This window comes from Nocardiopsis sinuspersici (genome assembly GCF_001998325.1).
In the GTDB taxonomy this organism is placed as follows: Bacteria; Actinomycetota; Actinomycetes; order Streptosporangiales; family Streptosporangiaceae; genus Nocardiopsis; species Nocardiopsis sinuspersici.
Genome location: NZ_MCOK01000001.1, coordinates 5,504,390 through 5,730,402, shown reverse-complemented (window position 1 = coordinate 5,730,402; position 226,013 = coordinate 5,504,390). Strand labels below are relative to the sequence as shown.

The window sequence follows — 226,013 nt, the reverse complement described above, 5'->3', positions numbered from 1 at the left end:
GCCACTCCGGCGCCTCGGGCGAGCGCCCGGGGAGTCCGGCGGCGTGCGCGAGGATGGCCACCCGCATGCGCTCGGCCAGGTTCCGGGGCAGGCAGCGCAACCGGATGTCGCTCCCGTCGCCCCCCGCCATCTCGATGTGGAGATCGGCCATGCCGAACACCTGCATGAGCAGGGGCCGGACCACGTCCACCGCCTGTAGGCGGCTGAGCGGGACCTCGCGTGAACTGCGCATGGCGAGGCCGCTGTGGACCACCAGGTGGTCCTCGCGCAGCCCGAAGGTTCCGTACCACCAGGCGGGCAGGGCGTAGGCGAGGGCGCCGAAGACGACGGCCACCGTCATCATCACCACCCAGCCGATGCCGAAGGTGTTGAGGATCGGGCCGATCAGCGCCACGAACACCAGGGTCACCGCGATGGTCTGGAGCGGGACGACCATCCAGTGGGAGCGGTACACACCCGTGGTGACGTCGTCCTCGGCCCGGGGGCGCGACACGGGTGGCGGCCGCCACCCGACGGACGGCGGCAGGAGTGTGGGCGCCTGCGGGGGCGGCCACGGGAGTCCCGGCGGCCCCGGGTGCCCCGCGGGCGCCGTCGGGGCTCCCCCCGGCCACTGTGGAGCGCCGGGGCCGCCCGGTGGCGGAGCGGGCTGTTGCGGGTGCCCGGGTTGACCGGGCTGCCGCGCGGAGCCGGGCCACGGTCCTCCGTGGGGTTCCTGTGGTGGGTGACCTGGTCCGTGCACTTACAACCCCGTCGAGAAGCTCTCGCTGCGCGCCGCGAGCCGGTCGCGCATCTGGACGGCCTCGGTCAGCGGGAGTCCCACCACCCGGGTGTCGGCGGTGCTGGCGGCGGTGCGCACACGCACTGTGGCGATCCCCAGGGCCTGTTCGAGGAGGTCGGCGGTGACGTCCACGACCTGCATCCGTCCGTAGGGGATGACCACCAACTGCCGGACGAACACCCCGTAGGTGAGGTAGAGCTCCTCCGGGCCTTCCGTGTACCCCCACGACCGGCGGAAGCGCCCGGCCAGGATCCAGCCCACGACGAAGACCAGCAGGACGGATCCCGCCCAGGCGGCGGCCGGGGGCCAGGAGGTCCAGAGGAGCAGCAGGGGCACTCCCACGCCGGCGGCGACCAGGCACAGGGCGCCCACCACGATCCTGCGGTACCAGGCCAGGGCGGGCGACACACGGCTCCACGAGGCGTTCGCGGGCGGCGCGAACGCGGCGTCGAGCGGCCGCGCCGCCTCGTCCGGCTGGTCACGCCCGTCCGACTGGTCCCGCCCGTCCTGTGGGGCGGGGCTCGGCGGCGGGGTCGGTTCACTGGTCTCCACGGAGTCAGTCAACCATCCGCGGGCAAGGGTCCGGCGGAGCGGCTCGGCGTGGAGCCGAAGTCGGACGAAAGATTGCTTTCCCGCTTCTTTCCGGCGCCCCGGTCCCGGCGTCGGCAGCCGGTCGGCTACGACCTCGAAGGTCCGCGGTCAGCCACGGACGTCCAGGCCGTCGCGGTCGAGTGCCGCTCGGATCCGCCTGAGCCACTCCGTGCCCATCCGGCGCCCGTTCGGGAACTGGTCGCCTCGGTCCCAGCGCCACGTCGTGACCATCGCCAGCACGAGGATCCGGCACGCGCGCAGCAGGCCCTGGTCGAGACCCGGGTAGTGCTCGCCGGCTTCCTCGGGCGCGTGGGCGAGGTCGAATTCGACGGGCCCGCGGCAACACGTCTCAAGGTCCACGAACAACAGCCCGTTCTCCGTGGTGAGCACGTTGCCCGGGTGCGGCTCGCCGTGCAGCGGCTGCTCGGCGCCGCCGCGCTCGCCGATCACCCGTCTCAGGCCTCCCAACGTGTCGCCGAGCAGCTCCCGGTCCGCGTCGGCGAGCGCCGGAGTGCGGTCGCGGTCCGCCACGAGTCCTCGGGCCTGCTCGACCCGGTCCGTGAAATGCGGCACCGGGACGTCGAGCTCGCGCATGCCGGCGTGCAGCCGCCCGAGCGCATCGGCGTAGTCGGCCGGTGAGGCCTCTCCACGCGCCAGGGGCCCGTAGTAGGTCCACAGCGTGACCGTGAAGCCGTCGTGCTCATGGACGCGCGGCTCCACCCGGGGATCGAGGGCGGCCACGGGACACCCGGATTCGGCGAGCCGCCGGGCGAGCTCCACCTCGAACCGTGCGGCCCGGTGCGCTACGGGTGCCACCCGGGCCAGGACCTCACAAGGCAGCAGACGCAGAGTGAGCCTGTTCGAGTCGTGGAGGACGACCGCGTCGTCGGCTGTCAGGCCGAGCGAGGAGGCGGTCGACACGGCCGCGGCCACCGCGCGCGGGACCTCTGACGCCTGCATCGTCGCCCGGCCCCTCTCGCCTGAGTGCCGCCATGGCCCTCCAGGCGGTGCGATCGCTCACCATACCGGGTCCTCGGCCGAAGAGCCGCGGTGGCGCGACGGGCTGGACGCGACCGTACCGGCGCTCCGCCCCCGGCCGTTCAGCCGGCAACCGTCGGACGACGCGGGCGACTTCCGTCGCGGAGCCGGGTCCTGTCCGGTGGACTCGGTCCTGTGCCGCCGGGGGCGAGGGCGCCGACGGGGTTCTGGAGGCCGCGCAGGTGTGCCCGTGAGGTACGAGCGGGTGCACCGTAGGGGCCAAGGTTCCCGTACCTGCGGCGTCCGAGCACGAGGTGAAGCGCAGCGGAGCCTCAGGGACGACACAGCGGGGGCGCCGACGGGGTTCTGGAGGCCGCGCACGAGCGGGCGCACCGCAGGGGCCGAAGGTTCCCGTGCCTGCGGCGTCCGAGCACGAGGTGAAGCGCAGCGGAGCCTCAGGGACGACACAGCGGGGGCGCCGACGGGGTTCTGGAGGCCGCGCACGAGCGGGCGCACCTGCGGGGGCTGAAGGTTCCCGTACCTACGGCGTCCGAGCACGAGGCGAAGCGCAGCGCAGCCTCAAGGAGACACGGCGCTAGCTCACGCCGGGCGGGTCGTCGTCCTCGTCGTCGGGGATCCGGCAGGCGTACTCCAGGTAGAGGGCGGCGGCGAGCAGCAGCCCCGCCGACAGCGCCGTGCCCAGCGCGGTGAGGAACACACTCCAGTGGGTGGGCAGCACCAGCGTGTCCGACACCGACAGCGCCATCCCCGCGAAGAAGCCCAGCGCCAGCGAGGCGAACAGCGCGCTGGCCTTGGCCAGGGCGACCAGCCGGGCGGCGCTGAGCGGCTGTATCGGCTCGGTGCCGGGCTCCCGCCGGATACGCCGCCGGGTCCGCCCGGCCGTGTAGCCCTCCGCCAGCGCGAGCAGCACCAGGGTCGGGATCGCCGACCACGGCAGCGGCGGCAGCCCCGACAGGGAGTTGGTGAGCAGCACCCCCAGGAGACCGCCGACCACCGCCAGCAGCGCGGGGACCCGCCACCCGGTGGGGCGCATCCTCCGCTCGTCCTCCTCCGGCATCAGTGCCCGTTCCCCTCATCCGGCAGGCGCAGCGCCAGGTCCGCGCGCCGGAGCAGCAGCTGCTCGCCCGCGACGTCCTCCGCCGCCACCGCGGCCAGCAGGCCGGCGACCGGGCCGCGGCCGGGCAGCTCCGCGCCCGGGTCGGTGTCCAGCCACGGCCGGAGCACGAACGCCCTCAGGTGCGCGCGCGGGTGCGGCAGGGTCAGTTCCGGGTCGTCGTCGCGCACGTCCCCGAACGCGACGACGTCCACGTCCAGCGTGCGCGGCCCCCACCGGACCTCGCGGACCCGCTCGAGGGCCCGCTCGGCGGCCCGGGCCCGCTCCAGCAGGTCCCGGGGGCCGCCGCCGGTGTCCACGACGAGGACCGCGTTGAGGAAGGCGCCCTGTTCGGGGCCGCCCACGGGCGCGGTCTCGTAGACGGGGGACACCGCCACCGGGACCGGCGCGTCCGCGCCGCCCAGCAGCGTGTCCACCGCGCCCTGGAGGGCCGCCATCCGGTCCCCGAGGTTGGAGCCCAGGGAGAGCACGGCGCGGGTCACGTCCGCACCCGCCCCTCGCCCCGGTCCCCGGATCCCGTCGGGTCCTGCGGACCCCCCGGGTCCCTGGGGTCGCCGAGGTCGCCGGGTTCCCGCCGGGTCCGCCCTCCGCCCTCCCCGGGCTCCGACCGGTCCCGGGTGACGGTGACCGCCACGTCCGCGAACTCGTGCTCGATGGGCGCCGACGGCTTGTGCACCGTCACCTCCGCCCGATCGACCAGGGGTTCGGCCAGGCACTCCGCGGCCAGCCGCTCGGCGAGGGTCTCGATCAGGTTGACCGGTTCCCCCGTCACGATCGCGGCCAGCCGGTCGGCGAGCAGGCCGTAGTGCACGGTGTCGCCCACGTCGTCGGAGGCCGCGGCCGGGGCGGTGTCCAGGTGGAGCACCGCGTCGACCACGAAGTCCTGGCCCTCCCTGCGCTCGAAGTCGAACACGCCGTGGTGGCCCCGGGCCCGGAGTCCGCGGAGCGCGACACGGTCACGCATCCTCGGCCTCTCCCTCGTCGTCCTCCTCCATCAGCACCGGCGAGGCGTGGTGCGACCACAGCCGCCACCCCTGCTCGGTGTCCACGAACAGGTTGGTGGTCACCACCTGTCCGCCCGCGACGAAGCCGGGGCTGTCCTCCTCGGCGGTCAGCACGTTCTCCTCGCACGTCACCATGGCGATGTCGCCGCCGACCCCGATGTGGGTCTCGGTGAGGACGTACTGGATGTAGGTGACGTTGGCCATGATCAGCGACCAGGCGCGCATGATCTCGGTGCGCCCCCGCAGCAGCGGCCAGCCGGGGTTCACACACACCAGGTCGGGTGCCTCGTGCTCCTCCGCCCACACACTGCGCATCAGGTCGATGTCGCCGTTCTCGATGGCGCTGTAGAACTGCGCGTTGGACTCCGCCACGCGCTCCATGACCTCCTGGCGGGACTTCACAGGCCGCCCCGGTTCACCGGCTCGGCGCGTCCCTCGTCCAGGCTCGCTCCCCCGTCGGCCCAGGCCGCGGCCACACGCACGGCGTCGGCGTTGGGACGCACGTCGTGGACCCGCACGGCCCACGCCCCCCGGTCCGCGGCCAGGGTGGTGACGGCCGCGGTGGCCGCGTCGCACCCGGTGAACGGGCGGTCCCCGCCCTCGGGGTCGCCGAGCAGCCGGCTCAGGAAGCGCTTGCGCGATCCGGCCACCAGCACCGGGCGGTCGAGTTCGTGGAAGCGTTCGAGGTGGTGGAGGAGTGCCCAGTTGTGGGCCTGCTCGGGGCGCTTGGAGAATCCCAGCCCGGGGTCCAGAACGATCTGGCCGGGGTCGACACCTGCGCTGATCATGGCCTCCATACGGTCGCGGAGCTCATCGAGGACCTCCTGGACGACATCCGTGTACACGGCACGGCTCTGCATGTCATGACTATGCCCACGCCAGTGCATCAACACGTAGGCAACGCCGGAAGAAGCCACGAGTCGTGCCATGGCCGGGTCGGCCAGCCCGCCGCTGACGTCGTTGACGAGGACGGCTCCGGCCTCCACGGCCCTCTCCGCCACCTCGGCGCGCATGGTGTCCACGCTGACGGCGGCACCGCGGGCCACGAGCTCGCGCACGACCGGCTCGACCCGGCGCAGCTCCTCGTCGGCGGAGACGCGCTGCGCTCCGGGACGGGTCGACTCACCGCCCACGTCGACGATGTCGGCGCCCTCCTCGACCAGGCGCGCCCCGTGTTCGACCGCCCTGTCGGGGTCGAACCAGGCGCCGCCGTCGGAGAAGGAGTCGGGGGTGACGTTGACGACCCCCATGACCAGGCACCGCCCGAGGTCGGGCAGGCCCGGAAGTGTGTGTTTCGGCCCCATAAGGATCACCCTACGCGTACGCCGAGGGGCGGGGGAGCGTCTCCCCCGCCCCTCGCGCGGGTGTTCGCGGCACCACTCGTCCACAGGCCGTGGACTCCCCCTGGCGGACGAGCCCCGTTGTGGGATCTCATGGACAAGGGGGGTTCCCACCCCGTCGGCGGCGTGCTGCCCTCGTTCGACGGGGCCGGGGAACCCGGACCCGACGGCCCCTACCCCCGGTTACCCGCGACCACCTGCGACCACCTGCGACCACCTGCGACCACCTACGGCTACCTGCGGCTACCTGCGGCTACCTGCGGTCGAGGATGAGGCTCATCGCCTCGGAGCGGGTCCGGTCGCTGCTGCGGAAGATTCCGCGCACCGCGGAGGTGACGGTCTTGGCCCCCGGCTTGCGCACCCCGCGCATGGTCATGCACAGGTGCTCGGCCTCGATCACGACGATGACGCCGCGCGGCTGGAGGTGGCCCATGATCGCGTCGGACACCTGCCCGGTGAGCCGCTCCTGCACCTGGGGCCGGCGCGCGTACACGTCCACCAGGCGGGCGAGCTTGCTCAGGCCGGTGATGCGCCCGTCGGCGCCGGGGATGTAGCCCACGTGCGCCACCCCGTAGAACGGCACCAGGTGGTGCTCGCACGTGGAGTAGAGCTCGATGTCCTTGACCAGGACCATCTCCTCGTGGTCCGCCTCGAACACCGTGGTGAGCACGTCGCCGGGCTTTTGTCCCAGGCCCGCGAACTGTTCCTCGTAGGCCCTGGCGACCCGCTCGGGGGTCTTGAGCAGGCCGTCGCGGTCGGGGTCCTCGCCGATGGCGATCAGGATCTCGCGGATGGCCTTCTCGACGCGCGGACGGTCCACGGACCTGGGCGGTAGCTGCTCGTCCTCGCTGCTCACGACTCGTCTCCCTCGGTACCGGCGGACGATCCGGGCAGCTGTCCGGTGGTGGCGGAGGACGGGAGCTCGGCGCCGTTGAGCCTGGCCAGCTCCTTCTTCGAGCGCACGGGCGGCCGCTCGGAGGGCTGGCGCTTGCCGTAGCCGGTGTAGGAGCCTCGGTTCGGGCGCTTGCGCACGGGCTCGAAGATCTCCAGCACCTGGCTCTTGCTCAGGGTCTCCTTCTCCAGGAGAGCCACGACCAGGTCGTCCAGGACGTCCCGGTACTCGACGAGGACGTCGTAGGCCTCGTCGTGCGCGGACTCGATGAGGCGGCGCACCTCCTCGTCGATGATGGAGGCGATCTCCTCGGAGTACTCGCGGGCGTGCGACATCTCCCGGCCCAGGAACGGCTCGGTGTTGGAGGAGCCGAACTTGCGGGCGCCCAGACGCTCGCTCATGCCGTACTCGGTGACCATGTTGCGGGCCAGCGCGGTGGCCTTGTCGATGTCGTTGCCCGCACCGGTGGTGGGCTCGTGGAAGACGAGCTCCTCCGCGGCGCGTCCGCCGAGCATCATGGCGAGCTGGTCCATCATCTGCGAGCGGGACGTGAGGAACTTGTCCTCGGTCGGCACCGACATCGTGTAGCCGAGGGCGCGGCCGCGCGGCAGGATGGTGATCTTGTGCACCGGGTCGGAGTTGGGCAGCGCGTGGCCCACCAGGGCGTGGCCGCCCTCGTGGTAGGCGATGACCTTCTTCTCCTGGTCGGACATCACACGGGTCTTGCGCTCGGGCCCGGCCATGACCCGCTCGATGGCCTCCTCCAGGATGGCGTGGGTGATGACCTTGTAGTCACCGCGGGCGGACAGGAGCGCGCCCTCGTTGATGACGTTGGCGAGGTCGGCACCGGTCATCCCGGCGGTCTGGCGGGCGATGACGTTGAAGTCGACGTCGTCGGCCATGGGCTTGCCCTTGGAGTGGACCTTGAGGATGTCGCGGCGGCCGTCCATGTCGGGGCGGTCCACGACGACCTGCCGGTCGAAGCGGCCGGGACGCAGCAGCGCCGGGTCGAGGATGTCGGGCCGGTTGGTGGCGGCGATGAGGATGACGCCGCCCTTGACGTCGAAGCCGTCCATCTCGACCAGCATCTGGTTGAGGGTCTGCTCGCGCTCGTCGTGCCCGCCGCCCATACCGGCGCCGCGGTGGCGGCCGACGGCGTCGATCTCGTCGATGAAGATGATCGCGGGCGCGTTGGCCTTGGCCTGCTCGAACAGGTCGCGCACACGGGAGGCGCCGACACCGACGAACATCTCGACGAAGTCCGAGCCGGAGATGGAGTAGAACGGGACCTCGGCCTCGCCGGCGACGGCGCGGGCCAGCAGGGTCTTACCCGTACCGGGCGGGCCCATCAGGAGCACGCCCTTGGGGATCTTGGCCCCTATCGCCTGGAACTTGGCCGGGTTCTGGAGGAACTCCTTGATCTCGTGGAGTTCCTCGATGGCCTCGTCGGCGCCGGCGACGTCGGAGAAGGTGTTCTTGGGCGTGTCCTTGGTGATGAGCTTGGCCTTGGACTTGCCGAAGTTCATCACGCGCGAGCCGCCGCCCTGCATCTGGCTGAAGATGAACCAGAAGATGACGATGATGATGATCAGCGGCAGCAGGCTGAACAGGGCCGTGGTCCAGACGGGCGTGGTGGCGACCGAGACCTCGTAGGACTCGAGGTTGGTGTCCTCGCTGTCCAGGGAGGTCTGGAGCATCTCCGCCAACTGGAGTCCCTGGCCCTCGACCCAGTACGCCTCGTAGATCTCACCGTCGACCGTGGTCAGCACGATGCGCTGGTCCCGGTCGATGATCTCGGCGTTGTCCACCTGGTCCTGCTCGATGAGCTGGTGGACCTGCGAGATGTCGGTCTCCTCGGGCTGAGGACCGCCACCGACGTCGAACACGCGGAAACCGATGATGAGCATGAGGCCGACGGCCAGGATCCATATCCACGGGCCGCGGAAAAAGCGCTTCAGATTCATGTGAGCGAAACCCTGTCGGGTCCGTCCCTCCTGACCAGGCCGCCCGCCTCAGAGGACTTTCCGAAGCAGGACCTAACGGACACGTGGTACCCCCGCGGTATGCCGGGATATTCGACGGTACACCTCGCCCCGCCGGGCGGGCGTACCGCGCGGGAACGGACGGGGGCCGTCATGGGAGCAACGATCGCGCACCGCCGTGTTGTTCCCGGTACGGCCTCCGCCCGTTCCCCTGCGGCCCTCGCGGGGCCGCACCCGGCGGCCCGGGTCAGTTCTCGTAGACGTGCGGTGCGAGTGTGCCGATGAACGGCAGGTTGCGGTACTTCTCGGCGTAGTCGAGGCCGTAGCCGATGATGAACTCGTTGGGCAGGTCGAAGCCGATGTACTTGACGTCGAGGTCGACGTCGAAGGCCAACGGCTTGCGGACCATGGTGCAGACCTCCACCGACCGGGGACCGCGCGACCTCAGGTTGCCGATCAGCCAGGACAGGGTCAGACCCGAGTCGATGACGTCCTCGACGATCAGGACGTTCCGGTCCTTGATGTCGGTCTCCAGGTCCTTGAGGATACGGACCACCCCGGAGGACGTGGTTCCGGCCCCGTAGGAGGAGACGGCCATCCAGTCCATGGAGACGGGGGTGTGCAGTACCCGTGCGAGGTCGGCCATGACCATGACCGCGCCCTTCAGCACTCCGACGATGAGCAGGTCCTTGCCCGCGTAGTCCGCGTCGATCCGGGCGCCCATCTCCTCCAGGCGCGTCCTGATCTCTTCCTCGGTGACCAGGACCTTCTCCAGGTCCTGGCCCATGTCCTTAGCGTCCACGCTCGTTGTCCTCGCTGCTGGGTTCCCCGCTTGCGGCAACCAGGATAAACGTGCCGAACACGGCGGCGGCGCCGGGCCGCGGCCCCCTCCACCGGAACGGCGTGTCCGCGGGCGGGACACGCCGGACACGCACGGGCGCCTCACACGAAGCGGATCCGGTCCGCGACACGGCGGCCGCGTACGCCGCCGGGCAGGTCGATGTGGGCCTGGCCACGCCACTCGGTGACCAGACGGTCCAGCTCGCGCACGTGCCGGGCGGTCAACGCGCCGGCCGGGCATCCCGCGGCCAGCGCGGCGCGGCGCAGCACCCGGGTGCGCAGGGATTCGGGGGCCGCCTCCAGCGGCGCCACCGCCAGCTCCGGTCCGCCCGGGGCCGCGGGCGCGTTCCCGGACGCCTCGGCGTACAGCTCACCGGCGAGCAGGTCCAGGGTGTCGGCGTCGGAGCGCAGCATCCCGGCCGTACGGGCGAGGGCGGCGGCGATCCCCGGGCCCAGTGCCCGTTCCAGGGCGGGCAGCGCCTGGTGGCGCACCCGGGAGCGGGCGAAGCGGGAGTCGGCGTTGTGCGGGTCCTCCCAGGCGTCCAGCCCCATCCGGTCGCAGGCCTCGCGCACGGTGGCGCGGTCCAGGTCGAGCAGGGGACGCAGGTAGTGGCCGGTGCGCGGGGCCATCCCCGCCAGGGAGCGCGCGCCCGAGCCGCGGGCCAGGCCCAGCAGGACCGTCTCGGCCTGGTCGTCGAGGGTGTGGCCGAGCAGGACCACCGCCGGGGCGTGGTCGGCGACCGCGTCGTCCAGCGCCTCGTACCGGGCCCGTCGGGCGGCGGCCTCGGGGCCGCCCCGCCCGCCGACCTCCACGGTGTGGACCAGGACCGGGTGGAGGCCGAGTCCGTGCAGGGCCTTGGCCACCGACTCGGCGCGCTCGTCCGAGCCCTCCTGGAGCCCGTGGTCGACGGTGACCGCCCCGGCGCCTCGGCCCGCGCGCGGTGCCTCGAAGGCCAGCGCGCCGGCCAGGGCCAGGGAGTCGGCGCCGCCGCTGCACGCCACCAGCGCCGTGGTGTCGGCGGGCAGGGCGGACAGCGCCCGCCGCACCGCCGACCGCACGGCCGCCACGGCGGGGTGCGGACCGCTCACTCCGTGATGGCGGCCGGGCGCACGACCCGGTCGACCCAGGCGGTGGGGTTGCGGATCTCCGCCAGGGTGGGAAGGGTCTCACTCGACGTCCAGACCCTGTTGAACTCGGCCATGCCGACGTCGGCCACCACCGCGCGGACGAAGGCGGCCCCCTCCTCGTACTGGCGCATCTTCATGTCCATGCCGAGTAGCTGGCGCATGATCCGGTCGACCGGGTTGACCGACGCACGGCGCTTCTGGAAGCGGGCGCGGATGGTGGCGACCGTGGGCACCACCTCGGGTCCGACCGCGTCCATGACGAAGTCGCCGTGGCCCTCGGCGAGGCTCATGACCGCGGTGACCCGGTCCATGATCTCCCGCTGCTCCGGACTCTGGATGGCGGTGATGAGGTTGCCCTCGCCGTTGCCGCGGACGGCGTCCGCGACGGCCTCGCCCGCGGACCGCAGCCTGCTGACGAGGTCGGCGGCGTCCATCTCCGACGACAGCAGGAGCTCCTGCATGAGCTCCTGGACGTAGCCGCGCAGCCACGGCGTGGCCGTGAACTGCATGCGGTGGGTCTCCTCGTGCAGGCACACCCACAGTCGGAAGTCCCGGGAGTCGACGTCCATCTCGCGTTCGGTGCTGACGATGTTGGGCGCCACCAGGGTCATACGCCCGGTCGGCAGGCTGCCGTCGGGGTCCGGCGGCAGGAAGAGCTCGTACTGGCCGAGGACCTTCCCCGCCAGGTAGGACAGCACCGCACCGAGCTGCATCCCGGTGATCCGGGAGCCGACCGCGCTGGTCAGGTTCGCGGACGGGCTGTTGCTGGGCCGGTCGGCGCCCATCTGTTCGAGTACGGGTTCGATGACCACTCGAAACCCGTCGACGTTGGCTCGGATCCAGCCGGGGCGGTCCACGACGACCGCGGGGCCCGCTGGTTCGAGGGGGTTCATTCCGGTGAATTCGCGCACGTGCCCGGCCGCCACGGTGGAAAGCTCGCGCAACTGCACCACGGCCTGCCGCGCGTCGGACAGGTCCACCTGAGGCCCAGGGCGCACGAGGCGAACGCCGGTGTTGACGGCTACGTCCCAGTCGATCACAGTCACACCGCCACCCTACCCACGCGGTGCCGATGGGCACGGGGATCAGGGACGCAATTCCGGGTACGGCCCGGGATCTCCCCCAGGACACCCCGATCCGCACCCGGCGGCGGCGCGCTCAGGAGCAGCCGCACTGGCTGAGCGCGGCGGCGAGGGTGTCCAGGTGGGAGCCCTGGGCCAGCGGGTGGTTGGCCATGAAGGCGAAGAAGAACGTGTTGCCCTCCTGGTCGCGGATGCTTCCGGCCAGCGTGCTCACCCCGTTCAGGGTCCCGGTCTTGCCGCGCACCAGACCGGCGCCCTCGTGCGCGGCGGAGTACGAGGAGTAGCGGCCCGCCTTGGCCAGGGTGCCCGTGGAGTTGGCCGTGGGCAGCCCGGTGAGGGCGGCGTTGAGGTCGGAGTGCTCGCTGTCCGCGGCCAGCCGCAGCACTTGGACCAGGGCCCGCGGCGTGATCTCGTTCCTCGTGCTCAGGCCGCTGTTGTCGGACAGCCGCACCCCCTCCACACCCAGGTCCGCCATGACCTGGTGGGTGGTCTCGGTGGCGCCCGCGAAGGTGGCCTCGTGGCCGGTCTCGACCGCGGCGACCCGGGCGATGGCCTCGGCCATGATGTTGTCGCTGGCCAGCATCATGTTCTCGACCAGCACAGCCATCGGGGCCGACGCCACCGAGGCGATCGGGGTTCCCGATGCGGTGGCGGGGACGGGTTCCCCCTCGACCGTGGTCCCGGCCGCCTCCAACTGCTCCGCGAAGGCGCGGGCCGCGTGCACCGACGGCTCGGTCGAACGCGAGCCGTAGCCCCTGGCCTCGGGGGAGACCCGGCCGGAGTCGATCATCAGGGCGGTGACGGGGGCGGCGTTCCCCTCGGGGATGTAGTTGGGCTTCCAGCCCGGCGGCGAGGTGGGCCCGGTGAACATCGAGTCGTCGTAGCCCAGGGAGACGGTGTCGGTCCCCTCCGCCGCCAGGGCCTCGGCGGTGCGCTCGGCCAGCTCCTCCAGTGTGGCTACCTGCGGGTAAGCTGCGGAGTCGGCGGTCGCGGTCAGTGTCGCGTCGCCTCCGCCGCGCAGTACCACCCGGCCCCGGTCGGGATCGAGGTAGGCCTCGGTGCGCAGCACGTGGTCGGGGCCGACGGCGTCCAGTACGGCGACGGCCGTGACGATCTTCGTGGTCGACGCCGGGGTCACGGCTGTGTCCGGGTTCTGGTCGAAGAGGAGTTCACCGGTGGCGCCGTCGACGACGAAAGCGGAGAGGCCCTCCTCGATCCCCGAAGCCGACATGGGATCATCGAGGACATCCGCGATCCGTTCCGGGTCCGCCGGAGTCGAGGCCGCGGGTTCCGCCGCCGCCACGCCCTCGGCGTCCGTGACCGGGTTTGGCACCACGGGAAGCGGTCGTGCCTCGATCACGTCGAGGGCGACGAACCCGGTGACCAGCACGAATATGTTGAGCAGGGCCAGCGCGAAGAGCGCCTCGCCTCGTACCCGTCGCACCCGGGGCACCTGCCCTTCCTTCGGTGTCGCGGCCTGACGTTGTAGATATACGGCGACATTAGTCGCATTGGGAGCCGAAAACAGCATGGAATTCGACGTTACGATCGAGATCCCCAAGGGGGAGCGCAACAAGTACGAGGTGGACCACGAGACCGGCCGTATCCGTCTCGACCGCATGCTGTTCACCTCCACGACCTACCCCGCCGACTACGGGTTCGTCGAGGGGACCCTCGGCGAGGACGGTGACCCCTTGGACGCTCTCGTCCTGCTCAAGGCCCCGACCTTCCCGGGCTGCCTCATCCGGGCCCGCGCCATCGGCATGTTCCGTATGCGCGACGAGGCGGGGGGCGACGACAAGCTGCTCTGCGTCCCGGCGACGGACCCGCGCCAGGAGCACCTGCGTGACATTCACCACGTGAACGAGTTCGAGCGCCTGGAGATCGAGCACTTCTTCACGGTGTACAAGGACCTGGAGCCCGGCAAGTCCGTGGAGGGGGCCACCTGGGTCGGCCGCCACGAGGCCGAGCAGGAGATCGTGACCTCGGTCAAGCGCGCCGAGGAGGCCGGGGCGCACGGCGACCCCTCGCACATCTCCGACCTCGACGGCGGCAAGCTCGAGGGCGGCAAATAGGCGGCGGCCACCCGGTCCCGTTGTGACGACGGCCCGGCGGGGATCCCCGCCGGGCCGTGGCATGTCCGGGGACGGGGCGCCGGTGCCGGCCGGGCGGTTCAGCCCCCGTCGAGGGGGCGGCGTTCCGGCCCCCGGGAGGCGCCGGAGCCCGGTTCCGCGTCCATCGGCCACGGGGTGCGGGAGCGCAGCCACAGCAACACGAAGGTGAGCACGGCCAGGGCCGTGACCAGCGCGGCGGCCCCGGGGCCGAGGAAGCCGAGCGCCATCACCCCGGCGGCCGTGGTGACGAGCGCGCGTACCAGCACACGCGCCCACAGCCCCGGTGCCTCGGGGTTCAACTGCGCCTTCTGGGGACGGATGCCATAACGGCCGCTCCTGTCACTACGGCTGAGGGGAGGACGCCTCTTCCTGCGGAGCCGCACACCGTACTCGGGTTCCACATGTCACCACCGCGGGGCGCGGCCCGCAACACACCCGGAAAGCAGCCGGGCGGGGAATCGGCACGCGGGCTCGCCGGACCACCGCTTGACTCCTCCCTGACTTTGCTGATCTCCTTACACCCATGTATCCGCACACCCGCACCGACGCCATGGCTCGTACGGCCCCCGGGGCCTCCAGCCGTCTGGCCCGTGCGGCGTGTCCGTGTTGTCGTCGCTGAGCCCTCGCGCGTTCCCACACGCCACCGCTCACCGAGTGCCCCGCCGCGCCGTCCACCCCACCGGGTGATCCGGCCGCGGGCACATCCCGCAGGGTGATCTCCGTCTCCGCACGTGTGCACGGAGCCGCACCTGCCGCCCCGGCAGGCCGGGGCCCACCAGACGACATCCGCGCGCTCCCGTTCCCGGGGCGCGCACACGTGAAGGATCCTCTCACGATGCCCCAGAGCACTCTCTCCAGCACCGCCGTCCTGCCCACCTCGGAGACCGTCACCACCCGGACCCCCGGCGTCTCCCCGGAGGGCATCGGTGACGTGGTGGACGCCGGACGCCGCTCCGGCTACGCACACCTGGGCGAGCGCCGCCTGCCGACCCTCGGACGCCTGGCGGCCGCCGCCCGCGGCGCCGCCGCCCTGGTCGGACCCACCCTGTGGCCGGCCCGGCGAGGGCACTGGCAGCCCGCTCCCCGCGCCGCCCGCCGCCACGCGGGCGGCAGGCTCCGCGTGACCGCGGTGGTGCTCGAACCCAACGACCTCGTGTCCGGCTCCGCTCCGCGCTCCGCCCGGGCACGCGGCATGGAGGTGCTGTACCTGGTCAGCGGTCGCGCCCATCTGATCACCTCGGCTCCCGACGGGCAGGTGCGTTCGGCGTCGGAACTCGCCGCGGACCGGGTCCGGGTGGTGGGCGCGGCCGGGAGCTCCGGGAGGAGCGGCCACTTCCTGGTGAACACGGGCGACGAGGTGGCCGTGGTGGTCCGTGTGACCGCCTGAGCGTCCGCCCGGACGCGGGAGGTCACTCATGCGCACTCCGTTCGGCGGCGGCCGCGCGCAGGGCGGCGTCGACCGCCTCGACCGACCTGAGGACCCCCGCCATGCGCTGCCCCTCGGCGAGGTAGGCGTTCATCACCTGGTCGAGGGCGTGCGCGGGCAGGTGGTCGCGCAGGTCGATCCGCGCCGTGCGGTACCCCTCCCGAGCGGCCTCCAGCGCCGAGGAGACGTACTGGCGGGCCAGTCGGGAGAGGGCCACGGGATGGCGCCGCAGGACGCCGTGCAGGCGGTAGTCGGCGGGCACGTGGTCGAACAGCCACACCAGGGCCGTCTGCTCGAAGGAGTCCGAACCGGGCGGGTGGACACTCGCGGGCCAGTCCGGCGTCAGCGACTGATCGGGCATGCCCTCAGCATACCCCTTGTTCGAAAGTGTGTTCGATTCAGTCGTGGATCAGTCCGCCGTCTCCGAGGTCTCGGACGTCCCTTCCCCCGCTGACTGCCGTCTTTCCAGCTCCACCCGAAGGGCGTACTCCGCGGCGTCCACGGCGGCACGCGCGGTGATGGCGTTCGTGTGCGCCCGGTCCAGCTCCTCCAGCAGAATGCAGTCGTAGGAGACCCGGGCGTCGTGGATGGCGGCTTCCAGTTGACGTGATGCCTCTTCCAGACTCATATCCTCTCCCTTCCCCAGAAGTCGGCACTCGCACACACGAGCCACATGTGCCTCCGCACGCGTTCGTCTCCGGACTGTCACCGGGCCGTTCTACGATGTTCCCGAATCGCCGCTGTTCACGGCAGTGCCGACCACTCGGCCCGAGAGGAACCCATGCGCAACCGCTACCCCGGGACATGCACCGACTGCCAGACCGCGGTCGGCTCCGGCGAGGGTGTCGTCGTCAGGGAGGGCGGCCGCTGGCGCACCTACTGCGCCGAGCACGAGCCGCGCCCGACCCCTCCCGCCCGGGGCGACCACCCGGGCTGGCACACCTCTCCCCTTCTGGGCTTCGACTCCGAGACCTCCTCCCGCGACCCCGACGCCGCCTTCCTGGTGTCGGCCGCGCTGGTGGACCGCGAGGGCAAGGCCCGCACCTGGCTGGTGGACCCCGGCCCCCGGGAGATCCCCGCGGACGCCGTCGCCGTCCACGGCATCAGCACGGAGCGGGCCCGCGCCGAGGGGCGCCCGGCCGCGGAGTGCCTGGAGGAGATCAGCCAGGCGCTGGTCGACCACCTCTCCGCCGGTCAGGGACTGGTGGTCTTCAACGCCCCCTACGACCTCCGCGTGCTCTCCTACGAGCTGGGGCGGCACGGACTGCCGTCACTGCCGGAACGCCTTGGCGGGCCTCCGGCGCCCGTGGTGGACCCCCTGGTGATCGACCGGGGCGTGGAGCCCTACCGCAGGGGCAAGCGCAACCTGGGCGCCATGTGCGAGTACTACGGGGTGGAGCTGACCGACGCCCACACCGCCTCCGGCGACGCCTCCGCCGCACTGGCCCTGGCCGAGGAGATCGGCGCCCGGCACCCGGATCTGGCCTCGGTCGGCCTGACCGAACTGCACCAGCGGCAGATCGACTGGTCCCTCGCCTTCGCCCGCAACCGCCAGGAGTGGCTGGACCGCAGCAGGCCCGACCACGGGATCGTCGTGGACGGCACCTGGCCCTAGGCGTGCTGCCCCGGCGCGTTGGTGACGAGCGAACCGCCCTGGCGGACGCTGGACACCGGTGAGGGCCTTCTGGTCCCGGTGTGGACTGCGAGGTCCGCACCGACGCCCGGGAGGCCCCCGTGGCCCACCGCGACCCTCCACTCACTCCGACGGGACGGCTGCGCCCGGCCCGCCTCGTGCTCGGACGCCGAAGGCACGGGAACCTTCATCGGCCCCTACGGTGCCCCCGCGCACGGACTCGCGGGCGCCGTCGAGGCCGTCCTCCCCGGCGTCGTGGGAGCGCCCCCGCGCACGGACCCGCGGATGGTGACGCGGTGGCGCCGGAACCAGAGCGGCCCCGCACGCACGGGCTCGTGTGCGAGCCGTCACGGAAGCGGGTAGGTCTCCTGACCGAACGCACGTCTTCGGAGGGCGACATGGTCTACTTCATCCTGGTGCTTCTGGCGGTGTGGCTGGTCCTGACCATCCTCGGCATGGTCGTCAAAGGCCTGCTCTGGCTCGCCTTCATCGGCGCCGCCCTGTTCGTGGCCACCGCCGTGTGGGGCAGGATCCAGAGCCGGAAGCGCGCCTGAGCACCCCGGCGGCACGCGGCCCTCAGGACTCCAGGATCCTGCCGTCGCCGCCGAGTCCGGCGACGATCCTGCGGGCACGGGTCTCATCGACGCCGACGCGGTCGCGGACCATCCGCACCGCCTCCTCGCCCCGGTCCAGGGCGACCAGGTCCCGGACCCGGGCGCACGTGGCGGGCGGCAGCCCGTCGGACTCGCGGGGCGCGGGAACGTATCCGCCCACCTGCGGTTCCGGCTCCACCTGCGGTTCGGGCACCGGGAGATCCGCCGCGGCCGTCCCGTTCCTGCGCGCGAGGATCCAGCGCAGCGCGTAGGAGCCACCGCCCAGCACCAGAAGGGCCCCTGATAACGCGAACAACATGAACATCAAGCTCATATCGTGCGCCTACCCACGTTTCCGGCGGTACACATCCGACGACCGGTACATGGACAGCGTCCCCCGGGGGACGTACCCCGAGACGTCGCCGACGGGAGCGGGAGAGCCCGGAAACGCCGCAGGCCCGCCCGGATGACCGGGCGGGCCTGGTGTCTGAGCCGCCTGTCGGAATCGAACCGACGACCTATTCATTACGAGTGAATCGCTCTGCCGACTGAGCTAAGGCGGCGCCGCGCCGCGTGTCACCCGCGGCGAAGCGGTCACCAGTCTAGCGCCTCAGCGGAGTGCCGGGTACATGTCCGTGGCCCCGGTCAGGCGCAGACCATCCCGTCCTCGGGCACGGCGAGGTCGATCAGGTAGGCGTCCACGGTCTCGTCGATGCACCGGTCGCCCATCCGGTAACCGGTGTGGCCGTCGCCGTCCCGGGTCAGCAGGAAGCCCGAGTCCAGCTGCTCGGCGAGCGCCTCGGCCCACGCGTACGGGGTGGCCGAGTCCCGCGTGGTGCCCACCACCATGACGGGGTCGGCCCCCGCCCCGTCGAGCTCGGTGGAGGGGGCCACCGCCTCCTCCGGCCAGTACGCGCACGGCAGCGCGCCCCACGCCAGCGCGGGGCCGAAGATCGGCGCCTCCTCGGCGGCCTCGGCGGCGGCGTCGGCGTAGGCCTCCACGTCGCGCGGACTGGGCGAGTCGGAGCAGTTCACCGCGATGAGCGCCGCCGTGGAGTTCTCGTAGGCGGCCGTGTCCCCGCGGCTGTACAGGTCGTCGGCGAGCTGCATCAGCATGGTGCCGTCACCGTCGCCCATCGCGGCGGTGAGGCCCTCGCGCACGCGCGGCCACCAGTCCTCGGTGTACAGGGCCGCGAGCACGCCCAGCTCCGCGCGGGCCCGGTTGACCTCGCGGTCGTCCATGCTGTTGGACAGGGGGTTCTCGGCGGTGTCCGCCAGGAAGCCGCTCAGCGCCCCGACACCGTCGTCCACGCTGTCGCCGGAACCGCCGAGGGGGCAGGCCGGCCGGGCGAGGCAGTCCTCCACGAAGGACCGCAGGGCGGTCCTGAAGCCGTTCGCCTGCTGCACGCTGAGTTCGAGCTGTCCCTGGCTGGGGTCCATGGCTCCGTCGAGCACCAGAGCGCGCACCCGGTCGGGGAACTGCTCGGCGTACTGGGCTCCGATGTGGGTGCCGTAGGAGGCGCCCAGGTAGGTGAGCCGCTCGTCGCCGAGCAGGCCGCGCAGGATGTCCATGTCGCGGGCGACGTTGGCGGTGCCCATGTGCAGCATGAGCTCGGGAGCGTTGGCCTCGCAGGCCTCGACGAAGCCGCGGCTGTCCTCCTGCAACTCCTTCAGCTCCGCGTCGCTCACCTCGGCCATGTCGCCGTCGCCCTCGACGCCGTCGATCCCGCCGAGGAAGTCGTCGATGCCCCCGGCCTCCAGACAGGTCAGCGGTGAGCTGCGCCCGACCCCGCGCGGGTCGAACCCGACCACGTCGAACTTCTCGCGTACCGCGTCGCTGACGATGTAGGGGGCGTGGTCGGCGAAGTCGTACCCGGATCCGCCGGGTCCGCCGGGGTTGACCACCAGGGAGCCCAGGGCGTCGCCGCCCTCGGCGGGGAACCGCTTGACCGCGATCTCGATACGCTCGCCCCCGGGGGCGTCGTAGTCCATGGGCACCTCGTAGGTCGCGCACTCGGTGCCGGGCGCACCGCTGTCGCACTCGCCCCAGTCGAGCTCCTGGTCGGCGAAACCGGCCAGCACGTCCGCGGCCTCGGTGACGCCGTCCTTCCCCGCCGGCTCCCGCGGAGCCGCCGTACACGCCGTCGCCAGCAGCACGGCCCCGGCGAGCACAGCCGCCCACGGCCCTCGAACCCTCGTCCCCACCGGCGTCCGCCCTCCTGTTGCCGCCGACCCTGGCCGACGTGTCGTCAACGCCGCACCATTGTCCACCAACGGCGCGGTCCCCGCTCCCGTAACACCGACGGACGGCCGGTCGGCCGAGGTCTAGCCGGCCAGGAGGGCGGAGGTCATGGCCTCCATGGCGATCTGGGGGTGCACGTTCGCGGCGATACGCTCACGGCACTGCATGATGGCGTCGATCCGGCGCAGCGTGGACTCGGGGGTGCCGGCGCGCGCGACGCGCTCCAGGTCGCCGGAGCGCTCGGCCGTGGACAGCTCCACCCGCGCCCCGAGCTGCAGGGTGAGCACGTCCCGGTAGAAGGCGGCCAGGTCGAGCAGGGCGCGGTCGTAGGAGTCGCGCTTGGTCCGGGTCGCGCGGCGCTTCTGCCGCTCCTCCAGGTCCTTCATGGCGCCCGCCGAGCCGCGCACCGCCTTGGCCACGCCCTTGCCCGTGGAGCCCTCGCCGAACGCGGCTCTGAGCTCACCCCTCTCCTTCTCGTCGAGTGCCGTGGTGAGGGCCTTGGACTCCTCCTCGGCGATCTCGTAGAGCCGTGCCGCGGAGGTGACGCACGCGCCGAGGCCGTCGAGCCGGACCGGGATGGACAGCACCTCCTCCCGGCGTCTGCGCGCCTCGGGGTCGGTGGCCAGCTGCCGGGCCCGGTCGATCCGCCCGGCGGAGGCGACCGCGGCCGAGCGCGCGGTGTCGGCGTCGATCCCGTCGCGCTGGACGAGGGCGTCCGCCAGCTCCCGGGTGTTGGGGGTGGCCAGGGCGACCGTGCGGCAGCGGGAGCGGATGGTGACGAGCATGTCCTCGGGGGTGGGCGTGCACAGCAGCCACACCGTGCGCGGGGAGGGCTCCTCCACCGCCTTGAGCAGGGCGTTGGAGGCGCCCTCGGTGGCGCGGTCGGCGTCCTCGAACAGGATGATCCGGAACCGCCCGCCGGAGGGCTTGGAGCCCGCGCGCAGCACGAGGTCGCGGGTGGCGCCCACGCCGAAGCTCAGGCCGCTGGGCCGCACGTACAGCATGTCGGGGTGGGTCCCGGCGAGGGTCTGGTGGCAGGAGTCGCAGTGCCCGCAGCCGCCGTCGGCGCACTGGAGGGCCGCGGCGAAGGCCCGCGCGGCCTCCTCGCGCCCGGAGCCGGGCGGCCCGGTGAACAGCCAGGCGTGGGTCATCCCGGCGCCCCGGCCCCCGGAGAGGAGGTCGGCCGCACCGGCCACGGCCCGCTGGAGCTGGCCCACCGCTCCCTGCTGGCCGACGAGGTCGTCGAAGACCGTCACTCTTCCCCCCGGGAACCACCGCTGATGTCTGGACCTCCAGGATAGGAGCCGGCACCGACGCGCGGGCCGTCGTCCACAGGCCCGTCCCGCCCGCTCGGACCGCACGCACGCCCCGCTCCCCTCCCGGGCCGACCGGAAGAGGGCGTTCACCGAGCGTGACGACGCGCGACTCCCGCCAAGGTTGCCCCAGGTCAAAAGGTTGTCCGCATCAGGCCAGAGGGCACATCGACGCGAACTCCGGGCGCCGTCCCCGGATCTCCCCATGTGTGACCGGGGAGACGGTCACGCGTACGGGGGAACGAACCAAGGGGGAAGACCATGACGAACACGCACAGCGAGACCAAGCGGAACACGGCGGTGGCCGCCGAGTGGCCCGAGCTGTCGGAGGGGCAGCGGACCTGGAGGGTCGCCGTCGTCGAGTACGTGCTCGCGGACCTCGGCTACTACGGCCTCAGGACCGTCGACGAGCGGTTCGGCCCCGCGCTGACCGAGGCGCTCACCGCGTACCGGGCCGACCGCGGCCTGGAGGACGACACCGGCCGGATCGACGCCGCCACCTGGGAGCAGCTGACCGAGGACTTCGGCGTCGTCGTCCAGGGCCACGAGGGATCGAGGGTCCGGGCCGTGCAGTACGCGCTCAACGAGGGCCACGGCGGCGGCCTGGCCGTGGACGGGATCTTCGGTTCGGCGACCCGTTCCGCGGTCGTGTCCTTCCAGAGGGAGGCCGAGCTCAGGATCGTCGACGGCAAGGTCGGCCCGGAGACCTTCACGGCGCTGATCATCCGCGGGGCCTGAGTCCGGACCCGGCCGGGAGGGACGGTCGGCGCGCACCGTCCCTCCCGGCCACCACCGGAGCGGCCGACCGCCGCCGCTCCCGAAGGACGAGAAGGGTTCCCTCCCGCGGTGGGAGGGAACCCTTCCGGTGTCCGTGCCGCTCGGTCGCTCCGGCCGCCCGCTCAGTCGTTCCTGATCACCGGGATCATGCCGGTGACCGCCTCCGCGCTGCTCGGGACCGGGTCGGGCAGCAGGGAGCGCACCCGGCGCTGGATCTCGCGGGTGGTCCTCTCCTTCGGCTCGCGTGCGTCGAGCACCAGATAGCGCTCGGGGTCGGCCTTGGCCAGTTCCAGGAAGCCCTTGCGGACCCGGTTGTGGAACTCCGCCGACTCGCCCTCGATGCGGTCGACGGGACCGCCCAGGCGGGACAGGCCCTCCTCGGGGCGCACGTCCAGCAGCACCGTCAAGTCCGGCACCAGGCCCTGTGTGGCCCAGTCGCTGATGTCGCGGATGTCGTCCACCGACAGGTCCCGGCCGGCGCCCTGGTAGGCCAGCAGCGAGTCCACGTAGCGGTCGCTGATGACGATCGCGCCGCGCCGCAGCGCCGGCAGGATCTCCTGCTCGACGTGGTCGGCCTTGTCGGCCGCGTACAGCAGCACCTCCGCGCGCGGGGTGATGTGCGAGTTCTCCCGGTCCAGGAGCAGGCCGCGCAGGCGCATGCCGAGCTTGGTCGCGCCCGGCTGGCGGGTGCCGACCACCTCGAAGCCCTGGTCGCGCAGCCACACCGTCAGCTCGCGCACCTGGGTGGACTTGCCCGCGCCCTCGCCGCCCTCGACGACGATGAACGCGCCGGAGGGCCTGGACTCCTCGTCCTCGTCCTCCTCCGTGATCGCGACGCCGCGCAGAGCCGCGAACAGCTCGGGAAGCAGGCCGGGACCGGCCTCGGGGTCGTCCTTGCGGTTCATCTGGCGGTAGCAGACCAGGGCCACGACGACCGTGAGCAGGCCGGAGGCCATCAGCACGACACCGCTGCCGCGCAGGTCGTAGGTGAGCGGGCCGAGCGGGATGGCGTAGCCGCCGATGAATCCGGCGGCCAGGGGGGCGAGCACGGTCGCGCCCAGCAGGGCGATGCGGGCGGCGCCGTGCAGGAAGGCGAAGGCGGGACCCCGGTCCTCGTCCTCGGCCTCGTGGCCGAGCAGGGCCAGGCCGATCACCCAGGCGACACCGGCCCCCACGCCGAACAGGGCGGTGAGGACGGCGGTGAGCACCATGTCGGCGACGGCGCCCGCGAACAGCAGGGCCAGGCCGGCGAGGGCGGCGCTCAGGCCGAACAGGCGCCTGCGGCTGAACTGCTTGAGCACCCGGGGCCCGGCGAGCATGCCCAGGGCCATGCCCGCGAAGACCGCGGCGAAGACCACACCGAACCCGGCGTTGCCCGCGCCCAGGTTCTCGACGTGGAGCCGGCCGACGCCGATGGCGGCGCCCCCGGCGGCGAGGACGCTGAGCGTGCCCAGGACCAGGCCGCGCACGAGCGGTGATCCGCCCGCGTGGCGCCGGCCGGTCCGCACCGAGCGCAGGATGGCGCTGTCGCGGGTGTCGCTCTCACTGTCCTTGGACGGCTTGTGCTTGGGAATCGGCAGACCGGCGACGACGACCGCCGCGACGAGGAAGGTCAGGCCGTTCAGGTAGAGGGCGACGTCAGCCTCGGGGCTGGCCATCGAGGGCAGTACCGCGCCGAGCACGTTGCTGGCGGAGGCGAGCCCGGCGAACAGCAGCGCCGCGACGGGGGCGGTGCCGTAGGCGGTGAACAGGCCCAGCCGGTCGGCCTGCCCCAGCAGCTTGCGGGGCACCAGGTTGGGGACCGTGGCGTCCTTGGCCGGCGCCCAGAACAGGGCGACGACCTCGGCCAGGAAGCTGGCGACGAGCAGCCACTCCAGCGCGAAGCCGGGGAGGAAGAGGCCCGCGAGGGGGATGGAGACGTACAGGAGGGCGCGCAGGACGTCACCGAACACCATCGTCCACTTGCGGTCGAGGCGGTCGGCGACCATCCCGGCCAGCGGGCTCAGCAGGATCGACGGGGCGAGCTTGATCGCCACGACGCCGCTGACGGCCAGGTACTGGACGAGCTGGGAACCGTCGGCGGTGAAGATCACCGCCAGGGACATCAGGGCCAGCAGGCTCAGCCAGTCGCCCAGGCTGGAGAGGGCAAGCGAGACCCACAGCCTTCGGAAGGGTGTGATCGCGAGGACGTTACGCGCCTCGGACGGCGCTCCCGGTGATGCAGATCTGCTCATAGCGCTCAAGATTATTCGGTGAGGGGAAAGGGGGATGACGGACCGCGGGTCCGCCTCAGATTCGGTGGGTACCTCTGGGGCCACACACGTTTCCGCATCCCCATCAGTTCCACCAAGCGTAGTACGGAAGACGCCTTCCGAACAGAGTGAGAACACGCCCACCCGGGGTGAAGGCGAGAGGCGGTGCCCACCCGGGCACCCCGTCGGGGCGTGCCCGGGTGAGCCTACGCGTGAAGGGGGCGGGCGGCGAACCCGTGGGCCGGGCCGCCGCGCCCGGCTACTCCTTGGTGGAGGACCCGGGCGTACCGGTCTTCTTGGCGGGAGCCTTCTTGGCGGCCGTCTTCGTGGTGGACGCCTTCTTCGCCGTGGTCTTCTTCGCGGCGGGCTTCTTCGCCGCGGGCTTCTTCTTGGCGGGGGCCTTGGCCCGCCGCTCGGCCAGCAGCTCGGCGGCCCGCTCGTCGGTGATCGACTCGACCTCGTCACCCTTGCGCAGGGAGGCGTTGACCTCCCCGTCGGTGACGTAGGGGCCGAACCGTCCGTCCTTGACCACCATCTTGGCGCCCGACTCGGGGTCGGTGCCCAGTTCGCGCAGCGGCGGAGCGGCGGCGCGGCGCCCGCGCTGCTTGGGCTGGGCGAACAGCGCCTCGGCCTCCTTCAGCGTGACCGTGAAGATCTGCTCCTCGGTCTCCAGGGAGCGGCTGTCGGTGCCCTTCTTCAGGTAGGGCCCGAACCGGCCGTTCTGCGCGGTGACGTCCTCGCCGTCGAGCTGGCCGACCACGCGGGGCAGCGACAGCAGGCGCAGCGCGTCGTCCAGGGTGACGGTGTCCAGGCTCATCGACTTCAGCAGCGAGCTGGTGCGCGGCTTGGGCTTGGCCTTCTTGCCCTTGGACTTGGCCCCGCCCTCGGCGGCCTCCTCCGGCTCCTCGATCACCTCGGTGACGTAGGGGCCGAACCGCCCGGTCTTGGCCACGATCATGCGCCCGGTCTCGGGGTCGGTGCCCAGCTCACGGTCACCGCTGGGCTGGGCGAACAGCTCCTCGGCCTTCTCCTTGGTCAGCTCGTCCGGGGCCAGGTCCTCGGGCACGTTCACCCGCACGCCGTCCCGGTCCAGGTAGGGGCCGTAGCGCCCCACCCTCAGCACGATGTCGGTGCCGGGCAGCGGCAGGGAGCTGATCTCCTTGGGGTCGATCTCGGCGAGCTGGTCGCTCACCAGCTCCTTCAGGCCGGTCTCCCGCTGCCCCTCGGAGTCCTCGCCGCCGAAGTAGAAGCGGCGCAGCCACGGCAGGCTCTCGGCCTCGCCCCGGGCGATGGCGTCGAGCACGCCCTCCAGGCGCGCGGTGAACTCGTAGTCCACCAGGTTGCCGAAGTGCCGCTCCAGCAGCTGCACCACGGCGAAGGCCAGGAAGGACGGCACGAGCGCCGTGCCCTTCTTGAACACGTAGCCGCGGTCCAGGATGGTGCCGATGATCGAGGCGTAGGTGGAGGGGCGGCCGATCTCCCGCTCCTCCATCTCCTTGACCAGGCTGGCCTCGGTGTAGCGCGCGGGCGGACGGGTGCTGTGCCCCTCGGCCTCCAGGTTCTGCGCCTTGAGCGGGTCGCCCTCCGCCACCGGGGGCAGGCGGCGCTCGCGGTCGTCCAGGTCGGCGGCCGGGTCGTCGGAGCCCTCCACGTAGGCCTTGAGGAAGCCGTGGAAGGTGATGACCTTGCCCGACGCGCTGAACTCCGCGACCTCGCCGTCGGAGGAGGTGCCCTCCACGCGCACTGTGACGGACTCGCCGACCGCGTCCTTCATCTGGGAGGCGACGGTGCGCTTCCAGACCAGCTCGTAGAGCCGGAACTCCGGGCCGGACAGGCCGGTGGCGGAGGGGGTGCGGAAGGTCTCGCCGGACGGGCGGATCGCCTCGTGGGCCTCCTGCGCGTTCTTGACCTTCTTGGCGTACACCCGCGGCTTGTCGGGCAGGTAGTCGCCGCCGTACAGGTTGCGCACCTGGGAGCGGGCGGCGTTGACGGCGCTGTCCGACAGCGTGGTGCTGTCGGTGCGCATGTAGGTGATGTAGCCGTTCTCGTACAACCGCTGGGCGACCTGCATGGTCTGCTTCGCGGACAGGCCGAGCTTGCGGGAGGCCTCCTGCTGGAGGGTGGTGGTGCGGAACGGCGCGTAGGGCGAGCGGCGGTAGGGCTTGCGCTCCACCGAGCGGACCGAGAACCCGGCACCGGTCAGGCGCTCGGCCAGCCCGCGGGCCGCGGCCTCGTCCAACTGGCGGACGGCGCGGTCCGAGCGCAGCGTGCCCTGAGTGGTGAAGTCGCGGCCGACGGCGACGCGGGTGCCGTCCACCGAGACCAGGGTCGCGGGGAAGGCCCCGGTCCCCTCGGCCGCACCGGCCTCGGTGGCGTCGAAGAGCGCCTTGAGGTCCCAGTACTCGGCGGAGGTGAACGCCATGCGCTCGCGTTCGCGCTCGACCACCAGGCGGGTGACCACGGACTGCACGCGGCCCGCCGAGAGCTTCGGCATGACCTTCTTCCACAGCACGGGGGAGACCTCGTAGCCGTAGAGGCGGTCCAGGATGCGCCGGGTCTCCTGGGCGCTGACCAGGCGGGTGTTGAGCTCGCGGGTGTTGTGGGCCGCGCGCTGGATCGCGTCCTTGGTGATCTCGTTGAACACCATGCGGTGGACGGGGATCCTGGGCTGGAGCTCCTCCATCAGGTGCCAGGCGATCGCCTCGCCCTCGCGGTCCTCATCCGTGGCGAGGAGGAGTTGGTCGGCCTCCTCCATGAGCTCCTTGAGCTTCCTGACGTGGGACTTCTTGTCGGTGTTGACGACGTAGAGCGGCTCGAAGTCGCCATCGACGTCCACGCCGAGCCGTGCCCAGGCCTGTCCCTTGTACTTGGCGGGGATCTCGGCGGCCTTGTTGGGCATGTCACGGATGTGGCCGATGCTGGACTCCACGACGTAGCCGCGCCCCAGGTAACCGGCGACGGTCTTCACCTTGGTAGGCGACTCGACGATGACGAGGGTGGTGCCCACCCCCTGTTGTCCGTTGTCCTTCGAGCCGTTCTTGCCGGCGCTGCCCTTCGTGGGTGGCACGCTTTTCCCCTACGTCTAGCCTTCTTGGTTTATCCGGCCGCGGTCCGTCGATGTCCCGTGGGAACCGACAGTAACCGAAACTCCAGGCACTCCCCCGTCGGTGGGTGGGCGGCGGCCCCTCCCTCACGGACGGATGTCCCGTCGTCCTGGGCAGGCACCCGGCTCTCACCCACCGGCATCCGCAGAATAAGCGCTTCCCGTACCACTACCGGTCCGTAGCGTACGTGAGCCGTCCCGGCAACGCGGGTCGGTTCGCTGCCACCGGCTCTGACGAGCACCGACAACACCCCGCTCGGGTGACTTCGGTCACACTTGACTGCGGCTGTGCGTTACTTCCCCCAGAATGCGGCGAGTCCTCCCGGATATTCCCGGGAGGACTCGGCTCACGTCCTTGACTGGCGGCCCCCACCTTCGCGCTCCCCGCAGTCCACCGCGTTCCTCACGGAACGGGGAGTACGGAAGGCGAGCGGCCCGGCCCAGTCGACGCGCACGGCACTCGGGGTGCCGGTACGGGAGATCCCGTCCCGGGACACCGCCGCCCTGTGGTGTTCGGCACCTCGCAGTCCACCGCGTTCCTCACGGAACGAGGAGCCGTCCGTCCTCAGGGCCGCGCGGTCGCCCGCGGGCACGATCCCCCTGTTCGGTCGCTACAGGCCCACGCCCGCGGCGCCGAGAACCTCGCCGACCGGGTCGGCCACCTTCAGCGGCGCGGACTCGGGCAGCTTGTCGGCCTGCTCCGGGGCGTGCTGCTCGACGGCCTGCTCGGTGGTCTCGCTCACCTCGTAGGTGACGGGCAGCATCTCCGAGACCGGGACCTCGGGCAGCTCGTTCACGAGCGGCATGGAGTCCAGCGCGCCGGCCTGGTGCTCGGTGGCGCTCTGGTGCACGACCGCGGAGCCGTCGCCGGTGCTGCTGGCACCGGCCATGCCCGCGACCGCGGCGATGGCGTTGCCGGAGACGTTGACGGGAACGTCGCCGTCCACGACCAGCTGGTTGCCGCCGACCGCGGAACCGTTGCCGGAGGTGGCGATGTCCTCCTCTTCCTCCACGACCAGGGCGCCGGTGTCGGTCGAGGCCGCACCGGCCACACCGCCGACGGCGCCGATCGCGTTGCCCGCGACGTTCACGGGCACGTCCAGGTCCACGACGGCCTGGTTCCCGCCCAGCAGCGAGCCGTTGCCCGAGGTGGCGATGGACTGGTGCTCGCGCTCCGCGGACTGGTGCTCGCGGGGAGCCGACTGGCGCAGGACTCCCGTGTCCACACCGGAGGTGTCGGGCAGCGGCAGCACCTCGGCGTTGCGGGCGGCCTCGCCCACCAGGTCCATGGCCGTGTACTCGGCGGGCGCGGACTGGTGCTCGCGGTGGCCGTGGTGGTCGTGGTGGCCGTGGTGGTCGTGGCCCTCGTGCACCAGCGCGCCGGTGTCGGTGGCCGCGGCTCCCGCGACCCCGCCCACGGCGCCGATCGCGTTGCCCGAGACGTTGACCGGGATGTCGCCGTCCACGACCAGCTGGTTGCCTCCCAGGAGGGAGCCGTTGCCGGAGGTGGCGACGTCCGGGTCGTGGTCGTGCTGGTGGATCACGGCGGCACCGGTGCCGGTGGCGCCGGCCCCGGCCGTGCCGAGCACGGCGCCGATCGCGTTGCCCGAGACGTTGACCGGGATGTCGCCGTTCACGACGGCCTGGTTGCCACCGAGAACCGAGCCGTTGCCGCTGCTCGCGACGTCGCTGTCGGCGAAGGCCACGCCGCTGCCCAGCGCGACGAAACCCGCTGTCATCAGCACGGATTTCGCTGAGATGCTGGCCCACTTACGCATGTGGGGCGTCCTTTCGGAGAGTGAGTATCGATGAGAAGGTGTGTGCTTGGGCCACAGGCCGTTCCACATCCCTGGATGGGGTGCGGGCCCTCGGCCAAGGCCGGGGATCATCCGGTCGGCCTCGCACCTGGGCGGTGCGTGTCACCGGTTCTGGAGAGTGCGCCGCGGTCACGCTCCGCTGGTTGCGGGCGGACGCGCGCACCCCGTCGGTCAGCTCCGCCCCGGGGGCGGCGGCTGACGTGAACCCCGCGCACATGGCCTCGGCCGGTGCTACGGGACTCGCGTCAGCCCCCGGGCCGCGAGCGGCCCGGGAGGCCGACATCAGGCGCGGGCGCGGCGGCGCCTGCCGGCGAGGACCAGGCCGACACCGGCCGCGATCGCGGCGGCGGCGGTGGCGAGCAGTCCGGACAGGGCGCCGCCGTCGGTCCCGGTGAGGGCCAGCTCGGGAGCCGGGGTCTCCTCGTCATCGGCGGGCGGGGAGGTGGGCTCCTCCGACGGCACCTCGTCACCGCCACCGGGGGTGTCCTCCTCCGGCGTCTCCCCGTAGCCCGGGTCCTTGGGCTCCTCGGGGTGCTTCGGCTCCTCGGGGTCCTTGGGGTCCTTCGGCTCCTCCGGGTGCTTGGGCTCCTCCGGGTCCTTCGGCTCCTCCGGGTGCTTGGGCTCCTCGGGGTCCTTCGGCTTCTCGGGGTGCTTCGGGTCCTCGGGCTCCTCCGTGACCCCGGCTCCGCTGTCGGTGCAGTTGGCACCGGCCGCGCCGACGGCGGAGACGGCGTTGCCGCAGGCGTTGACGGGGACGTCGCCTTCCACGACGGCCTGGTTGCCGCCCAGGACGGAGCCGTTGCCGGAGGTGGCGACGTCCGAGTCGCCGTGTTCGCTGACCTGGGCTCCGCTACCAGTGCAGTTGGCACCGGCCACGCCGAGCACGGCGATGGCGTTGCCGCAGAGGTTGACGGGGATGTCTCCGTCCAGGACGAACTGGTTACCGCCCCCGAGGGAGCCGTTTCCGCTGGTCGTGGTGTCGGCGTAGGCGATGCCACCGGTGGTGGCGATGAATCCGGCGGCCACCAGGGCGGCGATCCGGGCATGCGTGGTGTAGGTCATCACGTGTCCTTTGGTCAGCGAGAAGTAAGGCCGGGCGTCTACTCGTGGACCGCGGACGGAGAGCTTCGTGCTCCGGGGATGCCGGGGAGAAGGCGCGCCCGCCGGTGAGGCGGGGCGGCTGCGCACAGGGGCGCACGGACCGGCCGCGGTCGGATGACGCGGCTAGTCAGGCGAGAAGGTGGGGTCGTCCGCGGCGTCGCGGACGACCAGGGTGGGGTCGCCGGGAAGGGCGACCCGCTGGGCCCGGGGAGCCAGGTGGTCGGCCCGGGCCATGAGGAATCCGGCCGCGGCGGGCACGGGGAAGGACGGAGCGGCGGCGCCGGTGGCGTCCGTCGTCCCCGCCGGATGGTGCGCCCCACCCGCGATGAGGTGGATGCGCTCCCCGGAGTCCTCGTCCGGGACCTGGTCGACGGCCTCGGCGGCGGCCGAGTGCCACACGGCCGGGTCCACGGGTGTGTGGACGGCCGCACCGGAAGCGGTACGGCCCCGTTCCTCCACGCGGTCGCCGGTGTCGGCGGTGCGCTTGTCCGCGGCTTCGGCCGGCATCCGGGTGAGTTCGTCGGAGGCGCCGAGGACCGGCAGGCCGAGCGGTGCCGTGGTGTTCACGGCGTCGTCGATCCTGCCGTGGACGACGCGTGTGGAGTCGGCCAGCCCTTCGGTGACCGTGCCCACGAGACGGCTGTCGCGCAGCGACTCGTCGGTGGACTCCACGACGTCGTGACCCCTGCGGGCGAGACCGCCGACGAGGTCGCCCGCGCCGCGGGCGGTGCCGTCGACGGCCTGGGTGGTGTCCTCGACCATCCTGTTCGCGGCGGTGCCGGTCCTGGTCTCGCCGAGTGCCGAGGAGACACCGGTCTCGTGCAGGGCGCCGGCGGGAAGCGCGGCGGCCTGGGGCACGACGGTGTCGGTGAGCGACTCGGTGGTGGAGGCGGCACGGGCCGTGGCGTCGGAGAGGCGCGCCTCGCGCATCTCCTGGGCCGCGGCCTGTCCCGCGCCCTCCGCGCCCTCTCCGACCTCCAGGACGTGGTCGACCAGGCCCTCGGGGTCGAGGGCGGTCTCGCCGTGGGCGACACCGAACCCTCCGGCCAGCCAGGCGACGGCGACGATGCCGGACAGGAGCAGCAGCCGGGTGTAGGCACTACGGGACACGCGGACAGCGCGACTGCTGAACAGCCACTCCCGACCCGCGAGCACCATGGATGCCCCCTCGCTTCGCTGCCACTGGACGGTCCCGTGCGGTGGTTCCGTCACGGTCGCACGGCGGTGTCGTGCCTGTTCCGCACCCGTGTGGGCGTGCGGAGGGCCACGACACCCTCGAACTCAAGGAAACCGTAGCATCACGCACGGTGATCATGGGCCGGATCGGCGACCGTGCCGAGAAAGTTCTCGGCACGGTTCGCCACGAGGGCACCGCAAAGCGGTCCGAAGTCAGCTCAACCCGACGAAACGGTCAAGGACACGGACGCCGAACCGGAGGCCGTCGACGGGGACGCGCTCGTCCACCCCGTGGAACATGCCCGCGAAGTCCATCTCCGGGGGAAGCCTCAGGGGGGCGAAGCCGTAGTTGCGCACACCGAGCCGGGAGAAGCTCTTGGCGTCCGTGCCGCCGGAGAGGCAGTAGGGGACGGCCTTGGCGCCGGGGTCCTCGGCCAGGAGGGACTCCGACATGGCGCTGACCAGCCCGCCGTCGAAGGTGGTCTCCACCGCGGGCAGGTGGTGGATGAACTCGCGGCTGACCTTGGGGCCCAGCAGGCGGTCGATCTCGGCGAAGTACTCGTCCTCGGTGCCCGGCAGGAAGCGGCCGTCCACCTGGGCGGTGGCCTCGCCCGGGATGACGTTGGCCTTGTAGCCGCCGCCCAGCACGGTGGGGTTGAGGGTGTTGCGCAGGGTGGCGCCGATCATGCGGGCGATGGGTCCCAGGCGGGCGACCGTGGCGTCGACGTCCCCCTCCTCGAAGGGAATGCCGAACTCCTCGCAGATCTCCTCCAGGAAGGTCCGCACGGTCGGGGTGAGCTGCACGGGGAACCGGTGCTCACCGAGCCTGGCGACGGCCGCCGCCAGTTCGGTGACGGCGTTGTCGGAGTTGACCATGGAGCCGTGCCCGGCGGTGCCGCGCGCGGTCAGCTTCATCCAGGCGATGCCCTTCTCCGCGGTCTCCACCAGGTAGAGGCGGCGGTCGTCCCCGGCCGTGAACGAGAAGCCGCCGACCTCGCTGATCGCCGAGTCGCAGTCGGCGAACAGCTCGGGGTGCTCGTTCACCAGGTACTGGGCGCCCCAGGTGCCTCCGGCCTCCTCGTCGGCGAGGAAGGCCAGGACGATGTCGCGCGGGGGACGGCGCCCCTCGCGCAGGCGCTGTCGCAGCATCGCCAGGACCATCGCGTTCATGTTCTTCATGTCGATCGCGCCGCGCCCCCACACGCAGCCGTCGGCGATCTCGCCCGCGAAGGGATGGTGGGTCCAGTCCTCCGGAGCCGCGGGGACGACGTCCAGGTGGCCGTGGACGAGCAGCGGGGGACGGCTGGAGTCCTCCCCCGCGATCCGCGCCACGACGTTGCTGCGTCCCGGGTGCTTCTCGTAGATCCTCGACTCGACGCCGACCTCGTCGAGTCTGGCCGCCACGTACTCGGCGGCCTTGCGCTCCCCGGGGCCCGAATGGTCGCCGTAGTTGGAGGTGTCGAACTCGATGAGCTCCCGGCACAGGTCGACCACCTCGACCTCGGCCGTGCTCAGGTCCCTGTCTGGCTCTGCCATCTGACACTCCCGTCCAGCCACACCTATTGCCCTACTGTCCCGTCCGACCCTGCCACGGTCTTCCCCGGCGGAAAAGCTGGTTCGTGCCACCTCAGACCTTTGCTATGGTTGATCTGTCCGACGCGAGAGCGCCGGACGTGCCCGGTCCGGGTGGCGGAATAGGTAGACGCGCTAGCTTGAGGTGCTAGTGGCCGTTAAGGCTGTGGGGGTTCAAGTCCCCCCTCGGACACGAACCCTTCCCCCACGGGAAGCGTTGAACTTGCGGTGCGGGTCGAGTCGAATCTCGGCCCGCACTTTGTTTTCCACTGGGTGGTAGCGCGTCCGCAGGCCCGGCCCCCGGTACAGACCGGCCTTGTCCTCCAGGTCAGCACCACCGAGTACAGCGGTGATGTCGCCCAGCGTGTGAACCATCTTCATCACGTCTTCCCCGTTGCTCTTCTCCGGTGACCGGCCTACGCGGGCCAGCCCTGCCTCAGCGGCCGACTTCTCGGCCTGGGTCTCCTTCATCCACTTCGTGACCTCCACAGGATCGGCTCCGGCCTCCAGAGCGGCACGGTGCTGGGCGAGCTTGCGATCGCATGCGGACAGCTTCTCCCGAAGCCGTGCCATCTCGCGGGCCACCCCGGTGTCCCGTTCCTCGTCCGCTTCCATGAGGGCATCCACCGTGGTCGCGATCCTGCCTGGGGCGAACTCGGCGGCGATCCACCTGTCCAGTACTGGGACCACGTCAGCCTCGCGCAGGTAGACATTGCGGGGGTGGTGGACCTTGTTGGCCAGCGCGTACTCCTCCGGGAACCGGCAGCGGTAGTACGCCTGACCGTGGGACCACTGCCCCTGCATCCTGCGGTCGCACAGGCAGCACTCGAAAGCTCCCCGGAACAGGTACGGGTTTCGGGTGCGGCGCGTCTTGCGCTCCCCGCCCGGGGTCCGCCCTCGCGAGCCCATCAGCGCCTTCGCCTGAGCGAAGTCCGCGTGCGTGACCAGCGGATCATGGACCCGGTCCCGGGACCACGCCCATTCGCATCCTCATTCCACCGCAGCAGGGTCTGATGACCGAGCTGAACGCCGTTGACGTCGATGAGGACCTCGTCCTTGCGTTGCTTGGCCCACACCTGGTGACCGGTGTACCGGGGGTTCCTCAGAATCACCCGCACCGCGCCCTTGGACCAGGCGATACCGGAACGGTGCCGGTTGCGCTTCCGGTCGTGGGCCGAAGGCGAGGGGATGCCGTCACGGGCCAGCCCTTCGGCGATCGCGAAGATGCCCATACCGCTCAGGTACTCAGCGAAGATCCTTCGCACCACCCAAGCCGTCTGGGAATCGGGGGCCAGCCGGTGCAGCCTCTTGCCGTCAGCAGCTCTGGACGGGTTGGGATGCGGGCCCGCGTCCACGAGCCTGTATCCGTACGGCGGCGCCCGCCCAAGTACCGGCCTTCCAGGAGAGCCTGGGCTGTCATGGCAGCGCGGACCCGGGTCCTGATGCGGGTCCGTTCACCTTTGGAGATGCCGCCGTACATCGACATGATCAGTTCGTGGGCTTCGTCGGCCGGGTCGATGGGACCACCGATCTCGGGCACCCACAGTTGCACGCCGTAGTGCTCGAACACCGGTGACGTCATCGTGAACTGGCTGCCGAACGGGATCGGTCAACCGCGCCGCCACGGCGGAATTCCCCGACTGCGGAAGTACCCCCCGTCGCTGTACTCCGGCGCCTCCGACGGCGACTCCTTCGGCAACGGCCGGTACCGGTACGGCCCGTGGGGACTCCAGTCCCCGACGAAGGGGCGCGGCTCGTCCGGAGTGGGAACTGCGTCGAAGGACTGGCTCCGCAGTCCTGAGTCGGATCGGCCGGGGTCCCGGCTTCGGGCGGTTTCCTCTCCCCACTGCGCCCACTGCCTCAGCCGCTCGGCGTGCTCAGGATCGGCGCAGCCGCCGGCCTCCTCCTCCAACTCCCGACAGAACCGCCGGATCCCACCGACCGTGGTCCACGATTCCACCGCATCGCGGAAGAGCGCGTTGCGTTTCGCCACGACGGCCCGGCTTCGGGCTTCGGCCATCGCCTTCTCCCACGCGGCGCGCTTTTCACGGTCCCGGCGCTCCTGTTCCTCTTCCCGCTCCCTGAGCCGGCGCTCCGCTCCAGTCGGCGCATTCGGCGTACGTCTCCGGTGAGGCCCCGAGTCGCAGCCGACCGGTCCACCTGTGCTCGTACTCCGGCGGGTGCCGCCGATAGCGGTCGCCTGAGCGCCTGAACCCCGAGGGCGTCGGTTCCCCCACCCGCTCCTGGTCCTCCGTGACGGTCAGGTCATACTGGTGACCGTCGACCGTGACGAACAGGCCGGTGTTTCGGGGCTTCCTGGTCAGCACAAGCCGGTAGTCACCCTTGCTCACCGCGGTGCCGACAGCCTCGACGACAGCTATCGCGCGAGGCAGCATCTGCTCGGGCACCTGAACCATCGAAGGATCACGACGGAGCTCGTCCACGATCGCCGCTGTCCCTGTACAGGTAGTGCCGGCGCTACCCCGGATCCGGTTCCACTCTGTCTCGCCGCCGTTGGCCGGATCGATCAGCTGGATGATCAGGTCTTCGGAACTGCGCCCGGTGTGCCGGAGCGATTTACCCGCCGGGACGAGCCCGTCCCGCTTGGCGCGATCGAGTGCCCTGCGGTGACGGGCCCGGGTCTCGGGATCCGGGTTCTCGATGTGCAGACCGCCTTCGGCCGCGTTCGACTGCTCGATCAGCTTCGCGGCGTCGCTCCCAGCACTGGCCTGCAGGCTCTCAGTCTTTGCCTGCTTTGCGCTGGCGGAAGGTGTCCGTCGTCGGCGGGATGACGGCCGGGGCCGTCAAGAGGTGAGTGCGACGCTCATGCAGGTCGAGGCCCCCATGCCGCGTAACCGATCACCCCCGCGGCGGCGAACACGAGTGCGGTGGTCATCGCCGCGGCGCTGTCCGCGGGCTGCACCAGCCAGGTCAGTACCCGCAGCGCATCCGAGTCCGCCTCGATCGGCACGTTCGCCAGTACGGTTGCCCCGAAGGGAAAGGACCAGCCGAACGAACCGCCGGCCAGGGCCGCGCCGACCCCGGCCAGACCGACCAGGCCAACGGCGTCTCTGACGATCACTTCGGTCTGCAGATGGGAATCGGCCAATACGTCCACCACAAGGGGGCCGGCCGCTGCCATCGCGGCGAGGGCGACCAGGTGCGCGGCACGCCGTGGCGGCCAGGTGAACGAAGCCGTACGCTCACATGCGGCATCGAACCCGCACAGACCGGCCGAAGCCGCGGCCACCCCCAGTACCATCGTCACGCTCATCAGTCGGCTACCGGTCTGGTCGGCCCCCCACCAGAGGGTGAGTCCCCACAGAAGGACGGCTCCGGCCAGGAACACGAGCAGTACGATCGGTAGCTGCCGGGACCGCGTATAGAGGGTCAACCATCTCATTGAGGGTTCACCCCTTGGGTGAGGAGATCGAGCTGGTCGCTCTCGCAGGTGAGTCCGGCCTCGCGCACGGCGGCGACCCGGCGTATCTGCTCCTCGCGCGGTAGGGACCGCAGCGTTTCCCAGGCCGGGCGCACCATTTCCTGATAGGCGGAGCCATCCTCGGAGATCCACGGGTACAGGATCGGTATCGGCTGCAGTTCCGCACCCAGCAGCCAGTTGGCCGTGACGATGCGCGCGGAGATCTCCGTCTCCTCAACGCCGCAGGCCGGGGTTCCGGCGCCGGCGAGGAGTGCCATAAGCAGGCCGTCCGCACCATCGGACTCCCCTTCTCCACTCTGCTCGAACTGCATCAGTATGTCGGAGCTCACCGAGACCGTGTCCGCGGTCCGTGGCAGCGAAGCCCGCTCCTCATTACCGAAAACGGGTACTTCCTCCACCGAGGTCGGCGCTTCCGGCAGGACTGCGAGCTTGGCGAGCGCCTGCCTGGCGGTACCGGCGAAATCGTCCAGCAGGTGCTCGTGCGCCCGGGTTACGCACACCCGCGGCCCGTCCTCGTCGCACACCAGCGCCGCCGCTTGGGTGTCGTGGGGGTAGGCCGCGCTCGCCTGGCCCGGTAGCAGGACCATGGCCAGCACACCGCCGAGGAGACCGGGCACCGCTGAGGCGATCCTTGTCCAAGAATCCCGCGCTGCCAGCAGGATGAACCCGGTCGCGGCGATACCGAGGAACCACAGCGCCTGGGCAAGGCTCACCTGGTGGGCCACCAGCCTGTAGGCGCTCTCGGCACCGTCGAGTCCCGGTGAAAGCAGCGCTGCTTTCATGCGCCACGGGTCGGGATCGGCCTCTACGGAAATCTCGATATTCAGCAGCAGCATGACCAGCGCGTAGCCGCCGGCCGCCACGAGCGGCGGCGTCACCATATACGGCAAGAGGTGGCCGAGCCCCATTCCCAGCAGGCTCCCCGCGACCAGCGCGAGAACACCGACGGCGAACACGGCCAGCCAGGAGAGCGAGAAATAGCTGGTGGCCGAGGCCACCTGCGCCGCCCCCACCGCGAATATCGCTGTGCAGGCGACGGTCAAGCCGATCGCCACCGCTGCCGCGAGCACCGCCGAGCGCTGCCACGAGGATCGCGGCGTGCTGGAAAGTACCTCGTCCATCCGCGAACGGCGCTGCCGAGTGCCCTGCCAGGCACCGAGGCCGACCACCACCGGCCAGGTGAGCATGAGCATGGACCGCTGCCATTGCGCGAGTCCCTGCCACTGCTGGTCCCATGCGCCGGTCCCCTTGCCCCAGGGGCCGGGGAGCAGGTACAGCAGGGCCAGTGTGAGCACGGCCAAGGCCAAGCAGATCCACGGTGCGGTTGAGCGGCGCAGCTCGGTGCGCAGAATCCTCGTGCTCATCGTGTTCCCTCCCCGGTGGCGTGGTGGCGGGCCAGCAGGGCCGAATACCCCCGCTCGCTCGGGCTGTCACCGGAATCGGTGCCGCTGCCCGCAGCGGCGAGATCGGCCGCTCGCCCTTGGAACACCAGGCGCCCCTCATCGACAAGTGCCACGTCGGTGCACACGGTGGCGACGTCCTCCACCAGGTGCGTCGACACCACCGTGCAGGTGTCCTCGCTCAGCCCGCGCAGCAACTGCCTGAACTGCATGCGCTGCGATGGGTCCAGGCCCGCGGTCGGCTCATCGAGCAGCAGGATCCGCGGGCCGTTCACGATGGCCTGGGCGATTCCGGCCCGGCGCGCCATGCCGCCAGAGAGCGTTTTCATCCGGTCATCGGCCCGGTCTGCCAGACCGACTTTTTCGATGGCATGCTGCACCGCATCGGCTATACCGCTCTTGGGTACCTCCTTGAGCCATGCCATGTACTCGACGAACTCGCGGACGGTGAACCTGCGGTAGAAACCGAAGTCTTGCGGCAGGTACCCGATCTGGCGCCGTATGCGGCGCATATCGACGCGCCCGCTGACGGACTCGCCGAGCAGCTCCAGTCCACCGCCTGACGGGCGCAGTACCGTGGCCAGCGCCCGAATCAAAGTGGTCTTGCCCGCCCCATTGGGACCCAGTAGGCCATGCACTCCCGTGCCGAACGTCAGATCGATCCCGTCCACGGCCATCCGCCGCCCGGCGGCGACCCGCAGCCCTTCGGCGCGGATCTCCCAGGCATGGTTCGCCGGGGCGGTCTCGGCCGCCCCCACCACGCGTGCCATCACATCTCTCCTGTCTTCTCCACCTGCTGGGTTTCCGGCTTGAATACCGGCTTGAATTCCGGCTGCTCTCACATCCGGACGAACGACCTGGCGCGCAGCATCAGCACCGCGGCTGCGACCGCGAAGACCGCGCCCCACACCGGAACGGCCACCGGGGCGACCGCTACCGGCAGTTGCGACGTCAGCAGGCCGGGGGCGAGCACACCCAGCGACCACAGCGTCACGACCACAGCGGCAGCGCGCTCCAACCTGATGACGCTGCCGAGCGCGAGGGTTACGGCCGTGCAGGCCAGACACGGCAGTAACCAGACCACCGATGACGTGCCTGTGGTGAGGCCCGCGACGACCAGCACCGGCATCACCACCGCCAGCACGGCTACCGTGCGCCGCAGCAGCAGATAAAGCCCTGCTCGCGGGGTCGCGGTCACCAGCTCATACGCCGGATCGAGACTTCTCGTCCATACCGCGGCGATGCCGAGCACCGGAATGACCGGGGCCAGCAGCAGCACCAGCGGACGGCCTCCGGGGACAGCGAAGAACGAATCGACGGCCACAGCCAGCACTGCCACCAGTGCCGCGCCAACGACCCACGGAAGCATCGCCGGCGAGGTCCAGCCCGCCAACCGTGCCAGCCGCCCCCGGCGGGGTACGGGCGGGCCGGTGGTCAGGGACGGTGCCAGTGCTTCCCAGGTTCGATCGACTAGCGCCGCCGTCCGGGGCGCCTGGCCGGGCACTTCCTCGGCGAGGCGGGCGCGACAGGACGGGCAGGATTCCAGGTGCGATTCCAGCGACCACAGCACCTCGCCGGCGATCGCGTCAGCGCGCGCGTAGCGGCGGATCAGCTCGATGGAAGCATGCGTCTTGTGCTGGTCGTTCATGACAGTGCCTCCCGCATGATGGTCCGCGCCCGGCGCGCCCGAGTCTTCACGGTTCCCTCCGGCAGTCCCAGCAGCACGGAGGTCTCCCGCACCGACAGCCCGTCGAGCACCATGGCCTGCAGCACCTGCCGCAGTTCGGGTGCCAGCGTGTTCAACGCGCTTCCCAATTCGCCGCTGACCGCTCCGGCTAGCGCTTCGTCCTCCGCGGCTGGGGCGGCCACCGGTTCGGCGGCTTCCGGAGGCGGATGCAGATACCGCGCACGGCGCCGGAACGCGTCCACGAGCCGGCGCGCGGCGATGGTCCACAGCCACCCCGCGGCGCTGCCGTCCACCGCTGTCCCGGCAAAACTTCCCGCCGCCCGCCATACGGCGAGGTAGGACTCCTGCAGCACCTCGGCCACGATCTGCTCATCGCTGCATCGGCGCCGCAAACGTAGGGCCAGCCATGGCGAGGTCCGGCGGTACAGCTCCTCGAAAGCCGCCCGGTCCCCCTTGGCAACCAAGCGGACGAGGCCGGCCTCGTCGGCCGACTCGATCGCTCCCCGAGTTTTTCTCACGCTTGGCAAGACGTGGCGGATCCGCGATCGGTTCTCACAAAAAGGTGATGCGGGTCACATTGCTATTGCTCGTGCCGCATCGGTCACGGTTCTCCCCGCCGCGGCGTGGTTCATCGAGCTGGGGAAAATCGGGATCACGACCGGGGCAGATCGGACGCGGAGACCCTCACTTTCCCCAGCTCGATGAAAACCGGTCAGGACAGGGCAGCCCCTGAGAGTTCATCTCGAAAGCCCAGCGAAGTAGCTCTGCGCCTGGCATGAGCACACTCTGTGATTGATGTGTTGCCCGACGGGCTCTGGGAGATCGTCCAGCCGCTACTGCCCCCGCCACCGAAGACCGGTCGCCCCCGCGCCGACCAAAGAGCGTTACTCACCACCGTGCTGTTCTTCCAGGCCTCCGGCTGTTCATGGGAGAAGGCCGACGGCCTCTTTGGCGTCACCCGCGCCGCCCACCGCTGGTTGAAAGACCTGGACCGAGATGGGCCTGTGGCCCAAGATCCACCGCACAATCCTGGACGAGCCGGGCAGACGCGCCCTGCTGGACTGGTCCCGCCGGCGGAGTTCGAGGAGAGCTTCTATGGGCAGCGGGTCGGGTCAACAGAAGGCGAAGCGTTGGTTCCGAGCCTCCAATAAACCCGGCACGAGACACCGGTGCCGCCGCGACCAGGAGGCCGGCCTCCCCGGCGGGTCGGAGCACGGCCTCGGCCCCGGGCGTGACGCCGTCGCGCCCGGCCGCTCCGGTGAGCCCCGGACCCAGGCGGTACACGTCGGTCCGGGACGTCTCCGGGGAAGGCGCCCCCGCCAGCGTGTCGAGGACGACGTCGACGAGGCTCATCGCCTTGGACGGCCGGCGGCCGGGCCCGTTGGCCGGAAACCGTATGCGCGGGCGAGTAAGCCCTCGGACGACGCGGGCATGCCCCGCCCTGCGGTGTCGGCAGGTGGGCGCCCCGAGGCACCTGCTTCCGGGGCCACGCGTTCCGAAGGCGCACTCCGGGCAGCGGATAGCATGCCCCCCATGGCGACCGAAGGCTTGCGAGACCTCGAACAGGAGGCGTGGAGAGGGTTCCTGCTCACCCATGACCGGCTCTGGCGCGCGCTGGAGGCGGGGCTCGCCTCCCTGAACGTGAGCATGGCCGAGTACAGCGTGTTGGCCACGCTCGACGCCGCCGGACCGAACGGCATGCGGATGTCGGATCTCGCCCAGAGCCGCCTGATGTCCAGCGGCGGGTTCACCCGCCTCGCCGACCGGCTCGAGAGCCGCGGACTGATCGAACGGCGGCGTTCGGCCGTCGACGGCCGCGGCTTCGACGCGGTCCTGACCGACAGCGGACGGACGTGCCTGCGTGAGGCGCGGCGCCGGCACCACGGCGATCTGCGCGAACTCTTCTTCAGCCGACTCGACGACGACCACCTCCGCGACCTCGTCGACGTCTGGAACCGCCTCGATCCCGCGGTCGGCGCCGACGACGAGGACACCCCCTGCTGAAGTGGGACGACGCCCCCTCCCCGGCGTCCTGAACCCCGGGTTCCCCCTGGGACGCGTTGCTGGGGCGTGTACGGCGGATACTCACCCTGCTGCGCGACGCCCCGGCGGCACCCTCGCCGCGTTCTCATCGGTCGACAGCCGAACCAGGAGGGCCCCGCCGTGCGACACCGCCGAGCTCGCGAGGCAGGCACAGTAGGGGCACTCCTTCCTCGGCCTTGCGAGGCCACCACCGGATACGCCCGCCCGTCTCCCTCCCACCGCCCTCAACGGTCGCACTTCGCGCGCAGCACCCTCCAAACCACGGGCGGCACCCACCACACACGCCCTAGGGGCGCCCGTGCGCGACCGGCACCACCGCGACGGCGGCGGCGGAGAAGACCGCGGCCACCGCGAAGACGGCGGGCAGGCCCGCGAGGGTGATCACGGCCGCCATGAGTACCGGGGTCAGCGTCGTGCTGATGGCCTGGAGCCAGTTCTGCACGGCCAGGGCCCTCCCGGCCCAGGAGGTGCCCGCGATCTCCGCGACGGCGGTGAAGGTCAGACCGTTGTGCCACATCGTCAGGACCAGGCAGAGCAGGACCATCGGCACCGCCGTCCAGGCCCAGGCGTTCGGCAGCGCGGTGAGCAGGACCAGGCAGGTCCCGGAGGCGACCGCCAACCACCGCACCGGCCGCATCCGGTTCCCGGTCCGGTCCGACCGGACGCCGAGCAGCAGTCGCCCGGCGGCCCCGGGCACCTGTGCCGCCGCGACGATCGCGCCCGCGGCGGGCGCGCCCCACCCCTGCTCCTGGACCAGGTAGATGACCGCGTAGGTCATGAGGGTGATCTGCGGGACCCCGAGCAGCATGCTCACGCCGTGTACCCGCCAGACGGCCCCGTGACGGTAGGGCGATCCGGCCGGGGAGGCCGGCGCGCGCTCCGTGTCCCCCGCCCCGTCCGGCGCCGGGGCGCGCACCGGGGCGTCCACGGGCGGCTCCGCGGGCATCATCAGCACGAGCGCAACCGCGAGGAGCGCGAGCACGGCCGGGATCGTCATCGCCCCGACGAACCCCCACGCCTCGGCCGCTCCGGGGAGCACCAGGCCGGAGACGCCCACGCCCAGGGGCAGCGCCGACTGCCGGACGCCCATGGCCAGACCGCGCTCCCCCGCCGGGAACCAGGTCAGCACCAGCCGCCCGCTCGCGGCGTTGACCGGACCGCCGACCGCTCCCACCAGCAGCAGGACCACGGCGGCGCTCCACAGGTGCGAGACGGACCAGAGCAGCCCGAGCGCGCCCGCCGTGAGGACCAGGCTCAGCGCCATCGTCCACCGCTCCCCGGCCCGGTCGATCACCAGTCCCCAGAACAGGAGCGTGAGCAGCAGCCCGAGCGACGGCAGCCCGGCCAGCACCCCGGCCTGCGCCGTCGTGACCCCGAAGGCCTCCCGCAGCTGCGGCAGCACGACGGGCACGCCGAACATCGCCGACACACTGGCCACCTGCGCCACCATGCTGACGGACAGGACGGCCCAACGGCTGCGCACGAGCATCCCGACAGCCTAGGGAGGGGAGGGACACCGCCGGCGGCGGGGCCGGCCCGGCGCATCCGGGCCGGAGGGCCGGAGGCCGCCTCACCTCCCGCCACCGGTACGTGTTCGCTCCGTCGACCGTGGGCAGTGCTGACTACGTCTTCGGGGATCGGTATTGGAGAGTGAGATGCAGCCACTGTGGTACCGCAACAGCGCCGTCTACGCCGTCGACCCGGTCCTGTTCAACGACTCCGACGGCGACGGCTGGGGCGACCTGCGCGGTCTGACCCAGCGGCTCGACCACGTGCGCGGGCTCGGCGCCACGTGCCTGTGGCTGCTGCCCTTCTACACCTCGCCGTTCCGCGACGGGGGATACGACGTCAACGACCACCTCGCGGTCGATCCGAGGCTGGGCGACCTCCCCGACTTCGTGGAGCTGCTGGAGAAGGCCGAGGAGATCGGTCTGCGGGTCATCATCGACCTCGTCTTCCAGCACACCTCGGACCAGCACCCGTGGTTCCAGGAGGCGCGCCACGACCGCACGTCCCCCTACCGGGACTACTACGTGTGGGCGGACGAGCCGCACGAGACCGACGTCGAGCCCATCTTCCCCACGGTCGAGGACGACGTCTGGACGTGGGACGAGGAGGCGCAGCAGTACTACCGGCACGTCTTCTACCGCCACGAGCCCGACCTGAACCTGGCGAACCCGCGGGTACGCGAGGAGATGTACAGGGTCATGGCGTTCTGGCTCCGGCTCGGCGTCTCCGGGTTCCGCGTCGACGCGGTGCCCTACATGGTCGAGCGGGCGCGGGAGGCCGACCCGGCCGAGGACGGGCGGTGGCTGCTGCGCGAGATGCGCGACTTCGTGTCACTGCGCCGGCCCAACGCGGTGCTGATCGGCGAGGTCGACGTTCCGATCGGCGAGTACGACGACTACTTCGCCGACGGACAGGGCCTGACGATGCTGCTGGACTTCTGGCTCAACAACCACCTCTTCCTCGCGCTCGCCCGCTCCGACGGCGAGCCCCTCGCGCGGGCGCTGCGCGAGCAGCCGCCACCGCCGAGGTTCGGGCAGTACGCGAACTGGCTGCGCCACCACGACGAGCTCGACCTCGAACGCCTCGGCGACGCGGACCGCGAGGAGGTCATGCGCGCCTTCGCCCCCGAACGGTCGATGCGCGCCTACGGACGCGGCATCCGCCGGAGGCTGGCCCCCATCCTCGGCGGCGACGAACGCCGGATCCTGATGGCGCACGCCCTGATGCTGTCGCTGCCCGGCACCCCCCTGCTGTACTACGGCGAGGAGATCGGCATGGGCGACGAGCTGGCCCGTCCCGAACGCCTGGCCGTGCGCACGCCGATGCAGTGGTCCGACGACGCCGGCGCCGGCTTCTCGACGGCGCCCCCCGAACGCCTGGCGGCGCCGCTCATCACCGGCGGACGCTACGGCCACGAGCGCGTCAACGTCTACGCCCAGACGCTGCGCCACGACAGCCTGCTCTCGAAGACCGGCAACCTGGTGCGCACGCGTCTGGGGCTGCGCGAGCTCGGGCTCGGCCGGACCCGCGTCCTCGACGTCGGCCGCCGTGCGGTGCTGGCGCTGCGCCACGACCACGAGGGGTCCACCGTCATCACGGTCGTCAACCTCTCCGCCGACGACGTCGAGGTGAAGGTCCCCGAGGGCGAGGGCGACGGCCTGGTGGACGTCCTCGCCGACACCGGCTATCCGCCGTTCGACGCCGGCACCCGGACGCTGGGGCTGAGCGGTTACGGCTACCGCTGGCTCCGGCCGCGCCAGCACCTGGTCGGGTGAGCGGCGGACGGGGCACACCCCACCGCTCCCAGCACGGACGCCGCACGTCCACGGCCGCCTCGGCGACCAGCGGCACGGTCACCGGGCCGCGGCCTTCGAGCTGCCCGGTGAGCGCGCGTACGAGGCCGGGGTGACCCTGGAGACCGGGCGCACGGTGGCCTCGGTGGAGGACACCGAGGACACCGCGTACACGCACCTGGCCGACGGCACCGTGGTGGAGAGCGACGTGGTCATCGCCGCCGACGGCCTGCGCTCCGTCGTGCGGGAGCAGGCCATCGGTGATTCCACCGTGGACTCCGGCTACGTCGCCTACCGGAGCGCCCTGCCCCTGCCCGAGGGGAGGAGCCCGCGAACGAGGTCGTGGCCCGGATCGGCCCCGGCTGCCACTTCGTCCGCTGTCCCCTGCGCCAGGGGAACATGCTCAACTTCGCCGCGGTCCTCCGCAGCCCCGCCTTCGACCGCGGCGAGACCGGGTGGGGAGGTCCCGAGGAGCTGGACGCCGCCTTCGCCGACTGCTGCGACGCGGTGCACTCGGCCATGGAGCACCTGTGGCGGAACCAGTGGTGGCCGATGGCCGACCGGGAGCCGATCTCCGGCTGGGTGGACGGACGCACCGTCCTGGTCGGCGACGCCGCCCACCCCGTGCTCCAGTACCCGGCGCAGGGCGCGTGCCAGGCGCTGGAGGCCTTCGCCGAACGGCGGACGCCCCGTACCGAGCGGGTGCGGCGCACCGCCCGCGTGTGGGGCGAGATCTGGCGCGTGGACGACGTGGGCCGGACCCTCGCAACGAGCTCTTCCAGACGCGTGACGAGTCCAGCTACAAGTACACCGACTGGCTGTAGGCCTCGTAGCGGACGGGAGCACCGACGGCCCGGCGGCGCGGGTTCCCCGAGGGGAGTCCGCGCCGCCGGGCCGTCTTCCTCGCCGAACGCGGACCTCATCGGGGAAACGACCTGTTCCGTGTCCGACCGCCCCTCACCCCGTTGTCAGCGTGTTCGCGCCGACATACCTTCGCGTGGCCAGCAGTGACCAACGACGGACCGTCCGTGTTGGTACGAACGAAAGGCACCGCAGTGGCTACGAAAGCGCACCGCCTCACCACGGTCACCGCCCTCGGAGTCAGCGCCGCACTCGGGATCAGTACCGCACTCGCCTCCCCCGCCGCGCTGGCCTCCCCCGCCGACGACGCCCTGCTCCCGGTCCCCGTCCCCGAGATCGAGGGCCCCCTTCCCGGAAGCGTTCCCGGCGACCCCCTCGCCGACGACGTCGAGGACACCTACCCCTTCTTCTCCACGACCGAGAACCTCGACCTCTACGACTACGTGGAGGAGGAGTTCGTCATCTCCGGGACCGCCAACCGGTACTCCGGCGGGGAGGTCGTCTCCGAGCACCCCTACCGGACCCGGGTCGTGGTCCGCCGCCCCGACGATCCGCGCGACTCCAACGGCACCGCGCTCACCGAGTGGCAGAACGTCAGCGCGGGCAGCGACCTGGACGCCCTCTGGGGGCCCAGCGCCAAGCACATCATGCGCTCGGGCTACACCTGGGTGGGGGTGTCCGCGCAGAACGTCGGCGTCTCCCATCTGACGGAGTGGAGCCCCGCGCGCTACGGCCGGCTGGACGTCACGGACGGCGGCACCGTCGGCGGCGACCAGCTCTCCTACGACGTCTTCTCGCAGGCGGCGCAGGCCCTGCGCTCCTCCGGCGACCTCACCGGCGGGATCGGGATCGACCAGGTCCTGGCCATCGGGGCGTCGCAGTCCGCGGGCCGCATGACGGTCTACTACGAGGAGGTCCTTCCCCACATCGAGCCGGTCTTCGACGGGTACGGCTTCGTCGTGGGCACGGCCCCCGAGGCCGACCGCACCGAACCGGTGTTCCAGGTGCTGTCGGAGACCGACGTCGCCTGGATCGGTCCGGCGGAGGACACCGGGACCTTCCGCCGCTGGGAGGTGGCGGGCACCGCGCACTCGGGCTGGGCCGGAAGGCGGGCGCGTGCGGAGATCGAGGAACGCGACTTCGGCCGGCAGTCGCAGTACGACTGCGTCGAGCCGCCGTTCAGCCGCGCGCCGCTGCACCACGTGCTCAACGCCTCCTACGACCACCTCAGTGCGTGGGCCTCGGACGGGACCCCGCCGCCGAGCGCGGAGCCGATCGCGCGCACCGGCCAGGGGGAGATCGTCCGGGACGGGGACGGGTTCGCCGAGGGAGGCATCCGTCTCTCCCAGGTGGAGGTGCCCACGGCGCTGAACACCGGCGACAACGCCCCGGCGAACCCGGAGGACTACTTCTGTGTGCTGTTCGGCTCGCACGTCCCCTTCGACGAGGACGAGCTGGTGGAGCGCTACCGGAGCCACGCGCAGTACGTGTGGGAGGTCAACCGCGTGGAGAACGAGAACGTGCGCGAGGGCTACGTCACGCGTGCCGACTCCCTGCGGACCAGGCTGGAGGCCTCGCGCCGCTGACCGAACGTGCGGCCGGACGGGAGGGCACCTCCCGGTCCGGCCCACTCCAGCGTGATCCTGTACTCACGGCGGGGCCGGGCGGGACGCGCTACAGGTACGGGACCGCCGCGAAGGAGACCTCCTGGTTCACACCGGCGACGCCTCCGGCCGGTCCACCGACCGGTGGGGCCGAAGATCCCGCCCTCCTCGACGGCAAGGGCACATCGTCGACGGCGGCCTTCTCCCCGTGGCGCTCGTGCGGGTTCCCGGCGTCGGTGGTCGGCGTGTCCCGGGCATCGCCCGGAGGGGTGTCCCGCGGACCGCCCGCACGGCCACGGGACCGGCGGATCGCGCGGGCCGACCGATCGGTCGGCCCGCCCCACCGATCGGCCCGGGGGCGGACGCCGCGGCTCGGGGCCGGGACGGGACAATGGGCCCGATGACCGACAGGACCCGCCCCCACGCGCCGACACCCGTCTCCTCCCCGCCGGAAGGCGCCCGGTGAAGCCGACCGGGAGCCCCGCCCGCACGGCCCCCTCACCCGCACGGGTCGTGGCCGCGTCCGCGCTGGTCCTGGCGCTGAGCGGTCCGGGACAGACCGCGGGTGTCTCCGTGTTCGTCGACCACCTCGTCACCGACCTGGACGTCAGCCGCTCGGCCGTCTCCCTCGCCTACATGTGCGGCACGCTCAGCGGCGCGCTCGCGCTGCCCTGGCTGGGGCGGGCCGTCGACAGGTTCGGGGTCCAGCGGGTCCTGGCCGCCGTGGCGCTGGGTTTCGGCGGGTTCCTGGTCCTGCTGGCCTGCGTGCAGGGCCTGGTGGGGCTGACCGCCGGCTTCGTCGGGGTGCGCGCCCTGGGCCAGGGCGGCATGTCGCTGATCGCCAGCACCGCCGTCGCGATCTCGGTGACCCGCGGCCGGGGCACCCTGCTCGGGCTCACCACCTCGGCGGGGAGCGCGGGGATCTCGCTGTTCCCGCTGGTCGCCGAGCAGGTGGTCTCCGTGCTGGGCTGGCGGTACACCTTCGCCGCCGAGGCACTGCTCATCTGGGTGGTCGTGCTGCCCCTGGCGTTCTGGGGCCTGCGCGGGGTCGCCCGGGTGCCCGAGCGGACCGGGGAGCCCGCGGAGCCCGGGAGGTCCGGGGAAGCCGGGGAGCCCGGGAGGTCCGGGGAAGCCGGGGAGCCCGGGAGGTCCGGGGAAGCCGGGGAGCCCGGGAGGTCCGGGGAAGCCGGGGAGCCCGGGAGGTCCGGGGAAGCCGGGGGGCCCGGGAGGTCCGGGGAAGCCGGGGGGCCCGGGAGGTCCGGGGAGCTGGAGGAGCCCGTACACGCGGAGCCGGCCGCGACCGCCGAACCGGAGTGGCCGCTGCGGGCGATCGTGCGCACCTCCGTCTTCTGGGCGCTGACCGGGGCGGTGGCGTGCAGCGGCCTGGTGTCCACCGCGGTGTTCTTCCACCAGATCGCCGTGCTGGGTGAGCAGGGGCTCACCCCGACGCAGGCCGCCGCCAACTTCCTGCCCCAGACCGTCGCCGGACTGGGTTCGGCGCTGCTGTTCGGCTCGGCCGCCGACCGGGTGTCCCCCAAGGCGCTGATGTGCGCGGCCATGGCCATGCACGCTCTGGCGCTCACCCTGTTGCCGCTGGTCTCCCCGGGCCTGGCCGCGGTCCTCTACGGGATGGCGCTGGGCGCCGCGGCCTCCGGGGCCCGCGCGGTGGAGAACGCCGCGCTGCCCTTCTACTTCGGCACCGCCAACCTCGGCTCCCTGCGCGGGGTGACCCAGTCCGTCGCGGTCGCCTCCACCGCGGTGGGGCCCATCCTGCTGTCCCTGGCCCACGAATGGGCGGGGTCCTACCGCCCCGGCGTCCTGGGGCTGGCACTGCTCTGCGCGCTGATGGCGGTCGCGGTGTGCTTCGCCCGGCGGCCCGTGTCCCCGCGCCGGCGCGCGGCAGGAGCCGGACACCGGCGTTCCTGACGGGCACGGGGACGCGCGACGGCGTTCGGTACGAGACCGTGGAGACACACGGGAGCGGCGGTACGCGGTTTACAGAAAGCCCGCACCCGACACATACAGTGGCGAAGGTGGCGGCAGGGGTTCCTGGTAACCCTGGGGATCCTTTACGCTACCGGTTAGTAACGTCCAAATATGTCCACACTTCTGTTACATTGCCACGACGTACACGCGAGGAAGGGATCGGATCATGCGAGCGGTGAAACGATCGCCATCCGCTCCCCGTGCGGCGTTCACAGCCGCCCGGACCGTGGACGGACACTGAATCCGGAAGAAGAGAACGAGGCAGCGATGAGGGATCCCGCCAACCTCGGCACTGCCGGAGGGACGGCACGTCCGCTTCCCTCACCCCGAACCGCAGAGGGGCCGCCGTGCCCGCGGTGACCTGAGGACCGATCCTCACACGCGGCACCCGGCACGACGCACGCGGGACCGGCACCGTCGGCCCCGCGCGGAACCGGCGGGCACACGTCTTTCGCCATTTCCAGGATAGTCACTCTCAGTATCCACGTTGTCGTGGTGTGTGCGCCCCCGTGGTGTTTCCCCTCCCGCAACCCCGATTGGAGGCTTCCTTTGTCTCCCCGTTCCATCAAAGAGGTTCCGCTTCCCGCCCCGGCCGTCATCGAAGCGGTCCGGCACTCCTGCTCCTCCTTACCGCCCGGGTCGACCCGCCTGGCCGAGCGCTTCTACCAGAACCTGTTCTCCATGGCGCCCGAGGTCCGGGCGATGTTCCCCGAGAACATGCGGACCCAGAAGGAGCGCATGGCCTTCGCCCTGCTGGAGGTCGTCCACTACCTCGACCAGCCCGACGAGGTGGCCGGTTACCTACGGCAACTGGGCGCCCAGCACAGGCGCGAGCTCGCCGTCGAACCCGAGCACTACCCCTACGTGGGCCGTGCCCTGGTGCGTGCGGTCAGCGAGATCTCGCCGACCTGGTCCTCCTCCATGAGCTCGGCCTGGGTGATGGTCTACGAGTGGATCACCGCCAACATGCTCGAGGGCGCGCGCGACGCCGACGCCGGCAGGCCGGCGAAACGCAGCCGCCACGCGGCCGCGCCCTCCGAGTCCCGGCCGGACCAGCCCGCCCGTTCCGACCGGTCCACCCAGTCCGACCAGCCCGCCCGTTCCGACCGGTCCACCCAGTCCGACCAGCCCGCCCGATCCGACCGGCCCGCACCGCCTGACCGGCCCCACCGGTCCGACCGGTGGTTCGAGGCACCCGAGGCGACCGGCACCTCCTCGCCGGTCCGCTGACCCGCCGGCCCACGGACCACCCCGGCACCACCCCACCCTGACTTACCTCCCAGGGCCCACTGCGGTATCGCAGACCCCATCAGCCCCTTTAGTCCCAGTGAGAGGCAGTGATGCGCGAGACCTCCCCACGACACGCACCCGGCAGTGCGGGCGAGCGCCGCGTCCAGGAGATCACCGGCACGAGCGAGCGCGCCGAACGCTTCTACCGCGACCAGATGCTCGACCACCTGAATCCGCGGATGCGCGAGTTCGTCGCCCGGCAGGAGATGCTGTTCGTCGCCACCTCGGACCGCCACGGCGAGTGCGACTCCAGCTTCCGCGCGGGACCGCCCGGCTTCGTCCACGTGATCGACGAGCACACCCTGACCTACCCGGAGTTCCGGGGCAACGGCGTGTTCGCCAGCGTGGGCAACATCCTGGAGAACCCGCACGTGGGGCTGATGTTCATGGACTTCGGACGCGACCGCATCGGGCTGCACGTCAACGGCCGCGCGACCCTGTTGGAGGACGTGGAGCTGCGGCGCCACATCCCCGGTCTGCCCACGCCCGAGATTCCCGGGCAGCGTGCGCTGATGTGGACCGTGGTGCACGTGGAGGAGGCCTACATCCACTGCCGCAAGCACATCCCGCACCTGCGCAAGGTCGACCGGGACGAGTCGTGGGGCACCGACGACACCCTGCGCAAGGGCGGTGACTTCTTCGCCGCCAAGGAGACCTCCAAGCCGTGGGACGCGCCCTCCGCCCCCGCCCGTACCGAACGCCCCGCCCACCCCGCCTACCCGGGCTGACCCCGCGGCGGCGGAGGGGACGCGGGACCCGCCCGGACGTGCGGCCCCTCCCCTCAGCCGATGACGCGTCGGCGTTCGGGGACCCCGGCCAGCACCGTCTTCTGGAGGGCCTCTAGCGGGCCCGTGCGGAAGCGGCGCAGCCACAGCGTCGACGCGGTCAGGAGCAGGGCGCACACCGACGCCCACAGTCCCATCACCCACCACGGGCCGGCGCCGGCCAGGCGGGAGGCCAGGCCCAGGCCGAAGCCGTAGCACACGAGCACGCAGACGACGTTCTGCGCCACGTAGCCGCTCATGGCCATGCGTCCCAGGGAGGACACGGCGGTGACCGCGCGTCCGGCGGGGTCGGCCCGGTCCACGATCCAGCCGACGGCGCCGACGAGGCCGAGCCCCACGACGGGGGCCGCGACGTAGCGGTCCAGCATGAACAGGTCGGATCCGGCCAGGGACGCGGCCAGGTTGACCGGCACCCCGATCCCCAGCCCCCAGACGAGCAGGCGGCCCCGGATCCGGCGGCCGGTGTCGTCGTCACCGAAGGTTCCGGCTCGGAAGAGCCGTACGCCCAGCAGGAACATGAACACCATCAGGGCGAAGGTGATGATCGGTTCGGCGCGGAACAGGAGCGCGTTGTCGAGACGGAAGGCGACCTGCTCCAGGTAGCCGCCGTCGGCGTACAGCTCCACCGCCCCGGGCGGGACCTCGGCTCCCCGCGGGTCCGGTTCGGAGAGGAGAGCGGCCGTGACCAGGCCGACGAAGGCCAGGTGGAGGGCGGCGGCCGTCCACATGACCGCGTTGCGCACCCTCGGGGCACGGCTGAGCAGCCAGGCCACCGCGATCGAGGCCACCGCGTACCCCATGAGCACGTCCGCGGCGAAGACCAGCGTGAAGTGCACGAGCCCCTCCGCGAACAGGAACAGCGCCCGCCACTTGTAGGGGCCGGGCCAGCGCCCGCCGCGCCTGGCCGCGGAGCGGAACTGGATGGCCAGGCCCACGCCGAAGAGCAGGGTGAGCAGGGCCAGGAACTTGCCGTTGGCGGCGAAGGCGAACAGGCCCTGCGCGAGGGTCGCCGCCGACGGGTCCTCACGGAAGGCCGTCATCGGGCCGATCGTGTCCGGTACGAAGATGATGCCCGCCTCGGCACCCGGCGCGGCGAACAGCCACACGTTGGTGCCCAGGGTGCCCATGACGGCGACGCCGCGCAGGACGTCGAGAAGGGGGAGCCGGGCGCCGGACCGGGCCGGCGCGGGGGTCTGCTGGTTCGTGCTGGTCATACGGCCGCCTCACGGTCGTGCCGGTGTGGGGTCACGGGCTCTCGGGGACCGGGAGGAGCCGGTCGAGGTAGGTGTCGAGCGCGGCACGGACGGCGTCGTCGGAGTAGACGCCGCCGGTGACGAGGCGGTGCAGGGTCAGGCCGTCCACGAACGCGACCAGGTCGGCGGCCTCCGTGCGTGCGTCGGCGTCGGGTGTCAGCTCTCCCCCGCGCCGGGCCTCCTCCAACGCCTGCGTGAACATGTCCACGAGTGCGCCGGTGGTGTCCCGGTGCAGGCGCGACATCTCCGGGTCGGACATCGTGGTCGGGAGGAACTCCAGCCAGACGGTCAGCTCCGCACGGCGTTCGCCGTCGAGTGGCAGGAGGGTCTCGGCGGCGCGGAAGACCCAGTCCCGGACCGAGGCGACCGGGAGTCCGTCGCCGCCCACCGCCCGGAGCCGGTTCTCACCCTGTTTGTAGAGGTACTCCACACCGAAGCGCAGCAGCTGCGACTTGGTGCGGAAGTAGCTCTGGACCAGGCCGATCGAGACGCCCGCCTGGTCGGCGACGTCGGCGAGGGTGGTCCGGGCCAGTCCCCGCTCCCCCACCGCGCGCAGGAGCGCCTCGGCGACCTGCCTCCTGCGCTGTTCGTGGTCCGCTGTCCGTGCCATGAAAAAATAATACCGAACTATTTTTATGCGCGCGAGGGACCCCGAGGACCCGGCCGGGCGGTGTGCGCCGCCCGGACCCTCGGCCGATGTACTTCAGCCGCCGGCCGGCACCGTTCCGTTGATGCTCGCGACGCGGTGGAGGTCGTCGAAGTCCACGGTCGCTCCGAAGCCCTGGGCCCCGAGGGTCAGCCGCCTTCCCCGGGCGTCGAACACCGGGTTGAACCCGCGCATGGTGGCGTAGCTGTACAGGGCGCGCCGGTGGTCCGACAGGGGCAGCTCGGCGAGGGACTGCTGGAGCAGGCGCATCGTGCGGGCGGGGGAGGGCGGCGGCAGCAGGAACGCCGGGTGCTCGATGAGGAAGGCGACTCTGGTGCCGCCTCCGGCCTCGCCGGTGTAGGAGGTCCAGGTGCCGGTCAGGACCTTGGCCGCCTCGGTGAGGACGGCGGCCGCCATGACGGGGTCCCCCGAGGCGTGGGGCAGCGCGTCGATGGGCACCTCGGGGCTGGAGAGCTCGGCGATCCCGTACTGGTGGCCGAGGTCGCGGACCTTGGCGGAGAGCGCGGTGAGCTCCGCGGGGAAGCCGGAGGGGTTCGCCCAGGCCCACATCCACGATCCCGGACCGGGTGCGGCGCTGCCCAGGAGGTGGAACCGCTCACAGGTCAGGGTCCGCTCCCCGGTGAACTCGAAGACGGGGTTCTGCAGGTCCACGCGCCAGTCGTGCTCCCCCAGCACCTCCGAGAGGTGGATCTGGTGTTCGAGCGAGAGGATCGCCGCGTCGTCGAGGATGTCGGTGAGGGACTGTGGAGTGTTCAACATCCATGGATGCTACCCCCGACGATCCGACCCCGGCGGGCGCCGGGGCGGCCCCCGTCCGGCCCGCCGGGTCCCGCCTACATCAGGGCGTTGAGCAGCGGGCCGAACTCCTGGTCGTCGGTGTACAGCGAGACCGACCGGGTCTCGTGGTCCACCTCGGCCGCCACGGCGCTCAGGCGGGGCACGTCCGCCTCGGCGCCGGAACCGGGCCGCCACCAGTACAGCCGCGAGCTGACGGGCTTGTCGGCGTCGGCCACGAACCGCTCGGCGAGCTCACGGAGGCGCCCCATCGCCGTGACCGGGTGCCCCTGGCCCAGCGGGTGCGCCAGGACCGCCTGCGGCACCGGGAAGGCGACGAGCGCGCCGTGCGGCGCCTCCCCCAGGTGGCGGCCGAGGACGTGCACCCGCGCCGAGACGTAGGGGTGCCGGCCGCCGACGTGGACGATCCGCACCCCGTCGATCTCGTGCTCGCTGGTCTCCACCGGCTCCTCCAGGGTGTGGGCCACGGCCTCGGCGAAGGCCTCCTCCGTGGACCGGCCCGACCTTTCGTGGGCGTGGCGGCTGAGCGGCTGCACGCTGTCGGGGCGGTCCACCGCCACGGCCTGCCACAGCCCGGGGGCGAGTTCGCGGGCCACGAGCTTGTCGATCACGCCCTCGGGGAAGGCGCTGTCGGGGTAGAGCCGGACCCGCAGCCGCTCGGCGGGGACGGACTCCTGCTCCCGCGAGCGCTCGATCTGCCGGGACACCGCCCGGGCGAAGCGGCCCGCCTCGTCGAAGGCCTCGTCCACGGAGGCGTTCTCCACCTCGGCCAGGTAGGCGCTGACGTCGGTGGTGGCACGCCCCTCTCCGGGTACGGGCAGGCTCAGGACCTGTGGTGACTCGAAGCGGGCGTCGACACCCATGTGCTCGAAGACCGCGATCAGGGCGCCCCGGCCGTGGTCGTCGGAGCGCGGCGGGTAGTGGGTGCCCAGGGGCAGGCCCCGCTCACGGAACATGCGCGTCGTGGCGCGGACGACCTCGTCGGCCATCCGCGGGTACTGCTCGACGGGATGGGCGCGGGCGCGCTCGGCCGCCTCCCCGTAGTCGGTCTCCAAGGGTTCGGCGCCGGGAAGGGGGACGCGTACCCCCGTGGCGGACAGCCGCTCGGCGCGGATGCCCGCGCGGTGGTAGGCCTCCACCACGAGTGCGACGAAGTCCGTGTCCCGGCCCCCGGGGTTCGATGTCCGTGCCATATGTGGCTCCTCGCTCACGTCCGCGGTTCGCGGGTCGCGGAGGGTTCGCACGTTCCGGATCCGCTCCGGATACCGGCGTTCCCCCGGTCCTGTCCCGCAACCCTTCGCCGCGCCCGTCCGACCATGGCACACGCCACGCGCGGCCGGGATCTCCCGTCTGCCCGTTGTGGTGCAATTGTCTACGGGTACGCGGAACCGTGAGGACCCACGTGGCCCGCAACAGCACATCGACAGAGGGGGGTTGGTGCCCGATGACCAACCGCGCGTACGTGATCGCAGGGTCGGAGGCCACCGGCGGCGCTGGTATCCAGGCCGATCTCAAGGCCTTCCAGGAGCTGGGCGTCTACGGCATGGGGACGATCACCTGCATCGTGTCCTTCGATCCGAAGAACGACTGGGGCCACCGCTTCGTCCCGATCGCCCCGGACGTCATCGCCGACCAGATCGAGGCGGCGACCTCCTGCCACGACCTGGACGTGGTCAAGCTCGGCATGCTCGGCACCCCGGACACCATCGACGTGGTCGCCGAGGGGCTGCGCCGCCAGCCGTGGCGGCACGTGGTCCTGGACCCCGTGCTGATCTGCAAGGGGCAGGAGCCGGGGGCCGCGCTGGACACCGACAAGGCGCTCACCGCTCAGATCCTGCCGCTGGCCACCGTGATCACGCCCAACCACTTCGAGGCGCGCACCCTCGCGGGCATGGAGAGCATCGAGACGGTGGACGACCTGGTCGAGGCCGCCCGCCGCATCCACGCGCTGGGTCCCCGGCACGTCGTGGTCAAGGGCGGTGTGGAGCTGCCCGGCCCGGACGCGGTGGACGTGTACTTCGACGGCGAGGAGGCGACCGTCCTCAGCGCGCCCAAGATCGGTGACGCGCGCGTGAGCGGCGCGGGCTGCACCTTCGCCGCCGCGATCACCGCCGAGCTCGCCAAGGGCGGCGACGTGGGCAGGGCCGTGGACGTGGCCAAGGCGATGGTGCGCGAGGGCATCGACCAGCGGGTGACCACGCACGCCCCGTTCGCCTCGGTGACCACGGCCACACCTGGTTCCTAGGATCCTGACCCGCGTCGGACCTGCATATTGTCCGTTATGCCCAGATTTACGGCGAGAAGATGATTGCGGCTCCCACTCGGCGGTTACGGGTGCGGGTAGGACCTGACACCGACCAGGGGGTGGGTATGTCCGATCGCGACCAGGCCGGCCACAAGGCCGAGGAGTTCAAGGGCAAGGCCAAGGAGGGCCTCGGCAAGGCCACGGACAACGAGCAGTGGCAGGCCGAGGGCAAGACCGAGAAGAACACCTCGAAGCTCAAGCAGGCCGGTGAGAAGGCCAAAGACGCCCTGACCGGGGACCGCAAGCACGACAAGTAGCGAGGTGGCTCGGGGAGGCCCCGACGCGTCGGCGCCTCCCCGTTCGCGTGTGCGCACCCGCTCCGGCCGCGTGCCGCGGGCTCAGCCGACCGGCGCGAATCCGAGCCGGATCCGGTGCCGTCCGGCCTCCAGGCGGTGCCCGGGGAGCGTCCCGGGCCCGCACGAGGCCGTGCCGACGCCGTGGTGCGCCTGGTCCAGGTGCAGATGGATCCGGTCGCCGGGGACCAGCTCGTGGGGGTGGTCGGCCGCGTCGAGCGCCGCCGTGTCCCAGCGGCGCGCGGTGAAGTCGAACACCGGGTCGCCCTCCACCCGCAGGCCCCCGCCGTCCCCGGCCCGCAGGACCAGCCACCTGGCGTCCATGCGGTTGCCGTTCTCCTGGGGCCGCAGGTAGGGGGTCTGCAACCCGTCGACCGTGGTGGAGAACCGGCCCACCCGCGCGGCCTGGGACACGTCCCGGTAGGCCTCGCCGGGCCCGCGGCCGAACCACTCCACCCCGCCCAGGGAGGAGGGCACGGCCATGTGCACGCCGAAGCGCGGCAGCGGGCAGGGCCACTCCCCCTCGGCCTCGGCCTCCACGGTCAGGAACAGGCGCTCTCCGTCGGTGCTCCACCGGTGGACGACGCGCATGCCGATCTCCCGGGCTGCCGGGGCCAGCCTGCTCCGGACGACGAACACGCCGTCCTCCCGCCCGGTGGACACGAGGCGCGAGGTGAGCCGGTCCAGGCCGGCTCCGCGCCACCAGGCGGCCACGGAGATCCCGTGCGGTGCCACGTCGTTGTCGGTCGGGGCGCGCCACAGGTCCACCGTCGGCGTGTCCACGGACAGCCCGCCGACCGAGAGCAGCGCGCCGGTCTCCGCGTCCAGCAGCCCCGGGCCGATCCGCACGGTCCCGTCCCCGGCGGCGTACGGCGCCCCGCCGCCGCCGGCGGCGGCGGGGGCGGGGGCGGGGGCCGGAGCCGCCGGTCCGGCCCCGAGGGCGCCGACCCGGGCCTGTCCCCAGGCCAGCTCGTGTCCGGCCGGCGCCCAGGGCCGGTCGTCGGCCAGCCGGACGGACACGGTCAGCCAGGTCTCCCCGGACGGCTCGGGCAGCGCGGGCAGCGGCACGTCGGCGGTCGCGCCGGGCGCGATCACCGGCACGTCCAGGACGCCCTCGCCCAGGAGGGACCCCTCCCCCTCGACCCGCCAGACGAAGGCCAGGCCCGAGGTGTCCCGGAAGTCCCAGGTGTTGGTGACGGAGACGGTGCCGGCCCCCGGGTGGGGGGCCACGCGCACGGGCTCGACGGTCTTGGCGTAGGCGGTCAGCCCCGGGCTGGGCACGCGGTCGGGCAGCAGCAGGCCGTCCGCGACGAAGTTGCCGTCGTGCAGGACCTCGCCGAAGTCGCCCCCGTAGGCGAACCACTCGGTGCCGTCCGGCTCCCGCCGGCGGATCCCGTGGTCGATCCACTCCCAGACGAACCCGCCCTGGCAGCGGTCGTGCCGCTCGAACAGCCGCTGGTACTCCTCCAGCCCGCCGGGGCCGGTCCCCATGGCGTGTCCGTACTCGCACAGGATGAAGGGCAGCCCACGCCGGTGGGCGTCGACCGCCGGATCCGCCGCCTCTTCCTCCTCGCGCCCGCCGATGGCGTCCACCTCGTCGTGCGGCGCGTACATGCGCGAGTACACGTCCACGTACGCGCTGTCCCGGTCGCCCTCGTAGTGGACCGGCCGGGAGGGGTCGTGCTCACGCGTCCACTCCGCCATGGCCTCCAGGTTCTCCCCGGTCCCGGCCTCGTTGCCCAGGGACCACAGGATGACGCTGGGGTGGTTGCGGTCGCGCTCGACGGTGCGGCGTATCCGGTCCAGGTAGGCGTCGCGCCAGCGCGGGTCGTCGGAGGGGTTGCGGCGCCATCCGACCTCCTCGAACCCGTGGGTCTCCAGGTCGCACTCGTCCACGACCCACAGGCCCAGCTCGTCGCACAGGTCCAGGAAGTCGGGATGGGGCGGGTAGTGGCTGGTGCGCACCGCGTTGACGTTGTGCCGCTTCATCAGCAGCACGTCCTCGCGCATGGTCTCCCGTGGCACGGCCCGGCCGTGGTCTGGGTGCCACTCGTGCCGGTTCACCCCGCGCAGCAGCAGCGGGCGGCCGTTGACGCGCAGCAGCCCTCCGGAGACCTCCACGGTCCGGAAGCCGATCCGCGCGCGGACCCGCTCCCCCGGCGCGCGTACCTCGGCGTCGTAGAGGCGCGGCACCTCGGCCGACCACGGCTCCACCGCGCCGACCTCGTGTTCCACACCGGCGGCGGCGTCCACCAGTCCCAGCTCGGGGACGCTGACCAGGGCGTCCGGCGCCCCCTGCGCGTCGACGCGCAGGGTTCCCGTCCCGGTGGCGTGGTCGTAGGCGGCGTGCACGGCGAGGCCGTCGATCCCGTCGGACGGGCGGGCGAGGAGGGTGACGTCGCGGAAGATCCCCGACAGCCACCACATGTCCTGGTCCTCCAGGTAGCTGGCCGCCGACCACTGGTGGACGCGGACCGCCAGGGTGTTGCGCCCGGGGCGCAGCAGGTGGCCGACGTCGAACTCGGCGGCCAGGCGGCTTCCGGTGGAAAAGCCCAGCTCGGTGCCGTTGAACCAGGCCCGGAAGCAGGAGTCGACCCCGTCGAAGCGCAGCACCGCCGGTCCCCGCGGCCACTCCTTCGGGAGGTCGAAGTCCCGCCGGTGGTCGCCGGTCGGGTTGGCGTCGGGCACGTGCGGCGGGTCGATCGGGAAGGGGTAGGAGATGTTCGTGTAGGCGGGGGAGCCGTGGCCGTGCATCTGCCAGTGGGCGGGCACGGGAAGGTCGCACCACGCGGAGTCGTCGAAGCCGGGGGCCTCGAACCCGTCGGTGCCGGCCTCGGCCCGGGGCAGCAGCCGGAACCGCCACGTACCGTTCAGGTCCAGCGAGGGGGCGTCGGAGGAGAAGCGGGCGCGGGGCGCTCGGGTTCCCCGGGAGGGGGCGAAGTCCTCCAGGTAGGCGGGCTTGCGGTTCGCGGGCACGTCAGGCCTCCCTCAGGTGCAGGAGCAGGGCTTGGGACGGGTTGAGGTTGGGCAGCTGCACGCCGGACCGGGTGAGCACCGCGCCGGACACGGTCGCCCCGCCCTCGGCGAACCACTCCGGGAGCACGTGCTGCATGGTGGAGGGCCGCCCCGCCTCCCGCCGCCACACCAGGCGGTAGGTCAGGTCCCGGCGCAGTCCGGGCAGCCGGACGCGCCCGGGCAGGGCGCGCGCGGAGGTGGCCAGACGCGCGTACCGGAACACCGCCTCGCTCCCGTCCGGGTCGACCACCCCGTCGAGCTGGTCGGCGGGGTCGGGGGTGTCGGCGTGCACGGCCTCGCCCGAGTGCAGCAGCGGGCGTAGCTCCTTGTACAGGCCGATCCAGGAGGCCAGCGTCCCGAGTTCGTCGTCGGTGCACCGGGTGATGTCCCACTCGATGCCGGCGTGGGACATCAGGCCGGCCAGGCAGCGGAAGGACAGGTCCGCGTCCCGGCCCGTGGTGTGCGCGGTGCGCCCGCCGACATGGCTGCCGACCAGCTCGGGCGGCAGCAGCAGGGCGGTCCAGCGCTGGATGGCCAGCCGTTCCAGGGGGTCGTTGGTGTCGGAGGCCCACACGCGGTCGGTGCGTTCCAGGATCCCCAGGTCCACGCGGCCCCCGCCGGAGGAGCACGACTCGACCTCCAGGGCCGGGTGGCGCTCGCGCAGCCGGTCGAGCAGCGCGTAGGCGGCCAGGGTCTGCCGGTGCGTCCCGGCTCCGCCGGTGGGCGCGTGCACGGGTTCGAGCAGGTCGCGGTTGTGGTCCCACTTGAGGTAGTCGAGCCGGTACTCGGTGACCAGCGCGTCCAGGCACTCGAACACGTACCGGAAGGCCTCGGGGCGCGACAGGTCCAGAAGCTGCTGGTTGCGGCTGGGCGGGGCCGTTCGCCCCTCGGCGGCCAGGATCCACTCGGGGTGGGCGCGCACCAGGTCGGAGTCGGGGTTGACCATCTCCGGCTCCACCCACAGCCCGACCCGCATCCCCCGGGATCGGACGTGGACGAAGAGCGGGTGCAGGCCCTCGGGCCACACCCCGGTGTCCACGGTCCAGTCGCCGAGCCCCGCGGTGTCGTCGCGGCGTCCCCGGAACCAGCCGTCGTCCAGGACGAACCGCTCCACGCCGATCCCGGCGGCCGTGTCGGCGAGCCGCTTGAGCGTGGCGAGGTCGTGGTCGAAGTAGACGGCCTCCCAGGTGTTGAGGACCACCGGGCGCGGGGAGGAGGGGTGGTGCGGCCGGGCCCTCAGCCAGCGGTGGATCCGCGCGGACATGCCGTCGAGCCCCCGGTCGGACCAGGACAGGAACACCCACGGGGTGGAGTAGGACTCGCCCCGCGCCAGGCGGACCTCGCCGGGGTGGAGCAGCTCGCCGCCGGCGATCACCGCGTCGGCCTGTCCCGCGCCCTCGGGCAGGCGCTCGGCCAGGTGGACGTGGTCACCGCTCCAGGCGGTGTGCACGCCCCACACCTCACCGCCGCGGAAGCCGAACCCGGGCGTCCCGGCGACGAGCAGCAGCGGGGCGTCGTGTCCGGTCCGGCCGCGGCGTGAGGCGCGCAGCCGGGTGCCCATCGTGAGCTCCTGGCGCTGGGGCGAGCGCTCGCGGCACCAGCGCCCGGTCAGGTCCAGGACCTCCTCCGCCTCGCGGGGCAGGGGCAGGGTGACCCGGAGGGTGTCCAGGGTCCACGGATCGGCGTCGGTGTTGGTGACCGTGTTGCGTGCGCGGACCAGCCCGGAGGCCTCCATCCGGAGCTCGCACCGCAGTTCCAGCCCGGCGGCCTCCGCCAGGACCGTGAGGGCCCCGCCGACGCCGGGGCCCGCGCCCGCCAGCGGGTCCTCGCGGACCTCGCGGACGGTCCAGTCGGGGAAGGTGGCCCGGCCCTCGTGGTGCCCGGCGATCCCGGGGTGGCCGCGCCATCCCTCGGGCTGGGTGGGCACCAGCGACAGCCACTGGGACACGTCCACCCCGTTGTGCGCGGCGGGTGGCGCCGACACGGCGGCGAGCCCTCCGGTGTCGGGCAGGTAGGCGCCCCAGTGCAGGACGTGGGGCAGCCCGGTCTCGGGCACGCCGAGGACCAGGGTGGTCCCCGCCGCGCTCAGGCGAACGGTGCGGTAGGTCATCGGCTCTCCGGGTGTGAAGACCCCGTCCTCAGGCGGGGAAGGAAGGCCACGGGGCGACCCGTGGCGGGGCCCAGGCCCCGAACCAGCGGTAGGTGGTTCCGTGGTCTCCCTCGTTCGTGAGGGAGAAGAAGTCAACCCTTGCTCGCTCCCAGGGTGAGTCCGGCGACGAAGTGGCGCTGTAGCAGGAAGAACACGACCAGAGTCGGCAGGGCGACGATGACCGACCCCGCCGAGAGCAGGTTGTAGTCGACGAAGAAGGCGCCCTGGAGGTTCTGCAGGGCGGTGGTGATGGGCAGCTTGTCCCCGCTGGACAGCAGCGCCAGCGCCCAGAAGAAGTCGTTGTAGATCCAGGTGACCAGCAGTGTGGCCAGGGCGGCCAGGCTGGGGCGGCACAGCGGGAGCACGACCCTCCAGTACTGCTGGAGGACCGACGCCCCGTCCACCTTGGCCGCCTCCAGCAGGGAGTCGGGCATGGCCTTCATGAAGTTGCTCAGCACGAACGTGCAGAACCCGATCTGGAAGGCCGTGTGGACCAGGATGATGCCGAGGTGGCTGTCGTAGAGGGAGCCGGACTCGCTGATCCAGTACGGCAGCGGGATGGAGGTGTAGAGCCGGAACAGCGGGACGAGCAGCGCCTGGGGCGGCAGCAGGTTCGCGGCCAGGAACACCGCGAGCATCACCAGGTTGAACCTGCGGGAGTAGCTGGAGAGCACGAACGCCGCGCAGGAGGACAGGAGCAGCGTCAGCACCACGGCCGGAACGGTGATGACCACCGAGTTCCAGAAGTAGCCGGGGAGCTCGCCCTGGTTCCACGCGTTGGCGTAGTTGTCCAGGGTGAAGCCGCCCAGGGACAGGTAGCCGTGCACGGCGGTGTACCCGTAGTCGCGGAACGAGTTGACGAGCGCCCACAGGACGGGGAAGAACCAGGCCAGCGCCGTGGCGCCGAGGAAGGCGTGCAGCGCCACCCGGGCCGGGCGGATCCTGCGGCGGCGGTACCGCCGGGGGGCTTCGGGAAGGGTCGTGGCGGTCACCGGTGGGCCCCTCTCAGCATGGTGGACACGTAGACGATGATGAACACCAGCGAGATCACCAGCATGATCACGGCGAGCGCGGAGCCGAAGCCCACACGGCTGGCCTCGCCGATGACGTTGGAGGTCACCAGCGCCGATATCAGCTCCAGGCCGTTGCGGCCCCGGTTGATGATCCACACGATGTCGAAGGCGCGCAGCGCGTCGATGACGGTCACGACGAGCACGACCAGGTTGATGGGCAGCAGGGCGGGGAAGACGACCCGGGTGAACGTGCGCACCGGCCCGGCGCCGTCGATGGCGGCGGCCTCGCGCAGGGACGGGTCGACCGCCTTCAGCCCGGCCAGGTAGAGCAGCATGATGTAGCCGGTGTGGCGCCACCCGGCCGCGACCAGCACCGCGTACAGGTTGATGTCGGGGTCGCCGAACCAGTCCACGGGCGGGGCGTCGGCGACCACGGCGAGGAAGGCGTTGAGCAACCCCTGGTCGCGGGAGTAGATGAGCTGCCAGATGAACCCGACCAGGGCCAGCGACAGCACGACCGGCATGTAGAAGACGCTCTGGTAGACCGATCCGCCGCGCAGCTCCCGGTCGAGCAGCACCGCCAGGAACATGCCGAGGACGGTGGGGACCGCGAACAGGAACACCAGCCAGACCAGGTTGTGGCGCAGCGCCGGTTCGAAGGGCGGGTAGATCGTGAACGCGTCCACGTAGTGCTGCGTGCCGATCCACTCGATGGTCTCCAGGCCGCCGATGCCGTCCCAGCGGGTGAACGACAGGGCGACGGTGACCATCGCGGGCAGCCAGACCAGGCCCACCACGAGCAGGGCGGGCACCCCCAGCATCAGTGCGAGGGTGATCCGGTCCGCTCTGCCGTTGCGCAGGCCCGTGCTCCGGCGCCGGGCCGCGCCCGGCCGGCGCGGCGGACCCTCTCCCGGCCGCGTGGCCCCTTCTCGGGGCGGTGAGGGGGCGTTCGACACCACACCCTTCTCCCTTCTGGTTCAGTGACCGAAGATGGACGCCTTCTGGCGCTGGATGCTGGCGGTCAGGTCGGCGATGTCGTCCGGCTGCCGGATGAAGCGCTGGAGCGCGGGGATCATGACGACGGAGGCGAAGTCGGGACGGGTGTCCCGGTCCATGTACTGGGTGAGTGCCCCGGCGTTGACGACCATGTCGTTGACCTTGGCGTCGAGGGCGCTGAACCCGCTGGTGTCGGCCTCCGTGTGGATGGGGAGCGCCTGCGGGTCGATCGCGGTGTAGATCTCCTGCGACTTCAGGGCTCCCATGTGCCCCACGAGCTCACGGGCGCCCTCGGGGTTGCGCGGCTCTCCGGAGAGCATGAACCCGTCGATGGGGGCCTCGACGGCGTCGGCCCCGATCTGGGCGTCGAACTCGGGGAAGGCGAAGCAGTCCAGGTCGTCCAGGTCCTCCTCGGGGAAGGAGTGCGCGATGAACATGCCGCACAGCATCATCCCGGCCTCACCCCGGACGAGCGCCGTCTGTGCCTCGTTGACGCCCCGGCCCAGGGGGTCGGCCTGGTGGTGGGGCAGCAGCTCGGCCCAGGCGCCGAAGACGCTCCTGACCTCGGGGGAGTCCCAGGAGTGGTCGCCGTTGAGCAGTTCCAGGTGGAACTCCGGGCCGTTCAGCCGCAGGTTGAGGTGGTCGAACGTGCCCATCGCGGGCCAGCCCTCGCGAACACCCGAGGCGAGGGGCGCGAGCCCGTCCGCGCGCATCCTCTCGCACAGCCCGACGAACTCCTCGCGGGTGGCGGGGACCTCGTAGCCCCTCTCCTCGAACAGGCTCCTGCGGTGGAAGACCGCCCAGGGCGCGGTGGAGTCGGGGACCATGTACTGCTTGCCGTCGTCGGCGGTGCACAGGTCGCGCACCTGGTCGGTGAAGGCGCCCCGGAGGTTGCGCTCCCAGACCCCGGAGACGTCGGAGATCAGGCCGCGTTCGGCGAAGAAGCGCATCCGATAGCCCGCGAACCAGCCGATGACGTCGTCCGGGGTGCCCTGGAGGTAGTTGTTGACGCTCTCCTGGAAGGCGGTGGACTGGAAGGTGTTGACCTCCACCGACAGCCCGGAGTCCGCCTCGAAGTTCCCGACGCTCTCGGCGATGGCCTCGCGCTGGGCGGGGTTGGCCCGGTTGGAGGCCATGGTGACCAGGTCCGGGTCATCACGCCTGCTCCCGCACCCGGCCAGGCCGGGCAGTGCCAGCAGTGCCCCGGCGCCGGCCATCCCGCGCAGCAGGGTGCGGCGCCGCGGGCCCGGTGGTCCCACAGGTCTGTGGTGCATCGGCGGCTCCTCCGAACAGGTGTGAATGCGGTCACACGGACGTTCCACACATGTTCGACATCCTGACTCTGCGTTGTCAACACTTACCAACGTTTTCCAACAGTTTTCCCGAGTGGAATCCCTCAGGATTGACACCAGAGGGGAACATGCAAAACTGGAACCAACAGGTTCACACAATTTCGATCACGCCTGGGGGGCGGATGCTGGCTGCGCAACGGCAGGAGCTGATCCTCGAACAGGTGCGGCGCGCCGGGGCCGTGCGGGTCGCCGACCTCGTCGAGAGCCTCGCCGTGTCGGACATGACCGTGCGCCGCGACCTCGACGCCCTGGAGAGCCGGGGCGCGCTGCGCAAGGTGCACGGAGGCGCCGTCTCCTCGGACGGCGCCCGCACCGAGGAACCCGGCTTCGAGGCCAAGTCCACCCGCCAGGAGGACGAGAAGCACGCGATCGCCCGGGCCGTCGCCGAACTGGTCGAACCGCACAGCGCCGTAGGCCTGTCCGCGGGCACCACCACCGCCACCGTCGCCGGGTACCTCACCGACACTCCTGGGCTGACGGTGGTCACCAACTCCCTGCGCGTGGCCGAGGTGTTCTACCAGGCCGCCCGCCCCGACCAGACCGTGGCGCTCACGGGCGGCTTCCGCACGCCCTCCGACGCGCTCGTGGGCCCGCTCGCGCTCGCCTCCGTCCGCGGCCTCAACCTGGACACCCTCGTCCTGGGCGTGCACGGCATGCAGGAGCGCGCCGGGTTCACCACCCCCAACCTCATGGAGTCCGAGACCAACCGGGCCCTGGTGGAGGCCGCCGCCTCCCTCGTGGTCGCGGCCGACCACAGCAAGTGGGGCACGGTCGGCATCAGCACCATCGCCCCGCTGAGCCGCTGCGACGTGCTGGTCACCGACTCCGGCATCGACCGGACCGCACGGGCCGCCCTGACCGAGCACGTGGGCCACCTGATGGTCGCCGACGTCCGACCGAGGAAGGAGGACGGATGAGGAGGACCTCCGCGCGTCTGGCGGACGGCCGCGAGATCGTCTACTTCGACGAGGGCGACACCGTCCGCGAACCCGCACCGGACCTGCGCGACCTCCCCCCGTCCGCGACGGGCGCGGAGATGCGCTTCGACCCCCTGCTGCGCGAGTGGGTGGTCGTGGCCTCGCACCGCCAGGGCCGCACCCACCTGCCGTCCAGCCACGACTGCCCGCTGTGCCCCTCCGCGGACGGACGGCTGACCGAGGTCCCGGCCGCCTCCTACGACGTGGTCGCCTTCGAGAACCGCTTCCCGTCTCTGGTCGCCGACGACGGCCGGCCCCTGGAGGAGGTCGGGGAACTGGAGCCCTCCCGGCGCGTGGCCGCGGGCCGCTGCGAGGTCCTCGTCTTCGGCTCCGACCACGGCGCGTCCTTCGCCGACCTGTCCCCCGAGCGGGCGCGCACGGTCATGGCCGCCTGGGTCGACCGGACCGAGGCGCTGTCGGCGATGCCGGGTGTGGAGCAGGTGTACTGCTTCGAGAACCGGGGCCCCGAGATCGGGGTGACCCTGCACCACCCGCACGGGCAGATCTACGCCTTCCCCTTCGTCACCCCTCGCACCCGGCGCGTGCTCGACTCCGCCGAGGAGTACCGCGAGCGCACCGGCGGCGACCTGTTCGCCGACGTGCTGCACGCCGAGCAGAAGGCCGGGATCCGGGTGGTCGCCCGGACCGAGCACTGGACGGCCTTCGTCCCGGCCGCGGCCCGCTGGCCCGTGGAGGTGCACCTGTACCCGCACCGCCGGGTGCCCGACCTGCCCGCGCTGTCAGAGGACGAGCGCGAGGACTTCGGCCACCTGTACCTGGATGTGCTACGCCGCTTCGACGCGCTCTACGACGCGCCCCTGCCCTACATCTCCGCCTGGCACCAGGCGCCCGTGCGCGACCGGCGCGCCCTCGCCCGCCTGCACATGGAGCTGTTCTCGGTGCGGCGCGCGCCGGGCAAGCTCAAGTACCTCGCCGGGACCGAGTCCGGCATGGGCGCCTTCATCAGCGACGTCGCGCCCGAGACCACCGCCCAGCGCCTCCGGGAGGCCGCACCGTGAGACTGCTCGTCACCGGCGGCGCCGGATACGTGGGGAGCGTGGTGACCGCCCTGCTGCTCGGGGAGGGCCACGAGGTCACCGTGCTCGACGACCTGTCCACCGGGCACGCGGACGCCGTCCCCGAGGGCGCCCGGCTGGTGGTCGCCGACCTGCACGAGGCGGCCGACGTGCTGGACCCGTCCGTGGACGCCGTCCTGCACTTCGCCGCGAAGTCCCTGGTGGGCGAGTCGGTGACCGCCCCGGAGAAGTACTGGCGCACCAACGTGTCGGGGACCCTGGCGCTGCTGGAGGCCGCGCTGCGCCACGGGGTGCGGCGGCTGGTGTTCTCCTCCAGCGCCGCCGCCTACGGCGATCCCGGATCCGACGCGCCGATCGGCGAGACCGCCCCGGCGGTGCCCGCCAACCCCTACGGTGCGACCAAGCTCGCCGTCGACCACATGCTGGAGTCGTGGTCGGGGGCCCACGGACTGGGCGCGGTGAGCCTGCGGTACTTCAACGTGGCCGGTGCCCACCTGGGGGCGGGCGAGCGGCACGACACGGAGACCCACCTGGTGCCGAACCTGCTGCGGGTGGCCGCCGGCGGGGGCGGGAGCGCCAAGGTGTTCGGCACCGACTACCCGACCCGGGACGGGACGGCGGTGCGCGACTACCTGCACGTCGCCGACCTGGCCGAGGCGCACCTGCGCGCCCTGGAGCACGTGCGGCCGGGGTCCTTCCGCGTCCACAACCTGGGGACGGGCGGCGGGCACAGCGTGCGCGAGGTGATCGAGGCCGTCCGGCGGGTCACCGGCCGCCCGGTGCCCGTGGAGGACGCCCCCCGCCGCGCCGGCGACCCGGCCGTCCTGGTCGCGGCCAACGACCGGGCCCGCCGGGAACTGGGCTGGGAACCGGTGCGCACGCTCGACGAGACCGTCGCCGACGCCTGGGAGTTCGCCCTCTCACGCCGGGCCCCGGCCTGACGAGGAAACGGACCGGCGCCCCGGCGTGATCTTGTACTTATAGCGAGGTTCGGCGCCGAACCTCGCTATAAGTACAAGATCACCGCAGGCCAAACCTCGCGTGTCACACCCGCAACAGTTGCGGCCAGCCCGGGACGACCGAACGAAGAACCGAACCAGCAGTCGAACAGGGAGACAGGACGCATGGACGACGTGACGACCGCGTTCCGCTCGGCGTTCGGGTACGGGCCCGAGGGCGTGTGGGCCGCGCCGGGGCGGATCAACCTCATCGGCGAGCACACCGACTACAACGACGGGTTCGTCCTCCCGTTCGCCCTGCCCCACGCGCTGACGGCCTCCGCGGCCCGGCGCACGGACGCGGCCGTGCGGTTCCGGTCCCGCCAGTCCGAGGACGGGTTCGAGGCCCGGCTTCCCGACCTGTTCCCCGGCGCGGTGGAGGGGTGGGCCGCCTACCCCGCGGGCGCGCTGTGGGCCCTGCGGGACGAGGGGTACACGGTGGACGGCCTGGACCTGCTGGTGGACAGCACGATCCCCACCGGCGCGGGCCTGTCCTCGTCCGCCGCGCTGACGTGCGCGACCGTCATGGCCACCGCCTCCCTGCACGGCGTGGACCTCGGGCCGGCCGAGGTGGCCCGGCTGGCCCAGCGCGTGGAGAACGACTTCGTGGGCATGCCGTGCGGGATCCTGGACCAGTCCGCGTCGATGCTGTCCACCGAGGGGCACGCCCTGTTCATGGACACCCGGACCATGGGGACCGAGCAGGTGCCCTTCGACCCGTCGGCGGCGGGGCTCAACGTGCTGGTGGTCGACACCCGGGCCCCGCACCGCCTGGTGGAGGGGCACTACGCCGACCGCCGCCGGGCCTGCGAGGAGGCCGCGCGCCACCTGGGGGTGGCGGCCCTGCGCGACGTCGCCGACCTGCCGGAGGCCCTGGCCGCGCTTCCCGACGACGTGGCCCGCCGCCGGGTGCGCCACGTGGTGACCGAGAACGCGCGGGTCCTGGAAACCGTGGGCCTGCTCCGGTCCGGGGACCTGCGGGCGGTGGGGCCGCTGCTCACCGGCTCCCACACCTCCCTGCGCGACGACTACGAGGTCAGCGTCCCGGAGGTGGACACCGCCGTGGACGCCCTCCTGGCCGCCGGTGCGCTGGGCGCGCGGATCACCGGCGGCGGTTTCGGCGGGTGCGTGGTCGCCCTGGCCGACGCCGACCGCGTGGAGGCCTGCGAGAAAGCGGTGCGTGAGGCCTACCGGGAGCGGGGCTTCGCCGAGCCGGCCGTGTTCGGGGCCCTTCCGTCTGCGGGAGCGCGCCGGCTGTATCCGTGAGCCCCGTGGCGTACGGGTCACCGTCCGGCCGCGCCGCGCCCCCGTTCCCCGGGGGCGCGGCGCGCGGGCGGGCGGGTCACCACTCGGCGGTGGCGAGCACGTCCTCGGCCTCCGCCAGCCCGTAGCCGTCCACGACCAGGATCCCTGCGTCCTCCACCAGCCAGAGGCGCTGCTCGAAGTGGCGGAACCCCTGGGACTCCACGTCGTAGCAGATGGTGGGTCCGACGCCGTACCGGGCCGGCTCACCGCCGAGGTCGCGCTCCTCCACCTCCCAGGGGAGGAGTCCCGGGACCTCCTCCGTCCCGGTCGTGTGGGAGGGAACCCCCTCCGGGCAGGGATGGGGGTTGCCCGAAGCGGTGTAGGAGGTGTGCGAGCCGACGGTGTCCAGGTCGATCGGGCCGTACCCCGATCCGCCGTACCGGATACCCAGCGGTCCCAGGACCTTCAGGTGCCGGCAACCGGTGTGGTTGTCGGTCCAGGTCCACTCGTTGCCTTCGCATTCCGACTGGTCCCGCGGACGGAGGACCAGCCACTCCTCCTCGACGAGGTCCTCGGGAGGCCCGGACATGACGCCGAATCCCTCCCGGACGGTCTGCGACGTCCAGCCCCCGGGCAGGGCGACCGACATGCCCCGGTACCCGACGCGTTCGCCCTCCGGGGAGGGTTCGGGAGAGGGAGCGGTGTCACCGGTGGTGGGAGCGGCGGCGCCGAGCGGCAGGACGGGATCGCCCGCGTACAGGCGTCCGCCGACCCAGCCGCCCGCGCAGACGGCGGTCACCAGCACGACGGCGCATGCCACCGCCAGGGCGGTCCCGCCCCGGGGCTTCGACGGAACGGGGCTCGGGGGAACGGGGTTCGGTGGGAGGGGGTCGGCACCCGCTGGGGGGTCCCTGGGCGGCATCCGTGGCTCCTCTGGTCGGATCGCGGGTTCACCGGACACCCGGTGAGAGCGTCCCGGGGGCCCGCCGGTTCGGCGCTCGCGGGGTCCGGCGCACCCGCCCCTCGCCATGGGAGCGCTTCCATGGACAATGGGCGGTGGTCGAGACTAGGGAGTACGGCATGAGCCTCAGGTTCGGACTGCTGGGCACGGGCTACTGGGCGGCGGAGACGCACGCCGCGGCGCTGGACGCGCACCCCGGCGCCACCCTCGCGGGGGTGTGGGGACGCGATCCCGCCAAGGCCTCGGCGCTCGCCGAGCGGTACGGGATCCGCGCCCACGGCGACGTCGACTCGCTGCTGGCCGACGTCGACGCCGTGGCCGTCGCGCTGCCGCCCCACATCCAGGCGGAGCTGGCGCTGCGCGCCGCCCGGGCCGGAAAGCACCTGCTGCTGGACAAGCCGGTGGCGCTGTCGGCCGCCGCGGCCGACGCGCTGGTCGCCGAGACGGAGGCGCGCGGGCTGGCGTCGGTGGTGTTCTTCACCAACCGCTTCTCCGACAACGTGACGGAGTTCGTGGAGTCGGCCGCCGGAGAGGGCGGCTGGCACGGGGTGCGGGCGACGCTGTTCGCGTCGATCTTCCAGCCCGGCAACCCCTTCGGCGCCTCCCCGTGGCGCAGGGAGAAGGGCGGGCTGTGGGACGTGGGTCCGCACGTGCTGTCCCAGGTGCTGCCGGTGCTCGGGCCGGTCACGCAGGTGACGGCGCTCGCCGGGCCGCGGGACACCGTGCACATGCTCACCCGGCACGAGGGCGGCGCGGTCGGCTCGTTCGCGGTGACCCTGGACGCCGCTCCCGACGCGCAGACCTTCGAGGTCGTACTGCACGGCGAGCGCGGCTGGGTGCCGGTGCCCGGCGGCGACCGGAACCCGGTGGAGGCCTTCGGCGCCGCGGTCGACCGGCTGCTGGCGCAGGTGGAGGGCACGGTCGGCGACCCGTGCGACGTGCGGTTCGGACGGGACGTGGTGGCCGTGCTGGAGGCCGCCGAGGCCTCACTGCGCCTGGAGCGGACCGTGGGCGTGGACGGGGCCGCCGGGTAGGCGCCCGGCGGCCCGTGCCGGGGCGGGACCGCCTCAGGCGGTTCTGCCCCGGGTGCCCTTGGAGCCCTTGGAGTAGAGGCCGTCCGCGAGGTAGACGATCGCGGCCGCCACCAGTACCTGAACGATCACAGTGATGATCAGGCTGCCGGTGAACATGGCGGCGAGCCAGCCACCGACGAAGGCCGCCACGATGCCCAGAAGCAGGGTCAGCCAGATCGGAAGATGCTGTTTGCCCGGGACGATGAGACGTCCCAGCGCGCCGATGATCAGTCCGACGATGATCGCGCTGATGATTCCGGTGATCTCCATAGGTTCCTCCGGATGTAGACGCCTTCTCCTCCTGCCCGCTCCGGAGGTGGGAAAACACCGGCGACACGCGCCTGGGGACAAGCCTTTGCCACTTATGGGGACACCCGTGGGCGGCGCTTCGGCCCCGGCCCGGTTCTGCCCCTCGCAGAAGGCCTGTGGACGGCTCCCCGTCGCGCGGCCCGCGGCGTACGCTCGGGAGGAGACCGTCGCGCACGCAACCGTGGAGGCCCCGATGTCCGACGTCCTACGTTCCCTGGACGAGGCCCGCGCGGGCGGGCGCGCCGAGGCCGAGGAGCCGGGGGACCCCCTCATGCGCGACCTCGTCGGCGACCTGCTGCGGCGCACCCGGACCGAGCAGGGCCGGACGCTGCGCGAGGTGGCGGAGGACGCCCAGGTGTCCCTGCCCTACCTGTCCGAGATCGAGCGCGGGCGCAAGGAGGCCTCCTCCGAGGTGCTCGCCGCCGTCTACCGCTCCCTCGGGCTGAGGCTCTCCGACGTGCTGGGCGAACTGTACGAGCGGACCGTGGCGGTCGGGCTCCGGCGGACCGGCACCTCCCTCGGCGACTACCGTCCGGCGGGCGCCTCCCCCGCGTCCGTACCCGCCCACCGGGCACAGGTGCTGTCGCTGGCCGCCTAGGGAGCCGCGGCCTGCTCCCGAGATCGGCCGGGCCTTCCGCCCGGGCCCCCTGGGCGGGACCACCCGCACAGGCTTGGCCGGCCCCGCGGGAGCGGAGCCGGCGGGGCGGGGAGGTCGCCTCCGGTCCCACGCCCGGCGTTCGCCACGCCGCCGATTCACACGGCCAGGCCGCTCCCTGGCCCGTGTGGCGTCTCCGTCGGCGGCTCGTTCCGTTCGGGGGCCTTCCGGAACGGCAGCAGTACCAGTGCGGCGACGAACGGTGCCGGCAGGGCACCTCCCGGGCCGATCGGCACGTTGACGTAGAAGAGGGCCAGCCGGGACCCTCGGTGAACAGGCGGCCCACCGTGACACCGGCGACCGCGGCGACACCGCTGAGCGCGCCCGAGACGCCCAGCGCGCGGTTGCGTTCGGCCCCCTCCGCGAAGGCGTCGCGCAGCAGGCTCAGCGCCGCCGTGGCGATGAAGGCCGCACCGAGCCCCTGCACTCCGCGGGAGACGATCAGCATCATCGGGGTCAGGGCGAGTGCCGCGGTGGGGGAGGCCAGGGCGAAGACCGACAGGCCGGTCTGGAGCATGAGACGGCGGCCGAACGTGTGGCCGGCCTCCCGCACAACAGGAGGAACCCGCCGAGCACCATGCCGTACGTCGTGACGATGTGGGGAAGGTGTGTGGAGGGGACGTGGATTTCGTCCTCGATGGTGGGCGGGGCGACGTTCACGATCGACACGTCGAGGAATGTCATGAATCCGGCGGTGCTGAGAAAGGCCAGTACCAGTCCCGGCCGCCGCAGGCGGGGTTCCTCCGGCTCGGAGGTGGTTTCCGGCATGGGTTCTGAGGTGGACATGGCGCTCCAGGGAAAAAAGGGAAAACACATTTGCGCGTCGAAAGGAACCGGCACCGAACAGATGGATCCGGTTGGTACGCCGATTTCTTCTTCGACGCTGGCACCGGGGATAAATTAGGTACCTGGAGGAAAGTGGCTTCCCCTGGATATACCGTTATGCCCCAGAGCGTGGAACACCCCTCACCGGCCGATTCGGAGCAGGCCTGCCCGATCGGCCCTGCGGTGGACATCGTCTTCGGCCGTTGGACCACACCGGTTCTGTGGACCCTCGACGAGTACGGAAGACAGCGGTTCGTCGAACTGCGGCGCCGCATCAGCACCATCACTCCCAAGGTGATGACCCAGCGCCTGCGGCAGTTGGAACGGGACGGACTCGTCCGCCGTACCTACCACCCCGAGGTGCCGCCGCGCGTCGAGTACGAGATCACCGACCTGGGGCGCAGCCTCGCTCCCCTCTTCTCCACCCTCGCCTCGTGGGCCTCGGGCCACCTGGAACAGGTCGAGGCGGCGCGAAGGGAGTTCAACGAAGCCGGGTCCGGCCGCTCCCTGTGACCCCGGACGAGCGGGGGACGCACCGGACCGGTGCGTCCCCCGCCTCCGCCCGGGCTCCGGACGGCTCCGCTACGCGGCGCTCCCGACCGCCGGCGCGACCTCCCTGGTCGTGATGACCCCGTCCACCAGGCCGTACTCCCTGGCCTGCTCGGCGGTGAAGATCTTGTCCCGGTCGGTGTCGGCGCGCAGGCGCTCCTGTGTCTGCCCGGTGTGCCGGGCCAGGATCTCCTCCACCTGGGAGCGGACCCGCAGGATCTCCCCCGCCTGGATCTCCAGGTCGGCGGCGACCCCCTGCCCCTCTCCGGACGGCTGGTGCAGCAGCACCCGCGCGTGCTCCAGCGCCATCCGCTTGCCGGCCGTGCCCGCCGCGAGCAGTACCGCCGCCGCGGAGGCCGCCTGGCCCATGCACACCGTGGCCACGTCGGCGCGCACGAACCGCATGGTGTCGTAGACGGCGGTCAGTGCGGTGTTCGAGCCGCCCGGCGAGTTGATGTAGAGCTGGATGTCGGTATCGCTCGACTCGTGGTCGAGGTGGAGCATCTGCGCCATCACCACGTTGGCGACGTCGTCGTCGATCGGCGTGCCCAGGAAGATGATCCGCTCCGAGAGCAGCCTGCTGAACACGTCGAAGGACCGCTCGCCGTGGGGCGTGCGCTCCACCACCACCGGGACCGTGTAGCGCCCGCTCATCGCCGCCCTCCCCTCACCTGGGTGGCGAAACCGGGTGAGTCGGCGCCCAGCCGCAGACCGCCGCCGCCCATCTGCGCCACGGACTCGACCACGTGGTCGACGAACCCGTACTCCCTGGCCTCCTCGGCGGTGAACCACGCGTCACGGTGCTGGTCCCGGGAGATGATCTCCTCGGTCCGGCCGGTGTGCTTGGCGATCAGCCGCACCATGGTCTGCTTGGTGTACGCCAGGTTCTCCGCCTGGATGGCGATGTCCGCGGCGGTCCCGCCCAGTCCTCCGGAGGGCTGGTGCATCATGATCCGCGCGTGCGGCAGGCTGTACCTCTTGCCCGGGGTGCCGACGCAGGCCAGGAACTGGCCCATGCTGGCGGCGAAGCCCATGACCAGCGTGGACACGTCGTTGGGCACGAAGTTCATGGTGTCGTAGACGGCCAGGCCCGCCGAGACCGACCCGCCCGGGCTGTTGACGGCCAGCGTGATGTCCCTGTGCGGGTCCTCGTCGGCGAGCAGCAGGAGCTGCGAGCACACCCGGTTGGCGCTGGCCTCGTCGACCTGCGTGCCCAGCAGCACGATGCGGCTGCGCAGCAGGCGCGCGGCCAACTGGTCGTCGAAGGCTCCGCCCGAGCTCTCGTCCGGGGCTGCGAGCCGTTCTTGGATCAACATGGCACTCTCCCTCACCGGCCCCCTGTGCGGGGTGGTCGCCCGCCCGGCCGGTGGTCCCAGCCTGCGGCGGCGGACCGGGCGGCCGCCAGCGTTTCGGCCCGGGGCAGATCTGCCCATGGCAGACCCCGTGGCCACGCCGCCCTCAGGTCTCGTCCAGGGCCTCGCGGAGATCGCGCAGGAGGGTGAGCACCAGGGGGCGCAGTGACGGCCTGATGGCGTCGAAGACCTGCCGCTGCTTGCCCTCCAGGTTCTTGCGGCGGACCGCGAGCGCCCGCTCGCCCTCCTCGGTGATGGCCACCACGGTGCTGCGCTCATCACGTTCGGAGCGACGGCGCGCCATCATGCCCTTGCGCTCGAGCTGTTGGATCATGCGTGTGGCGGAAGGAGAAGAAACACCGACAATCTGGGCGACCGAACCGACGCTGGGGTGGTCCATTCCGCGTACCGCCTCCATGAGGAGAGCCTGGGTGAGAGTGAGATCTTCGGCACCCCGGTGGCCGTGTCCGCTGCGGGAGCGGGCGTGGATCGCCGCGTTGATGAACTCGGTCCAGGCGCGCTGGAACTCCTCGAGTTCGACATCGTGCTGCTCAGCACGGGGTTCGTGAGTCTCGTCGGGCGCGCACTCGTGGGTCTCGTCGGGCACGGAACGGTCCTCGCATGCTGGGCGGACGCCGCGGGTCCATGACCGCGCGGTGGTTTGACGTTTGTGTAGTCTAGCTATTAGATAGCCTTTGCACGCAAATTCACATACATCCTTGCCCCCTCCGAACCGTAGCGACACCCCGCCCACTGATCCGGTCGTGGACGGGACGGACCGCTTCTGGGGGCAGTGGACGTCCGCCCGGGACCAGGGCGGGCCCGGGCCGGTCCGGGAGGGGCGCATTGACCACTGTGCTGATCGCGCATTTCGTCGCGGCTGCGATCGCGCCCTTACTGGTGCGCCAGTGGGGCCGCAACGCCTTCCTCGCGCTCGCCGTCGTCCCGGGCGCGTCCACCGTCTGGGCCCTCTTCCAGGTACCCGCCGTCCTGCGCGGGGAGACGCTCTCCTCCTCCATGCCCTGGGCCCCGGAGTTCTCGCTCCGCCTCGGCCTGTACCTGGACGGCCTGAGCCTGGTCATGACGCTCATCGCCGCGGGCGTGGGCGCTCTGATCCTGGTCTACTGCGCCCGCTACTTCGACGACTCCGAAGCCGGCCTCGGCCGCTTCGCCGGGGTGTTCGTCGCCTTCGCCGGGGCCATGCTCGGCCTCGTGCTGGCCGACGACCTCATCCAGCTCTTCGTGTACTGGGAGCTGACCACGGTCTTCTCCTACCTGCTCATCGGGCACAGCACCGAGCTCAAGGAGAGCCGGCGGTCGGCCATGACGGCCCTGACCGTCACCACCTTCGGCGGCCTGACGATGCTCGTCGGCATGGTCGTGCTCGGCCAGGCCGCCGGGACCTACGTCATCTCCGAGATCGTCGCCTCGCCGCCCAGCGGTACCGCGGTCAACGTCGCGCTCGTCCTGGTGATGGTCGGCGCGATGTCCAAGTCGGCCCTGCTGCCGTTCAGCCTGTGGCTCCCCGCCGCCATGCGCGCTCCCACGCCGGTCTCCGGCTACCTGCACGCCGCGGCGATGGTCAAGGCCGGCGTCTACCTGGTCGCCCGGCTCACCCCCGCCTTCCACGACGCCGTCGTCTGGCAGTACACGGCGCTGTTCTTCGGCACCCTCACGATGGTCCTGGCGGGCTGGAAGGCGCTGCGCCAGTTCGACCTCAAGCTCGTGCTGGCCTACGGCACCATCAGCCAGCTCGGCTTCCTCATCACGCTGCTGGGAGCGGGAACCCGGGCCGGCGCCCTGGCCGGGATCTCCATGCTCGTCGCGCACTCGCTGTTCAAGGCGCCGCTGTTCCTCGTGACCGGCGTCATCGACCACGGCACCGGCACGCGCGACCTGCGCGAGCTCTCCGGTCTGCGCACATCCATGCCGGGGTCCTTCTGGACGGCGATCGTGGCCTCGGCCTCGATGGCGGGCCTGCCGCCCACCCTCGGGTTCGCCGCCAAGGAACTGGCCTTCGGCGCCTTCGCCCACGGCGACGGCGTCGACACCGCGGTCCTGGTCGGCATCACGTCGGGCAGCGTCCTCACCGTCGCCTACACCCTGCGCTTCCTGTGGGGCGCCTTCTCCGACAAGCAGGACGTCTCGCCCACGCCGGTCCACTCCCCCGGCCCGCTCTTCCAGGCCCCCGCCATGGTCATGGCCGGACTCGGACTCCTGGGCGGCCTGCTCTCAAGCCTGCTCGACCCCCTCCTCGCCGTGTACGCGGACACCGTTCCCGCCACCCCCGGCAAGGAGGAGAAGCACCTGGCCCTGTGGCACGGCCTCGAACTCCCGCTGCTGCTGTCGGCGGTGTGCGTCGTCGGCGGCCTGGCCATGTTCGGCCTCCGCCACCAGATCGTGTGGGCGGGGACCCGGACGGCGCTGCCCGACCCCAACCGGGTCTACCGCCGCATGCTCGCCTGGCTGGAGAACCTGGCCCTTCAGGTCACCGGCGGCACCCAGCGCGGTTCGCTGCCCATCTACCTCGGCACGATCCTGGTCGCCCTGGTCATCGCCGCCGGATGGTGGATGGTCAGCGGCCGGATCTGGAACGGCGACTACCCGCGGCTGCGCCTGTGGGACTCCCCCGTGCAGATCATCCCCGCCCTGATCGTCATCGTCACCGCCCTGTTCACGCTGTACGTGCGGCGCCGCCTGTTCGCGGTGGTCCTCGTCGGCACCAGCGGCTACGGCATCGCCACCCTCTTCTACGTGATGGGCGCTCCCGACATCGCGCTCACCCAGTTCCTCGTGGAGACCGTCAGCCTGGTGGTCTTCGTACTGGTGCTGCGCCGCTTTCCGCCCCGCTTCTCGGCACCCGCCCTACGCGGCCGCCGGGTGTGGAACCTGGCCCTGGGACTGGCCACCGGCGTCGTGGTCTCCTCGATGACCTGGTACGCCCTGGCGGGCCGCCGGGAGCCGTCCATCTCGGAGGGATACCCGGCCGCGGCGAAGGAGGCGGGCGGCGAGAACATCGTCTCCGTCCTGCTGCTCGACATCCGCGCCTGGGACACCATGGGCGAGATCTCGGTGCTCGCCGCCGCGGCCGCCGGCGTGGCCAGCCTGCTGTTCGTGCGCCGCCGCGCCCAGCCCCGCAAGGCCCCGGGCGGCGTGATGGCCCTGTCGGTCACCCAGCCCCCCGAACCCGACGTCGGCCAGGACAAGGCCGACCTCGGCGGGGTCCGGATCGCACCGCAGAACATGCACCTCAAGCCCCGGTGGCAGCACTCCTGGCTACCGGGCGCCGACGCCCTGCCCACCGAGCGCCGGTCGGTCATCTTCGAGGTCGTCTCGCGCTTCCTCTTCCCGGTGGTCATGGTGATCTCGGTGTACCTGCTGCTGACCGGACACGGCTCGGTCGGCGGCGGCTTCGCGGGCGGCATCGTCGCGGGCCTGGCGTTCACCGTCCGCTACCTCGCCGGGGGCCGTTTCGAGCTGTACGCCAGCGCTTGGATCCAGCCGGGCGCGCTGATCGGCGCCGGCCTGGCCGTGGCCACCGGCACAGCGCTGGGCGGCGCGGTCTTCGGCACCAACGTCCTGGCGGGCGGCCACGCCTACATCGACCTCTGGATCCTGGGCACGGCCCACGTCACGGTCTCCATGATCTTCGACATCGGCGTGTACCTGCTGGTCATCGGACTGATCCTGGACATCCTGCGCAGTCTCGGAGCACGTATCGACGAGCAGATCGAGCGGGACGCCGCACCCGGGGCGGCGGAGGACCGGAGCGAGGCACCAGGAGTCTCCGAGGAGGTCATCTCGTGAACGAGTCACCCAGTCTGCTCGTCGTCATCGTCGTCGGCGTCCTCGTCGCGGTGGGCGTCGTGCTCCTGCTGGAGCGCAGCCTCACCCGCGTACTCCTCGGCTTCATCATGCTGAGCAACGGCGTCAACCTGATGATCCTGGCCATGGCGGGCGAGCCGGGCGGGCCGCCGATCCTGTGGCTCACGGAACCCGAGAACATGACCGACCCGCTGCCGCAGGCGATGATCCTGACCGCGCTCGTCATCACCCTCGGCATCACCGCCTTCCTGCTGGCCATGGCCTACCGGAGCTGGCAGTTGGAGGGCAACGACGAGGTACAGGACGACATCGAGGACCTGCGCATCTTCCAGGGCGAGGGCCGGCGCGCCGTGCGCCAGCGCTTCCAGAAGGAGCGGCGCAGGCTCCAGGCCGACATCCGCCGCCAGCGCGCCGAGCTCCAGGCGACCATCGCCGTCGCCGACGCCCAGGAACTGGCCGAGCAGGCGCGTATCAAGGCCGAGATCGCCAGGGCACGGGCCGAGCTGGCCCGCTACGAACTGGAGGCCGAGGACAACGACCCCGACGAGAAGTCCCAGGAGACCATGCGCCGCCTGAACGACCGAGCGGAGAGCATGACCGCCCAGGTCCAGGAGCTGCGCGGCCGGATCCGGCAGGGGCGGAAGCGGCTGCGCGAGCACCGGCGGGCCGACCGCGCCGCCGAGCGCGAACTGTGGCGCGAACTGCGACGCCGCGTCCGCTCGCAGCGGCGCCAGGCGCGCCAGACCATGCGGGCCGAGCGCGAGCGCCTGGCCCGTGCCGAGGACAGCGACCTGCAAGGGAGCGAGTGACCATGGGTGTGGAAGACCTCGCCGGGATCCTGCACTACCTCATCCCCCTGCCCGTGGTGCTCCCGCTGTTCACGGCCGGCGTCAAGCTGGCCCTCGGCATCCGCCGGCCCCGGCTACAGCAGTGGCTGAGCGTCATCTCGCTGGCCCTGGTCCTGGTCATCGGCCTGGTCCTGATGCTGGGTGTGCACGAGTTCGGTCCGCTGGCCGTGCAGGTGGGCGGCTGGGAGGCGCCGATCGGCATCACCCTGGTGGCCGACCGGCTGTCCGCGCTGCTGGTGACGGTGTCGGCGGCGATCACGCTGGCCGTGCTGGTGTACTCCATCGGCCAGGGCATGGTGGGCAAGGCCGAGGTGGCGCCCCTGTCGGTGTACCAGCCGACCTACCTGATCCTGGTGGCGGGCGTGTCCAACGCCTTCCTGGCCGGCGACCTGTTCAACCTGTACGTCGGGTTCGAGATCCTGCTGACCGCCAGCTACGTACTGCTGACCCTGGGCGGCACGCAGTCCCGTATGCGGGCGGGCGCCACCTACGTCGTGGTGTCGCTGGTGTCGTCGGTGCTGTTCCTGATCGCCATCGCGCTGGTCTTCGGCGCCACCGGCACGGTGAACATGGCCCACCTCGGCGAGCGGCTGCCGGAGCTGTCCACCGACCTCAGGGCCACCCTGCAGATCGTGCTGCTGTTCGCCTTCGGCATCAAGGCGGCGGTGTTCCCGCTGGCCGCCTGGCTGCCCGACTCCTACCCGACGGCGCCTGCGCCGGTCACCGCGGTGTTCGCGGGTCTGCTCACCAAGGTGGGCGTGTACGCGATCATCCGCACGCAGACCCTGCTGTTCCCCGGCGAGCAGCTCAACGGCCTGCTGATGTGCGTGGCGCTGGCGACCATGATCATGGGCATCCTGGGCGCGGTCGCGCAGACCGACATCAAGCGTCTGCTGTCGTTCACGCTGATCAGCCACATCGGGTACATGATCTTCGGCGTGGCCCTGGGCAGCGATCAGGGTATGGCGGGCGCGGTGTTCTACATCGCGCACCACATCACGGTGCAGACCACGCTGTTCCTGGTCACGGGCCTCATCGAGCGCCGGGGCGGGTCCACGTCCCTGGACCACCTGGGCGGCCTGGGGCGGATCGCGCCGGTGCTGGCGGTCCTGTTCTTCATCCCGGCGATGAGCCTGGGCGGCATCCCGCCGCTGTCGGGCTTCCTCGGCAAGATCGGCCTGATACAGGCCGGTGTGGCCGCGGGCACGCCGCTCGCCTACACCCTGGTGGGGACGTCGGTGCTCACGAGCCTGCTGACCCTGTACGTCATCGCCCGGGTGTGGAACTACGCGTTCTGGCGGAGACCGTCCGAGGGCATGGTGGCCGAGCCCGGTACCGTGCTGGAGGACGTCGAGGCCGACGACACCTCCACCGCGGCGCTCGGTCCCGGCGAGGCGGTCGGACCGTCCTCCCGGCTGAGGGACACCACGACCGCGGCCACGACGGTGGTCACGTCGGTGGTCCTGCCGAAGAGCATGGTCGGCGCCACGGTGGCGCTGGTGGCGTTCAGCGTCGCCCTGACGGTGTTCGCGGGGCCGCTGATCGAGTACTCCTACGACGCGGCCGTGGAACTCCAGGCGCGCACCCTCTACATCGAGGCCGTTCTCGGAGGCGACCGATGACCAGACCGCGGAAGAGGAAGAGGGCCGGCCTGACCGCGCTGCGCAGGCGCGTGGGCAAGGTGCAGGTCCCGGTCGCGCTCGGCATGACCCTGGTGTGGATGCTGCTCTTCAAGGGCTTCCAGCCACGCTGGGAGTCGCTGGGCCTGCTGGTCCTGGGCTTCCTGGTGTCGGTACTGATCATGGTGCTGTTCCCGATGCCGCCGATCACCCCGATGCCCCGCTTCCATCCGGTGCACCTGGTCCGGCTGGTCCTGTACGTGCTCGCCGAGATGGTCGTGGCCAGCTTCCAGGTGACCGTGATCATCTTCACCCGCCGACAGGCGCCCAGCTCGGTGGTGGCGGTGCGGATGCGTACCGATTCGGACCTGACGATGGTGTGCACCGCGATCGCCGCCTCGATCATCCCCGGCACCCTGATCGTCGAGGTCAACCGGTCCGAGCGCGTCCTGTACGTGCACATGCTGGGCGTGGGCGACGACGAGGCCGTCGAGCGGGGCCGACGGGACATCTGGAAGCTGGAGAGGCGGTTCGTGATGGCCCTGGGCACCCACGAGGACATCGCCGCGCTGCGGGCCGGCGGTCCCGAGGCGCTGGATGAGCAGGAGACGCGCGAGGGAGGGGAGAGGCCGTGAACGCTCTGTGGACCGCCATCGGCGTCATGCTCGGGGTGGCGGCGCTGCTGGGCATGATCCGGATGCTGATGGGTCCGAGCGTCCTGGACCGGGCGCTGTCCGTGGACGTGCTGATCGCCTCGGCGCTGACCGGTACGGGGGCCTACGCCGCCTTCCACCGCGACCCCACGGTGCTGCCGACCCTGCTGGTGCTGTCCCTGCTGGGCTTCGTCGGTTCGGTCAGCATCGCCAAGTTCGTCGCCCGGCGCACGCTTCAGGAGCGCTCCTCCACGACGACCAGCGTGCACCCGGTCTCCACGGCGACCGACCCGCATCCGGCCCCGGCCGCACCCACCGACACCGCCCCCGAGCCGGAGAAGGGGGAGAACCCGTGAACGAGACGCTCGGCGCCGTCCTGGACTGGGTGGCGATCCTGTGCATCCTGGCCGGGGCCATGCTCTCCCTGGTGGCCGGGGTGGGGCTGATCCGCCTGCCCGACCTTCTCTCGCGCATGCACGCCGCCGCCAAGCCCCAGGTGCTGGGGCTGGTGCTGGTGCTGGTGGGGATCGACATCCGGCTCATCCCCGTGGAGACCAACGTGTTCAACGTCGGGACGCTGGTACTGGTGGCGCTCTTCCAGATGGCGACCATCCCGGTGGCGGGACACATCACCGCCCGGGTGGGCTATCGGACCGGACGCATCGAAGAGGGCCTGATGGCGCGCGACGAGCTCGCCGAGCGCCTGGAGGCCGACGAGGCCGCCGCCGGGGACAGGGGCGGGGACGGCGCGGCCCGGTAGGCGCTCGGCGCCCGCGCGGCGGGAGGCCTCAGGGGCTCCCGGCCCCGTCGTCGTCCATCAGTCTGGAGCGGATGAGGAACCGGTTGCCGGTCGGCGCCTCCAGGGAGAAGCCCGAGCCCCGTCCCGGGACCACGTCGATGGTCAGGTGGGTGTGGCTCCACAGCTCGAACTGCGAGCGTGACATCCACACCGGCACCGGCTCGGGCGCGCCCACGTCCAGGTCGCCCAGGTGGACGTCCGACCCGCCGACGCGGAACTCCCCCGCCGGGTAGCACATCGGTGAGCTGCCGTCGCAGCATCCGCCGGACTGGTGGAACATGAGCGGCCCGTGCTCGTCGCGCAGCAGGCGGAGCAGGGCGGCCGCCGCGTCGGTGACGGCCACCCTCTCCACCTCCGCGCCTTCGGCGGCGGAGTCCATCAGAACAGCCCCAGTGCCTCGTCGGAGTAGCTGACCAGGAGGTTCTTGGTCTGCTGGTAGTGGTCGAGCATCATCTTGTGGTTCTCGCGGCCGATCCCGGACTGCTTGTACCCGCCGAAGGCGGCGTGCGCCGGGTAGGCGTGGTAGTTGTTCACCCACACGCGGCCCGCCTGGATGTCGCGGCCCGCGCGGTAGGCGGTGTTGCCGTCGCGCGACCACACGCCCGCCCCCAGCCCGTACAGGGTGTCGTTGGCGATCTTGAGGGCGTCGTCGTAGTCGTCGAAGCGGGCCACCGACACCACCGGGCCGAAGATCTCCTCCTGGAAGATCCGCATGCTGTTCTGGCCCTCGAAGACGGTCGGGGCGACGTAGTAGCCGCCGGACAGGTCGCCGCCGAGGTCGACCCGCTCCCCGCCGGTGAGCACCCCGGCCCCCTCCTGGCGGCCGATGTCGATGTAGGACAGGATCTTCTCCAGCTGGTCGTTGCTGGCCTGGGCCCCGAGCATGGTGTCGGTGTCCAACGGGTCGCCCTGCCGGATCCGGCCGACCCGTTCGAGGGCGTCGCCCATGAAGCGGTCGTAGACGGCGTCCTGCACCAGGGCACGGGAGGGGCAGGTGCACACCTCGCCCTGGTTGAGGGCGAAGAGGGTGAAACCCTCCAGCGCCTTGTCGTAGAAGGCGTCGTCGGCCGCGGCGACGTCGGAGAAGAAGATGTTGGGGCTCTTGCCGCCCAGTTCCAGGGTGACCGGGATGAGGTTCTCCGACGCGTACTGCATGATGAGGCGCCCGGTGGTGGTCTCACCGGTGAAGGCGACCTTGCCCACGCGCGGGCTGCTGGCGAGCGGCTTGCCCGCCTCCGCGCCGAAGCCGTTGACCACGTTGAGCACGCCGGGCGGCAGCAGGTCGGCGACCAGCTCGGCGAGGAGAAGGATCGAGGCCGGGGTCTGCTCGGCGGGCTTGAGCACGACCGCGTTCCCGGCGGCCAGCGCGGGCGCGAGCTTCCAGGTGGCCATGAGCAGCGGGAAGTTCCACGGGATGATCTGGCCGACCACCCCCAGTGGCTCCTGGAAGTGGTAGGCGACGGTATCGCCGTCGATCTGGGAGTTGTACCCCTCCTGGGCGCGGATGGCCCCGGCGAAGTAGCGGAAGTGGTCCACGGCCAGCGGCAGGTCGGCGGCCAGGCACTCACGGACGGGCTTGCCGTTCTCCCAGGACTCGGCGACGGCGAGCCTCTCCAGGTTCTCCTCGATGCGGTCGGCGACGCGGTTGAGGACCAGGGCCCGCTCGGCGGCGGAGGTGCGTCCCCAGGCGGGTGCGGCGCCGTGTGCGGCGTCCAGGGCCAGTTCGACGTCCTCCGCGCCGCTGCGGGCCACCTCGGTGAAGGTGCGGCCGGTGACGGGGGTCGGGTTCTCGAAGTAGCGGCCCCTGACCGGCTTGACCCATTCGCCGCCGATCCAGTTGTCGTAGCGGGGGGCGTACTCGACGACGCTGCCCGGCCGGCCCGGGGGTGCGTAGATCGCCATGTCGGTCTCCTTGCTTCGCGTGGCACCGGTCGTGGGACCGGAAAGCCGCTTCCGGGAAGTGGAGTGTGACGCTAGCCACACCGACGTTGCGACCACGTTGCGAGCAGAAGGCCTCAGTCGCCGAGCCAGCGCAGCCTGCCCCGCAGGGCGGCGTGGCGGGGCGAGCCGGGGGCGAGGGCGGGCAGCACGGCCGCCAGGACACGGGGGTCGTCGCGCCACTCGGGGTGCTCGGCCCAGTCCATGAGCACGTCCGGCGCGGCCCCGGCTCCGAGGACCTCGCACACCTCGGCCTGGAGTTCACCGCGCGCCTCCGCCACTCCGGGAGCCTCCGAGCGGGGCAGGACCGGCCCCGCGTAGGACTCCAGCGCCCGTCGGTACGAGCCCTCGGACAGGTGGCGGCGCACCTCGTCGATGTCGGTGGCCAGTGGACGGCACAACCGGTAGGGGCGGGAGGCGAGCAGGCCGGGACCGAGCAGGCGGCGCAGGCGGGACATCTCGGCGCGGACGGTGACCGGGGAGGCGTCCCGCTCGTGCAGCCGTGCGCCGAGCGCGTCGCCGGTCAGGCCGCGCGGGCTGCGGGCGAGCAGGAGCAGGATCTCGGAGTGGCGGATGCTCAGGTCGCGGGAGCGGCCGTCCAGGGTGATCCGGGCGCTGTCACGGCCCAGTACGCGGAGCCGGGCGCCGCCGGCGGACTCCCGCGGCGCGGGCGGCCCGCCGCCCTCGCCCGGGTCCGGCGGCGCGGCCCCGTCCCGGGGCGGGCGGCGGGGCGTGGGCAGCCGGCCGCTGATGCGCAGGGCGCGCAGCTCCATCTCGGCCGCGGTGGCGGCGGTGCGGGCCAGCGCCAGGGCCTGCGGCGAGGCGAGGTGGCTGTCACCGGTGAGGTCGAGGACGCCGAGGAGGGCGCCGGTGTCGGGATCGTGCAGGGGCGCCGCCGAACAGCTCCAGTGCTGCACGCCCCGGGCGAAGTGCTCGCTGGCGAAGACCTGGACCTCGTGGTCGAGGGCGAGCGCGACGCCGGGCGCGTTGGTCCCGACCGAGCGCTCGTGCCAGTCGGCGCCCTCCACGAAGCACATGGCCTCGGCGCGGCGGCGCAGCCCGCGGTCGCCCTCCACCCACAGCAGGCGGCCCGAGGCGTCGCCGACCGCGACGATCTGGGGGCCGGGCGCGGTGTCGACGAGCAGGTGCCGCAGCAGCGGCATGACGAAGGCCAGCGGATGCGCGTCGCGGTAGTCGTACAGGGTGGGGCCGGTGAGCTCGACCCGGGGCAGGGTGGTGTCTGGGTCCACGCCGTGCAGGGCGCTGCGCAGCCAGGAGTCGCCGACGACGGGACGGACCGGGCCGCTGACACGGCCGGAGTCGGTGAAGCGCTCGTGCGCGACCGCCACGTCCCGGCGCACGGCCTCGGGGTCGGTGTCCCACGACCACGCGTTCCAGGCCCCGGACATGTGCGCCTCCCCTCCGCCGGGACGGCGGCGGACCGTGCCGGCGGACCGCCCCGAACCTGATTGAATCCGTGTCCACCTCCGCTGACAAGGGGTTCGGGCGGATCGGGCCGCGTTTCCCCCCGGGGCCGCGCGAACCGCCACCGCCTCCGCGGCGTCCCACCGGAGCGGATCCGTACAGGATCCGCCCGCAAGACTCCCCCGTCCGGGGACACGTCCGATCCGCTGGAGACTCCCGTGTCCGCTCACCCCCCGTTCCCCCCTCCCCGGGTCGACGCCCGGGAGCTGAGCCCCGGGCGCTTCTGGTACGTCCTGGGCGCCGGGTTCGTCGCGCTCGGACTCCTGGTGGGGACGGCCGTCTTCATCGCCATGGTGTACCGGACCGCTGGGGTACCCGGCTTCGACGCCCGGCTCCGGGGGGCCGGCGAGGCGGTGTTCACCGCCGACGGGGAGTTCCCCCGTATCGGGCTGTACTCCAGCCCCGCGGGCGCGGACGGGAGCGCCTGCTCGCTCGTCCTGCCCGGCGGTGAGGAGAGGGCCTTCGAACCGCCCCCCTACAAGCACACCGTCCAGGGCGGCGACGGGGAGTGGTCGCTCGTAGGGGCACACCCCGGGGCTGCGGGCGAGCACACGCTGGTGTGCGACGGCGCCCCGGGGACGGTCTACGCGGTCGCCGGGCTACAGGGCGGTTCGCGGTTCTTCGGAGACCTCCTGACCGCGCTGGCCTCGTTCGTCGGGATCCCCCTCGCGGGGCTGCTGGTGGGTGCGCCGATCCTCGTCACCACGGGCGTGCGCCGCAGCCGGCACAGGAAGCGGCTGCTCGGCGAGCGCGCACGGCACCCGTACAGGCCCTGACACGTCCCCGGCCCTCCCACCGCCGCCCTCGCCTTCCCTGCCTTCTCCGTACTGGTCGAGCCCTCCGCCGGGAGATCCCTCCTTCGGGGCTTGACTTTTCCTCTTTGTGAGTGTGTACTCACACACATGAGCACCACAGAAGCGCCCCGTTCCAACGCCGAAGCCCGGCGCGCGGCCATCCTGGCCCAGGCCGTCCCCGTGTTCGCGCGGACCGGCTACCACGCCACCCCGGTCACCGAGATCGCCGACGCCGCCGGGATCTCCCAGGCCTACGTGTTCCGGCTGTTCCGCAGCAAGCTGGGCCTGTTCACGGCGGCGCTGGAGCGGTGCTTCGACCTCATCGGGACGGCGCTGCGCCAGGGCGCCCGGAGCGCCGCCGAGGCGCCGACCGCCCAGGTCCTGGAGGCGATGGGCGACGCCTACGCCGACCTCATCGCCGACCGCGACCTGCTCATGCTCCAGGTCCACGCCCAGAGCGCCGCCGACATCCCCGAGGTGCGCGAGGCCCTGAGGCGCGGCTACGCCGGGGTGGTCACCCTCGCGCACGAGTTGTCCGGCGGCACCCGGGACCAGGTGCAGCACTTCGTCGCCATGGGCATGCTGTGCCACCTGGTCACCGCCCTGGACCTGGACGAGGTCGACGCTCCATGGACGCGCACGCTCACCCAGGGCCTGCGCCACGTCCCCAAGCCGCCCGCGGGGAGGTCGGGACCGTGAACGGGCCCGCCGGGCGCCGGACCGCCCCGACCCCGCCGACCGCCACCTCGCTCGCCGCCCGGAGCTGATCCGCGCACCACCGCGCCGCTCCGGGCGTTCTTCGGCCTCTTTTTGTAAGTGACTACTCACAAACTAAGGAGAAACGCCATGACACAGCAGCACCCTCCCGCCCGACAGGGCCGACCGGCCGGCGGCTCCGCCCGAGGCGCCGTCGAGGTCGTCCTCCCCGGCGTCGTGGCCGCCGACGGCCTGGAGGTCCGCCGCCGTCCGCTCGACCCGCCCGGCCGCGGGCAGGCGCTCGTCCGCATGGAGGCCACCGGGGTCTCCTTCGCCGAGCAGCAGATGCGCCGGGGCAAGTACTTCGACCAGCCGCCGTTCCCGTTCGTCCCCGGATACGACCTCGTCGGCACGGTGGAGGAGGCGGGGCCGGGGGTCGACCCCGCGCTGGTCGGCGGGCGCGTCGCCGCGCTCACCAAGACCGGCGGTTGGGCCAGCCGGGTCCTCCTGGCGGCCGCCGACCTGGTTCCCGTGCCCGAGGGCGTCGACGCGGCCGACGCCGAGGCCGTGGTGGTCAACGGCGTCACCGCGTACCGGATGCTGCACCGGCTGGCCCGGGTCCGCGCCGGTGACACGGTCGTCGTGCTCGGGGCCAACGGCGGTGTGGGAACGGTCCTCGTGCGACTGGCCCGGCACGCGGGCGTCCGCGTCATCGGCACGTCCTCCGCCCGCCACACCGAGGCCGTGCGCGCCCTCGGCGCCCTTGCCCTCGACCGTGCGGACCCCGGCCTGCACGCCAGGATCCGCGACCTGGCCCCGGACGGCGTGCGCGCGGTCTTCGACCACGTGGGCGGACCCGGCATCGTCGACTCCTTCCGGCACGTGGCCCGGGGCGGCACCCTGGTCTCCTACGGCACGGCCTCCACGCGCGACCTGCCCGGTGACCCGCGCGTTCCCGTGCTGGCCCTGTTCGCCCGCCTGCTGCTGTGGAACGCGCTGCCCAACGGACGCGGTGCGCACTTCTTCAACCTGTGGGCGGGCCACCGCCGCACGGGCCGCTACCGGGAACTGCTGGCGAAGGACCTGGGCGCCGTCCTGGGCCTTCTCGCCGAGGGGGTGGTCACGCCGCGGGTGGCCGCGCGGATACCGCTCAGCGAGGCGGGCGCGGCGATGGAGCTGGCGGAGTCGGGTGGCGTGGTGGGCAAGGTGGTGCTCGTCCCCGACGAGGAGGAGTGAGGGAGCCGGCCCGCGCGCGGCCCCGTCGCACAGAGCGCGAAGGACACCCCGGCCAGGACCGCGCCGGGCGTACGGGGCGCCCCGCCCGGGTCACACCGGCTCACGCGAGGCGTCCCCGCCGGTCTCACACCGGTCATATGGAGCACACGGGGCGCCCCGCCCGGGTCACACCGCGGCCGCTCCCTCGTCCGGGCCGTCCACCAGGGCGGCCAGCGCGACCGTCATCGCCACGCGGGCCTCCGGGTCGTGCAGCCGCAGATCCGCGACCGCGCCCATCCGGCGCAACCGGTACCGCACCGTGTTCGGGTGCAGGCCCAGGGACTCCGCGGCCCGGCCCAGGTCCCCGTGCGCGTAGAGCCAGGTGCGGAGCGTACGCACGTGGTCCGTGCCGTGCTCGGCGTCATGCCGCGCCAGGTCCGCCACCGGGTTCCGGACGGGCAGGCGGCCGCTCTCGGCCACCAGCCGCAGACGGCGCAGCAGCACGAGGTGCCATGCGTCGTCGTAGACGATCGCGTCGGCCCCCTCCGGCTCCCGGCCGTGCAGCGTCAGGCACTCGTCCGCCTCCTGCCGGCTCGCGGGCAGGCCCGAGACGTCGGCGACACCGCCCACGCCGGCGACGAGGCCGGGGGATCCGGGCAGGCCGCGCAGCGCGGAGCGCGCCCACTCCACCGCGGGGGCGGGATCGCTCCCGCAGGGCAGCACCGTGTACACGGTGGTTCCCAGCAGCGTGCTGCGCCCCGGACGCGACCACCCGAAACCGGTGGTGACCTGCTCGAACAGGTGCAGGACCGCGGCCTCGGGCTCGCGGCGGGCGCGGGCCTGGAAGGCGACCACCCGCAGCCCGTCGGCGAGCAGGCCGATCCGTCCGGCCGTCTGCGCCGGGTCGGCCGGCCCCTCCAGGAGGTCGATCACCGACTCCGACTCGACCTGCCGCTCCAGGTCGCTGCTCACCCGGGCCCTCAACATGTGCAGGCCGACCGTGTACGCGCCCTCGCGCAGCGCCCGCGACCGCTCCGCGTCCAGCGGCGCCGCACACGCCACCCACAGCGATCCCAGGAGCTCGCGCCCCACCCGGATGGGCACGGCGGTGCGCCCGCCCATGCCGAGCGCGGGCACCCCCGGAACGAACCGGGGCTCGGTGGACGCCGCCAGCCGGGTGAACACCCCGTCCGCGCCGAGCCGCTCCCGGACGGCCTCCGGCACCCGCCGGTCCACGAGGGTGTCGCGCCGCACCGGGTCGGTGCCGCCCTGGGAGGCGGAGTAGGCGATCACCCGGGACGCGCGGTCCTCGATGGTAACGGGCCCGCCCGTCTCGGAGGCGATGGTGTCGGCGAGTGCGAACAGGTCGCTGGGGCCGCGCCCGGCCTCGGTCTCGCGCCCCTCCAGCACCAGCCCGTAGACGACACCGGATATCTGGCTCCACGACACCGCGGGGTCCACGGTGAGCAGGGCGGGGCCGCTCTCCCGGAGGCGCTCACGCACCTCGTCGCCGGGCTCGTCGGCGGACCGGACGATGACGACGGTCGCGCGGGCCCGTTCGGCGAGGCGCACGGCCTCGGCCGCCGAGTCCACGCCGACCGCGAGGAACGCGTCGCCCAGGAACAGCACGTCGTCGGTGGGGTCGTGCATGGCCACGCTGCGCAGCTCCCGGCGGCGCAGCGGCTCCGGGCCGAACAGCCGGGCACCGTATCCGCCCAGGACGTTGACGAGGCGGTCGAGGTGGATCACGTTTCCCCTTCCCCTGACAGGGGTGTTGTCCTGTTTCCACAAAGAACGGTCGGTTGATTGTCGTCCGAGGATAACGCCCGGCACCGCGGTCGTGGACACACTCGTTATGAGTGGCAACACCCCCGGCCCTCGCTGTGCTCGCCCGCCCGCGGTCCGGTCCGCGGGCGGCCTGTGAAGACAAGGAACGTCCCATGGCGAAGACCACCGACCGATGGATGACCCGGGAGGCCCACGAGCGGCTCCTGGAGGAACTCCGGGCACTGCGCTCGCTGCCCGACGGCGATCCGGGAGGGTCGGACGGGGGCGCGGGGGACACACTCCCCGCGCCCCGCTACATTCACGACCCCGCCGTGCGGCAGGCCCGCGTGCAGACCATCGAGAGGCTGCTCAGCGAGGCCGTGGTGGAGGAGGCCGCGCCCGACGACGGGATCGCCTCCCCCGGCAAGGTGCTCACCATCCGCTACGACGGCGAGGCGGAGACCGAGGAGTTCCTGCTCGGAGTCCGGGACGCGTCCGTGGCGGACCGGATGACCGTGTACTCCCCCGACTCCCCGCTGGGCGCGTCGCTGCTGGGAGCCCGCCGGGGTGAGCGGCGCACGTTCACCGCGCCGCGCGGCGCGGTCATCGGGGTCACCCTCGTGAACGCGCAGCCCTACCGGAGCGCCGCCGCGCACCGAACCGGCCGCACCGGTCCGGCGGAGCACTGACCCGGCCGTGCGGTGGCCCGGCTCCGAGGCCGGGCCACCGCCTCGGGAGGGCCCGCCTCAGAGGGCCGCGGAGGCCGCTCCGGGCCCGGTGCCCGGGTACCGGGTCGCGGTGGGCGGGGACGTCGCACCGTCCCCGCGCAGGATGTCCGCGGTCCGGCGCAGGTCCGCGACCGCGTCGGCCTCCAGCACCACCAGGCGCCACACCAGCGCGATCGTGTTCGCCAGTTCCGCCAGGTCCTCCAGGTCCCGGAAATCGTCGCCCTGCGACTCCTCGGCCTCGGCGTCCACCTCCACCTCCATCGTCACCCACCAGCGGCCGTCCACCTCCGTGACCGGCGACAGGAGGAGCACGGACCCGTGCCCCTGCACGCGAGAGCGCAGGCGGACGGGCGGCGGGCCGGGGATCCCGCGCAGGCGGAACCACCACGCCTCGGCGTCCACCTCCACCTCCATCTCCACCGCCGTCCCGTCGTCGTGCGCGCCGTCCGGCCCGTGCGCCTCGTACGCGAACACCAGGCCCGCGAACCCGCCCGCGCCGCCGCGCAGCTCCAGGCGCGCGGTGCCCCCTCCCCCGTCCGGTCCGTCGTCGACGAGCCCGGCCGTCAGCAGGGTCGTGCCCGCGGGGTCCCACGCCCGCACGGACACCTCGGTCCCCACTCCCTCCGGGGCGGGACCGGTGAGCCGGTAGACGGCCCCCGCACGGCAGTGCTCACCGCCCACGAGGCGCACGTCCGCCCCGGCTCCGTCCGCCGGAGGCGTGTGCGGGCCGCCGAACTCCCCGTCGAGGAGGTCGTGCTCGGCCTCCTCCCATATCCGCCTCTCGGCGTCGGCCCCGTCCACGAGTTCCAGGGCCCGCCAGATGTCCAGACCGGCGAACTCCTCCCGCCGGGGAAGGAGGACCCGCCCCTCCTCGACCCGCAGGCCGGCGGCGGCCCCGTGCAGGGCGGAGGCGACGTCCGCCAGCCAGGCGGGGGACACGGCGGGGACGACGAAGTCGTGGCGTAGGCGGATCATGGGGCTCCTGTCAGACGGGGGTTCGGTGGAGGTTCGACGCGCCCGGTGCCGCCGTGGTTGCGCCGCCCACGCCGAAGGAGGCCCGGAAGCCTCCGCCCGAGAGGCCCTCCCCACCGCTCGCGCGCCCCGCGGATGAACTGGATCACACAGACCCACCGTCACCACGAGAAACATCCGCCCCCGAAAACACATGCTGTTACACCGGTTGACGTGAGCGTCACTAAATGATCACTTAGTTTCCAGTCTCTACCCGCTATGAAGGAGACCACGTGATCAACCGCAGACTCTTCCTCGGAGGGGCCTCCCTGGCCGCCGGGGTCCCCCTGCTCGGTGCCTGCTCCCCGTCCGCCACCCAGACCTCGCTCCAGTCGAACACGAGCGGCGGCGCCAACCCGGGGGCACTCCCCGTCAGCATCGCCAACGAGACGGGTCGCTACTCCGACGGCGAGGTCCTCGTCTACGTCGTCGGCACCGACCTGACCACCGGCGGCCACTGCTGGGTGGACTCCGACGGGACACCGCACCCCGTCAGCGTGGACGACAACACCGACGGCGGATACGCCGACTACTCGATCCCGCTCGACGCCCTGCCCGCCGACATGAGCCTGCCCTACATGTCCGGGCGGATCTACGTCGCGCTCGGCGGCAAGCTCGGCATCCGCATCGTCATCGACGGCAACGGCAAGCCCGCCCTCCAGCTCCCCGCGGGCTGGGTGGAGAGCGACCACGGGTACGGCGTACTGCACGACTCGGTCGAGTTCACCCACAACGAGGACGGGATGTTCTGCAACACCAGCATGGTGGACCAGTTCAGCGTCCCGATCGGTATCCGGCTCACCGGCGACGCCGACCAGACCACCGGCACGTTCGTGCCCGGCGGGCGCGCCGCCGTGTTCGAGACCCTCGCCGCGGACCCCGTCTTCTCGTCGCTCGTCGTCGACGACCTGCGGGTGATCGCGCCCGGGCACGGGCTCGACGCCGGACTGTTCCCCACCGACTACTACGACCCCTACATCGACGCGGTCTGGTCCCACTACACCGCCAACGACCTGCGGGTCACCACCAACGCGGGAACCTTCACCGGAAGGGTGCAGGGCGACCGGTTCGTGTTCGACGGCGGGGTGTCCCCCATCTCACGGCCCTCGACCAGGGACGTCCTCTTCTGCGACGGCAACCTGGCCGCCCCCAACGACGGGCTCACCGGCCCGGTCGCGGCCATCCTTGGCGCCGCCCTCAACCGGTCCACCCTGCTGACCTCCGCCGAGCAGCCCACCAGCGACCCCGACACCTTCTACCTCGCGGAGGTCACCAACCGCTACGCCGGGGTCTTCCACGAGCACACCGTGGACGGCAAGGCGTACGGGTTCGCCTTCGACGACGTGGCCGGTTTCGCGTCCTACATCCAGGACCACGGCCCCGCCGAACTCGACATCACCCTGACGGCCTTCTAGGCACCCGTTCCGCCGAACCGGTCGCCGGGGACCCGTCCGCCGCGTGTGGGGTGCGGTCCGGGGACCCTCCGGCCCTGCGGACCGGGGTGGGGCGGGCGCCGCCGTGCCCTGCGGCACGGCGGCGCCCGTCTCCGTCTCCGCCGCCGTCCTCAGAGGTCGGCCAGGCCGAGCGGGCCGTCCGGAGCCGGGGCGAAGTGGCGGGCCACGTCGTCGTCGGTGACCGCCTCCAGGGTGTCGGGCACCCACTTGGGGGAGCGGTCCTTGTCGACCACCTGCGCCCGGATGCCCTCCACCAGGTCGGGCGAGGCCAGGGCCGCACAGGAGACCCGGTACTCCTGTTCCAGGACGGCCGCCAGGCCGGGCAGGCCGCGGGCGCGGCGCAGCGCGGCCAGGGTCACCTTGACCGAGGTCGGCGACTTGCGCGCGACGGTCTCGGCGGCCAGGGCGGCCTCCGGGTCGCCGTGGTCGCGCAGCCGGGACACGACCTCCTCGGCCGTCCCGGCGGAGTAACAGGCGTCGATCCAGTGCCGCCGGGCCTCGATTTCCGGTGCGGGTGCGGGCTCGGCGAACCGGGCCACCGCCTCGTCGATCCCGTCCGCGGTGGTCCCGGCGAGCGCCGCGGTGAGGTCGGCCAGCCGGCCCGAGGGCACGAAGTGGTCGGCCAGGCCCAGGTACACGGCGTCGCCCGCGCCGACCGGCTCGGCGGTGAGCGCCAGGTGGGTGCCGGTCTCCCCGGGCGCCCGGGACAGCAGGAAGGTGCCGCCGACGTCGGGCACGAACCCGATGGTGGTCTCGGGCATGCCGACCAGGGAGCGCTCGGTGACGACGCGGACCGAGCCGTGCGCGGACACGCCCACGCCACCGCCCATGACCACACCGTCCATGAGGGCGACGTAGGGCTTGGCGTAGCGGTCGACGTGCGCGTTGAGGAGGTACTCGTCGCGCCAGAACGCGGCCGCCCGCCAGCTCCCGTCCCGGGCGCTGGACCGGATCGCGCGGATGTCGCCGCCCGCGCACAGCCCGCGCTCCCCCGCGCCGTCGAGAAGGACCGCGGAGACCGCGTCGTCGTCCTCCCAGGCGGTGAGCGCCTCCCGGACGCGGCCCACCATGGCGTGGTCGAGGGCGTTGATGGCACGCGGCCGGTTCAGGGTGAGGCGTCCCAGGTGTCCCTCGACACGGACCAGGACCTTGTCCCCGTCCTCTGGCACGGCCCGTCCGTGGGCGGTGGTGGGACTCGTGGCCACGCTGTCTCCCTCCAGGTCGAAGGCCCCCGCGGTCGGCGCGGGCGCAGGTCGCCGACGATCCTCCCAGTGCCGCCCCCGGCGGGGTCGCCCGCCCCGGGAGAAGCGGCGGCGTCCGCCGCGGAGGATACCGGGGCGGGAGGGGGCGCCGCGCTCCGTGCGGACCGGCGCGGCCGGGTAGGGCTTCCGTGAGGCACTCCCGGGCGCGCCCGGGTACCGGCCTTCCGTGGGACCATACGGCCGATCACGGGAACGACGGCGAGGGGAGCCCGAGCATGGACGAGCACAGGGACGACACGCGCTGGGCCCCGGTCCGGGACTGGCACACGGCGGTGAACGGACGCGACCTGACGGCCGCCAGGGCCGTCGTCGACCCCAGCGTCAGGATCGGCGGCCCCAAGGGCTCCGCCCGGGGCGTGGAGGTCCTCCTGGACTGGATCCGCGGGTCCGGGATCCGCCTCGTACCGGTCGCCTGGCACGACGTCGACGACGAACGCGTCGTGGTCGAGCAGGACGCCACGTGGCCCGACCGCGCCGACTCCGGCCCGGACGAGGCCCCGCGGCGCACGGCGACCCTCTTCGAGGTGCGCCACGGCCTCGTCACCGCCGTGCTCCGCTACGACGAGGGCGTGGACACGGCCCTCGAAGCGGCGCGGCGGACCCGCTGAACGGCACGGACCCGCCGCCGCCGTCGCGGTCAGGAGACCGTCTTCCCTCCGATGGTGCGCAGCAGGCCGTAGGTCTCGTCCAGCCGGACGGGGAAGGCCTCGGGGTTGTCCGCCAACCGCATGGCGGTGAGCTCGCAGGCCATGGCGGTGTTGGCGGCGAGCACGGCGACGTTCTCGGCCGCGCCCGCCTCCACCAGCGCGCCGGCCAGCCTGGCGGCCCGCCGCTGCCGGGTGAGGAGGTAGCGGGAGCGCAGGTCGCTGCTCTCGCGGAGCAGGCGTGCCAGGACGGCCGAGTGCGCGGGCGAGAGCGCGGTGTGCGGCCTGGTGGCGGCGTCCGCGTCCCTGAGCAGGTCGACCGCGGTGCACAGGTCGTCGCCCAGCGGTCGGGGCGCCCTCTCCCCTATGTGGGCGCACATGCGGTCGGCCTCGACTTCCTCGTCGGCGAACAGCACCTGTTGTTTGTCGCCGAAGTACCTGAAGAAGGTGGTCCTGCCGACTTCGGCACGCTCGGCGATCGCGGCGACCGTGACGTTGTCGAATCCGTGTTCGGCGAAGAGCTGGAAGGCTGCTGACACGATCATGGCCCGGGCCTTGCGGCGTTTGCGTGCGTGGAGCGTGTCCGGGGGGTGGTGCATGAGGCGACCCTATCGAGTGGGGACCCGGTTCTCGCTGGTACTCAGGACCATATTGGGACGGTAGTCCTGAAACGCGCCATGGGAACCGGGATAGCGGGAAGTCGTCTGCCCTGTTCGTGGTGGGGAACGCGGCCGGTGGGCACAGGACGGTCCCACACGGGCGCACCGGTCGGCCCGGAATTTTATTGCAGAGGAGCCCTCTCCTGACAACCGCCTTCCACTTCGCGGTGAACACCTGCCGAGAAAGTGGTTCCCCCCTCACGGAAGATATGCCTTCGGCGGGCACACCATTTCCGGTCGGCGTTCATTGAACATCTTCCTGGAAACCTTTCAGGTTCCTAACTATTAACCTTCCCGAGCGACCGGAACCCGTGTCTCCCACCGTGTCGGCGCGCACTCCGTCGAATGTCGGTGCCCTGTGTCACAGTGAAATCCTCCTTCCCACACTGGAGTCGGTCGTGGCATACCTCCTGGTCATCGGTACACGTAAGGGGCTCTTCACGGCCCGAAACGAGGATCGGCGCGAGTGGGAGGTGAGCGGCCCCCACCGGCTCGACGCCGCGGACTACGCCAGCATGGGCGCCGTGTACGCGGTCGGGATCGACCCGCACAGCGGTCGTGTCCTGGCCGGGGCGGAGAGCTCCCACTTCGGGCCGAGCGTCTGGTACAGCGACGACCTGGGGCTGAGCTGGCACGAGCCCGCCTCCGCGCCCATCGCCTTCCCCGAGGACACCGACGCCTCCCTCGTCCGCGCCTGGCAGTTCGCCTTCGGCGACGACCCCGGGACCGTGTACGCGGGGGTGGAGCCGCACGCCCTGTTCCGGTCCTCCGACGGAGGGATGAGCTTCGAGCTCGTCCGCGCCCTGTGGGACCACCCCCACCGCGCCGACTGGTACCCCGGCGCGGGCGGCGGCGCGATCCACACGGTCCTGCCCGGGATCCTGGGCTCCGGTGAGCGCTCCCCGGACGCCATGACGGTGGCCATGTCCACCGGCGGCGTCTACCAGACCCGTGACGGCGGAGCCGGCTGGGCTCCGGCCAACCGGGGGATCTCGGCGGTGTTCCTGCCCGACGAGGAGCCCGAGTACGGGCAGTGCGTGCACAAGGTGGCCGCCGGGCCGAACGGCGTGCTCTACGCCCAGAACCACCACGGGGTGTACCGCAGCGAGGATCCCGCCGGACAGGGGTGGACCGCCGTGGAGAAGGGCCTGCCCACCGACTTCGGGTTCGCGATGGTCGCCCACCCGAGGCGGCCGGAGACGGCGCTCAACTTCCCCGTGGTCAGCCAGGAGGTGCACCTGCCGCCCGACCACCGGCTGGGGGTGTACCGGACCGACGACGGGGGCGGCAGCTGGCGGCCGTTCACCCGGGGCCTCCCGCAGGACCCCTACTTCGGGATCGTGCTGCGCGACGGCGCCTGCACCGACGGCGCGGACGAGCCCGGGTTCTACTTCGGCACGCGTACCGGCGACGTCTACGCCGCCACCGACGGCGGGGAGGGCTGGCACCAGGTGGCCGGACACCTGCCCGACGTGCTGTGCGTCCGCGCCACGGAGGTGTGACATGCGGGTGACGGTACATCTGCCGGGGCTGCTGCGCGCGGACGCCGACGGCTCCGCCCACGTCCCGCTGGAGGTCGACGACGGCACCGCGCTGGACGGGGTGCTGGACGCGCTCACCGCCCGGTACCCGGGCCTGGACCGGCGTATCCGCGACGAGCGGGGACGGCTGCGCCGCTACGTCAACGTGTTCGTGGACGAGGACGAGTGCCGCACGGTGGGCGGGCTGGCCGCGCCGCTCCACGACGGCGCTGACGTGCGCGTGCTCCCGTCGGTGGCGGGCGGCTGACGGGTCGTCGGCGCCGGCCGCGGGTGGGCCGGGCCCGGGCGGCGGCGTGCCACGGCCGTGGATCCGAAGGGGCGGCCGTGGAACCCCCGGCTCCTGGTCGGCGGGCCCGTCCTCGGTCCGGCCCCGCGGGGGTCCGGAGGGGCTGAGGGGTATCGGTCACTTGACCGGAATCCGGCCCTCGTCCCAAGTGTCGGCTTCGTTCGAGGTCGTCCTCCCCCGATGATGACCATGAGGAACCTTCGACGAGAGCGGATGTGAGGATCTCCATGGCCACGATGCGTGCGGCCCGGCTCAACGTGAGGACCCGGACCCTGGAGCTCAAGGACGTCCCCAGACCCGTCCCCGGCCGCGGCCAGGTCCTGGTCCGGGTGAAGGCGGCGGGGGTGTGCCTGTCCGACGTGCACCTGATCGACGGCACCCTCAAACCGCTCTACCTGGAGGGCGACGAGGTCACCCTGGGGCACGAGGTGTCCGGTGTGGTGGAGGAGATCGGACCCGACGTCATGGACCCCGAGGTGGGCGACCGGGTGATCCTCCAGGCGGGGCAGACCGACCGTTCCGGGAAGGTGCTCACCCGGGGCGTGGACTACGACGGCGGATGGGCCGAGTACGCGCTCGCCGACGAGGAGACCCTCGTGCCGATCCCCGACGACCTGCCCTTCGACCAGGCGGCGATCATCCCCGACGCCGTGTCCACACCGTGGGCGGCGGTCACGTCCACCGCCGACGTCGGAGCGGCCGAGGCCGTCGCCGTGTGGGGCGTGGGCGGCCTGGGCGCGCACGCGGTGAAGCTGCTGCGCCTGGTGGGCGCGGCTCCGATCATCGCCGCCGACCCGGACCCCCAGGCCCGAAAGCGCGCGCTCGCCTTCGGCGCCGACGTGGCCCTGGACCCGGCCGGCTCGGACTTCCTGTCGACGGTCGGTGAGATGACCGGTGGGCAGGGGCTCAACGTCGCCTTCGACTTCGCCGGTGTCCCGACCGTGCGCGAACAGGCCCTCCGGGTGCTCGGGGAGCACGGCCGCCTGGTGCTCGTCGGCCTGACCGACAAGCCGCTGGAGGTCAGGGACGGTACGCGTTTCAGCTACCTGCAACAGCAGATCCTCGGCCACTACGGTTCCGAGCCCGAGCACGTCGTCCAGTTGGTGGAGCTGGTCAACGCGGGCCGCGTGGACTTCGCCAGCTCGATCAGCGGCACCCTCAGCCTGGAGGAGGCGCCGATGGCGGTCGAGCAGTTGGAGAAGCGGACCGGCTCCCCGATCCGGCTCGTGCTCGAACCCTAGCCGTGGGCCTCCGTCGCCCCGGCCCCTCGCCCTCCCGGCGGCGGGGCCGGGTGACCTCCCGGCCCCTCGCCGAGTGGTGTGTGGTCCTGGACGCCCTGGCCGCCGCCGTCCCGGGGCGGGACCCGCTCCGGCCTACCAGTCGGCGGGGGCGTAGTCCTTCAGGAAGCACCCGTGCAGGTCCTCCCCCAGCTCACCCCGCACGATGGGGTCGTACACGCGCGCGGCCCCGTCCTCCAGGTCCAGCGGCGCGTGGAACCCGGCCTCGGCCAGCCGCTCCTTGTCCGGATGCGGCCGCTCGTCGGTGATCCACCCGGTGTCCACGCTGGTCACCAGGATGCCGTCGGACTCCAGCATCTCCTGGGCGCTGGTGCGGGTGAGCATGTTCAGGGCGGCCTTGGCCATGTTCGTGTGGGGATGCCCCGCGCCCTTGTAGCCGCGCCCGAACACCCCCTCCATCGCCGACACGTTCACGACGTAGGTACGGCGTGCGGGGGACGCGGCCAGGGCCGGACGCAACCGGTCCACCAGCAGGAACGGCGCGCTCACGTTGCACAGCTGCACCTCCAGCATCTCGACGGGGTCGATCTCACCGACCCGCTGCGTCCAGCTGTTCACCGGCGCGAGGTCGGGGACCAGTCCGCCCGCGTCGATCGCCGTCCCGGCGCGCACCCTCTCCATCGACGCCGCACCCGTGGTCAGCGCCAACGACGTGAGCATCCGCGGGGTGAACGTGTGCCGCGCCAGGGTGGGCGCACCCGTGTCGGAGCCAGCGTCCGTACCCGCCTCCGAGGCGGCTCCGCCCACGCTCCCGGCCGGGGCGTCCTCCAGCACGCGCGGACGCACACCGCCCAGGACCAGCGGCTCCGGCAGGCCCTCCCCCGTCAGCGGTTCGGCCTCGGCCTCCAGCAGCGGGCCGTACGAGGCCGGCGCCCTGCGCACCGTCTGCGCGGCGTTGTTGACGAGGATGTCCAGCGGTCCCTGCTCCGCCACCGAGTCGGCCAGGCGCACCACCTGGGCGGGGTCGCGCAGGTCGACGCCCACCACCCGCAGCCGGTGCAGCCACTCGGCGCTGTCCGGCATCGCGGCGAAACGGCGCACCGCGTCGTTGGGGAACCGTGTGGTGATGGTGGTGTGCGCACCGTCCCGCAACAGCCGGAGGGCGATGTACATGCCGATCTTCGCGCGGCCGCCGGTGAGCAGGGCCCGCCGCCCGGTCAGGTCGGTACGGGCGGCCCGGCGCTCCCTGTTGAACGCCGCGCACGTCGGGCACAGCTGGTGGTAGAAGGCGTCGACCTCCCGGTACCTCTCCTTGCAGACGTAGCAGGGCCGGGCCTTGCGCAGCACTCCCGCGAGGGCGCCGCCGCTCCCGCTGGTGAGGGCGCGGCCGCTGGTCTCGTCGTCGATCCGGTCGGGCGCCGCGGTGGCGGTGGCCGCGAACACGGCCTGGTCGTGGGCCTTGCGCCTGGCCTGGCGCTCCTTGCGGCGCTGTTCCTTGACCCTCTTGAACAGCCCGGCGGTGGCCCGTTGCAGGGCCACCGAGTCCGGGTGGTCGCTGGGGAGGCCGCCCGCGCGGGAGAGCACGTCCAGGCACACGGCCAACCGGTCGGGGTCGATGCCCTCCGCCGGCTCCGACCGCGTCCCCATCGGGTCCGCCGGGGTTTCCCGCTGTGTCCCCTGGTCCGTTTCCGTCATCGTGTCCGTCACCACTCCGCCGCCGCGTCGCCGCCACACCGCTGCCGCCGTCCTCACCCGGTGTCCCGGTTCGCCCGGCGAACAGCACGGCTCCCGGTTCGGAGCCATCAGCACCTTATGCGTATCCGGACACCACGTGGGGCACGAACCGGTACGGGGAGCAGGTGACCATAGAGGACAGACAGATGACGTGTGGGGTCCCCGGATCCCACGGCAGGGGGAGATTCCGTGACGCAGCCGACGGCCGCCGCGACGAGTACCGGTTCCCAACGCGAGCTCGTGGTTCTGCTCGACGAGGACCACCGGCGTGTGGGCGTCGCCGACAAGGCCACGGTGCACACCGGGGACACCCCCCTGCACCTGGCGTTCTCCTGCTACGTCCTGGACCCGGACGGACGGGTGCTGATCACCCGCCGGTCCCTCGACAAGACCACCTGGCCGGGGGTGTGGACGAACAGCTGCTGCGGCCACCCGGCCCCCGACGAGGGCTTCGAGGACGCCGTGCGCCGCCGGGTCTCGCAGGAGCTGGGGCTGGACGTCACGGAGGTGCGGCCCGCGCTGCCCGACTTCCGGTACCGGGCGGTGTCGGCCGAGGGGATCGTGGAGAACGAGTTCTGCCCGGTGTTCTGGGCCCGCGCGGAGGGGGCGACGGCCCCGACGCCGGATCCGGACCCGTCCGAGGTAGCCGAGTACGCGTGGGCGGAGTGGCCGGACCTGGTGGCGGTCGCCGAACGGACCCCCTGGCTGCTGAGCCCGTGGGCGGTCGAGCAGATTCCCCGCCTGAATCCCTGACGACGGCCGCGTGCGTCCACGGGCCGGGTGAGGACGGTGCTGGAGGCTCCCGTGCGTGGGTAGGAAGCCGTACGGGAGTCCCCTTCGTCCCCCTGGAGCCGCGTCCATGTCCCAGCGCCCCGCCGGGCGGCCGCTCCGCCCGGCCGCCCTCGTCTTCGACGTCCTCGACACCCTCTTCCCCCTGGCGCCCCTGGAGTGGCGGTTCCGGGAGGCCGGTATCCCCCGGGTGCTCATGGCCCGCTGGTCGGCCCACCTGCTACGGGACTCGTTCGCCCTGGCCCTGGCGAGCGGTGGCGATCCCGGCGGCTCCGGCGCCCCCCGCCCGGTCGACCGGTCCTTCGAGGACGTGGCCCGGGGCGCGCTGAGGGACATCACCGGCCACCAGATCGCCCCGTCGGCCGAGGACGCCGTCATCGAGGGCATGGCCGGGCTCGACCCCCGCCCCGAGGCGGCCGCCGCCCTGCTCGCGGCGCGCGGGGCCGGGCTGGGGGTGGCGACCCTGAGCAACCACGACGACGCCCTGCCCCGGACCCTGCTGGAGCGCGCCGGCCTGCTGGAGCTTGTGGAGGACGTGCTGGCCGTACGCCCCGCTCGCGAGTGGAAGCCGACGCCCGGCGCCTACCACGCCGCCGCACGGTCCCTGGGGGTCCCCCCGGAGCGGTTGGCCCTGGTCACCGCGCACGGCTGGGACGTGGCCGGGGCCGGGGCCGCACGGCTGGTGACCGGTTGGTCCTCCCACCTGGAGGGGCGCTTCCCGCCGGTCTTCGCCCCGCCGGACGTCTCCGGCCGGGACCTCGCCGAGACGGTGGACGGTCTCCTGGCCCTCTCCGGCTGAGCCGTCCGGACCGTCTCGCGACGGCCGACGCGCCTTGCCTCACCGCTGCCCGCGGGCCACCGGCGAGCGCCCGGAGAGCGGCTTCCGGGCATCCCCGCCCCTCTTTTCGGAGGCAGCCGCCTCCCGGAGGCGCCCTTCCCCACCGGGCGGAGGGTCACTCCCCCCAGGACTCGTCGTACTCGGGATGGGCCCGGTACACCCCCGCCAGGTACTTCACCGCCAGCCGCCAGGCCAGCAGCTCCGACCAGGGGTCGCCGCCGGACCGCCGGGGATCGGGGCGAAGGTGGGAGGAGGAGTGGGTGTCGGGGGTCAGAACCGGTTCGAGACTGCGCATACTCACGCTGTGGGCTTCGACGTATCCGCGGACGATCTTGCGTTTGGCCGCGACCTCCGCCAACGCCCGGTCCCGGCCGCGCGCTCCCGCGGGAGCGGTCTTCGACGCACGTTCGTCCTCGTCCAGACGCGCGTTCAGGAACTCGACGATGGTCAACGGACGACTCCTATCCTGTCCCCCCGTTGCTCTGCAAAGGATCAGTATCTGCCATATACCCCGCTTCGACCACACCCGAAGTCGTGTGGGGGACACCCGACCGATCCCGGCCACATCCCCGCCTCCGCCGGACCGTCCTCCTCTCCACCTCCGTTCCCACGGGCACACCCGTCCCTCTCTCAGACGCATCCCTCGAACTGGGGCACACTCTTCACCAGCTTGAGCTCGGCCTCGCCGAACCAGGTGTCCAGGAGCTCCCCGGCCCTGCCGCTCTGGTACATCCGGCTGATGGCGTCGTTGACGGCCTCGCAGCCGCGGATGTCGCCACGCGGCAGGCCGACGCCGTACTTCTCGTCGGTGAAGGGCTCGTCGACGAGGTGGAAGGAGGAGGGGTCCTCGGCGAGGAAGCCGGCCAGGATGAGGTTGTCGGTGGAGACGGCGTCCACCCTCCCCTCGCGGAGGTCCTCGATGCAGGCGCTGTAGCTGGGCGCCTCCGTCTTCCGGACGCTGATGCCCAGCCCCTCGGTGATGCGCGCGGCGGAGTTGGAGCCTTCGCCCTGGCACACCCGGAGGCCCTCCAGGTCGTGCACGCCCCGGATGCCGGAGTCCTCGGCACGCACCAGCACGTCCTGTTTGGCGACGTAGTAGGGGCCGCCGAAGGTCACCTGGGTCTTGCGTGCGGGGGTGATGGAGTAGGTGGCCACGACCATGTCCACATCACCCTCGATCAGCTTCTGCTCGCGGTTGGCGGAGGTGACGCCGGTGAACTCCACGTCCTCGGCGGACACCCCGAGCCGGTCGGCGATGTAGAGGGCCACGTCCACGTCGAAGCCCGTGATGTCGCCGTTCTCGTCCTCCAGCCCCAGTCCGGGCTGGTCGGTCTTGACTCCGACGGTCAGCGAGGTGGCGTCGGCCAGCGACTCCTGCTCGCCCAGCACCGTTGAGCAGGCGGGCAGTCCGAGGACCGCGACGGCGGCCAGGGCGGCCGCGGTGATACGGCGGTGGCGGGACCTCATCGGCCTGTTCCTTGTCTCTCAGGGGCTCTCGGGTTCTTCGGTGTTCGTCGTGTCCTCCGGAAAAGCCCTCGGAGGCTTCCCGGGGCTCCCGGTTCCCTCTCGCGGGCTTTCGGACGTCAGCGGTACTCGGCCAGCCGGGGGCGGACCCCGAGCACGACGAGGACGAGCAGGAGGAGCGTCCCCACGGGCAGCGTCCACGTCCAGGGCGCGAGCACCGCGTCACCGCGCTCGATCCCCTCCTCGAACGCGTCCATGTGCAGGCCGATCAGCTCGTCGAGTGCGGTCTCGTAGGTCCGGAAGGTGCCGTCCTCGATGTGGGCGACGCGCATGCGGATGTCGAGGGCCCCGGCCAGGTCACCGCTCCCGGCGGCCGAGCGCAGTGCCCGGTCCTCGCCTTGGAGGTCGTTGTAGGAGCCCAGCACCTCAGCGAGCGCGTCCCCCTGTCCGGGCAGCAGCGCTTCTTGGGCGCTCCTCCCCAGGTAGCCGAGTGTGCCCGGGTCCGGGTCGTCGGGGTCGGGCCTGTCCGGTCCCGGCAGGTCCGGGTAGGAGGCGGCCACCTCGTCGACGGCCTCGTAGTAGGCCTCCAGGTTGTTCGCGGGGCGGGACAGCACCTGCTGGGCCCACCCCAGGTACACCTGCTGGTAGTTGTCGGCGTTGGCCGGGTCGACCAGGTACCGGCTCTCGTACACCTGCATGTCGGTGGTGATCGCCCCGGCCCGGGAGAGTGACATGGCCGCGTCCAGGCCCTCCTCCTTGGCGTCATGCTGGTGGCCGTTGCTGGTGACCAGGGCGAGGACAACCCCGGCGGTGAGCAGGACGGCGCCCGCAGTCGCCGCGGTCAGCGAGGCGTTGAACCGCCGGCGGAACCGCGCACGCAGGTACATCTGGAGTCCGACCAGCGCGGCGACCGTCACCGCGCCGGCCGCGCCCACCCACAGCAGGCCGATCGTGACGGCCTCCTGGCGCTCCTCGTGGTTGGCGCGCACGCTCGCCGACGAGTCCAGCCCCAGGTTGAACGCCTTGGGAAGCAGCTCGGTGTGCATCAGCCGCGTGGCCCTGAGGTACGTCTCCAAGGCTTCCCGGTCCACCCGCCCCGGCGGGGCCTGTGCCTCGTCGTTGAGCAGGAGCGCCTCGGCGGCCCACTCCTCGTAGGCGCCCATCCCGGCCAGAACGGCCCGGACGTTGCACTCCTCCACGTCCTTGCACTTCTCCACGTAGTCGCCCTCGATCAGCGAGGCCACCTGTAGCAGGGCCTTGCCGGCCTGTGTCCGGCTGGCCTCGTACTGCTTCTGTACCTCCTCCCGGCCCGATCCGAGGTCGTGGGCGGTGCCCATGAGCAGCATGTCGGCCACACGGGCGTCCATGTCGGCGAGCGCCAGGTACAGCTCGGTGGTCGCCTCGGCCTGCGGCCCGTCGCGCCCGAGCACGTCGAGGCCGTCGCGTGCCTGGCCGAGGGTGAGGGCCGCCGAGCCGAACAGCCCGGCGATCGCCACCGCGCACACCGTGGTCAGCAGCCACACCCGGGCCGGGGTGGTGTCCAGCCGGCGGCGGGCGGCGGCGCCCCGTTCACGCGCACCGGTCCGCCGCGCCTGGTCGGAGTCAGGGGACGTCAACGGGGGTCACCCCTTCTGGAGGATGATGACGGTCCATGCGCCGACGTAGATCCGGTCACTGTCATGCAGGGGAACCTCCACGTTGGGGGCGATGGGATTGGCGGTCCCGTTGATCGTGGTGCCGTTGGTCGATCCCGGGTCGAGGAGCGCCCATGCGCCGCCGGGCTTGGCGATCAGGACCGCGTGGACGTGGGAGATCGCGGGGTCGCCGCCGGGCCCGCCCAGGTCGATCTCGGGAACGAAGCCGCGGGAGGCGTTGCGCCGCCCGATGTGCACCCGGTCGCCCGTGAGCGCCACCCGGCGCTGCGCGCTGCCCGCGGGGAAGGAGATCCGGGTGGAGTCGAGCATGCCCTGGTCGACCATGTACTGGTAGTACGCGGGATCGGCGGCCACGATCGCGCGCCAGCGCGGTCCGGCCGACGCGCCTTCCGCCCCCGGCTGCCCGTGCTGGTGGCTCCCGGACTGCGAGGCGAAGTCGAACCCGCACTCCTCGCAGAACCGACCCGCCCGCGAGGTGCCGCACTCGGGGCAGGGGCCTCCCCTGGGCCCGCTCGGCGGGCGGCGCGGAGCGGGGGCCCGCGCCGGGGACAGGGGCGGCGTCGGCGGGGTCGGATGCCGGTGTGACGGGGGTGGCGGCGTCGGGGAACGGGTCTGGAGGCGCAGTCCGCAGACGTCGCAGAAGTCGGTCGCCGTGGAGCGGTGCCCGGAGGGGCAACTCGGCATGGGTCCCTCCTACCCGGGTACGGGGGCACCGCCGGTGTCCGGCCCGCCCTGTCGGGGCCGGGTCCGTACGGTCCGGGTCGAGTTGGTGTCCAGGGTCATCTCGTCGACCTTGGCCACACCGGGCTTGAGCCGAACGGTTCCGGCCACGGGGTCGACCACGTCGACGACCCTGCCGAGGAGCCTCGCGGTCTCCTCGTTGCCCGACTCGTGGGCGAGTGCGACGGCTCGGCCGAGCCGTGTGGTGGCGGTGTCGTCGTCGCCGTCGCGACGGGCGGCGAGCCCGTCCTGAACGGCCTGGGCCAGTTCGGCCTGGCCGGTGTAGTGGGCCACCCGGAAGTCGATCTCCGTGGCCCTGCCCTCGTCCGGCGTCCACTCCGCGAGGATGTTGCCCGAGGCGAGGACCCGCTCCGGAGCGCCGTCGGTCCCGGGAAGCACCACGCGCACCCATCCGGCGCGCAGTCGGCGGCCGGGATCGCCCGGCGGCACCTCGACGCACACGTGGTAGTCGCGGCTCTCGGTGCCCCAGGAACCGGTGGGGTAGTCGCCCGTCTGGGGCGTGCGTTCCACCTCGCGCCCGGTGAGGTCCCGCACGGTGGGCGCGACCTGCTTGACGTGGCGCACCACGGAGCCCCGGGGCGTCCACAGGCGCAGCGCGACGTCGGCGACGGCCTTGCCCATGGACGCCCGGGTCATCGCCCGGAAGTCGGCGGCCATGTCGCCGGGGTCGGCGATGACGCCGGGGCCTCCGCCGAGCAGGGCGGCGTCGATCCGGCGCAGCTCGTCGACCTTCCAGTCGGTGCCCACTCCCCGGCAGTCGCACACGAACGCGCCGGTGACCCGGTTCAGGGCCCGCTCGAAGTCCTCGTCGGCCTCGTTGTTCTGTCCGTCGGTGAGCAGGATGGCGTGTTTGACACCGTCCCCGACCGTGGCGAACAGCTCGGCCGCGCGGGTCAGCCAGGTGCCCATGCGGGTGCCGCCGCCGGCGCGCAGGCGGCCGATGGCCGCCAGCGCCTCGGCGCGTGTGGTGTCGTCGGCCCGCGCCATGCCCGCTCCGTCGCCGGGGTAGACCACGTGGGCCCTGGTGTGGCCGGAGACCACCGCGAAGCGGACACCCTCGCGCAGGGTCTCGACGGCGGCCCGGGCCGCATGCTTGGCGGCGTCGAGCCTCTCCCCGTACATCGACCCCGAGGTGTCGACGATGACGGCCTCGGCGGCGTTCACCGACGCGCCCGTCGGCACGGGGCCGTGGGAGGTGACGCCGACGATCGCGTGCACCTCGCGCGCGCCGATCGGCAGGAACCTGTTCTGGTCGACCTCGATCCGGAAGGCCGGCTCGTCGGCACGGGCGGCGCGGTCAGTCGTGTCCGGCACGGGAACCCCCTGGAGGTACGGGAACGACGACGACGGTGATGTTGTCCTTGCCGCCCGCCCGGAGGGCGAGGCTGACGTAGGCGCGGGCGGCGTCGCGGGGTCTGGCGCCCGCTTCGGGTACGGCGTCGGTCAGGTCCTGTGCCCCGGGGTAGTAGTTCCACAGGCCGTCGCTGCACAGCACGACGGCGCCGGGGCCGGTCGGGGTGACGGTGGAGATGTGCGCGTCGATCTCTCCGGAGTCCGCTCCCATCCACGCGATGAGTGCGTGGGCGTTGGCCGAGCGCATCGCCTCCTCCCGGGAGAGGGTGCCCATCTGCACCATCGCCTCGCTCCAGGAGTCGTCCTTGGTCAGGAGCGCGGAGGCGCTGGAGGAGGGGCCGCCGGAGAGCCAGTAGGCACGGCTGTCGCCGACCCAGCCGACGGTGACGGTGCCCGTGGCGGGGTCGACCACCGCGGAGACGAAGGTGCAGGCGGGTGCGGAGCCGGCCGAGTCGGCGATCCCGGCGACCGCCTCCGCGGCCCTGGTCATCGCCGCCCCGGTGGCCTCGCGGGGGTCGGCGCCCCCGCGTACCCGTTCCGCCAGAACCGCCACGCCGGTCTCGGCGCTGACCCGGGAGGCCTCGTCCGAGCGCGGTGAACTGGAGACACCGTCGCAGACCACCGCGCAGACCACTCCGGGCGCGTGGGGGGCGTCGGCGTCGATCACGCGGATCGCCATGGCGTCCTCGTTGCGCTTGTGCCGCAGTCCCCGGTCGCTGACGCCGACGGCGGCGTGCGTGCGCACCTCGACGTGGTCGCGGCCGGTGGGCTGGAGGAGGCCGCACTTCTCGCAGTAGCCGTCGCCCACCCGGCCGGGGCACCACACGCACAGTCCGGGGCCGGCGGGCGGTGCCGGCGGGTCGCTCCGGGTGGCGAGGGGGGCGGCCAGGCTCACCTGCGGCGCCGTCGGAGCGCCCTCGGTCGGGACCAGGCCCGGGCGCTCGTCCGACACCGCGTTCAGGCTCACCTGCGGTGCGGTGGGGGCTCCCTCACCCGGCACCAGGTCCGGACGTGTGCCGCCGCGGGACGCGTCCGGGGCGGGGCCGTCAGGCGGCGCCGCGCCGGACATGCTCGCCTGGGGAGCCGTGGGCACCGAGTCGGGGTGCCCCGCGGGCACGGCCCCGACGTCCTCGGGGAGGGGGCGGCCGCACCCCTCGCAGAAGGCGTCTCCCACAGCCACCCTGTCCGAGCAGGCAGGGCAGGTCCGCACCTTGGTCATCGCCGTTCCCCCGTTCCTCACAGCAGCGTCACAGGGCGTAGGGAGTTGGCCCTGTCGATGAGTCCGTAGCGTTCCGAACGCACGGTGGCGCGCTGGGCCAGAGCGCGGTAGCGGCGTTCCAGGTTGGCCCGCACGCCCTCCTCCGTGAGCGGGCCGCCGAGCAGTTCCTCCCGGGCCGTGTCCCGGCCTCCCGCGTGGAGCCAGTCCAGGGCCGACTCCAGTACCTGGACGGCCAGGCGGTCGGCGGACTCACCGTCCAGGCCGATCCGCTCCAGGCGCCGTCCGGCCCGCACGAGGTCGGCGGCGTCCGTGCCGTGGTGCTGGGCCGCGAGCACGGCGACCAGCGCGGTCTGGGCGTGGACGTGGAGGCTGGACAGTTCCGGGACCGTGTCCAGGACGGCGATGGCCTCGGCCCGGTTCCCCTGGGCCAGGCGGATGCGGGCCAGGCCGAAGGCGGCGCTGACGAAGGAGTGGTCGGTCCTCCAGGCCGTCTGGAACTGGCGGGCCGCGGTCTCGTGCTCGCCGGTCCGCTCGCAGGCCAGGGCCAAGCCCAGCTTGGGCGCGGTCTCCCCGGGCAGGTGGTCGTACAGCTCGTCGAAGTGGTCGCGGGCCTCGCGGAACCGGCCGGTGCTCAGCTCGGCCACCGCCAGGTACCACATGGTGCGCCAGTCCCCGGGGACCATCACGCTGAACCGCTGGAGGGCGTCCATGGCCTCGCCGTGGCGACCGGCGGCGATGAGCGACCGGGCCAGCATCAGCAGTGTCTCGGGGGTGGGCTCGGGCATGGAGCGCAGCGCGGGGACGAGGTCCTCGGGGGCGAGCGCCTGGAAGCCGCGCAGGTGCTGGGCGGCCGGGTCGTTCGGGTCAATGAGGGGCGCGGGCAGCAGCGCGGCCGCGTCGTTGGGCGGGGGCGGCGCGAGCAGGCGGTCGGCGTTGTGGGCGCCGACGGCACGGCCGATGGCGGAGTTCTCGCCGCCGAAGAGGGTGGAGGCAGCCGGGTGCGGTACGCCCTCCATGTCGGAGAGGACTTCGCGCAGCACCCCGGTGAGCTGGTCGATCATGTCGTGGGCGTCGTGGAAGCGCAGCTCGGGCTCGCTGTGGGTGGAGCGGCGCAGCAGCCGGTCGAAGGACTCGTGGCGCCGGAGCAGTGGTACCGCCCCGCGCGGCGGAATGCCGTGCGGGTGCTCGCGCATGAAGCTGAAGCGGAAGCTGAGCACGGCCAGGGCGCGGCCCACCGAGTACAGGTCGGCGCTGACGGTGGGGCCGGGATCGCGCAGCTCGTCCTCGGGCACCCGGTAGCCGGGGGTGGTGTAGACGGGGCTGACGGTGTCGTCCATGCGCCGCACGCCGCCCAGGTCGATGAGCTTGATCTGCTCCTCGCTCTGGATGACGTTGTCGGGCTTGAAGTCGCAGTAGAGCAGGCCCTTGGAGTGCAGGTGGCCCAGGGCGCGCAGGACCTCCAGGCCGTAGGAGATGACCTGTGGCAGGGGCAGGACCGCGTCGGGGCCGTCCTCGCGGCGCTCGACGAGCAGCTCGCGCAGGGACTTGCCCCCCACGTACTCCATGACGATGAGGCCGCCGGGGATGCCGGTGCGCGGGTCCGGGTGCTGGGAGAAGTTGATGATCTTGACGATGTTGGGGTGCTCGACCTTGGAGAGGAACGCGCGTTCGGCGGCGGCCGCCTTGTGCGCCTCCGCGTCACCGGCGTTGAGCAGGCCCTTGAGGACCACCCAGCGGTCGTTGACGTTGCGGTCGCGTGCCAGGTAGATCCAGCCGAGGCCTCCGTGGGCCAGGCAGCCGAGCACCTCGTACTGCCCACCGACCATGTCACCGGGGGAGAGCTTGGGGGTGAAGGAGAACTGGGTCCCGCACTTGCGGCAGAAGCCCTCGGTGCGGCCGGGCTGGCCGTCCCGGGTGCGGCCGACCCTCTCACCGCAGTTGCCGCAGAAGCGGTTCTTCTCCGCGACGGCGGGGTTGTCCATGACGGCTTCGGCGGGGTTCCGGTAGGGGACCAGGGGCACCTGGACCATGCCCATGCCGAGCGTGCCGCGCGAGGACCGACGGCTGCCGCGCCCCGCGCTCCCGCCGCCGGCACCGGTACCCGCGGTGCCGGAGGCACTCCCGGGACCGGAGCGGCCGGAGAGCCTGACGTTGCCGGAGACGGGATGCGAGTGCACCGGATCGCCGCTGACGGGGTCCCGGCCCGAGGGGCCGGAAGGCGGCCACTGGTCGGGGGCCTCGCCCCGGCCGCCGTGCGGGGCACCCGGGACGGAGGGGTGGGGCGGCCTCCTCGGTCCCGGAGCCCGCGGGGGCGGGCCGAGGGACGCCTGCGGGCCCGAGCCGTGCCCGGGGAGGGCCTGCGGAGGTCCCGCCTCCACGGGGGCCAGTCCGCACACGCCGCAGAAGCCGTCCTCGATCAGGCCGTGGCAGCCGGGGTCCGCGCACTTGGTCATCTGCTCACACCACCCTCGCTCTCGCCGTCTGATGCGCCCGCGTCCGGTGTGGTTCTGTTCACAGGGGCGCCGGTCCCTCCGATCTCCTGGAGCGCGCGCCGGTACGAGGACAGGGCCGCCGTGGCCGCGCGCAGGTCGCAGGGCGCGGTCCACAGCGCCCAGTGCGCCACACGGTGGAGTCCGACCAGCCGTCCGTCCCCGGCGACCCCGAGCCGGACCGCACGGGCCCGGTAGGCGTCCAGCCGCCCGCGGAGCTCGGCGCGGCGCTCCAGGAGCCCGGTGAGGTCGGCCTCGCGCTCACGCGCGTCGTCGGAGGCCTCGTGGACGGCGCGCTGCAGTGAGCCGAAGCGCGCGCCGAGTTCGCGCCACCGCCCCCGTGAGCGCAGGGCGTCCATGTCGGCGACACCGGTCCGCAGCGCGGGAACGTGGTCGGGGACCCCGACCGCGGGGGGCGAGGAGATCTTGGCGACCACCTGTTCGCGCAGTCGACGGGCGCGGGCGAGGACCTCGCCGACGTCGTCGATGGCGGAGCGGAGCCGCTCGACGCTCTCGTCGTAGGAGTCGCGCATGCGCAGGGCGTCGCGGAGCTCGCCGCGTACGCGCTCCAGCCGGAGGCGCAGCCGTTCGAGGGAGGAGGCGTCCACGTGCCCGTCCTCGACGAGTGAGAGGGGATCGCGCCGCACCGTGGCGCCCACCGCGTCCAGGTCGGCGCGCAGGGACTCGTGCTCGTCCTCGCCGAGCCCGACCAGGTCGGAGAAGGTGCAGATCTCGTGCCACATCGCGTCGAGTTCGGCCAGGCGCGGGTGGAGGGCGTCCCAGGCCGTCTCGACGGCCGAGATGACCTCGGTGGCCTCCTCGTAGTCGGCCGACATCCGGGCGACGGCGGCGGCGAGGGTGGTGGACTCCCCGCCGGCGTGGAGCAGGCCCCGTTCGCGCAGCGGGACCTCTCTGGCGGGCAGCGGCACGGAGGCGTCGTTGAGCAGGGAGGTCAGGAGGGCCTGGTCCTCGTGGCCTCCGCCTCCGGAGACACGGAGCTCCTGGATCCGGTCGACGACGCGGCGGAACGCGTCGTAGACCGCCCACAGGTTGTGGACGTGCTCGCTGGCGTGTTCCCAGCGCCGCCGGGTGCGTCCGACGAGATCGGCTCCCCGGAGCATCCGGTGGCCGACGTGGCCGTCCAGGTCGGCGAGGTCGAGGGCGATCCGGTCGGCCTCTCCGCGCACCCGGTTGAGCGCGTGGTCGATGCCCTCCCAACTCATGGGCGGCGTGTTCGCCCCAGACGCGCTGGCCACCTACCGCGTTCCTCCCGGCGTCCCGGTCCCGCACCCGTCTCGGGCGTGAACGGTCAATGCTCCTTTACCTAGACAAGAGTCTGGCGGCGACCTACGGGAACCACAAGGGAAACCGCGGTTTACGGCCGCGACCGGCCACATATGCCCTGTTTGCGAAACACGGGCACCGTCACATAACAAAGGTCTCTCCCAGTCACAGGAGTCACATCCCACCCGTCCTGTGCTAGTGCCCGCGTGTACCTGGGGACGTATGGGACAGGATGAAGCGGGCTCGCTCGGCGACCGGAACGCGCGGCAGTTCCACCGGCTCGTAGCCGCACGCCGGGTAGGCCTCGATCATCGCCCGGTACGTGCGCTCGGCCTCCTCCGGGGACTGGTGGCGCTCGGTGTCGCCGGTGAAGACCTCCGGCCACGGCGGGGCGACGAACACCCTGCGGTGGTACCGGAACCTGCGGGCCGCCTCGGTGACGTGCTCCGGGACCGGCAGGCCGCGCAGCAGGAAGTAGCCGACCACGTCGGGAACGCCCCGGTCGCAGAAGACCGGCCCTGGCAGGGCGGCGGCCTCGCGGTGGGTGCGTATCTCCCACGCGAGCATGAGCTCGGCGAACAGGTCGTCGTCGCGCCAGGCCAGGCCGCGGCCCCCGATCTCCCTCTGGTCGCGGATGAGCGCCCGTCCGGCCTCCGTGGTGCGCGCGTACCCGAGCGAGGCCAGGTGGTCGATCAGGGTGGTCTTGCCCGAACCCGGGCCTCCGGTGACGACGACGAGGTGGTCCATGGTCCCTCCGCGGGGTGTCGGGCGGGTGTTCCGGTGCGTGTCCGGAGCACGGGGCCGGTGCGCCGCGTCCGAGGACACGGCGCACCGGAGGAACGGAGCGGGTCGGGGCCTTCCGGCTAACCGGGCAGTTCCGCCTCGATCAGGTCGGCCGCGTAGGAGGTGCCGCCGGCCTGGAGCCGGGCGCTGACGTCGGCCAGCCTGCGGGCGACCTCCGGATCGGAGGTCAGCTCCAGCAGCGCCGAGCGCAGCCGGTCCGCGGTGGCGTCCTCGGTGTCGATCCGCCGGGCGACGCCGAGTTCCTCCAGGCGGTCGGCGTTGCCGAACTGGTCGACGGCCTGCGGGACGGCGATCATCGGGACCCCGGTGTACAGGCCCTCGCTGGAGCCTCCCATGCCGGCGTGGGTGACGAAGGCGTCGGCCTGGCGCAGGACGGCCAGTTGCGGCACCCAGGAGTGCGTCTCGACGTTGGCGGGGACCTCCCCCAGCTCGGCGGGGTCCACGTACTTTCCGGTCTGTAGTACCACGTGCCACCCCGGCAGGTCCCCGAAGGCCCTCAGGCACTCGCGGTAGAACCCCGGCTGGTTGGTGTAGGCCGACCCCAGGGACACCAGCAGGACCTTGTCCGCGTCCGCCGGGCGGGTCCACTCCCCCTGGTCGGCCCGCTCCCCGAGGCACGGCCCGACGAAGGTGACCGTGTCGGGCACGGTGTCGGCGAACGGCTGCATCTCACGCGGGATCACCGCCAGCGACCGCTCCGGACGGGCGACGAAGGAGGTGTGGTCCAGGCCGGTGACACCGTTCCCGGCCAGCCAGGCCGCCATCCTCCCGAAGTGCTCCTCCGCCCCGGGCAGGGAGCGCAGTTCCTCCATGACGGTGTCTCCGTAGTCCTCCCAGGCCACGTAGGTGGGCGAGAGCTGCACGGACGGAACGCCCCAGCCGATGCCGAGCACCCGGGCGGCGTATCCCGCGATGTCGTACAGGAACAGGTCCGGGCGGTCGGCGTCGTAGGCGGCCCGCAGGACGGGTAGCTGGGTGATCGCCTCGTCCAGGAAGACGTCCATCCCCGCGACGGGGTCGTCGGGCCACTCCTCGTCCCCGGTGGGCAGGGTGGTGGCGTACGGGACGAGTGCGGCGCCGGTACCGGTGACCAGGTCGGCCAGCACGGGGTCGTTGGCGTAGGTGACGCGGTGCCCCCGGCTCACCAGTTCGCGGATGATCTCCAGGCTGGGCAGGGTGTGGCTCACGGCGGGGGTGCCGATCATGGCGATGTGGGCGCGACGGGTCATCGCTTGCTTCTCCAGAACTCGGTGTCCAAGGACAGGGCTGGGAGGCACCCGGCCCCGGGCGGGGCGGATGCGCGGCGTCGGGGACGTCCGCCCCCGGGCCGTGTTCCCTTGAGGCTCCGCCGCGCTTCGCCCCGTGCTCGGACGCCGCAGGCACGGGAACCTTCGGCCCCTACGGTGCGCCCGCTCGTACCTCACGGACGCACCTGCGCGGCCTCCAGAACCCCGTCGGCGCCCTCGCTGTGCGGTGGCACAGGACCGAGTCCACCGAACAGGACCCGGCCGTAGATCTGGAGGAGGTGCGCGGCCGATGCTAGCCGTGCCCCCGGGGAGCGCACAAAGCATTTCCCGGGACCTGCCGGCCCGGTCCCGGGGGTGTGGTGCGGGCGCCGGCGGAGCGCGGCGCCCGGGAACACGTCTAACGCGGCTCGCCGGGATGGTCGGGGTGTCCCTCGTCCTCGTCCCGGGCGCGGTGGCGGCCGCCTCCGGAGGTCTCGCCCCGGTCCTCCCCGACACCGTCGTCGAGGAGGTCCCCGTGGGTTCCGGTGGTCTCCCCGTCGACCGGCTCGTCGGGACCGCGGAGGTCGTCGAAGGCCCCCGTCTCCGGGCCCAGGAAGGCGTTGGCGGCGCCGCGGAGGCGGAACCCGGCCACGGCCATCACCGCGCCGAAGATGATGGCGTACATCGCGATCACGAACATGACGGCCTGCGCGCCCGCCAGGGGCCAGAACCACAGCAGCAGGCCGAAGACGATCGAGAGGGCCCCGACGAAGATCAGCAGCCACTCGGAGCTGATGTGCGCGCGCAGGCGGATGGCGGTGATGATCTCGGCGACGCCGGTGATCACCGCCCAGGCACCGATGACGAACACCAGGGCGACGACCGCCAGGAGCGGCCAGACCAGCGCGACCAGACCCGCGACGACGCTGATGACCGCCTGCACGACCAGGGAGAGGCGGTTGCCCGGCGCCGCCCGGTAGGCCGCGTACCCCAGGGCGGCGCCGTCGGCCAGCGCGTAGACGCCGAAGACGATCGCCAGGACCACCAGGGTCTTCTCCGACCAGATCAGCGCGACCACGCCGAAGAGGACGGCGGCGATCCCCCGGAGGACCACCAGCCACCAGTTCCGGCTCAACTCGTCGAGCAGGTCGCCGGCCAACGTGTACCGGACCATCGTCGCCTCCCTCCACGGCTCCGTCCGGAACCGCGCCCCGCCCCTTCCCCGGAGTCGTGGCCGGGGTCGGCTGGCCGCGGAACGCGGAAAAGGACGGGACCGCTCATAGGTGTCCTGGTACGGGTGCTACCCGCAGCGTCCGGCGCGCAACAGCGAACGGCGGAAAAGGCACGAGAGCGCCCGCCCCGTCGGTGACGCGGGCGGGCGCTCTCGGTGTTCTCCCGGGAGGTTACTCCAGGCCGGGGAGCCGGCGCTCGGAGGCGCCGACGTAGTGCTGGCGCGGGCGCGCGATCCGGAAGGCCGGGTCGTGCAGCTGCTCGCGGTAGTGGGCGACCCAGCCGGGCAGGCGGCCGATGGCGAACAACGCGGTGAACATGTTGTTCGGGAAGCCCATGGTGCGGTAGATGACGCCGGTGTAGAAGTCGACGTTCGGGTAGAGCTTGCGCTCGGTGAAATAGGGGTCGGCGAGCGCCGCGGCCTCGAGCTTGAGGGCGAGCGCGAACAGCTCGTCGGGGTTGTCGTCGCGGTCGAGGATCTGGCTGGCCAGAACCTTGATCTCCTTGCTGCGCGGGTCGAAGTTCTTGTAGACCCGGTGGCCGAAGCCCATGAGGCGCATCTCGCGGGCCTTGACCCGCTCCAGGAAGTCCTCGATGGAGATGCCCGAGTCGCGGATCTGCTCCAGCATCTCCAGCACGGCCTGGTTGGCGCCGCCGTGGGAGGGGCCGGAGAGCGCGTTGAGACCCGAGGCGACGCTGGCGTAGATGTCGGCCTTGGAGGATCCGACGACGCGCACCGTGGCGGTGGAGCAGTTCAGCTCGTGGTCGGCGTGCAGGACCAGCAGCATGCCGACGGCCTGGTTGAACAGGTCGCCGAGCTCGCTGTCGGCGTGGGTGTCGCCGAAGGTCATCCGGATGAAGTTGTCGACGTAGTCGAGCGAGCTGTCCGGGCTGATCGGCTTCTCGCCGATGGAGTTGCGGTAGATGCGCGCCGCGATCGTCGGCAGCTTGGCCAACAGCCGGATCGTGGCGAGCTCGACCTGGTCCTCGTCACCGGGGTCGACGCTGTCGTCGTAGTAGGCGGCGAGGGTGTTCACGGCGCTGGCCATCAGTGCCATGGGGTGGCCGTTGCGGGGCATCGCGTCGATGAGCGTGCCCATGTCGGCCGGGATGTCGGCGTTCTCGCGCAGCTTGTCGGAGAAGTCCTTGAGCTGGTCCGGCCCGGGCAGCTCGCCGTAGATCACCAGGTAGGCGACCTCCAGGAAGGTCGCGCCCACGGCGAGGTCCTCGATCGGGTACCCGCGGTAGCGCAGGATCCCGGCGTCCCCGTCGATATAGGTGATCTTCGAGCTACACGAAGCGGTGTTGCTGAACCCCGGGTCCAGGGTCGTCATACCGGTCGACCCCAGGAGGGTCTTCAGCTCGATGGTGCGTTCACCCTCGGTACCGGTGAACACCGGCAGCTTCAGCACGCCGCCCTCGTAGTGGAGCTCCACCGTGCGCTCTTTGTCGTCTTCGCTCATGCCCGAGGTCAACCTTTCCAGGCGGGGGATACGTGAGATGCGTCAGACGCGGGGCGGTCCGCCGCCACGTTCCTGCTTCACTCGTTATTGTTCTGTTTTGTTAAACGACAGTTAAGCAAAAGCATATAAGTTTCACCGATTCACGGACAGGTGACATGCAACACATACCCCGGCGTGAGCAGAATTACCGCAAGGTGAAGATTTACAAACTTTGCCAGACGTCGATTACTCCGTGATCGCCCTGAGACGTCATGAGCGGAACCGAGGGTCCGCCCGCCGCCGCTCCGTCTCCTGTACCGGTCCCCTGAGCACCCCACCACCCGGCCCGAACCCGCTCCTTCCGGCCGTCCTTCACAGAAGTGGACAGAGCCGGACGAAGCCCGGTGCGGCCGGGTGCCCGAACGCGCCCTAGTGGCCTTCTCCCAGGGTACCTTCGCCCTGATCACGGGGGTCGACACGGGGTACCCGACAGCCGGTGACATTGACCTCTGCCCGGGGCACTGGGGCCCCACAGGCCCCTCCCCGCACACCGGGCCGGCCCCGTCGTGACCACGGTCTGTGCGTGGGGCACGGGAGTTCACACACCATCCGCGCGGGACCCGTCCGGGCCCCGCGGCACCGCCCAATTCACGCGGATCCGCGACCCGGGGGCGACAACGGGTTATCGGCATTCACCCCAGGTAAACAGGGCGGCGCGCTTAGCCGAAAAGGCGGCGGGCACCGGTACCGGTGCCCGCCGAAGCGTTCCGAGGGACCTCACACGCCCTCGTCGACCCCTCCGGCCAGCAGCGGTTCCATGAACAACTCCGGATGGTCGCGCTCGATGACGCGCAGCCGCCACTTGTTGTGCACCAGCACCAGCAGCTCACCGTCGTTACGGCGCTTGAGCACCTCCGCGCCCGAGAGCGCGTGCAGCGCGGGAGCCGACTCGGTGTCCGTGCGCCGGGCCACGGAGTAGTCCAGCGGCGAGGTCTCGATCGGCGAGCGGAACTCGTGCTCCATGCGGTGGCGGACCACGTCGAACTGCAACGGGCCCACCGCCGCCAGCACCGGCGCCTGCTCACCGCGCACGTCCGAGGTGAGCACCTGCACCACGCCCTCGGCGTCGAGCTGGGCGATCCCGCGCTGGAACTGCTTGTACTTGCCCGCGTCGACGGCCCGGGCCACCACGAAGTGCTCGGGGGCGAAGCTGGGGATCGGCGGGAAGACCACCTTGGGCCCGTCGTAGAGCGTGTCGCCCACCGCCAGGGCCTGGGCGTTGACCAGCGCGATCACGTCACCGGGGTAGGCGGTCTCGATCGTGGACCGGTCCGAGCCGAACACCGCCTGGGTGTACTTGGTCGCGAAGGGGCGCCCCGTCTCGGCGTGGGTGAGCACCATGCCGCGGTCGAAGCGGCCCGAGGAGATGCGCACGAACGCCATCCGGTCCCGGTGGTTCTTGTCCATGTTGGCCTGCATCTTGAACACCTGGCCGGAGAAGGGCTTCTCCACCGGCCGCGGCCGGCCCTGCGCGTCCGGCTTGGGAGCCGGGGGCGGGGCCAGGCCGACCACGGCCTCCAGCAGCTGGCCCACCCCGAAGTTGGGCAGCGCCGCGCCGAACAGCACCGGGGAGGACTCCCCGGCCATGAAGGAGTCGTGGTCGAAGTCGGCTCCCAGGGCTTCGAGGAGCTCGATCTCCTCGCCGGCCTCCTCCCACACGGAGCCCTCGGCCTTGGCGGCCTCGTCCGCGGACAGGACCTCCTCGACCGCCTTCTTCGCTCCGCCCGGGGTACGGGTCATCTTGGTGTAGGTGCCGCTGCCGCGGTCGATGAGGCCGCGGAAGTCCCCGGCGATGCCCACCGGCCAGTTCAGCGGGGTGGGGCGCAGCCCGATGCGCTGCTCGATCTCGTCCAGCAGCTCCAGCGGCTCGCGTCCGGGGCGGTCCCACTTGTTGACGAAGGTGATGACCGGCATCTTCCGCGCGCGGCACACGTCGAAGAGCTTCAGCGTCTGCGGCTCCAGGCCCTTGGCCGAGTCCAGCAGCATGATCGCGCAGTCCACCGCGGACAGCACCCGGTAGGTGTCCTCGGAGAAGTCGGCGTGGCCGGGAGTGTCCACCAGGTTGAGCACCCGGTCGGCGTAGTCGATGCGCAGCGCGGCGGAGGTGATGGAGATCCCGCGGTCCTGCTCCATCTCCATCCAGTCCGAGGTCACGCCCCGGCGGTCGCCCTTGCCGTGCACCGCGCCGGCGGAGGAGATCGCGGCCGCGTGCAGCGCCAGCGCCTCGGTCAGCGTGGACTTACCGGCGTCGGGGTGGGAGATGACCGCGAACGTCCGCCGTCGGGACGCCTCGCGTACGACCTCTGACTCCTGCTTGGTGGCGCTCGCCGTGTCCACGCTCATTTCCGCTGCCCGCTCCGCCTCTGTGCTGCCCGTCGTGCCCGGTTCCCGGCCTCGTCCAGCCTACGCGCGTCACGGCGCCGACCGGACCGAGCGAAGCAGCACAGGACCGTGCGGGCCGGCGTGCGCCAGGGCTGTCCGGCCCTCAGGAGCCCTCGGAGGCCTGGACGGCGGCGCCGATGCGGCGGAGCAGCTCCTCCCGGCCGGTGTCCCCCGGGTAGACCGCGACCAGTACGTGGTCGCGCCGGGGCCCCCGCTCGGCGTGCAGCATGGGTTCGGCGGCCCGGCGGACGAAGTCCATGGCCTCGTCGAAGCCCGCCCACACCTCTCGGCTGTCCTGTTCCGGGCGGCGCAGCCAACCGCGCAGGACGTGGTTGTGCGCCGAGATGAGCGAGGCGGCCGCCACACCCGCTGCCAGGGAACGGCCCTCACGGCCCCCGCCGTCCCCGCACCGGGACAGGTAGCTGCTGAACGCGGCCTGGTAGCGGGCGGTCATCGCCACCTCCCGGTCGCGCAGCCGGGGGTGGGCGCGGACCAGGCGGTAGCGGGGCACGGTGATCTCCGGGTCGCGCAGGTATCCCTGGAGCACCAGGCGTGCGGCTGCGAAGACCGAGGTCAGCGGCTCGTCCGGGGACGCCTCCAGGTAGCGCACCACGGTGGAGAACAGCTCGTCGTGCTCGGCGAACAGGATGTCCTCCTTCGAGCCGAAGCGGCGGAAGAGGCTGCGGCGGCTCACGCCCGTGGCGGTGGCGATCTGGTCCATCGTCGTGTCGTCGAAGCCGCTCTCGGTGAACAGCCGCACCGCGGCCAGCACCACCTCGCGGGTGGCCACCCGCGGCTGGCCGCCCCGGCCTCCCGACCGTTCCATGGGTCCGCTCCCCTCACGCCGACATCCCGAAGCTATCCGAGTCCGCCGGTGTACTTCGCCCTCCCTACCCCCTATTCTGGCACCGAATGCCACAAGAAGGCACGCAGTGCCAAACACCGAGGGGCGACTCCCCCGGGGAGGGAAGCAGATGAGCGACTTCGACCTGTTCAGGACCACCGAGGACCACGAGGAGCTGCGCGAGGCCGTGCGCTCCGTCGCCGAGGGCAGGATCGCTCCGCACGCGGCGGAGGTCGACGAGAAGAGCGCCTTCCCGCAGGAGGCCCTCGACGCCCTGGTCGCCACGGACTTCCACGCCCCGCACATCGCCGAGGAGTACGACGGCGTGGGTGCCGACGCCCTGGCCACCTGCATCGTCATCGAGGAGGTGGCCCGCGTGTGCGCCTCCTCCTCCCTGATCCCCGCGGTCAACAAGCTCGGCACCATGCCGCTGATCCTGGGCGCCTCCGACGAGGTCAAGCGCCGCTACCTGCCCGAGGTCGCCGGCGGCGAGGCGATGTTCTCCTACGGCCTGTCCGAGCGCGAGGCCGGCTCCGACACCGCGAACATGCGCTCACAGGCCGTTCCCGACGGCGACGGCTGGGTGCTCAACGGCCAGAAGTCCTGGATCACCAACGCCGGGGTCAGCAAGTACTACACGGTGCTGGCCGTGACCGACCCCGAGGGCGCGCGCGGTCGCAACGTCTCGGCGTTCGTGCTGCACGCCGACGACGAGGGCTTCACCCTGGGCGAGCCCGAGCGCAAGCTCGGCATCAAGGGCTCCCCCACCCGCGAGCTGTTCTTCGACAACGTGCGCGTTCCCGGCGACCGCATCGTCGGCGCCCCGGGCGAGGGACTCAAGATCGCCCTGCGCACCCTGGACCACACACGCGTCACCATCGGCGCACAGGCCGTCGGCATCGCCCAGGGCGCCCTGGACCAGGCCGTGGCCTACGTCAAGGAGCGCAAGCAGTTCGGCAAGCACATCGCCGAGTTCCAGGGCGTCCAGTTCATGCTCGCCGACATGGCGATGAAGCTGGAGACCGCGCGCCAGATGGTCTACGTGGCCGCCGCCAAGTCCGAGCGGGGCGACGAGGACCTGCCGTTCTACGGCGCGGCCGCCAAGTGCTACGCCTCCGACGCCGCCATGGAGATCACCACCGACGCCGTGCAGCTGCTGGGCGGCGCGGGCTACGTGAAGGACTTCCCGCTGGAGCGCATGATGCGCGACGCGAAGATCACGCAGATCTACGAGGGCACCAACCAGATCCAGCGCATGGTGATGGCCCGCCAGCTCCTGAAGTAGGCCGGTCCGCGGTGCGGAGCGCCCGTCCCCTCGCGGGGCGGGCGCGCGGCGCTCCGGGTCAGAGCACGGCTTCGCGGACGAAGCGGGCCAGCGGGATGGGATCGCGCCTCAGGGCGGCGCGCACGTCCTCGGTGACCTCGGCGGCGCGTCCGGCGACGGCGGCGGCGAAGCGCTCGTTGAGCGTGTCCACGTACCGCTCGCCCCATCCCCGGTCGGTGGCGCGGAAGTAGAAGCCCGCCTCGTCGACGGCCTTGAACCGCCACACCGGGCTCTCGGTGCCCCTGGTCTGCTTGACCACCTCGCGGAAGGTGTGCGCCTGCGGGCCCGTGAGCGTGTACTCCCTGCCGCTGTGGTCGTCCAGCAGCGCGGAGACGGCTACGTCGGCGACGTCGCGGGCGTCCACGAAGCTGATCGCCGTCCTCTTCTTGACCGGCAGTTCGAGGCGTCCGTTGCGTGCGCGCGCCATGCTGGCGAACGTCCCCTCGGTGAAGTCCTGGAAGAGCCAGTTGGACCGCAGCACGGTCCAGCGGCCGAACAGGTCCTTGGCCCGCAGCTCGGCCGCGCGCTGGTCGGAGTCCGACGGCGCGTACTCGGTGCCCATGGCCGTCATGACCACGGCGTTGCCGACCCCGGCCCCCGCCGCCTTCTCCAGGAACCCGGCGACCCGGTTGCCCAGGGCGCTCCCGACCGGCGTCACCACGAAGACGCTCTTCACGCCGTCGAGGAGCTCGTCCCAGTTGGAGGTGTCGGTCCAGTCCAGACGTGTCTGTGAGGTGCGGGACGCGCCCGTCGCGGACAGGCCGCGGCTCCTCAGCTGGGTGAGGATGCGGCGGCCCACCATGCCGGTGGCTCCGGTGACCAGAGTGCTCATCGGTTACAAGGTACCGACACGCGGTACCCGACCTGACACGAATCGCCCGGCCCACCGTGATCCCGGACCGGTCCGCGTCGGCCCCGCTCCTCCTCCCCGTCCGGGGCCGGACGTAGAATGCCCGGCGATGAACGCTATGGCCGTTCCGCGGCGGCGCGGCGCGCGCGACTGGATCGTGGACTCCTCCGCCTTCCTCCTCGCGGTCCTCTTCGCACTGATGGGCGCCGCCGAGTTCCCCGAGTTCCCCACCGAGCCCGTCCTGCCCGTGTGGCTCAGGGGCGTCGACGCGCTCCTCACCCTCCTGGCCTGCCTGTCCCTGTGGTGGCGCCGCTGCTGGCCGGTCCAGATCGCCGTCGCGCTCGTCCTGTTCTCCGCCGTCTCCGGCATGGTCTCGGGCGCCATGCTCATCGCCCTGTTCTCCCTGGCCGTGCACCGGCCGCCCCGCACGAGCCTGGCCGTGTACGGGCTGAGCGTGGGCGCCGCGTTCGTGAACTCCGCGCTGTGGTCCGACCCGCACGCCCCCTTCCTCGTGCTCTTCCTCCTGGGCGCGGCCCTCCAGGGCGCCGTGACGGGGTGGGGGCTCACCGTCCACCACCGGCGCGAGCTGGTGGAGTCGCTGCGCGACCGCGCCGTGCACGCCGAGACCGAGGCGCGGTTGCGCGCCGAGCACGCCCAGCACCAGGTCCGCGAGGCCATGGCCCGCGAGATCCACGACGTGCTCGGGCACCGGCTTTCCCTGCTCAGCGTGCACGCCGGCGCCCTGGAGTACCGTCCGGACGCCTCCGCCGAGGAGGTGGCCCGCTCCGCGAAGGTGATCCGGGAGAGCGCCCACCAGGCCCTCCAGGACCTGCGCGAGGTGATCGGGGTGCTGCGCGCCCCGGTCGGCGAGCTGCCGCAGCCGACCATGGCCGACCTCCAGCAGCTGGTGGAGGAGGCCGACGAGGCCGGGGCACGGGTGGAGTTCGTGGAGGGGTACAGCGGCGCGGTGCCGGAGCGCACCGGACGCGCCGCCTACCGGATCGTCCAGGAGGGGCTGACGAACGTGCGCAAGCACGCCCCGGGCGCGGACACGCGCGTGCTGGTCAGGGGAGCACCCGGCGACGGGCTGCTGGTGGAGGTGCGCAACGGCCCCTCCCCCGGCCCCGAGCCCGACGCCACGGGAGGGGACGGACGCGGCCAGGGCCTCGCCGGCCTCGCCGAGCGGGTGTCCCTGGCCTCCGGGCACCTGGAGCACGGACCGGACGCCGGTGGTGGCTGGCGGTTGTCGGCATGGCTACCGTGGCCGGTATGAGCGAGACGGAGCGCGGTCGGATCGGGGTCGTGATCGTCGACGACGACGCGCTGGTGCGGGTCGGCCTGGTGATGATGATGGGCGGAGCGCCCGACATCAGGGTGCTGGCCGAGGCCGAGGACGGCGGCGCGGTGCTCGACCTGGTGCGGCGGCACTCCCCCGACGTGGTCCTGATGGACATCCGCATGCCCACGGTGGACGGGCTGACCGCCACCGAGCACCTGCGCGCCCTGGAGAGCCCGCCGGAGGTGCTGGTGCTGACCACCTTCGACGCGGACGAGCACGTACTGCGCGCCCTGCGCGCGGGCGCGGCCGGGTTCCTGCTCAAGGACACTCCCCCGGCGGAGATCGTGGAGTCGGTGCGCCAGGTGTCCCGGGGGATGTCGGTGCTGTCCCCGGCGGTGACGCGGCGGCTGATCGACCGGGTCGGCGCCAACGGCCACGGCGAGCGGGCCGACCGTGCGCGCCGGCGGCTGGCGGCTCTCAACGGCCGGGAGCTGGAGGTGGCCGTGGCTGTCGGCGAGGGACGGTCCAACGCCGACATCGCCTCGGCCCTGTTCCTGAGCGTGCCGACGGTCAAGACGCACGTGTCCAACATCCTCACCAAACTCGGGCTCAACAACCGGGTGCAGGTGGCGCTGCTGGTGCACGACGCCCAGCTCCTGGACGAGGGCGGCTGACACAACCGCGCGGCCGGTACGCGGCCGCGTACCGCTCGGATGCGGTACCCGTGCACGGCGGTGTTCTGGGTAGTCGGGAGGGGTCAGGCCCTGGTCGGGAGGGCGTCGGAACTCGGCACGGGAGGACGCGGTGACCCAGACGTGCGACGGTGACGACTACGCCGGTGTGCTCGAAGCCGTCATGGACAGAGTGCGGCCGCGCGTCGGCGAGGGGAAGGTCGCCGACTACATCCCCGAACTGGCCAGGGTGGACCCGGCGCAGTTCGGGATCGCGGTCGCCACGGTGGACGGCGGCCTGTACGTCGCCGGCGACGCCGGCACACGCTTTTCCATGCAGAGCATCACCAAGGTGTTCGCCCTGGCCCTGGTGATGAGCGGGTCCGGCGGCGGCGTGTGGGGGCGGGTCCACCGCGAGCCGTCGGGCGCGCCCTTCAACTCCCTGTACCAGTTGGAGTTCGAGGGGGGCGTCCCGCGCAACCCGATGGTCAACCCGGGCGCGCTCGTCGTCACCGACCAGTTGCTGACCGACACGGGGGGCGCCTCCAACGCGCTGCGGGAGCTGCTGTGCGCGGAGGCCGGGGCCCCGGACCTGGGCTCGGACGAGGCGGTCGCCCGCTCGGAGAGCGAGCACGGGGAGCGCAACCGGGCGCTCGCCCACCTCATGGCGGACTTCGGCACGATCCACAACCCGGTGGCGGAGGTACTGGAGCACTACTTCCGGCAGTGCTCGATCACCATCAGTTGCGAGGAGCTGGCCAGGGTGGGGCTGCTGCTGGCACGGCACGGCAGGCGCGCGGACGGCTCCCAGCTGCTCAGCAGGCCCGACGCGCGCCGCATCATGGCGGTGATGCTCACCTGTGGCACCTACGACGCCGCGGGCGAGTTCGCCTACCGTGTCGGGCTCCCCTGCAAGAGCGGGGTGGGCGGCGGCATCCTCGCGGTCGTGCCCGGGCGCTGCTCGGTGGCGGCGTGGGGCCCGGGGCTGGACGCCAAGGGCAACTCGGTGACGGCGGCGCTGGCCCTGGAGGCCTTCACCGACGTCACCAGCTGCTCGATATTCTGAACCGGTCGGCCGCCGTGCTCCGCCGCCTCAGCCGGCGGGTTCGAAGCTCCGGGACATCCGGTCCAGCAGCGCCCGGTTGGCCTCGGGGTCACCGTTGTCGGCCACCAGGAACAGGGCGTAGCCCTTGTCCTCGGTGTGGAAGCCCCGGTTCACGGCGTGCATGCCGCCGCTTTCGAAGGTGAACTCCCAGTCGGCGGCGCTGACGTAGTCCTCCGCCCAGTCGGCCTCCACGTCCTCGATGCCGATGAGCTCGTAGCCGCCGAAGTTGCCCCGGGCGGAGGGCTCCAGGGCACGCCAGTCGTCCCCGGCGTCGGCACCCGGGTCGTCGGTCTGGTCGACCAGCAGGTATCCGCCGTCGGGGTTGTGGAAGTAGACCATGTGGTCCCGCCGCTCGACCTCCCAGTCCTTCGGGACGTCCACGGAGAACCCGCTGGGGTCCTCGTGGCGGGTCAGGAAGTCCCACCTGCCGTCTTCCTCGTCGTCCTCCTCGGACGGCTCGGCGGAGGGCTCCTCGGACGGTTCCGCGGGATCGGACGCCTCCTCCGGCGTACCGGACTCCTCCCCGCCGGTGGGACCGGGGTCGACGGCGGCCTGCTGACCGGAGCCGTCGACCAGCCCGGCCCCGGAGCCTCCGGGGCGGTTCATGCTCACCAGGACGCTGGTGGTGGCGCCCACGACCAGCAGTACGACCACGGCCGCGACGACCAGCAGCGTCCTCACGCGGGACGCGGCGCCCCCCTCGCGGTGGGAGACGGCGGGCGGCGGGCCGGATCCGGCCCGTCCGGGGCCGGGTTCCGACGCGGCCGCTCCGGTGCGCGTGGCCGGGCCGGTTCCACCGGTCTCCTCCGGTTCCCCCGAGCCCTCCGGCTCCTCCGCCGACGCGGTGACGGCCGGGGCCGGGGCGGCCGCCGGGGGACTCCCGGTGCCGTCCCGAGCCTCGCGTAGGAGGGAGCGCACCTCGCCGACCGACGGCCGGTCCTGCGGGCGCTTCTCGCACAGGGCCTCCAGGACCGGGCGCAGCGGACCGGCGTTGGGCGCCTCCGGCAGGTCCTGGGTGACGATCGCGGTCAGCGTCGCCATCGGGGTCGGCCGGTCGAACGGCAGCGTGCCCTCCACCGCCTGGTAGAGGGTGACGCCCAGGGCCCACATGTCCGAGGCCGGGGTGGCCGCGTTCCCGTGCGCGACCTCCGGGGCCAGGTAGCTCGGGGATCCGATCAGCAGGCCGGTGCTGGTCAGGTGGGTGGCGCCGTCCAGGTGGGCGATGCCGAAGTCGGTGAGGACGGCCCGGTCGTTCCCGGCGATGAGCACGTTGCCCGGTTTGATGTCGCGGTGCACGATGCCGCGGGCGTGCGCCTCGGCCAGGCCCGCGGCCATCTGCTCGCCGATGTCGGCGGCCCGCCGGACCGGCAGCGCCCCGTCGTCGCGGATGAGGTCGCCCAGGGAGGGGCCGCGGACGAGCTCCATGACGATCCACGGGCGGCCGTCCTCCTCGGCCACGTCGAACACGGTGATGATGGCGGGGTGGCTGAGCTGCGCCGCGCTGCGCGCCTCGCGCAGCATGCGGGTGCGCAGCACCTCGACCTCGTGCGCGGGCAGGTTCGGCGGTGTGGTCAGCTCCTTGACCGCGACCGGCCGGTCCAGGAGGGTGTCGGTGCCCTGCCACACCCGGCCCATGCCACCGGCACCGATGACCTCGTCCAGGCGGTACCGGTTGACCAGGAGACGACCGGGATCGGCTTCCGAGCTGTTCATGAAGGCGCGGTTCCTCTGCGGGGAAAGTGCGGTGTGGAGGCTACGGGGGCACTGCCCTGGGGCGGGAGGGTGTGTACGGGCGGAAGGGGGCACGGGCCCGCCGGGCGGACCCATGGCCGTGGAGGCGTGTATCGCGAGTACCCGCCCTGCTACGCGAAGGGCGGCACCCACCACACACGCCCTAGAGAGTCTAGAAGTCCGCGACCACTGGTGGCGCTGTCCGCCACGGTGGTATGTGTGTTTCCCCGGTACTTCGGATCCGCCCACAACCCCCTGAAATGCAGATATCCCGCCGGAAACGTCGCAGGACGCCGTTCCGGCGGGATCGGGATCGGGCGTGTCCGGTCCCGGAGGGCGGATCATCCCGGGGATCACCGCAGGCGCACGGGAAGGGCCTCCACGCCCGAGCCGATGATCGACGGGAGCGGGACCAGCTCCTCGTCCGCCACCGCGACGTCGAGCCCGGGGAAGCGCCCGAACAGGCGCGGCAGCGCTTCGAGGACCTCCATACGGGCCAGGCTGGCTCCCAGGCAGTAGTGCCGCCCGTGGGAGAAGGTCAGGTGCGAGGTGTCCTCGCGGGTGACGTCGAACAGGTGCGCCGTCGGCCCGTAGCGCTCCTCGTCCCGCCCGGCCGAGCCGTAGCCCATCAGCAGCGGCTCACCCGCCGGGACCGCGACCCCGGCCAGCTCGACGTCCTCGGTCGTGTAGCGCATCGGTACGAACTCGCCCGGCCCGTCCCAGCGCAGTACCTCCTCCACGGCCCTGGACCACTCGACCTCGCCCCGCAGGACCATGTCGAGCTGGTCGCGGTGGCCGACCAGCGCCCGCACCGCGTTGGCGATGAGGTTCATCGTGGTCTCGTAGCCCGCGCTGATGATGAGTACCAGGCTCCAGATCAGCTCGTCCTCGCTGAGCCTGTCGTCCTCGTCGCGGGCGGCGATGAGTGCGGAGGTCAGGTCGTCGCCCGGTTCGGCGCGCTTGGCCCCGACCAGCTCGGTGAGCAGGCCCCACATCTCCATGAAGGTGGTCATCGCGTCCTCGGGCGTGACGCTCTGGTCGAAGAAGACCCCGACCAGCCGGTGCAGCTTCGGCCGCGCCTCCTCGTCCAGTCCGAACAGGTCGCTGATCACCGTCATCGGCAGCGGCTGGGCCAGCAGCGCCTTGAGGTCGACCACACCGTCCGCGCTCGCGGCGGCCTCGGCCTCCACCCGGTCCAGCAGCCCCTCGACGATGGCGACGACCCCCTCGCGCATGTGCTCGATCCGGCGCGGGGTGAACGCCTTGGAGACGAGCTTGCGCAGGCGCGTGTGCTCCTCACCGTCGCTGGTCAGCATGTTCTCGGCGATGATCCAGGAGATCAGCGGCCAGTCCGGCGGGATCTCACCGGCGTTGAACGCCCGCCAGTGCTTCTTGTCCTTCTGCACGCGCTGGTCGGCCAGGGCCTCGGTGACCGCCGCGTGCGTGGTCACGACCCACGCAGCAACCTCACCAGGAAGTTCGACAGGGACGACAGGCCCGAGCTCACGGAGGTGGGCTGCTTGGGCTCGGAGGTTTCCGGGTGCGATGCGGACGGGCTCCAAGATGTTCCTTCCTCGGGGTCAGAGGGCGGGGGAACCTGCGGGGCGAACTCGACGGGGAGCTGGACGGGGGTCCAGGACAGGGTCGACAGCCGCCAGCGCAGCTGTTCCGGCGGAACGGCCATACGGAGCCCGGGAAGGCGGGCGAGGAGCACGCGCACCGCGATGATGGCGATGGTGGTGGCCTCGTCGCGCGCGGGGCAGCGGTGGGGGCCCGCGCCCCAGGCCACGTGCGCCCGGTTGGTGCTCTCCTCCATCTGCTCGGCGTTCTCCCGCAGGAAGAAGTGATTCGACGCGGCGAAGCCCAGCAGCACGGGGGTGCCGGCCCCGATCACCCGGCCGTCGCCGAGGGGCACGTCCACCCGCGGGTAGACGGCCGGGTAGTTGGTGATCGGCGGGTCCTGCCACAGGACCCGGTCCAGGAGGTCGCCGAGGGCGGTGTCGGAGAGGGAGGCCGAGCCGTAACCGGTCAGGGCGGGGTCGTCCAGGGCGGCCCTCAGGGACGCGGCGATCAGGTTCGCGGTCGGCTCGTTGGCGGCGGCGATGACGAGGAGGAGCTGCATGATCACCTCCTCGTCGCTGAGGGCGGCGCGGTGCTGGATCAGCCGGGTGGTGAGGTCGTCGCCGGGCTCGCGGTGCTTGGCCGACACCACCTCGGACAGGGCCCGCTCGGCCTCGGCGTTGGACCTCTCCGCGTCCACGCCCTGCCACAGGTTGCGCATGGCGGCGACGAAGCGCAGGCCCTGGTCCTCGTCGAAGCCGAAGAGGTCGTTCATCACCAGCAGCGGCAGCATGCGCGCGTACTCGTTGAGGGCGTCGGCCCGTCCGCGTTCGCAGAACTCGTCGATGAGCCGTTCGGCGTACCGGCTGGTGATCCTGCCCAGGTGCTCGGTGTCGATGGCGCCGATGCCGTCGGTGATCGCCCGCCGGTAGCGCTGGTGCTCGGTGCCCTCGACGAACAGGGCGTTCGCGCGCGGGGCCATCATCGGCAGCAGCGGGGAGTCCGGGTTGACCCGCCCCTCGGTGAAGTCCCGCCACAGCCTGGCGTCGTGGCTGAAGGTGGTGGTGTCCCGGGACCAGGAGATGAGTGTGGCGTAGTCCGTGACCAGCCATCCGTGCACCCCCGGTTCGAGTTCGACCGGGACCACCGGGCCGTGGTCGGCGCGCATCCTGGCGTATACGGCGTAGGGGTCGGGGTGCGGCTCGTCCTGGTACAGCGCGGCACGGGGGCATCCAGAAGACACGGGGAACCTCGGCTGGAGCGGTCGGATGCGGGCTGGGATCCGTCCTTCACGTCAGGGGGCGGGTCGTGTCCTTCGCGTCGTCTCCGGCGTACGCGTCCACCGGAAAGGCCGACGGAGAACACTTCCAGGGGCTCAGCCTCGGGGGCACGGGGCTGGTTCACGGGTTTTCGGGCAGGGCCCGGCCGCACGGTCCGCGAGCGTGTGCCCGGGCTGTACGGCCTCGCGCAACCCTAGCGGCCCGCCCCGGCGGGGCGCGAGACCCGTTCTCACCCCCATTGAGGGAGCAATCGCCCTTATCTGCCATTTCGCCGCAGAATTTCGCGGCCCCCGGGTGAAGGGGCGACGGCGGAGGGGAACGGCGAAGCCCCCGCCTCCGGGACCGGAGGCGGGGGCGGCACCGAGGGAGGACGCCGGGCGGGTGCTCAGGGGGTGCGGTCCGCACCGTCCGTCGCCAGCGGGCGGAACCGGCGCAGCCGCTGGCTGTTGCTCACCACGAACACGCTGGAGAAGGCCATCGCCGCACCCGCGAGCATCGGGTTGAGCAGGCCCGCCGCCGCCAGCGGCAGGGCCGCCGCGTTGTAGGCGAAGGCCCAGAACAGGTTCCCCCTGATCGTGCCGAGCGTGCGGCGCGAGAGCCGGACCGCGTCGGCCGCCGTCCGCAGGTCGCCGCGCACCAGGGTCAGGTCGCTGGCCTCGATGGCCACGTCGGTTCCCGTACCCATGGAAAGCCCCAGGTCGGCCTGGGCCAGGGCCGCCGCGTCGTTGACACCGTCGCCGACCATCGCCACGGTACGGCCCTCGGCCTGCAGCCGCCTGACGACGTCGACCTTGTCCTTGGGCAGGACCTCGGCGATCACCTCGTCGATACCGACCTCCGCGGCCACCGAGCGCGCCACGGCCTCGTTGTCGCCGGTGAGCAGGATCGGGGTGAGGTCGAGCTCGCGGAACCGGCGGACCGCCTCGGCGCTGGTGGGCTTGACGGTGTCGGCCACCACCAGCACGCCCCGGGCACGGCCCTCCCAGCCGACCGCGACGGCGGTGCGGCCCTCGGACTCGGCGTCCCTGAGGGCGGTGGCCAACTGCTCGGGCAGGGAGGTCCCGTGCTCCTCCAGCAGCGTGACCCGGCCGACCAGGACGGCGCGGCCGTCGACGGTCCCCCGGACGCCGAGGCCCTCCACGTTGGCGAAGCCCTCGGGTGCGGGCAGGGTGCCCACCCGGTCGGCGGCGCCGGAGGCGACCGCCCGGGCGACGGGGTGCTCGGAGGCGTTCTCCAGCGCCCCCGCCAGTCGCAGGACCTCCCGCTCGTCCTCGCCGTCGGCGACGGTGACACCGGTCAGCGCCATCCGGCCGGTGGTGACGGTGCCGGTCTTGTCCAGCACGACGGTGTCCACGCGGCGGGTGTTCTCCAGGACCTCGGGGCCCTTGATGAGGATGCCGAGCTGGGCGCCGCGACCGGTGCCCACCATCAGGGCCATGGGCGTGGCCAGGCCGAGGGCGCACGGGCAGGCGATGATGAGCACCGCGACGGCGGCGGTGAAGGCCGCCGTGGCGGACTGGCCGGCGAGGAGCCAGGCGCCGAGCGTGCCGAGCGCGATCAGGATGGCGATCGGGACGAACACCCCGGACACCCGGTCGGCCAGGCGCTGGACCTCGGCCTTGCCGCTCTGGGCCTCCTCCACCAGACGCGCCATCTGGGCGAGCTGGGTGTCGGAGCCGACCCTGGTGGCGCGTACCACCAGGCGTCCGCCCGCGTTGACCGTGGCGCCGACGACGGAGCTGCCGGGCGAGACCTCCTCGGGGACGGACTCACCGGTGAGCATGCTCATGTCGACGGCGGAGGTGCCCTCCTCCACGGTGCCGTCGGTGGCGATCCGCTCGCCGGGCCGGACGAGGAAGCGGTCGCCGACGGCGAGCCGGTCCACGGGTACGAGCACCTCGCGGGGCGAGGGGCCCTCACCGCGCAGGACGGTGACCTCCTTGGCGCCGAGTTCGAGCAGGGCGCGCAGGGCGTCTCCGGCACGGCGCTTGGAGCGAGCCTCGAAGTACTTGCCGAGGAGGATGAAGGAGGTGACGCCCGCGGCGACCTCCAGGTAGATGTTGCCCGCCCCGTCGGTGCGGGCGATGGTCAGCTCGAACGCGTGCGTCATGCCCGGTGTCCCGGCGGTGCCGAGGAAGAGGGCGTACAGCGACCACAGGAAGGCGGCCGAGACCCCGAGGGAGACCAGCGTGTCCATGGTGGCCGTGCCGAGCCTGAGGTTCTTCCACGCGGCCACGTGGAAGGGCAGGGCGCCCCAGACGACGACGGGTGCCGCCAGGGTCAGGGAGGCCCACTGCCAGTAGGTGAACTGCAGCGCGGGGACCATGGCCATGGCGATGACGGGCACCGAGAGCACGAGGGAGACCACGGCGCGGTTCCACAGCGCCCGCACGGGATCGTTCGGATCGACGGCGGTCTCGGCCGTCTCGGCCTCGGTCCGGGGGACGGTGGCGGTGTAGCCCGCCTTCTCGACCTGGGCGACCAGGTCGTCCACCGGTGTGGGCGTCCCCTCGAAGGAGACACGGGCCTTCTCCGTGGCGAAGTTGACGGTGGCGCTGACGCCGTCGAGCTTGTTGAGCCGCTTCTCGACCCGGTTGGCGCAGGCGGCGCAGGTCATCCCGCCGATGGCCAGCTCGACCGGTTCGGTGCCGGTCGGTTCCGCCGTGGCTCTGCTGGTACTCATTGACCCCTCCCGGAGGTCCGGAAAATCCTGGTGTCCGTCGGCGCCTCGCGCGGTGTCCCGCCGCGACGCCCGGGAACGGTCCGCCCCGGACGCCGCGGCGGACGTGTGCGCGGGGCCCGCTGCGCGGACCCCGCGGCCGGGTCCGTGTCAGTCACGGACCTCGTATCCGGCCTCGTCGATGGCGGCGCGGACCGACCCGTCGTCGACCGGGCCGTCGCTGGTGACGGTCACCTTCTTGCTGTCGAGGTCGACCTTGACGTCGGTGACTCCCGCGACCTCGCTGACCTCCTCGGTGACAGAGTTGACGCAGTGCCCGCAGCTCATGCCGTCAACGGTGTAAACAGCGGTCGTGGTGGCAGCCATTTCGCCTCCTGGGACATGTGTGGTGTGTCGGTCGTCCTGAGACCGGCCTCCGATGACCCCCAACATACCCCCAAGGGGTATGCATCTGTCAAGTGCCGCCCCGGGGTCCGCGCCCCGCACGCCCGGGAGAAACCCCAGGGAGACGGCCTCCGCCGCCTGGCGCGGAGGCCGGATCCCCCGCTCGGCACGGTACCCGGTGGGGGTACCCAGGCGAAAGCGGCCGCTCCGGACACGACGAAGGCCCCCGCACGTCGTGCGAGGACCTCGGAGGCGGTCCGCCCCGGCTCCGGGTACCCTCCCCCCGTTCCACGAAGGGCGAAAGACCCGCCTTCCGGATCCGGAGGAGGGGAGCCACGGGGGGACGGGGGGTTCGGAGAGGTGGGGCTCGGGGGGTTGGGGGGTTCGAAGAGGCGGGGGTCGGGGAGGTCGGGGGTTCGGAGGAGGCGCCGGGGCTCGGAGCCGGCCGGCTACTCGGCCTTCAGCTCCAGGCGGGCGACCACGCGCTCGCTCAGGTGGTGCCCGTTGAGCGTGAAGCCGGCCCGCTGGAACATCTCCACGGTGCCCGTGTAGACCTCCGCACTGGGCGCCCGGCCCCCGGCCGTGTCCACCGGGTAGGCCTCCAGGACGCGGGCCCCGTTGCTGCGGGCGTACTCGATCGCCCCGTCCAGCAGGCGGCTGCCCAGGCCGTGCCTGCGCCGCCGGGGCGGGAGCCAGAAACAGACCAGCGCCCACACACCCGGCTCGTGGGGGTCGGCCGGACGCAGGGAACGCGACCGCGACAGGCGGATGAAGTCCTCGCGCGGGGCCACGGAGACCCAGCCGCACGGGCCGTCATCGTCATAGGCGAGCAGGCCGGGTATCCGGCCCTCCAGGGTCAGGCGGCGCAACTCCTCCTTGTTGTCCACTCCGCGCGTCGAGCGCTCACAGGAGGTGCTCGCCGTGTGGTCCTTGGCGCGCCTGCGGAAGAACGTGCACCAGCAGTGCCCGTACGCTCCGGTCGGTCCGAACAGGTTCTCCAGGTCTTCCCACCGCTCGGCGGTGGCGGGCTCGATTGAGACGATGGACATCGGACTCCCTCGACGAGACACACGGGCCGCCACAACTGTGACCCAGCACACTAGCGATTATTCGTCGTGACCGAAAGAACACAGATGCACGAAAGCGCCTTGCTTGGCGGGTTTCGTCACTGAAAGCCGGTGTTGGGAAGCTCGCGGGGCGGAGGGCGCACGGCCCTCCGCCCCGTTCAGCCGGTCGGTCCGGGTCGGGTCAGGACGAGACCCGGCCCGCCTCCTCGGCGGACTCCGCCTTTCCGGGCTCCCAGCACTCCACGCCCCGCAGGCCGCTCAGCCGGTCCCGCGTGAACACGGGGTCGATGCCCTGGCGCCGCTGGTCGGTGTAGTCCTTGAGCAGGCGTGCCGCCGTCGCCGCCAAAGGCGTGATGGCGATGAGGTTGACCAGCGCCATCATGCCCATGGTCGTGTCGGCCAGCGTCCAGACCAGGTCGATCGAGCCCAGGGCGCCCAGGAAGCTGGCGGCGAGGAAGACCACCTTGTAGCCGACGAGGACGCCGTGGCTGTTGGTCAGGTACTCCAGGTTCGACTCGCCGTAGTAGTAGTTGCCCAGCACCGACGTGAACGCGACGATGACGATGATCAGCGTCATGAGGTGCAGCGCCCACGGGCCCAGGTGGGAGGTCACCGCGATCTGGGTGAGGTCGCCCTCAAGCTGTACGTCGGTGTCCCTCTCGTAGCCGATGAGGATGATGAAGGCCGTGATGGAGCAGACCACGAGGGTGTCGAAGTAGACGCCCAGGCTCTGCACCAGGCCCTGCTTGGCGGGGTGGGTGACCGAGGCGCTGGCCGCGGCGATCGGGGCCGAGCCGAGCCCGGCCTCGTTGGAGAACATCCCCCGGCGCACACCCTGGATGATCACCGTGGCCAGACCGGCGGCGGCGAACTCACGGATGCCGAAGGCGTGCTCGAAGATCAGCGCGAACATCGTCGGGATCCGCTCGAAGTTCATCGCCAGGATGACCACGCCCAGGACCAGGTAGATCGCGGCGAAGGCCGGGATCAGGGCCTGGGCCGTGTGCGCGATCCGGCGGACGCCGCCGAAGATCACCAGCGCGGTGAGCACGACGACCACGGCCCCGACGATGGCCGACAGCCACACGCCCGAGCCCCCGCCCAGGCTCGCGGAGGAGTTGGCCACGGCACCGGCGATGGTGTTGCTCTGCACCGCGTTGAAGACCATCGGGAAGGTGATGATGAGGACGACGGCGAACAGCACGCCCATCCAGCGCTGGCCGAGGCCGCGCTCCATGTAGTAGGCGGGACCGCCCCGGTAACCCGTGGAGTCCCGGACCTTGTAGAGCTGGGCCAGGGTGGACTCGATGAAGCTGGTTCCGGCGACGACGGTCGCCATCAGCCACATCCAGAAGACGGCGCCCGGGCCGCCGAGGGAGATGGCGACCGCCACGCCGACGATGTTGCCGGTACCGATGCGGGCGGCGGCCGAGATCATGAACGCCTGGAGCGACGAGACGGCCCTCTTGCCGTCCGGTGCGATCTCGGGCCGGCTGCGCAGTACCCGGAACATCTCCGGGAACAGGCGGATCTGGACGACTCCCGTCCTGATCGTGGCGTAGAGGCTGACCACCACCAGCAGCGGGATCAGTACCCAGGACCAGAAGAAGTCGTTGTTGAACGTGCCGATGGCCTCGGTGATGCGTACACCGATGCCGGGCGTTGCGTCTGCGATTAACACGGGAACGGAACTCCTTGCTCCAAAGAAGGACAACCGCCCTCACATACCCGTGAAGTGCGAGAAGTCACCACCCGGGACGTGCTGTGGTCGGATGGTGATGTTCCCGTTACTGCACCCCACCTCGGGATCGGCCGCGGACTCCCGCGGACGGCCCCTCGGATCAGCCCTCGTGGACCAGATCCGCGTAGGACGGGTTCCTCTTGATGTAGGCCTGCGCGAACGGGCAGATCGGTACCACCTTGAGTCCGCGTTCCCGGATGTGGTCCAGGGACTCGCGCATGAGGTGGCTGGCCACGCCCCGCCCCTCGAAGGCCGAGTCGACCTCCACGTGCGGCAGGGCGTACACGCCCTCGTCGATCAGGTGGTAGGCGCAGAACCCCACCACCGTCCCGTCGGCGCTCACCTCGTAGCGCGACCGCTCCGGAACATCGACAACCGTGAGGTCCATGGCACTCCCCTGCTCCCTGCGTCCGCGCACGGGTGTGCGCGTGAGCCCAGTGCCCACGTTCCCACACATACACGTCACACACACCCCCCGGAGGCGTCGGCCCAGGTGAGGGGGACGGGAGCCCGTCCGGAGCACGGGTCCCGCGCCCTCCGTTCGGGGGTCACCGTCCGCCGCGGTAGGGGTCGGTGGCCCCGCCCGGGCAGGCCAGGGCCTCGACGTCCCACCCGGCCAGCCCCGCGCCCGCCCGGTAGGCGCTCTCCATGAACTCCAGGACGGTCGCCTGCGGGTCGGCCGCCCGGCGTGCGTCGGCGTAGCGCAGCAGGGCCAGGTGCCCGTTGCCGCTGGGGACCCACTCGGCCGCGGCCGGGCTGAGCGGCTGTTCGGTGAGCCCCTCCGGCTCGGGCGCGGTGTAGGAGTAGAAGCAGGGTTCGGGGACGTTGTCGTCGCCGAACCAGAACCCGAAGCTGACGACCTCGCGCGAGTACGCCTCGCGCACCACCTCTCCCGCCTCCCTCGGCTGCGCGACCGTGTGCGCGGAGAAGCGGGTGACCGCGATGTCGAAGGTGTGCCAGAAGTGGTGCACGGGACTGGTCTTGCCGGAGAAACCGCCGGCGAACTCCTCCAGCACCATGTTGACCTGGCTGAGCACCTGCCAGTAGCGGGTGACCTGCTCGGGGACGTAGGTGGCGTGCTCGCGGTCCTGCGCGAACGGGCGGTCGGCGTCGGGCAGGTCGAACGGGTGCGCCGTCGGGATGGAGCCGTTCACGCCCAGGCTGTCCAGCGCGGACTGGAACCGCAGGTAGAACGAGGCCACGCTGTTGCCCTGGAGCGGGAAGGAGACCGTGCCGCCGTCCAGGGACGAGACGACCAACTGGTGGCGGACGAAGTCGAAGTCCACGGTGAAGACCGGGTTGCCGTCGCTCAGCCCCATGGGGCGGGAGGTGATCCCGCTGCCGGTGAGGTGGAAGGGCACGTTCCACCAGTGGTTGCGGCGCGGGCTGTGGTGCAGGCGCACCTTGCCGACGATCTGCTCGAAGCGGTGCAGGGTCTGTTTGGTGTCATGCCAGGCGTGGAGGGGGAGGTCCGGGAACAGCTCCATGGTGACGGCTCCTTGTCGTGTGTACTGGTGGCAGCGGTGCGGTCGGACCGCGTCCCCTACGGTTCGTCCCCGGGCCGGCCCGAGGCACCGGTGTCCGTCCGGGCACTGGTGTCCGTACCGCTCCGCGGCGGCGGGACCCGTGTCCCGTCCGGGCTCGCGGCTCCGGCGGGCGGACCCGGTACGGACGGGTGGAGGACGGCGAACCGGCGCGCCGGCCGTTCCCCGTCCGGGCGTTCGGGCAGGGTCGCCCGGACCGCGTCCACGACCCGCGCGTACGGGGTTCCGTGGTCGTGCAGGGCCTCGCCCAGCAGGTCCAGCCCGGGGCGCAGGCTCAGGAGCAGCGCCTCGCCCGCACGGGCGTCGGCGCGGGCGGCGAACTCCAGGACGGCCCTCAGGTGGTCGGGCGGTTCGTCGGCGGGGGCCGCCCCGCCCGCCTCGGCGTAGACACGGGTGACCTCGGACAGGACGCGGTCGCGAGGTGAGGTGCCGCCGTAGCGGGTCAGGCACAGGGACCTCTGGCCGAACACGTCCGCGTGGTGCTCGCACAGCTCCGGCTCGGGTGTGGTGGCGGCGTGTTCGCAGAATCCGTGGAGCGCCGCGCGCACCGTGCCCCAGGGCAGTTCGGCGACCGCCCGGGCGACCAGCGGCAGGCTTTCGAAGAAGTCCTGGCCGGGATAGCCCAGCAGGACGGACGCGGCCTGGCGGGTGACCGCGGTCCGGTGGGCCCTGCGGACGTCCCGGCCCGCCTCCAGCCATCCGGCGGTGCCCCGCACGCTCCCGTGCGGCGCGCTCCGGCCCGCCGCGTCCTCGTTCGCGCCGTCAGTGGTGGTGCTCATGTCCGCCCCCTCACGCGGTGCGGCTTCCCTGCCGCTGTCACCGCCTCGGTGTCACCTTCGGGAAGGAGTCCGCGGGGCGGCCTTCGCCGTCCCGCGAGCCCGGGCCGCGTGTGCACCCGGGAGTCGCTGCGCGGGGAGGAGGAACACGCTGGAGACCAGCAGTCACCGCTTCCGTTAACGAATATGCCTCGTCTGCGGCGAATGTCACGTATCCCACACCGTCACGTCCGAGAATCACCACACATCGGAAGGAGTCGGGACCCGTGGCGGCGACGGTGGCCGGGGCCTGTGGGGATGAGCGCCTGCCCGGGCACCGGGAGGTGCGGTGCGGGCACCGGTGAGGGCTGGTGGTGCCGTGGGCGGCCATCTGCGGAGGCCGCGACCGGAGTCCGTACGTCGGGCTGGCGGGAGGGCGAGGCCCTACGGGGCGACGTCGCGTGCGCGGACCAGTACCGCCGCGCGGTTGCCGACCTTCACCCGCTCCAGCGCGCGCACGCCCTCCGGCAGCGTGACGCGCCGGGTCCTGGCCGTCACCACCACCACGGCGCGCTCGGGCAGCACCCGCCCCAGGGATTCCAGGAACCCCCGCATCGGGTCCTCACCGGGAACGGCGCCCGCCCACCGGGTCATCTCCCCGTAGGGCACGTCCGTCACCACCAGGTCGGCGTCCACGGGCTCCGTCAGGGAGAACACGTCCGCCACCGCCGACTCGGAGGGCAGGTCGCCGCCCATCGCGGCCAGTCCGGCGGCCAGGTCGCGGGCGGCCTCGGCGCGCTCCACGAAGGTCACACGGCCGAAGTCCAGGGCGGACCGGCGCAGTTCCTCCTCGCGCTCCACGAGTCCCTCGGCGGTCAGCAGCCGCAGGTTGCGCTCGGCCAGGGCGACCGCGTCGGCGTCCACGTCCGAGGCGCGCACGTGGGAGAGGTGGTCGCGGTGCAGGAATCCCAGCACCGTCGCGAGGTATCCGCTACCGCAGCAGGGGTCCCAGAGGCGTACGGTCTCCTGGCCGGTGTGCACCATCGCCCTCTGGAACAGCTCGCTGGCCAGCCGCACGGGGAAGCCGGGGAAGCCCGGCGCCGAGCGCAGCACGTGCCCGCTCGCCAGCGCCGAATGGTCGGTCCGCTCAACGGCGTACCGGTAGCTCAACGTACTTCTGCCCTTCCGTACTGGCCGGAGAAAGCCGAAGGCCCGGTGCCTGTGGACACCGGGCCTTCCTCATGCGGTCCTGACGGGATTTGAACCCGCGGCCTCCACCTTGACAGGGTGGCGAGCACTCCTAACTGCTCCACAGGACCTCGCTGCGGACACAACTCTAGCGCGACTCTGGAGTACTTCGTACCGGTGGCCGCCTAGAGTTGGCCCACAACGTCCCAGAGAAGCGAGAGGAACCGGCGTGAACGAGTCATCGGCCCCCCTGCCTTCGGGACCGGAGAGCACCCGGGTCGACCGCTGGCTGTGGGCCGTGCGCGTGACCAAGACGCGCTCGGACGCCGCCCAGGCCTGCCGTGGCGGGCACGTGCGCGTCAACGACCGCCCGGCCAAGCCCGCCACCGCGGTCAAGGCCGGCGACAAGGTCCGCGTCCGTCTGCACGGGGTCACCCGCGTGCTCGACGTGAGCCATGTCATCGTGAAGCGCGTGGGAGCGCAGATCGCGGCCCGCTGCTACGTCGACAACACGCCCGCCCAGCCGCCGCAGGCCACCATGCCCGTCATCAGGCGGGACCGGGGCGCGGGACGGCCGACCAAGCGCGACCGCCGCCTTCTGGACAGGGTCCGCAACGACCTCCACCAGGGGCCGCCCCTCCCCTAGGAGGTGGCCACGGGGGCCCGCCGGGGCGGTGCCGTCCAGCGTGGAACCTCCTGCGTCACACCTGCGGCGGTTCCGGCCGACCCGTCAGACGGGGACGGGGACCGCCGCTCCGGTCAGTCCCGCGCGGAGAGCGGGTGCTCCGCGAGGAAGTCCAGGACCTCGCGCGTGGCCTTGGCCCCGGCCTCGTGCAGGTAGCCGTGGCGCGTCCCGGGCAGGACCAGCAGCCGGGCACGGGGGATCCGCTCCGCCAGGAGTGCGGCGTTGCCGACCGGGGTGAGGGCGTCGTCCTCGCCGTGCACGACCAGGGTCGGCGCCTCGATACCGGGCAGCAGGTCCCAGCCGTCGTAACCCGTGCTCGCGCCGAAGTGCAGGCGTTGGGCGCGCAGCGGGCCGCGCGGCAGGACGCGGGTGACCGTGTCGGGGTGCGCGGCCGCCCACGCGGGGGTGTAGAAGAGCTCCGCGATCATGTCGCGTCCGGCGGCCGTGCCGGCCCGGCGCAGTGCCAGGGTGGACGACCTCGGGCGTTCGACCTCGTTGCGGCCCCCGGGCGCCGTGGCTCCCAGGACCAGTGAGCCGAGGCGTTCGGGAGCCGTGGCCGCGAAGGTCTGGGCGACCTTGCCGCCCATGGAGAACCCGTAGACGTGCGTCCGGGTGATCCCCAGCTCGTCGAGGACGGCGAGTGCGTCGCCCACGAACAGCGCGAAGGTGTAGGGCTCGTCGAGGGGCGCCTCACTGCCGCCGGTGCCGCGGAAGTCCATCCGCACGACCCTGTGGCGCCGCGCCAGCTCGGTGTGCACCCCGTCCCACATCTCGTGGTCGAGGGACTGCCCGTTGAGGAGCAGGAGGGGATCGCCCTCCCCGAGGACGTCGTACCAGATGCGGGTTCCGTCGGCTGCGGTCACGTGGCTCACGGATCCGGACACTACCCGAAGAACCACGCATACGACATGGTCGGCGTCGCTCCCCGCGCGGGGGCTCCGGGGGTCACTGCGCCGGGGTCCCGGTTCCCTGCCCCGGGGAACCGCTGGGAGGCACCGGGGGACGCTGGGAGGCGCTGGGAGGCGCTGACAAGGGCGGGGCCGGGCAGGCCCGATCCCGCCCCCGGGCCAGCGCCCCGCGTCACACGGTGCGCGGGCGGGGGCGGCGTCCCCAGGTCGCCCAGCGCCACAGCCACTCGACCGGCCCCTGGCGGAACCGGCGCAGCCACAGCGTGGAGAACACCCACTGGGCGGCCAGGACGGCGCCGGAGCCCAGGAGCACCTCCGCCAGGGAGGCGAACCGCAGGCCGAGGACGTGGGCCGTCGCCAGCACGAGGACCGTGGCCGTCAGGTAGTTGGTCAGCGCCATCCGCCCCAGGGGATCGAAGACGGCGCGCAGCACGGGCCGCAGCGGCGTCCCGAGCAGGACCAGCAGGGCGCACACGTACACACCGGTGAGCAGCAGCCCCGTCAGGAGGAACGCCAAGGTCGGCGGCTGTGCCGTGCCCGGGCTGACCTGTGCGTCGGCCTGCGCCCACAGGGCGAGGGCCTCCCCCGCCGCGAAGACCAGGCCCAGTAGGGCCGGTCCCCGGACGGACCGGTCGATCCGCTGGACCATCCCGTATCGGGCCAGTGCCGAGCCCGACAGGAACAGCCCCGCGATCAGCAGGGGTCCGCCCCCGGCTCCGACCAGCGCCGTCGGGACGAGTACGGCGGCGAGGCCGGCCACGGCCCACCGCGGCAGCCAGGTCGAGGGCAGCAGCACCAGCAGGCCGACGACGGCGTAGACGGTCAGGATGTCGCCCCGCCACAGCAGCATGTGCACGAGGCCGATCGCGAGCAGCGCCAGAAGCCGGCGCAGCAGGACCAGCCGCGGGCGGGGTGCGCGGTCCGCGGCGGAGTCCGACAGCAGCGAGAACCCGATACCGAACAGCAGGGAGAAGACCGGGAGCCCGAGCCAGGCCTGCGCGCCGCCCATGGGCGGCGTCACGGCGGCGGTGTCGGCGTTGGCTATCAGTTGGATGTTGGCCACCAGGATCCCGCACAGGGCGAACCCCCGAAGCACGTCGAGTGCGACGACGCGGGTCCGGTCGGGCGGGGCCCCGGTGGCGTGCTCCGGGAGGGAGGCCTCATGTGTCATGGGACCCGATCCTGGGGGCCGGCGCGGACCCCGTCACGGGGCGAAAGAAGGGTTCGCGGCGCCCGCGACGGTACTTTCGGCCGGTTGGGCGGCGGGGAGGGCCTCTCTAGGCTGAGTGGCGTGAACAGTGGGGAAGGCCGGCCCGGACCGCCCGGCTCGTCCGGACGACCGGTGTGGCCGGGGCTACCGGGGCGATCGGTGTGGCCGAGGCGGCCATGGTGGCCGAGGTGGCGCGGGCGGCCCGTGCGGCCGGGGTGGCTCGGTCGGGTGGCGGACGCCGGTCTCGCCGCGGTCCTCGCGCTGGTGCTCGTGTTCCAGGCGGTCGGTATCGCGTCGACCTGGGGAGGCGGCTACTGGTGGTTCGACGCCGCCGCGGGTTCGGTGGTGTGCGTGATCGCGCTGGTGCGCCGCCGGGGCCGGGCCGCGGCCGCGGCCGCGGGACTGGCCGTCGCCGCCGTCTCCGTGCTGGTCTCCTGGCTGGCCGGGCTGCCCTCCGAGCCGGGTCCGGCCATGGCCCTCGCGCTGGCGGTGCTCATCGGATCCGCCGTCAGGGAGCTCCCGGCCCGGCCGGCCTGCGCGGTGGCGGCCGGAGGACTCGCGGTGATCGCCGCCAGCCTGCTCACCCAACTGGGGTCCACCTCCGGCATGCCCGTGGTGGTGCTGAACTCGCTCACGTGGCTGGGCGGTGTCGCGGGCGGCCTGGGACCGCGGCTGCTGGACGCCCGGCGCCGGGCGGTCGCCGAGGGGGTGCGCCGCGGCGAGCGGATGAGGCTGGCCCGGGAGATGCACGACGTCGTCGCCCACCACGTCACCGGCATCGTGGTCGAGGCGCAGGCCGGACAGCTCGACGCACCCGGACGGCCCGAGCAGGCGCGGGCCTCCTTCGCCGCCATCGAGGGCGCGGGATCCGAGGCGCTGACCGCGATGCGCCGCGTCGTCGGCCTGCTGCGCGACGCCGACGGAGCGGCGCCCACCGCGCCCGGCCCCGAACGGCTCACCGCGCTCGTCGGGCGGTTCCGGGAACGCGGCGGCCCCGCCGTGGAACTGCGCCTGTCGGAGGACGAGGGGATGTGGCCGCACGAGGTCGCCGCCACCGTCTACAGGGTCGTCCAGGAGTCCCTGACCAACGTCGCGCGCCACGCCGCACACGCCGGGACGGTCACCGTCGACGTCGCCCGGGACGGGGAGGAGGTCACCGTGGAGGTCGCCGACGACTCCCCGGGCCCGTCCCACCGGAGGCGGGGCGGGTACGGACTGGTCGGCATGCGCGAGCGGGTCGAGGCCCTCCGGGGCACGCTGGACACGGGGCCACGCCCCGGGGGCGGCTGGTCCGTGCGCGCCGTCCTTCCCCTGGAGGAGAACCGATGACCATCCGGATCCTGTTGGCCGACGACCAGGCGATGGTCCGAGGCGGCCTGCGCCGGATCCTGGAGAGCCGGCCCGACCTCACCGTGGTCGCGGAGGCCTCCGACGGGGCCGAGGCGGTCGGGCTGGCCCGGCGGCTGCGCCCCGACGTGTGCCTGGTGGACATCCGCATGCCGCGCCTGGACGGCCTGGAGGTCACCCGCGCCCTGGCCGGACCCAGGACGGCCGACCCGCTGCGGGTGGTCGTGGTGACCACGTTCGACCTCGACGAGTACGTCTACGGGGCGCTGCGCGGAGGGGCCGTGGGATTCGTGCTCAAGGACGCGGGCCCGAACCTGCTCGTGGAGGCCGTCCGCTCGGCGTACGCGGGGGACGCCCTGATCTCGCCGTCGATCACCCTGAGGCTCCTGCGCCACATCACCGCCTCGGGCTCCCCGTCCGGCGGCGGCCGACCGCATCCGCTGTCCGCCCGCGAGACCGAGGTCGTGCTCGCCATCGCCCGCGGCCGTACCAACCAGGAGATCGCCGACGAGCTGTTCATCTCCCTGAGCACGGTCAAGGGCCACGTGTCCGCCGTCCAGGCGCGCCTCGGCCTGCGCAACCGCGTCGAGATCGCCGCCTGGGCCTGGGAGAACCGACTGATGGACGCCGTCTAGACCGGAAGCGCCCGGACATCGAAAACGCCCGGAGCCAAAGGGCTTCCGGGCGTCGGTACTGCTCAGTCTGGGTGGCTAGGGGCGGGGTCGAACCGCCGACCTTCCGCTTTTCAGTAGGTCTCGCTGAGCACGTATGCACGCTAGTTGACCTGCCCGGATGTCGGAGCCAGCTTGGCCGTGGCGGAACTTGGCCGCATATTGGCCGTAGGCGGCAGCTCCGTACCTGCGATCCAGGGGTCACGGTTCCATAGAACATGACGACAGCACACCCCTTCTGACCTGAATCTGAAGCGTACGGGGTGGAGTGGACGTCCGACTACTCAACGTGTACTCGCAATAGATCGACCGTCCGTAAGCAGGAAAAACTTGTCCTTACCTTCCGCAAATCAGGATGAAAACCGCTTAATAGGCGGAATCGGTCAAGCCCGCCCGGCATGGACAGGGGAGTATGATGAGTGCGTGACTATTGAACCTGACTCAGAACGGCGCCTGAAGTTCTATGGCCTCAATGACTATGGAACCTACCACCAGGTTGAGCGTGTCAAAGAAGTCTTGGAAGTCTTCGATCCGCTAGCCGTCGGATACAGCACCTCCGACATCATTGAGTTACACAACGCACAACTGTTCATCGAGAATCAATTGTACCCTCAGTCGTTCGACAGTGAACAGCGCGCAGCATGGCAAGCACTCCGCCCACAACTGCGCACCGTGGTTGCCAAGTTTTTCAACGCACTGAATGATGATAATTTCGCAGACGTTATTACTGACGTCCACAACGAGTACAAATCCGACCTACTGCAACTCCTTGCGAAGTTTAAAGTCTATGACCGCTGCTCCGCAACCACAGTTTTGCCAGCCTTAAAAGCAGTGCGCATTAGCATGGGTGGACTACTGGGAAACAAAAGACTAGTGCAGAAATATAACCACGAAGTTCGAGCGCTAATCCTTGCCGATTCCGCCAATGCTGAATACCTGGCAAGGAAACATCTGGAGAATAATGCACAACAAAGCGTACATCTCCCATCGAGCCTAACCATCGATGATCAGCGCGCCCTTATAAACAGTTATGTCGATAGCGATGACCCGAATCCTAATTATGTAAAATTGATCTCATTCGCACCTCTACATACGGGCGATGCTGTTGATGCGAAGCTGAAATTGAAAGCCCGGCGCAAGCACCAAAAATGGACGGAGGAGTTTTTCAAAAAAAATACCGGAATCGCGACCGGCTGCACGGTAGCGGTCGACGATGAGCAAACTGATCCCGCTAAGCTTGAAATGGACGGGATGGTAGCTAATTTTTCGTACAGTCGACTCTGGCTCGAGGACACTCTCGATCAACCATCCATTCTTAATAATTTCCTTTATGTTTTTGAGTTCGCAAACTACCACATGTTGCTAACGCTTCCATCGTATCGAGCGCAGCTTGGAGTGCTTGAGCAGTTGATGGAAGTCAAAGTAAAGGGCGCCTACCCACTCGACTCAGCATTCCGCAGCAAAGAGGGCAGTTCGTCCCTGCAGTTAGCATTCTACAGGGATTACCTGAAAAGCAAGGACGTAGAGATTGAGTCAGTTATCGCATGGTTCTTTTCTTCTTACCTTAAGGACGAATTTGAGGTACTGAACTTTCGATTCACACCGTCAAGCACAGCATCAACTTATCTGGAAAAATGTCGTCACACTTTCGCCGAAATGGAGAGCATCCTCCAGCAGTTCACTCTCTATGCAAAAGAAGGTGAGTTGGACCTTGAGCTGCTGAACATGAATTCCGAACAAGTAAGCTATAAAACTATTCCGAGCCTACTTAAAGGCAAGTACGCCTATCCGACTAGCAGTCAAGACGTCCATGCCATCCTGTATCTCCTCTTCTCAGACCAGTCAGAACTGACGTACATCAGCGAAGAACTGCACGGAAATAATGCGGTAGATCTTCTGATAAATCATGAAGTATCATACGATGACTTTGCCGACTACCAGAAAGATTCAGTGGATTACCTCATTGACCAGGAGGTTCTCAAAAATAACGGCCAGCGGATCGTCTTCGCTAACTGTAGACAGCTCCTCGTGCTTCGAGATGTCGTCGATGACGAAGTGGCTAGCTACTACCACTACTCGACTAAAAGTCGTGCGGCTATCGATGAACTAGTAGAACGGGAGTGGCTTGTGAGACGAGAGTCCCTACTCTCCGAGGCCGAGGCTAGCTATTTCAACTATTACCTCAACAAGGCCGAGTTCACCAATGGTCCAGATTTGCGAAACAAGTACATGCACGGATCAAATGTGGACGCAGCCAACGAGCAAGAACACTTCTCTACCTACATTTCCGCCCTCAAACTTCTGATCGCGCTCGTCATAAAAATCAATGACGAATTCTGGCTCAGGTCAGTTCAGATGGATAACTAGCCTGACTCTCCTTATTGCGCGATGCTTTTTCATTCTTCCTGCAATATTCCGATACTATCTGCGGAATCCGAAGGGGCACAGGCGTGTTGCCTGTACCCCTTGCTAGTCACATCTCGTTAGCGGTTTCGGGACTCGTCTGCTCGCGCTTCGTCGGACTCTTCCCAGGTGCGGTCCATCGCGCCTTTGAGGGCTTCCACCTGGTCTACGACGGGATCGATCCCGAAGGAGCGCAGGAGCAGCATCGCGGCGTGTTCCGGCTTGGGGTCGTCCTGGGCGAGCGGCTCGAGCCCTTCGCTCTCCAGGAGTTCCCGCACCTGGCGCACGAGCTTGTTGCGGTCGTAGCTCTGATACATGCTCACGCCTCCCAGCGCTTGCCGGTGATCCGCTCGTAGACCTCGATGTAGCGGGCCCGGGTCGCTTCCACGATCTCGTCGGGGATCTCGGGGCCGGGCGGGGTACGGTCCCAGTCAGTGACCGTGCTCGACCAGTCCCGCACGAACTGCTTGTCGAACGCGTGCTGGGGCCGACCCGGCTCCCAGTCGTCTGCCGGCCAGAACCGGGATGAGTCCGAGGTCAGCACCTCGTCGGCGAGCACGAGCGTACCGTCCGCCGCACGGCCGAACTCCAGCTTGGTGTCGGCGATGATGATGCCGCGCTCAGCGGCGATCTCCGCCCCGCGCTTGTACGCGTCCAGGGTCACCGTGCGCAGGCGGTCAGCGGTCTCCTGACCGATCTCCTCGACCACGTCCGCGAAGGTGATGAACTCGTCGTGGCCCTCGGTCGCCTTGGTCGTGGGGGTGAAGATCGGCTCAGGAAGCTTGGACGCCTCCACCAGGCCCTCGGGGAGCTTGATTCCCGAGACCGTGCCCTGCTTCTCGTACTCCTTGAGCCCCAGGCCCGCGAGGTAGCCGCGGGCGATCCACTCCACCGGGAGCATGGTGAGCTTCTGGCAGCGCACCGCGCGGCCCGCCCACTCCTCCGGAACGTCCGTCGCCGAGATGACGTGGTTCGGAACCACGTCGGCGAGCTGCTCGAACCACCACAGCGAGAGCTGCGTCAGGATCTTGCCCTTGTCCGGGACCGGGGTCGGCAGCACGACGTCGTAGACGCTCACGCGGTCCGAGGCCACCAGGATGAGGTCATCACCATCAGCGTAGACGTCGCGCACCTTGCCTGAGTGCAGCAGTTCCATGTCGCTCCTACCTGGAGATCTCGTAGTTGTAGGTGGCCCAGCGTCGGGCCACGGAGACGGACTGGCCGAACTCGATCACGTCGCCTTCGGCGTTGAACACCCAGTTCTGCTTGCGCAGGACCGGGGAGCCGAGCGGGATGCCCAGCGCTGCGGAGTCCTCTTCCGAGGCGATGTCGGCGCGGAGCTGGTCCTTGCCGGTGGCGGGTGTGAGCCCTGTCTTCTCCTGGACGTACTTCGGGGTGCCCTGGGGCAGCCGCTTCGCCTCCAGGAGCAGCGGTGCGCTTTCGGCCAGCTCTCCGTTGAACCAGGACGTGCTGGCCGAGGAGGGCACGTCATCCCGGAGGGTGACGCGCTGGCGTCGGATGACGTTCGTGCCTGCGGGAACGCCGAGGGCGTCCGCGACGCCCTCGGGTGCCGGCACCAGTTCGGCCGCGCGGATCTCGGCACGCTCGTTCGCCGCGTAGATCCGGCCTTCCAGGCTGCGGACCACACGGTCCTTGGCGCTGTCCGCCGCCTGGTCGCGGGTGACGATGCTGCCCTTGCCGGGTTCGCTGCGCACCAGGCCCTCAGCCTTGAGCGTGCCGACGACCTTGGTCGCGGTCGCCAGCGAGATCTTCCACTTCGCGCTGATGGCGCGCACGGAGTCGATCTTCTGCCCGTCCTGGAGGACACCGGACTCGATCTCGGCCTTGATGTGCTTGACGACCTGCATGTAGGGCGGGTCGGTGCGTTGGACCTGAGGGGACACGTGTGGCTCCTTCGTGGTGAACATGATCAGTGTACTAGTACGCATAGAGGTTCAGGCATGTGAGCTCGGGCTCTACGACCTGCAACGCGCTCAGGCCCAATGAATATGCCAACTGTACTAGTACGCCAAACGCTCGCGTGCTATAACAGTTGCACGGCCACAGGCCGCAGCCCGGAAGAGGACTCCGGTGACCAGGGCAGAGCCCTGTCCACCGCGTGGAATCCCGGAGCGCACGAGCTTTCACAAGCCCTTGAGGCACATAGCGCGCACGCCCTGACCCCATCCCGAGCTCTCAAGGGACGGCGAAGGGAAGACGTGGCCACGGCACCCCATAAGGGTGCGCCGCCCCAGCAAGAGCAGGGGCCGCACGGCATGGCCGCGCCGCACCCCAGGGGTGCCTGTCCGCCCCCGCTTCCCGGCACAACACGGGACACGCGGGGCCGGGCCGGGACCACCCGGGTCCACGAGAAGCCGCTAACGGCTCGAACCACTGATCAAGCAGAGACGAGCCCCGCCGGGATGCCGCCCGACGGGGCTCTTACGCACCCGCTCACCTGCAAGGAGCAGCACATGCGCACCACCATGATGCCGTCCCCGACGGCCCACGAATTCCCCACCCCTCCCCCGGCGCTGTTCGAGGTCGCCCCCGCAGCCCTGGACGTTCTCGGCATCACCGACACCGAGGACCTGTTCGCCGTCGCACTGCCCGACGAGACCCCCGAGGAGGCCGCCGCCCGTAGGACGGCCGCAGCCGACATCCTCGACGACCGTCTGACCGACATCGCCACCGAGGCCCTCACCCACGACGTGGTCCAGAAGTGGTCCGTATGACCACCGACCTGCTGCCTGCCGTCATCGCGACCGCCGGGGTGGTGCTCCTGCTCGTGCTGGGATCCCTCCGGGTCGCCGCTGGCTACCGCAGGGTGCGCAACACCGTGCGCCGCTGGGGCCGCACCCGGCTGGTCCTCACCCACACCATCCGCCGCAAGGGGGTTCGTCGCTGATGGCTTCGCTGATCTCGCTGTTCGCCCTGTTCCTGACCGCTGCCCTGGTCTACCTGATCGTCGGTAACCCGCTGATCGAGCGCAGGTCCGACCTCGAAACCCTCGTCCGCCTTTCCAAGCTGGAGGAGCACCGGTGAAACTCCGACGCATCCCCAAGAACAAGCCGACCGAGGTCACCGACGTCGTGGCCGACCTCAAGGCCCGTACCCAGCAGGCCCAGTCCCTGGCCAGCGTTCCGCGTCAGGAGTTGTTGGCCGATCCCCGGCTCAACCCCTCTACCCGCGCGCTGGCGGACCGGCTGGAGGCCGACCGGCTGCGCGCCCGACTGGACTGGGAGCACCGCCGCTACCTGCGTTCGGAGCGCGAAGCCGACCGCCGCGCGGAGGATGCGATTCGGGCCGCTGAGGCCGTGGACCGCGCCCGCGCCGCGACCGATCCGGCCTACACCGTCCTGACACTGGTTCGAAGCAGGGGCCGGTTCGCGGCCCTGTCCCTGGGAGCGTCCCTGGTGCTGTCGGTCGGGTCCGCGATGGGCCTGGAGGCCGCCGTCACCGCGCACTACCCCACCGCCCCAACCGGTATCGGCTACCTCGGAGAGGTAGCCCTGACCGGCATGTCGACGGCCGCGATCATCTGGGCGGGCCTGCTGGCCCGGTCGCAGGCGTTCCCGACCGGTGGCCGCCGCGCCGCGCTGATCGGGCTGATCGTGGTTCCGCTGCTCGTGAGCATCGTCGGGTCCACGATCGGCTCCGGCCCGGTCGGGGCCGTCGCCTCGCTGGGATCGGCCGCGTTCTCGTGGTTCGCGTACCTGATCGCGGTCACATCCGCCGACGCCATCGGCCAGCTCGTGAAGCGCATGGGCACGGCCACCACGGCCACCGAGATCCCCGTCGACAACGAGGACCAGGAGTACGAGGAGCCGACCACTCCACTGCCCCACCGCACCGCCGGAGAGGCTCTGGAGGTCGTCGGGGAGGAGCTCGCGGAACAGGTCGACGACTACCTGCGCTCGCACGGGAGCCCGTCTGAGCGCTCGCACGGCCAGACCCGCTCACACGGGACCGGCCCGGAGCGCTCACACGGGGACGCCTCTCCCGCCGACGACGGGGCGGACGCCGAGTCGGCACAGGTCACCCCGTCTGAGCGCACGTCCGAGCGGGACCGCTCGCACGACGACGGGGAGTCGCCCGAGCGAGTGCTGACCGCGCAGGAGCGGCGCCGCCTGGAGGGTCTCCAGAACCGCCGCCGGGTCGCGAACTACCTCTACCGCCGTCCCGACGCTCACACGGCCGAGATCGCGACCGAACTGGGGTTGGGGGAGTCCACCGTCCGCCGGATCCGCAAGGAGCTGGAGAACGGGGGCGAGCCGTGACCATTCGCCACCGCCCGAAGGTACGCCGCTGGCACGAGGAGACCAGTCAGGGAGAGGCCTGGTGCTACCAGGTCCGGTGCTCGTGCGGCGAGGAGTTCGACGAGCACTACACCAAGCGGCTCGCGGAGTCGGACAAGGCCCGTCACCTGATGGACGTGGCCCCGCCCGTCTCCGAGCGGTGCCGCGACCCCAAGAAGCACCGGACGCAGAGCCACGACTACTGCCCGGTGTGCGCCAACCAGCTCTGCCTTCCCGGGTTCGAGGGCCTGGAGGCGACCGGATGAGCCGCACCGACTGGCGCACCCGCCTGCGGGCCGCCGCCTCCCTGGCTGACCACCTGCTCTGCCACGCCGACTCCGTGGTGTCGGCCTGGCTGGACATCCGCCCGGTCCGCCACACCCTGGCCGACTGCGCTCGCTGGCTGGGGCGCACCTGGAGGGCGCACCTGCACCGCGCCCGCACCCACAAGTACGGCCCCGGCCGGGGCCTGATCGCCGTCGTCATCAACCGCCCGAACGAGAACGAGGAGACCCGTTGAGCGACTCGCAGGCGTCCGAAGCCCGCCGGATCATCGCTGACCTGGACGCGATCGAGCTGGACACCGGATCCGACATCCGCCGCTACACCGAGACCGTCCGCCAGTTGGCCCGCGCTCTGGCGATGGAGTTGGAGTTCACTGCTCAGGAGTTGGAGGCGGCCCTGGCCGAACTGCCGCCCGCTCAGGGGGAGTCGCGGCTGGCCATGCGCCGCAAGGCCCGCTCGGTCGCCAAGCACCTGCGCCGCGCCGCTGAGGCTCAGCGCACCGTTGGCGTGGAAGGAGTGCGCACCTGGGGCTCGCTGCGCAAGCACTTCGAGCACCTGGTCAAGAAGCGCCCCAAGCGCAAGCCCCTGGACCTGTCCGCCTGACCCGACCGGATCCGCGGGGGCCGCCCGGCGCGGCCCCCGCCCCCACCACGAAGGAGAAGATCAGCATGGCTCGCAACGAGCTGGTGGTGCGCGGACGTGACCGGGACCCGGAGACCTCGGTCCGGCGCGGCCCCGCCTTCCTCGACTACGCCCGGCCCTGGATCGCCGCCCCGGCGCTCATCCCGGCCGGATTCCTCACCCACTGGATGTGGGGCGACCTCGGTCTCGGGACCGGCCTGGCCGCCGCCGCCATCGCGGCAGCCGGCGGGGTGGTCGCCTACGCCGCGCACCGGCTGACCGCCGCGCGGACCTGGTACGCGCACCACATCTCCACCGCCATGACGGGCGGGGCCGGGGCCTGGCTGGCGCTGGCCACCGCGTTCGGTCCCGGACGGCCGCTCATGGACGCGCTGCTCATCGGGGGATCGGCCGCCGCCGCGATCGCGAACGTCCACCTGTGGGCGCGCCACCAGGGCACGGGAGACGCCCGTGGGAAGGGCACCGGCCGCATCCTGCCGACCTTCGACGAAGTCGCCGCCAAACTGCATCTGAAGAACGTACGGGCCAAGCTCACCTCCGACACCGAGATGCAGCAGCGCCACCAGATCACCCTGGACAACGGGACCACGGCCGAGGAACTCCAGTCGCGCGGCAAGGAGCTGGCCTCCGCCTACGGGGTCGCCCCCGGCGCGATCCGCGTGATCGAGGACCAGGGCCGCGCCGACCGCGCCGAGCTGGTCATCACCAAGAAGGACGTCATGGGCAAGCTCATCCCCTGGCCAGGACTCAACCCCGCGCACGTGGGCACCTCGATCGCGGACCACCCGTTGGAGCTGGGTGTCTACGAGGACGGCGAGACCTTCACCAACCAGATCACCAACCGGCACTCGCTCACGGTCGGCATGGCCGGTGCTGGGAAGAGCGTGTACGGCAAGGTCAAGATGGTGCAGGTCGCCGCCCGATCCGACACCTTCACCCTCGCGATCGACCTGGCCAAGGGCCGTCAGACCCTCGGTCCGGTCGAGGGCGCGATCGGCTGGCCCGCCTACACCAAGAAGGCCGCGCGCGGGCAGCTCGACGCGGTCAAGCGTGCGATCAAGGCCCGCGCGAACCACCTCGCGGACGCCGGGCACGCCCAGTGGGTGCCCGGGTGCGGGCTGACCTTCCTCTACCTGCTCGTGGAGGAGGCGGCCGAAGTCGTCGACTTCGACGAGATCGTGGAGATCGCGCGGGTCGCCCGGTCGGTCGGCATCCACCTGGAGCTGAGCCTCCAGCGCGCCACGTGGGGCAACCTCGACACCGACACCCGCGCCAACCTGGGTGACGGGCTGTGCTTCGGGGTCCGCGACTTCGCAGACGCCTCCTTCGTCCTGCCGGACTACGTGACCGACGCCGGGTGCGACCCGTCCCGCTGGCGCAAGTCCAGGCCGGGCGCGGTCTACGCCGCGATCGAGCACGTGGACGTGGACCGGCACGCGGTCGCGGCCAAGACCTACGGGCCTCCCTCGACCGACCCGGCCGAGGAGAACCGCGACCTCAAGGCCGCCGCCGACGCCCTGCCCGACCAGGACGCCAAGCTCGACGCCGTCACTCGCACCGCGTTCGGTGCCGAGTACGCCGGGTTCCTCGGGAACCGCACCGGCACCGCCACGGCCGCCGCACCGGTCCCGACCATGAACGAGACCGTGGACGACGAAGAGCTGATCGTGGACGAGGACATCGAACCGGTCGTGCTCCAGACCCCGGACGACGACCCGGAGATCAAGGGCGACCTGGACACCGAGATCCCGCCCCTGGAGGAGGGGGAGGACTTCGCGCTCCCGAACCGCAAGAAGGGCACCAAGGCCAGCGCGGAGGAGGCCCGCGCCGCGGTTGAGGGCCTGATGGAGGAATGGGGGCCGGGCAAGGAGTTCGGAGCCTTCGATCTGAAGACGGAACTGGCCGAGATGGGCGTGGAGCGCAAGCGGTCCTGGATCTACGGCCAGCTTCGCCGCCTGGAGGAGGAGGGCCGACTCCGCCACGAGGACTCCGGTGCCTGGACCGTGCTGGAGAGCCGCGAGATGGCGGGTGTCTGACGGTCTGGAGCTCCCGTCCAGGCCGAGTCCGGACAGCCGTCCAAACCCTGTCCAAACCGGGTGTCCAGACCCCGTCCAAACCGGTTTGGACACCCTCTGACCTGTAACACCGCGCCGGGGCGTCCAACGCGCGCTCCGGCCTGTCCAACACGAAGGCCCGCCCCTTGCCGACCAAGACCCGGGGCGGGCCTTCTCACTCCAGTGAGGAGCACTACCAGTATGACCACCGACACCCGCGCCACCGCCCGTGACGTGCGCTGCCACGCCGTGCAGGTCCTGGCGGACCTGCTCGCCGAAGACCTGCCCGAGGTCACCTGGCGGGTGCGCACGGTCCACAGGTTCCTGCGCCTGTACGTCTCCTATCCCCTGGACCACGAGGTCTTGGAGGGGCACGCCGACTCCCACCGGGCCGTACGTGAATGGGCCGCGCACCTGGGCGTCGACGTAGAGCTCATGCACGGCGACACCCCGGCGGCCAGGGCGGTGATCGACGGCATCGGAGTGTGCGTGTGGTGCGCCCCCGAGCGCCGGGACGACGTGAACGCCTCGGAGGAGTAGTGGCACCGGCTGACCCGAGCACGGTGCGCGGGCGGTGGCTGCGCTACGTCTACGCCACCGCCCGCGTTCCCGACAGCGTGCGCGTACTGCTGCTCGTACTCGCGGAGCACATGGACGAGGACGGCCGTGTCGAGGTCAGCCGCGACGACCTCGCGGCCCTGCTCTCCCGGGCCCCGAGACGCATCTCCGCCCGGCTGGCCGACGCGGTCGCGGCGGGGCTGTTGACCCAGGTACGCCGGGGAGCACGCGGCAGGCCGTCCGCGTACCAGGCTGCCCTGCCGGACGGTCTACGGGTGACCCCCGGGCAGCACATGCTTCCGGGGAAACAGGTGACGGAACCCAGCACCCTTTCCCAGGAAGAGGGTGTCCCCCGGGGAGCACATGCTTCCCAGGAAACGGAGGACACCCGGGGGTCACGGGATGACCCGAACTGGTGCCCCACGGGGGTCACCAGTCCCGGGGCCCCTATAAGGGAAGATTCGCGCGACCAGCAGTCACAGGCGACCCCGAGCGCCCCTCCGAAACGGGACGGTTCACCGGCCCCGATCGACCACAAGCGGGTCAACGCGCTCGCGACCGTCTACCACCGGGCCACCAACGGCATGGGCGACTGGAACAAGATCCGCGCCGTCGTCAAGAAGGCCCTGAGGAACGGCTACTCGGACGAGGAGATCTCCCGGGGGCTCGAACACGTCGCGGCAGACGGTCGGTTCACCCTGACCGCCGACACCCTGCGCATCGCGATCAACCGCACCCGGCCACGGCCGCAGCTCCGTGTCGTGGGCGGCCACACCCCGTACCGGAACCCCAGCGATTACGGCGACGATCCGGACCCCTGGTCCTGAGAGGCACCGCATGAACACGACCACCGAAACGCAGTTCTTCGCCAGACTGGCGCGCATCACCCGTGAGAAGGGCCTCGACACCAGGCCCGGCCCGGTCGAGGACGCACCGCACCCCGACCTTCCGGGCCACCCCGCCTACCACCACAGGCAGCGGGTCAACGCGGCCCTGACCAAGTTCGAGCGGGCAACGCCGCCCCGGTACCTGACCGCCTCGACGGAGCACCCCCGGGTGTGCGACTGGGCCGACCAGGTGGCCGCAGACGTCACGCAGGCGCCTTCCCTCATGCTCTGGGGCGGTACCGGCACCGGGAAGACCCACGCGGCGTTCGGCGCGGTGCGCAGGATCGCGCTGACCGGCCCCACACGGTTCGGCTTTCTGGCCACCACGTTCCCGGACCTGTACGCCGCGCTCCGTCCGGGAGCGGGCAACGACGAGGAGCGCGAACGGCTCATGCGCCGCGTGCTGAGCGTGCCCGTGCTGCTCCTGGACGACCTCGGGACCACGAAGTCCTCGCTGTGGACCGAGGAGACGACGTACCGGATCGTCAACCACCGCTACAACCGCATGCTCCCGGTCATCGTCACGAGCAACGAGCCGCCCGCAGCCCTGCCGGAGCTGCTGGGCGACCGGATCGCGTCGCGGCTGATCGAGATGACGACCCGTGTCGAGATGAACGGCCGGGACCGGCGGCTCACCCGGTGAGCGCCGCCGCCCACCTCAGGAAAAGCGACTCCGGCCTGTACCGCCAAGCACCGCCGGAGCCGCGCCCCGAACCCCGTGAGAGGCAAGGAGCACTTCCCATGATGACCGACCGCACCAAGCCGCGCCGGGTGCGACCGGCCAAGACCCCCACCGTCCCGGCACAGCGTGCCCGGGGCTGGCTGACCGTGGACGAGTTCTGCGGGGAGCTGATGATCAGCCGCGACACCTTCTACGACTGGCGCAAGAAGGGGCGCGCCCCCAAGTGCGCCAAGCTCCCGAACGGGAGCCTGCGCATCCGCCGTTCGGAGTTCGAGAAGTTCATGACCACCGCTGAGGACAACGCCTGATGATCGACTCTGACGACCTGAGCTACAAGGTCGCCGTCTGGAAGGTCACCACCTACAAGGGCACCCGGGGCACGACCTACCGGGTGCGCTGGAAGGTCGGCACCGAGGAGTTCAAGGAGCCGTTCAAGAAGCGGGCGCAGGCGGACGCCTTCCGCTCCCAGCTCGTGCAGGCCCAGAGCAGGGGCGAGGCGTTCAGCCTGTCCAAGGGACTGCCCGTGAGCATGCTCCGGGAGGAGCGGCCGGAGATGTCCTGGTACGACTTCGCGGTCGCCTACGTCGACCACAAGTGGCCGGACATCTCCGCCAAGCACCGGGGCAACATCGCGTTCGCCCTGATGATGGCGACGACGGCGCTGTTCACCACCGAACGGGGGATGCCGGACCCGGCGCTGCTCCGGGCCGCGCTGAGGCGTTGGGCCTACAGCAAGACCTACCGGGCGGCGGAGCGTCCACCGGAGGTGGAGGACGCCTTGCGGTGGGCCTCCCGGCACACCCGCGCGGTCGGTGAGCTGGCCGACCCGAAGGTCGCGGACGCCGCCGTGCGCGCGGCCATCCGCGACCTGGAGGGCAGGAAGCTCGTGGTCGGATCCCAGCGGCGCAACCACGGCATCCTCAAGGCCGCGCTGGCCTACGCCGTGAGCGAGGGCCTGCTCGAACGGAACCCGATCGGGGAGCTGGAGGCCACCACGTCCCGCTCCGTCCACCAGGTCGACCGGCGGTGCGTGGTGAACCCGGAGCAGGCCCGGAACCTGCTCGACAAGGTGCGGGAGTACGGCTACGAGGAGACCGAGCGGCGACAGGGCATGAAGTCCGGTCCGCGGCTGGTCGCGTTCTTCGGGTCGATGTACTACGCCGCGCTCCGGCCCGAGGAGGCGGTGAACCTGCGCAAGCACAACCTGTCCCTGCCCGCGCCCCGGATCGACGCGACCGGCTCACCGGTCTACGACTGGGGCGAGATCTACGTGGAGGAGGTCACCCCCGACGCACGGCCGGAGTTCACCGACGACGGCACCAGCCGCGACACCCGGCGCGGCCCGAAGCAGCGCGAGGCCGGAGAGGTCCGGCCGGTCCCCTGCCCGCCGGAGCTGGCCCGGCTCTTCTGGGAGCACCTGGAGGGCTTCGGCACCGACCCGGAGGGGAGGCTGTTCACCGGCGTGCGCGGCGGTCCCCTCGCGACGATCACCTACCGGCGCGCATGGGCCTGGGCACGTGAGGAGGTGCTGAGCGAGGCTGAGGCGCGCTCTCCGCTCGCGAGGCGTCCCTACGACCTCCGGCACACCTGCGTGTCCACGTGGCTCAACGCGGGCGTCTCGGAGACGCTCGTGGCCCAGTGGGCGGGGCACAGCGTGGCCGTGCTCAAGAAGATCTACGCGAAGTGCCTCGTCGGGGAGGAGGACCGGGCCAAGCGCCAGATCGAGGAGGCCCTGCGCCGCTCCTGAACGTGGCCGCGCATTGGCCGTAGGCACCCACCGAGGCCCGCCACCGCCCACCGACAGCCACCGACGCGCGAAAAGGCCCCGCCATCTGTTTACACAGGTGGCGGGGCCTTTTTGCATGTGTGTGGGTTGTGGCTAGGGGCGGGGTCGAACCGCCGACCTTCCGCTTTTCAGGCGGACGCTCGTACCAACTGAGCTACCTAGCCGCGCTCGCCGATCTCTCGGCGACAGCGGTCCTGACGGGATTTGAACCCGCGGCCTCCACCTTGACAGGGTGGCGAGCACTCCTAACTGCTCCACAGGACCTTGTTCTGTTGTCACGCCAGGTCGGTGACCCCGCGTGTGGCTGCGCTTCTCATTCTGCCAGATGTCCGGCAGTGCTCGAACCGCCTCGTACCCCCAACGGGATTCGAACCCGCGCTACCGCCTTGAAAGGGCGGCGTCCTAGGCCGCTAGACGATGGGGGCCCGTGTGACATGCCAAGCATAGGGGAGATACCCGACCAACACCAAAGTGATTCCCCCGGGCGGCCGGAATCAGCCCCACCTGCGGGAACTCCGTCGTCAGGGTGTGCGCTCGGCGTCGTCGGCCTTCTCCGTCGGACTCTCGTCCGGTTCTCCCACGGGGCGGTCCGGATCCGACTCGATGTGCCGCTCGACCTGCGCCGAGGTGAGGCCGACACCGCCCAGGTCGATGTCGTCGCGCGCCTGGAGGCGCCCGGTTTCGGCGTCGAAGTACAGAACCGACGCCTGGTACGGGACCGGACGGCCGGATTCGTGATCCAGGCCACGCAGCCCGGCGCCGCCGGTGGATCCCTGCACCAGGAACCTGGTGCCCAGGCCGGTCAGCTCGGTGGAGCGCAGGTGCTCGCCACCCGTCAGGACCAGGGGCACCACCCCGTCGAACGCCTCCGCCTGCGTGCGCGTGTGCATGAGGACCACGTCCACGTCCTCCTTGGAGCTGATCACCTTCTCGGCCTCCTCCTCGCCCTGGGCGGCCACCTCGGCGGCGTCCGGGTTGAGGCGGGCCGCGTCCGGGGCGTACCTGGGGTCCCCCGATCCGTAGAAGGTCAGGCCGCCCACCTCCTGGACCTCGCCGTCCAGCACCACGGCGTTCTCCTGCGCCGCCACGGCGCGCTGCGTGCCCATGGAGTCGTGCTGGCCGCGCACCCACACGTACGGGACGTCCAGCTCGCCGATCTCCTCGACGAACACGTCCTCGGCCGCGCTGCCGCGGTCGGTGATGTCTCCCGAGTCCACCACCATGTCCGCCCCGTACTGCTTCAGGAGCGTGCTGATGATGCTCCACGACGCCGGGTTCAGCTGGATGTCGGACACGTGCAGCACACGGATCACCGACTCGTCCTCCTCGTAGAGGGGGAGGGTGGAGGTGGCCTCGTAGATCATCGCGACGTTGCCGACCAGGCCCGCCAGCTGTTCCTGGTACTGGCTGAACCGGCCCACCACCTCCTCGGCGCTGCCCACCACCTGCGGTGCTCCCGCGATCAGGCCCGTGTAGCGGGGCTCGGCGATGGAGCTGGGGTTGAAGGTGTTGGCGGCGACGGCGCCGGAGGCCGCGAGCACGCTCAGCGAGACGAGCGCGCTGGCCAGGGCCCGCCACACGTTCCGGAAGAGCAGGAGCCCCGTCAGGGCCGCGCCGAGGACCGCGACGAGCACCGCGCGCACCAACAGGTCGATGACCCCGGCGCGCAGGTCGGAGCCGATGCCCGCGGCCATGCGGTTGATGGCGTCGGGGTCGGCGAAGACCTTCTCGGCGGCGGACAGGCGAATGTCGGTGATGGTCGCCTCGAGCTTGAGGGGGGCGTCGTGGGTGTCGAAGGCCAACTGCCCCAGCGGGGCGACGTTGACGACCGTCTCACCGTGCCACTGGGGGCTCAGCCCCAGCGTGACGTCGGCGGGGCCGATGGGGGTGACCACCTGCCCGCCCAGCGCCAGGCCGAGCCAGCCCCCGACCAGGCCCGCCACGACGACCCATACCCACCTCCACGCGCGCCCCGCACGCAGCCGGTCGAAGGTGCCGCGGAGCCGGCGGAGGGCCCCACGGAGGTCGTACCCGCGGATCGCTTCCCAAGACAACACACCCCCATCATGCCGTCGTGGGAGGCCGTTCCCAATGTTTCCTCCCCTCCAGAGTGTTATGTCTCTTCCGGCGGGCGGCGCTCAGGCAGCACAATGGCGGGTGTGGTGGAACTGACACGCAGGGACTTCGAGGAACTGGTCGCCGACGCCCTGGACCAGATCCCGTCCGAGCTGGCGGGGCTGATGGACAACGTGGTGATCACCGTCGAGGAGGAGTCCCCGGACGGGCTGCTCGGCCTGTACGAGGGCATCCCGCTGACCGAGCGCGGGGACGCCTACTTCGGCGTACTGCCCGACCAGATCTTCATCTACCGGCACAACATCTGCGCCTTCTGCGAGAGCCCCGAACAGGTGGTGGAGGAGGTCCTGGTCACCGTGGTGCACGAGATCGCGCACCACTTCGGGATCGACGACGCCAGGCTGACCGAACTCGGCTGGGGGTGAGCCGCCACGCCCGCCCGGCCCCCGCTCCCGTACCGCGGCTCCCGTGAGGGGCGCGGAGGACGCTACTCGCGACTCTCCGTAAAGGCCAGGGAACTATTAGCGCATACCTGGCATTCCTGGTCATCCCGAGATCTCTTGCTCAAATATCCCTGCCAGGGAGAACAATCCGTTCATGACCTGCGGAGGACGCGACCGAATCCGCTCCAGCATTCCTTACTCACAGCAACGAATCAGACACGAATTTCCGGAAAAGGCTTGCGATGAGGGCCACCTTCCGGAACTGTTGGTTATTGGGACACGACACAGCGTGATTACAACCCTGTAACAGTAAGGGAGTGCCGGGTGGCCAATCCGCGCCTCGACAACACACCTGACAACGAGGACCACGAGTCCTCGAGCGCCCCCAACAACAACGACGACTGGCGGAGCAGCTACCGCGACGTCATGGCGATCGGAGAGTTCCGCTCCGTCTGGCTCGCCCACGCGCTGTCGATGATCGGCACGAACCTGCTGAACATCGCCACCAGCGTCCTCGTCTTCCAGGTGACCGGATCGGCGCTCGCCGCGGGCGTCACCCTGGCCCTGACCTTCCTGCCGCCGATCATCAGCCCCCTGATCGCGGGACTCGCCGACCTCTTCCCCCGTCGACGCGTCATGATCGCCTGCGACATCGCGCGTGCGGCCGTCATCGTGCTCATCGGTATCCCCGGCATGCCGATCTGGGCCATCTGGATACTGCTGTTCTGCTCGGTGCTGCCGTCGATCCCCTTCGCCGCGGCCCGGGCGGCGATGATGGCCGAGATCGTCCAGGGCGAGCGCTACGTGGCGAGCACCGCCATCATCCAGCTGACCTCGCAGATCGGCATGCTCGCCGGTCTGGTCGCCGGCGGCGTGATCGTCTCCTACGTGGGCCCCAACATCACCGTGATGTCGACCGGCATCCTCTTCGTGCTGTCCGCCGTCGTCGTGCTGCTGGGGGTCAAGGCCCGTCCCTCGCCCCACGCGGACAAGGAGGACCGCCCCGGGTTCCTGGCCATGACCCGCGACGGCGCCAAGCTCGTCTTCGCCGATCCCCGTCTGCGCACCCTGGCGCTGCTCGCCTGGCTCGCCGGGCTGTACGGCATCCCCTACGGCCTGGCCAACCCCATGGCCCAGGAGATCGGCGCGGGTCCGGCCGCCGCCGGGTTCATCATGGCGGGCGCCCCGATCGGAGCCTTCGCCGGCGGGCTCGTCCTGACACGGATCATCCCGCCGCCCACCCGTATGCGCCTGCTCGGCCCGCTGGCGGTGCTCACCTGTGTGCCCCTGCTGCTGTGGCTGACCGGCCCGCCGCTGTGGCTGATGGTGACGGCCCTGGCGCTCTGCGGCGTCGCGGGCTCCTACCAGTTCGTGGCCAACGCGGCCTTCGTACTGTGCGTGCCCCAGGAGGGCCGCGGTCTGGCCTTCGGACTGGTCGCGGCGGGACTCCAGGCGGCACAGGGCGTGGGCATCCTGGTCGCCGGGTTCTTCGCCGAGCACTTCGGTACCGGAGTCGTCATCGCGTCGGCCGGTGTCCTCGGCGTCGTCTGCGCGGCGCTGCTGTCGATCCCGTGGTCGCGGATGGCCGGGCAGACCATCGAACGGATGAACGCGACCGGGAACGCCTAGGGCCCCGCGCGGCGGGCTGTGCGCCCGCCGGACACGTTCTGGTGTCTAGTGCTCCTTGGCGCACTCCGCGGGGGTGTCGCGGGTCTCCTCGACCTCGCGCTCCTCCCGCGGAGCGCGCAGCTCACGGCGTTCCCAGCCCGGTTGTGCTCTGAGGGTCCACATCAGTTCTCGCTCGGCTTTCCCTGGAAGTTGCGGATGATCTGCTCCAGCAAGGAGCGCTTCTCGTTCTCGGCCGGCATGATCAGCCAGGCCAGGATGTAGACGAAGACGCCGCTGAACCCGAGGGCCGTCAGGACCACGAAGGCCAGGCGGACGATGGTGGAGTCGATGTTGAGGAACTCGGCGATCCCGCCGCACACGCCGGCCAGGTACCGGTCGGAACCACTGCGTCGGAAGCGCTTGTTCTGGTAGCTCTCGTTCATGTCTCCAGCTTGCCCCCTTCCCACGACGATTCCCATCGGGGACAGCCCTGGGCCTCCCCTGACATCCCCCCGAGCCCCCTGGAGGGGCCCGGATACGGGATGCCCGGGCACCCCTGGGAGGTTGGACGGCCGAGGAGGCGAAGGCGTTCCTGAGGCGTGGGACACATCATGGGGCACGGCCTCCCCGGCCGGCGGGAGCCCCGCGCCCGTGCGGTGGGTCCATGCGCCCGCGCGGTGGGAGCCGCCCCCTACACGGAGTCCCTGACGTCCCCGCCCCTGACGTCCCTCCCCTCACGGGGGCCGCTCTCCGCTCCCTCCGTGCTCTCCTTGCCCTGCTCCGTGCCGCCGACGGTGGTGGCCAGCGGCTTCTCGGTGATGAACCAGGAGAGCGCGAATCCGACCAGGGCGATCGGAACCACGTAGAGGAAGATCGGGGGCAGCGCACCGGCGAAGGCGTGCACGACGAACTCGCGCACCGGGCCGGGCAGGCCCTGCAGCATCTGCGGGGTCATGGAGCTGATCCCGGCCTCACCGCCCTCGAACTCCAGGCTTCCGCCCGGTATGCCGGCCATCCGCTCGTTGAGACGGGACACGAAGACCGATCCGAACACGGCGATGCCGAAGGACGCACCGATCTGGCGGAAGTAGTTGTTCGCCGAGGTGGCGGCACCGAGGTCGCGCCGGGGAGCCGTGTTCTGCACGATCAGCACCAGGTTCTGCATCACCATGCCCACGCCCAGACCCATGACCAGCATCGCCGAGCCGTTGTAGAGGTAGGGGGTGTCGGCGTCCATCCGGGAGAGCAGGACCAGGCCTACCGTGATGATGGCGGTGCCGATGATGGGCCAGTGCTTGTAACGGCCGGTGGCGGAGATGAGGCGACCGGTCGTGATGGTGCTGATGAGCATGCCGAGCACCATCGGGAGCATGAGCAGCCCGGACTCGGTCGCGGTGGCGCCCTTGACCATCTGCAGGAACGTGGGCAGGTAGGAGACCGTGGAGAACATCGCGATGCCCACCGTGATACCGATCAGCGCGGTGAGGACGAAGTCGCGGTCACGGAACAGGCGCAGCGGGATGATCGGCTCGGCCGCACGCCGCTCCACCAGCACGAACAGGAACGCCGCCGCGATCGCCGCCGCCCCCAGTCCGAGGATCTGCGGGCTCACCCAGTCGTAGGTGTGGCCGCCCCAGCTGGTCAGCAGCACCAGGCACACGCTCGTGGCGGCCAGGAGAACGGTGCCCGTGTAATCCAGCTTCGGCCTGGGCCCCTCGGGCTTGGGCAGGCGGATCATGGTCGCCGCCGCGACCAGGGCGACCGCTCCCAGGGGCAGGTTGATGTAGAAGATCCAGCGCCAGTCCAACTGGTCGGTGAAGAAGCCGCCGAGCAGCGGACCGGCGATCGAGGAGACCCCGAACACGGCGCCCATGATGCCCATGTACTTGCCGCGTTCCCGTGGGGAGACGACGTCGGCGATGATCGCCTGGGCGCTGATCATCAGACCGCCGCCCCCGATGCCCTGCAGGGCGCGGAAGAGGATGAGCTGGGTCATGTCCTGGGCGAGCCCCGACAGCACGGAACCGAGCAGGAAGACCACGATCGCGAACAGGTACACGTGGCGGCGGCCGAAGATGTCGCCCGCCTTGCCGTAGATCGGCATGCCGACGGTGGCCGCGAGCATGTACGCGGTGACGACCCAGGACAGGTGCTCCAGGCCGTTGAGCTCACCCACGATGGTGGGCAGGGCCGTCGCGACGATGGTCTGGTCCAGGGAGGCCAGCAGCATCGTCAGGATGATCGCCAGGAAGATCCAGCGCAGCCTGGTGCGGCTGGGGGTGGTGGGCATGGGACTCCGTTCGCCTGCTAGGAGGCCCCGAGGGGCCGGAGTGCCCCGGTCAGCCGTTGGGCGCGGACGGCCCGTAGGCCTCGCCCAGATGACGGAAGGCCGCGCGGATCTTGGCGCGGACGTCCGCGGTCTCCTCGCTCTCCGAGAAGTGGAGGCTCTTCATGGTGTGGCGCATCACCGACATGGCCGACGCGGCGACCAGGAGGGGACGGTCGTCCCCGGCTGAGGCGCCGGTCCGCTCGGCGATGGCCGCGGCGAGTTCCATTTCCACGTTGTGGAAGCGGGCGAGCATGCCGCGCACGAGCTGAGGCTCGCGTTCCATGAGTTCCCTGCGCAGGCGCATGTCGGCGCGCTGCGTGGCGAGATCGTCGGTACTGACCAGGAACGTGATCAGCACGGTGATGAGGTCCTCGACGAAGTCGCCGGTGGGTCCGCCACCGACGAACTCCCGCCGTGCCTCCTCGTCGGGAGTCTCCGGAACGTCGCCGAGGAGGGCGTCCTCCTTGGTGGCGAAGTAGTTGAAGAAGGTCCGGGTGGAGACGTCGGCCTCGGCCGCGATCTCCTCCACCGTCACGTTCTCCAGACCGCGCTCCAGGGTGAGGCTCACGGCCGCGTCCTGGAGCGCGCGGCGCGTGGCCTGCTTCTTGCGTTCGCGCAGTCCCAATGGTCCTCCCCCGTGCACGACCAATTATTGCAGACCATGCAAACTTTCTCAACAGGTACTTTTGCGGGACGGAAGCCGCATGCTCCGGGGCGGCCGGTGCGGCCCCACCGGCGCGGGGCCGCACACGCGCCTACCGGCCCACGAAGCGCTCGGGGCGAACGTAGACGATGACGCGCTCCTCCTGGGGGTCGTCCCAGGGGTAGGGCTTCCCGAGGTACTTCTGGGACATCTCGTTGATGAAGGCCTTGTCCTCGTCCTTCTCCACCCGGTCGCACACGCCGCGGACCTCCACGTACATGTAGGGGTCGTCGGGGTCGACGGCCGACACCGCGATCCGGCCGTCGCGCTTGAGGTTGTGCAGCTTCTGCCGGGTCGTGGTCTGGCTGAACCTGAGGAACTCGCCGTCCCAGTCGATCCACACGGGGCTGGACTGGGGTCCACCGTCCGGGCCGAGGGTCGCCACGTGCCCGAACGCGGGTTTGCGCAGGACCGCCTGCTGCTTCTCGGAGAACGCCATGATGCTCCTTGTCGTCGGTTGGCTCAGGATGCTCTCCGAGTACACCAACATGCCCCGTCGCAGGTGCGGCGACGCGCCCGGCCCACGTCCGCGGGGCCGCTGGATCCTCTTCCCACAGGCGTGTTCACCGCTCCACGACCGTTGTGGCGCTGCGGTAGAGTTGTCCCGGTGAAACTCCGGCAGCGCCCGGACGTCCACACGGGGCCTTAGCTCAATTGGCAGAGCAGCGGACTTTTAATCCGCGGGTTCAGGGTTCGATCCCCTGGGGCCCTACCACCGCTCACCTGGGATAACGCCCGCCGAACCCCGGCGGGCGTTGCCTTGGTGGGACCCGGGTGGGGCCCGCATGGGACCACCCCTCCGCTTCCTTCGACGTCGGAGCGCACGGTGCCGAACCCGCGCCGACCGGGCATCACGCAGCACTAGCGCCGCTGTCGCCTCCGCCGCCTCGTGAGCGACCTCGGGTAGCACACTCGTGTACGTGTCCGCGGTCAACACGATGCTCGCGTGCCCCAACATCGCCTGCACCGTCTTCAGGTCCACCCCGGCCGCCAGCGCGAACGTGGCCGCACCGTGCCGCAGATCGTGCAGCCGTACCGGCGGCAGTCCGCTCTCCGTGTTCAACTTCCGGAACGAGCGACTCAGCCGGTCCGGGGCCAGGCAGCCTCCCTTGATACAGGTGAACACCAGGTCCGGGTCCGCACGCCCCGTTCCCGACCGCTCGCTCTGCTGCTTCCTACGGTGGGCACGAAGCACCTGGACCGTCACCTGATCCAGAGCAACGGTGCGGCGGCTCGCCTCGCTCTTGGGCTCAGCTACCACCACGCACCCTCCCACCTGCTGCACCTGGCTTTCCACATGCAGCACCCGCGCGTCTAGGTCCACGTCGCGCCACCGCAGCCCGAGCACCTCACCGCGCCGCAACCCCAGCAGCACCACCAAGTGGAACAGCGCATACAACCGGTGCCCGGCCACGAAGTCCAAAAAGGAGCGGGTGTGCTGCACCGACCACACCGCCACAGCCGGACGGTCACCACCACGCTCCCACTCACGCTGGGCGTCCTGCGTCCACAGCACCGGACGCGGCCGCCTGCCCGAGGTCAGCTTCAACCCCTGGGCAGGATTGGCGTCAAGGTGCCCCTCCCGCACTGCCGTGTTCAACGCCGCTCGCAAAGTGGCCCGCACCCTCTGCACGCTCGTGAGAAGAGGGGCAGTTTCCTGCCCCTCCCGAGGACTCACCAGTGCGGAGGCTGCCGTGCTGGCTGCCTCACGTGAGGCAAACCCTCCACGTCGGACTCGTCTCCGCACCCCGTCACGACGCGGCAGCTCCACCGAGAAGTACCAGCTCCCGTGTCCGCGCCGTCCCAGGTTCGGGCAGCCCTTTCCTAGAGACTTCCTCCGTGCGTCCCGGCACCCACACCTCTTAAAGACCGACATCCCGTTGACCATCGCCACCACCTCCACCCCACCCATGCCCACACTGGCTCGGCCGTCAGTGTGGGGAAATCACCGGGGGCACGTTCCCATGGGCGATGGCGCCCGCAGCGAAGCCCTGTCCTCGCTGGAGCCAGTGGACTACGACTGTGCACTAGTCCAGGGCACGGACAAGGTGTTTCGCGCCGGATGTGGCGGCGGGACTCAGCTGTTGGTCGACGGCCCTGGCCCAGTCGCGGAGTACCGGGCGACGATGGTGCGGACGGCCTCGTCGACTACCTGAGCGACGCGTTCGGCGCTCACCTCCCAGCCCGGCACCAGAAGTGTCGGCCAGAAGACATAGTTGGAGATCATGCCCAAGAACTGGGTGGCTGCGAGGTCCACGTCCTCGACCCGCACCGTTCCCGCCTCGTGCTCAGCCAGGAGGTAGCTGCGTAGGGACTCGAAGTAGGGCATCTTCCCGTGCGAGAACTGCGCATGGGCCAGCTCAGGGAACCGCGGCAGCTCGGCGATGACGATCCTGAACAGGTCGGTCATCTGGGCACGGCCCAACAGCTCGGCGTAACGGCGACCGATGATGCCGAGCCCGTCAACGACGTTGCCTGCCGACGGAGGATCCTCCTCGTCAGCGGTCGACCAGGACTCGGTCACGATGGCGTCGAAGAGGGCGGCTTTGCTCGGAAACTGCTTGAACAAGGTAGCCCGCGAAACGCCCGAGGACTCTGCGATCCGCGCCAACGACGTCCGGTCGTAGCCCAACTCGAGAAACAGTGCGGTCGCGGCCGTCACGATCAGGGCGCGCTTCTCCTGGGCGACGCGCTGGTGATACGTCGTCACGACTCTGCTCATGGGCCAAGCATACGAGGTGAGTGGCTTGACTCACCACTGTCGCCGACCTAGTGTCAGAGCAATGGTGAGTCGCACGACTCACCACTGGCCGCCGGTTCATCACTGGTGATCCCGGTCATTCACCCACGCAGCGAAGGAACATCTGATGCCACGCTTCGACAACCAGACCGTACTCGTCACTGGTGGGACCGGCGGCCAGGGAGCGAGTCACGCGCGCGCCTTTCACGCGGAGGGAGCGAACGTGGTGATCGGCGACATCGACGCGGAACGCGGCGCCGCTCTGGCCGACGAGCTCGGAACCCGCGCTCGCTTCGTCCGCCTCGACGTTACCGACCAGGGCTCGTGGGCCTCCGCTGTGCTGGCCGCCGAGAGCGCCTTCGGCGCCGTGAACGTGCTCGTCAACAACGCGGGCGTGCAGAACCCGCCCGCACCGATCGAACACACGGACCAGGCCACGTGGTCGCGGATCCTCGACATCAACCTCACGGGGATCTTCCTCGGCATCAAGGTCGCAGTCCCCGCTCTGCGCCGCGCAGCCGGAGGGGCCATCGTCAACATCGCCTCGACCATGGGCCTGGGCGGCACGGCGCACTACGCGCCCTACGTCGCCAGCAAGTGGGCTGTGCGAGGCCTCACCCAAACGGCAGCGCTCGAGCTCGGGCGCGACCACATCCGGGTGAACACCATTCACCCCGGTGTGATCGCGACCCCCTTCATCCAAGAACCAGCTGCTGGCGCGACCGCGGCGATCGCCGACTTCTACTCACCCGAGCCGTTCGCCATCCCCCGACTCGGGGAGCCGACCGACGTCAGCCGTCTTCTCCTGTTCCTCACCTCATCGGAGGCGTCGTTCATCACGGGATCGGAGTACGTCATCGATGGTGGACTCCTCCTCGGCCCCGCCCTTCAGAGCGAGACCGTATGAGCACTCCAGACACGACCGGGTCGAACGACTCCGCACAGGACGCATCCCTGTCCCACCTGCCCAACCACATCCGACGAGCCATCGAGATCACCCCCGCCGCGGGCACCAGAGAGCGGATCATCGACATCACGACGCTGGGCCGCCGCACCGGTCGTCCACGCCGCATCGAGATCTTCTTCTACCGAGCTGCGGACACCACCTACCTGTGTAGCGGCGCTGGCGGTGCCGCGACCGACTGGCACGCGAACCTGCTCGCCAATCCCGACCTCACCTTCCACCTCAAGAACGGGATCCGCGCAGATCTGCCTGCACGAGCCACGCCTGTCACCGACCCGGCTGAACGTCAGGCCGTGCTGGCCGAGATCGTCACGGATCTCAATCAGCCCCACGACCCCGGCACCATCCGGCCGACTCGGCTCGAAGACTGGGTCAGCAGTCGGCTGATGCGCATCAGCTTCCACCATCAGCCGTGATCGCGGCCCCTTCGGCAGACCCGGCACATCCAACGGCCAGACCGAAGCGATCACGGCTGACTCGAGTACCTCTGCGACTTGGGTGAGACCCGCGCGCGCAGGGAAGGAGCGGCCGGATCGGGTCGCAGAAGACGTCGACCTCGGGGCGAGACCAACACACGCAAAGAGCTACCGAGCAGATATGCGCCCCACCTCGAGCATCCAGCGGATTTTGACCGCGCTCCCGCAGAACTGCGAATTAGCTCCGTTGTGGCTCCGGTGCTCCGGAACCCCCTGGTCGGCGGTGGCCTCCCGTGGTCCCTGGTGGCACAACCGCACCCGAACAGGCCAGAGCGAACAACCACATAGGTCACGAAACGCCCACCATCCCGTGGACTTTTAATCCGCGGGTTCAGGGTTCGATCCCCTGGGGCCCTACCACCGAAACCCCAGGTCAGATCACGTTCACGGTGCTCCCGACCTGGGGTTTTCTCGTGTCCGGCACCTCGAAAATGCTCCTGGTGCGCTCCCCGGTACGGGCGGAGCGCAAGATCAGTAGAGATCCACCTCAACACGGCCCGGCGCGGAACGCCTGCCAGATGCGCACGAGACCGGCCAACTCTTCGAGCTCCCCCGGCCCCCAGCGAACCGGCATACGCGCCAAGGCAGCCCGTACCGCACTCACACGGTCGTCCTGCCGGACCAGGTACGGGCGCGCTCCCCGGTGACGCCTACGGCGCTTCCCACGGCGGTCACTCACCATCTCTCCTCCTTCTCTTCCCTCTGCCTCAAGCCAGCCAGACCGGAACACCATGAGTGTCAATGGCTCCGGAAGAAGCCGGAGCTGCGCTTCCCATGGCGGCGGTGACCGAGGTCAAGCAGCCGTGAACGAAACCCCACTCACCCGCCGCCGAGCACGTTCGGCTACCAGGCACCGAACGGCGTCGGCATCGATCTCGCCCCCGTCCTGTGCCACCGCGAACCACACCCGCTTGCCCTCACCACAGCGATAGGCACCGCACACCTCGCGAGTGAAGGCCTGGATGAGCCCCAGCCCGCGACCATGCTCGGCCACCGCATCCGCCAACTCCCACGTCTGCGGGAAGACCGGCACCGTGGCCTCGGTGTCGTACACCTCGATCACGGCGCAGTGCCCGGGCTTCGACCACACCTCCACGCCCACCTCCGGCCGCCCATGCACGAGGGCGTTCGTGAACGCCTCACTCACGGCCAGCCGAGCTGCTGCACGTCCCGCCTCCCCCACTCCGGCCGCCACCAGAGCGTGGTCGACCAGACCACGGGCCAGACCCACGTCCACCGGCCTCGGCCTCGGCCTCACCCAGGAACACACGACCCCGTCCATCGAGCACCACCTCGCCTACGTCCATACCGAATCGACACAGCAGGACCCGTCACCCATCCGGCATCAGTCCGCTTGTGTCCATCATGATTTGCAACAACGCAAATTACAAGTGCAGCAAGTTGATTTGCGTACAATGAGTAATGATGCGTGCTTCTCTGTCAGTGGGAAGATGACAACGCCAGCACAGCGACGACAGGAGGTGGAGATGCCCGAGGGCACTCCGGTCCAGGGCTCCCCCGCCCGGCGGCACTACCTGATCAGCCAGCTCAAGCGACTACGTGCCAGGACCGGCCTGTCGCAGGAGGAGGCCGCCGAGGAGATGGGCTGGCACAAGTCCAAGGTCTCCCGTATCGAGAACGGGAAGTGGAAGCGCCTCAGCGGCCCGGAGATCGACGCCCTCTGCCGCTTCTACACGGCGCCCGACGAGCTACGCGAGGAACTCACCCACATCGCCAAGGCAGCCAGCCGCAACCGCTCCTCCGCCTGGTGGAACGCCTATGAGGACATCCCCGGCGGCGCGTACTACCCGCTGGAGTACGAGGCCGACCAGATCTTCGAGTACACGCTCGGGCTCTTCAGCGGCCTGGCCCAGCACCCTGACTACATTCGAGCCCTGATGGGTCGCGGAGCGGTACCCGACGAGGCGGAGCGAGAGCGCAGGCTGGAAGCCCGAGTGGAACGGACCCGCAGCATCCTCTATCGCGAAGCTCCTCCTCGGATGTGGTGGGTCATCGACGAGCCGGTCCTCACCTGCCAGGTGGGTGGCCCCAAGGTGATGCGCACTCAGCTCGAACACCTCCTGGAGCTGAGCGACCACCCCAGAATCGACCTCCAGGTTCTGCCCCAGTCCGAGGGCATGAGCCTGAACTACGGGTTCTGCCTACTGTGGATCGGTGACGACCGCGTCGGGCACGTGGATGTCCCGCCACAGGGTCTGTTGTTCGACGCACCCGAGGACGTGCAACACCACGAGTTGAGGTCCAACCACCTCCGGGCCGCAGCCATGTCCCAAGAGCGTTCCCGCGACCTGATCCGAACCCGAATCACCGAACTCGACGCATGAACGAGGTCACACAGATGAGCATCCCGACGAAGCCCTGGCACAAGTCCAGCTACAGCAACGAGGCCGGCACGTGCGTGGAGGTCTCGGAAGGAGCCGTCACCGGTGTCCGGGACAGCCAGAATCCCCACCTGGTTTCCCTGGAGTTCCCCGCCTCGGCCTGGACCGGATTTCTCTCGGGGATCGGCTCCCCCAGAACCTGAACCTCTGTGTGCCCGCCAGGCGGCGGGCACACAGCCGTTGATTCAGGTAGTGAACTGCGCCTTCACCAGGGACTTCCACGGAACATCCTCGGGAACCGCGTCCATCAGCACGTCGTTGACGGTCTCGCCCAACCACTGATTGGAGTTGCGACGTATGCCCTGCCGCTTGAACCCGGCCTTCTCGTAGGCGCGGATCGCCCCGGCGTTGGGTTCGATCACCGTCAGGTACACGCACCGCAGGTTGGTCACGTGGAAGGCGTAGTCCAGCACCAGCCGGGTCGCCTCACTGCCCACACCCTTCCCTCGGGACTCCCCCATAGCCACCACGTACTCGCCGTTGCGGCGCATCGGATCGACGTACACCTGGGCCAACCCGACAGGAGATGGTTCGTCCCCGCTCAGGTCGTAGAAGGTGAACCGCAGTTCCCGGTCCGAAGCACGCCCGTAGCCCTCGACCAGGATCTCCCGGGTGGTCTCCATCGGCTGCGGGGTCTGCCGGTTGTAGCCGACGATCGTCGGGATCGACTGCTCCCATCGCCAGTATTCCTCCGCCAAATCGGCGCGCAACGGGCCGATCCCGGCCTTGTCCCCTCGAAGCCACATCAGGGGTTCACTCACGTGCTCTCCTTCATGCTGGGGATGGTCAGCAGTGCGGTGCACCGCCGTGTGCTGTCCGGCTCCTCCACAGGCCGGCCCTCCACCTCGATCCAGGCGTGCAGCCGGATGGGATCCGCGATCACCCCATGGCACCAGCGCACTCCACGCCCGCGTATGGCCAGGGCCAGCACCGCGGCCACCGATTCTTCCAAGCACGCGACGCGCACGGGCGAGAACAAGCCCAGAGCCCGTACCGCGTGCACGGCTTTCTCGGCCTGGTGCGTATCGGCTGGACGGCGATGTAGCCGCGAAGCGAACTCCATGAGCCGGAGCATCCGCCTCATCCGAAACCGCCGTCGGCCGCCCCAGGAGACAGCGAGCACCAGGAGGAGCGCTGCTACGGCAGCCCATCGGTAGGGGCCCGGAACTCGGGGGAACTCGGAGAACCCCATCGGGAGCTCCTGAACGCCCCAGCTCGCCTCCCACCTATGACCGCTGACGGCAGGCGTCCCAGCCATGGCCGCCTGCCTTCCGGCCTCAGAAGAAATGACACGGACCGCGCCGGTTCCGTAGTCGACGACCACGGTCGCTGCTCCCAGATCGCAGGCACGGATGTCAGACAGGCCGAAAGACGTGACCTTCATGCCGCCCTCGCTTCGATCTTTTCCCATGGGATCGCCGGCGCGGAGCGGACCGCGCGCAGCCATGCCTCGGTGGCCACGGCGGACTCGACCTGGGCCAGTTCGTCGCCTACGCCCATGGCGGCGCGCCGCATCGATCCGCGCAATCCGGCGACATCGACCAGCCCTTCGCCGGCGAGATGGCCGTCCATGAAGTCGAGGAGTGCGGGCAGCGCCTTCCTCAACCCGTGGTGGTGGTCGCTGGAGGCGTCCCCCTTCGTGGTGCGCCGGGCAAGGCGTTCTGGGAACAGGTCCCGCATGGCCTCGGCCATGATCGGCTTGTAGCGGGACGGCCCTGGAAGGCTGTCGACCGGCACGGACAGATAGGCGTCGATGACCTGGGAGTCGAAGTAGGGGTTGTGGAGCGCGATCCCGAAGGCTTCGGCGATCTGTACGTCGGAGCGAGCCGTGCGCCCGGCCTGGGCCATCGTCCGCATCAGGGCACGCAGAGTAGGGCTCTCCAGAGAGAAGGGGTCCTCGCCGCCGACCACGGGTTGCTTCGCACCAGCCCAGGACGGGACCGGGTCCGGTTCTGCCCTGGAGTTCGCGGTTCGGAAGGCGTCCAGGATCGACATCCGCCGTACGTGCGCCCAACGCGCCGCCTCACCGAGAGCCCGCCGGATCCTGCCCCGCTTCAGGAGTTCGACCAGGTAGTACGGGGGCGTGAAGAGGAGAGCATCCCCGCCGTCTCCGGTCATGTGCATGTCAGAGCCGACTTCTTCGGTGAGCCAGGTCAACTGGCCAGAGAAGTAGGCATAGGAGACCGTCGATGGTGCTGGCTCGTCCGTGGCGGGAACCAGATCGAGCTTCCCGTAGGGAGTGTGGTCGTCAGTGACCGGCATCCAGCGGTGATCGAGTCTCGGATGGTGGGCGGCCTCTCGGGCGTAGTCGAGGTCTCCGCCGTGATGGACGCCTTCCGGGTGAACGGTGACGCCCACGATCCCGCGTCCCTCCGGTGCCAGGCATTCCGCGGCCAGGAGTCCGAGCGCTGTGGAGTCGAATCCACCAGAGAAGTCCGTGCTCGGCTGCGCCGAGTGGTCGACACGAACAGCGACGGCGTCTTCGAGCGCGGATCGAAGCCGGAGTGCGTGACCGTCGGCCATCGGGGTCGGTCGCCACATCACCCTCGTGTCCGGTTCACGACAAACGGTCAGTCGGAACCGGTGTCCGGGTGGCACGCGTTCGATCCTGTGGAAAAAAGAATCCATTCCGGCCTCCGCCGTATCAGGGCTGACCAACCGTGCGGCGACCTTGTCCAGGTTCACGCTCGGTTTTTCGTCGAAGCCGGCCAGCAGACGTGAACTGGAAGCCCACAGCACTCCTTCGGGAGTGCGTCGCGTGTACACCGGGATCGCCGAGGCGAGATCGGTCCAGATCGTGACCGTTCCCGGCTCGATCTGCGCCACGACATAGCTGCCCGGCCACCGCCAGGCCACGTCGTCAGGCACAGAGTGCCCCGTAACCCGGACCAGTTCTTCCTCATCGACGCCGCAAGGGCCCAGCACCACTACGTGACGCCCTCGGTGAGAGGCGACACGTCGCTCGTGGTCGGGCCAGTCAGAACTCGTCCATACCTGCGGCAGATGCGGAGCAAGAGGGATGGAACCACGGGGGCGGGCGAGGGGCGGCAGGCCTGTCGAACCACCGAACCACATGGGCTTTCTCCTGCGCTCTGAGCGGGTGCCCGGAAGGGGTTGCCCCGGGCACCCGAGGCGGTCAGTTGTAGGGGTTGCGCTTGTTCTCGTTCTGGGCCTGCCCCTGACCGAGGGTCAGTTCGGCCACGTCGCCCAGTTCGACCAGCAGTTCCTCGTGGGTCTCTTGGCCCTCAGCCTTCACGTTGTCCATCAGCCCTCGCTTCGCTCTCGCGGACGGTTCCGCCACCGGCGCTTACCGGTCCTACCGTCCACTTCCTTGCCGCTCCCGTGAAGGCGCGGACTCAGGAGACGAACGTGCGCTCCTTCGGAAGGAGTGTGAAGGGGGAGTGAGCCTCCCGGTATCCCCACTCCCGCAGCAGCAGCCGTGTCACACTGCCTTCGACTCGGACCTGTGGAGAAGAAGCCGTGACACGTGCCCCCAAGCAGCCGAACATCCAACTCGTGGAGCTCCTGGACGAGGCCGGAATGCCCGCCAAAGGGCTCGCCCGCAGGGTAGTGGCCCGAGGTAGGGAACAGGGTTTGGTGCTCTCCTACGACCACAACAGCGTCCGCCGCTGGATGTCGGGCGAACGCCCCCAGCGACTGGTTCCCGGGATCATCGCGGGAGTCCTCTCCGAAGCACTGGGGCGTCCCGTGCTCCCCGAGGACTGCGGACTTCCCGAGGACGAGGGACAGACCCTGGAGTTCCCTCTGGCTTGGACCGCGGGGATCACTACCGCCGGCCAGCTCTACCGGGCCGACGGTGAGCGCCGCCGTGATCTCCTCGGCGGGTACTCGACGGCGGCCTACCCGAGCGCGACCGTGCGGTGGCTCACCCAGCCCTTCGTGGCTGGTCCCGCCCACCGCGGACGGATCCGTGTCGGACAGCCCGAGATCTCGGCCATCCGGCAGATGACGCGCGCTTTCCGGGACCTGGACAACCGCGTCGGCGGGGGCCGCATCCGCAGCACCGTCGTGCAGTACCTCGACGCCAACGTCGCCCCGCTGCTACGGGGCAGTTACACGGAGGAGATCGGCCGGGATCTGTTCTCGGCGGCCGCCGAACTCACCAAGGCCGTGGGGTGGATGGCCTACGACTGCGAGGAGCACGGTCTCGCCCAGCGGTACCTGATCCAGGCACTGCGCATGGCCCAGACGTCCGGGGACGACGGGTTATGCGCCGAGATCCTTGCGGCCATGGGCCACCAGGCCACCTATATCGGGCGGTCGGCCGAAGCCGTGGACCTGGCGAGGGCTGCGCAGTCCGCCGCGCTCCGGGCCGGGCACCCCGCGCTAGCGGCGGAGTGCCACCTCATCGAAGCGCACGGGCACGCAGGGCTCTCGGACCCACGGGCCACGTCCCGCTCCCTGCGGGCGGGTGTGAAGGCCTTTGAGACGGACGACCCTAATCCTCCGGAGTGGCTGGCCTACTTCGACAACGCCTACCTCGCGGCCAAGGTCGCGCACTGCTTCCTCGCCCTCGGCAACGACGCCCAGACGGCCGTGTACGCCAAGCAGTCCCTGAGGATGAACACCGACTACGTACGCGGCAGGACGTTCAACCTCCTGATGCTCGCCACCGCACATGCCATCGACGAACCGGATGAAGCAGTACGGGTCGGCGGGGTGGCTCTGGACCTGGTGGAGGGATTGCAGTCACAGCGTGCCCTGTCGTACCTGCGCCGACTACGGAGCAGGCTGCGGCCTCACGAGAAGCTGCCGGAGGTGGAGGAGTTCACGGTACGGGCCAAGGAGGTCATACCAGGGTGATGGCCCGGTACAGGGCGACAACCGTGGATGCGCCGATGACCTCTCCTCGAGCAATCATCTCCACCGCCTCCCCGAGCGGCCACCAGCGGATCTCCTGGGCCTCGTTGACGTCTGGCGAGGTATCGGTGAGGTCGGCGCCCCGTGCCAGGTAGATGATCTGGGGCTGATCCACCGATCCGATGGCGGGTTGGAAGGTCACCATGTGCTCCATCGAGCGCGGCCGCCACCCGGTCTCCTCCTCGACCTCGCGTGCCGCCGCGGCTCCGATGTCCTCGGCACCGTCGACGTAGCCTCCGGGCAGTTCCCACACCCACCGGTCGATGATGAACCGGTGCCGCCGCATCAGCAGGGCTTCGCGCTGGTCGTTGACCACCAGTGTCATCGCTGCCGGAGGCATGGCGACGACGTACTGCGTGAAGGACACACCGTCCGGGAGGGTGACGTCGACCGTGGACAGACGGATATGCCGGTTCTCGTCCACAAGCTTCTCGCCGTGGATCGTCCATTGGGTGCTCACACCCGCACCCTAGAGCAGAACGCAGCGCGGCCCCCTTACGGGGGTGACCTACATCAACCTCACTGAAGATCGAATACACAAAGTATCCTCTGCAGACCGATCTACGCATTCCCTTGCTAAGTGCGCGAGCCAATGCCGACGATTAACACCTTCGCAATATTTACGGAAATTCCAACCCAAAAAGCGAATCGATGATCACCATCACCAACCCTCGCATGAACCAATCACCAGCAATACGCGGAGCCCGTAAAGACCGAGCACGGGCACCTGTAGTTTAATCACCGGTTCTCTTGGATTTTATCTAGCAGCGAAACCACTCGAGCATTTGCCTTGCGAAATTCTTTTCCTTCTGGCTCGGTAAATTCTGTGGCCCCGACTGACGGCTTGCGAGAAGTAACGGTGCGGAACAAAGTATCAGGCACACGACACTGCTCAATAAGGCTTACCTCAGATATGCCCTCTTTGCCTAGAAGTTCAACGGCTCTGGGCAAGAGCGAAGGTTGCTCCAAAGCAGTCACAAGCCCGGGTTCACCCCTGCGCCAACCACGAGCAGAGACGGTGGTCATGGCGTTTCGATAGGATACGTCACTGAGGACCCCGAGTTGACGGGCACGGTAAAGCAAAGCCTGAATACTCACGCCCCACCGTTCCTTCAAACGGGCAAGTGACCTCCAAGCGTCACCACCCATACTATTCGGCAACAAGTTTCTGACCTCATCAGATGGCATCAGCAACTCGGAAGCAAAGCGATTTGCCTGGTTCTCCACGATACGCCCTCCTGGTTCAGCATCGGTATGCATAACCAGGTGGCCCAGCTCGTGGGCGACATCAAAACGTTGCCGATAGTAATCACGCTTGATTGGATTCAAGACCATCACGGGGCGCAGCCTGCTATCAAAAGAGTACGCATCCACTGATGCCGCCTGTGGCGGGCTAAAAACTACCAAAATCCCGCGATGTTCAACCAGACGAATGAGATGACCAATCGGCCCTTCCTCAATCCCCCAGATTTTACGAACTGCGAGCGCAGCACGCTCAGGTCCATCATCGTCGTGATCCTCTATCAAGACAGGCTCACTAGGAATATCGGGGTTGGGAAACTCGACGTGTTTTTCCAAGCTTGTCGAAATGTCAACAGCCAGTTGACCGTAGGCGAAAGCTTGGTCCCGAGCAAGCTGACTAGTCGAACGTAGAGAGCGGAAGTGGGGTGTGGTGCTCAAGGCGGCAACATCATCTGCTCGGGTAGCAAAGAACCCCGGGTCGATTGACAAACTCAGCGCCAACTGGGCAACTGTTGCGGGCGAAGGGCTCTTAGCTCCAGATTCCCAGGCTGTGACTGCGGTAGGACTCTTGCCAACCAGAGCAGCCAGCTCGCTCTTGCGCAAACCTGCTAGCTGTCGTGCCAAGGTCAAACGCGCTCGGTCGAAGAGAGCAGCGGCACCGGCTGCTCGGTCGGTCGTAGTGGTTCGAAAGCTCACTTGTCTACACTCGCACGATCACCGAGTCGTTCTTCCGTGGCACGACGCAGCCGAACGGGAGCATCCGGAACCGTGCTCGGCCCGGTAGGCAGCGGAGTGTCATCGATGCGACGGTTTCCATGGAAGGGAGGGAGGCTCAAGAGGTCCTGCCGCCAGTGCCAGGCGGCTCCCCCTCCGAAGTTGAGTTTGGGACGGCCAAAGACGAGTTCCATTTTTCCAGTGATGGGATCGAGGCTGTGAGCAACGACAAACGTCACCAGATCGAGCTCGTCCCGGTTCACTAGAGCCGCCTCCAAGCCGTCGACCTCTTCCTCCACGAACCAGTCGAACAAGGTCGGCTGACGCGGATCCGGGCTAAATTGCCGCGCAACCCGCTGCTTGGTGGGGCTCTTCGAGGGCCAAGGAATCTGATCAATCGCACCGTACTTGCACGAAGCCAGAAGAAAGCGGTACTGCTCGAAGGCCCAGCCGGGGCTGCTCTGAAGATCGGCGAGGCGCACTAGACCAGGGTCAAGGTTGGGCATGGTGACCCTGTCCTTGGCAGCCAGCTCAGCGTAGAGGAGGTCCTCATCAACTCCCTCATCGCCGGCATAGCGATCGCAGGAGAACACTCGGTTCAGCCGGTTGCGGAGCAGGGTGTGTCTCGTGTTACCGAACCAGCTCCCATCATGACCGTCAGCTTCGGAGTAGGTGTCCAAGGTCCGGCCACAAGCCGAACGATACGCCCAGCTCAAACCGGCAAGGATTCCGGGCCCACCGAGGTGGGTGATGATGTCTTCCTGTTCGTTCACGGGAGTAAAGCTACACCATATCCAGTATTTTGTGATCAGGATTCAACCATCTGAGTCGCATCATGCCGTTGATCCCACCCTCGCGCCTCCATGCCACCGACACCAGCAGACTCCGCCGAAGCCACGTGACCAGTAAGCTTCGCCCCGAAGCCGCCAAGGTCCCAGCGGACTCGATCCGCACCTCAGGGGCGGCCGGATTAGCTCCGTCGTGGCTCCGCTGTTCGGGAGCCCGGTAGTACGGGGTGGACTTCTGTGGTCTCCGGTAGCACAGCGGCTCCCGGATACGGACGCACGAAACATCGCCTACCGGGCAAAACACACGGAAAGCAGCGGACTTTTAATCCGCGGGTTCAGGGTTCGATCCCCTGGGGCCCTACCACACGAGACCCCGGGTCAGAGCGGCTTCCCGCCGCCATCGACCTGGGGTTTTCTCGTCTCGACCCGCTAGGGCCAGATCATCGCGGGCGGGCAAGGATAACGACCGTGGCGCGGTTGACGGGGCACAGGCGGCTGGACACCACCCGACGCTGCGCGCTGTCCGCCGAGGCCGACATGGAGGTGGCAGTAGCCCGGCTCCCCGCCTCCCCGACGGCGGCTGAGCGGCAGGTGTCACGGAGAACCGAACGCTAGGCGTTGGATTTTCCGTGAAAACCACCGGGACCCCCATGACCCTGCCGCACGGCCCCGGACACCCAGCAGCATCTCCCAGGTCAGTCCGGTGGGCACTCACGCAGCGGGGACCCCTCGAAATCGGGAACGGGCCGGGCCTTCGCCTCCTCGAGCGTCTCGGCCTCCCCGTTCTCCTCGATGTCCTTCATCAGCCACTCCATCTCGCTGATCTCCCGCTCCTGGGCAGCGATGATCTCGACGGCCAGCCGGCACACCCGGACGTCGGTGATCTCGGCGCGCTCGGATCGGGTGATGGCCAGCGAGTGGTGCGGGATCATCGAGCTCATCCAGGCGGTGTCCTGCACGGTGGCCTGACTGCGGTCGAGGAACACGCCGCCGCCCAGCAGCAGGAGGCTCGCCACCACTATGGCGATGTTGCCCTTCATGTTCTTGTACATGTCGAGCATCCACGCGAGCATGACCAGCCCCATGGCGCCACCCATGGTGAGTGCCATGAACAGGCGGCTCTCGCTCCACTGCACGTGGCTCCACTCCCACGTGCCGACGAACATGGTCCAGTACATGACGACCATGGCGGTCAAGATCATGGCTGCGAAGCGCAGGTACATCTTGTTCTGGTGCGACAGGCCGCCACCCTGTTGGTGGTCGTTCCCCTCGGCGTTCTCCGCCATGGATGGGTCTCCGTTCCGTCGTTATCGGTGGAAGGGGTCCACACGCGCCCCCGCCCCGCCGTCTAACGCCTCTATCCTTGTCTGGTGACGCCGAAACGGGCCGTGGCGGAGGGGGCTCCCGCGCAACGCCGAGGACCGCGTGGTGCAGGCGGCGATGCCGTGGGGCCGAGTACCGCCGCTGCTCCGTCCCGCCACACCGGCTACGAAGCCGACATCGCGCGCGATTACCGGTGACGGGCCTGTGGCAGCAGGTGCTGACAGCCCCCAACCAGCCGGGCGCAGGTCTCGACCGGGGAACTTGACGTGGTCAGCGCCCCGGACGTCTGGGAAGCCCTCGACGCCGACGTGTTCGCCCACGACCGCGTCGACGTCGACCGCGGCGGGCTGACCTTCTGCGACCGCACCGGCCCGCCCGCGCTGCCGGCCGACAGTCCGGCCGGTCATGCGGCGGACCAGATCAGCGCCTCCCGAGCGGTCGGCGATTCCGACCGCCACCGCCCGGGTGCACGCCACCTTGGCCCTAGCGACTACGACGAAGCTCTGGGCCGACCGTCCCGAGCACGAAGACGAGCGACCCCTCACACCCCCGAACATCGCGGTGAGATCATGACGTCACCCGGGCACGGACGAACAAAGAACCACGCACCGGGGCGGGTAGCTCGCTTCCACCTGGACTTTTGATCCGCGGGTTCAGGGTTCGATCCCCTGGACCCCACCACCTCGCGACCGTTTCACCTGGGCGCTCCCTCCGGGCGGGGAGCGCCCTTCGCCGTTCCCCGCCTCCTGGGAGCCCGTGGGGGCAGCCCTGGCGAAGGACGGCGCCCCCGTCCTTCCGTGTGGAAGGACAGGGCGCTTCCACCGTGTCGGCTAGCCCCCTGCCCGTGGAGATCTGGTCGACGCGGCCCGGCGAGGCTCCGGAGGGAGCCGGCGGCGACAGCCCCTGCGCGGCGGAGCACCCCGAGCCGTACGCGGGTGTCGGGCGGCCCCTCACGGCCTCTGGTAGCTGGACACCGCGAAACCGAGGCCGGGGCGGGGCTCGGGCAGGACGAAGGTGACGGTGGTCGTCTCCCCGCCGCTGAGGAAGTCGATGCGCTGGTCGGCCAGCTCCTTCCCATCGGGGCCCTCCATCACGACCTGCACGCCGGCCGCCGTGCGGGTGCCCTCGTTGCGGACCTCCACGGGCACGTACACGGTGCCGGAGACCTCCCGCATCGGACGGGCCGTGGTGCTGAAGGCGGGGGGACGGCTCTCACCCGCCAGCCACAGCCAGGCCACGGCCACGACGATCACGAGCAGGACCGCCGCGGACACGGCCAGCATCGTCCACTCCGCCGCGCTCCGCTTGTGCGCCTCCTCGTTGTCCTCGCCGTCCCGCTTCCTCTGCTGCCTGTCGCGGCCTCGTTCGTCGCCGCTCATCCCACCACCAGCCTTCCTGCGCTGCCGCCGATCGCGGCGGGGAATCCGAGTACCACGATCCTGGCCACCGTCTCTTCCAAGGGAGCGTCGAGTGCCAGGTTCTGGAAGAGCGCGAGCAGCACGGCCGAGACCAGGAGGGACACCAGGTAGGCGGTGACGGTCTCGGTGACCGGGTGCTGGAGCACGCCGCGCTGCGCCCGGCGCTTGCGCTCGTCGAGGAAGCCGGAGGCGAACACGATCATGTAGGAGACCACCAGGGACAGGGCGATGACGGCCAGCAGCCGTATCCCCCCGACACCGGCCACGAGGAGCGGTATCTCGTCGGTGGGGGCGATCGCCATCCCGATCACCACCGCGCCGACCGCGGTGATCCCGATGTCCTTGACCGTCGCCTCGGCCCGGGAGTGGCGGTGCCCGTTCTCCTGGTCCTGCGGCTCCCGGCTGGACGAGCCGCCCACCATGGTGGAGGCCAGCCCCGCGCCGAGCGCGAAGGGGATGGCCTCGTACGTCAGCCGTCCCACCGCGTCCGCCAGCGGCATCGACCAGGTCACCCTCGCCAGGGCGAACAGGACCACGCCCGCCACGGCGTAGGAGATGCCGACCGCCTGGACCGTCTGCATCACGGTGCCGCCGAGGTGGTTCGGGGGCCGGGACCAAAAACCCGTGACGAAGACGAGGAGGAAGACCGGCACGAGGCAGGCGAGCAGGCCGGCCAGGAGGTAGGGCGGGGAGACGTTCGCCCCCGCCCACCAGGACTCCATCGTGTACAGCAGCGGGATCCCGACGACCATCCCCCCGCTGACGGCCCGTGCGACGTCCCTGCCCGCCTCGCGCCACTCCTGGCGGGTCCCCTCCCCCGCCGCCCTCCTGCTCCCCGTCACCTGCGCCTCCCTCCGTCGCACGCGTCCCGGCGCGACCGACCCGGTGCGGAACCGCCCCCTCTCCTGTTCGAGGAGGCCCCTCGAAGACGTGTGGGGATCCGCCGGTCCACCATCCGCTTCCCACAACGAACGCCAATTACACAACGCGACGCCACGATCACCGGACACGGACCCGGATCCGTTGTCCAGCTGTGATGGGCAGCGGCCCGCCCATCGGGTAGGTAACGGCCGTGAACAGGCGCACCGAGACGGACAGGCCGGGTCACGGCCGCGCTCGCGAACGCCGGAACCGGGTGATCCGGCCCGCTCTCCTCTGGTCCGGCCAGCAGGCGATCCGCCCGGTCCGGTCCCTCACCGACCCCGTAGGAGGCACACCGTGAGCACCACCTCGGTCACCACCACCGTCCAGCTCTCCATCAGCCAGCCCGACGCCGAGGACGTCAGGGTGTTCTGGCGCGAGGACAACCCCGAACTCCTGGCCCTGGCCCTGGTCGACGTGGCACCCGGGGTGACCCTGCACCTGCACGACGACAGCAGGGACCGCCCCTACCTGGACAAACTGATCGCGACCCTGTCCGAGGTACGCGACCGGATGTCCGAGCAGGCCCGGGACCAGGGCGCCTGAGCCACGCCGTCGGGCGGCCGTGCGGCCGCGCGGCCGCCCGCACCCCGCTCCTCAGTGACGTGCTGATCCGGAGTTCTCAGTAAGCTTCGTGGACCGTCCCCTTTTCCCGAGCGCGCCTCGCCGTGCCCGAGACAGTCGTCGCCCCACCGGCGACCGAAGCAGCCTGGAGCAGACTCTGCCGTGTCCATCTTCGAAGCAATCATCCTTGGCCTGGTCCAGGGGCTGACCGAGTTCCTCCCGATCTCCTCCAGCGGGCACCTGCGCGTGGTGTCGGCGTTCTTCGGCTGGCCCGATCCCGGCGCCGCCTTCACTGCCGTCAGCCAGCTCGGCACGGAGCTGGCCGTGCTGATCTACTTCCGGGAGCGGGTCTGGGCGATCCTGTCGACGTGGTCCCGGTCACTGGTCAACCGGGACCTGCGCGGCGACATCAACGCGCGCATGGGCTGGTACGTCATCCTCGGCTCGGTCCCCATCGTGGTCCTCGGCCTGCTCCTGGAGGAGCAGATCGACAGCGTCTTCCGGGACCTGCGCCTGATCGCGCTGAACCTCATCGTCTTCGGCGTGATCCTCGGCGTGGTGGACAGGTACACGCGCAAGTACCGGAGCCTGGAGGACCTCAACGTCCCCCGCGGCCTGACCTTCGGCCTCTTCCAGGCACTCGCCCTGATCCCGGGCGTCTCCCGCTCGGGCGGCACCCTCACGGGTGGGATGCTGCTCAACTTCCAGCGCAAGGACGCGGCCGAGTACGCCTTCCTGCTGGCGCTGCCCGCGGTCTTCGGCGCGGGCCTGTACAAACTGACCGACATCGGTAGCGCCGAGTACGCCGGGTGGGGGGCCACCATCCTGGGAACGGTCATCGCGGGCGTGGTCGGCTTCGTGGTGATCGCCTGGCTGATGCGCTTCATCTCCACGCACAGCTTCATGCCGTTCGTCTACTACCGCATCGCCCTGGGCATCCTCGTCCTGGCCCTGGTGAGCTGGGACGTGATCGACCCGCAGGGCGGCGCCGGGGCACAGCCCGCCGAGAGCGAGATCGTCTCCGAGGAGCGGGGTCCCCAGGAGGAGGACCAGGAGCCCGGATCCGCCTCCGACCCGTCCCCGGAGCCCTCGGCCGCCCCCTCCGGGCCCTCCGAGGCACCCTCCGGCGGGCCCTCCGACGAAGCCGTTCCGACGGTCGACCCGGTGACCGGCTGGGAGATCGACCCCGAGGTGGGGCTTCCGCGCAACCCCGACACCGGCCTGTACTACGACCCGGACCTGGGGATGGACGTGGACTACGACTTCTCGACCGGCATGGCCACCAACCCCATCACCGGAGAGACCTACGACCCCACACCGGCCGGTTAGGCCCGAGCGGCCGGAGTCCCGCCCGGGGCCCGGGCAGGACTCCGGCCGGCGTCCGTGCAGGACCACGTTCCGTGTGCGGGCGGGAAGCACGCTCGGGCCCCGCGCCGTGGTCAGCCGCCGAGGTTCCTCACCGCGGTGTCCAACCGCTGGGCGAGGGCCTCGGCCTCCTCCCGCGTCGGCTCCCCGCCCCTCTCCGACGCGAGGTCACCGCGGTCGGCCACGCGCAGCGCTCCCTCGTAGCGCGGGTCGTCGAGCTCGGTCGACTCGACGACCTCGGCCCGGCCCCGGTGGACGATCAGCACCGGGTCGCCGCCCTCCGTACTCAGCAGCCGAGTCACATGCTCGGCACGGACGATCTCCACCACTGCCTCCTGGTCGCTGTTCTACCGAAGCACCTGCCTCCCCCCTGCCCGGGTACGGCGACCGGGAACATCCCTCGCGGTCCCCTCGTCCCCGGCGGCCGCCCCGTCCGACCCGGGCCGGGGGGCGGACACATCCCGGCGGGGAATCCGGCACTCCGTTTCACGTCGGACCGGCACCCCGTTTCAAGTCGGGCCGGCGTCCCGCCTGTGGGAACCCGCGCATTTCCCCGGGTCCGATATCCCATCCCGGTGAACAACGGGTGACGCCACGTCCCGGCTGCCGGGCGAACACTGCCTGAACTGGCGTTCTTCCAAATCAACGGGGAGAGGAATTGGGAACCGCCTTCCCCGCCCTTCCCATTACCAGCGAGTAACTCCAGGCCTCCGCGCGCGAGGCCACGGACGGCGCCGGAGGGCCTGCCGCACCGGGACTCTGGAACGCGGTTCGGTCAATGTGAGCCACGACACTAATATCCGGGGAAAACCCAGGTCGGGACACCGAAGAAGCCGGATTCCGAGGTTCACCCAGATAACCACGGCACTTGTGTGGCCCGTGTGCATTAAAGTTTCCTTGTTATGAGGCATTCAGCGAGAAGCCCGTCGCCGGAGGACATAACACGATCGGCTCGACAGGGCAATACAGAACTCACCAGGGCACTCTCCGCCTACCTGGGAACCGAACTCACTCCCCGTGAGTTCATGCTCGCGGACGGAACGCGGGTCGGGGTCGACGGCGCCGACGGGGACCGGCCGACCGTCCTGGCCCAGTTCTCACCCCTGCACGGGCCGCTCAAGTCGGCACAGCGCAACAAGGTCATCGCGGACGCCTTCAAGCTCGTCTGGCTGCGCGACCGCCACTTCCCGGACGCGCGCGCCCTCCTGGTGCTGGGCGAACCCCTCGCCAAGCTCTTCGGCCGCGGCGCCTGGCTGCCCGCGGCGTTCGCCGCCCACGGGATCACGGTCGTCGTCGCCGACGACCAGCACAGAATCCGCGCTCTTGATATCAGTACGTGATCAACGCTTCATAACGCGTTAATAAGCAATCTCTAACATTCGACGCGTCAACGATCCCCGCGGGCCGTCGGCTGCTTCTTCCGCCCGCTCTCCATCGAAGGTCTTCGGCACCTCCTGCCCGGAGACAGCTGTCTGGAGGGTGTCCCGTGGGTTGTCCCCATGCGGCCGTACTCGCCGGTGTTCCCCGACCGCGTACCGGAACGGCCCCCCGCGTCCCCGTGTCACGTCCCCGACCGGGCCGCGCCACGCACCCCGCCCCGGCCCCGTACCGCCCGGCCTCCTGCTCGGCCGGCGGCGCCGCGACCCGATGACCTGCGCACTCCTTCCGACCCCCCACTACCCGTTCACCACGAGAACACGGTGTGCGATCATCCGACCACACTTCCCAAGGAGCAGGTATGGCATCCCCACACCCCGGCCGTCCGGAACCAGCCGGAGGCCACACGGTCCCCCGCGTCCCCGCGTACGTCCGCGCGCCCCGGCCCGAAGACCTGGACACCGCGTGAGCGACGACAGGATCGAGGTACGCGGACTCACCAAGACCTACGAGGGCGGTGATCCCCGCCGCCCCGCACTCGACGGCGTCGACCTGGACATCCCCCGCCGCCGCTTCGTGAGCCTCATCGGCCCCAGCGGCTGCGGCAAGTCCACCCTCCTGCGGGTGATCGCCGGCCTGGAGGACCACGACACCGGCACCGTCACGGTCTTCGGCTCCACACCCGAGAGCATGTGCGAGGCCAAGGCGGTGGGCCTGGTCCCCCAGACCCCCGCCCTGCTGCCGTGGCTGAACGTGCGGCGCAACGTGTCCCTCCCCGCCAGGGTCAACCGCCGGGCGGGTCGGGGCAGCGAGGACCCCGACCTCCTGCTGCGCATGGTCGACCTGGAGGACGCCGCCCGCAGGTACCCCCACGAACTGTCCGGCGGGATGAAGCAGCGCGTCGCCATCGCCCGCGCCTTCGGCCTGCGGCCCGACCTGCTGCTGATGGACGAGCCCTTCTCCGCCCTGGACGAGTTCACCCGCGAGGCGCTCCAGCTCCAGCTCCTGGGCCTGTGGGAGCGGATGTCCACGACGGTCGTGTTCGTCACCCACTCGGTGCGCGAGGCGGTCACCCTCTCCGACGAGGTCGTCGTGATGTCGGCCCGGCCCGGACGTGTGCACGAGGTGCTGCCCGTCGACCTGCCCCGCCCCCGCGACGGGGCCGTGGTGACCGGGCCGCTCATGCACGCCCTGGAGGACCGGGTCCGCGCGTCCCTGCAGTCCGCGTGGGAGGTCGGAGCCGCACCCGACGACCTGGTCCGCCGATGAGAGGAGTGGAGACCATGGCCACCAGTACACCCGTGCGCTCCCGCTCCGGAGACGACGCACCCGTGCGCCGCCGCGGCACGCGCGCACGCGGCTCCGCCCTGAGTCCGGGCGTGTGGCTGCCCACCGCCGTGGCGGTGGTGCTCGTCGGCTTCGCCTGGTCGGCGATCGCCGCGGACCAGCCCTACCTCCTGCCACCGCTGTCGGAGGTCGGGGCGATCCTCGTCGAGGACCCCCTGCTGTTCCTGACCAACGCCTGGTCCACACTCAGCATCGCCCTGCTGGGCGTGGCCTGTGGCGCGGGCACGGCGTTCGTCCTCGCCCTGCTGATGTCGGAGGTCCCGGTACTGCGGCGCGCGATCATGCCGTTGGCGGTGGTCCTGAACGTGACCCCCGTCGTCGCCCTCGCCCCGGCCCTGGTCGTGGCCTTCGGATTCGGCATGGCCCCCAAGGTCATCGTCACCGCGATCATCACGTTCTTCCCCGTGCTCATCAACGTGACCACCGGCCTGCGGTCGGTGTCCGTCCCCGTCCTGCACGTCTTCTCGACCCTGCACGCCTCCCGCATGGAGGTGCTGCTCCGGCTGCGCGTCCCCAGCAGCCTCCCCTACACCCTCGCCGCGCTGCGAGTGGTGTTCCCCCTGTCCATCGTGGGCGCCGTGGTCGCCGAGTTCGTCGCGGCCGGGTCCTCGAGCGGCCTCGGCACGATGATCCGGAACTCGGCCGCGACCGCCCGCCTGGAGTACGTCTACGCGGCCGTCGCCTGCCTGGCCACGATGGGCGTGCTGATGCTCGCACTCATCACCCTCCTCGAACGCAGACTGCTGTTCTGGCACGAGTCCCAGCAGCGAACCACCTCCTAAGGAGTCCCCATGAACACTCCGCCCTCGCGCCCCCGCGACCGGCGCCTGCGCCCCGTCCTGGCCACCGCCGCGGCGTCGGTCCTCCTCCTCACCGCGGCGTGCGCCGGGGAGGAGGCGGCCGACGACACGACCGAGGCCGCCACCGTGATCGACGAGGAGCGCTGCGAGGCCAACCGCGCGGCCGGGACGGTCACCTACATCACCGGCTACCAGTACCAGGCCTCCGTCAGCATCCTGGAGGCCGTCGCGGCCGACGCCCTGGGCTACTTCGAGGCCGTGTGCCTGGACGTGGAGATCCAGCCCGGCAGCGGCGACACCATCGGCAACTCGCAGCTCGTGTCCGCGGGCACCGCGCACTTCACGTCCCTGGGCAACGAGGCCGAGGTCCTCCAGGCCAACGACGCCGGGCACGACGTCATCGGCGTCGCCACCTACGGGCACGTCCCCATCGCCAGCCTCCTGACCGGTACCGGCATCGAGGAGCTCAAGGACCTGGAGGGCACCACCCTGGGCCACAAGGGCATGCTGCCCGCGCCGCTGGAGGCCATGCTGGTCGCCGACGGCGTCGACCTCGACAGCATCGAGATCGTGGAGGTGGGCTACGACCCCAGCGTGCTGCCCCGCGACCAGGTGCAGGCGCTGACCGCGTTCCGCTCCAACGAGCCGTTCCTGCTCTCGGACATGGGCGAGGAGTACAACGAGTGGCTCCCCGAGGACTACGGTGTCGTCGGCTCGTTCGGCGTGATGGCCACCAACCCCGCGTGGGCCGAGGAGAACCCGACGGCGGTCGAGGACTACCTCCGTGCGCTCTCCCGCGCCTTCACGTACTGCCAGGAGAACGGTGAGGAGTGCGTCGGGTACGCCGCCGAGCTGGCCGAGGCCGGATACGACGTCGACCACAACCTGCGGATCTGGACCTCCGAGAGCAGGCTGGTCACCGCCTCCACGCCCGACGACGCCACGGTCGGCTACATCGACCTGAGCCTGACCGAGGCCGAGGGCCAGACGCTCGTCGACAACGGCCAGCTCGACAAGATGCCCGACGTGGAACCCCTGTTCGACCCCCGCTACCTGGAGGCGGTCCACATCGCCTCCGAGGTGTCCTGGCCCGGCGAGTAGGCGCCGAAGAGCACACACGACGACCACGCGCCCCGGTGCCGCGCACGCAGCGCGAAACGCGCGGCGTAGGAGCCGCGCGGCACGGGGCGCACCACGCGCACGGCGCACAACGCACGAGAACGACAACCGAGGAGCCAAGGATGGCAGCACCAGGCGGGCCTCCGGCCGCCGACACCGAGTACGGCATCTTCCTGCCCATCGGCAACGGGGGGTGGATCGTCTCGGAGACCGCACCGCGCCCGGAGGCGACCTACGAGTACAACAAGAAGGCCGCGGTCCTCGCCGACGCCTACGGGCTCGACTTCGTCATGTCCATGGGCAAGTGGCGCGGCTACGACGGTGCGACCGACCACTGGGGCCGGACCCTGGAGTCGATGACGATGATGTCGGGGCTCGCCGAGGCCACCGAACACGTCAAGGTGTGGGCGACCGTCCACACGAACCTGTTCAACCCGGCCATCGCCGCCAAGATGTACACCACGCTCCAGGACATCAGCGGCGGCCGGGCGGGGATGAACATCGTCGTGGGCGCCTACGCGGACGAGTTCGCGCAGATGGGCCTGTGGCGGGAGGACCTCGGGCACGCCGACCGCTACCGGTACACCGAGGAGTGGACCAGCGTCCTCAAGAGGCTGTGGACCGAGGACTCGGTGACCCACCACGGCGAGTTCTTCCAGCTCGACGACTGCCGCTCCCGCCCGCACCCCGCCCCGGCGCCGACCCTGATCAGCGCGGGCCGCTCCGACACCGGCCTGGACTTCCAGTCCCGTCACTGCGACGGCTCGTTCCTGACCGCGCAGGACCTGCCCGGCCTGCGCGACGCCAGCCGCGACGTCAAGGAGCGCGCCGCCAAGCAGGACCGGAGCATCAAGACGTACTCGATGCTCACCGTCGTCATGGCCGACACCGACGCCGAGGCCGAGGAGCGGAGGCTGGCGTACGGGCGCGGCGCGGACGTCGACGCGATCGTCAACCTCAAGCTGTCCTGGGGCCTGCCCCTGGACAAGGCCCTGTCGCTGACCTCCGAGAGGCCCGAGGACGAGGCGTTCCAGACGCCGTTCGTCACCGGCTCGCCCGAGACGGTGGCCGGGCGGATCCGCGAGATCGTGGAGTACGCCGAGCTCGACGGCCTGATGCTGATCTTCCCCGACTACCACGCGGACATGGTGGAGTTCGGGGAGAAGGTCCTGCCGATACTGCGCCCGGGCCGTGAGGCGGACGCGGAGCGGAGCTGACGGACCGCCCCACCGGCCGTCCGGCCGCCCGTGGCGGGGATCCGCCCGTGGGCCGGGCGGCCGATGTGTCCTCCCGTGTCCCGCGGGTTCCCCGTGTCCCGTCGGGCCCGACGATTGGGCCCGGCCCGATCGGGTAGCAGTCTCCGTGTCCTGGCAGGTCAGACTGCTTCAGCGCCGCTGACCGGCGTGGAGCGTACCGGCTCTCGCACGAGACGGAGGGACTGACGATGAGCGTCAAGCATGGGATCGAGGGGCTACAGGCAATCCTGGGCGAGGTGGACTTCCCCGCGGGCAAGGACCGGATCGTGGAGCACGCCCGGAACGCTGAGGCCGACGAGGAGTTGCTCAGCGCTCTGCGGGCGATTCCGCCGGCCGACTACTACCAGCCCGAGGAGATACTGCGCTCGGTGCCCCTGTCCCGGTCCGACCCGGACTCCCACCCCGAGTCCGCCCGCGCGCAGCACCGCCGGGAGCACGGCAAGCCCGGCATGTCCGAGTCGACGAAGGAGACCCGGCCGGTCAACCCCATCGAGGACGAGCTGGGCGAGAACCGCAAGGCCTGACCCGCGCACCGCGGGGCCGCCGCGGTGTACCCGGTCGCGACCGGGCGCACCGCGGCGGTGGGAGCGCGGCGGCGGGAGCCCGCCGCCGTGGCGGATCATGGACGCGTGAACACCCCTGCCGCGGACGTCGACGTCACCGTCCCGCTCGTCGAGCGGCTGCTCCGGCAACAGCACCCCGACCTGGCCCGCCTCCCCCTCGTCCCCCTCGCCAGCGGATGGGACAACACGATCATGCGCCTGGGCGGACACCTCACCGTCCGGCTTCCCCGGCGCGAGTCCGCCGCCGCCCTGGTCCTCAACGAACAGCGCTGGCCGGGGCGGATCGCCGCCCGGGTCGGTGTCGCCCTTCCCGTCCCGGTGCGCACCGGGGTGCCCGGTTGCGGCTACCCCTGGCACTGGTCCGTCAACCGCTGGTTCGAGGGACGCACCGCCGCCGCCCTCCCGGTCCCCGAGCGGCGCCGCCTGGCCCGCCCCCTGGCCGGGTTCGCGGCCCGCATGCACGTGCCCGCTCCCGGCGACGCGCCGGCCAACCCCTTCCGCGGCGTGCCCCTGGCCGCCCGGTACACGCTTGTGCGCGCACGCCTGGCCGCGGGCCCGTTCCCCCGTGCGGGCGAGCTCCTGTCCCTGTGGGAACGGCTGGCCGCCGCCCCGGCGTGGCCGGGACCACCGCTGTGGCTCCACGGCGACCTCCACCCCGCCAACATCCTCGTCACCTCCGGGGGCGCACCGGAACCGGCGGCCGTCCTGGACTTCGGCGACCTGACCCCGGGGGACCCCGCCACCGACCTGGCCGTGGCCTGGCTGCTGTTCGACGCCCCCGGCCGCGCCGCCTTCCGTGCCCGGCTGGAGGAGTTCTCCCCGGTGGACCCCCACACCTGGGACCGCGCACGGGCCTGGGCGCTCCTCTTCGGAAGCCTGCTGTACGCCTCCGACGACGCGTCCTCGGCCTCGGCCGGCGCGCACGCCCTCGAACAGGTGCTCTCCTGAACCAGGACGGCGCACACGCGCCCGCGAGGCGCACGGCGGTGACCGGGCAGTGCGGGCGATCGGCCGGCGGACCCGTGAGCGAGCGGTCCGACCGGGCCGGGAACACGTACGCCTCCGACGGCGGGCCCGTGAGGGTCAGTCCACCGAACGCAGCAGTTCGGCGACCCGCTCGGGCTGCTCGTTCAGTGCGAGGTGGCCCGCGCCCTCCATGACGGCCACGTCCGCGTCCAGGAAGCGGCGGGCCGGGCCGTGCAGGCGCGCGGGCGAGTAGAACGTGTCGTGGGAGCCGGTGGCCACGACGACCGGGGTGTCCTCCCAGGGCCGCAGGCACTCCATCGGCAGCGGCCCCGGGGCCAGGCTGGTCCGGCAGTGGCGGCCCACCAGCGTCATCCACTCCGCGTAGGGGTGGGTGCCCGCGGTGACGTGCGCCGGGCCGCTCATGAAGTTGAGCAGGCGGGTGCTCTTGTCCCTGCGCGGGCCGATCATCCACGGCAGGGCGGCCCGCATCAGCTCCGGGCTCTTGGCCGCCGTGGTCAGGCCCGCGGGGCCGACCAGCACCAGGGCGTGGACCAGCGGCGAGGGTTTCGCGTTCAGGGCGACGACGGCGCCGAGGGAGTGGGCGAGCACGGTGACGGGCCGCTCGGTGAGCCGCGGGAGCACCTCGTCGAACCAGCGTCCGTAGGCCGAGGCCCTGTTGGCCCGGGGGCGGACACCGGCGCTGAGGCCGGGCTGTCCTGGCAGGTCGGCCAGGAGGACCTCGCGGTCCCGGGCGATGACCCGGGCGGTGTCCACCGAGGTCGCCGAGTTGAAGTTGGTCCCGCTCAGGACGAGTGCCGGAGTGGCGTCCCCGCCCCGGGCGCGGAAGGCACGGGTGGCTCCGAGAGCGGTGTCCAGTTCGGGCAGCGCGTCGAGCCCCGGCCAGTCGGCGAGACGTCTCTCGCACCAGGCGCGGATCTCGCGGGCTCCGGCCTCGGAGCGGTAGACGCGCACGCCTTGCGGGTTGGAATCGGGCATGAGCCACCTGCTGTTTCGGGGTAGGCGACAGCGACCGCCGACCAGTCTTCCCGGCACATCTGCGGAAGACTGTACTCACCGACCTCCGGGCGCGCCATCAGAATCGGACACATAGCCCCTGGGCTGGACATTTACCGCACCTTCCGGGAGCATGGCCGAGGCGCACTGCGCCTAGGTGTGCCGGGAAGACTGGTCGGCGAGTCCTTCAGTCGTACTCCCGAAAGGTGCCTATGAGCATCGACCCGATCGAGCATCCCCGGAGCCCGGGGCTGCTCTCCCGCTTCGCCGACGTACTCCGCAGCGACAGTGTCGGCGGCTTCCTGTTGATCGGTGCCGCGGCCATCGCGCTCGTCTGGATCAACTCCCCGTTCGGTGAGGTCTACGAGCGACTGCGTTCGATCACCTTCGGGCCGGAGTTCCTGCACCTGGACCTGACGCTGGAGACGTGGGCGGCCGACGGCCTCCTCGCCATCTTCTTCTTCGTCGTCGGCAACGAGCTCAAACAGGAGTTCGTCCACGGTGAGCTGCGCAATCCCAGACGCGCCATACTGCCGATCGTCGCCGCCGTCTGCGGGATGGTCGTGCCCGCCGCGATCTACGCCGCGATCAACTTCACCTCCCCCGACACCATCCAGGGTTGGGGCATCCCGATGGCGACCGACATCGCCTTCGCCATCGCCATCCTCGCGGTGGTCGGCCGCGGGCTGCCCGTGGCGCTGCGGACCTTCCTGCTGACGCTGGCGATCGTGGACGACCTCGGCGCGGTCGTCGTCATCGCGGTGTTCTACACCTCAGGCATCAACTTCGTGGCTCTGCTGGCCGCCGTCGCCGGCCTGGTGGTGTTCTGGTACCTGCAGAGGGGCAGGGGGCTGGCCGCCAGGCTCAACGCGTCGGTGGTCCCCAACTGGCTGGTCTACGTGCCCCTGGCCGCGGTGATCTGGTTCCTGGTCCACGAGAGCGGTGTGCACGCCACCATCGCGGGCGTGGCGATGGGCCTGCTGATGCGCACCGACAAACTGCCCGGGGAGGAGCACGACCCCAGCCACGGCGCGGAGCAGATGCTGCGCCCCTGGACCGCGGGGCTGGCCCTGCCGATCTTCGCGTTCTTCTCCGCCGGTGTGGTCTTCGACGGCCTCGGCGAGATCGTCACCGACTCGGCGGCCTTGGGCATCATCGCCGGCCTGATCCTCGGCAAGGTGATCGGTATCGCGGGCGGCTCCTGGCTGACCACCAAGGTGACCGGCGCCGAGCTCAACCCCAGCCTGAAGTGGATCGACATCATCGGCATGTCGCAGTTGGCCGGTATCGGCTTCACCGTCTCGCTGCTGATCAGCGAGCTGTCGTTCCTGGGCGCTCCGGAGCACCTGGCGCACGCCAAGACGGGCGTGCTGGTCGCCTCCCTGATCGCCACCGTCCTGGCCGCGGTCATCCTGGGGCTTCGAGCCCGGCACTACCGGAAGCTGGGCTACCCCACGAGCACGTCCGCCGAGTAGGCGGACGCGGAAGAGCACGGCGGCACGGGCCCGCCGCCCCGGGACTCACCGGGGCGGCGGGCCCGCCGCCGTTCATCCCCTCCCCGACGCGAGATAGGCGAGCCAGCCGCCGTGGTGGCTGACGTCCTCGGCGCCCTCGGCCGCGGCCGGGTCGCAGGCGAAGCCGACCACCGCACGGCCGTCCGCCAGGGTGACCGCTCCCAGTGCCATGGGCGGGGGCAGAGCGGCCAGGAAGGCACCGAGCCCCGCCGGGGAGATCCGCCAGACCTCGCAGCGCAGGGAGGTACCCCGCCCGTTCGTCCGGAGCACGCCGGGTTTGGACGGTGACGCCTCCGACCTCCCGTCGGGTGCGGCGGTCCCGGGCAGGGCGACCATGCGGTAGTCCGCGCTGGTGAGCGCCTCCTCGACGAAACGGGCTCCCAGACCGGTGAGCTGGTGGTTGAGCGGCTGGCCGCGCAGGTGCGCGCCGAACACCGCCAACTCCACGCCCGGCGCGGGGTAGGCCTCCCCCGGTTCCTCACCGACCAGGCCCGCCGCCAGGTCGAGGGCCACCTGGTCCTCGAACGCGCGGGTGAGCACGCTGACCCCGAAGGGGCGGCCGTCGACGGTGCCGGCGGGCACCGCCACCGCCGCCATGTCCAGCAGGTTCACGAAGTTCGTGTACGTGCCCAGGCGCGAGTTGGTCTCGACCGGGTCGGCCGCCACCTCCTCCAGGGTGGGGTGGCCGACCGTGGTCGGCAGGAGGAGGGCGTCGAACCCGTCCAGGATCCGGCGGGCCTCGGCTCCGTGGGAGGCCAGCCTGTGCTGGTCCGCGGCGAGCCGGTGGGCGGGGACGCCCTCCGCCGCCAGGATGATCGCGGAGACGGTGGGGTCGGCCCCCTCGGGGTGGCCGGCCAGGAACTCCCCCACGGCGGCGTAGCGTTCGGCGACGAGCGCACCGTCGTAGAGCAGCCGCGCCGCCTCCAGGAGGGGGGACACGTCGACCTCCGCCGTCCGCGCTCCGAAGGCGCGCAGCGCGTCGACGGCCTTCCCGAAGGCCGCCCGTTCCCCGTCCGCGAGCGGGGCCAGCGCCTCGTCCGAGGGAACCGCCACGCGTCCCCCGGGCCGGGCGGCGAGCCGCACGTCGGCGGGCCAGTCGCGGCCGAACGGGTCCCCGGGCTCGGGGCCGGTCATCACGGCCAGGGCGGCGCCGCCGGAGGCCAGGTCCCGGGAGAACACGGTGACGCAGTCGTAGGGGCGGGCCGCGGGGACCACATCGGAGGACGGGACCAGGCCGAGCGTCGGCTTGAGCCCGACGATGCCGTTCAGGGCTGCGGGCACCCGGCCGGAACCGGCGGTGTCGGTACCCAGGGCGATGTCGGCCATCCCCAGGGCCACGGCCACGGCCGAGCCCGAGCTGGACCCGCCGGCGATCCGCTCCGGGTCGTGGGCGCCACGGACCGCGCCGTGGGGGCTGCGGGTGCCGACCAGCCCGGTGGCGAACTGATCGAGGTTGGTCTTGCCGAGCACCAGGGCGCCCGCGTCCACCAGCCTGCGCACGCACGGCGCGCTCGCCTCGGGGGTGAACGCGTACCCGGGATGGGCGGCCGTGGTGGGCAGGCCCGCCACGTCGATGTTGTCCTTGACCGCCACGAGCGTCCCCGCCAGCGGCAGCTCCTCTCCTGAGGCGAGCCGCTCCTCCAGCGCCTTGGCCTCCACGGCCAGATCCTGTTCGGGGCGCAGGGTGATCCAGACCTCGGGCCGGTCGGCCTCGGTGATCCGGCGGTAGGCGGAGCGGACACGGTCGGTGGGAGTGGGCATCAGGCGGATCCTCCTTGGGCGATGACGGCCATGGCGCTCCCCGGTTCGAGGTGCTGGCCCGGTGTGACGAGGACGTCCGAGACCCTTCCCGCTCCGGGGGCTCGGACGACGACCTCCAGCTTCATGGCCTCCAGGCGCACGAGGGGCTGCCCCTCCTCCACCATGTCGCCGGGAGCCGCGTCCACCTTCCAGACGGAGGCGGACAGGGGCGCCTCGACGAGGCGGGCGCCGGGCGGCAGGTCGGGTGCGGCCGTGGCGACGGGCTCGGGCTCGGGTCGGTCCTCGAACTCTCCCGAGGCCTCCCACGCCCGCCGCTCGGCCTCGAAGGCCGCGGACCGGCGGCGCTCGAACTCCCCGATCGAGTCGGCGTTCTCGGCGAGGAAGCGCTCGTGGTCGGCCAGGACGAACTCCCCGTCCGCGACGGCGAGTTCGTGACGTCCGGCCAGCAGGTCGGCGCGGACGTCCAGGAGTTCTTCGTGGCCCACGGGATACCAGCTGATCCGGTCGAAGAACCGCAGCAGCCACGGGGTGCCGGGTTCGAAGGGGCCGTACTGGCGCAGCCCGGACCAGATGGGGACCGTGCGCCCGATGAGCTGGTAGCCGCCGGGGCTCTCCATGCCGTACACGCACAGGTAGGCGCCGCCGATGCCGACCCCGGCCTCGGGAGTCCAGGTGCGCGCGGGGCTGTACTTGGTGGTGACCAGGCGGTGGCGCGGATCGAGCGGGGTGGCCGCCGGGGCGCCCAGGTACACGTCGCCCAGGCCCAGGACCAGGTAGGAGGCGTCGAAGACGGTGTCGCGGACCTGGTCGGCCGAGTCGAGGCCGTTGATCCGGCGGATGAACTCGATGTTGTCGGGGTTCCAGGGCGCGTCGTCGCGCACGCCGGTCCGGTAGCGGGCGATGGCCTCGTGGATGGACGGGTCGTCGTAGGACATGGGCAGGTGCAGGGTGCGGCTGGGAACCCGCAGCCGTGAGGTGGGCGGCAGTTGCCCCTCGATCTCCCGGAGCAGGCCCAGGAGGGTGCGCAGCGGCAGGACCCGGGGGTCGGTGTGCAGGTGCAGGGAGCGGACACCGGGGGTGGAGTCGACGATGCCGGGCGGCGCGGCCTGGTCGAGGGCGGCCATGAGGGCGTGGACGCGCATGCGCAGGCCCAGGTCCAGGGACATGGGCCCGTACTCGACGAGGAGGTTGTCGTGGCCGCTGCGCCGGTAGGTGACCTCCGGTGTGCCCTCGCCCGCCGGGACGCGGGCGAGGACGCCATCGTCGCCGTCCGCCCCGCTGCCGCGCAGGAGCGCGGCGGCTTCGGGGGCGGTGTGGATCCTCTCGGCCGCGGCCTCGGTCACCGGGTGGAAGCGCACGGTGTCGCCGGGGCGTAGCTGGCCGACCTTCCACCGGGATCCGCTGACCACGGTGACGGGGCAGACGAACCCGCCCAGGCTGGGGCCGTCGGGGCCGAGCAGGACGGGTGTGTCGCCGGAGAGGTTGACGGAGCCGACGGAGTAGGCGGTGTCGTGGATGTTGGAGGGGTGCAGCCCGGCCTGACCGCCGTCGGGACGCGCCCAGGACTGCTTGGGACCGGACAGGCGGACTCCGTTGCGCGCGGACTGGGAGTGCACCCTCCAAGCGGTGGCGTAGAAGGCGGCGAGCCCCTCCCGGGTGAGGAACTCCGGCGCGGCGTGCGGCCCCTCGGACACCTCGACGTCCCAGTGGGAGCCCGTGCCGTCCGTGGAGCGCCCGGCGGCGGTCTCCGGATCGGTGCCCGCCGGGTCGGTGTCCGCCGTTCCGGACGGGACCGGGATCACGGGCCGCTCGGCCTCGGGGACGGGCCCGGGCGCGGGCGCGTCGGCGGGCTCCGGCAGGGAGCGGAGCACGTCCCCGAGGCGCAGGGCACGGCCGCTGTGGCCTCCGTACCCCCCGGCGGTGAACGTGGACGCGCTGCCCAGGTACTCGGGGACGTCCAGCCCGCCCCGGACCAGTACGTAGGTGCGCATGCCGGGTCCCCGGCAGGCTCCGACGTCGAGCAGGCCGCCCGCCGGCACCCGCACCGGCTCCCACTGGAGGACCGGGGCACCGTCCACGGCGACCTCGGCGGGCGCACCGGTCACGCACACGGTGGCGGCGGCGGAGAAGCGCAGGGCGGGACCCTCGATGGTGCACTCCAGCCCGGGGGCGCCCTCGGGGTTGCCCAGGGCACGGTTGCCCAGACGCAGGGAGAGGTCGTCCATGGCGCCCGACGGCGGGACGCCGACCTGCCAGTAGCCGGTGCGGCCGGGGAAGTCCTGGACGGTGGTGAGGGTCCCGGCCCGCTCCACCTCGATGCGCGGCTCCCGGTCGCCGACCCCGGCACAGGTGGCCGTGGTGTGCCCGACGGCGCGGACTTCCTCGTGGCGGGCCAGGGACCTCAGGAGGCCCAGGTTGGTCTGGAGGCCGTCGATCCGGACACCGTCCAGCGCGGCGCCGAGCCGCTCCAGGGCGTCGGCCCGGTCCTCGCCGTGCACGATGACCTTGGCGAGCATGGGGTCGTAGTCGCTGATGACGTGCTGTCCGGCCTCCACCCAGCTGTCCACGCGCACTCCCGCGGGGAACTCGACCCGTGTGAGCAGGCCGGAACTGGGCCGGAAGCCGTGGGCCGGGTCCTCGGCGTACACCCGGGCCTCGACCGCGTGGCCGTTGCGCGCCGGCCCCTCCGGGGGGACGTCGGCGAGGACGTCCTCACCGCGGGCCAGGCGGAGCATCCAGGCGACCAGGTCCACCCCGGTGACCTCCTCGGTCACCGGGTGCTCGACCTGGAGCCGGGTGTTGACCTCCAGGAAGGACGCCTCACCGCGTTCGACGTCGTAGACGAACTCGACCGTCCCGGCGCTGCGGTAGGACACCCCGGCGCAGAGTTCGCGCGCGGCGCGGTGGAGTTCGGCGCGCAGGTCCGCGGGCAGGCCGGGGGCGGGCGCCTCCTCGACGACCTTCTGGTTGCGGCGCTGCAGGGAGCAGTCGCGGTCCCCGAGGGTGACCACCCTGCCGTGCCCGTCACCGAACACCTGCACCTCGACGTGCCTGGCCCGGGAGACGAAGCGCTCCACGAACACGCCGCCACCGCCGAAGTGGGTCTGGGCCATCCGGCTGACCTGGTCGAAGGCGGAGCGCAGGGACTCCTCGCCGGAGCAGGGCCGCAGGCCGATGCCGCCTCCGCCCGCGGTGGACTTGAGGATGACGGGGTAGCCGATGTGCTCGGCGGCGGCGACCGCCTCCTCCACGTCGGCGAGGACGTCGCTGCCCGCGACCATGGGCAGTCCGGCGGAGGCCGCGGCCTTGCGCGCGGTGTGCTTGTCGCCGAACTCCTCCAGGTGGCGGGGCTCGGGGCCGACGAACACCAGGCCCGCCTCCTGGACGGCCTCGGCGAAACCGGCGCTCTCGGACAGGAAGCCGTATCCGGGGTGGACCGCTCCCGCCCCGGAGGCCGCGGCCGCGGCCAGGACGCGTTCGGTGTCCAGGTAGCTCTCGGCGGCTGGAGCGGGCCCCAACCGGACGGCCTCGTCGGCGAGACGTGTGTGGAGCGCGCCCGCGTCGGCGTCGGAGTAGACCGCGACGGTGCGCAGTCCGAGTTCTCGGGCGGAGCGGATGACGCGGCAGGCGATCTCGCCGCGGTTGGCGACGAGCACGGAGTCGAACACGCTGGCTCTCCTTGGTCCGGGGGCTTTGTGTGCTGAGGTGCGCGGGGAGGAGTTCAGGGGGCGTGCGCGTACAGCGCCATCTGGGTCAGGGCCCGACGGGCGCGTTCCAGGACGACCTCCATGGAGGCGCCGACGTGCTCGTACATGGCGTGGTAGGCGGCGTCCAGCTCGCCCGCGACGAGGTGCTCGGCGATCCCGATGTGCTCGTCGATGGTGGAGGTGATCCGGTCCTCGGTGAGGAAGTCGTACATGCGCACCCTGCGGATGCGCCGGTTGACGGAGACCAGGGACTCGGTCAGCGCCCCGTTCCCGGAGGCCCGGGACAGCGCGGCGTGGTACTCCTCGTCGAGGAGGACGAAGGAGGGGTCCGGCGGGGGCGGATCTGCGCGCAGGCCCCGCCAGCGCTCCAGCTCGACGGCGAGGATCGCGGGATCGTGCCGGACACCGGGGTCCTCCGTGGCACGCGCGATGCCGCGCAGTTCGAGGGTGACCCGGAGCTCGTAGAGGTCGCGGAGCTCGGCGAGGTTGGGAACGGTGGCGTAGAAGCCGTTCTCGCGCCGTTCGACCAGCCCGTCGGAGTGCAGGCGTGCCAGGGCCTCACGTACCGGGGTGCGGGAGACGCCGAAGCGTTCGGCGAGCCGGACCTCGCCCAGCCGGGTGCGGGGGCCGGTCCTACCGCTCAGGACCTCCTCGCTGATCAGGGCGTAGACCCTGTCGCGGCGCGAGGTGGCCGCCGCATCCACCAGGGGGCCGGGACGTGTATACATCCGTGTGTCCATGGGGACCGACGCTAGGAAGGGCGTGTTTCGGCGGCCCTCTCCGAGGATGAAACGTGGGTTTCCTCGTGTTTCGGCGTGTTTCACGCCCGCTCGCGCCCTGTGCCGGGGCACAAGGCGACGGGCGCCGCGGCCCGGTGGGACGGGGGCTTTCGCCCTCCACCGGTGCCACGGCGCCCGTGGGAGCCGTCCGCCCTGCGCGGGCGGCCGCGTCAGAGGCTGATGCCCAGGGCCCAGCTCATGAGGCCGTACATCGCGCCGAGGATCAGGACGAGCCCGACGAGGTTCAGCCAGAGGCCGCCGCGCATCATCTGGCCGATCCGCACGTGGCCGGTACCGAAGACGATCGCGTTCGGCGGGGTGGCCACCGGCAGCATGAAGGCCATGCTGGCGGCGAGGACGGCCGGGATGACGAGGACCATCACGTCGACGTCCATGCCGATCGCCACACCGCCGAGGATCGGCAGGAAGGTGGCGGCGGTGGCGGTGTTGCTGGTGAGCTCGGTCAGACCGAGGACCAGGGCGGCGACCGCCAGGATGATGACCCAGACGGGGACGCCCGCCAGGGCGGAGACCTGTCCGCCGACCCAGGTGCTCAGTCCGGTGGCGGTGAACTGCGAGGAGATGGCCAGGCCGCCGCCGAAGAGCAGCAGGACGCCCCACGGGAGCTGGACGGCGGTCTCCCAGTCCAGCAGGCGGGTCCCGCGGCCGACGGGGATGAGGAACAGCGCGATCGCGGCGGTCATCGCGATGACCGCGTCGCCGAAGCTGCCCAGCCACGGGGCGACGGCGGCGACGGCCTCGACGTCGGCCAGGACCGGGACGAAGATCCAGGAGAGCGCGGCGAGGGCGAAGACGGCGAGCACCATCTTCTCGGCGCGCGACATCGGGCCCATCTCGGCGAGCTCGCCGCGGATCAGGTCCTGCGCGCCCTCGACCTTCCGGGTCTCGGGGCGGAAGACGCGGACCAGGACGAACCAGGCGATGAACAGGAAGACCACGGCCAGGGGGACGCCGGCCGCCATCCACTGGCCGAAGCCGATGTGGACGTCGTGGTTGTCGGCCAGGTAGGCGACCATCAGGACGTTGGGCGGGGTGCCGATGATGGTGGCGACCGAGCCGATGGAGGCGGCGTAGGCGATACCGAGCATGAGCGCGGTGGCGAAGTTCGCGTCCGTCCTCCCGTTGCGGAACTGGGTGATGAGCGCGACGACCGAGATGCCCACGGGCAGCATCATCACCGCGGTCGCGGTGTTAGAGACCCACATGGAGATGAACGCTGTCGCGATCATGAAGCCGCCGACGAGGCCGGCGGTGTTGGAGCCGACCTTGGAGACGATGGTCAGCGCGATCCGCTTGTGGAGGTTCCACCTCTGCATCGCCAGGGCGAGCATGAAGCCGCCCATGAACAGGAAGATGGTGTCCGAGCCGTAGGACGGGGCGACGTCGTCGACGGACGTGCCCTGGATCATGACGGGGAAGAGCACTAGGGGCAGCAGCGAGGTGGCGGGGATCGGGATGGCCTCGGTGGCCCACCAGATGGCGATGAACGCGGTGATGCCCGCGACGGCCCGGCCGTTGGCCGACATGACCGGATCGCCGTCCTCCCCCTCGCCGAGGGGCATGGGCATGTCCGGCATGAGGAAGTAGACCAGCAGGCCGACCAGCGGACCGGCGACCAGGCCGATGACGCGGGAGCGGGGAAAGCTGTTCGCGGGCTTGCCGTCCTGTGTGGGCGACGTGGTGTCCGGCGTGTCGACACCCTTCGGGGACGCCATGGGTTCCTCCTGTTACGGGCGACTGGGGGCGGGGTTTCGCCCACCGGGGGACTCCTGCGTCTCACTGGGTTTGCCTGCCGGTTTCCCCCGGGTTACTCCGACTTGCTACAGCGATGGTGGGTATCTCCCCCAGGGGTGTCCAACACCTCACCCAAAACTTGAGGTTCCTCTGACATTGGGACACGGTGGGTCGGTGACCTGGGACACGGGGTGATCCGCGAGACGGTGCGCCGGGGCACCGCTCCACACTGCCTAAGCTGCACATATGCATCCGAGGGGACCGAACCGGCGTACCGCCCTGCGGGGCGCCGCGGGCGCCCTCGCCCTGGCGGCGGTGAGCGGTTGCACATGGCGGGAACCCCCGTCCCCGGCCCCGGTGTTCGTGGTGGCCACCGGCCCGCCCGGAGCCGTGTACCGGGAGATCGGTGCGGAGATCGCGCGCCTGCTGGACGAGCGCCTGCCCGGGACCCGGGTGAGGACCGTCGAGACCGGCGCCTCGCATGACAACCTGCGCCTCATCGAGGCGGGTGAGGCGCAGCTCGGCCTGGCCAACCTCGACTCGGTCATGGCCGGCGAGGTGGCCGGCGCCGACCCCCTCCGCGCGATCGGCCGCCTCTACGACAGCTTCGTGCACCTCGTGGTCCTGGACGGGTCGCCCGTGCGCCGTCTGGGGGACCTGGAGGGACGCAGGATCTCGGTGGGCGCGGACGACTCCGGCACCGAGTTCACCGCGGACCAGATCCTCGCGGAGACCGGGGTGGGAATGGAGGTGGTGCGGATGAACCAGGCGGACTCCGCCCGGGCCCTGGGCCGCGGGGAGATCGACGCGATGTTCTCCCTGACGGGGCTGCCCACCCCGGCCATCGCCGACCTGGCGGAGCGGCACGTGATACGCCTGATCGACCTCTCCGACGCTGCGGCCGCCATGGCCGGCGTCCGCCCCGAGGCGTACTTCCCCGCCAGTGTCCCGGCGACCACCTACGAGGGCGTGCCCTCCTGCCCCACCATGTCCGTGCCGAACCTGCTGCTGTGCTCGGCCGACCTGTCGGAGAGGCTCGCCCACCTGGTCGCCGACACCGTGTACACGGGCGCCAGGAGGATCGCGGCCTCCCGCCCGGAGGCGGCCCAGATCAACGTGCGCACCGGCATCTCCACCGGTGCGGTCCCCCTGCACCGCGGCGCCGTGCGCTGGTACCGGGAGAACAAACCCGCGTGAGGCCCTCCAGGGACCGGTGAGACCCGTGGGGTCTCCGTCTGAGGACCCCGTGGGGACCGGGCGGCTTCCCGGAGGGCCGGACGACGTCCCGCGAGGGACCGTGCGGCGTCCCGGGGGTCAGTCGGCCTCCGGCGGCGCGGGCGGCAGGGAGATCACCGCGCCGAACCCGGGGCGCCCGTCTCCGGGCAGGCCTTCGCCCAGCGCCAGCTCCCCGCCGGCGCCGCGGACCAGGTCGGCGACGATCGCCAGCCCCATCCCGGTCCCCTCGGTGTTCTGGTGCCGGGCTGAGCGCCAGAAGCGGTTCAGGGCGGTGCCGAGCTCCTCCTCGGCCAGTCCCTCCCCGTCGTCGAGCACGCTGATCCGGACCGGGTCGCCCGCCCGGACGCGCACCTCCACCCGGGTCCCCCCTGACAGCCGCAGGGCGTTGCTCACCAGTTCGTCGAGGATGCTGCCCAGGCCCCCGGCCGGAGCCTGTACCCGCACCCCCTCGGGGACGTCGGCGGACACGGAGATCCCCCGGGCCGTGCCCAGGGCGCGCCAGCGCTCCGTCCGCGTGTCCAGCAGTTCGGCGACCTCCACGGCCTCGGTACCCGTCACGCTCTCCAGGCGGGTCGCGGCCAGCAGGGAGTTGAGCATCCGGTGCATGGCCGTGGTCTCGTCCACGGCCACGGCGTGCGCCTCCCTGGCCTCCTCCGTGGTGAGGTGGGGCGCGAGGTTCTCCACCGCCAGACGAAGGCTGGCCAGGGGGTTGCGGAGCTGGTGGGAGGCCTCGGAGACGAAGGAGCGCTGGCGCTCCAGGGATCTGCGCACCACGTCGACCATCGTGTTGAAGGACTCGGTGAGGCGGCGCAGCTCCGGCGGGCCGCGCTCGGCGTCCACCTGCACGTCCAGGTCCCCCGAGGCCACCGCGGTGGTGGCCGCGTCCAGTCCGCCGATGGGGCGCAGGACCCAGCGCGACAGCGGCAGCGAGACCGCCACCAACAGCCCCAGGGGCACCAGGCTGAACAGCGCGAGCCACCCCCACGACCCGAGGATGTCGGCGCCGAGGCGGTCGGTGGGGGCGACGAGGACGACCGCGCCGACCACCTCGCTGTCCCTGCCGACGGGCTCGGCGACCACGAGGGGCTCGGGCGCCCAGGGCCAGACGGTGGTGGGCGGGGCGGGACGCTCCCCGGCCAGGGCGACGGTGACGGTGTTCGGGGAGTCCAGGTCCGCGAGGACCTCGTTCAGGCGCCCGGTGCCTCCGGACCCGGTCACGGTCCCGCCGTCGGGTGCGACCACGGCCACCGGGATGCCGTACAGGTCCTCGTAGCGGGACATCTCCTGTACGAGCGCGTCCCGGCGGTCGGTCTCCAGGGCGGTGCGGGCCAGCGCCGCGAACCGGCCCGCGTCCCCCAGCCGGTCGACGTACACCTCCTGGGTCCGCTGCTGGGCGATGACGGTCCCCAGCGGGACGACGGCCGCGGCGACCAGGACGAACGCGGCGGGCAGGAGGACGGCGAGCAGTCTGCGGAGCACGGTTCAGGACCCGTCGAGGACGTATCCGACACCGCGCACGGTCCGGATGCGGACGGTGTGGCCGAGCTTGGCGCGCAGTGAGCCGATGTGGGTGTCCAGGGTCCTGGAGGAGGCCTCCCAGGCGGCGCCCCACACCTGGTCGAGGATCTGGTCGCGGGCCACGACCGACGGGGACCGGGAGGTGAGGAGGGCCAGCAGGTCGAACTCCTTGCGGGTCAGTTGGAGCTCGGTGCCGCCGGCCACGGCCGCGCGGGAGCCGGTGTCGATGGTGAGCGCGCCGGCCCTGAGCCGGGGCTCCTCGTCGACGGCCTCGGCCCGCGCCGTGCGGGTGCGGCGCAGGACCGCGTCGATGCGGGCGAGGAGCTCGGCGACGCCGAAGGGCTTGACGACGTAGTCGTCGGCCCCGGCGCGCAGTCCGCGCACCCGGTCGCGTTCCTCGCCGCGCGCGGTGACGGCGATGATGGCGGTCTGCGGGCGGTCGCGGAGCCTGCGCAGCAGGTCGATGCCGTCGGCGTCGGGCAGGCCGAGGTCGAGGAGGACGACGTCGGCGGGCGGGGCGCTGAGGGCGCGCTCGGCGGTGGCCACCCGCTGGACGTCGAAGGAGGCCGCCCGCAGAGCGGTCACCAGACCACGGGCGACCCGGTCGTCGTCCTCGACCACGAGAATGCGCATGACCTGCATAGTAGGCAGTGTTCACCCCTTTTACGGCACTCCGCCGGACCGCTGCCGTCGGCGGCCGGCCGCGGCGCCCGTTCGGCGGCGCGCGATCGACGACGACATCCGGTCGGCGGTGGCGCGCGACCGCGGTCCGGGGGGGCGGACGCGTGGGGTCTGAGGTGCGTGGGTGGGACCGGGGCGACTACGCGGGGCTGGGACAGACGCGTGGGGTTGGAGAGCAGGCGTGGGGGCTGTGCGAAATATGTCCTTCTGTTCGGCGTGCGGAACCGAATGTTCTCGTGCGCTAACTCCGTCCGTCTTTCACGAAAGTCCGGGGGCGCCGTGCGGCGCCGGGAAGTACGCGGTGTTCCTCTGTCTGATGTGTGAAAGCGGATAAGCAAGTGAAAAAGTGTTCCTGGCACAGGTGGCTCGTGAAAAGCCACCCGGGCCGTCCGCCTCCGGCGACGGACGGCCGGGTGCCCTGGTCAGGAGGCCGGTACGGGTTCAGAGGCCCGGCGGCGGGGTCGGCCCCACGGCATGACGCGGTCCAGGGAGTAGCGGCCGCCGGCGAAACCGAGGGCCAGAGCGGTGGCACCAAGGACCAGGAGGAACTCGAACCCGCCGACCAGCGGGTCGCCGAGGTGGGCGAAGTAGTAGGCGTTGGCCATCATGAACGCCAGGAGGAATCCGGCGAGGGGCAGGGCGAAGCCGACGATGAGCGCCAGTCCGGCGCCCACCTCGATGAGGGCGCCGAGGAGGGCGGAGAACTGGGGGAAGGGGATTCCCAGGGAGGCGAAGCCCTGGGCGGTGCCGTCGAGGTCGGTCGCCTTCGGCCAACCGTGGGAGACGAAGACGACGCCGACCACCATCCTCGCGAGCAGTGTGGTGACGTCGCCGACTCCGGACAGGAGCGATCTATCGGTCATGGGGATTCCTGTTCTGTGAGCGGGTATTTCCGAAAAGAGGCCGCACTCCCGGCCGGATAACCGGGATGACCTTTTCCGAAGGACAAATGGTAATACCTATCCCTCTGGCCACATAGAGTGCGAAATCGAAAGATTCCCCGCGCCGGGCATTCACCCTGGTGGGGACACATAACAGAACGTGGTTCAGTCCTGGCTCCCCGTACCCGTCGGCCCCGCGTACCGGGGATCCTCCTCCGCGGACCACCGCCGCCCCCGCACACCGGGCACCCCCGCCGACCGGACGCATCCGTACGCCGGACGCACCCGCGGGACGGCCACCTCCGCGCGGCGGCCGTCCGTCACCGTCGTCTGGGACACTTCCCGCCATGACGGACACACGCGACCCCGCGGGCGCGCGCACGGTGGAAGAGCTGATCGCCTCGACGGGGCGGGCGAAGTACCTGTGCTTCTGGGGGCACAAGCCGCCCGCGGACGGTGGTGTGTCGGCGAGCTGCCTCTCGCAGTGGTGGCCCGCCGCCTTCACCGTGGACGGAACCGGCTACCCCACCGCGGAGCACTACATGATGGCCGCCAAGGCGCGCCTGTTCGGCGACGCCGAGGCCGAGGAGCGGATCCTCGCCGCGGGCCATCCCCGGGACGCCAAGGTGATCGGCCGACAGGTGCGCGGCTTCGACCAGGAGGCATGGGAGGCGGCCCGCTTCGGGATCGTGGTCGAGGCCGGCGTCGCCAAGTTCGGCCAGAACCCGGACCTGCGGGAGTTCCTGCTGGGCACCGGCGGGCGGGTGCTGGTGGAGGCGAGTCCCCGCGACCGGGTGTGGGGCATCGGACTGGGTGCGAAGAACGACGACGCGCGGGTACCGGAACGCTGGCGGGGCCTCAACCTGCTGGGCTTCGCGCTGATGGAGGCCCGCGCCCGCCTCGCCTCGTCCGCCTCCTGACCCGCCGCCGGGCCTCAGACCTCGTGGCCCGCGCAGGTGCGGATCTGCGCGTCGTCGCGTGTGCGCACGCCCGGCAGCCAGCCGGCGGCGCCGCCCCCGGTGGTCACCCGGCACATGGTGCTGGAGCTCTTCCCGCTCTCGTCCGTGACGGTGACGCCGTTCGTGACCCGGCACGTCGTCTGGAGGACGTCGCCGTGCCAGACCCGGCCGGCCCGGTTGCCCGGGTCGGCGTAGGGGGCGTACGGGTCGTGGACGATCCGCAGACCGCACTCCGGCGCGCGCGAGGCCTGACAGGGCCCCTCGGCGTTGAACACGGTCAGCGGCACAGTCACCGGTTCCGGCGGGGTCTCGGGTTCGGGCTCCTCCGAGGGCTCCTCCGACCGCTCCGCCTCCTCCGGCTCCTCGTCGGGTTCCTCGGACGGCTCCTCCGAGGGCTCTTCGGACGGTTCCTCCGAGGGCTCCTCGGACGGCTCCTCCTGGGAGACCGGCCCGGGAACGCGGCGCTCCTCCTCCACGGGCTCCCCCTCGGCGGGTTCGGGCTCCTCGCCGGCCGCGAACCACGTGGCCATGGGCAGGTGCTCCCAGTTCCGGCCGAGGGCCACACCGCCCACGATGAGCCCCGCCAGGAGGACCAGGGCCCCGAGGGCGGCCCCGGCACGGGCCAGGACCCGTCGGGTCCGCCCCCACCGACCGCGGGGATCTCGTACTCGCGCTCGGCGCCCGTCCGCACACCGTGCCAGTCGCGGTCCAGCAGGCCGGCGGTGGCCGCCGCGGCGGTCCCGACGTCGCGGACCGGCGCGATGGCCCGGCCCGGGGAGGCGGCCTGGACCACGCCGTGCACCAGTTCCAGAGCGGTGGGCCGCTCCGCCGCCTGCTTGCTCAGTGCCCGCAGGGACAGGTCCGCCAGGGGGCCCGAGAAGCCGTCGGTGTCGGGCGGGGTGTTCAGCACCCGGTGCGCCACGGCGGCCGCGTTCCCCGACCCGAACGGCGGGCGGCCCGTCGCCGCGTACGCCACCAGCGCGCCCCACGCGAACACGTCGTCGGCGGTGGAGACCGGCTCGCCGCGGCAGTGCTCCGGACTGATCCATCCGGGCGACCCGCTCAGCATCCCGGTGCGGGTGATGGCCGTCTGGTCGACCGCCCGCGCCACCCCGAAGTCCAGGACGCGCGGCCCCTCCGGTGACAGGATGATGTTCGAGGGCTTGAGGTCGCGGTGCGCGATCCCCGCCTCGTGGATATGGGCCAGCGCCTCGGCCACCCCCACCGCCAGGCCGCGCAGCAGTTCCCCGTTCAACGGGCCGTGCTTGCGCAGGTGTTCGCTCAGCGTCATGCCGCGCACGAGCGGGTTCGCCAGCCAGGGCCGGGCCGCGTCGGTGTCGGCCTCCAGCAGCGGCACGGCGCAGGCGCCGCCCACACGGTCCAGCAGGTCCACCTCGCGCGCGAAACGCGCCCGGAAGTCGTCGGCCGACGCGTACTCCGGGTGGATCAGCTTGACGGCCGCCAGACGGCCGCTCTCGTCCCGCGCCGCTTACACGAGGCCCATGCCGCCCGCCCCCAGCCGTTTGAGCAGCCGGTAGGGGCCGATCCTGACCGGATCGCCGGGATCCAGGCCGGTGACGGCCGTGGGCAGGACGACGGTGAAGGAGGCCGTGGGCACTGGAGGGGAACCTCGCTCATTCGGGGCTGGGTGGCGTGGAGGGACAGCACTCGGGAGCGAAAAGCGCCTTCACGAGGGTGGTCGAGCCCCACCCGTCCGGGGTCCCCGACGGCCACGGTCCCGAAGGCCCCGCCCGGCCCGGTCGGGCCGGTCGGGCCGAGGACCGCGTGGCGGGACGCGTGGACGGCTGTGCCGGATGCCGAGCCCGGGCAATTATTTCCCTATTGCTACCGGAATGAGCGCAATGTGGCGATAACAGAGCCTTTCTCCGAATCCGAATCCATGATCACCGCCGGATCATCCGAATTTCATCTGCCCTGCCTCCGTTCACGGCCGTGCCCCGCACCGGACAGGAGTAGAGTCCGATAACACAGACGGCACGGTGCCCCGGCACCCGCACCTGTTTCCCCGGAGCACTCCGGGTCGCGGCACTTCCGCCGCCGCCCCGCAGGCGCTCCCGCGGCACGACCACGCACGTCCCGCCGCGCGCCGCCCCGGGAAACCGATCCCCCACGCACCCACCGGTGCCCACGCGCGTTCCGGGAAACGCACCGTCCTTTCCGACCAGGACGAACCACACTCCCAGGGAATTCCCATGGCGTACTACCGCATCCAGTTGTGCGACGGCTCCTCCCACACCCTGCAGGCGGTGCGTATGCGCACCGACGCCGGCAGCCTCTACCTGGAGGAGCGCACCGCCGGGGCGTGGACCGAGGTGTTCGCGAACCCGATCACGGAGGTGGAGCGCGTCCAGCGCCGCTTCACCGAGAACGACGGCACCTGGACCTGGCTGAACGAGCGCCTGCCCGCTCCGGTCGGCGGCGTCCGGGCCTGGTGAGGGCCGGCGCCGGGCGGGGCGGCGCCCGGCGCGGCCCCCGCGGCTACCAGGGCAGGACGCCGTAGCTCTCCGGGGCCGACTCGGAGGCCAGGTGGCCCCACAGCACCCCGCTCGGCCCGTCGTCGGGCAGGGTCGCCAGGTGCAGGCTCACCCGCGCGCCCTGTTCGGGGGTGCGGTGGCCCGTGTTGTGGTTGAGGTCGGTCTCGCAGTATCCGGGGTTGGCCGCGTTCACCTTGGCCCCGGCGGGTGCGAGGGCCTTGGCGTACAGGGCCGTCACCATGTTCACCGCCGCCTTCGAGGCGGGGTACCCGGCGTTGCCCTCCATCGCGAAGAACGGGCTGGCCGGGTCGGTCATCGTCCCGATCGAGCCGATCTCGCTGGACACGTTCACCACACGCGCGGACTCCGAGCGGCGCAGCAGGTCCAGGAACGCGTCGGTGACCGTCACCGTGCCCACCACGTTCACCTCCAGCGTCCGGAGGAACGCGGTCGGGTCGGTGTCGCCGATCCCGCCCCAGTCCATGGCCACGCCCGCGTTGTTGACCAGCACGTCCAGCCGTCCGAAGTCCGCCTCCACCCGTGCGGCGGCGGCCCGGACGCTCTCGGCGTCGGTGACGTCCAGCGCCAGCGCGCGGGCGTCGGCCCCCTCCTCGCGCAGGGCCTTCTCGGCCTCGACGCCGCGCTCGGCGTCCCGGGACCCGACCAGCACCGTCATCCCCTCCAGCCCCAGCAGCCGCGCGGTCTGGAATCCGATCCCCTTGTTCGCCCCGGTCACGAGGGCGATCCTGTCGTTCTGTGTCTTCGCCATGCCCCCATCGTGGGGCCGGACCGGGTGGTGAGGAAGGAACGGCCGAGACTGGTACCGGCGGTACCACTGTCAGGAGCGCGTTCCTGGGGCATCCTGGAGGAGGACACCGATCCGAGGAGGCAACCGATGGTGGACCGCGGCGAACTCGCGGCGTTCCTGCGCGACCGGCGCGCCAGGATCGGCACCGGCGACGTCGGGCTGCCCGACACCGGGCGCCGGCGCACCCCCGGCCTGCGCCGCCAGGAGGTGGCCCAGCTCGCCGGGATGTCGGTGGAGTACTACGTGCGGCTGGAGCAGGCACGCGGCCCCCATCCGTCACGGCAGGTGCTGTCGGCGCTCTCGCGCGCCCTCATGCTGGACACGGACGAGCGCGCCTACCTCTTCCACCTGGCCGGAGCCGAGCCGCCCGTCACCCGGCGGCCCAGCCGAGAGGTGACCACGGCGGTGCGGCACCTGCTGGACGGCCTGGCCACCACCCCCGCCTACGTGCTGGACGCCAAGTACGACGTCCTCGCCTGGAACCGGATGGCCACCCACTTCATCGGGGACATGACGGCGCTTCCGGCGGACCGGCGCAACATCATCGAGTGGATGTTCTCCCAGCCGGACGACGACCCGCACTGGGACGATCCCAACGCCGAGTGCTTCACCCACTACTCCGTGGCGGACCTGCGCACCGCCTACGCCCGCTACCCCGGCGATCCGGGCATCGCCCGGCTGGTCACCACGCTGCTGGGCACCTCCCCGAGGTTCACACGGATGTGGGAGTCGCGCGAGGTGCGCAGCAGGCGCGGGTTCACCAAGAGGGTGGAGCACCCCCTCGTGGGGACACTGGTGTTCGAGTGCCAGGTGCTGTACGTCCCCGACACCGACCAGCGGGTGATGATGTACGTCCCCGAGCCCGAGTCGCCCACGGAGCGGGCGCTGGCGCGCCTGGCCGCGGAGTCCCCCGCGCCCGAGCCCCACTGGGGTCCACCGCCGCCCGGGCCGATGCCCTGCGGTCCGGACGGCGTGGCCGAGATCCCGCCGCCCGCCATGGAGCACGACGGACGCTGACCCGGCCCGGGGAGGCCGGGGCCGGGGAGGCGGGACCCCCGAAGGGCTCGATCGGAGGTCCCGCCGACGCGGGTCAGCCCTTGACGGCGCCCGCGGTCATGCCTCCGCGCCAGTAGCGCTGGAGGACGATGATGGCGATGACCAGCGGGATGACCGACAGCATGGAGCCCGTCACCACCCGCGTGTACATCTCGATGTCGCGTCCCTGGTAGGACTGCCAGGTCACCAGCCCCAGGGTGATCGGGTACAGCTCCTCGTCGGCGAGCATCACCAGCGGCAGGAAGTAGTTGTTCCAGATGCCGACCATCTGGAACAGGAACACCGTCACCAGCGCGGGTGCCATCATGCGCAGCCCGAGCGTGAAGAAGATGCGCCCCTCGCCCGCGCCCTCCAGCCGGGCCGACTCGATGACGGAGTCGGGCACCGAGGCGTCCGCGTAGATCCGGCACAGGTAGAGGCCGAACGGGGAGATGAGGCCGGGCAGCAGGACCGCCCAGTAGGTGTTGGCCAGGCCGATCTGGCTGAACAGCAGGTACAGCGGCAGTGCGGTGGCCGCCGCGGGGACGAGCACGCCGCCCAGGACCAGGCCGAAGACCAGCTCCCGGCCCCGGAAGTCGTACTTGGCCAGGGCGTACCCGGCGGCGGCCGCCAGCAGGGTGGCCAGCAGGGCGCCGAGCACCGAGTACAGGAGGCTGTTGAGGGTCCAGCGCCAGAAGACGCCGCCGTTGTAGGTGAGGACCTCGGAGACGTTCGCGAACAGGACGAACTCCTCGCCCAGCCCGAAGCCGAACGAGTCGAACAGGTCCGAGGTGGTCTTGGTCGCGGCCACGAACACCCAGTACACCGGTACCAGGAAGTAGACGGCGGCGACGGCGAGGATCGCGGTGACCAGGATCCTGGACCTGGCGGATGCGCCGGTCGCGGTGCCCCCGCCCCCGCGGCGGCGCCGCGCGGGCGCCCTGTCGTCCTTCTTGACGTCGGTCGTGGTCATCGCCGCCGGTCCTTCCTGTTGACCAACCAGAGGAACCCGAACGAGAGCACGAACGCGGTCAGGGCCACGACGACCGACTGCGCCGCCGCCACGTTGTAGTCGTTGTCGGTGAACGCGGAGTTGTACGCCGCCATGTTCGGTGTGTACGCGGAGTCGATGTTCACCGTGAACGCCGCCAGGATCTGCGGCTCGGCGAACAGTTGGAGGGTGCCGATGATGGAGAAGATCGTGGTCAGCACCAGGGCGGGTCGGATCAGCGGAAGCTGGATGTTCCATGCGGTCTGGAGCGGTCCGGCCCCGTCGATGCGCGCCGACTCGTACAGCTCGCCGGGGATCGTCTTGAGCTGCGCGACGAGGATCAGCATGTTGTAGCCGATGAACATCCACGTGATGATGTTGGCGATGGACCACAGCACGCCGCTCGGACCGAGCAGGTCCGGTTCCAGGCCCACCAGCCCGGCCACGTCCAGGATCGGGGACAGGCCCGGGACGTACAGGAATCCCCACAGCAGCGAGGCCACCACGCCGGGGACTCCGTAGGGCATGAAGTACAGGGCGCGGAAGAAGCCGGGCCACCGGGCCGAGGCCGACTCCAGGAGCAGGGCCAGCACCAGGGCCAGGCCGAGCATGACCGGGACCTGGACAGCGCCGAAGAGCAGCACGCGGCCGATGGAGTCGACGAACGTCTCCTGCCCCAGGGCCCGGGTGTAGTTGTCCAGCCCGGCGAAGACGGTCTCCCGGCCCTCCTCGCCGAACAGTCCGTACCGGCGGATCTGGATGAAGCTCTGGTAGACCGCGTACAGGATCGGCAGGACGAAGCACAGGGTGAACAGTGCCAGGAACGGTCCGACGAACCCCCAGGGGACCAGGGCACGGGACCGGGCCCGGGACCGGCGTCGGGGCGGCGCGGCGGTGGCCGTGCGCGGCCCGTCCGGGGACTCCTCCCCGGGCGCGCTGCGCGTGGTGGCGGTCATGACGCGCTCCTCACCGACAGGCCCTTGTTCCGGATGTCGTCGACGGTCCTCTTCTGCGCGAGGGCCAGGGCGTCCACGAAGGAGGTGCCCTCGGCGACGGCGGAGCGGAACGCGTCGCCGATGTGGTCCTTGGTACTGGACAGAGTGGGCCCCCACTCCCAGTCGGTGGGGATGTACCCGGTGGCCTCGGCGATGGTGCTCGTGTAGTTCTGGTCCGAGAAGTAGGGGTCGGGCCCCTGGTTGCGGACCGAGTTCGTGTTGAGCTCCTCCGAGGCCGCCCAGCCGATGCCGCACTCGGTGATCATGGCGTCCACCGCGCGCTGGTCGGTGCTGAGCCAGTTCGCGAACAGCATCGCCTCGTGGGGGTGGGGCGCCCCGGTGAGCACGGCCGAGGCCGAGCCTCCCCAGGTGCCCTCCCGCCGCTCCCCGCCGCCCCACTGGGGCATGCCGGCGGCCTTCCACCGGCCGGGGTTGTCGGGGTCGTTGCCCCTGATGATGGCGTCGCCCCAGCTTCCGACCGTCCACGTGCCGATGGTGCCCTGTTGCAGGCCCTGGAACCAGCCGGTGGACCACACGGCGCGGGTGAGGTCGAGGACGCCCTCACGGACCAGCCCCTCCCAGAACTCGGCCACCCGTACCGAGGCGTCGTCGACGAGGTTGACCGACCACTCCCCGCCCTCGGTGCCGAACCACCGGGCTCCGGCCTGCATGCACATGGCAGCGAGCCAGTCCGCGTCGCCGACGGGGAAGGACTCGATGAAGGCGCCGTCCCCCGCGGCCGCCACGCGGCGGGCCGCCTCGGCGTACTCCTCCCAGGTGGCGGGCGCGCCGTCGACGCCCCACTCCTCGTACTTGTCGGCGCGGTAGAAGTACGTCATCGGTCCGGAGTCCACGGGGACGCCGTAGTGGCCGCCGACGTAGGAGGCCTGGAGCCACTGCCACTCGTCGTAGCGGTCGGCGTACTCCGTCACGCCGTACCGGCCGAGGTCCTCCAGCCCGTTCTCCAGCAGGAACGAGGGGATCTGGAAGAACTCCACCTGCGCCAGGTCGGGCTGGTTGCCCGCGATCAGGGAGTTGAACATCTTGGCGTAGCCGCCGTCGAGTCCTCCGGGGATGGTCACGGCCCTGACCTGGATGTCGGGGTGCTCGGCGTTCCAGATGTCGGCCACGGCCTGGAGGCCCGGCCACCAGGTCCAGTACGTGAGCGTGATGTTCTCGTCGGGGCCCTTGGGAGGGACGAGCGGCCGGTCCTCGGCCGGGCCGACGGTGGCGGCGCACCCGCCGAGTGCCGCGGCGGAGCCGAGCGCCGACGCCGTCAGACCCGCGCGGACCAAGTCGCGGCGGGACATACCGCCGGGCGGGGGGAGGGGAACTTTCATGCTGTCTCCTGGGGGAGGACCTTCTGTGGGGGTTAGAGGTCGAGGGAGAGGCGGTGGGCGACGGAGCGGCTGGATGAGCCGACCGCGAGGCGGTAGGCCCCCTTCGGGGTGCGCCACGCGTGCGTGGCGGTGTCCCAGACCGCGAAGGCCCGCGGCGGGACGTCGAGGCGGACGGTGGCCTCCTCCCCGGGTTCGGCCCGGACGGAGGCGAACGCGGCCAGGGACCGTACCGGACGCGTGGTGCCCGCGCCGTCGGCGGGGGGCTCCACGTAGACCTGCACCACGTGGCGGCCCGGCCGGGCGCCGGTGTTGGCGAGCGTCGCGGTGACGCGGACGGGGCCGTCGAGCAGGCCGCCGTCGCGTTCGGGGAGGGCGCCGTCGAGGGAGGCTCCCGTGATCTCCCAGTCGGTGTAGCCGAGCCCGAACCCGAAGGGGCGGTGGGGCTCGCGCCCGTCGCGGTCGTAGGCGCGGTAGCCGACGAACACGCCCTCGTCGTAGGCCATGACCCCGTCGTGGGGGCGGGTGTCCATGACGGCGGCGTCGGCGTGGTCGCGGGGCAGGGTCCAGGGCAGGCGGCCGGTGGGCTCGGACCGCCCGGTGAGGGTGTCGGCGAGGGCGTGGCCGTACTCGTGGCCGCCGAACCAGGACCACAGGACGGCGGGGACCTCGTCGAGCCAGGGCAGGAGCACGGGGGCTCCGGCGTTGACCACGACGGCGGTACGCGGGTTGGCCGCGGCGACGCGGCGGACGAGCTCGTCCTGGCGTCCGGGCAGCGCGAGGGTGGGCCGGTCGTAGCCCTCGGACTCGACCTCGTCGTTGGTGCCGACCACCACGATCGCGACGTCGGCTTCCTCGGCGGCCCGGACCGCCTCGGCGATCTCCTCCTCCTCGGAGGGGCCGGGCGGCAGGTGGCGGATCTGGGCGACGACGCCGCGGCCGAAGCCGCCGAAGTCGGCGACCTCCACGTCGATCTCGACGCGGACCGTGCGGGGCGCGTCGACCTCGACCCCGGTGCGGGGCCCGTCGGGGTGGCTGTGCCGCGACTCCAGGATCTCGGCGTCGGAGGCGGTGCGGCCGCCCTCGGCCAGGACGCCGCCGTCGACGCGGACGGTGTGGCGGCCGACCACGCCGACCTCCACCTGGTGGAGGCCCCGCCGGGTGAGGCGGAGATCGGCGGTGACGACGGCCCTGACCGCGCGGGGGTCGTCGACGCCGAGGTGGAAGGCGGTGCGGTCGAGCTCGGGGGCGCCGACGGGCTCTCCGGAGGCGTCGAGGAGGGTCGCGCCCAGGGAGGTGACGACGTCGAGTGAGGCCGCGGGCAGGAACCGCCGGGGGTCGCCGCCGCGCACGACGGTGAGCTCGACGCCTTCGGGCAGGGCCTCGCGGAGCCCCTCGGCGGGGCTGACCAGGTACTTGGAGTTGACGTGCGCGCTGCCGCCGCCCTGGGTGTAGGCGTCCACAGCGTTCGGGCCGATGAGCGCGATCCGGCGCACTCCTTCGACGGCGACGGGCAGCAGGCCGCCCTCGTTGCGGAGCAGGACGTGGCCGCGCGAGCCGATCTCGCGCAGGAGGACGCGCTCGTCCTCGCCCTCGACGGCGGGTGAGGTGTCGTGGTCGAGCTTGCCGACCCGGGCGGCCAGGCGCAGGATGCGCACGACCTTGTCGTCGACGACGGACTCGGGGACCTCGCCGGAGCGGACGGCCCGCAGGAGGGCGTCTCCCTCGGCCCAGGGGCCGCGCGGGCCGGGCATGACCAGGTCGAGCCCGGCGTTGGCGGAGGGCGCGGTGCTGCGGGCGGCGGTCCAGTCGCTGACCACCACGCCGTCGAAGCCGAGTTCCCCCTTGAGCAGACCGGTGAGCAGGCGGTGGTGGTCGGTCATGCTGTTGGACTCCACACCGTCGTCCACGCCGTTGTAGGCGGCCATGACGGTCCACGCCCCGGCGGCCAGGGCGGCCTCGAAGGGCGGCAGGTAGACCTCGCGCAGGGTGCGCTCGTCGATGCGGGCGCGGTAGCTGGTGCGCTCGTACTCGGTCTCGTTGCCGACGAAGTGCTTGACACAGGCTCCCACCCCCTTCCCCTGGACGGCGCGCACGAAGGCCGCGCCGAGTTCGCCGGTGAGGAGGGGGTCCTCGGAGAAGCACTCGAAGTGGCGCCCGCCGACGGGTGAGCGGTGGAGGTTGAGCACCGGGGCTAGGACGACGTCGACGTCCTTGCGGCGGGCCTCGGCGGCGAAGAAGCGGCCGACGCGCTCCATCAGCCCGGTGTCCCAGGCCGCGGCGACCGCGGTGGGGCTGGGGGTGCTGGCCGAGTGCTCCTGCTCGGTGGCCTCGGTGCCGCGCACCCCGGCGGGGCCGTCGGAGACGGTGATCGGCAGCAGCCCGGCCTCCGGGCTCTCGTGCAGGACCCACCCGGTGCGTCCGGTCAGCAGGCGCACCTTGTCCTCGATCGGGAGCCGGGTGACACGGGCGTGAAGGTCTGAAGTCATGAGCCCCTGGTCCTGTGACGTACGTCTCGTGGAAGGACCCTACTTACTTAATATTTATTAAGCAAGAGAGGTGGGGGGACTCGATACCGTAGAGGCGGGTCCCGACCCCAGCCACGGACCCGGAGCGCTCCCGAAGGAGCGCAGGAGCGGAGAGCAGGAATGAGCGAGACGACCCCAGCGTCGGACACCCACCCCTCCCCCGGCGCCGAGGAGGCCCCGACGCCGCGCAGGAGGGTGAACCGGCGCGAGCAGATCCTGCGTACGGCCGCCCACGTGTTCGCCGCGCAGGGGTTCCACAACACCTCGCTGGCCGACATCGCGGCGATGCTCGACATCACCCCGGCGGGGGTCCTGCACCACTTCGGTTCCAAGACCGACCTGCTCACCGCGGTCCTGGAGCTGCGCGACGACATCGACCCGGCGCCGGAGGGCGGCCGGATGCTGGACCACCTGGTGTCCACCGCCGAGCGCAACGCGGCCCGCCCGGGGACCACGCGGCTGTACGCGGTGCTGTCGGCGGAGAGCGCCACCGACGGGCACCCGGCGCAGGAGTGGTTCCGGGACCGCTACAAGGTGCTGCGCCGGGCGATCGGCGACGCCGTCCTGGACCGGCTGGGGCCGGAGTACCGGGAGGCGGCCGCCGCTCCGGGTCCGGACGGGCGCACCCCGGCGCAGGACGCCGCGGCCGCGGTCATCGCCGTGATGGACGGCCTGCAGGTGCAGTGGCTCCTGGACCCCGAGGCCGTCGACATGGCCGCCGTGACCGAGCTGGTGATAGACGCCGTCGTCGCCCGGCTGTCCCGGGAGGCCTGACCGGGGCGTCCGGGGGGCCGGACGCGGCGGGAAGGAGCGCGCAAGCGGAAGGGGGCGTCGAAGCCGTGCGGCTTCGACGCCCCCTCGGCGTCCGGGATGCGGTTACCGCTCGGGTTACTGCTCGCCGTGGACGGAGCCGGGGGTGCCGGAGCCGTCGGTGATCTGCGGCTCGCCGGTCACGCTCTCGGCCAGCCAGTCGTCCCAGGACTTCTGCCAGAAGCCCCAGCCGTTGTTCCACTCGAACTCGCGGTCGGTGCCGGTGGTGTTCAGCACGTCACCCATGAGGGTGTTCTCGAAGAACCACTGGGCGTCCTCCATGCGCAGGTTGGTGCAGCCGTGGGAGGTGTTGGCCGAACCGATGGCGGGGTTGTAGGAGGCCTCGTGCACGAACTCACCGCTGTTGGAGGTGCGGACCGCGTACTGGACCTCCACGCTGTAGGAGCCGGGAGAGTCCTCCGCGATGCCCACGGTGCTGGAGTCCATGGTGATCTGCTCGTACCGCTCCATCAGCACGTGGACGCCGCTGCTCGTGGTGTCGAACCGGCGGGTGGCCTGGCCGTTGCTCACGGGGATGGTGCGCTCGTGCTCACCGTCGACGGTGATGACCATCTCGTGGTCGGGCACGTGCATGGTCGCGATCAGCTCGCGGCCGACCTCGAAGTCGATCTGGTAGTTCTTCACTCCGTAGACGCCCTCGGAGGCCTCGACGCCCGCGAGGTGCAGGTCGACGGTGACGGCCTGGTGGGGGTCCCAGTACTCCTCGGGGCGGAACACCGCGGTCTGGTCGTTGGTCCAGTTCCAGGCGCCCGCGATCCCCTGCTCGGAGACGACCTCCATGGAGTTCTCGACCTGCTCCTTGTTGGTGACGGGCAGGTCGAAGTTGATCACGATCGGCATGCCCACGCCGACGGTGTCACCGGAGGAGGGGTAGTTGGACGCCAGTTCCAGGCGCTGGCCGGGAACGGCGGCCAGGGTGGTGAACTCGTGGACGAGCTCGGTCTCCTCGCCGGCGTCGTTCTCGGCGGTGGCGGTGACCACGACCTCCGAGCCGGGGCGCAGGTTCCAGTCGCTGACCCACTCGGTACCGTCCCCGTTGAGGGTGCCGGTCATGTCGTAGAGGCCCGGGTCCTGCTCCTCACCCGTCGTCGAGGCCTCGTCGACGACGGACTGGGCCACCTGGACGTCGGTGATGACGCCGTTCTCCGCGGTGACCCGGACGGGGGAGTTCGGAGCGACCTCTCCGGCGCCGTCCTCGGGGGCGATCACCAGTTCCGCGGGGGGCGCGGCGTCGGTGGGCTCGGAACCCCCGCTCTGGGTCTCGGCCGTACCGGACGTGCAGGCCGTCGCGGCCAGCGCCAGCGCGACCAGTCCGATACCGAACCGGCGTATCACCACCGGGGGTGTCTTTCCCGTCACGTCTGGTACCTCCATGTCATGCTTCGAACGCCGTGTACTGCCAGTAAGACGCGCGAGCGCCCAAAAGGTTCTGAGATCTCACGCATCGGTATAGATCGGTTATCACCGACGCGGAGGGACACCGGACCGCGACAGTACACCCCGGGGGTATGAGTCAGTTTCCTTCGGGTATGAGATTACGGCTATCCGTAACTTGCGTCGCACCTGGGCGAGCCTCTGCCCGGGGATCTGCGCCTAGAATCTGGTGCGAACGCTCAGGTTTATGCTCCGCCAAAGCCTGGCCGAAAGCTCGTTTCTCCTGTTGGGAGGCCTCATGTCGTGGCTCTGGTTGGTCGGGGCGATCATCTCCGAGGTGATCGGCACCACATCGCTCAAGCTCTCGGAGGGCTTCACCCGCCTGGTCCCCACGGTCTTCGTCGTGCTCGGTTACGTCGGCGCCTTCCTCATGCTCAGCCAGTCCCTCACCCGGGGCATGGACCTCGGTGTGGCCTACGGCGTGTGGGCGGCCGTGGGCATCGCGCTGGTCGCCATGGTCGGCACCATGCTCTTCGGCGAGTCGCTCACCTGGGTCCAGGTGGGCGGGATCGCCATGATCATCGCCGGGGTGATGGCCCTGGAGATGGGCGGGCGGCATTGAGCGGGGGCGGCGTGGAGGCCACCGGTCCGGAGGCGATCACCGACGGCCGCAGGCGCAAGGGCGAACGGCGGCGCCGACTGCTGCTGGACGCCGTCATGCGCGTGGTCGAGCGCGACGGCGTGGCCTCGGTCAGCCAGCGGCGCGTCGCCGCCGAGGCCGGGGTCGCGCCCAGCGCGGTCACCTACTACTACGCGGCCGTCGACGACCTGCTCGTGGACGCCCTCACCCGGGTCAACGACACCTACGTGGCCGCCCTGGCGACCCTGCCCGACGGGGCGGACGCGGCCCTGCGCGCCCTCGCCGGGATGATCGCGGCGGGGTCGGGGCCCGACCGGGCCCACGTGATGGCCGAGTGCGAGCTGTTCCTGCTCGCCGCGCGGCGACCGGCCCTGCGTCCCCAGGTCGAGCGCTGGAACCGGGCCGTGGACGCCTTCCTCACGCCGTACCTGCCCGATCCGGACGACCGCGCGGGCGTATGCGCCGCCGTCGACGGCCTCTTCGTGCGCGCCTGCGTCGAACCGGAGCTGACGGCCGCGGAGGTGTACCGGACGCTCAGCCGGCTGGTGTCGCGCGCGTCGCGTAACGGCCGGGGGTGACTCCCAGTACGGCGGTGAACTCCCTGGTCAGGTGGGACTGGTCGCTGAACCCCAGCTCGGCGGCCAGGAGCCCCCAGTCGGGCGGCGACCCCCTCCTGGCGCGCTCGGCGGCCTCGTAGAGCCGGTACCGGCGTATGACCGCCTTGGGTCCCAGGCCGACGTGGTCGGCGAAGCGGCGCTGGAGGAGGCGCACACCGATCCCCTCCCGCCCGGCGAGCCCGGACACGCTGACCTCCGAGGGGTCGTCGGCCACCCGCTCGACGGTGTCGCGGGTGTCCTCCGCGGGATGGCGCCGCACGGGGAGCAGACCCGACAGGACGCGGTCCACCTCGGCCATGAGCGCCGCGGGCTCCTCCGGCCACGCCGCCGGGTCCAACGCCTCCGGAGCGGGGAGTTCCGCGTCCACGATCCCGTTCATCGGGCGGCCGAGGAGGGGGCGGAAACCCGCGGGCCGAAACATCACGCCCAGCGCCCAGCCCTCGCCCTCCAGCACGCGTGAGGTGACCCGGGTGGTCGGGCCGTGCACCGTCGCGGCGGCGCCGGTGAACACCAGGTTCACCACGGGGTGGGCGAGGACCCGCTGGGTGTACGGTTCACGGCCGGCCAGGTTCCACGAGGCGATCCAGTAGCGGTCCACGAAGCGGGCGACGTGGCCCGAGGGCGCGTAGCGGTCCAGCCGGAACCGGGTCAGCCCGGTCTCCGGGTCGAGGATGCCGCGCGCGTCCCTGTCCACTCCCGCGGAGTACGGTTCCACGGCCCCAGACTAGTACCGCGGCCGGTCCTTCGACCGGACGGAAGCGGTCCGGCGCCCGCACGTCCTGTCGCGTTTCTTCAAGACGGGGCCCGGACGCGCGCGGAGGATGGTGGGACACAGCCGACCCTGAGGGGGACACCGATCATGAGTGACGTCTGCGCACGCTACGCCCGCCTGTCCGAGGACTTCGCCGCGACGGTGGCGGCCGTCCCGGCCGACCGCTGGGCCTCCACGTCACCGTGCGAGGGGTGGGACGCCCGCGACGTGGTCCGCCACGTGGTGGACACCCAGGGCATGTTCCTCGGCCTGGTCGGCCGCGAACCGGGCCGCGTCCCGTCCGTGGACGAGGACCCCCGCGCCGCCTGGGACGCCGCCCGCGCGGCGGTCCAGGCCGACCTCGACGATCCCGACCGCGCGAACACGGAGTTCGACGGCTTCTTCGGCCGCACCACCTTCGCCGAGGCCGTGGACCGGTTCCTCGACTTCGACCTGGTCGTGCACCGCTGGGACCTGGCCCGCGCCACCGGCCAGGACGAGCGCCTGGATCCCGACGACGTCCGCTGGGCGCACGGGGCCACCGCCGCCTTCGGACCGCACATGCGCGCCGAAGGCGTCTGCGGCCCTGAGCTCACCCCGCCCGAGGGCGCCGACGCCCAGACCCGGTTCCTCGCCTTCGTGGGCCGCCGCGCCTGGTAGGGGCCGGTGAAGGACCGAGGGGCCACGGGGATCGTCCCGTGGCCCCGGATCAGCGGCCCGGCGGACCAGGCCCCCGGCGCGTCAGCAGGTCAGCTCCCAGGAGCACTCCAGCTCACCGCCGCCCTCCGCGCGCGCACTCTGCGGACGGACGCCGGCGAGTGACGCGTGGCCCACGTACTCGGCCAGCCGGACGGCGATCGCGTCCTGTACTCCCCTGGGCGCCGGACCGCTGTGGCCGTTGTTGACGATGCTGAACACCAGCTCGTCCTCACCCGGCCCGGACACGTACCCCGACAGGGCGCTCACTCCGGTCATGGTGCCGGTCTTGGCCGACACCGCGCCCTCGGCGGCGGTGCCCCCCATCCGGTACCTCAGGGTGCCGCCCACGAACGGGTCGTCCTTCCCCGCCACCGGCAGGGACTCCCTCCAGGTCCCGTACCAGGAGGCGTCACGCGATCGCGTGAGCAGGTCCACGACCGTGTCGGCGGTGACCAGGTTGCCCCGGGACAGGCCGGAGCCGTCGTTGAGGACGAGGTCGGAGGTGTCCACGCCCAGCCCGGTCAGGGCCTTCTCCACACCGGCGAGCCCGGCGTCCCAACTGCCCTCGTCCGCGGTCTCCCTGCCGATGCTCTTGACGAGCATCTCCGCGTGCCCGTTGTTGCTGAACTTCATGAACGGGACGAGGATCTCCCCCAGTCCGGGGGACTCGTGGTCGGCCAGGACCCTGGCCCCGGACCGGTCCGAGGGCGCGCCGCCGAACTCCACGCCGCCCACCACCTCGACCCCGTGCCGCTCCAGCGCCTGCTCGAAGAGGTGCCCGGCCAGCCCGGCGGGTTCGTGCACCGTGCGCAGGACGGCCACGGGGGCGCCGTCGGCCGGGATCGCGCCGCTCACCGTGATGGTGTTGGTGCCCAGCACACGGTCGACGACCAGGGTGTTCCCGCTGCCCGGCGCGCCCGTGCGGGCCTGGTTGTCCAGCTCGGCGTAGCCCTCGGCCGCGCCGAGGTCGACCTCGGGGGGCTCCCCCGCGCTCCCCGGGGAGACCGAGACCTCCGTCACCCCGGTGTCGTGGCGCTCCCCGTGCGCGACCGTGAGGGCGGAGATCTGCGCCGAGTACGCGTACGGCTCGTCCTCGGGCCACCAGTCGTCCACGAGGCGCTCGGAGTCGAACCAGGTGTCGTCGGCGTGCACGTCGCCCCGCACGACCCTGACCCCGGACCCGGCCACCTCGGCGGCCAGCTCGTCCAGGTCGCCCTCGGACAGGGTCGGGTCGCCGCCGCCCACCAGGTACAGGTCCTCCACGGAGCGCCGGTGCCCCGGGCCCCTCTCGGCCACCACCTCGGTGGAGAAGGTGTGGTCGGTGCCCAGGACCTCCAGGGCGGCGGCCGCGGTGAACAGCTTCATGTTGGACGCGGGCAGCAGCCGCTCTCCGCCGTCGCGCGAGTAGAGCACCTCGCCGGTGTCGGGATCGGAGACGACCACACCGGACACCGCGCCCTCCAGGGACGAGTGCCTCAACAGGGTGTCGATGTCCTCGCGCAGGTCGGCCGGGCGCTCCCCGGCCGCGTCCGTGTCAGCGTGGGCCGGGGACGCGCCCAGCGGCGCCACCGGAAGCAGGGGAAGCGCGACGAGTGCGGCGGTGACCGTCCACAGGGCGCCGCGACGGGTTCCGGGCGAGTGCTTCCGGGGAATGGCGGGGGCTTCCAACTCTTCGTCTCCTGCCGGTCACGAGCGGTAAGGGGCAACGCACCCTACCCCGTGCGGAGCCCCCGGTTCCAGGACCTCACGCGCGGTTCGCCGACGGAGGGGACCCGGAAGGCGCCGCGGCCGTCCGGTGACGGGCGCGAACGCGTTCCGCCGCGCGGAGCCGTGTCCGGTTCCGGCCGGCGAGCAAGGCGGTGGGCCGGCGCCGGGACGCGAGTCCCCGCACCGGCCCACCGGATCCACCGTCGCGCGGAGCGCGTCAGATCAGCTCGACCGCCCGCGAGTAGTGGCAGGCGTCCGGGTGCCCGGTCCCCCGGTCCACCAGCTCCGGCGGCTCCTCCACGCACTTGACGCGCTCGCTCTCCGACAGCTCGTCGG

At 71.3% G+C, this 226,013-nt stretch carries 213 protein-coding genes, 8 tRNA genes and 2 pseudogenes (2 of these 223 running past the window's edge); 90 read left to right on the top strand and 133 right to left on the bottom strand.

The window, feature by feature from the left end; translation table 11 throughout:
- From NOSIN_RS24815 to dacB (NOSIN_RS24750), 14 genes and pseudogenes are all read right to left on the bottom strand, one after another.
- Positions 1–493 carry the 5' end (the start) of a PH domain-containing protein gene (locus tag NOSIN_RS24815; RefSeq protein ID WP_375539653.1) on the bottom strand. Its footprint begins 1,007 nt before the window's first position, so 493 of the gene's 1,500 nt are visible here — the first part of the coding sequence; its start codon is at positions 491–493; the stop codon falls past the left edge of the window.
- A 246-nt stretch (positions 494–739) separates the two neighbouring features.
- A complete protein-coding gene (locus NOSIN_RS24810; RefSeq protein WP_077693763.1) occupies positions 740–1,186 on the bottom strand; it encodes a PH domain-containing protein in 447 nt (148 codons plus the stop codon).
- A 291-nt stretch (positions 1,187–1,477) separates the two neighbouring features.
- Positions 1,478–2,329 (bottom strand): phosphotransferase enzyme family protein, encoded by an 852-nt coding sequence (locus NOSIN_RS24805; protein WP_077693043.1) that lies wholly within the window; start codon positions 2,327–2,329, stop codon positions 1,478–1,480.
- Positions 2,330–2,942: 613 nt separating this feature from the next.
- On the bottom strand, positions 2,943–3,425 hold the full coding sequence (locus NOSIN_RS24800; protein WP_171986636.1) for a DUF3180 domain-containing protein: 483 nt from the start codon (positions 3,423–3,425) through the stop codon (positions 2,943–2,945).
- Positions 3,425–3,964: a 2-amino-4-hydroxy-6-hydroxymethyldihydropteridine diphosphokinase gene (gene folK / locus NOSIN_RS24795; RefSeq protein WP_077693042.1), complete on the bottom strand. Its 540-nt coding sequence runs from the start codon at positions 3,962–3,964 to the stop codon at positions 3,425–3,427. The genes NOSIN_RS24800 and folK overlap by 1 nt, the downstream gene beginning before the upstream one ends.
- A gap of 125 nt (positions 3,965–4,089) precedes the next feature.
- Positions 4,090–4,446, bottom strand: a pseudogene (folB, locus tag NOSIN_RS24790) (dihydroneopterin aldolase); the annotation flags it as partial.
- Complete coding sequence (locus tag NOSIN_RS24785; RefSeq protein ID WP_077693040.1) at positions 4,439–4,888, bottom strand: nuclear transport factor 2 family protein; 450 nt, start codon at positions 4,886–4,888, stop codon at positions 4,439–4,441. The gene NOSIN_RS24785 and the pseudogene folB, both read right to left, overlap by 8 nt.
- Complete coding sequence (folP, locus tag NOSIN_RS24780) at positions 4,885–5,790, bottom strand: dihydropteroate synthase (RefSeq protein WP_227014593.1); 906 nt, start codon at positions 5,788–5,790, stop codon at positions 4,885–4,887. Before folP ends, NOSIN_RS24785 begins: the two co-directional genes overlap by 4 nt.
- Before the next feature lie 289 nt (positions 5,791–6,079).
- A complete protein-coding gene (gene folE, locus NOSIN_RS24775) occupies positions 6,080–6,682 on the bottom strand; it encodes a GTP cyclohydrolase I FolE (RefSeq protein ID WP_077693039.1) in 603 nt (200 codons plus the stop codon).
- Positions 6,679–8,682 carry an ATP-dependent zinc metalloprotease FtsH gene (gene ftsH / locus NOSIN_RS24770; RefSeq protein WP_077693038.1) on the bottom strand — a complete coding sequence of 668 codons (2,004 nt, stop codon included), beginning with the start codon at positions 8,680–8,682 and terminating at the stop codon, positions 6,679–6,681. Before ftsH ends, folE begins: the two co-directional genes overlap by 4 nt.
- A gap of 265 nt (positions 8,683–8,947) precedes the next feature.
- A complete protein-coding gene (gene hpt / locus NOSIN_RS24765) occupies positions 8,948–9,502 on the bottom strand; it encodes a hypoxanthine phosphoribosyltransferase (RefSeq protein ID WP_171986635.1) in 555 nt (184 codons plus the stop codon).
- Between the two features lie 140 nt (positions 9,503–9,642).
- The gene (gene tilS / locus NOSIN_RS24760; RefSeq protein WP_077693036.1) at positions 9,643–10,629 is read right to left on the bottom strand and encodes a tRNA lysidine(34) synthetase TilS; all 987 of its coding nucleotides are present in this window, start codon (positions 10,627–10,629) and stop codon (positions 9,643–9,645) included.
- Positions 10,626–11,708 (bottom strand): zinc-dependent metalloprotease, encoded by a 1,083-nt coding sequence (locus NOSIN_RS24755; protein ID WP_077693035.1) that lies wholly within the window; start codon positions 11,706–11,708, stop codon positions 10,626–10,628. The genes tilS and NOSIN_RS24755 overlap by 4 nt, the downstream gene beginning before the upstream one ends.
- Before the next feature lie 118 nt (positions 11,709–11,826).
- Positions 11,827–13,194 (bottom strand): D-alanyl-D-alanine carboxypeptidase/D-alanyl-D-alanine endopeptidase, encoded by a 1,368-nt coding sequence (dacB, locus tag NOSIN_RS24750; protein ID WP_077693760.1) that lies wholly within the window; start codon positions 13,192–13,194, stop codon positions 11,827–11,829.
- 85 nt (positions 13,195–13,279) lie between these two features.
- Between dacB (NOSIN_RS24750) and NOSIN_RS24745 the strand changes: the two genes are divergently transcribed.
- Positions 13,280–13,825 (top strand): inorganic diphosphatase, encoded by a 546-nt coding sequence (locus NOSIN_RS24745; protein WP_170293596.1) that lies wholly within the window; start codon positions 13,280–13,282, stop codon positions 13,823–13,825.
- A gap of 98 nt (positions 13,826–13,923) precedes the next feature.
- On the opposite strand, the gene NOSIN_RS24740 is transcribed toward NOSIN_RS24745, so the two are convergent.
- Positions 13,924–14,163, bottom strand: a complete 240-nt coding sequence (locus NOSIN_RS24740) for a hypothetical protein (protein ID WP_077693033.1) — start codon at positions 14,161–14,163, stop codon at positions 13,924–13,926.
- A gap of 536 nt (positions 14,164–14,699) precedes the next feature.
- On the opposite strand from NOSIN_RS24740, the gene NOSIN_RS24735 reads away from it, so the two are divergent.
- Positions 14,700–15,251, top strand: coding sequence for a hypothetical protein (locus tag NOSIN_RS24735; RefSeq protein WP_077693032.1), 552 nt, complete (start codon positions 14,700–14,702; stop codon positions 15,249–15,251).
- Positions 15,252–15,273: 22 nt separating this feature from the next.
- On the opposite strand, the gene NOSIN_RS24730 is transcribed toward NOSIN_RS24735, so the two are convergent.
- On the bottom strand, positions 15,274–15,651 hold the full coding sequence (locus NOSIN_RS24730) for a hypothetical protein (RefSeq protein WP_077693031.1): 378 nt from the start codon (positions 15,649–15,651) through the stop codon (positions 15,274–15,276).
- Positions 15,652–15,699: 48 nt separating this feature from the next.
- Positions 15,700–15,918 (bottom strand): hypothetical protein, encoded by a 219-nt coding sequence (locus NOSIN_RS24725; RefSeq protein WP_077693030.1) that lies wholly within the window; start codon positions 15,916–15,918, stop codon positions 15,700–15,702.
- A 153-nt stretch (positions 15,919–16,071) separates the two neighbouring features.
- On the opposite strand from NOSIN_RS24725, the gene NOSIN_RS24720 reads away from it, so the two are divergent.
- Positions 16,072–16,905, top strand: a complete 834-nt coding sequence (locus tag NOSIN_RS24720) for an exonuclease domain-containing protein (RefSeq protein WP_077693029.1) — start codon at positions 16,072–16,074, stop codon at positions 16,903–16,905.
- Positions 16,906–17,321: 416 nt separating this feature from the next.
- On the top strand, positions 17,322–17,477 hold the full coding sequence (locus NOSIN_RS27400) for a hypothetical protein (protein ID WP_170293597.1): 156 nt from the start codon (positions 17,322–17,324) through the stop codon (positions 17,475–17,477).
- Positions 17,478–17,499: 22 nt separating this feature from the next.
- Here NOSIN_RS27400 and NOSIN_RS24715 read toward each other — a convergent pair whose 3' ends face one another.
- From NOSIN_RS24715 to NOSIN_RS24700, 4 genes are all read right to left on the bottom strand, one after another.
- Complete coding sequence (locus NOSIN_RS24715) at positions 17,500–17,841, bottom strand: hypothetical protein (RefSeq protein ID WP_309232732.1); 342 nt, start codon at positions 17,839–17,841, stop codon at positions 17,500–17,502.
- Positions 17,842–18,006: 165 nt separating this feature from the next.
- Positions 18,007–18,079: transfer RNA gene (locus tag NOSIN_RS24710), tRNA-Thr, on the bottom strand.
- A gap of 82 nt (positions 18,080–18,161) precedes the next feature.
- Positions 18,162–19,688, bottom strand: a complete 1,527-nt coding sequence (locus tag NOSIN_RS24705; protein ID WP_077693027.1) for an alpha/beta hydrolase — start codon at positions 19,686–19,688, stop codon at positions 18,162–18,164.
- A gap of 153 nt (positions 19,689–19,841) precedes the next feature.
- Positions 19,842–21,014 carry a DNA polymerase III subunit delta' gene (locus NOSIN_RS24700; RefSeq protein ID WP_077693026.1) on the bottom strand — a complete coding sequence of 391 codons (1,173 nt, stop codon included), beginning with the start codon at positions 21,012–21,014 and terminating at the stop codon, positions 19,842–19,844.
- A 318-nt stretch (positions 21,015–21,332) separates the two neighbouring features.
- On the opposite strand from NOSIN_RS24700, the gene NOSIN_RS24695 reads away from it, so the two are divergent.
- A complete protein-coding gene (locus NOSIN_RS24695; protein WP_077693025.1) occupies positions 21,333–21,809 on the top strand; it encodes a peptidoglycan-binding domain-containing protein in 477 nt (158 codons plus the stop codon).
- 161 nt (positions 21,810–21,970) lie between these two features.
- On the opposite strand, the gene tmk is transcribed toward NOSIN_RS24695, so the two are convergent.
- The 6 genes from tmk to NOSIN_RS24665 form a co-directional block, all read right to left on the bottom strand.
- Complete coding sequence (gene tmk / locus NOSIN_RS24690) at positions 21,971–24,082, bottom strand: dTMP kinase (protein WP_077693024.1); 2,112 nt, start codon at positions 24,080–24,082, stop codon at positions 21,971–21,973.
- Between the two features lie 277 nt (positions 24,083–24,359).
- Positions 24,360–27,167, bottom strand: coding sequence for a type I DNA topoisomerase (gene topA / locus NOSIN_RS24685; RefSeq protein WP_077693023.1), 2,808 nt, complete (start codon positions 27,165–27,167; stop codon positions 24,360–24,362).
- Between the two features lie 647 nt (positions 27,168–27,814).
- Positions 27,815–28,981, bottom strand: a complete 1,167-nt coding sequence (locus NOSIN_RS24680; RefSeq protein WP_077693022.1) for a hypothetical protein — start codon at positions 28,979–28,981, stop codon at positions 27,815–27,817.
- A 321-nt stretch (positions 28,982–29,302) separates the two neighbouring features.
- On the bottom strand, positions 29,303–30,082 hold the full coding sequence (locus NOSIN_RS27530; RefSeq protein ID WP_077693021.1) for a chaplin family protein: 780 nt from the start codon (positions 30,080–30,082) through the stop codon (positions 29,303–29,305).
- Positions 30,083–30,244: 162 nt separating this feature from the next.
- The gene (locus NOSIN_RS24670) at positions 30,245–31,279 is read right to left on the bottom strand and encodes a hypothetical protein (protein WP_077693020.1); all 1,035 of its coding nucleotides are present in this window, start codon (positions 31,277–31,279) and stop codon (positions 30,245–30,247) included.
- 231 nt (positions 31,280–31,510) lie between these two features.
- Positions 31,511–32,833, bottom strand: a complete 1,323-nt coding sequence (locus tag NOSIN_RS24665; protein ID WP_077693019.1) for a M20/M25/M40 family metallo-hydrolase — start codon at positions 32,831–32,833, stop codon at positions 31,511–31,513.
- A 144-nt stretch (positions 32,834–32,977) separates the two neighbouring features.
- On the opposite strand from NOSIN_RS24665, the gene NOSIN_RS24660 reads away from it, so the two are divergent.
- A tRNA-Leu gene (locus NOSIN_RS24660) sits at positions 32,978–33,062 on the top strand.
- On the opposite strand, the gene NOSIN_RS27015 is transcribed toward NOSIN_RS24660, so the two are convergent.
- Entirely contained in the window at positions 33,044–33,673 is a 630-nt protein-coding gene (locus NOSIN_RS27015) for a hypothetical protein (protein ID WP_143833001.1), read from the bottom strand. The genes NOSIN_RS24660 and NOSIN_RS27015 overlap by 19 nt on opposite strands.
- 104 nt (positions 33,674–33,777) lie before the next feature.
- A complete protein-coding gene (locus NOSIN_RS27010) occupies positions 33,778–34,137 on the bottom strand; it encodes a recombinase family protein (RefSeq protein WP_269087609.1) in 360 nt (119 codons plus the stop codon).
- A 1,005-nt stretch (positions 34,138–35,142) separates the two neighbouring features.
- Here NOSIN_RS27010 and NOSIN_RS27005 point away from each other — a divergent pair.
- Positions 35,143–35,661, top strand: a complete 519-nt coding sequence (locus NOSIN_RS27005; protein WP_143832999.1) for a hypothetical protein — start codon at positions 35,143–35,145, stop codon at positions 35,659–35,661.
- 32 nt (positions 35,662–35,693) lie between these two features.
- Here NOSIN_RS27005 and NOSIN_RS24640 read toward each other — a convergent pair whose 3' ends face one another.
- From NOSIN_RS24640 to NOSIN_RS24620, 5 genes are all read right to left on the bottom strand, one after another.
- Positions 35,694–36,137 (bottom strand): hypothetical protein, encoded by a 444-nt coding sequence (locus NOSIN_RS24640; protein WP_227014592.1) that lies wholly within the window; start codon positions 36,135–36,137, stop codon positions 35,694–35,696.
- Positions 36,138–36,268: 131 nt separating this feature from the next.
- Entirely contained in the window at positions 36,269–37,675 is a 1,407-nt protein-coding gene (locus NOSIN_RS24635; protein WP_077693015.1) for a hypothetical protein, read from the bottom strand.
- Positions 37,672–38,481 (bottom strand): ABC transporter ATP-binding protein, encoded by an 810-nt coding sequence (locus NOSIN_RS24630; RefSeq protein WP_077693014.1) that lies wholly within the window; start codon positions 38,479–38,481, stop codon positions 37,672–37,674. The genes NOSIN_RS24635 and NOSIN_RS24630 overlap by 4 nt, the downstream gene beginning before the upstream one ends.
- 68 nt (positions 38,482–38,549) lie before the next feature.
- Positions 38,550–39,359, bottom strand: a complete 810-nt coding sequence (locus NOSIN_RS24625; RefSeq protein WP_077693013.1) for a hypothetical protein — start codon at positions 39,357–39,359, stop codon at positions 38,550–38,552.
- Positions 39,356–39,916 (bottom strand): RNA polymerase sigma factor, encoded by a 561-nt coding sequence (locus tag NOSIN_RS24620; RefSeq protein WP_077693012.1) that lies wholly within the window; start codon positions 39,914–39,916, stop codon positions 39,356–39,358. The genes NOSIN_RS24625 and NOSIN_RS24620 overlap by 4 nt, the downstream gene beginning before the upstream one ends.
- 270 nt (positions 39,917–40,186) lie before the next feature.
- On the opposite strand from NOSIN_RS24620, the gene NOSIN_RS24615 reads away from it, so the two are divergent.
- Entirely contained in the window at positions 40,187–40,549 is a 363-nt protein-coding gene (locus tag NOSIN_RS24615; protein WP_143832998.1) for a transposase, read from the top strand.
- 382 nt (positions 40,550–40,931) lie between these two features.
- On the top strand, positions 40,932–41,402 hold the full coding sequence (locus NOSIN_RS27390; RefSeq protein ID WP_170293598.1) for a MarR family winged helix-turn-helix transcriptional regulator: 471 nt from the start codon (positions 40,932–40,934) through the stop codon (positions 41,400–41,402).
- 325 nt (positions 41,403–41,727) lie between these two features.
- Here NOSIN_RS27390 and NOSIN_RS24605 read toward each other — a convergent pair whose 3' ends face one another.
- On the bottom strand, positions 41,728–42,930 hold the full coding sequence (locus NOSIN_RS24605; RefSeq protein ID WP_077693011.1) for an MFS transporter: 1,203 nt from the start codon (positions 42,928–42,930) through the stop codon (positions 41,728–41,730).
- A 166-nt stretch (positions 42,931–43,096) separates the two neighbouring features.
- Here NOSIN_RS24605 and NOSIN_RS24600 point away from each other — a divergent pair, with 166 nt between their 5' ends.
- The gene (locus tag NOSIN_RS24600) at positions 43,097–44,725 is read left to right on the top strand and encodes an alpha-amylase family protein (RefSeq protein WP_077693010.1); all 1,629 of its coding nucleotides are present in this window, start codon (positions 43,097–43,099) and stop codon (positions 44,723–44,725) included.
- Between the two features lie 78 nt (positions 44,726–44,803).
- On the opposite strand, the gene NOSIN_RS26995 is transcribed toward NOSIN_RS24600, so the two are convergent.
- On the bottom strand, positions 44,804–45,013 hold the full coding sequence (locus NOSIN_RS26995) for a hypothetical protein (RefSeq protein WP_143832996.1): 210 nt from the start codon (positions 45,011–45,013) through the stop codon (positions 44,804–44,806).
- Positions 45,014–45,085: 72 nt separating this feature from the next.
- Here NOSIN_RS26995 and NOSIN_RS24595 point away from each other — a divergent pair, with 72 nt between their 5' ends.
- The 5 genes from NOSIN_RS24595 to NOSIN_RS24575 all read left to right on the top strand — a co-directional run bounded on the left by NOSIN_RS24595 (position 45,086) and on the right by NOSIN_RS24575 (position 51,212).
- Positions 45,086–45,754 (top strand): FAD-dependent monooxygenase, encoded by a 669-nt coding sequence (locus NOSIN_RS24595; RefSeq protein WP_077693009.1) that lies wholly within the window; start codon positions 45,086–45,088, stop codon positions 45,752–45,754.
- Positions 45,755–45,798: 44 nt separating this feature from the next.
- A complete protein-coding gene (locus NOSIN_RS24590; protein WP_236743437.1) occupies positions 45,799–47,190 on the top strand; it encodes an alpha/beta hydrolase domain-containing protein in 1,392 nt (463 codons plus the stop codon).
- A gap of 480 nt (positions 47,191–47,670) precedes the next feature.
- Entirely contained in the window at positions 47,671–49,134 is a 1,464-nt protein-coding gene (locus NOSIN_RS27385; RefSeq protein ID WP_170293599.1) for an MFS transporter, read from the top strand.
- Positions 49,135–49,743: 609 nt separating this feature from the next.
- Positions 49,744–50,424 (top strand): globin domain-containing protein, encoded by a 681-nt coding sequence (locus NOSIN_RS24580; protein WP_077693008.1) that lies wholly within the window; start codon positions 49,744–49,746, stop codon positions 50,422–50,424.
- Between the two features lie 110 nt (positions 50,425–50,534).
- Entirely contained in the window at positions 50,535–51,212 is a 678-nt protein-coding gene (locus tag NOSIN_RS24575; RefSeq protein ID WP_077693007.1) for a pyridoxamine 5'-phosphate oxidase family protein, read from the top strand.
- A gap of 53 nt (positions 51,213–51,265) precedes the next feature.
- On the opposite strand, the gene NOSIN_RS24570 is transcribed toward NOSIN_RS24575, so the two are convergent.
- From NOSIN_RS24570 to NOSIN_RS27380, 4 genes are all read right to left on the bottom strand, one after another.
- Positions 51,266–52,483, bottom strand: coding sequence for a DUF418 domain-containing protein (locus NOSIN_RS24570; RefSeq protein WP_077693006.1), 1,218 nt, complete (start codon positions 52,481–52,483; stop codon positions 51,266–51,268).
- Between the two features lie 31 nt (positions 52,484–52,514).
- Positions 52,515–53,132, bottom strand: coding sequence for a TetR/AcrR family transcriptional regulator (locus NOSIN_RS24565; protein ID WP_077693005.1), 618 nt, complete (start codon positions 53,130–53,132; stop codon positions 52,515–52,517).
- Positions 53,133–53,225: 93 nt separating this feature from the next.
- On the bottom strand, positions 53,226–53,948 hold the full coding sequence (locus NOSIN_RS24560) for a DUF6882 domain-containing protein (RefSeq protein WP_171986633.1): 723 nt from the start codon (positions 53,946–53,948) through the stop codon (positions 53,226–53,228).
- Between the two features lie 74 nt (positions 53,949–54,022).
- Positions 54,023–55,177 carry a hypothetical protein gene (locus NOSIN_RS27380; RefSeq protein ID WP_077693003.1) on the bottom strand — a complete coding sequence of 385 codons (1,155 nt, stop codon included), beginning with the start codon at positions 55,175–55,177 and terminating at the stop codon, positions 54,023–54,025.
- Positions 55,178–55,428: 251 nt separating this feature from the next.
- Here NOSIN_RS27380 and thiD point away from each other — a divergent pair, with 251 nt between their 5' ends.
- Positions 55,429–56,229 carry a bifunctional hydroxymethylpyrimidine kinase/phosphomethylpyrimidine kinase gene (gene thiD / locus NOSIN_RS24550; protein WP_077693002.1) on the top strand — a complete coding sequence of 267 codons (801 nt, stop codon included), beginning with the start codon at positions 55,429–55,431 and terminating at the stop codon, positions 56,227–56,229.
- A 125-nt stretch (positions 56,230–56,354) separates the two neighbouring features.
- On the top strand, positions 56,355–56,546 hold the full coding sequence (locus NOSIN_RS24545; protein WP_077693001.1) for a CsbD family protein: 192 nt from the start codon (positions 56,355–56,357) through the stop codon (positions 56,544–56,546).
- Positions 56,547–56,627: 81 nt separating this feature from the next.
- Here NOSIN_RS24545 and NOSIN_RS24540 read toward each other — a convergent pair whose 3' ends face one another.
- From NOSIN_RS24540 to NOSIN_RS24520, 5 genes are all read right to left on the bottom strand, one after another.
- Positions 56,628–59,558, bottom strand: coding sequence for a glycoside hydrolase family 2 TIM barrel-domain containing protein (locus tag NOSIN_RS24540; protein WP_077693000.1), 2,931 nt, complete (start codon positions 59,556–59,558; stop codon positions 56,628–56,630).
- Between the two features lies 1 nt (position 59,559).
- A complete protein-coding gene (locus NOSIN_RS24535) occupies positions 59,560–61,707 on the bottom strand; it encodes an alpha-galactosidase (RefSeq protein ID WP_077692999.1) in 2,148 nt (715 codons plus the stop codon).
- Positions 61,708–61,838: 131 nt separating this feature from the next.
- Positions 61,839–62,738 carry a carbohydrate ABC transporter permease gene (locus tag NOSIN_RS24530; protein ID WP_077692998.1) on the bottom strand — a complete coding sequence of 300 codons (900 nt, stop codon included), beginning with the start codon at positions 62,736–62,738 and terminating at the stop codon, positions 61,839–61,841.
- Entirely contained in the window at positions 62,735–63,718 is a 984-nt protein-coding gene (locus NOSIN_RS24525) for a carbohydrate ABC transporter permease (RefSeq protein ID WP_171986632.1), read from the bottom strand. Before NOSIN_RS24525 ends, NOSIN_RS24530 begins: the two co-directional genes overlap by 4 nt.
- An 18-nt stretch (positions 63,719–63,736) precedes the next feature.
- Entirely contained in the window at positions 63,737–65,029 is a 1,293-nt protein-coding gene (locus NOSIN_RS24520) for an ABC transporter substrate-binding protein (protein WP_077692997.1), read from the bottom strand.
- A gap of 200 nt (positions 65,030–65,229) precedes the next feature.
- Here NOSIN_RS24520 and NOSIN_RS24515 point away from each other — a divergent pair, with 200 nt between their 5' ends.
- The 4 genes from NOSIN_RS24515 to galK all read left to right on the top strand — a co-directional run bounded on the left by NOSIN_RS24515 (position 65,230) and on the right by galK (position 69,385).
- Complete coding sequence (locus NOSIN_RS24515) at positions 65,230–66,024, top strand: DeoR/GlpR family DNA-binding transcription regulator (RefSeq protein ID WP_077692996.1); 795 nt, start codon at positions 65,230–65,232, stop codon at positions 66,022–66,024.
- A complete protein-coding gene (galT, locus tag NOSIN_RS24510) occupies positions 66,021–67,103 on the top strand; it encodes a galactose-1-phosphate uridylyltransferase (RefSeq protein ID WP_077692995.1) in 1,083 nt (360 codons plus the stop codon). Before NOSIN_RS24515 ends, galT begins: the two co-directional genes overlap by 4 nt.
- Complete coding sequence (galE, locus tag NOSIN_RS24505) at positions 67,100–68,062, top strand: UDP-glucose 4-epimerase GalE (protein ID WP_077692994.1); 963 nt, start codon at positions 67,100–67,102, stop codon at positions 68,060–68,062. Before galT ends, galE begins: the two co-directional genes overlap by 4 nt.
- A gap of 183 nt (positions 68,063–68,245) precedes the next feature.
- Complete coding sequence (gene galK, locus NOSIN_RS24500) at positions 68,246–69,385, top strand: galactokinase (RefSeq protein ID WP_077692993.1); 1,140 nt, start codon at positions 68,246–68,248, stop codon at positions 69,383–69,385.
- Positions 69,386–69,461: 76 nt separating this feature from the next.
- Here the strand turns inward: galK and NOSIN_RS24495 are convergent, their stop codons facing one another.
- The gene (locus tag NOSIN_RS24495; protein ID WP_150285706.1) at positions 69,462–70,169 is read right to left on the bottom strand and encodes a hypothetical protein; all 708 of its coding nucleotides are present in this window, start codon (positions 70,167–70,169) and stop codon (positions 69,462–69,464) included.
- Positions 70,170–70,444: 275 nt separating this feature from the next.
- On the opposite strand from NOSIN_RS24495, the gene NOSIN_RS24490 reads away from it, so the two are divergent.
- Complete coding sequence (locus NOSIN_RS24490; RefSeq protein ID WP_077692991.1) at positions 70,445–71,359, top strand: Gfo/Idh/MocA family protein; 915 nt, start codon at positions 70,445–70,447, stop codon at positions 71,357–71,359.
- 33 nt (positions 71,360–71,392) lie between these two features.
- Here the strand turns inward: NOSIN_RS24490 and NOSIN_RS24485 are convergent, their stop codons facing one another.
- The gene (locus tag NOSIN_RS24485) at positions 71,393–71,668 is read right to left on the bottom strand and encodes a GlsB/YeaQ/YmgE family stress response membrane protein (protein WP_077692990.1); all 276 of its coding nucleotides are present in this window, start codon (positions 71,666–71,668) and stop codon (positions 71,393–71,395) included.
- Between the two features lie 232 nt (positions 71,669–71,900).
- Here NOSIN_RS24485 and NOSIN_RS24480 point away from each other — a divergent pair, with 232 nt between their 5' ends.
- Entirely contained in the window at positions 71,901–72,305 is a 405-nt protein-coding gene (locus NOSIN_RS24480; RefSeq protein WP_077693755.1) for a helix-turn-helix domain-containing protein, read from the top strand.
- 316 nt (positions 72,306–72,621) lie between these two features.
- Here the strand turns inward: NOSIN_RS24480 and NOSIN_RS28230 are convergent.
- Positions 72,622–72,915 (bottom strand): annotated as a pseudogene (locus NOSIN_RS28230) (MFS transporter); the annotation flags it as partial.
- 24 nt (positions 72,916–72,939) lie between these two features.
- Here NOSIN_RS28230 and NOSIN_RS27520 point away from each other — a divergent pair.
- Entirely contained in the window at positions 72,940–73,266 is a 327-nt protein-coding gene (locus NOSIN_RS27520) for a hypothetical protein (protein WP_206057592.1), read from the top strand.
- Between the two features lie 38 nt (positions 73,267–73,304).
- Positions 73,305–73,700: a winged helix-turn-helix transcriptional regulator gene (locus NOSIN_RS24470; protein ID WP_077692989.1), complete on the top strand. Its 396-nt coding sequence runs from the start codon at positions 73,305–73,307 to the stop codon at positions 73,698–73,700.
- A 69-nt stretch (positions 73,701–73,769) separates the two neighbouring features.
- Here NOSIN_RS24470 and NOSIN_RS24465 read toward each other — a convergent pair whose 3' ends face one another.
- The 3 genes from NOSIN_RS24465 to NOSIN_RS24455 form a co-directional block, all read right to left on the bottom strand.
- Entirely contained in the window at positions 73,770–74,390 is a 621-nt protein-coding gene (locus tag NOSIN_RS24465; RefSeq protein ID WP_077692988.1) for an ATP-dependent Clp protease proteolytic subunit, read from the bottom strand.
- On the bottom strand, positions 74,387–75,052 hold the full coding sequence (locus NOSIN_RS24460) for a ClpP family protease (protein WP_077692987.1): 666 nt from the start codon (positions 75,050–75,052) through the stop codon (positions 74,387–74,389). Before NOSIN_RS24460 ends, NOSIN_RS24465 begins: the two co-directional genes overlap by 4 nt.
- Positions 75,053–75,194: 142 nt before the next feature.
- Complete coding sequence (locus tag NOSIN_RS24455; protein WP_077692986.1) at positions 75,195–75,695, bottom strand: MarR family winged helix-turn-helix transcriptional regulator; 501 nt, start codon at positions 75,693–75,695, stop codon at positions 75,195–75,197.
- A gap of 248 nt (positions 75,696–75,943) precedes the next feature.
- Between NOSIN_RS24455 and NOSIN_RS24450 the strand changes: the two genes are divergently transcribed.
- From NOSIN_RS24450 to mnhG, 6 genes are read left to right on the top strand one after another with little or no spacing between them, the layout of a single operon-like run.
- Positions 75,944–78,895 carry a Na+/H+ antiporter subunit A gene (locus tag NOSIN_RS24450; RefSeq protein ID WP_077692985.1) on the top strand — a complete coding sequence of 984 codons (2,952 nt, stop codon included), beginning with the start codon at positions 75,944–75,946 and terminating at the stop codon, positions 78,893–78,895.
- A complete protein-coding gene (locus tag NOSIN_RS24445) occupies positions 78,892–79,722 on the top strand; it encodes a Na(+)/H(+) antiporter subunit C (RefSeq protein WP_077692984.1) in 831 nt (276 codons plus the stop codon). Before NOSIN_RS24450 ends, NOSIN_RS24445 begins: the two co-directional genes overlap by 4 nt.
- Before the next feature lie 2 nt (positions 79,723–79,724).
- On the top strand, positions 79,725–81,383 hold the full coding sequence (locus NOSIN_RS24440; protein ID WP_171986631.1) for a Na+/H+ antiporter subunit D: 1,659 nt from the start codon (positions 79,725–79,727) through the stop codon (positions 81,381–81,383).
- The gene (locus NOSIN_RS24435; RefSeq protein WP_077692982.1) at positions 81,380–82,015 is read left to right on the top strand and encodes a Na+/H+ antiporter subunit E; all 636 of its coding nucleotides are present in this window, start codon (positions 81,380–81,382) and stop codon (positions 82,013–82,015) included. The genes NOSIN_RS24440 and NOSIN_RS24435 overlap by 4 nt, the downstream gene beginning before the upstream one ends.
- Positions 82,012–82,389 carry a monovalent cation/H+ antiporter complex subunit F gene (locus NOSIN_RS24430; protein ID WP_077692981.1) on the top strand — a complete coding sequence of 126 codons (378 nt, stop codon included), beginning with the start codon at positions 82,012–82,014 and terminating at the stop codon, positions 82,387–82,389. Before NOSIN_RS24435 ends, NOSIN_RS24430 begins: the two co-directional genes overlap by 4 nt.
- Positions 82,386–82,793 (top strand): monovalent cation/H(+) antiporter subunit G, encoded by a 408-nt coding sequence (gene mnhG, locus NOSIN_RS24425; protein ID WP_077692980.1) that lies wholly within the window; start codon positions 82,386–82,388, stop codon positions 82,791–82,793. The genes NOSIN_RS24430 and mnhG overlap by 4 nt, the downstream gene beginning before the upstream one ends.
- A 28-nt stretch (positions 82,794–82,821) precedes the next feature.
- Here mnhG and NOSIN_RS24420 read toward each other — a convergent pair whose 3' ends face one another.
- From NOSIN_RS24420 to NOSIN_RS24410, 3 genes are all read right to left on the bottom strand, one after another.
- Positions 82,822–83,211 (bottom strand): DUF779 domain-containing protein, encoded by a 390-nt coding sequence (locus NOSIN_RS24420; protein ID WP_077692979.1) that lies wholly within the window; start codon positions 83,209–83,211, stop codon positions 82,822–82,824.
- The gene (gene exaC / locus NOSIN_RS24415; RefSeq protein WP_077692978.1) at positions 83,211–84,734 is read right to left on the bottom strand and encodes an acetaldehyde dehydrogenase ExaC; all 1,524 of its coding nucleotides are present in this window, start codon (positions 84,732–84,734) and stop codon (positions 83,211–83,213) included. The genes NOSIN_RS24420 and exaC overlap by 1 nt, the downstream gene beginning before the upstream one ends.
- Before the next feature lie 113 nt (positions 84,735–84,847).
- Positions 84,848–86,179, bottom strand: a complete 1,332-nt coding sequence (locus NOSIN_RS24410; RefSeq protein WP_077692977.1) for a GAF domain-containing protein — start codon at positions 86,177–86,179, stop codon at positions 84,848–84,850.
- A gap of 234 nt (positions 86,180–86,413) precedes the next feature.
- Here NOSIN_RS24410 and NOSIN_RS24405 point away from each other — a divergent pair, with 234 nt between their 5' ends.
- The 3 genes from NOSIN_RS24405 (at position 86,414) to NOSIN_RS24395 (ending at position 88,981) form a co-directional block, all read left to right on the top strand.
- The gene (locus NOSIN_RS24405) at positions 86,414–87,031 is read left to right on the top strand and encodes a hypothetical protein (protein WP_077692976.1); all 618 of its coding nucleotides are present in this window, start codon (positions 86,414–86,416) and stop codon (positions 87,029–87,031) included.
- 126 nt (positions 87,032–87,157) lie between these two features.
- A complete protein-coding gene (locus tag NOSIN_RS24400) occupies positions 87,158–87,748 on the top strand; it encodes a TetR/AcrR family transcriptional regulator (protein ID WP_077692975.1) in 591 nt (196 codons plus the stop codon).
- Positions 87,749–87,895: 147 nt separating this feature from the next.
- Complete coding sequence (locus tag NOSIN_RS24395; protein WP_077692974.1) at positions 87,896–88,981, top strand: medium chain dehydrogenase/reductase family protein; 1,086 nt, start codon at positions 87,896–87,898, stop codon at positions 88,979–88,981.
- Between the two features lie 165 nt (positions 88,982–89,146).
- Here NOSIN_RS24395 and NOSIN_RS24390 read toward each other — a convergent pair whose 3' ends face one another.
- Entirely contained in the window at positions 89,147–90,709 is a 1,563-nt protein-coding gene (locus tag NOSIN_RS24390; RefSeq protein WP_077692973.1) for a PucR family transcriptional regulator, read from the bottom strand.
- Between the two features lie 191 nt (positions 90,710–90,900).
- On the opposite strand from NOSIN_RS24390, the gene NOSIN_RS24385 reads away from it, so the two are divergent.
- On the top strand, positions 90,901–91,416 hold the full coding sequence (locus NOSIN_RS24385; RefSeq protein WP_077692972.1) for a GreA/GreB family elongation factor: 516 nt from the start codon (positions 90,901–90,903) through the stop codon (positions 91,414–91,416).
- 57 nt (positions 91,417–91,473) lie between these two features.
- On the opposite strand, the gene NOSIN_RS24380 is transcribed toward NOSIN_RS24385, so the two are convergent.
- Positions 91,474–92,430 carry a hypothetical protein gene (locus NOSIN_RS24380; protein ID WP_077692971.1) on the bottom strand — a complete coding sequence of 319 codons (957 nt, stop codon included), beginning with the start codon at positions 92,428–92,430 and terminating at the stop codon, positions 91,474–91,476.
- A gap of 269 nt (positions 92,431–92,699) precedes the next feature.
- On the opposite strand from NOSIN_RS24380, the gene NOSIN_RS24375 reads away from it, so the two are divergent.
- Positions 92,700–93,881, top strand: coding sequence for a beta-1,3-glucanase family protein (locus NOSIN_RS24375; RefSeq protein ID WP_077692970.1), 1,182 nt, complete (start codon positions 92,700–92,702; stop codon positions 93,879–93,881).
- A gap of 149 nt (positions 93,882–94,030) precedes the next feature.
- Here the strand turns inward: NOSIN_RS24375 and NOSIN_RS24370 are convergent, their stop codons facing one another.
- Positions 94,031–95,125, bottom strand: a complete 1,095-nt coding sequence (locus tag NOSIN_RS24370) for an enoyl-CoA hydratase/isomerase family protein (RefSeq protein WP_077692969.1) — start codon at positions 95,123–95,125, stop codon at positions 94,031–94,033.
- 272 nt (positions 95,126–95,397) lie between these two features.
- Here NOSIN_RS24370 and NOSIN_RS24365 point away from each other — a divergent pair, with 272 nt between their 5' ends.
- Entirely contained in the window at positions 95,398–95,790 is a 393-nt protein-coding gene (locus NOSIN_RS24365; protein WP_077692968.1) for a nuclear transport factor 2 family protein, read from the top strand.
- A 29-nt stretch (positions 95,791–95,819) separates the two neighbouring features.
- On the opposite strand, the gene NOSIN_RS24360 is transcribed toward NOSIN_RS24365, so the two are convergent.
- A complete protein-coding gene (locus tag NOSIN_RS24360) occupies positions 95,820–96,425 on the bottom strand; it encodes a TetR/AcrR family transcriptional regulator (protein WP_077692967.1) in 606 nt (201 codons plus the stop codon).
- 458 nt (positions 96,426–96,883) lie between these two features.
- On the opposite strand from NOSIN_RS24360, the gene NOSIN_RS24355 reads away from it, so the two are divergent.
- The 3 genes from NOSIN_RS24355 (at position 96,884) to NOSIN_RS24345 (ending at position 99,553) form a co-directional block, all read left to right on the top strand.
- The gene (locus NOSIN_RS24355) at positions 96,884–97,987 is read left to right on the top strand and encodes a WD40/YVTN/BNR-like repeat-containing protein (protein WP_077692966.1); all 1,104 of its coding nucleotides are present in this window, start codon (positions 96,884–96,886) and stop codon (positions 97,985–97,987) included.
- 1 nt (position 97,988) lies between these two features.
- A complete protein-coding gene (locus NOSIN_RS24350) occupies positions 97,989–98,273 on the top strand; it encodes a MoaD/ThiS family protein (RefSeq protein WP_077692965.1) in 285 nt (94 codons plus the stop codon).
- 266 nt (positions 98,274–98,539) lie between these two features.
- Positions 98,540–99,553, top strand: a complete 1,014-nt coding sequence (locus NOSIN_RS24345; protein ID WP_077692964.1) for a zinc-binding dehydrogenase — start codon at positions 98,540–98,542, stop codon at positions 99,551–99,553.
- Positions 99,554–99,685: 132 nt separating this feature from the next.
- Here the strand turns inward: NOSIN_RS24345 and NOSIN_RS24340 are convergent, their stop codons facing one another.
- The gene (locus NOSIN_RS24340) at positions 99,686–101,245 is read right to left on the bottom strand and encodes an SDR family NAD(P)-dependent oxidoreductase (RefSeq protein WP_375539652.1); all 1,560 of its coding nucleotides are present in this window, start codon (positions 101,243–101,245) and stop codon (positions 99,686–99,688) included.
- 228 nt (positions 101,246–101,473) lie between these two features.
- On the opposite strand from NOSIN_RS24340, the gene idi reads away from it, so the two are divergent.
- Both idi and NOSIN_RS24330 read left to right on the top strand, forming a co-directional pair.
- On the top strand, positions 101,474–102,037 hold the full coding sequence (gene idi, locus NOSIN_RS24335) for an isopentenyl-diphosphate Delta-isomerase (RefSeq protein ID WP_077692962.1): 564 nt from the start codon (positions 101,474–101,476) through the stop codon (positions 102,035–102,037).
- 106 nt (positions 102,038–102,143) lie between these two features.
- On the top strand, positions 102,144–102,872 hold the full coding sequence (locus NOSIN_RS24330; protein ID WP_077692961.1) for an HAD family hydrolase: 729 nt from the start codon (positions 102,144–102,146) through the stop codon (positions 102,870–102,872).
- Positions 102,873–103,026: 154 nt separating this feature from the next.
- Here the strand turns inward: NOSIN_RS24330 and NOSIN_RS24325 are convergent, their stop codons facing one another.
- The 14 genes from NOSIN_RS24325 to NOSIN_RS24260 form a co-directional block, all read right to left on the bottom strand.
- Positions 103,027–103,362 carry a DUF6221 family protein gene (locus NOSIN_RS24325; RefSeq protein ID WP_077692960.1) on the bottom strand — a complete coding sequence of 112 codons (336 nt, stop codon included), beginning with the start codon at positions 103,360–103,362 and terminating at the stop codon, positions 103,027–103,029.
- Between the two features lie 179 nt (positions 103,363–103,541).
- Complete coding sequence (locus tag NOSIN_RS24320) at positions 103,542–104,378, bottom strand: glutamate ABC transporter substrate-binding protein (RefSeq protein ID WP_077692959.1); 837 nt, start codon at positions 104,376–104,378, stop codon at positions 103,542–103,544.
- Positions 104,379–104,494: 116 nt separating this feature from the next.
- Positions 104,495–105,991 (bottom strand): hypothetical protein, encoded by a 1,497-nt coding sequence (locus NOSIN_RS24315; RefSeq protein ID WP_143832994.1) that lies wholly within the window; start codon positions 105,989–105,991, stop codon positions 104,495–104,497.
- Positions 105,992–105,997: 6 nt separating this feature from the next.
- A complete protein-coding gene (locus tag NOSIN_RS24310) occupies positions 105,998–106,714 on the bottom strand; it encodes an FHA domain-containing protein (protein ID WP_077692958.1) in 717 nt (238 codons plus the stop codon).
- Between the two features lie 9 nt (positions 106,715–106,723).
- Entirely contained in the window at positions 106,724–108,085 is a 1,362-nt protein-coding gene (locus tag NOSIN_RS24305) for a vWA domain-containing protein (protein WP_077692957.1), read from the bottom strand.
- Positions 108,069–109,343: a PP2C family protein-serine/threonine phosphatase gene (locus NOSIN_RS24300; protein WP_077692956.1), complete on the bottom strand. Its 1,275-nt coding sequence runs from the start codon at positions 109,341–109,343 to the stop codon at positions 108,069–108,071. Before NOSIN_RS24300 ends, NOSIN_RS24305 begins: the two co-directional genes overlap by 17 nt.
- Positions 109,344–109,360: 17 nt before the next feature.
- Positions 109,361–111,796, bottom strand: a complete 2,436-nt coding sequence (locus NOSIN_RS24295) for a serine/threonine-protein kinase (protein WP_077692955.1) — start codon at positions 111,794–111,796, stop codon at positions 109,361–109,363.
- On the bottom strand, positions 111,793–113,055 hold the full coding sequence (locus NOSIN_RS24290) for a hypothetical protein (RefSeq protein ID WP_077692954.1): 1,263 nt from the start codon (positions 113,053–113,055) through the stop codon (positions 111,793–111,795). Before NOSIN_RS24290 ends, NOSIN_RS24295 begins: the two co-directional genes overlap by 4 nt.
- A gap of 256 nt (positions 113,056–113,311) precedes the next feature.
- A complete protein-coding gene (locus NOSIN_RS24285; protein WP_077692953.1) occupies positions 113,312–113,863 on the bottom strand; it encodes an AAA family ATPase in 552 nt (183 codons plus the stop codon).
- A 116-nt stretch (positions 113,864–113,979) separates the two neighbouring features.
- Positions 113,980–115,149 carry a macrolide family glycosyltransferase gene (locus NOSIN_RS24280; RefSeq protein WP_077692952.1) on the bottom strand — a complete coding sequence of 390 codons (1,170 nt, stop codon included), beginning with the start codon at positions 115,147–115,149 and terminating at the stop codon, positions 113,980–113,982.
- 415 nt (positions 115,150–115,564) lie between these two features.
- Positions 115,565–116,320, bottom strand: coding sequence for an HdeD family acid-resistance protein (locus NOSIN_RS24275; protein ID WP_077692951.1), 756 nt, complete (start codon positions 116,318–116,320; stop codon positions 115,565–115,567).
- A gap of 229 nt (positions 116,321–116,549) precedes the next feature.
- Positions 116,550–117,839: a citrate synthase gene (locus NOSIN_RS24270; protein ID WP_077692950.1), complete on the bottom strand. Its 1,290-nt coding sequence runs from the start codon at positions 117,837–117,839 to the stop codon at positions 116,550–116,552.
- A 756-nt stretch (positions 117,840–118,595) separates the two neighbouring features.
- Positions 118,596–120,221: a peptide chain release factor 3 gene (locus NOSIN_RS24265; RefSeq protein WP_077692949.1), complete on the bottom strand. Its 1,626-nt coding sequence runs from the start codon at positions 120,219–120,221 to the stop codon at positions 118,596–118,598.
- A 142-nt stretch (positions 120,222–120,363) separates the two neighbouring features.
- Positions 120,364–121,086, bottom strand: a complete 723-nt coding sequence (locus NOSIN_RS24260) for a TetR/AcrR family transcriptional regulator (RefSeq protein ID WP_077692948.1) — start codon at positions 121,084–121,086, stop codon at positions 120,364–120,366.
- A gap of 148 nt (positions 121,087–121,234) precedes the next feature.
- Between NOSIN_RS24260 and NOSIN_RS24255 the strand changes: the two genes are divergently transcribed.
- Positions 121,235–122,389 (top strand): acyl-CoA dehydrogenase family protein, encoded by a 1,155-nt coding sequence (locus tag NOSIN_RS24255; protein WP_077692947.1) that lies wholly within the window; start codon positions 121,235–121,237, stop codon positions 122,387–122,389.
- A gap of 58 nt (positions 122,390–122,447) precedes the next feature.
- Here the strand turns inward: NOSIN_RS24255 and NOSIN_RS24250 are convergent, their stop codons facing one another.
- Positions 122,448–123,260 (bottom strand): NAD-dependent epimerase/dehydratase family protein, encoded by an 813-nt coding sequence (locus NOSIN_RS24250; RefSeq protein WP_077692946.1) that lies wholly within the window; start codon positions 123,258–123,260, stop codon positions 122,448–122,450.
- A gap of 127 nt (positions 123,261–123,387) precedes the next feature.
- Here NOSIN_RS24250 and NOSIN_RS24245 point away from each other — a divergent pair, with 127 nt between their 5' ends.
- The 3 genes from NOSIN_RS24245 to NOSIN_RS24235 all read left to right on the top strand — a co-directional run bounded on the left by NOSIN_RS24245 (position 123,388) and on the right by NOSIN_RS24235 (position 126,294).
- Complete coding sequence (locus NOSIN_RS24245; protein WP_077692945.1) at positions 123,388–124,551, top strand: sensor histidine kinase; 1,164 nt, start codon at positions 123,388–123,390, stop codon at positions 124,549–124,551.
- A complete protein-coding gene (locus tag NOSIN_RS24240; protein ID WP_077692944.1) occupies positions 124,530–125,231 on the top strand; it encodes a response regulator transcription factor in 702 nt (233 codons plus the stop codon). Before NOSIN_RS24245 ends, NOSIN_RS24240 begins: the two co-directional genes overlap by 22 nt.
- A 130-nt stretch (positions 125,232–125,361) precedes the next feature.
- A complete protein-coding gene (locus tag NOSIN_RS24235) occupies positions 125,362–126,294 on the top strand; it encodes a glutaminase (RefSeq protein ID WP_077692943.1) in 933 nt (310 codons plus the stop codon).
- A gap of 27 nt (positions 126,295–126,321) precedes the next feature.
- On the opposite strand, the gene NOSIN_RS24230 is transcribed toward NOSIN_RS24235, so the two are convergent.
- The 12 genes from NOSIN_RS24230 to NOSIN_RS24175 form a co-directional block, all read right to left on the bottom strand.
- A complete protein-coding gene (locus NOSIN_RS24230) occupies positions 126,322–128,046 on the bottom strand; it encodes a serine/threonine-protein kinase (RefSeq protein WP_077692942.1) in 1,725 nt (574 codons plus the stop codon).
- A gap of 371 nt (positions 128,047–128,417) precedes the next feature.
- Entirely contained in the window at positions 128,418–129,515 is a 1,098-nt protein-coding gene (locus NOSIN_RS24225) for a cytochrome P450 family protein (RefSeq protein ID WP_077692941.1), read from the bottom strand.
- Positions 129,512–130,792, bottom strand: a complete 1,281-nt coding sequence (locus NOSIN_RS24220; protein ID WP_077692940.1) for a cytochrome P450 family protein — start codon at positions 130,790–130,792, stop codon at positions 129,512–129,514. Before NOSIN_RS24220 ends, NOSIN_RS24225 begins: the two co-directional genes overlap by 4 nt.
- A 497-nt stretch (positions 130,793–131,289) precedes the next feature.
- Positions 131,290–133,587, bottom strand: coding sequence for a heavy metal translocating P-type ATPase (locus tag NOSIN_RS24215; protein WP_077692939.1), 2,298 nt, complete (start codon positions 133,585–133,587; stop codon positions 131,290–131,292).
- A 147-nt stretch (positions 133,588–133,734) separates the two neighbouring features.
- Positions 133,735–133,950 (bottom strand): heavy-metal-associated domain-containing protein, encoded by a 216-nt coding sequence (locus tag NOSIN_RS24210; protein ID WP_077692938.1) that lies wholly within the window; start codon positions 133,948–133,950, stop codon positions 133,735–133,737.
- A 467-nt stretch (positions 133,951–134,417) separates the two neighbouring features.
- The gene (locus tag NOSIN_RS24205; RefSeq protein ID WP_077692937.1) at positions 134,418–135,017 is read right to left on the bottom strand and encodes a GNAT family N-acetyltransferase; all 600 of its coding nucleotides are present in this window, start codon (positions 135,015–135,017) and stop codon (positions 134,418–134,420) included.
- 199 nt (positions 135,018–135,216) lie between these two features.
- Positions 135,217–136,716 carry an alanine/glycine:cation symporter family protein gene (locus tag NOSIN_RS24200; RefSeq protein ID WP_077692936.1) on the bottom strand — a complete coding sequence of 500 codons (1,500 nt, stop codon included), beginning with the start codon at positions 136,714–136,716 and terminating at the stop codon, positions 135,217–135,219.
- Positions 136,717–136,876: 160 nt separating this feature from the next.
- The gene (locus tag NOSIN_RS24195) at positions 136,877–137,164 is read right to left on the bottom strand and encodes a GNAT family N-acetyltransferase (protein WP_077692935.1); all 288 of its coding nucleotides are present in this window, start codon (positions 137,162–137,164) and stop codon (positions 136,877–136,879) included.
- 160 nt (positions 137,165–137,324) lie between these two features.
- Complete coding sequence (locus NOSIN_RS24190; RefSeq protein WP_077692934.1) at positions 137,325–138,263, bottom strand: DUF5996 family protein; 939 nt, start codon at positions 138,261–138,263, stop codon at positions 137,325–137,327.
- Between the two features lie 56 nt (positions 138,264–138,319).
- The gene (locus NOSIN_RS24185; protein ID WP_143832993.1) at positions 138,320–139,099 is read right to left on the bottom strand and encodes a nitrate reductase molybdenum cofactor assembly chaperone; all 780 of its coding nucleotides are present in this window, start codon (positions 139,097–139,099) and stop codon (positions 138,320–138,322) included.
- A 420-nt stretch (positions 139,100–139,519) separates the two neighbouring features.
- The gene (locus tag NOSIN_RS24180) at positions 139,520–140,245 is read right to left on the bottom strand and encodes an rRNA methyltransferase (RefSeq protein ID WP_077692933.1); all 726 of its coding nucleotides are present in this window, start codon (positions 140,243–140,245) and stop codon (positions 139,520–139,522) included.
- A 74-nt stretch (positions 140,246–140,319) separates the two neighbouring features.
- Positions 140,320–140,394 (bottom strand) — tRNA-Asp (locus tag NOSIN_RS24175).
- 98 nt (positions 140,395–140,492) lie between these two features.
- On the opposite strand from NOSIN_RS24175, the gene NOSIN_RS24170 reads away from it, so the two are divergent.
- Entirely contained in the window at positions 140,493–140,909 is a 417-nt protein-coding gene (locus NOSIN_RS24170) for an RNA-binding S4 domain-containing protein (RefSeq protein ID WP_077692932.1), read from the top strand.
- A 113-nt stretch (positions 140,910–141,022) separates the two neighbouring features.
- Here the strand turns inward: NOSIN_RS24170 and NOSIN_RS24165 are convergent, their stop codons facing one another.
- Together NOSIN_RS24165 and NOSIN_RS24160 are read right to left on the bottom strand one after the other, a co-directional pair.
- On the bottom strand, positions 141,023–141,820 hold the full coding sequence (locus tag NOSIN_RS24165) for an alpha/beta fold hydrolase (protein WP_077693753.1): 798 nt from the start codon (positions 141,818–141,820) through the stop codon (positions 141,023–141,025).
- Between the two features lie 208 nt (positions 141,821–142,028).
- Complete coding sequence (locus tag NOSIN_RS24160; RefSeq protein WP_077692931.1) at positions 142,029–143,027, bottom strand: DUF418 domain-containing protein; 999 nt, start codon at positions 143,025–143,027, stop codon at positions 142,029–142,031.
- 267 nt (positions 143,028–143,294) lie between these two features.
- On the opposite strand from NOSIN_RS24160, the gene NOSIN_RS24155 reads away from it, so the two are divergent.
- The 3 genes from NOSIN_RS24155 to NOSIN_RS27930 all read left to right on the top strand — a co-directional run bounded on the left by NOSIN_RS24155 (position 143,295) and on the right by NOSIN_RS27930 (position 147,451).
- Positions 143,295–144,395, top strand: coding sequence for a sensor histidine kinase (locus NOSIN_RS24155; protein WP_077692930.1), 1,101 nt, complete (start codon positions 143,295–143,297; stop codon positions 144,393–144,395).
- Positions 144,392–145,048 (top strand): response regulator, encoded by a 657-nt coding sequence (locus tag NOSIN_RS24150; protein ID WP_077692929.1) that lies wholly within the window; start codon positions 144,392–144,394, stop codon positions 145,046–145,048. Before NOSIN_RS24155 ends, NOSIN_RS24150 begins: the two co-directional genes overlap by 4 nt.
- Positions 145,049–145,507: 459 nt before the next feature.
- Entirely contained in the window at positions 145,508–147,451 is a 1,944-nt protein-coding gene (locus tag NOSIN_RS27930; protein ID WP_236743436.1) for a hypothetical protein, read from the top strand.
- A 116-nt stretch (positions 147,452–147,567) separates the two neighbouring features.
- Here NOSIN_RS27930 and NOSIN_RS24145 read toward each other — a convergent pair whose 3' ends face one another.
- Genes NOSIN_RS24145 through NOSIN_RS24135 form a run of 3 tightly spaced genes read right to left on the bottom strand, consistent with a single transcriptional unit; the run spans position 147,568 to position 149,391 of the window.
- Positions 147,568–147,804: a hypothetical protein gene (locus NOSIN_RS24145; RefSeq protein WP_077692928.1), complete on the bottom strand. Its 237-nt coding sequence runs from the start codon at positions 147,802–147,804 to the stop codon at positions 147,568–147,570.
- Positions 147,805–147,806: 2 nt separating this feature from the next.
- Positions 147,807–148,643 carry a phosphoribosylaminoimidazolesuccinocarboxamide synthase gene (locus tag NOSIN_RS24140; protein WP_077692927.1) on the bottom strand — a complete coding sequence of 279 codons (837 nt, stop codon included), beginning with the start codon at positions 148,641–148,643 and terminating at the stop codon, positions 147,807–147,809.
- A gap of 7 nt (positions 148,644–148,650) precedes the next feature.
- Positions 148,651–149,391 (bottom strand): GntR family transcriptional regulator, encoded by a 741-nt coding sequence (locus NOSIN_RS24135; RefSeq protein WP_077692926.1) that lies wholly within the window; start codon positions 149,389–149,391, stop codon positions 148,651–148,653.
- A gap of 570 nt (positions 149,392–149,961) precedes the next feature.
- Here NOSIN_RS24135 and NOSIN_RS24130 point away from each other — a divergent pair.
- The 13 genes from NOSIN_RS24130 (at position 149,962) to NOSIN_RS24080 (ending at position 158,640) form a co-directional block, all read left to right on the top strand.
- On the top strand, positions 149,962–150,222 hold the full coding sequence (locus NOSIN_RS24130; protein WP_077692925.1) for a hypothetical protein: 261 nt from the start codon (positions 149,962–149,964) through the stop codon (positions 150,220–150,222).
- Positions 150,219–150,395: a hypothetical protein gene (locus tag NOSIN_RS27375; RefSeq protein ID WP_170293600.1), complete on the top strand. Its 177-nt coding sequence runs from the start codon at positions 150,219–150,221 to the stop codon at positions 150,393–150,395. The genes NOSIN_RS24130 and NOSIN_RS27375 overlap by 4 nt, the downstream gene beginning before the upstream one ends.
- Positions 150,395–150,532: a hypothetical protein gene (locus NOSIN_RS27370; protein ID WP_170293601.1), complete on the top strand. Its 138-nt coding sequence runs from the start codon at positions 150,395–150,397 to the stop codon at positions 150,530–150,532. Before NOSIN_RS27375 ends, NOSIN_RS27370 begins: the two co-directional genes overlap by 1 nt.
- Positions 150,529–151,767, top strand: a complete 1,239-nt coding sequence (locus NOSIN_RS24125; RefSeq protein WP_077692924.1) for a winged helix-turn-helix domain-containing protein — start codon at positions 150,529–150,531, stop codon at positions 151,765–151,767. Before NOSIN_RS27370 ends, NOSIN_RS24125 begins: the two co-directional genes overlap by 4 nt.
- A complete protein-coding gene (locus NOSIN_RS24120; RefSeq protein ID WP_077692923.1) occupies positions 151,764–152,051 on the top strand; it encodes a hypothetical protein in 288 nt (95 codons plus the stop codon). Before NOSIN_RS24125 ends, NOSIN_RS24120 begins: the two co-directional genes overlap by 4 nt.
- Positions 152,048–152,305 carry a hypothetical protein gene (locus tag NOSIN_RS24115; protein ID WP_077692922.1) on the top strand — a complete coding sequence of 86 codons (258 nt, stop codon included), beginning with the start codon at positions 152,048–152,050 and terminating at the stop codon, positions 152,303–152,305. Before NOSIN_RS24120 ends, NOSIN_RS24115 begins: the two co-directional genes overlap by 4 nt.
- Positions 152,302–152,673 carry a hypothetical protein gene (locus tag NOSIN_RS24110; protein ID WP_077692921.1) on the top strand — a complete coding sequence of 124 codons (372 nt, stop codon included), beginning with the start codon at positions 152,302–152,304 and terminating at the stop codon, positions 152,671–152,673. The genes NOSIN_RS24115 and NOSIN_RS24110 overlap by 4 nt, the downstream gene beginning before the upstream one ends.
- 65 nt (positions 152,674–152,738) lie before the next feature.
- The gene (locus tag NOSIN_RS24105) at positions 152,739–154,748 is read left to right on the top strand and encodes an FtsK/SpoIIIE domain-containing protein (RefSeq protein ID WP_077692920.1); all 2,010 of its coding nucleotides are present in this window, start codon (positions 152,739–152,741) and stop codon (positions 154,746–154,748) included.
- 219 nt (positions 154,749–154,967) lie between these two features.
- The gene (locus NOSIN_RS24100; RefSeq protein ID WP_077692919.1) at positions 154,968–155,306 is read left to right on the top strand and encodes a tRNA lysidine(34) synthetase; all 339 of its coding nucleotides are present in this window, start codon (positions 154,968–154,970) and stop codon (positions 155,304–155,306) included.
- On the top strand, positions 155,306–156,151 hold the full coding sequence (locus NOSIN_RS24095; RefSeq protein ID WP_143832992.1) for a hypothetical protein: 846 nt from the start codon (positions 155,306–155,308) through the stop codon (positions 156,149–156,151). The genes NOSIN_RS24100 and NOSIN_RS24095 overlap by 1 nt, the downstream gene beginning before the upstream one ends.
- A gap of 10 nt (positions 156,152–156,161) precedes the next feature.
- Positions 156,162–156,854: an ATP-binding protein gene (locus NOSIN_RS24090; RefSeq protein ID WP_077692917.1), complete on the top strand. Its 693-nt coding sequence runs from the start codon at positions 156,162–156,164 to the stop codon at positions 156,852–156,854.
- Between the two features lie 98 nt (positions 156,855–156,952).
- On the top strand, positions 156,953–157,201 hold the full coding sequence (locus tag NOSIN_RS24085) for a helix-turn-helix transcriptional regulator (protein ID WP_375539649.1): 249 nt from the start codon (positions 156,953–156,955) through the stop codon (positions 157,199–157,201).
- Positions 157,201–158,640 carry a tyrosine-type recombinase/integrase gene (locus NOSIN_RS24080; protein ID WP_077692916.1) on the top strand — a complete coding sequence of 480 codons (1,440 nt, stop codon included), beginning with the start codon at positions 157,201–157,203 and terminating at the stop codon, positions 158,638–158,640. Before NOSIN_RS24085 ends, NOSIN_RS24080 begins: the two co-directional genes overlap by 1 nt.
- A 129-nt stretch (positions 158,641–158,769) precedes the next feature.
- Here NOSIN_RS24080 and NOSIN_RS24075 read toward each other — a convergent pair.
- The 4 genes from NOSIN_RS24075 to NOSIN_RS24060 all read right to left on the bottom strand — a co-directional run bounded on the left by NOSIN_RS24075 (position 158,770) and on the right by NOSIN_RS24060 (position 160,733).
- Positions 158,770–158,843: transfer RNA gene (locus NOSIN_RS24075), tRNA-Phe, on the bottom strand.
- A gap of 25 nt (positions 158,844–158,868) precedes the next feature.
- Positions 158,869–158,943: transfer RNA gene (locus NOSIN_RS24070), tRNA-Asp, on the bottom strand.
- 88 nt (positions 158,944–159,031) lie between these two features.
- Positions 159,032–159,104 (bottom strand) — tRNA-Glu (locus NOSIN_RS24065).
- A gap of 96 nt (positions 159,105–159,200) precedes the next feature.
- On the bottom strand, positions 159,201–160,733 hold the full coding sequence (locus NOSIN_RS24060) for a metallophosphoesterase family protein (RefSeq protein WP_077692915.1): 1,533 nt from the start codon (positions 160,731–160,733) through the stop codon (positions 159,201–159,203).
- Positions 160,734–160,829: 96 nt separating this feature from the next.
- On the opposite strand from NOSIN_RS24060, the gene NOSIN_RS24055 reads away from it, so the two are divergent.
- Together NOSIN_RS24055 and NOSIN_RS24050 are read left to right on the top strand one after the other, a co-directional pair.
- Complete coding sequence (locus NOSIN_RS24055) at positions 160,830–161,180, top strand: metallopeptidase family protein (protein WP_077692914.1); 351 nt, start codon at positions 160,830–160,832, stop codon at positions 161,178–161,180.
- A gap of 342 nt (positions 161,181–161,522) precedes the next feature.
- Complete coding sequence (locus NOSIN_RS24050) at positions 161,523–162,827, top strand: MFS transporter (protein ID WP_077692913.1); 1,305 nt, start codon at positions 161,523–161,525, stop codon at positions 162,825–162,827.
- A gap of 161 nt (positions 162,828–162,988) precedes the next feature.
- Here the strand turns inward: NOSIN_RS24050 and NOSIN_RS24045 are convergent, their stop codons facing one another.
- The 4 genes from NOSIN_RS24045 to NOSIN_RS24030 all read right to left on the bottom strand — a co-directional run bounded on the left by NOSIN_RS24045 (position 162,989) and on the right by NOSIN_RS24030 (position 166,277).
- Positions 162,989–163,249 carry a PspC domain-containing protein gene (locus tag NOSIN_RS24045; protein WP_077692912.1) on the bottom strand — a complete coding sequence of 87 codons (261 nt, stop codon included), beginning with the start codon at positions 163,247–163,249 and terminating at the stop codon, positions 162,989–162,991.
- A 248-nt stretch (positions 163,250–163,497) separates the two neighbouring features.
- The gene (locus NOSIN_RS24040; protein WP_077692911.1) at positions 163,498–165,096 is read right to left on the bottom strand and encodes an MDR family MFS transporter; all 1,599 of its coding nucleotides are present in this window, start codon (positions 165,094–165,096) and stop codon (positions 163,498–163,500) included.
- A 49-nt stretch (positions 165,097–165,145) separates the two neighbouring features.
- Positions 165,146–165,760 (bottom strand): TetR/AcrR family transcriptional regulator, encoded by a 615-nt coding sequence (locus NOSIN_RS24035; protein WP_077692910.1) that lies wholly within the window; start codon positions 165,758–165,760, stop codon positions 165,146–165,148.
- A gap of 130 nt (positions 165,761–165,890) precedes the next feature.
- The gene (locus tag NOSIN_RS24030; protein ID WP_077692909.1) at positions 165,891–166,277 is read right to left on the bottom strand and encodes a PPOX class F420-dependent oxidoreductase; all 387 of its coding nucleotides are present in this window, start codon (positions 166,275–166,277) and stop codon (positions 165,891–165,893) included.
- Positions 166,278–166,477: 200 nt separating this feature from the next.
- Between NOSIN_RS24030 and NOSIN_RS24025 the strand changes: the two genes are divergently transcribed.
- A tRNA-Lys gene (locus tag NOSIN_RS24025) sits at positions 166,478–166,553 on the top strand.
- Here the strand turns inward: NOSIN_RS24025 and NOSIN_RS24020 are convergent.
- Positions 166,548–167,387, bottom strand: coding sequence for a site-specific integrase (locus NOSIN_RS24020; RefSeq protein WP_227014498.1), 840 nt, complete (start codon positions 167,385–167,387; stop codon positions 166,548–166,550). The two genes, NOSIN_RS24025 and NOSIN_RS24020, sit on opposite strands and share 6 nt — an antisense overlap.
- A gap of 528 nt (positions 167,388–167,915) precedes the next feature.
- Positions 167,916–168,560, bottom strand: a complete 645-nt coding sequence (locus NOSIN_RS24015; RefSeq protein WP_077692908.1) for a TetR/AcrR family transcriptional regulator — start codon at positions 168,558–168,560, stop codon at positions 167,916–167,918.
- Positions 168,561–168,705: 145 nt separating this feature from the next.
- Here NOSIN_RS24015 and NOSIN_RS24010 point away from each other — a divergent pair, with 145 nt between their 5' ends.
- The 3 genes from NOSIN_RS24010 to NOSIN_RS27365 all read left to right on the top strand — a co-directional run bounded on the left by NOSIN_RS24010 (position 168,706) and on the right by NOSIN_RS27365 (position 170,378).
- On the top strand, positions 168,706–169,485 hold the full coding sequence (locus NOSIN_RS24010; RefSeq protein WP_077692907.1) for a glucose 1-dehydrogenase: 780 nt from the start codon (positions 168,706–168,708) through the stop codon (positions 169,483–169,485).
- Positions 169,482–169,958, top strand: coding sequence for a nitroreductase/quinone reductase family protein (locus NOSIN_RS24005; protein ID WP_077692906.1), 477 nt, complete (start codon positions 169,482–169,484; stop codon positions 169,956–169,958). Before NOSIN_RS24010 ends, NOSIN_RS24005 begins: the two co-directional genes overlap by 4 nt.
- Positions 169,959–170,251: 293 nt before the next feature.
- Positions 170,252–170,378 (top strand) — tRNA-Lys (locus NOSIN_RS27365).
- A 433-nt stretch (positions 170,379–170,811) separates the two neighbouring features.
- Here NOSIN_RS27365 and NOSIN_RS24000 read toward each other — a convergent pair.
- A complete protein-coding gene (locus tag NOSIN_RS24000) occupies positions 170,812–171,255 on the bottom strand; it encodes an ATP-binding protein (RefSeq protein WP_236743435.1) in 444 nt (147 codons plus the stop codon).
- Between the two features lie 214 nt (positions 171,256–171,469).
- On the opposite strand from NOSIN_RS24000, the gene NOSIN_RS23995 reads away from it, so the two are divergent.
- Together NOSIN_RS23995 and NOSIN_RS23990 are read left to right on the top strand one after the other, a co-directional pair.
- Positions 171,470–172,363: a helix-turn-helix domain-containing protein gene (locus tag NOSIN_RS23995; protein ID WP_077692904.1), complete on the top strand. Its 894-nt coding sequence runs from the start codon at positions 171,470–171,472 to the stop codon at positions 172,361–172,363.
- Positions 172,364–172,377: 14 nt separating this feature from the next.
- On the top strand, positions 172,378–172,563 hold the full coding sequence (locus tag NOSIN_RS23990; protein WP_077693751.1) for a DUF397 domain-containing protein: 186 nt from the start codon (positions 172,378–172,380) through the stop codon (positions 172,561–172,563).
- 42 nt (positions 172,564–172,605) lie between these two features.
- Here NOSIN_RS23990 and NOSIN_RS23985 read toward each other — a convergent pair whose 3' ends face one another.
- The 4 genes from NOSIN_RS23985 to NOSIN_RS26975 form a co-directional block, all read right to left on the bottom strand.
- Positions 172,606–173,181 (bottom strand): GNAT family N-acetyltransferase, encoded by a 576-nt coding sequence (locus NOSIN_RS23985; RefSeq protein ID WP_077692903.1) that lies wholly within the window; start codon positions 173,179–173,181, stop codon positions 172,606–172,608.
- Positions 173,178–173,612, bottom strand: coding sequence for a lasso peptide biosynthesis B2 protein (locus tag NOSIN_RS23980; protein ID WP_227014529.1), 435 nt, complete (start codon positions 173,610–173,612; stop codon positions 173,178–173,180). Before NOSIN_RS23980 ends, NOSIN_RS23985 begins: the two co-directional genes overlap by 4 nt.
- A 188-nt stretch (positions 173,613–173,800) precedes the next feature.
- Positions 173,801–175,495, bottom strand: coding sequence for an albusnodin/ikarugamycin family macrolactam cyclase (locus tag NOSIN_RS23975; protein ID WP_077692901.1), 1,695 nt, complete (start codon positions 175,493–175,495; stop codon positions 173,801–173,803).
- Between the two features lie 61 nt (positions 175,496–175,556).
- Positions 175,557–175,685, bottom strand: coding sequence for an albusnodin family lasso peptide (locus tag NOSIN_RS26975; RefSeq protein ID WP_143832991.1), 129 nt, complete (start codon positions 175,683–175,685; stop codon positions 175,557–175,559).
- A gap of 215 nt (positions 175,686–175,900) precedes the next feature.
- Between NOSIN_RS26975 and NOSIN_RS23970 the strand changes: the two genes are divergently transcribed.
- Entirely contained in the window at positions 175,901–177,244 is a 1,344-nt protein-coding gene (locus tag NOSIN_RS23970; protein WP_077692900.1) for a hypothetical protein, read from the top strand.
- Here NOSIN_RS23970 and NOSIN_RS23965 read toward each other — a convergent pair.
- From NOSIN_RS23965 to NOSIN_RS23935, 6 genes are all read right to left on the bottom strand, one after another.
- A complete protein-coding gene (locus tag NOSIN_RS23965) occupies positions 177,231–177,761 on the bottom strand; it encodes an NUDIX domain-containing protein (protein ID WP_077692899.1) in 531 nt (176 codons plus the stop codon). The two genes, NOSIN_RS23970 and NOSIN_RS23965, sit on opposite strands and share 14 nt — an antisense overlap.
- Before the next feature lie 278 nt (positions 177,762–178,039).
- Positions 178,040–179,239, bottom strand: coding sequence for a helix-turn-helix domain-containing protein (locus tag NOSIN_RS23960; RefSeq protein ID WP_077692898.1), 1,200 nt, complete (start codon positions 179,237–179,239; stop codon positions 178,040–178,042).
- On the bottom strand, positions 179,236–180,030 hold the full coding sequence (locus tag NOSIN_RS23955; RefSeq protein WP_077692897.1) for a hypothetical protein: 795 nt from the start codon (positions 180,028–180,030) through the stop codon (positions 179,236–179,238). The genes NOSIN_RS23960 and NOSIN_RS23955 overlap by 4 nt, the downstream gene beginning before the upstream one ends.
- Positions 180,031–180,740: 710 nt before the next feature.
- A complete protein-coding gene (locus NOSIN_RS23945; protein ID WP_077692896.1) occupies positions 180,741–181,331 on the bottom strand; it encodes a DUF305 domain-containing protein in 591 nt (196 codons plus the stop codon).
- 987 nt (positions 181,332–182,318) lie between these two features.
- Positions 182,319–182,747: a hypothetical protein gene (locus tag NOSIN_RS23940; protein ID WP_077692895.1), complete on the bottom strand. Its 429-nt coding sequence runs from the start codon at positions 182,745–182,747 to the stop codon at positions 182,319–182,321.
- Positions 182,744–183,628 (bottom strand): TIGR02587 family membrane protein, encoded by an 885-nt coding sequence (locus tag NOSIN_RS23935; protein WP_077692894.1) that lies wholly within the window; start codon positions 183,626–183,628, stop codon positions 182,744–182,746. Before NOSIN_RS23935 ends, NOSIN_RS23940 begins: the two co-directional genes overlap by 4 nt.
- A gap of 376 nt (positions 183,629–184,004) precedes the next feature.
- On the opposite strand from NOSIN_RS23935, the gene NOSIN_RS23930 reads away from it, so the two are divergent.
- The gene (locus NOSIN_RS23930; RefSeq protein WP_077692893.1) at positions 184,005–184,253 is read left to right on the top strand and encodes a hypothetical protein; all 249 of its coding nucleotides are present in this window, start codon (positions 184,005–184,007) and stop codon (positions 184,251–184,253) included.
- A 180-nt stretch (positions 184,254–184,433) separates the two neighbouring features.
- Complete coding sequence (locus tag NOSIN_RS23925; protein ID WP_077692892.1) at positions 184,434–185,600, top strand: undecaprenyl-diphosphate phosphatase; 1,167 nt, start codon at positions 184,434–184,436, stop codon at positions 185,598–185,600.
- Between the two features lie 110 nt (positions 185,601–185,710).
- On the opposite strand, the gene NOSIN_RS23920 is transcribed toward NOSIN_RS23925, so the two are convergent.
- Positions 185,711–185,962, bottom strand: a complete 252-nt coding sequence (locus tag NOSIN_RS23920) for a hypothetical protein (RefSeq protein ID WP_077693750.1) — start codon at positions 185,960–185,962, stop codon at positions 185,711–185,713.
- 699 nt (positions 185,963–186,661) lie between these two features.
- On the opposite strand from NOSIN_RS23920, the gene NOSIN_RS23915 reads away from it, so the two are divergent.
- From NOSIN_RS23915 to NOSIN_RS23885, 7 genes are all read left to right on the top strand, one after another.
- On the top strand, positions 186,662–186,976 hold the full coding sequence (locus NOSIN_RS23915; RefSeq protein WP_227014495.1) for a hypothetical protein: 315 nt from the start codon (positions 186,662–186,664) through the stop codon (positions 186,974–186,976).
- Positions 186,977–187,478: 502 nt separating this feature from the next.
- Positions 187,479–188,282 (top strand): ABC transporter ATP-binding protein, encoded by an 804-nt coding sequence (locus tag NOSIN_RS23910; RefSeq protein WP_077692890.1) that lies wholly within the window; start codon positions 187,479–187,481, stop codon positions 188,280–188,282.
- Positions 188,283–188,296: 14 nt separating this feature from the next.
- Complete coding sequence (locus NOSIN_RS23905) at positions 188,297–189,142, top strand: ABC transporter permease (protein WP_077693749.1); 846 nt, start codon at positions 188,297–188,299, stop codon at positions 189,140–189,142.
- Positions 189,143–189,151: 9 nt separating this feature from the next.
- On the top strand, positions 189,152–190,261 hold the full coding sequence (locus NOSIN_RS23900; protein ID WP_077692889.1) for an ABC transporter substrate-binding protein: 1,110 nt from the start codon (positions 189,152–189,154) through the stop codon (positions 190,259–190,261).
- A gap of 140 nt (positions 190,262–190,401) precedes the next feature.
- The gene (locus tag NOSIN_RS23895; RefSeq protein WP_077692888.1) at positions 190,402–191,496 is read left to right on the top strand and encodes an LLM class flavin-dependent oxidoreductase; all 1,095 of its coding nucleotides are present in this window, start codon (positions 190,402–190,404) and stop codon (positions 191,494–191,496) included.
- Between the two features lie 227 nt (positions 191,497–191,723).
- Entirely contained in the window at positions 191,724–192,059 is a 336-nt protein-coding gene (locus tag NOSIN_RS23890; RefSeq protein WP_077692887.1) for a DUF2795 domain-containing protein, read from the top strand.
- Between the two features lie 105 nt (positions 192,060–192,164).
- Complete coding sequence (locus tag NOSIN_RS23885; RefSeq protein WP_077692886.1) at positions 192,165–193,046, top strand: aminoglycoside phosphotransferase family protein; 882 nt, start codon at positions 192,165–192,167, stop codon at positions 193,044–193,046.
- A gap of 135 nt (positions 193,047–193,181) precedes the next feature.
- On the opposite strand, the gene NOSIN_RS23880 is transcribed toward NOSIN_RS23885, so the two are convergent.
- The gene (locus tag NOSIN_RS23880) at positions 193,182–194,060 is read right to left on the bottom strand and encodes an alpha/beta fold hydrolase (protein ID WP_077692885.1); all 879 of its coding nucleotides are present in this window, start codon (positions 194,058–194,060) and stop codon (positions 193,182–193,184) included.
- Positions 194,061–194,290: 230 nt separating this feature from the next.
- On the opposite strand from NOSIN_RS23880, the gene nhaA reads away from it, so the two are divergent.
- Positions 194,291–195,553, top strand: a complete 1,263-nt coding sequence (nhaA, locus tag NOSIN_RS23875) for a Na+/H+ antiporter NhaA (protein ID WP_077692884.1) — start codon at positions 194,291–194,293, stop codon at positions 195,551–195,553.
- A 72-nt stretch (positions 195,554–195,625) separates the two neighbouring features.
- Here the strand turns inward: nhaA and atzF are convergent, their stop codons facing one another.
- The 4 genes from atzF to NOSIN_RS23855 form a co-directional block, all read right to left on the bottom strand.
- The gene (atzF, locus tag NOSIN_RS23870) at positions 195,626–197,353 is read right to left on the bottom strand and encodes an allophanate hydrolase (RefSeq protein WP_077692883.1); all 1,728 of its coding nucleotides are present in this window, start codon (positions 197,351–197,353) and stop codon (positions 195,626–195,628) included.
- On the bottom strand, positions 197,353–201,021 hold the full coding sequence (gene uca, locus NOSIN_RS23865; protein ID WP_077692882.1) for an urea carboxylase: 3,669 nt from the start codon (positions 201,019–201,021) through the stop codon (positions 197,353–197,355). The genes atzF and uca overlap by 1 nt, the downstream gene beginning before the upstream one ends.
- A 53-nt stretch (positions 201,022–201,074) precedes the next feature.
- Positions 201,075–201,788, bottom strand: a complete 714-nt coding sequence (locus NOSIN_RS23860; RefSeq protein WP_227014494.1) for a GntR family transcriptional regulator — start codon at positions 201,786–201,788, stop codon at positions 201,075–201,077.
- Between the two features lie 221 nt (positions 201,789–202,009).
- Positions 202,010–203,575 (bottom strand): SLC13 family permease, encoded by a 1,566-nt coding sequence (locus NOSIN_RS23855; protein WP_077692880.1) that lies wholly within the window; start codon positions 203,573–203,575, stop codon positions 202,010–202,012.
- 265 nt (positions 203,576–203,840) lie between these two features.
- Between NOSIN_RS23855 and NOSIN_RS23850 the strand changes: the two genes are divergently transcribed.
- The gene (locus tag NOSIN_RS23850; RefSeq protein ID WP_077692879.1) at positions 203,841–204,791 is read left to right on the top strand and encodes a TAXI family TRAP transporter solute-binding subunit; all 951 of its coding nucleotides are present in this window, start codon (positions 203,841–203,843) and stop codon (positions 204,789–204,791) included.
- Positions 204,792–204,908: 117 nt separating this feature from the next.
- On the opposite strand, the gene NOSIN_RS23845 is transcribed toward NOSIN_RS23850, so the two are convergent.
- The 3 genes from NOSIN_RS23845 to NOSIN_RS23835 all read right to left on the bottom strand — a co-directional run bounded on the left by NOSIN_RS23845 (position 204,909) and on the right by NOSIN_RS23835 (position 207,892).
- Positions 204,909–206,309 (bottom strand): sensor histidine kinase, encoded by a 1,401-nt coding sequence (locus tag NOSIN_RS23845; RefSeq protein ID WP_077692878.1) that lies wholly within the window; start codon positions 206,307–206,309, stop codon positions 204,909–204,911.
- Between the two features lie 3 nt (positions 206,310–206,312).
- Positions 206,313–206,990, bottom strand: coding sequence for a response regulator transcription factor (locus tag NOSIN_RS23840; protein WP_077692877.1), 678 nt, complete (start codon positions 206,988–206,990; stop codon positions 206,313–206,315).
- A 461-nt stretch (positions 206,991–207,451) separates the two neighbouring features.
- A complete protein-coding gene (locus NOSIN_RS23835; protein WP_077692876.1) occupies positions 207,452–207,892 on the bottom strand; it encodes a DoxX family protein in 441 nt (146 codons plus the stop codon).
- 365 nt (positions 207,893–208,257) lie between these two features.
- Between NOSIN_RS23835 and NOSIN_RS23830 the strand changes: the two genes are divergently transcribed.
- Positions 208,258–208,830: an NADAR family protein gene (locus NOSIN_RS23830; protein WP_077692875.1), complete on the top strand. Its 573-nt coding sequence runs from the start codon at positions 208,258–208,260 to the stop codon at positions 208,828–208,830.
- 14 nt (positions 208,831–208,844) lie between these two features.
- Here the strand turns inward: NOSIN_RS23830 and NOSIN_RS23825 are convergent, their stop codons facing one another.
- Genes NOSIN_RS23825 through NOSIN_RS28070 form a run of 3 tightly spaced genes read right to left on the bottom strand, consistent with a single transcriptional unit; the run spans position 208,845 to position 210,487 of the window.
- Positions 208,845–209,162, bottom strand: coding sequence for a hypothetical protein (locus NOSIN_RS23825; protein ID WP_143832990.1), 318 nt, complete (start codon positions 209,160–209,162; stop codon positions 208,845–208,847).
- Positions 209,159–210,316: a serine/threonine-protein kinase gene (locus NOSIN_RS23820; protein ID WP_236743490.1), complete on the bottom strand. Its 1,158-nt coding sequence runs from the start codon at positions 210,314–210,316 to the stop codon at positions 209,159–209,161. Before NOSIN_RS23820 ends, NOSIN_RS23825 begins: the two co-directional genes overlap by 4 nt.
- A 42-nt stretch (positions 210,317–210,358) precedes the next feature.
- Positions 210,359–210,487 carry a hypothetical protein gene (locus NOSIN_RS28070; RefSeq protein ID WP_255528192.1) on the bottom strand — a complete coding sequence of 43 codons (129 nt, stop codon included), beginning with the start codon at positions 210,485–210,487 and terminating at the stop codon, positions 210,359–210,361.
- Positions 210,488–211,082: 595 nt separating this feature from the next.
- On the opposite strand from NOSIN_RS28070, the gene NOSIN_RS23815 reads away from it, so the two are divergent.
- Positions 211,083–211,325, top strand: a complete 243-nt coding sequence (locus tag NOSIN_RS23815) for a hypothetical protein (protein ID WP_077692873.1) — start codon at positions 211,083–211,085, stop codon at positions 211,323–211,325.
- A 43-nt stretch (positions 211,326–211,368) separates the two neighbouring features.
- Here the strand turns inward: NOSIN_RS23815 and NOSIN_RS23810 are convergent, their stop codons facing one another.
- Positions 211,369–212,133, bottom strand: a complete 765-nt coding sequence (locus NOSIN_RS23810) for an SDR family NAD(P)-dependent oxidoreductase (protein ID WP_077692872.1) — start codon at positions 212,131–212,133, stop codon at positions 211,369–211,371.
- Positions 212,134–212,259: 126 nt separating this feature from the next.
- Here NOSIN_RS23810 and NOSIN_RS23805 point away from each other — a divergent pair, with 126 nt between their 5' ends.
- Entirely contained in the window at positions 212,260–213,189 is a 930-nt protein-coding gene (locus NOSIN_RS23805) for a helix-turn-helix transcriptional regulator (protein WP_077692871.1), read from the top strand.
- A 73-nt stretch (positions 213,190–213,262) separates the two neighbouring features.
- On the opposite strand, the gene NOSIN_RS23800 is transcribed toward NOSIN_RS23805, so the two are convergent.
- The 4 genes from NOSIN_RS23800 to NOSIN_RS23785 are packed head-to-tail and all read right to left on the bottom strand — an operon-like array spanning position 213,263 to position 219,019.
- Entirely contained in the window at positions 213,263–214,180 is a 918-nt protein-coding gene (locus NOSIN_RS23800) for a carbohydrate ABC transporter permease (protein WP_077692870.1), read from the bottom strand.
- Complete coding sequence (locus tag NOSIN_RS23795; protein WP_077692869.1) at positions 214,177–215,154, bottom strand: carbohydrate ABC transporter permease; 978 nt, start codon at positions 215,152–215,154, stop codon at positions 214,177–214,179. Before NOSIN_RS23795 ends, NOSIN_RS23800 begins: the two co-directional genes overlap by 4 nt.
- Complete coding sequence (locus tag NOSIN_RS23790; protein WP_077692868.1) at positions 215,151–216,533, bottom strand: ABC transporter substrate-binding protein; 1,383 nt, start codon at positions 216,531–216,533, stop codon at positions 215,151–215,153. The genes NOSIN_RS23795 and NOSIN_RS23790 overlap by 4 nt, the downstream gene beginning before the upstream one ends.
- Positions 216,534–216,565: 32 nt before the next feature.
- Positions 216,566–219,019 (bottom strand): beta-glucosidase family protein, encoded by a 2,454-nt coding sequence (locus NOSIN_RS23785; RefSeq protein ID WP_077692867.1) that lies wholly within the window; start codon positions 219,017–219,019, stop codon positions 216,566–216,568.
- Between the two features lie 159 nt (positions 219,020–219,178).
- Between NOSIN_RS23785 and NOSIN_RS23780 the strand changes: the two genes are divergently transcribed.
- On the top strand, positions 219,179–219,832 hold the full coding sequence (locus tag NOSIN_RS23780) for a TetR/AcrR family transcriptional regulator (protein WP_077692866.1): 654 nt from the start codon (positions 219,179–219,181) through the stop codon (positions 219,830–219,832).
- A gap of 114 nt (positions 219,833–219,946) precedes the next feature.
- Here NOSIN_RS23780 and NOSIN_RS23775 read toward each other — a convergent pair whose 3' ends face one another.
- The gene (locus NOSIN_RS23775) at positions 219,947–221,248 is read right to left on the bottom strand and encodes a L,D-transpeptidase (protein ID WP_077692865.1); all 1,302 of its coding nucleotides are present in this window, start codon (positions 221,246–221,248) and stop codon (positions 219,947–219,949) included.
- A 313-nt stretch (positions 221,249–221,561) separates the two neighbouring features.
- Here NOSIN_RS23775 and NOSIN_RS23770 point away from each other — a divergent pair, with 313 nt between their 5' ends.
- The gene (locus NOSIN_RS23770; RefSeq protein WP_077692864.1) at positions 221,562–221,885 is read left to right on the top strand and encodes a DMT family transporter; all 324 of its coding nucleotides are present in this window, start codon (positions 221,562–221,564) and stop codon (positions 221,883–221,885) included.
- A gap of 95 nt (positions 221,886–221,980) precedes the next feature.
- Positions 221,981–222,481, top strand: coding sequence for a TetR/AcrR family transcriptional regulator (locus tag NOSIN_RS23765; protein WP_077693748.1), 501 nt, complete (start codon positions 221,981–221,983; stop codon positions 222,479–222,481).
- Here NOSIN_RS23765 and NOSIN_RS23760 read toward each other — a convergent pair.
- Complete coding sequence (locus NOSIN_RS23760; protein WP_236743433.1) at positions 222,438–223,235, bottom strand: helix-turn-helix transcriptional regulator; 798 nt, start codon at positions 223,233–223,235, stop codon at positions 222,438–222,440. The two genes, NOSIN_RS23765 and NOSIN_RS23760, sit on opposite strands and share 44 nt — an antisense overlap.
- Positions 223,236–223,379: 144 nt before the next feature.
- Here NOSIN_RS23760 and NOSIN_RS23755 point away from each other — a divergent pair, with 144 nt between their 5' ends.
- Positions 223,380–223,931 (top strand): TIGR03086 family metal-binding protein, encoded by a 552-nt coding sequence (locus tag NOSIN_RS23755; protein ID WP_077692863.1) that lies wholly within the window; start codon positions 223,380–223,382, stop codon positions 223,929–223,931.
- A gap of 81 nt (positions 223,932–224,012) precedes the next feature.
- Here NOSIN_RS23755 and dacB (NOSIN_RS23750) read toward each other — a convergent pair whose 3' ends face one another.
- The gene (dacB, locus tag NOSIN_RS23750; protein WP_455430049.1) at positions 224,013–225,638 is read right to left on the bottom strand and encodes a D-alanyl-D-alanine carboxypeptidase/D-alanyl-D-alanine endopeptidase; all 1,626 of its coding nucleotides are present in this window, start codon (positions 225,636–225,638) and stop codon (positions 224,013–224,015) included.
- A 256-nt stretch (positions 225,639–225,894) separates the two neighbouring features.
- Positions 225,895–226,013, bottom strand: partial view of an ABC transporter ATP-binding protein gene (locus NOSIN_RS23745; RefSeq protein WP_077692862.1) — the 3' end only. 2,134 nt of this gene lie beyond the right edge of the window; 119 of the gene's 2,253 nt are visible here — the last part of the coding sequence; its start codon lies off the right edge, out of view — the gene reads right to left on this strand; the stop codon is at positions 225,895–225,897.

Bases quoted from the DNA above. Each gene is read 5' to 3' on its own strand.
- NOSIN_RS24205 (WP_077692937.1), bottom strand. From the start codon at position 135,017: ATGTCCATCGTCTCAATCGAGCCCGCCACCGCCGAGCGGTGGGAAGAC.
- NOSIN_RS23850 (WP_077692879.1), top strand. From the start codon at position 203,841: ATGCATCCGAGGGGACCGAACCGGCGTACCGCCCTGCGGGGCGCCGCG.
- NOSIN_RS24245 (WP_077692945.1), top strand. From the start codon at position 123,388: ATGAACGCTATGGCCGTTCCGCGGCGGCGCGGCGCGCGCGACTGGATC.
- NOSIN_RS24420 (WP_077692979.1), bottom strand. From the start codon at position 83,211: ATGGACTCCGCCGCCGAAGGCGCGGAGGTGGAGAGGGTGGCCGTCACC.
- NOSIN_RS24085 (WP_375539649.1), top strand. From the start codon at position 156,953: ATGATGACCGACCGCACCAAGCCGCGCCGGGTGCGACCGGCCAAGACC.
- NOSIN_RS24320 (WP_077692959.1), bottom strand. From the start codon at position 104,378: ATGAGGTCCCGCCACCGCCGTATCACCGCGGCCGCCCTGGCCGCCGTC.
- NOSIN_RS23810 (WP_077692872.1), bottom strand. From the start codon at position 212,133: ATGGCGAAGACACAGAACGACAGGATCGCCCTCGTGACCGGGGCGAAC.
- NOSIN_RS24470 (WP_077692989.1), top strand. From the start codon at position 73,305: ATGCCCCAGAGCGTGGAACACCCCTCACCGGCCGATTCGGAGCAGGCC.
- NOSIN_RS24190 (WP_077692934.1), bottom strand. From the start codon at position 138,263: ATGGAGCTGTTCCCGGACCTCCCCCTCCACGCCTGGCATGACACCAAA.
- NOSIN_RS24520 (WP_077692997.1), bottom strand. From the start codon at position 65,029: ATGCACCACAGACCTGTGGGACCACCGGGCCCGCGGCGCCGCACCCTG.
- NOSIN_RS24630 (WP_077693014.1), bottom strand. From the start codon at position 38,481: ATGGCACGCGTGGTGGGGGCGGCCGAGACCGCCCCGGCGAACCATGCC.
- NOSIN_RS24160 (WP_077692931.1), bottom strand. From the start codon at position 143,027: ATGACACATGAGGCCTCCCTCCCGGAGCACGCCACCGGGGCCCCGCCC.
- NOSIN_RS24715 (WP_309232732.1), bottom strand. From the start codon at position 17,841: ATGTTCATGTTGTTCGCGTTATCAGGGGCCCTTCTGGTGCTGGGCGGT.
- NOSIN_RS24055 (WP_077692914.1), top strand. From the start codon at position 160,830: ATGGCGGGTGTGGTGGAACTGACACGCAGGGACTTCGAGGAACTGGTC.
- NOSIN_RS24005 (WP_077692906.1), top strand. From the start codon at position 169,482: ATGAGCACTCCAGACACGACCGGGTCGAACGACTCCGCACAGGACGCA.
- NOSIN_RS24215 (WP_077692939.1), bottom strand. From the start codon at position 133,587: ATGAGTACCAGCAGAGCCACGGCGGAACCGACCGGCACCGAACCGGTC.
- NOSIN_RS24140 (WP_077692927.1), bottom strand. From the start codon at position 148,643: ATGGAACTGCTGCACTCAGGCAAGGTGCGCGACGTCTACGCTGATGGT.
- NOSIN_RS24805 (WP_077693043.1), bottom strand. From the start codon at position 2,329: ATGCAGGCGTCAGAGGTCCCGCGCGCGGTGGCCGCGGCCGTGTCGACC.
- NOSIN_RS24720 (WP_077693029.1), top strand. From the start codon at position 16,072: ATGCGCAACCGCTACCCCGGGACATGCACCGACTGCCAGACCGCGGTC.
- NOSIN_RS24730 (WP_077693031.1), bottom strand. From the start codon at position 15,651: ATGCCCGATCAGTCGCTGACGCCGGACTGGCCCGCGAGTGTCCACCCG.
- ftsH (WP_077693038.1), bottom strand. From the start codon at position 8,682: ATGAATCTGAAGCGCTTTTTCCGCGGCCCGTGGATATGGATCCTGGCC.
- NOSIN_RS24350 (WP_077692965.1), top strand. From the start codon at position 97,989: ATGCGGGTGACGGTACATCTGCCGGGGCTGCTGCGCGCGGACGCCGAC.
- NOSIN_RS23800 (WP_077692870.1), bottom strand. From the start codon at position 214,180: ATGACCACGACCGACGTCAAGAAGGACGACAGGGCGCCCGCGCGGCGC.
- NOSIN_RS24565 (WP_077693005.1), bottom strand. From the start codon at position 53,132: ATGGCACGGACAGCGGACCACGAACAGCGCAGGAGGCAGGTCGCCGAG.
- NOSIN_RS24270 (WP_077692950.1), bottom strand. From the start codon at position 117,839: ATGAGCGAAGACGACAAAGAGCGCACGGTGGAGCTCCACTACGAGGGC.
- NOSIN_RS24670 (WP_077693020.1), bottom strand. From the start codon at position 31,279: ATGGTGCTCGCGGGTCGGGAGTGGCTGTTCAGCAGTCGCGCTGTCCGC.
- NOSIN_RS24635 (WP_077693015.1), bottom strand. From the start codon at position 37,675: ATGAGCACGAGGATTCTGCGCACCGAGCTGCGCCGCTCAACCGCACCG.
- NOSIN_RS24185 (WP_143832993.1), bottom strand. From the start codon at position 139,099: ATGAGCACCACCACTGACGGCGCGAACGAGGACGCGGCGGGCCGGAGC.
- NOSIN_RS23990 (WP_077693751.1), top strand. From the start codon at position 172,378: ATGAGCATCCCGACGAAGCCCTGGCACAAGTCCAGCTACAGCAACGAG.
- NOSIN_RS24800 (WP_171986636.1), bottom strand. From the start codon at position 3,425: ATGCCGGAGGAGGACGAGCGGAGGATGCGCCCCACCGGGTGGCGGGTC.
- NOSIN_RS23855 (WP_077692880.1), bottom strand. From the start codon at position 203,575: ATGGCGTCCCCGAAGGGTGTCGACACGCCGGACACCACGTCGCCCACA.
- NOSIN_RS24260 (WP_077692948.1), bottom strand. From the start codon at position 121,086: ATGGAACGGTCGGGAGGCCGGGGCGGCCAGCCGCGGGTGGCCACCCGC.
- NOSIN_RS24015 (WP_077692908.1), bottom strand. From the start codon at position 168,560: ATGAGCAGAGTCGTGACGACGTATCACCAGCGCGTCGCCCAGGAGAAG.
- NOSIN_RS26975 (WP_143832991.1), bottom strand. From the start codon at position 175,685: ATGGACAACGTGAAGGCTGAGGGCCAAGAGACCCACGAGGAACTGCTG.
- NOSIN_RS24230 (WP_077692942.1), bottom strand. From the start codon at position 128,046: ATGAACAGCTCGGAAGCCGATCCCGGTCGTCTCCTGGTCAACCGGTAC.
- NOSIN_RS24100 (WP_077692919.1), top strand. From the start codon at position 154,968: ATGACCACCGACACCCGCGCCACCGCCCGTGACGTGCGCTGCCACGCC.
- NOSIN_RS27375 (WP_170293600.1), top strand. From the start codon at position 150,219: ATGACCACCGACCTGCTGCCTGCCGTCATCGCGACCGCCGGGGTGGTG.
- thiD (WP_077693002.1), top strand. From the start codon at position 55,429: ATGACCAACCGCGCGTACGTGATCGCAGGGTCGGAGGCCACCGGCGGC.
- NOSIN_RS24285 (WP_077692953.1), bottom strand. From the start codon at position 113,863: ATGGACCACCTCGTCGTCGTCACCGGAGGCCCGGGTTCGGGCAAGACC.
- NOSIN_RS23770 (WP_077692864.1), top strand. From the start codon at position 221,562: ATGTCGTGGCTCTGGTTGGTCGGGGCGATCATCTCCGAGGTGATCGGC.
- NOSIN_RS23915 (WP_227014495.1), top strand. From the start codon at position 186,662: ATGCTCGCGGACGGAACGCGGGTCGGGGTCGACGGCGCCGACGGGGAC.
- atzF (WP_077692883.1), bottom strand. From the start codon at position 197,353: ATGCCCACTCCCACCGACCGTGTCCGCTCCGCCTACCGCCGGATCACC.
- NOSIN_RS23780 (WP_077692866.1), top strand. From the start codon at position 219,179: ATGAGCGAGACGACCCCAGCGTCGGACACCCACCCCTCCCCCGGCGCC.
- NOSIN_RS24665 (WP_077693019.1), bottom strand. From the start codon at position 32,833: ATGGCAGAGCCAGACAGGGACCTGAGCACGGCCGAGGTCGAGGTGGTC.
- NOSIN_RS23900 (WP_077692889.1), top strand. From the start codon at position 189,152: ATGAACACTCCGCCCTCGCGCCCCCGCGACCGGCGCCTGCGCCCCGTC.
- NOSIN_RS24725 (WP_077693030.1), bottom strand. From the start codon at position 15,918: ATGAGTCTGGAAGAGGCATCACGTCAACTGGAAGCCGCCATCCACGAC.
- NOSIN_RS27520 (WP_206057592.1), top strand. From the start codon at position 72,940: ATGCCGTACGTCGTGACGATGTGGGGAAGGTGTGTGGAGGGGACGTGG.
- NOSIN_RS27380 (WP_077693003.1), bottom strand. From the start codon at position 55,177: ATGGCACGGACATCGAACCCCGGGGGCCGGGACACGGACTTCGTCGCA.
- NOSIN_RS24115 (WP_077692922.1), top strand. From the start codon at position 152,048: ATGAGCCGCACCGACTGGCGCACCCGCCTGCGGGCCGCCGCCTCCCTG.
- NOSIN_RS24345 (WP_077692964.1), top strand. From the start codon at position 98,540: ATGGCCACGATGCGTGCGGCCCGGCTCAACGTGAGGACCCGGACCCTG.
- NOSIN_RS24295 (WP_077692955.1), bottom strand. From the start codon at position 111,796: ATGACCAAGTGCGCGGACCCCGGCTGCCACGGCCTGATCGAGGACGGC.
- NOSIN_RS24395 (WP_077692974.1), top strand. From the start codon at position 87,896: ATGACACAGCAGCACCCTCCCGCCCGACAGGGCCGACCGGCCGGCGGC.
- tmk (WP_077693024.1), bottom strand. From the start codon at position 24,082: ATGAGCAGATCTGCATCACCGGGAGCGCCGTCCGAGGCGCGTAACGTC.
- NOSIN_RS23980 (WP_227014529.1), bottom strand. From the start codon at position 173,612: ATGGGGTTCTCCGAGTTCCCCCGAGTTCCGGGCCCCTACCGATGGGCT.
- NOSIN_RS23880 (WP_077692885.1), bottom strand. From the start codon at position 194,060: ATGCCCGATTCCAACCCGCAAGGCGTGCGCGTCTACCGCTCCGAGGCC.
- NOSIN_RS24040 (WP_077692911.1), bottom strand. From the start codon at position 165,096: ATGCCCACCACCCCCAGCCGCACCAGGCTGCGCTGGATCTTCCTGGCG.
- NOSIN_RS23905 (WP_077693749.1), top strand. From the start codon at position 188,297: ATGGCCACCAGTACACCCGTGCGCTCCCGCTCCGGAGACGACGCACCC.
- NOSIN_RS24330 (WP_077692961.1), top strand. From the start codon at position 102,144: ATGTCCCAGCGCCCCGCCGGGCGGCCGCTCCGCCCGGCCGCCCTCGTC.
- NOSIN_RS24385 (WP_077692972.1), top strand. From the start codon at position 90,901: ATGGCGAAGACCACCGACCGATGGATGACCCGGGAGGCCCACGAGCGG.
- NOSIN_RS23815 (WP_077692873.1), top strand. From the start codon at position 211,083: ATGGCGTACTACCGCATCCAGTTGTGCGACGGCTCCTCCCACACCCTG.
- NOSIN_RS23995 (WP_077692904.1), top strand. From the start codon at position 171,470: ATGACAACGCCAGCACAGCGACGACAGGAGGTGGAGATGCCCGAGGGC.
- exaC (WP_077692978.1), bottom strand. From the start codon at position 84,734: ATGGCGATCTACGCACCCCCGGGCCGGCCGGGCAGCGTCGTCGAGTAC.
- NOSIN_RS24535 (WP_077692999.1), bottom strand. From the start codon at position 61,707: ATGACCTACCGCACCGTTCGCCTGAGCGCGGCGGGGACCACCCTGGTC.
- NOSIN_RS24400 (WP_077692975.1), top strand. From the start codon at position 87,158: ATGAGCACCACAGAAGCGCCCCGTTCCAACGCCGAAGCCCGGCGCGCG.
- NOSIN_RS24515 (WP_077692996.1), top strand. From the start codon at position 65,230: ATGCTGGCTGCGCAACGGCAGGAGCTGATCCTCGAACAGGTGCGGCGC.
- NOSIN_RS24195 (WP_077692935.1), bottom strand. From the start codon at position 137,164: ATGGACCTCACGGTTGTCGATGTTCCGGAGCGGTCGCGCTACGAGGTG.
- NOSIN_RS27400 (WP_170293597.1), top strand. From the start codon at position 17,322: ATGGTCTACTTCATCCTGGTGCTTCTGGCGGTGTGGCTGGTCCTGACC.
- NOSIN_RS24360 (WP_077692967.1), bottom strand. From the start codon at position 96,425: ATGCACCACCCCCCGGACACGCTCCACGCACGCAAACGCCGCAAGGCC.
- NOSIN_RS23895 (WP_077692888.1), top strand. From the start codon at position 190,402: ATGGCAGCACCAGGCGGGCCTCCGGCCGCCGACACCGAGTACGGCATC.
- NOSIN_RS23945 (WP_077692896.1), bottom strand. From the start codon at position 181,331: ATGGCGGAGAACGCCGAGGGGAACGACCACCAACAGGGTGGCGGCCTG.
- NOSIN_RS24010 (WP_077692907.1), top strand. From the start codon at position 168,706: ATGCCACGCTTCGACAACCAGACCGTACTCGTCACTGGTGGGACCGGC.
- NOSIN_RS23860 (WP_227014494.1), bottom strand. From the start codon at position 201,788: ATGTATACACGTCCCGGCCCCCTGGTGGATGCGGCGGCCACCTCGCGC.
- NOSIN_RS24240 (WP_077692944.1), top strand. From the start codon at position 124,530: ATGGCTACCGTGGCCGGTATGAGCGAGACGGAGCGCGGTCGGATCGGG.
- NOSIN_RS24600 (WP_077693010.1), top strand. From the start codon at position 43,097: ATGCAGCCACTGTGGTACCGCAACAGCGCCGTCTACGCCGTCGACCCG.
- NOSIN_RS24310 (WP_077692958.1), bottom strand. From the start codon at position 106,714: ATGCCGAGTTGCCCCTCCGGGCACCGCTCCACGGCGACCGACTTCTGC.
- NOSIN_RS24480 (WP_077693755.1), top strand. From the start codon at position 71,901: ATGTCCGACGTCCTACGTTCCCTGGACGAGGCCCGCGCGGGCGGGCGC.
- NOSIN_RS24440 (WP_171986631.1), top strand. From the start codon at position 79,725: ATGGGTGTGGAAGACCTCGCCGGGATCCTGCACTACCTCATCCCCCTG.
- NOSIN_RS23805 (WP_077692871.1), top strand. From the start codon at position 212,260: ATGGTGGACCGCGGCGAACTCGCGGCGTTCCTGCGCGACCGGCGCGCC.
- galT (WP_077692995.1), top strand. From the start codon at position 66,021: ATGAGGAGGACCTCCGCGCGTCTGGCGGACGGCCGCGAGATCGTCTAC.
- NOSIN_RS23975 (WP_077692901.1), bottom strand. From the start codon at position 175,495: ATGTGGTTCGGTGGTTCGACAGGCCTGCCGCCCCTCGCCCGCCCCCGT.
- NOSIN_RS24680 (WP_077693022.1), bottom strand. From the start codon at position 28,981: ATGCGTAAGTGGGCCAGCATCTCAGCGAAATCCGTGCTGATGACAGCG.
- NOSIN_RS24090 (WP_077692917.1), top strand. From the start codon at position 156,162: ATGAACACGACCACCGAAACGCAGTTCTTCGCCAGACTGGCGCGCATC.
- NOSIN_RS23795 (WP_077692869.1), bottom strand. From the start codon at position 215,154: ATGACCGCCACCACGCGCAGCGCGCCCGGGGAGGAGTCCCCGGACGGG.
- NOSIN_RS27370 (WP_170293601.1), top strand. From the start codon at position 150,395: ATGGCTTCGCTGATCTCGCTGTTCGCCCTGTTCCTGACCGCTGCCCTG.
- NOSIN_RS23940 (WP_077692895.1), bottom strand. From the start codon at position 182,747: ATGAGCGGCGACGAACGAGGCCGCGACAGGCAGCAGAGGAAGCGGGAC.
- NOSIN_RS24030 (WP_077692909.1), bottom strand. From the start codon at position 166,277: ATGGCGTTCTCCGAGAAGCAGCAGGCGGTCCTGCGCAAACCCGCGTTC.
- NOSIN_RS24465 (WP_077692988.1), bottom strand. From the start codon at position 74,390: ATGAGCGGGCGCTACACGGTCCCGGTGGTGGTGGAGCGCACGCCCCAC.
- NOSIN_RS24150 (WP_077692929.1), top strand. From the start codon at position 144,392: ATGACCATCCGGATCCTGTTGGCCGACGACCAGGCGATGGTCCGAGGC.
- NOSIN_RS24435 (WP_077692982.1), top strand. From the start codon at position 81,380: ATGACCAGACCGCGGAAGAGGAAGAGGGCCGGCCTGACCGCGCTGCGC.
- NOSIN_RS24365 (WP_077692968.1), top strand. From the start codon at position 95,398: ATGGACGAGCACAGGGACGACACGCGCTGGGCCCCGGTCCGGGACTGG.
- NOSIN_RS24340 (WP_375539652.1), bottom strand. From the start codon at position 101,245: ATGACGGAAACGGACCAGGGGACACAGCGGGAAACCCCGGCGGACCCG.
- NOSIN_RS24290 (WP_077692954.1), bottom strand. From the start codon at position 113,055: ATGAGTTGGGAGGGCATCGACCACGCGCTCAACCGGGTGCGCGGAGAG.
- NOSIN_RS24460 (WP_077692987.1), bottom strand. From the start codon at position 75,052: ATGTTGATCCAAGAACGGCTCGCAGCCCCGGACGAGAGCTCGGGCGGA.
- NOSIN_RS24560 (WP_171986633.1), bottom strand. From the start codon at position 53,948: ATGTTGAACACTCCACAGTCCCTCACCGACATCCTCGACGACGCGGCG.
- NOSIN_RS24280 (WP_077692952.1), bottom strand. From the start codon at position 115,149: ATGACCCGTCGCGCCCACATCGCCATGATCGGCACCCCCGCCGTGAGC.
- nhaA (WP_077692884.1), top strand. From the start codon at position 194,291: ATGAGCATCGACCCGATCGAGCATCCCCGGAGCCCGGGGCTGCTCTCC.
- NOSIN_RS23835 (WP_077692876.1), bottom strand. From the start codon at position 207,892: ATGACCGATAGATCGCTCCTGTCCGGAGTCGGCGACGTCACCACACTG.
- NOSIN_RS27390 (WP_170293598.1), top strand. From the start codon at position 40,932: ATGGCGACCGAAGGCTTGCGAGACCTCGAACAGGAGGCGTGGAGAGGG.
- NOSIN_RS23840 (WP_077692877.1), bottom strand. From the start codon at position 206,990: ATGCAGGTCATGCGCATTCTCGTGGTCGAGGACGACGACCGGGTCGCC.
- NOSIN_RS23755 (WP_077692863.1), top strand. From the start codon at position 223,380: ATGAGTGACGTCTGCGCACGCTACGCCCGCCTGTCCGAGGACTTCGCC.
- NOSIN_RS24410 (WP_077692977.1), bottom strand. From the start codon at position 86,179: ATGTCCGGGGCCTGGAACGCGTGGTCGTGGGACACCGACCCCGAGGCC.
- NOSIN_RS23890 (WP_077692887.1), top strand. From the start codon at position 191,724: ATGAGCGTCAAGCATGGGATCGAGGGGCTACAGGCAATCCTGGGCGAG.
- NOSIN_RS24570 (WP_077693006.1), bottom strand. From the start codon at position 52,483: ATGACCAGCACGAACCAGCAGACCCCCGCGCCGGCCCGGTCCGGCGCC.
- NOSIN_RS24625 (WP_077693013.1), bottom strand. From the start codon at position 39,359: ATGAACGACCAGCACAAGACGCATGCTTCCATCGAGCTGATCCGCCGC.
- NOSIN_RS24145 (WP_077692928.1), bottom strand. From the start codon at position 147,804: ATGTATCAGAGCTACGACCGCAACAAGCTCGTGCGCCAGGTGCGGGAA.
- NOSIN_RS24265 (WP_077692949.1), bottom strand. From the start codon at position 120,221: ATGAGCGTGGACACGGCGAGCGCCACCAAGCAGGAGTCAGAGGTCGTA.
- NOSIN_RS24735 (WP_077693032.1), top strand. From the start codon at position 14,700: ATGCCCCAGAGCACTCTCTCCAGCACCGCCGTCCTGCCCACCTCGGAG.
- folP (WP_227014593.1), bottom strand. From the start codon at position 5,790: ATGGGGCCGAAACACACACTTCCGGGCCTGCCCGACCTCGGGCGGTGC.
- NOSIN_RS24105 (WP_077692920.1), top strand. From the start codon at position 152,739: ATGGCTCGCAACGAGCTGGTGGTGCGCGGACGTGACCGGGACCCGGAG.
- NOSIN_RS23830 (WP_077692875.1), top strand. From the start codon at position 208,258: ATGACGGACACACGCGACCCCGCGGGCGCGCGCACGGTGGAAGAGCTG.
- NOSIN_RS27015 (WP_143833001.1), bottom strand. From the start codon at position 33,673: ATGCAGGGGCAGTGGTCCCACGGTCAGGCGTACTACCGCTGCCGGTTC.
- NOSIN_RS24380 (WP_077692971.1), bottom strand. From the start codon at position 92,430: ATGATCCGCCTACGCCACGACTTCGTCGTCCCCGCCGTGTCCCCCGCC.
- NOSIN_RS24745 (WP_170293596.1), top strand. From the start codon at position 13,280: ATGGAATTCGACGTTACGATCGAGATCCCCAAGGGGGAGCGCAACAAG.
- NOSIN_RS24045 (WP_077692912.1), bottom strand. From the start codon at position 163,249: ATGAACGAGAGCTACCAGAACAAGCGCTTCCGACGCAGTGGTTCCGAC.
- NOSIN_RS24490 (WP_077692991.1), top strand. From the start codon at position 70,445: ATGAGCCTCAGGTTCGGACTGCTGGGCACGGGCTACTGGGCGGCGGAG.
- NOSIN_RS24545 (WP_077693001.1), top strand. From the start codon at position 56,355: ATGTCCGATCGCGACCAGGCCGGCCACAAGGCCGAGGAGTTCAAGGGC.
- NOSIN_RS24485 (WP_077692990.1), bottom strand. From the start codon at position 71,668: ATGGAGATCACCGGAATCATCAGCGCGATCATCGTCGGACTGATCATC.
- NOSIN_RS24080 (WP_077692916.1), top strand. From the start codon at position 157,201: ATGATCGACTCTGACGACCTGAGCTACAAGGTCGCCGTCTGGAAGGTC.
- NOSIN_RS24130 (WP_077692925.1), top strand. From the start codon at position 149,962: ATGCGCACCACCATGATGCCGTCCCCGACGGCCCACGAATTCCCCACC.
- NOSIN_RS27530 (WP_077693021.1), bottom strand. From the start codon at position 30,082: ATGACCTACACCACGCATGCCCGGATCGCCGCCCTGGTGGCCGCCGGA.
- NOSIN_RS24220 (WP_077692940.1), bottom strand. From the start codon at position 130,792: ATGCGCGCCGACCACGGCCCGGTGGTCCCGGTCGAACTCGAACCGGGG.
- NOSIN_RS23790 (WP_077692868.1), bottom strand. From the start codon at position 216,533: ATGAAAGTTCCCCTCCCCCCGCCCGGCGGTATGTCCCGCCGCGACTTG.
- galK (WP_077692993.1), top strand. From the start codon at position 68,246: ATGGACGACGTGACGACCGCGTTCCGCTCGGCGTTCGGGTACGGGCCC.
- NOSIN_RS24575 (WP_077693007.1), top strand. From the start codon at position 50,535: ATGCGCGAGACCTCCCCACGACACGCACCCGGCAGTGCGGGCGAGCGC.
- NOSIN_RS24210 (WP_077692938.1), bottom strand. From the start codon at position 133,950: ATGGCTGCCACCACGACCGCTGTTTACACCGTTGACGGCATGAGCTGC.
- NOSIN_RS24695 (WP_077693025.1), top strand. From the start codon at position 21,333: ATGACGAACACGCACAGCGAGACCAAGCGGAACACGGCGGTGGCCGCC.
- NOSIN_RS23765 (WP_077693748.1), top strand. From the start codon at position 221,981: ATGCGCGTGGTCGAGCGCGACGGCGTGGCCTCGGTCAGCCAGCGGCGC.
- NOSIN_RS23785 (WP_077692867.1), bottom strand. From the start codon at position 219,019: ATGACTTCAGACCTTCACGCCCGTGTCACCCGGCTCCCGATCGAGGAC.
- NOSIN_RS24255 (WP_077692947.1), top strand. From the start codon at position 121,235: ATGAGCGACTTCGACCTGTTCAGGACCACCGAGGACCACGAGGAGCTG.
- NOSIN_RS24275 (WP_077692951.1), bottom strand. From the start codon at position 116,320: ATGGTCCGGTACACGTTGGCCGGCGACCTGCTCGACGAGTTGAGCCGG.
- NOSIN_RS24605 (WP_077693011.1), bottom strand. From the start codon at position 42,930: ATGCTCGTGCGCAGCCGTTGGGCCGTCCTGTCCGTCAGCATGGTGGCG.
- NOSIN_RS24250 (WP_077692946.1), bottom strand. From the start codon at position 123,260: ATGAGCACTCTGGTCACCGGAGCCACCGGCATGGTGGGCCGCCGCATC.
- NOSIN_RS24300 (WP_077692956.1), bottom strand. From the start codon at position 109,343: ATGACCAAGGTGCGGACCTGCCCTGCCTGCTCGGACAGGGTGGCTGTG.